This window comes from Neorhizobium sp. SHOUNA12A, from assembly GCF_023006505.1.
GTDB lineage: Bacteria > Pseudomonadota > Alphaproteobacteria > Rhizobiales > Rhizobiaceae > Neorhizobium.
In genome coordinates, this window is sequence record NZ_JALBGV010000002.1 from 1 (window position 1) to 193293 (window position 193293).

Here is a 193293-nt window from a genome sequence, read left to right on the forward strand (position 1 = left end):
CTCACCGAACTCTCTTGCGCCTGGAAGGCGGGCGCCCAGGCAGCCGCGGCGGAAGGCGGCTTCGGGCTGAGTGGCCACTGGGACTTCATCTCGGTCGGCGCCGATCTTTCGGACATGGCGGCGGTGGTGACGCCGGGCGCGCTGATCAAGGCCGATGTCGGGACGCTGGTCGACGGCTATTCCTCGGACGGCGCACGCACCTTCACCCATGGCCTTGCATCGCCACTGTCGCGCGAAATCTTCAAAGCGCTGGAAAATGCTTTCGCAGCCGGGCTCGATGAACTTCGTCCCGGCAATACGTTCGGCGCGGTGCATGCGGCCATGCTCGCCTCGATGCGCAAGGACGGCTTCGCAGACTATGATCGTGGCCATTTCGGCCATTCGGTCGGCGGCAGTGTCGGCATCGAGGAATGGCCGTTCTTCTCCGCCGGCAATCCGGAAGTCATCCAGCCGGACATGGTGGTGGCGCTGGAGACGCCGTTCTACGGGCAGGGCATCGGCGCGCTGATGATCGAGGATCAGTTCCTGATCACCGAAACGGGAGCCGAATGCATGAACACGCTGCCGCGGACATTGCGCGATCTTTCGGCAGAATAGAGCAGACGAGTAAACCGACGTTGAACCTTTGGCACTGGTCCTGTATCGGTGTCACACCTTCGGCGATCTCGCCGGGAAGGGCACCAGACAGGCGGAATTTTGATCTTCGATGCTGACGAAAAAGGGAAAATACGGACTGAAGGCGCTTGTCCACCTTGCGCAGCTTGAACCCGGCAAGACCGCCTTCGTCAGCGACATCGCCCAACAGAACAATATTTCCAAGAAATTCCTCGATGCGATCCTGCTCGAACTGCGCAAGGGCGGCATGCTGCGTTCGAAAAAAGGGCCTGGCGGCGGTTATGCGCTGTCCAAGCCCGCTTCGCAGATCTATGTCGGCCAGGCGGTCCGCATCCTGGACGGTCCGCTGGCGCCGATCCGCTGCGCCAGCAAGACGGCGTTCGAGCCCTGCGACGATTGCGACCACCCGGAAGACTGTCAGATCCGCCATTCGATGACGGAAGTGCGCGACGCGATCGCTGCGGTCCTCGACAACATGACGCTGGAACAGATGGTCGCCAAACGCTCGAGCGGCGTTCTCGACGACGCGCAGGCCGGCAGCAAATAGAATTCAACCGGTTCGCGTGACGCCGCCGCAAACTGCTGCGCCTTTTTGCGCAGCAGTCCTTCAGAACTGTCCGTTCGGCCGCGGGACGTTGCCGTTCAGGTGAAAATCGCCGATCGCGTGATGTTTCCAGCGTACCGGATCGTGCACCGTATGGGTGCGGGCATTGCGCCAGTGGCGGTCGAGGTTCAGGTCCTCCTTGGTCGCAGAAGTTCCGGCAAGTTCGAACAGACCGTTGGTCGCGTCGAGTGCTGCCTCCGTCGTCAGGATCTTTGCGGCAGCGACGGAAAGCGAGGCCTCGATCGCGGTCTCCGAGGACGGGTTAATCTGGGCGACGTCGACCTTGCGGCCGGCTCGTTCCAGAACCGCGCTCGCGGCTTCCAGTTTGACGGCGATCGAGCCGGTCCGCGCAATGGTCAGTGGATCGGCACTTGCCGTCTCGATGCCGACGTTGCGGATGCCTCGGGATTTGCTGCGCACGAAGCCGACCATGTCGGCAAAGGCGGCGCGTGCAATCCCCAGGTCGACGGCGGCATGCAGCAGCTGGCCAAGCGAGCCGAGTGGCGCGTGCCGTTCGAAACTCCGATAGTAGCTGATGACTGAATCCGGAGAAACGTAGACGTTGTCGATCAGCACGGTGCCGCTGGCCGTGGTGCGCTGGCCGAACCCGTCCCAATCGTCGACGATCGTCAGCCCTTCCGCATCGCGCGGCACGATCGCCATGACCGCTTTGCTTTCGGGATCGAGACCGAAGATGGCCACCCAGTCGGCAAACAGCGCGCCCGTCGAATAATATTTGCGGCCGGTAATACGATAGCCGACGCCTTCCGGCACAAGCCGGGTTTCGATATCGCCCGCAGCCTTCGTTCCGGACTCGGCAAGGGCATTGCCGAAATGCTCGCCGGCGAGCGCCCGCCCGAAGAAGTATTTCTTCTGCTCCTCGCTGCCGGAAAGTCGCAGGGCTTCGAGAATCGAGAAGTGGTTCTGCGGGATCTGCCCGACCGATGCGTCGGCCTCCGACAGAATGGCGATCACCTCCGCCAGGAAGGCATTGGAAATGTCGGCGCCGCCGTATTCGGCGGGCACGGTTATCCCCAGCAGGCCTGACTGGGCGACCAGTTCCATCTCGTCATGCGGAAGCAGTCGCTGCCGGTCGCGGTGGCTCGATCCTTCGGCAATCCGCGCCGAAAGCCCGTTGGCTACGTCGATCGCCTGGTCCTCTGTCGCGAGGTACGGAGCCACTGCTCTGATCTTTCCTGCCAAATGGAAAACCCTGCTCATGCGCGCCTCCCGGATCAAGTCTGTCATTGAGCCACGCCACGGAGGCGGGGAGAAGGAATAAAGCTTTAATTGCACGCGTCGAACGAAGCGAATTTTCTCTTTTGGTGGCCGGATAGAGAGATTTGCGGATTGTCACGCCAAGTTGAGCGGAAGGAGAGAGAATTTCTCCGGGACGATGCAATCGGCGCAACAACGTTGCTTAGCATGTGAAACGGGAATGCCTACTTTAAGCCGATCAGCCGTTTCTCACCCCACAAGAGCGTCGTCCCATGGCAAGATCACTCCACCTTACCGCCTTCATGCGTCCCGTCAGCCTGCATACCGGCGCGTGGCGATATCCCGGCGCCTATCCGGATGCCAATTTCAATTTCGGGCATATCAAGTCCTTCATCCAGAAACTGGAGGCTGCCAAGTTCGACGCCTTCTTCATGGCCGATCATCTGGCGGTGCTGAACATGCCGGTCGAAGCGCTGAAGCGCAGCCATACGGTGACGTCGTTCGAGCCGTTCACGCTGCTCTCGGCGCTGGCGGCCGTCACCGAGAAGATCGGCCTTGCGGCGACCGCCTCGACCACGTTCGACGAGCCCTATCACGTCGCCCGCCGGTTCGCCTCGCTCGACCATATCAGCAACGGCCGCGCCGCCTGGAATATCGTCACCACGTCCAACCCGGATTCCGCCCGTAATTTCGGTCTCGACGAACATGTGGAGCACGGCGAGCGCTACAAGCGGGCGCGCGAGTTCTACGACGTCGTCACCGGACTTTGGGACAGTTTTGCGGACGACGCCTTCATCCGCGATCAGCAAAGCGGTATCTTCTTCGATCCGGAGAAGATGCATGTGCTGGACCACAAGGGTGAGGAACTCAGCGTGCGCGGGCCGCTCAATATCGCCCGGCCGGTGCAAGGCTGGCCGGTGATCGTGCAGGCCGGGCAATCGGAACCGGGACGCCAGCTCGCGGCCGAGACTGCCGAACTGGTCTTCTGTTCGCCACGCGATCTCTCCGCTGCCAAGGCGCTTTATGGGGATATCAAGGGCCGCATGGTCGCTGCCTCGCGCAACCCTGACCACCTGAAGATCCTGCCGGCCGCCTTCATCGTCGTCGGCGATACGATCGAGGAAGCGAAGGCGAAGCGGGCGAAACTCGACGGCCTGGTGCATTACGATAGCGCCATCGCCTCGCTGTCGATCGCGCTTGGCCACGACGCCTCCGGTTTCGATCCGGACGGTCCACTGCCGGAAATTCCGGAGACCAACGCCAGCAAGTCCGGCCGCGCCCAGGTCCTCAAACTCGCCGAACAGGAAAAGCTGACGGTGCGCCAGCTCGCCCAGCGTTACGGCGGTTATTCAGGCCTCGCTTTTGTCGGCACGCCTCAAACCATTGCCGACGAGATGCAGACCTGGCTTTCGGAAGAGGCAAGCGACGGCTTTACGGTCGTTTTCCCCTACCTGCCGCAGGGCCTGGACGACGTGACGCAGCGGCTTATTCCGGAACTTCAGCGCCGCGGCATCTTCCGCACCGACTACGAGGGATCGACGCTTCGCGACCATCTCGGCCTGCCGCGGCCGGCCAACCGTTTCTTCGCCTGAAGGGGACGCAAGGGCTCTTGCAAAGATCGGCATTTCGCCAACTGCCACATTTCGGACATAATAGTTTCCATCCCGTTGACGAATTAGTATAGGGTTTTGATAGACTACATTGACCCGAGCAGGGTTTGGCCCGAAAGTGAGTGGGCATGATGTTCAACCGACCGGAGGCTGACGATGATCGCTGGTGGCTTATCCCTGTTTGGGTTTGATCTGTTCGGACTGAGCCGGCGGGCGCCGGGTAGGGCAGACACAGAAAGCACCGAGCGCACGCCGCTTGAAAAGGTGCGCGAGGATGGTGACAAAAACCGCGATCCCGATCGCGAACATTCGGAAAGCTTTTTCTGGGGCATGTATCCCGTCTATTGAGACGGCTCGTCCCGCACCGGGTGTTTTACCTGGAACACATCGAAAGGCCGGCGAAGCGATCCGCTCCGCCGGCCTTTTTGTCTGGATGAAACGATATCAGGCCGTGGGCTGCTTGGTCTTGCGCAGATAGGGCAGGACCGTATCGAACGAACCGAAGCGAGTGATCGCATCCTCGTTGGAAACGGCGGCGGTGATGATCACGTCCTCACCCTGCTGCCAATTGGCCGGCGTCGCCACCTGGTGTTTGGCGGTGAGCTGGATCGAGTCGATCGCCCGCAGGATTTCGTTGAAGTTACGGCCTGTGGTCATCGGATAGGTGAGGATCAGCTTGATCTTCTTGTCCGGGCCGATGACGTAAACCGAGCGCACCGTCGCATTGTCGGCGGGCGTGCGGCCTTCCGAGCTTTCGCCCGCACCGGCCGGCAGCATGTCATAGAGCTTGGCGATCTTGAGATCGCGGTCGCCGATCAGCGGATATTCAACGTCGAAACCGGTAGCAGTCTTGATGTCGTTCTTCCACTTGCCGTGGCTTTCGACCGGATCGACGGAGATGCCGATGATCTTGACGCCGCGCTTTTTAAATTCTCCCTCAAGGCCGGCCATGGCGCCGAGTTCGGTTGTGCAGACCGGCGTAAAGTTCTTCGGATGGGAAAACAGCACGGCCCAGCCGCTGCCGATCCAGTCATGGAAATGGATCGTGCCCTGGGTGGTTTCGGCGGTGAAATCCGGTGCGATGTCGTTGATACGAAGGCTCATGTCTTGGCTCCCTTGAATTGTTTCTATCGATTGCGCATTTTTGGATGGCCGGGACTCTAGCAGCCGGCCGACTAATCGGCGACCGGTATTGCCCGTTGATTATAGAGGATCTTGCGGATTCGCTCCTGCTCCTCCGGCGGCAGTTTAGTATTGTCGACGGCGAGGTCCGCGCCGACAGCAAGCCCCCGCTGGACGCCGGGCCGTGCGCTCAGGTCGTCGAACCAGCGCTTGAAATGCTTGAACTCGTTGATGTCCTGGCCCTGCGCCTGCCAGCCGACCGTCCACGGATAGCTGATGATGTCGGCGATCGTAAACTGGTCGCCGGCGAGATAGGGACGGTCGCGCAGCCGCATATTCAGCACGCCATAGAGACGGTTGGCCTCGTCGGTGAAGCGGCGCACCGCGTAGGACTGGTCGCCCTCGCGATCACCCAAACGGCGGAAATGCCCGGCTTCGCCGAGCTTCGGTCCCTGGTTGGCCATCTGCCAGATGACCCATTGGGCCACTTCGTATTTAGCACGCAAATCCTGCGGCCAGAGCTTGCCGGTCTTTTCGGCGAGGTAGAACAGGATCGCACCGGATTCGAACACGCTGATCGGCGCTCCGCCGTCGGCCGGCTGGTGATCGACGATTGCTGGCATGCGATGATTGGGATTGATCTTCAGGAACTCCGGCTTGAACTGGTCGCCGCGAGAAATCTGCACCGGGATCAGCTTATAGGGCGTGCCGGTTTCCTCCAGGAAAATCGAGACCTTCTTGCCGTTGGGCGTCGGCCAATAATAAAGATCGATCATTCGAGCTCCCCAGCATTTCCAATCGCGATGACAGGATACTATCCGCTTCCAAAGCCGAGGCCGACCCCGTTTGTTCCAAAATGCCGGTGCGAGAGAGTGTAGCTTTCCAAAGCAGGTGGAATTTTTGGCGAGTTCCATCATCCGCGAGATCGAAGGCGTCGACAACGGTCGCCGGGGCGAAAACATTCCCTCGGCGTTAACCCGCAGTCATCAGCGCCGGCATCAGCTCGTCTCCGGCGATCCGCCAGGTGTTGCGCCCGCTCGACTTTGCCCGATAAAGTGCACGGTCCGCGGTCTGAACAAGCGTTTCACGATCGCCGCCGGCGACACTTGCGGCGGCGATGCCGATGCTGACGCCGATACCGATCGAAAAACCCTTGATCTGGAAAGGTGCGCTGAAGGCCGATATGCACCGTTCCGCAAGGTCGGTATCTGCCTGGCCCGTGGTCTTCACGAGGATGGCAAATTCGTCGCCACCAAGGCGGGCCACCAGATGTCCGGCTGCGGCCGAAAGCAGCCGCTCACCGGCCATCTTTAAAACCTCGTCGCCGGCGGCATGGCCGAACGTGTCGTTGACCGGCTTGAATCCGTCGAGATCGAGGCAGTAGACGACGACAACGCCCTCGTCCGCCTCGGGTTTGAGTGCCTCGTCGAGAGCCTTGTAGAATTGCATCCGGTTCGGAAGGCCGGTCAGAACATCATGATGCGCCAACCGGTTAGCCTCGGCCTCCGCCAGCACCCGGTCGCTGACGTCGGCGATCGTCAGCAGCAGCCGCCGGTCGCCACCCTCGTGGAGCAGCCTGACATAGATGAGGACATGGTGTTCCCGGCCCTTCGCCGTTCGCTGGCGCCAGACGGTGCGGGCTTCGCAGTCCCCGTCGAGATTACGAAGCCTGGCGGCGAACTCCTCACCCTGGCCTTCGGCATGCATGTCGCAAACGGCTTTGGCCAGAAGGACCGATCTCTCGTAGCCGTAGAATTGAAGCGCCGCGTGATTGGCTTCAAGGATCGCAAGGCTGTCGCCGTCGCAGAGCAGCATCGGCATCGGGTTTGCCTCGAACAATTGCCGAAGCCATTCCTCGCGCTGCTTGAGACTGGTGATGTCTATGCGCATTCCAATGGCACCGCCATCCGGCGTGCGGCGATCGTCGTAGCGCAACCATCGGCCATCCTTCATTTGCCGCTCTTCCTGGGATGCGACCTGACGAAACTTGGCCATGCGTTCGCTAAGCCAGGCGTTCTGGTCCAGCACGACTTCCTGGATGCTGCCGCCTGCAAGGCTGATCTTCAAAATCTCCTCGAACGGAATCCCCGGCGTCAGGTATTCGGCGATATCCGCATAGAGTTCGGCGTATTTCTGATTCCAAAGAACGTATCGGTCCTTGGCGTCGAAGACGCAGACGGCCTGCGGCAACATCTCGATGACATATCGCAGACGAAGATTGGCTTCCCGAACGGCAAACCCGGCGGATTTTTCCGACCCGCCGACTTCTATCCAGACCACGGTGATCGGTTCACTCGAACCGGAACATGACGAAACCCTGATGTTGCAGCTTCGTGTTTCTCCCGTCCTGCTGCGCAAGAGAACCGGTGAACCATCGGGCTTGTCGAGTGGCCATCCGGCCAAAAGGTCGGCAACGTTCGCGCCATTCAGCGTGTCTGCACCGTCAAAGAGTGCGCAGGCCTCGGCATTCGCAAACATGACAAAACCCGCTGCGTTCACGACGAGCGCGGCGAGTGGACAGGATTCCAGCAAGACCATTACTTCCGCACCAAGCATAGCTTCCTCAAGCACTGCCTTTTCGACCGGAACAATTTCAGATGGGAGGTTAGCGGGAAGGATAAAATAAATCGCTAAAGTTCAATTGCTGCATATAGGCGCCTATAAATAACAGGCACCCCGCTCGGAGGACCTGTTGCGGGGTCGTGAAAGCGATCTTCTACGTCAAGATATCCAGACCGTACGTATTTTAGTTAATATTAAATTATCAATCTAGTGCGACATTTTGTTCTGACCGCAATCAGGTCACCACCCCCCAAGAGCCTCTGATCGGAGAGCCGCAGCATGAAACGCCCAAGCATTAAGCAAGCCCTCGTCCTAAAGCTTTCGATCATCAGTATCTTCATGGTAGGTTTATCCTACGTCTCGCTCAGCACGATCTCGACACTCAGCGCCAACGCTGAACAGATCGGGACATTCTGGATGCAGCGGTTGATGACGGCTCGTGAGATCAAAGGCAGTTTTCTCGATCTCAAACTCGTTTATAGCCAGTATATTCTCGACGATACGGCAGAGGAACTGGGCGTCGGGAAGCGAAAAATCGATGCTGCTGCTGCCGCGGTCGAAAAGGTGGTTGCCGAATATGAAAACGGCGTTCGCACGGAACGCGGGCGGGAACTGATCAATCAGATCAAGCCGGAGCTCAGCAAATATCGCCGCTTGGCGGAGCAGATGATCGCGCTTGATGACGCCGGAAAAACACCTGAGGCGGTCAGGTTATTCAAGACGGATATGGAATCGCAGGCCGAGCTGGTGAACAAGGGAATAACAAACCTGGTCACCTTCATTCTCAGCCAGGCTGAAGGTTTCGTGGCGGCCAGCGATGCCTCCGCGAAGTCCGCTTTCACATTGACCGCGGCAATCGCCGTGCTCGCGGTGCTGATCGTTCTGGCCGGCATCGTATTTGCAATCTCCGGCGTAGCCAATCCGATCCGGAGGATCACATCTGCCATGAAACAACTGTCGGATGGAGACCTCGAAAACGATATTCCCTATGCCGGTCGCGCCGACGAAGTTGGTGAGATGGCTGGTGCCGTTGAAATCTTCCGGCAGAATGCCCTCAATGTCGTGAGGCTCGAGAACGAAGCGGCAGCATCGCGCAGCGAGATGGAAGCATCACGCGCTGCAGCCCAGCAGCGCGCCGAACGGGAGGCTGAACAGTTACGCTTCGCGACCACGACATTGGGTGGAGGTCTCCAGCGCCTCGCAGCGGGAGACATCTCATTCCAGCTTTCGGAGCAATTTGCGGCCGAATACGAGACATTGCGCGAAGACTTCAACGCTTCCCTTCGGCAATTGGGGACGACGATAGGCGCGGTGCTGCAGACGGTACACAGCATAGACAATGGCACCGGCGAGATTGCATCCGGCGCCCACGACCTTTCCAAACGCACGGAACAACAGGCAGCCTCGCTCGAGGAGACGGCCGCCGCATTGGACGAGATCACATCCAATGTCGCAATGTCGACGAAACGGACGGACGAGGCACGCAACGTGGCTCTGGAAGCCAATGTCAGTGCCCAGCGGTCAGCAGCGGTCGTATCGGAAGCCGAAAAAGCCATGCGACGCATCGAAGACAGTTCGCAGCAGATCTCGAACATCATCGGTGTAATCGACGAGATTGCCTTCCAGACGAACCTTTTGGCACTCAACGCCGGCGTTGAAGCCGCCCGTGCGGGTGAAGCGGGCAAAGGTTTCGCGGTGGTCGCACAGGAAGTCCGCGAGCTTGCCCAGCGCGCCGCTCAAGCGGCCAAGGAAATCAAAGGGCTTATCCAGAAGTCCTCGACCGAGGTGGAGAACGGCGTGAAACTGGTTCTCGAAACCGGGATTTCGCTGAAGTCGATCGGCGAATACGTGGTCCAGATTAATCAGGTCATGGACGCGATTGCCACGTCGGCGCGCGAGCAGTCGACCGGGCTTGCTGAGATCAATACCGCGGTTAATCACATGGACCAGGCGACGCAACAGAACGCGGCAATGGTCGAACAGTCGACAGCGGCCGTCGCTTCCTTGTCGTCCGAGGCGAGCCGTCTGCGAAACCTGGTCAATCAGTTTCAGCTGGACAGCAACAAGGGTACAGACACCCAATCGCGCGCTCGTTCCTTGCAGAACAACTGGGCAGTCGAGGTCATCGCTCCGCGCCGTGTCGCGCAAAGATGACACGGGCCGCGTCAGATCGATCGCGCGCGAATGCGCAGTCGGCCGGCTAACGATTTCCTGCATGGATTTACCGGTCATTGCCCGCTCATCCTTAACCCGCGTGAGCGGTTTTGGCTCAATATCTCAGTGTAACCGCACATGATGTCGGCCAAAAGTTGCGACGAGTTTGGAGGACGTCGTGTTCCCAGATGCCGGTATGACCTCATCCAGCCAGCCGCCCACCGGAGACGCCCGCGCGTGCAAGCGCCATCAGCATTGGACCAACCGCAAACTCGCCTCTTTCGGTTCGTCGGGTCAGATCGCGCAGATAGCCACCTGCCGAATTGATCTGCTCTCCCCTCTCGAGAATGCAGGCAAGGACAGTCGCTGCATTTTCCCGTCCCATCGCCGTGCACGCCTCTTCGTAGGCCGAAGACGTGATCCCCAGCATCGTTCGAACAACGACAGCGGCAGCCATCAGGTCGCGCCAGTTGTCGATCCTGCCGCCTGGTCCATAGTCGGCGATCTGCGGGCAGGACTGCAGCACGAGCCCAAGCGGGAAGGATTGCAGGGATTTGGCTGCTGCGACCTCCGTATGGGTCGACGTTTGCCTGTTTTGCTTGCCCCCGGCTAGTTCACTCAGCGGTTCGGGATCATCCGACGACGGCACGGCACGTTTCGTCTCGAAGCGAGGTTCAGATTCATAATTGTATTTAAGATTGGAATTCTGTTTGTGGCGCTCAATTTGAGACTCACTGGCGTCGATTTTTTCCGTTTTTAACCGCATTTCCAGAAGGTTGACGATCTTCGAGCGCAGGGTCGCCATGTCATCCAGAATGGGGGAAAGGTTTTTGACTGTGGCGACACGTGGAATCCGCGCGACCAGCGTTCGGAAGATATCCAGGATCGCCCCCCAGTCACCCGGGACGCCGTCTTGGGTGGCCGCTGTGATCAGCTTTGCGACATCGCGACGGCAGACAGTCAACCGGTCCCGGGTAATCCGCAACAGCTCCCGTTCGGCAATCACCTGGGCGGCAAGGCTCTCGATCTCGACAGCACGCGCCAGAAGCGGAGCGAGGCTGAAGCCGAACGCCTCATTGATCTCTCCGGCCCTGCTGCGACGCGCATAACGTTTCCCGTTGGGGCTATCCTTTCGCAGGATCAGGCCGGCCTCGATGAGAACGGCAAGGTGTCGCCTGAGGGTCGCAGCGGTCATGCCGCGGGCTCGGAGGGAAAGCTGCGCGTTTGAGGGAAAGACCACCAGGCCTCTCGCCTCGCAGAGCTCGTCGTCCGGGTAAAAGGTCAAGAGCGCGTCGAGCACCGTCAACGCGCGATCGGTCACGCCCAGTGATGGTCTCGCTTCGCAGACCGCCCTGAACAGTTTCCATTTGTTACGGCTAATTCCGGGTTCAATCCTCTCAGCGAGCTGCTGACTTGCCAGCATGCCAAGCGACATCGCCCGCCGCCCAAAGGGCGTCGTTACATACCTGTTCTCCATCTGCCTTCACTTTCGCTAAGGCAAAAGAAATCCACTCGCCCAAACGGCGCCTAAACTCTTGACAGTGATTCGAGGAAATGCGATTCTTGATTTGCTAAGATCTGAGAAGGGCTTCCACGACTTTGTCGCTTGGGGGCCTTTTTCTTTTGCGGTTTACGCTCCTTTGTTTTGTTGGAATTCTGCAAAGAGGGTTACGAGCCTCTCCTGCACGAATTGGTCGAACCCAGGCGCCGCCTTGTTATCGAAGACAAAGGTCGCGCTCGATGCGGTCTTCTTGAACTGGACCGGTACTCCGGAAATTTGCGCCTTGGCAGCAAGGGCTGTTGTCAGTGCCGGCCTTTTCGAGGCAAGGGCTAGAGCCCGATGGAAACGCTCGTCGCTTGACAGCTGTCCAGAGTTGTCCGCGGACAACTGCGCCAGAACGACATCAGGCTCCACAGTCTCAAGCCGCTCGCCCAACTCCAGCCAGCGCCTGCGGCCGATTTCCGGCGCAGCTCCGATGGCTGTAATCAGGGCGATCGGCACCTGCCGCGTCACGATCAACATCTTGGAGAGTGCCGCCTTATCCACTCCGAGCGCCGCCATGATAATATCGCGGGTAAAACCTCGTTGTTCGAGCCGCAAGGCAAAAAGAGCCCGCTCGATATAGGATAAATTCGTCCGGGCGCTGTTTTCCTGCCCCTGGCTGACCACCAGCTGGTCATCCGTGAGATCGCGGACCACCGCCCGCACACTGAGGCCGAGTTTCTTCGCCGCCGCCAGCCTGCGATGGCCGTAGGCGACCTGATAACGGCCTTTTGCCTGCGGATGCGGCCGCACAAGGATGGGTACCTGCTGACCATGCTCGCGGATCTGCTCCACCAGCTCATTCAGCTGAACGGGGTCTATCTCCAGTCGATCCTCGACGAAGGAAGCGTCAATCAGGACGGGATCGATCTCGACGACGATCTGGCCTTTGGCCAGCTGCCGCTCAAGATCGTTCGCCCGTTCGACCTTTTCGGTGATATTGCCAAGCGTCCTGGTAATCCCGCCTACAGGCGCGGAATTGCGGGCTTGTGGCACAAAACCGGCAATAGGTCGGTTGTCCCTCGGAGCGACCGGTTCGGGGCGCGCCGCGCTGGAAGAGGAAATCTCGATGAGGTTCTTTCTGGCCATCTAGCTACTTCCTTCCCCATGTGGCTCGGATATGGGCCTCGATCTCTGAATTGACGAGATTGAGCGACTCCCAGGCCCGGTCGTAGGTGCCGCGCACGAATAGCGACCGTTCCACTTCGTAAAGCGTTTGCTTCGTCACTCCGGCATCGGCGATGGCGGTCGATTTCAGCATCGCGTTTTGAAGCATGCGGTTTCCGAAAATAGCACGCATGAAGCCGGTCATCTGGCTTTGCGGGCCGTCATTGGGTTCGAATCTCGTGACGAGATAGCGCATCCAGTCATAACTCGTCCTGCCTCCGGCCCTTTCGACCACGGACATGAGCTCGCTCGTCATGGTCAGGAACTGGGACATCGACATGACGTCGAGCATTTGCGGGTGCACGGTGATCAACACGGATGTCGCCGCGCAGAGCGCCGACATCGTCAGAAACCCGAGCTGCGGCGGGCAATCGACGACCACGACATCGTAGAGGCTTTCGATCTCGGTCAGGGCCTCGCCTATCCGCGCGAAAAACATCGTCTCCGCCGTGCCGGATGCCATTGCCTTGGGCGTCTCATGTTCGAACTCCATGAGTTCGAGATTTCCAGGGATCAGATGCAGATTGGGCGTATAAGTGGCGCGCACGATATCGGCGATCGGCCGCGGATCTTCATAACGGATCGCGCCGTAGAGCGTTTCAGCTTCTCCGACATCCAATTCCGGCTGATGGCCGAACAAGGCGGAAAGAGAAGCCTGCGGATCGAGATCGACGGCCAGCACCCGGTAGCCTCTCAGGGCCAGATATTGCGCCAGATGCGCAGCCGTGGTCGTTTTCCCCGAACCGCCCTTGAAGTTCATGACCGATACGATTTGAAGCTTGTCGGCGCCCTTCCGGGCCGGGACATATTTCGGAGTCCCGTTTCTCTCATCAAGAACCCGGCGGATCCGGTCCATATCATCCGCGCCATAGAGACGGCGCCCGTTGGCGAGAGGACTTGGGCCATGGCCTTCGGCAGCGACCTGCCGGAGATAACCTTCGCCGATGCCTATGAAGCCCGCGGCTTCGGCAGGAGAGAAGAACCGCATCGTCTTTTGGGAAAGAGGCGGAAAGATCTTCGCTTGATGCTGTTGGAGCTGATAGGACAGCTCCTGCGCATCTGTTGCCAGAAGTGAAGGAAGATGCTCTTGATCGTCCTGGATAACAAGACTCGGTTGCATGTGGTTTTCCCAAATAACTGCGCAATTTTTACCGAAAGCGCTCTAACTGCGCAGTTATATTATGCGCCGATTCGTTACCGATTTACAAACGCTTAACCAAGCTGTCATTTTCCGCTGTTTTGCTGGCCAAATTGGCATTCGTGGGCACTTGAGGCCGGTCGGATTTCGGGCGAGGTGGCATCGCGCCTCGGCTCTTTGAAACGAGTTGTCCGCGGACTACTACTCTTGGAGGTTTGTTTGCGATGGTATGCCGAGCAGAGGAATTCCGCCCCTGGAGGACGTTTCCGTGGTGAAGTAGTCCGCGGACAACTGCGACGCCTCCGGCAAATCGAACCGTGCGACCCCCGGAAGAAGACGTCTTTTCACCGAACGACACTCTCCCGCGTTTGGCTGCTTGTATGCCACGAGAGTGAGTGCTGCGACTGGAGCAACGTATTAGCTCACGGTCGGTAAGGCTGGCGCGGGTTGGATCCAGTCATCCGCTGTTCTCCGCCTTTGCGAGAATATCCTCGACGGCTGTTTTATCCTGTGGTCGATCTTCTTCGTATCCGGCTTGGATTTCTTGTCCGGCGGTCTTCGGATTGGTGGGGCCGGCCAACATGGCGCGCCGACGGAGGCCGCGAAGCAGCAGATCTTTCGACGAGACACACGAACCGAGGTCATGGCCGGTATGGCCATTGCTGTCGACGACCGCATGCGTGGCTTCAACTGTTGCGCATGACGGCGAGTTGATGAGCGGCAACATCACTGCTCTCGTGGATAGGTCGCCCCAATTGGAGATCTATCGGAAGACATTCCCGGTCATCGCGCGCATAAAGTACTCCCGCGATCACTCTGTCCGGCTCGGCTGCATACTGTCCTGGTCCAGCCCATAAAAACGCACTCAGCTTCCCCTGCTGCTGCCGCGGAGGGACTTTGCTCGGCAACAACAGAAAACCTCGGCGGACGCTCGATCGATGCCGCACGATTCCTCGCTTGCTTTGCCGCGTGATTTCCTTTCGTCGAAGACGCGAACGGGCGATCCGCTGCCTGTTCTGCTCTCAGGGCAGTCATGAGCTTCAAGAAGAGACTGATCTGGCAAGCCGCTTGGCTCCAAATCACTGAGGCAGGTATTCGCTCCATGATCGCCGGATGTGCTTTGCGGCATGTTTCCGGGCTCGCTTTCAATTCTATTCCTGCGGCGGAAGGCAGGCGAGGGAGCTCGCTGGATATTGGTCAGAATGACAAAATATCGGCGCTCTCGCGGCTTTTGACTTTACCTCTCGTGCCATCTGAAGGTAACAAAACGTCGGATGGATAGGTCGACGAATCCGCATCTCTCGGGTAGAGTGGTACAAATGCCGAGGGTTCTCTTCATGCGACGAGTTTCCCTTGGAAACAGATGAAATTGCTCGCCGACGGGCCGTGCGGTTTTAATCGGAATCTGGCCACAAACCGCACTCATGATCTGAGCTTGGGCGAAATTATCTCCTGAACAGAAGTTCAAGGAGCTTCTCCGATGCTGCGCCCGCGCGAACGTTCGCCCTGGAACAGAGCGCTTAGATATGCGCTGTCTGCGCCGCGTTGATCGATGAGATGAAGCTCTTGGTGCGTTCCTGCCTCGGATTACCGAAGATAGCTTCCGCCCTGCCGGACTCGACCACTTTCCCGCTCTCTAGGAAAACCACGTGATTAGCGATCCGCGAGGCAAGGCGCAGGTCGTGCGTCGCCATCACCATCGTCGTTCCTTCGGCAGCAAGCCGGCCGAGCACGTCGATGACCTCGGCGGAAAGTTCAGGATCGAGGGCCGAGGTCGGTTCGTCACAAAGAAGAACCCGCGGCGAAGGCGCAAGCGCCCGGGCGATCGCCACCCTTTGTTGTTGCCCACCGGAAAGCTCTGACGGCCACGCATCGGTCTTATGCGCCATTCCCACCTTGGTGAGCAGTTCGCTGGCGCGGTCATGGGCCTTTTGGCGCGGCCATTTCAGAACCGTCGTCAGTCCCTCCATGACGTTCTCGATCGCCGTTCGATGCGGAAAGAGCTGGAAGTTCTGGAAGACCATGCCGGTCTGGCGGCGGATCTTCTGGATCGACTTCCAGCCGATCTTCAGGCCGGGCTCGAAGTCGAGCTTTTCCTCGCCGATGCGGACGGAGCCGGCGGTCGGAATTTCCAGCAGGTTGATGCAGCGGAGCAGCGTGCTCTTGCCACCGCCCGAAGGGCCGATGAGCGCAGTCACGCTTCCCTCGGGAATGCCGAGGCTGATGTCCTTCAGGATGACCGCGTCGCCGAACCGCTTTTCGATGTTGGAAAGCTCGATCATCGGTTTGACTCCATCATGCCGCCATAACGGGCGAAACGCTTTTCAAGCCTGTTCTGCAGGGATGACAGCACCGAGCTCAAGACCAGGTAGATCAAGGCCGCCTCGATATAGAGGATCAGTGGCTCATAGGTCGTCGCGACGATTCGCTGGGCGGCCTGAAAGAGTTCCGGCACCGTGATCGCCGCGGCAAGCGAGGTATCCTTGACCAGCGAGATGAAGGTATTGGAAAGCGGTGGCACGGCGACGCGCGCCGCCTGCGGCAGGATGGTGCGGCTCATCGCCTGGCGCCATGACATGCCGATCGAATAGGCCGCTTCCCACTGCCCCTTCGGCACCGAGGAAATGACCGCGCGGATAATTTCGGAACTGTAGGCACCGATATTCAGGGTAAAGCCGATCAGTGCCGCGGGAAAGGCGTCGAGCAGGATGCCGACGCTCGGCAGGCCGTAGAAGATGACGAAGAGCTGCACGAGAAGCGGGGTACCGCGGATCACCCAGACGTAAAACCGTGCGATCAGCGCAAGCGACGCCGGGCCGAACAGCCGCGTCACCGCCGTGATCAGGCCGAGGATGAGCCCGAGCAGGAAGGACAGCAATGTCAGCGGAACCGTAAAACGGACGCCCGCCCATAGGAGGGTCGGAAGTGAATCCGACATCAATTGAAGCCAGTGCGGCACGACGTGATCCTCAAAAAATGACGTCCGGCGCGGGCGCCGGACGCTCTAACTATGTAGGTCAGGAATGGGAACTCGGCAGCCTATTTGGAGACGTCCTGCCCGAAATACTTGTCGGAGATCTTCTGATAGGTGCCGTCAGCCTTGATGTCCGCCAATGCCTTGTTGATGGCACCGAGCAATTCCGGCTCGCCCTTGCGGATGATGATGCCGGAATAATCGGCATTGTCCTGCTGCGCGGCGATCTTTACCGGCGCGTCAGGTTTCTGCTTCTTGAAATCGAGGAACGAGAGGCTGTCATTGATGGTCGCGTCGGCGCGGCGTGTCAGCACGAGCTGGATCGACTGGTCGAAGCCATCCGTGCCCACGAGTTCGGCGCCTGCTTGTTCGGCGATCTTGCCGAAATTGCTGGTCAGAGACTGAGCGGATTTCTTACCCTTGAGGTCTGCGAAACCCTTGATGTCGCTGTTGTCCTGGCGGACGATCAGCACCGCCTTGGACGCGATGTAGGGATCGGAGAAATCATATTTCTGCTTGCGGGCTTCGGTTATGCCCACCTGGTTGATGACGGTATCGTAACGCTTGGCATCGAGCCCTGCGATGAGGCCGTCCCACTTGCCTTCGACGAACTCAGCCTTGACGCCAAGTTTTGCGGCAACGGCTTGGCCGATCTCCACGTCGAAACCGACCAGTTTGCCGCTTGCGTCATGGAAGGTGAACGGCGCGTAGGTCCCCTCGGTGCCGATCTTGAAGACGCCCGCAGACTTGACGGCGGCGAGATTTTCGCCGGCGAGGGAAGGCGTAAGGGCTGCCGCATGAATAAGGGCCGCCGCGACAATGGTTTTCAACCGAAACATTTAGGTCATCCTTTCAGCAGTGCTTGCTGGCGACTAGATGACAGAAAATAGGACGTCGGGATTGAAAGAAAACCGCAAAAAAAGCCGGCAAATGCGAATATTTTACTCAGCCGCAGTCATGCCCCAATTCGCGGACGGCTTGTAGCCAAACAAGCCTGGGTCTCACGTGCCGTGGCCCGCATCGATGCAAGGTAAGGCTGTAGATTGAAAGTTTTCGCTCGCAGGTCCGACGGTGACGCAGCGAAATCCAGCGTAAAAAAATTCTGAACGCCTTGAGCGCCTTAGCCAGGTGAGGGCCAAATTTGCGCGCAAGCACGCTCCCGCGCGGTTGACATAAATCAATGACGGCGACATCATATTCAACATGGATACGACATATTCAAATAGAATACAAGAGGAAAGCGGTGGCGTCCGCCCGCTCTCGACGGTCCTGAAGACCATGGCGGTGCTCGACGTGCTGGCCTCCAGCGCTCGCGGCATGAAACTGCCGGAGATCGCGTCGGCGATGGAGCTCTCTCGCCCCACCGCTTATCAGCGGCTGTTGACGTTGATCGAAGCTGGCTGGGTCGAGCAGGATCACGAGATGCGCTATCGGCTCACGATGCACGCCTGTCGGCTTGCCGCGGCGGCCATGGAGCAGGCCAATCTTGGAGCGCGGGTTCAGCCGATCATCGAAATGCTGGTCCACCGGGTGAAGGAGACGGCTTCGCTGGCGGTGCTCGATCGCGGACTACCGTGCATCGTCTCGCGTGTCGAGTCCCAGAGCGTGCTGCGTGCGGAACAGAAGATCGGCACGACCATGTCGCTCGAGGGTTCCGCATCCGGCCGCATCCTGACCGCTTTCGCAGACGAAGTGACGCTCGCCCGCCTGGAGGAAAGCGGCGAGCAACTGGCCTCGGAAGAGCTCCTGGGCGAGGCGCGCGCCAACGGCTACGCGCTGTCGAGCGGCTATACCCATAGCGGCGTCGTCGCCATCGCCGCGCCGATCTTCGATCTCCACGGCAAATGCACGTCGACGATCTCGCTGGTCATGCCGGAGATGCGCTTCGACCTCGAAAGCTTCCGCGAGCCGCTTCTCGAAACCGCCCGTACCATCACAAAAATGCAGCAGGGAGAACGTTGACGGTCATGACCGCGACTTCCGAACAGGTGGCAACGCCCCGACCGCGCCCAAGCCAAGAGGTGATGAAGACCTCACGGCTGGCGGCAATCCAGCCAAGCCGGCTCAGCGGCACCCGCGCCTTCATGAACAAAATGATCCGCGAGCGCTGGGACATCTCCAATGTCCTTTTCGACGTGGATGAAAACGCGGAAGGAACCGTCGTTTATTCCATCAAGGCGCCTGACCAGGAGTTCTCGTTCATCGGCTTTTCCCGTCCGCCGAGCCGGACGGCTCGTACCGGCCGTATCATCGGCCAGGCCTGGGACATGATGGGCGCGCTGATCGAAGGGCCGGCGACCGAAATCGAGATCGAAACGGCGCGGCGGGAAATCCCCAAGCTCTATACGGGCCGGGCGACCGCCGGCACGCTGATCTGGTGCCGGTCGAACCGCTCGATGCGGGTTTTCGATCAGACGCTCGAAGCGCTTGCCGAAGGTCGCCAGCCGTCCGTCGCCGATCTTTCGAAGGTCTGCTACCTGATGCGCAATACCGGCCTTGACGGCAACGGCACGTTCGGGACGCGTTCCTTCCCGTCGCTCGGCGCCCGCCATGCACTCGGCGGTGTCCTGCAGGCGCAGTTGCTGACCGCCTACCTGATGCGGGAATTTTCCTGCGACCTCGTCGAGCATCTGGCGGCCAAGAAATCGGCAACCGCCGTGCGCCTCGACCCCCAGCTTCGCCGCTATATCGGCGTCGGCAATGGTTCGGCGCTTGGCCTTATCTTCTTCGTCCACAAACATCCGCGCCTGATCGATGGACTTCTGTCCGCCCGCGAAGGCGCGATTGCGATGGCCCGCGCGCTGAAGCTCGACGCGTCGGATCCCCGCATCGCCAGATTGCTCGAACTTCTCCGCCAGGCAATCGTGTTCCGCAAACAGGACCAGATGGTCTACGAGACATTTGCCTCCAGCGCCGACGTGGCAGCCGATATCGACAAGGTGGTGGCGGCGCTCGAAGAATTCCGGCGAAGCGGCACGGTGTTTGGTCGTACGACCGATTTGCCGTTTGATGTGCTTACTGCCGAGTTCGAGCCCGACCTCCTGCCGGAAGCTTTCGAGACGTTCCTTTCGTTGCTGATCGAATTGGTGCCGGAAGAAGCCGACAGGCTGTTGGCGGCCATTGATGCTCCCGACGAATTCAGCGTCGCGCCAGCCGAGACGGTCGAACAGCTGATGGCGCTCGTCCATGACGAATATCGGTGGGCGCTCGATACCGACATGGCCGGCCCCGAGGCCTATAAATATGTCTGGTACAAGTCGGAGACGGCGGAGGAGCCGCGCCGCGGCGCCCGCGAGGAAGTCCCCGACGCACTTGACCTCGGCCTCGATGTCTGCGGCGGCATCCAATCCCTTTTTGCCGATCTCGGCAGGGCCGAAGGTTCGCTCAGCATCGCCCGCTTCCTGATGAAACATCCTGAACACCGCTACATGGTGGCGCGCATTCAGAGCCTGCGCGGGCGGGACTATCACACGCCTCGCGCCAACATCAACGCCGAGGCTTTTGTGCCGATCGATCTCGTGCGGCTGATGAACGTAGGGGTCCACGGCATCGACAAGACCCGTGACTTCCTGAACCGCAACCTGCGCGGCGTGCTCTATCACGGTGCACCGACCGCCGACGATCTGCGCGCCGGCTACACCGGCACCTGGTATTACCCGGCGGAGCCTGTTCTATGACATCCTTGCATTCATCTCCCTCCATGCGCGTCATGCCCCGCGAAATGCGGCTGATGTCCGAGCGGATCTTCTCGCTGAGCAGCCTGCCCAAGGGCTTTTTCCTGACGGTCGGCGACGTCCCGATGTATTCGCAAAAGCTCGGACTTGGCGGTTTCAAGCTGTTCGAGCAACGGTTCGAGAGCTTTAAGTCGGCGGCTCCCGCCCGTATCGCGATTGCCTCCGAAGCCGACAACCGCATGACGCTCGATGCTTGCGGCGAACACGCGTGGTTCGTGCTGCCGACGGCGATCGATCTTCTCGGTGAGTTGACGGCCCGGTTCGGGTCGGCGGAACTGACCGTCACAGGGGCCACGGATGCCGAGGAACTTGCGCTTGCCACGCGTTTCGGTGGTCGGTCGGGGCTTTCGATCTCCGTGACCGGCAGTGTGCTGAAGGCTGTTCCGGCAGCGGTCGCCGGCGACGTTCAAAAAGACGATCCTCTTCTCTGGTCGCTTCTGGAAAACGGCGCCGAGATCGAGAGCGATCTATGGTGGCGCATCTATCACCTGGCAAAGCAGGCACTTGCGACCGACAGCATCGTCTCGCGCCGCCATGCCGGCCCGATGATCGTCAACGAGGACGGCACGGTCATCGGCCGCAAGGACAATGACGACGAGACGGACGTCTCCTTCCTGTCGTCCAGCATCTCCGAACGTATGAAAGAGGGCGCGAGATCATGATCATCGACGGTTTGCAATGCGGGCATTTCGATCGCGCCGCCTTTCAATCCTTGAGGGCAGGGAATGTCGGCGGGGTCGTCAACACCTGCGGATTCTGGGAGGGCACCGTCGAGTCGATGGATTCCATCGGCCGCTGGCGCGATCTGGTGCGCGAAAACTCCGATCTCGCCGAGATCGCCCTTACCGCAGACGACATCAGCCGCATTTCAGACGCAGGCAAGCTCGCTGTCATCATGGGTTTCCAGAACGCCAATCTCTTCGAAGGACGGATCCGTTTCGTGGAGATGTTTGCCGAACTCGGCGTGCGCGTCGTGCAACTCACCTACAACAACCAGAACGAACTCGGTGGCTCCTGCTACGAGGCCGAGGATTCGGGCCTTGCCCGCTTCGGCAAGGAAGTGGTGCGCGAGATGAATGCCGCCGGCATTCTGGTCGATTGCAGCCATGTCGGCGACCGCACGACGCTCGATGCGATCAAGGTTTCCGAAAAGCCGATCGCCGTCACTCACGCCAACGCCCAGTCGCTTTTCATGCACAAGCGCAACAAGTCGGACGACGTCATTCGGGCGCTGAAGGAGACCGGCGGCGTGATCGGCTGCGCCGCCTATCGCAACATCACCGGCGACGAGTTCTGCGCCTCGATCAAAGCCTGGTGCACGATGGTTGCCCGCACGGTGGATATTGCCGGCATCGACTCCGTCGCGATCGGCACCGACAAGAGCCACAATTTCACCGCTCCCGATTACGCCTGGATGCGCAAGGGCCGTTGGACCCGTGGCGAGGACTATGGCGCCAGCGCCGCCGGCAAGCCGCTCAAGGCCGCGCCGCCGGAATGGTTCCAGAAGGTCGAGGACATCAGGGTGATCCCGGACGGTCTCAGCGCCGTGGGCTTCTCGGAAGAGGAAGTCGCGAAGATCACCCACAAGAACTGGCTGCGGCTCTACGAAGCCACCTTCAGAAAATCATAAAAGAGGAGAACTGCAATGACTGGAATGAAGACATTTCTCATGCCTGACCGCCGCCGTTTCCTGAAGACGGCCGGCGCTGCGGTGACCGCTTCGCTCGCCGCTCCCTATCTCGTTCGCGCGCAGGAGAAGGTCCTCTACGTGAACACTTGGGGCGGTCCCTGGGAGGCTGCCGCAAAGACGCATCTCATCGATCCGTTCACCGCCGAAACGGGCATCCAGGTGAAGACGGTTTCCCCCGTTTCCTTCGCCAAGCTCGCCCAGCAGGTGAAGACCGGCACCTACGAATTCGACGTCACCACCCTCGGCGGCGGCGAACTGGTTCGTGCGAACCAGGCCGGCATCATCGAAAAGCTCACCGAGCCCTACAAAGGCGGCCTCTTCGAAAACGGCGTCGCTTCACATGCGTTCGCCACCGTGATGGCCTGGCGCAAGGATAAATATAAGGACACTCCGAAGACCTGGGCCGATTTCTGGAACGTCGAGAAATTCCCCGGCGGGCGGTCGCTGCAGCGTTATGCGTCGCGCGTCATCCCGATCGCGCTTCTCGCCGATGGCGTCGCGGTCAAGGATCTCTATCCTCTCGATGTGGACCGGGCCTTCAAGTCGCTCGACAAGATCAAGCCGCATATCCGCGTCTGGTGGACTGCCGGCGCCCAGTCGACGCAGATCCTGCGTGACGGGGAGATTGACATGATCGGCATCTGGCACGGCCGTTATTTCGAGGCCGAGAAGGCCGGCGCTCCGGTTGCCATGACCTGGAACCAGGGCGAGATCGAACGCGCCTACTGGGTTGTCGCCAAAAAGAGCCCGAACCTTGAGAACGCCAAGAAATTCGTCGAATTCGCGACCAGTGCAAAGCCGCTTGCCGGCTTTTCCAAGGCTGCGGACTACGGTGCGCTGAACCCGGCCTCCAACCAGTTCGTCGACGCGGCGGATGCCAAACGCATGCCGACCTCGCCAGACAACTACAAGCTAACCTTCGAGCAGGACATGTCGAATTTCGGCATCGACCCGGCGGAACTCGCCGAACGTTTCGAGGAGTGGGTCGCGAGCTGATCCGCTCTCCTGGATCAACCCGACCCGCTGGCCGGCATCGCGCGGAACGACCGCGCGATGCCGCAGCGACCCTGCCTGCCATAAAAAGGGAACGGCAATGGGCATCAGCCTTTCAAAACTGACGGAAAAGACGAATATATGGCCCTGGCTGCTGCTGGCGCCGCTCGGCATCTACATGCTCATCTTTTTCGTCGTGCCGCTCGCCGAAGTGGCGATCATGAGCTTTACGGAACCGAAGGTCTCGCTGGCGAACTACCAGAAGGTCCTGACCGGAGCGCTTTACCAGCGCGTCTTTCTGAACACGTTTGTGACGGCCGCTTTCGTGACGCTCTGCTGCCTTCTGGTCGGTTATCCGCTGGCCTATCTGATGGCGCATTCCAAGCCACGCACGGCAATGCTGATCCTGCTGCTCGTCACCATGAGCTTCTGGACGAGCTTCCTCGTCCGCACCTATTCCTGGATGGTTCTGCTCGGCAATAATGGCCCGCTGATTGCTTTGCTGCAGATGATCGGCGTCGACAAGCCGCCGCAGCTTCTCTTCACCCGTTTTTCCTCGACGCTCGCCATGGTGCACATCCTGGCACCCTACATGATCATGAACATCTATTCGGTGATGAAGAAGATCGACCCGGCGCTGATCCGCTCGGCGGAAAGCCTCGGCGCCAAAGGCTGGTCGCTGTTTAGGCATGTCTACCTGCCGCTGACGGCACCGGGCATCGCCAACGGTTCCGTCCTGGTCTTCGTCATCTGCCTCGGTTTCTACGTGACGCCGGTTCTGCTCGGCAGTCCGCGCGAGCAGATGGTTGCCGGCCTGATCGGTCACCAGATCGAGGAGTTCCTCGCCTTCGGACTGGGCTCCGCCATGGCGATGATATTGCTCGTGGTGACACTCATCATCCTCACCATCTATCATCGCCGCTTTGGCCTCGACAAACTCTGGGGGTGACCGAACATGAACACGTTCATGCGCTGGGCCGGTTTTATCGTCGTGCTCTTCATTGCGGCACCGCTCGTCATCGTCGTGCCGATGTCGTTTTCGAATGCGAACTCCCTGCAATTCCCGCCGCCGGGTTACTGGCTCGGGTATTATCGCGCTTATTTTACCAGCATGGATTGGCTGATACCGACCTGGAACAGCATCCTGATCGCGACCGCAACGACCATCCTCACCATGGCCCTGGTGGTGCCCGCGACTTTCGCCCTGGTGCGCCACAAGTTTCGCGGCAAGGGTTTTGCCGACCTGATGATGCTGATGCCGATGGCTGTGCCGCATATCGTCATGGCGGTCGGCTATTATTCCTATTTCGGCGATCTCGGGCTGGTGCACAGCCATCTCGGCGTCATCCTGGCACATACCTGCCTGTCGGTTCCGATCGCCTTCCTTGTCCTTTCGGCCAACCTCAAGGGTTTCGACCGGAACCTTGAACGGGCCGCGCAGAGCCTCGGCGCCAGTCCGGCAAAGACCTTCCTGCACGTCACGCTGCCGATCCTGCGACCGGGGCTTGTCATCAGCTCGCTCTTCGCCTTCATCCAGTCCTTCGATGAGACCGTCGTGGCGATCTTCATTTCGGGTCGCGATGCCGAGACCCTGCCGCGCAAGATGTTCGACAGCATCCGCCAGGAGGCCGATCCGGTGATTGCCGTCATCTCGACGCTGCTCTTCGTCGTCGTGCTGGTCGGCATCGCGGCTCCTTATTTCGCCAGCGCGCTGCGCAGCCGCGCTCCCAAGCCGAGCCGGCCGGCCGGCGCACACTGATCCTCCCAAGGACTCCCTCCAAGGATTTCCAATGACGAACTACCTGCAACTCTCCAACATCACCAAGACCTACGGACATTTCACGGCGCTCGACGACGTGAGCCTGTCGGTCGAAAAAGGGGAGTTCGTGACCTTCCTGGGGCCGAGCGGCTCGGGCAAGACGACGACCCTGATGATCATTGCCGGTTTCGAAAAGGCGAGTGGCGGCAAGGTGGAAGTCGGCGGCCAGTCGATTTCCGAGCTTGCGCCGCATGAGCGCAATATCGGCATCGTGTTCCAGAACTATGCCTTGTTTCCGCACAAGACAGCGGTCGAAAATGTCTATTTTCCATTGCAGATGCGTGGGGTCAGCCGCTCGCAGGGCTTGAGACAGGCAGAGGACATGCTGTCGCTCGTCGGCCTCAAGGGTTTTGGCCATCGCCATCCGAAGGAATTGTCCGGCGGGCAGCAGCAGCGGGTTGCACTTGCCCGCGCGCTGGTTTTCGAGCCTTCGCTGCTTCTGCTCGACGAGCCGCTCGGCGCGCTCGACAAGAACCTGCGTGAGCAGATGCAGATCGAGATCAAGCGTATCCAGCGCAGCCTTGGCGTGACGACCATCTTCGTGACCCACGACCAGTCGGAAGCCATGTCGATGTCCGATCGCATCGTGGTGTTCGAGAAGGGACGTATCGAGCAGGTCGCAGCACCCCTGGATATCTACCATCGCCCGCAGACCTCCTTCGTCGCCGCCTTCATCGGCGAAAGCAACCTGATCCCGGCAATCATTACCAGCGGGGCCGTCAGAACGGCCGAGAACCCGACGCTTGGAGCCTTCCAATACGCTGGCGAAGATGCTCTTGCGGACGGCCAGAAGGTGACGCTTCTGATCCGCCCGGAGCACATCAAGCTGTCGCGCAACCCGATCGAGGGCCGCAAGAACGCCCGCATGATCGTCGAGACGATCGTCAACTACGGCGACAACGCCCTCGTGATTGGACGGGCAGGGGATATTCCCATGCGCGTCAGGGTGCTCGGCGCCGATGTGGTGATCATCAGGGAAGGCGAGGAATGCTGCATCAGCTGGGCGCCGGACGCGGTCTTCGTGATCACCAAATAGATTGCACTCGAACCGTCTCGTAAACCTTAGATCAGCGAACCCTACAGCAGCTCGTATTTTTTCAGGATTTCTCTTATTTCCTCGTCCTGAGCCTCGTCTGGAAGCAGGGCAGGCTGCCTGCTCGCGCCGACTGATTTGTCCTGGAGGTAAAGCGAGCGCTTAACCATGGCGGGCGCAAACCCCAGCGCATAAAGGTCGGTGCGGAAGGCGGTATAGATCGCCTGCTGACGCTCCGCTTCCGCAATGTCGCCTGAGTTGAAGGCCGTAACGATGCCGGCGAGCACGTGCGGCAGGGCGTTTCCGAGCCCTGATATGCAGCCGGCCGCACCGTTCTGCAGCGACCACAGGACAAGATGGTCGGGGCCGGAATAGACCTCGAAGCCGGGGTTGTCTTTCGAGACCTGGAGGTAGGCCGCCAGGGTTTCCTGGGCGCCGCCGGAATCCTTGATGCCGGCGATATTGCCGTGCCCGGCAAGCTTTGCAGCCGTTGCCGGCTCGATATGGTTCTGGGTCCGGGCCGGTATGTCATAGAGATAGACCGGCGTCTTGACCGCATCCGCGACCGTCGAGAAGTGGCGGACCAGCCCGTCCTGAGTGCAGGCGATGAAGAAGGGAGTGATGACGGCGATGCCGTCGACGCCGATCCGGTCAAACTCTTTGGCCAGTTGCACCGTCTCGAATGTGGCTGGCATCCCGGCATTGACGATGACTTTCGCGCGCCCCGCCACCTCGTCGACCACGTGTTCTGTCAGCTGGATCTTCTCTTCGTGGGTGAGAGCAGTGAAATCACCATTGGTGCCGGCGCACATGATGTTGTTGCCCGCTGCCACCTGCCGGCGCACCTGGGCGCGGGTCGCCTCGAAATTGATCGTCTCGTCCTCGTTGAAGCAGGTCACGAGTGCGACAAAGGCATTTCTGGTCATTCAATCAACTCCGCTTATCCGCCGCTCGGCGGTTTGTCATGCACGTTTGAGACGGGCTGCCCGGTGTTCGGCCTGAACCATCCGGGTCCGGATCGAGGCTCGCCGCCAGGAGCGCTCTTGTATAGGCTTCACGGGGCGTCTCGAAGATCTCCCGGACTGTTCCCATTTCCACCACCTCGCCCTTCTGCATGACCATGACGTAGTCCGCGAAGTCGCGAACGACGGGCAGGTCGTGGGCGATGAAGATGAAGGAGATGCCCATGTCCCGTCGCAGCTTGTCGAGAAGCGCGATGACCTGGGCCTGCACCGATACGTCGAGCGCCGACACCGCCTCGTCGCAGACGATCAGCTGTGGTTCGAGCGCAAGTGCGCGGGCAATTGCGATCCTCTGCCGCTGGCCGCCCGAGAACTGGTGCGGATAACGGCTCATGTGTTCGGCCGAGAGGCCCACCTGCACCAGCAGTTCCGCGACCCGTTCCCGCCATTGGCGTTTCGGCAGGATATCGGGATGGATGGCCCAGGCTTCGGATACGAGCTGGAACACCGTCATGCGGGGATTGAGCGACTGGGTGGGGTCCTGAAACACCATCTGAAGGTCGCGCCGGAGCTTGTAGAGTTCCGATGGCGAAAGCTGAAAAAGATCACGCCCCTTCCACTGCGCCGTGCCGGCGTCCGGCTCGTCCAGTCTCAAAAGAACGCGGGCGAGCGTCGATTTGCCCGAGCCGCTTTCGCCGACGATCGCCATGGTCTCGCCCGCCCTGAGGTCGAACGAGACACCCTTCAACGCATCGAAGGAGCCGTAGCGTTTGCGCACGTCCCGGACGCTGAGCAGCGGCTGGCCCGAAAGCTGTGCGACGTGCATCTCGCCCTTCCCGGGGGCGGCGCCGATCAGTTTTTTGGTATAGGGATGCGTCGGGTTCTTGTAGACGTCGCGGACGGTGCCGGTCTCGACCAGCTCGCCCTTTTCCATGACGACCACCCGATCGGCGATTTCGGCCACAACACCGAGGTCATGGGTGATGATCAGCACGCCCATGCCGGTTTCCCGCTGCAACTCCTTCAACAGCGCCAGCACCTCGGCCTGGACCGTTACGTCGAGTGCGGTGGTCGGCTCATCGGCGATCAGCAGATCGGGACGCAGCGCAAGCGCCATCGCAATCATCACGCGCTGGCGCTGGCCGCCAGAAAATTCGTGCGGATATTTGCCCATGGCGCCTTCCGGGTCCGGAATTCCAACGCGCGTCAACAGGCGCAGGGCTTCGCTTTTGGCCTGTCCGGTCGGCATGCCGTGGGTCGTCATCGCTTCGCGAATCTGCCATCCGACGGTATAGACCGGGTTCAGATGGCTGAGCGGGTCCTGAAAGATCATCGCGATCCGCCGTCCGTTTGCCTCGCGGCGCGCCTGGGGCGGCATGGTCAGCAGGTCTTTGCCGTCGAGCAGGATCTGCCCGGCACTGATCCGCCCGGGCGGCATGTCGATGAGGTTCATGATCGCCGCCGACGAAACCGACTTGCCCGATCCGCTTTCGCCGAGGATCGCCAGCGTCTCGCCGCGGTCGAGATGGTAGGAGATGTTGCGCACGGCATGCACGACGCCGGCGGCCGTGTGGAACTCGACCGAGAGGTTGCGGACTTCCAGCAGGTGCTCAGCCATTCTTTCGGCCTTTCATTTCCAGGCGCCAACGCTGGACGGGATCGAGCGCGATGCGCAGCCAGTTCGACAAAAGGTTGAGCGACAAGGTGGTCATGATGATGGCCAACCCGGGCCAGAACGAGAGCCACCAGGCGTTGGTTAGATACTGGCGCCCTTGCGAAATCATCAGCCCCCAGGTGATCGCGGGCGGCTGGATGCCGATGCCGAGAAAGGACAGCGCGCTTTCGGCAAGCATGACATAGGCGAAGTCCAGCGTCGCCAGCGTGGTGAGCGTCGGGAAAACGACCGGCAGGATGTGACGGAACAGGATGCGGTTCTGCGAAGCGCCCATCACCCGCGCCGCCTGCACGAACATCCGCTCGCGGATCTCCAGCACCTCGGCGCGGGTGGTGCGCAGATAAACTGGGATGCGGGTGATCGACAGGACGGCGACCAGGTTCAGGATCGAGGAGCCCAGGAGATAAAGGACGATCACCGCGATCAGCAGCGAGGGAAAGGACATGATCACGTCTGCCAGGCGCATGATCACCTGTCCGACGCGGGGCGAGGAAAAGCCGGCGACGAGGCCGAGCAGTGTGCCGATGACCGATGACAGGATCACTGCGCCGGCGGCGACCATGAGGGTGTTTTGCGTCGCGACGATGATGCGGGCGAGCAATGGCCGGCCGAGAGCATCGGCCCCCATCCACCACACCCACTCACGGCTCCAGTCGAAGGGCGCGAGGTTGCGGCCGCGGAGATTCTGCTTGGTGGCAAGTTCGCCGAGCCAGGACGGCCCGATCAGAGCAAGCACGATGACGACGAGCAGGAAGATCACCGCGCAAAGCGCGAATTTGTCGGCCCAGAGCATTCGTGCCATGCGGATCGGGAAGGAGGGCTCGTGCGCGATCGTCGTATCGGAGGTGGAAACACTCATCGTTGCGCTCCTCAATGACGGATGCGCGGATCGAGAAGCGCATAGGCGAGATCGATCAGCAGGTTCATGAGGAAGATCGCCAGCGCGGTCACCAGGATCGCGGCCAGGACGACGTTGAAATCCCGCTGCAGGATCGAGTCGATCATCAGCTTACCGACACCGGGGAAACCAAAGATCGTCTCGACCACGACGGCGCCGTTCAGGAGGCTCGCTGCCTGGTCGCCGATGACGGTGATGACCGGCAGCATGGCGTTGCGCAGGGCATGGATGAAGATGATCGGACCGGCCTTGACGCCTTTTGCGCGGGCCGTCTTCACATAGGCGGACGATAAGGCGCCGATCATCGAGCCGCGCACGACCTGGACGATGATGCCGAAGGGACGGACGAACAGGACGCCGATCGGCAGGATCCAGTGCAGGATCGACCCAGTGCCGGATGTCGGCAGCCATGCGAGGTTTACCGAGAACACGACGATCGCGACGATGGCTAGCCAGAAGTCCGGCACAGATGCGCCCACCAGCGAAATCATCGAGGAGAGCCGGTCGAAGAAGCCGCCAGAGCGAAAAGCGGCGAGCGAGCCGACGACGATGGCGGCGGCCGTCACGAGCGACATGGTGATCACCGCAAGCCAGAGCGTCCACACGAACGCTTCCGTGACCACGTCCAGCGCCGGCCGCGCCTTGCGCAGCGATTCACCGAGATTTCCGGTCAGCACGTCGCCGACATAACGTCCGAACTGCACCATCAGCGGGTCGTTCAGTCCGTGGAGTTCGCGGAACTGCTGCTTCATTTCGGCCGAAGCTTCGACGGGCAGGAAAAGAGCGGCCGGATCGCCCGTCAGGCGGGACAGGAAGAACACCAGCACAAGCAGCCCGACCAGTGAAATCAAGCTCGCCACGGAGCGCTTACGAATGAAACTGAGCATGTCGCCCTCGACTATTATGGCGGCGGATGGGTACCCGCCGCCTTTGGGTCGTGATTGGAAATCCGGGAGCCGGTTTCCGCTGACTATTTGATGCCGATTTCCGACAATTGCAGCATCGAATTTGTGGCGATGGTCGGTTTGAAGTCGATACGCGGCGAAACGCGCGAGAAGCCCACCATGTGGAAGAGAAGAGCGTCGGCAACCACGTCGTCATGCAGGTAGGCGATCAGCTGTGACCAGAGCTTTACACGTTCGTCACCGACTGCCGCCGAAGCGCGCTTGATCAGGTCGTCGACCTTCGGATCGGAGAAGCCCGACTGCGTGCCCTGCGAGGCATATTTGAAGAACATGGTGAAGGACGGGTCGCCCTTGGAGTTGTCGTGCATGGCGGCGACGATGATCGGGCCACGACCTTCCTTGAAGGGCTTGGAATAGTAGCTCTCGTGCTCGGCCACTTCGACGAACTTCAGATCCACCTTGAAGCCGACTTCCTGGAGCTGCGACTGAACCGCTTCCATGATTTCGGTGACGTTCGGGAAGTTCGCCGTGCGGGCGATCAGCGTGATCGGCGTATCGACCTTTACGCCGGCGGCCTTTGCCTCGGCGAGAAGCTTCTTGGCGCCTTCGGGATCATAGGGGAACACCTTGACGTCCGGGTTCCAGCCTTGCGTGGTCGGCGGCACCAGCGCCGTCGCAAGCACGGCTCCTTGGGGCACCAGCGTGCCGATGAACGCCTGGCGATCGATGGCCAGATTGAGCGCCTTGCGAACCCGCACGTCGTTCAGCGGCTGAATGTTGTGGTCGAGGCGCAGATAGACCGTCTCGCTGTCGAGATAGGAGAAGTCAGTCTTGGGGTCGGTCGCATCGAGCTGCGAGATCGACGGAGAAAGGTCCGCCTCACCAGCCTTCACCATCGCCGCACGTACGGACGGATCGGCGCGAAACAGGTAGGTGGCCTCGGTCACCTGGGGTTTGGCACCCCAGTAATCGCTGCGGGCGGCAAGCACGATCTGCTGGCCCGGCGTCCAGTTCTTCAGCGCATAGGGACCGGTGCCGATCGGCTCGCGAATGAATGCGAGCGGGGTTTCTTCCGGGACGATCGTGACCAGCGACATCAGCAGCGGCAGGATCGGCTGGGCGGGGTCGGCCTTGAAGTCGATCGTGTAGGGGTCGACGACATTGGCGCTGATTTTCATTCCACCGAAATAGCGGCGGGATTCGCAGGCGTTCTTGTCGCTCATCACGCGGTCGAAGCTGTGCTTCACATCCTTGGCGTCGAACGTCGTCCCGTTGGAGAACTTTACGCCTTGGCGGAGATGGAACCGCCAGCTGCCGTCCTGGGTCTGCTCCCATTTTTCGGCCAGGCGCGGCATGACGCCCTTCTTGCCGCGAACATCGAGCTCGGTCAGCGTTTCGCTGACGTTCTCCATGATGATACGGCCGATATTGGAACGGGTCGCCATGCACGGCTCCAGCAGATCGGCTTCTTCAGGCAGCACGATCTTGATAGGGCCGGACCCTGCGTAAGCCGGGGCAAGCGCAGATCCGAGGATCAGCGCGGTCATCAGCATCTTCTTCATGTGGTTCACCTCCCAAGTGAATATAAATTGATCAGACACCGTTCCGATCGACCTGCCGTGGCCCGGTGGATGAACGGCTGATTTGGTGATTGGCGAGCCGACCCGTGAAGGAAGACCGATGGCGATTTAGAGGCTCTATCGTGGAGCATTCGGACCTTGGACCGAAAATTTCTCCCGACGGCAGGGCCACATATTTCGCTGCACCGCGATCGCCTACTCCTCCTGTGCTATTCTCCTCCAAACCATGTTCTGTCCCGCACACTTTGTCAAATTGTTTTGCGATGTAATTTTTCGAGAAAAATTCATTCGTAAAAATACCGTTATTTTCCAGATTGTTATGTTGAGTCCGATGCTAGAAACCTGCGGCTGATGCATATTATAAAACTTGACAACTTTGTGTTTCTGGCAATTCTCAGTGCCGAGAGGAGAGCTTTATGAGCCCTGATGAAATAGCGGCAGCAATGACCGGCACGGTACGGATGGTGACTGCCGGAAGGCATGAAGCCTTCCTGCCTTCCCCCATGGTTCAGAACCATGCAAGCTTCCTGCATCTCCTGACCGACGGCGCGTTGATCTGCGCCTGGTTCGGTGGCTCGCTGGAAGGAAAGTCCGACATATCCATTTTCGCGTCCGGCCTCGTGCCGGGCTCGGACGTCTGGGGTCCGCCGCAGAGGCTGAGCTTCGATGACGCACATTCCGAGCAGAACCCGGTTCTGTTTACCGCGCCCGATGGCCGGCTCTGGCTTTTCCACACGTCGCAGCCTTCCGGCAACCAGGACGAATGCCGTATCCGCATGGCGGAAATCCGGCGAGATCAAAGCGATACGACAAGACTGACGGCGGAAGCCGGCGGTTATCTCGATCTGCCGAAAGGATGTTTCATCCGGGCCCCGCTGACGGTGCGCGATGACGGCGCATGGCTTCTGCCGATCTTCCGTTGCGTTCAGCGACCGGGCCAGAAGTGGAACGGAAGCCATGATACGGCGGCGGTCGGGATATCGACAGATGCCGGGAAAACCTGGCGCCTCGAAGAATTGCCGCAATCGACCGGCTGCGTCCACATGAGTCCCGTCGCCTTGCCGGCAGGCGGCCATGCGGCGTTTTTCCGCCGGAGGCAGGCGGATTTCGTCTACCGGAGCGAAAGCGCCGATGGCGGCCGATCCTGGTCGGCGCCGGAGGCAACGGATGTGCCGAACAACAATTCCTCGATCGCAGTTATTCGCCTGACCGATGGCCGGCTGGCGATGATCTGCAATCCGGCAAGCGCGGCTCAGTCCGGCGATCGCCGTGCTTCGCTTTACGATGAACTCGGCGAGAGTGACGAAAGGCCGGATGCGGATCCCACAGGTGGTTGCGTGCCCGTCTGGGGCGTGCCGCGCGCGCCGGTCTGTGTCTGTATTTCGAATGATGGTGGGCTTAGTTTTCCAGTCCGTATCCTGATCGAAGACGGGCCGGGTACCTGCTTGTCCAACGATTCCACCGATGGCCGCAATAAGGAAATGTCCTATCCATGGCTGCTGGAAGCGCCGGACGGGACATTGCATATCGCCTATACCTATCACAGGCGGGCAATCAAATACGTGAGCCTGGCTTCGGGCTGGGCAGACGCGACTGACGGGAGAGTTTGATGAGCAATATCATTGGTATCACCATGGGAGACCCCTGTGGCGTCGGTCCGGAAGTAACAGTCAAGGCGCTGGCCGAGATGTCCGACGCCGATCGCTCCGCAACGCGGGTCTACGGCAATCTTGCGACGCTGGAGGCGGCGCGCGATGCGGTCGGGGTCACGATCGATCTCACCCCTTATGTAGTCGACCTTCCGGTGGAGGGAGCGCCTCTGCCGTGGGGGCAGTTGTCGGCGGTCGCCGGCGATGCGGCGTTCCGCTTCATCGAGCGCGCCGTGCGCGATGCCGAGGCCGGTTCGATCGGCTGCATCGTCACCGCGCCGATCAACAAGGAAGCGCTCAACCTTGCAGGTCATCATTACGATGGCCACACTGGCATGTTGCGCAGCCTCACCGGTTCGGCAGCGGCATACATGCTGCTGGCGTCCGATCGTCTGAAGGTGATCCATGTCTCCACGCATGTTTCTCTGCAGGAGGCCATCCGGCGCGCCACGACGGAACGGGTTCTGGCGACGATCCGCGCCGGTGACGCGCATCTGAAGCGCATCGGTTATGAGCGTCCGCGCATTGCGGTTGCCGGCATCAATCCCCATTGCGGCGAAAACGGTCTCTTCGGCACGGAAGATGACGATCAGATCGCGCCGGCCGTTGCAACCGCCCGCGCCGAAGGCATCGAGGTTCATGGTCCGATCTCCGCCGATACGGTTTTCCACCGCGCCTATTCCGGCGCCTTCGATCTGGTCGTCGCGCAGTATCACGATCAGGGCCATATCCCGATCAAGCTCGTGGCCTTCGATACGGCCGTCAACGTCTCCGTCGATCTGCCGATCGATCGCACCTCCGTCGATCACGGCACCGCGTTCGATATCGCCGGCAAGGGGATCGCCAATCACGGCAACATGAATTCTGCCATCGCCTACGCGCGCAAGCTCGTGGCGGGGGTCCGGTAAGGAACGCGTCATGGCCATTGCACCCATCACACTCCACCAGCCGCTGCGCCTCGCCGTCGGTGCCGGCACGATCAGCCAGGTTGGCGTCTGGGCTGGCGACGTCGTCTCGACCCTGGTCATTGCCACGCCGATTACGGCTGGTTTTGCCGACCGTCTGCAGTTGCCCGGCCGATTTTCGGTATTCGACGCCATTCCAGGCGAGCCGGATACCGCAACGCTGAATGCTGCGCTGGAGGCCGCCCGAAAGGCCCGCCCGCAAATGATCGTCGGACTTGGTGGTGGATCGGTATTGGATGTCGCCAAGCTGGTTGCGGCGCTGTGGGATTCCGAGCAGACGCTTGAGGACGTTGCCGGTCCCAATCGCGTCGCCGGTCGCCGCACACGGCTTGTCCAGGTCGCGACCACCGCGGGCACTGGCTCGGAGGCGGGTATCCGCTCGCTCATCACCGATCCGGTCAAGCGGACCAAGATCGCGGTGGAAAGCCCGCACATGATCGCGGATTTCGCGGTGCTCGATCCTGAATTGACCTATTCGGTGCCTCCGGCTGTGACGGCTGCTACGGGTGTCGATGCCATGGCGCATTGCGTCGAGGCCTTCACCAACCGCCGTGCCCATCCGATGATAGACGGCTTTGCCCGCATGGGGTTCGGGCTGGTCGGCCGGTATCTAGCGCGGGCGGTGAAGGACGGGCACGATACGGAGGCCCGCGAAGGGCTGATGCTTGCTTCCTATTACGGCGGCATTTGCCTCGGTCCGGTCAATACGGCGGCCGGCCACGCGATCGCCTATCCGCTGGGCACGCGTCTCAACCTGCCGCACGGCCTGGCCAATGCCATCGTTTTCCCGCATGTCCTGGCTTTCAATCAGCCCGTCGTTGCCGCGAAGACTGCGGAAGTGGCTGCAGCATTGGGCCTTGGTGATCACCTTTCCTCGGATGAATTGCGCTCTTCAGCCTACGACTTCTGCGGAGGGCTTGGCATTGAGATGTCGCTGGCGGCTCACGGCGCCAGGCAGGAGGAGCTTTACCTCTACGCTTCGGAGGCGCATGCCATCCGCCGGCTGATGGATAACAACCCGGCCGAAATGAGTGTCCGCGATGTGCTGGGTATCTACGAGGCGGCATTTTGAAGCGACGATCATCCGGCTATGGGTTGCCGGATGACATCTACAGGTTTCACCGGTGCGAGGACTGAAACAGTCGTTCGCGTGAACCTTTCAAGTGGTCCAGCATCAGTTGCCGCGACGCTTCTTGGTCACCGCGAGTGATCGCATCGGCGATTGCCTCGTGCTCGCCGAACACTTTCGCAAGTCCGGTGGCTTCTCTTTTCACGGAGGCGCCGTGGAATTTCATCCCCACGGCAATGTGATCCTTCAGAGCCTCCATCGCCGTCGAGAAGTAGCTGTTCTGAGCCGCCCGCGCGATAGCCAGATGGAACTGGTAGTCGGCGTCTTCACGATGGGCCTGGCGGTTCGTGGCGTCGCGCAGCAATTCCAGGGCCCGCTTTATGGCCGCCAGGCTCTCCTTATCGTGACGCACCGCCGCCGCTGCGGCCGCCGCAGGTTCAAGCGTCATGCGAAACTCATAACAGTTGAGGAGATCGGCGACGTTTTCCAGCTGGCCGAACCCGAGCGGCTCGCGTAGGCCGAGCGCACGCACGAAGCTGCCGGCGCCGCGTCTCGAATAGATCAGTCCCTGCTCGCGCAACCGTCTCAGCGCTTCCCGGATGATCGGCCGCGACACCTCGAATTCGTTGGCTAGCTCATGTTCGGTCGGCAACCGTTCGTCCGGCCGGTATGCCCCCGACTTGATCGCGCGCAACATCCGCTCAAAGACGATATCAGGAAGGCCCTTGCGGGCAGTGCCGCTCTCAAGCCCCATCGTTCAACCCTTCTCGCCCATGGCCATTCTTGCTATCTCGCACAATGTGCCCGGCGTGCCGAATCCGCCGGATTTGGCGATGATGCATTGGCCATCGATATAAGCCAAGCCAAGGCCTGGCAGACATTCGCCGAGAAGCTGGAATCTCGAGACATTCATTGCCTTCAAGACGGCTTCGGCAGTCGCGCCGCCCGACAGAAGCAGAGTGGCGGCCGGCGCCGTCATGTCCGGGACTATGCCCGCCGCCATCCTGTCCGATACCAGAAGCGGCGGATCGTCCCTTCCATCCGGCGTGGCCTGAACCAGCGTCACGCAATGCTGGGGCGGCGCGATCTTCTCCGGGCGTCCGTTCGGCGCGGCAATATAGTCAAGCACGACCGCCCGCCGCAGTTCCTCGACTTGCGCAAGCGTGATTGGATCTCTCGAGCCGATGACAAAAAGGGCAGGGCCCGGTTTGGGGAGGGCCGGTTCGGCGGTCTGACGGCCGGTCATATGACATGCCAGCGCCTCGGCGAGACCCCTGGCGCCGACAAAAAGATCGGTCCCGGCCTCGCGGCCAATTGCCAGAGCCGCGGACATGTCTTCCTGCGAAAGGGTATCGGGAATGATGGCCCGTTCGGCATGAACGCCAAGCGCATCGGCGACATTCAGCGGCTTGTCCAGGCCGAAACCTTCGACATGTCCGGTTCGGACATTCCGCCCGAAATCGGGTATCGCCGGAGCGACCAGCGCCAGGTGAAAAGGCGTGACGTCAAGCTCGGCGGCGATATTGCCCTTGAGGCGGGAATCGGTCTTCTTGAACAGAACGATGTCCGATGGCAGGACCGACAGGGCCGCCGCAGTCGCCTGCCGCGCAGCCTCCGCCCCGACTTCACGAGATCCCAGGTTGATTGAAAGAACCGCGGGCTTCATTTGCAAGGCCCACTCGATAGCCTCGGCGCTCAGCGCGATTTCAGTATGCAAACCCCTGCCGGCAAACGGCGCTGCGCAATCAAGCGCGCCAGTCAGGTCGTCGGCGAGAATAACCAGCATATTAGACCACATGATCTGTTGTTATCTTTTTTGAGCGAAATATGCTCGTATTGTCAATCGTATAACTGCAGTATTTGACAAATTCAGCCGCGGCTCGTGTGCCGGATCGACCGGCCGGGCCGTATTTTTCCGGGCCTTCACTTGCCGCAATTAGCGTCCCTAAGCCGAGCGGAATTTGCTTGTCTGACGCGGGAGGTGGAGTGCGCCCGGCCAGTAGTCTTTTTGAAATCCTGCGCTAGATTAAAATGGCACTCTAAGGCAGGGGGCTTCGGTGGCTAGACAGGGCAATGACGTTCAGCGCAGTGGCGTGGATTCGAGCGACCTTTCAGACGTGAATGTCGCGGTGATGGCGGACGAAGATGCCCGCGCCCTGCTTGAAGCTCTCCTGGCGATGAGACGAGGAGACTTTTCGGTCCGGATGCGGTCCGATATGACCGGTGTCACCGGAAAAATCGCAGATACATTAAACGATATCATCGCCGCCAACCAGAAAATGGCGGCCCAGCTCGAGAATGTCGGCCAGGTGGTCGGGCGGGACGGGCGCACCAGCACGCGGGTCAGATTTGGGCTTTCCGACGGAGCCTGGGCAGACATGGAAGGGTCGATCAATACCCTGATCGACGATCTGCTGTGGCCGACGACGGCGGTTACTCGGACGATCACGGCGGTCGCCAAAGGCGACCTGCTGCAGACGGTTCCGCTTGACGTCGATGGGCGACCGCTGAAAGGGGAATTCCTGCGTTCAGCCGAGATCGTCAACACGATGATCAAGCAGCTGAGCGTCTTCACATCCGAAGTGACGCGTGTCGCCCGCGAGGTCGGCACGGACGGCAAATTGGGTGGACAGGCTCAGGTTCCGGAAGTCACCGGCGTGTGGAAGGACCTCACCGAGAGCGTCAACTCGATGGCTTCGAACCTGACCGCTCAGGTCCGCAATATCGCAGACGTCACGATTGCGGTCGCCAACGGCGATCTTTCCAAAAAGATCACCGTCGATGTTCGCGGCGAAATCCTGCAGCTGAAGGAAGCCATCAACACGATGGTGGACCAGCTCCGTTCCTTCGCGTCGGAAGTGACGCGCGTTGCCCGAGAGGTCGGCACGGAAGGAAAGCTGGGTGGCCAGGCTCTTGTGCCGGGCGTTGCGGGCACGTGGAAGGATTTGACCGACTCGGTCAACGCAATGTGCGGTAACCTGACGGCGCAGGTGCGAAACATCGCCCAGGTGACGACCGCCGTCGCCCGCGGCGACCTCTCCCGAAAGATCACCGTCGATGTGTCCGGCGAAATCCTTGAACTGAAGGAAACCATCAATACGATGGTTGACCAGCTCAATGGCTTTGCCGGCGAGGTGACGCGTGTCGCCCGCGAAGTCGGCACCGAAGGCCGGCTGGGCGGCCAGGCCCAGGTGCCCGGCGTCGCCGGAACCTGGAAAGACTTGACCGACAACGTCAATTCCATGGCCTCCAATCTGACGGCCCAGGTGCGAAACATCGCCGAAGTGTCGACGGCGATCGCCAATGGCGACTTGTCAAAAAAGATCACGGTCACGGTTTCGGGTGAAATCCTGGAACTCAAGGAAACCATCAACACGATGGTGGATCAGCTCAACGCGTTTGCCTCGGAAGTAACGCGTGTCGCCCGCGAAGTGGGAACGGAAGGGCGGCTCGGCGGCCAGGCCAACGTCCGCGGCGTCGCCGGCACCTGGAAGGACCTGACGGAGAACGTCAACTCCATGGCCGGGAACCTGACGGCACAGGTCCGCAACATTGCCGAGGTCTCGACGGCAATCGCCAATGGTGACTTGTCGAAGAAGATCACCGTCGATGTGAAGGGTGAAATCCTGGAGCTGAAGGAGACCATCAACACGATGGTCGACCAGCTCAACGCGTTTGCCTCGGAAGTCACGCGTGTCGCGCGCGAAGTGGGAACCGAAGGCCGGCTTGGCGGCCAGGCCAACGTGCGCGGCGTCGCGGGAACGTGGAAGGACCTGACAGACTCGGTCAATTCCATGGCCTCCAACCTGACCGGCCAGGTGCGCAACATCGCCGAAGTTGCGACCGCCGTCGCCCAGGGTGACCTGTCGAAGAAGATCACCGTGACAGTGTCGGGTGAAATTCTGGAGCTCAAGGAGACCATCAACACGATGGTGGACCAGCTCAACGGCTTTGCCGGAGAGGTGACGCGTGTCGCCCGAGAGGTCGGGACTGAAGGGCGGCTCGGGGGCCAGGCGAACGTTCTGGGTGTTGCCGGCACGTGGAAGGATCTGACCGATTCGGTGAACTCGATGGCCGGCAACCTGACGGCTCAGGTCCGCAACATCGCCGAGGTCTCGACCGCGATCGCCAACGGCGACCTTTCGCGCAAGATCACCGTCGACGTGAAGGGGGAAATCCTTCAGCTGAAGGAAACCCTCAATACGATGGTGGACCAACTCAACCGGTTCGCCTCGGAAGTGACGCGTGTGGCGCGCGAAGTGGGTACCGAAGGCAAGCTCGGCGGCCAAGCCCAGGTACCGGGCGTTGCCGGCACCTGGAAGGATCTGACCGAGAACGTCAACTCGATGGCCTCCAACCTCACCGGTCAGGTGCGAAACATCGCGGAAGTGACGACTGCGGTCGCAAGAGGAGATCTGTCGCGCAAGATCACGGTCGACGTGAAAGGCGAAATCCTGGAACTGAAAAACACCATCAACACGATGGTGGACCAGCTCAACGCCTTCGCCGGGGAAGTGACGCGCGTCGCACGCGAGGTGGGCACCGAAGGCAAGCTCGGCGGCCAGGCGCAGGTGTCGGGCGTCGCGGGTACCTGGAAGGACCTGACGGATTCGGTGAACTCGATGGCTGGCAACCTGACGGCCCAGGTGCGCAATATCGCGGAGGTCGCCACCGCGATCGCCAATGGCGACTTGTCGCGCAAGATCACCGTCGACGTTCGTGGTGAAATCCTGCTGTTGAAGGACACGCTCAACACCATGGTCGACCAGCTTCGGTCGTTCGCGGGCGAAGTGACGCGCGTGGCGCGCGAGGTCGGCACTGACGGCCGTCTTGGCGGTCAGGCGGTGGTGCCGGGCGTCGCCGGCACCTGGAAAGACCTGACCGACAACGTCAACCTGCTTGCCGCCAATCTCACCACGCAGGTCCGCAACATCGCCGAAGTAACGACCGCTGTCGCGCGAGGCGATCTGTCGCGAAAGATCACCGTCGACGTGAAGGGCGAAATTCTGGAACTGAAGAATACCATCAACACGATGGTCGATCAGCTGAACGCCTTTGCGGGCGAAGTCACGCGTGTGGCGCGCGAAGTCGGCACCGAGGGCAAGCTCGGCGGCCAGGCGCAGGTGCCGGGCGTCGCCGGTACGTGGAAAGATTTGACCGATACCGTCAACGTCATGGCCGCCAACCTGACGGAACAGGTGCGCGGCATCGTCAAGGTGGTGACGGCCGTCGCCAACGGCGACCTCAAGCAGAACCTCACCGTCGCATCCAAGGGCGAGGTCGCCGCACTTGCGGAAACCATCAACAACATGACCAATACGCTGGCGACCTTTGCCGACCAGGTCACCACGGTGGCTCGCGAAGTGGGCGTCGAAGGCCGCCTCGGCGGTCAGGCGAACGTGCCGGGCACCGCCGGTACATGGAAAGACCTGACCGGTAACGTCAATCTGCTGGCGGCCAACCTGACCACTCAGGTCCGGGCTATCGCGGAAGTCGCGACGGCCGTCACCAAGGGAGACCTGACGCGGTCGATCCAGGTGGAAGCGCGCGGTGAAGTCGCCGAGCTCAAAGACAACATCAATACGATGATCGGCAACCTGCGCCTGACGACGGAGCAGAATACCGAACAGGACTGGCTGAAGACGAACCTCGCGAGGTTCACGAACATGCTCCAGGGGCAGCGCGACCTGACGCTGGTCGGGAAAATGCTGCTTTCGGAACTCGCGCCTCTCGTCGGGGCACATCAAGGCGTTATCTATCAGGTGGACGCTGAGGATCACCAGCCAACCCTGTCCCTGCTGTCAAGTTACGCGGACGGGGTCGGTGCGGCACATCCGCGGCGTCTGGCGTTCGGCCAGGGGCTTGTGGGGCAGTGCGCCATCGATGCCCGGCGCATTCTGGTTACCAATCTTCCCGACAATGTCGTTCCCATCAGCTCTGGCGTTTTCTCGACCCTTCCCAAGAGCGCCATCGTTCTGCCGGTTCACTTTGAAGGGCAGGTCAAGGCGGTGATCGAGCTTGCGTCGGCCGGCGAATTTACCGAGTTGCAGCTTTCCTTCCTGGACCAGCTGACGACCTCGATCGGCATCGTACTCAACTCGATCGAGGCGACGATGCAGACGGAAGGCCTGCTCAAGCAATCCCAGCAGCTTGCGACAGAACTTCAGACGCAGCAGAGGGAGTTGCAGCAGACCAACGAGCAGCTTGAGCAAAAGGCGCAGCAGCTCGAAGAACGAAATGTCGAGGTCGAGGCGAAGAACCAGGAAATCGAGCAGGCCCGCCGCGCGCTGGAAGAAAAGGCAACCGAGCTGGCGCTGACGTCGAAATACAAGTCCGAGTTCCTCGCCAACATGTCGCACGAGCTGCGCACGCCGCTGAACTCGATCCTGATCCTCGGCCAGCAGCTCGGAGAAAACCCCGACGGCAACCTCTCCGGCAAGCAGGTGGAGTTCGCAAAGACGATCCACGGGGCTGGCACCGATCTCCTCAACCTGATCAGCGATATTCTCGACCTCTCCAAAATCGAGTCGGGGACCGTATCGGTTGATGCCGAAGAGATATTCATCACCAACCTGCTGGAGATGATGTCGCGGCCGTTCAGGCATGAGGCGGAAAATCGCGATCTCAGCTACATGGTCGAGATTGGCGAAGACGTGCCGAGAAGCATCATTACCGACTCCAAGCGGTTGCAGCAGATCCTCAAGAACCTGTTGTCGAACGCCTTCAAGTTCACCGCGCAAGGCGGTGTCACGCTGAAAGTCGCGCCGGTGACCGAAGGCTGGTCGCTGGATCATTCGTCTCTCAAACATGCGCCATCGGTGATCGCCTTCGAGGTCACCGATACCGGGATCGGCATACCGCCCGAAAAGCAGCGCATCATATTCGAGGCTTTCCAGCAGGCTGACGCTTCGACCAGCCGGAAATACGGCGGCACCGGGCTGGGCCTTGCGATCAGCCGTGAACTCGCGAACCTTCTTGGCGGCGAAATCCAGCTGCGCAGCACGCCCGGCGTCGGCAGCACGTTCGTGCTCTATTTGCCGCTGACTTATGTGGGCGCCTCCCCCGCTTCTAAGGCCCTGCCGGCCCACAGCAATGTCGTGCAGCTCGCAGAGGCTGCCGCCGCACGTCGCGCCGACAAGCCCGCGGAACAGGTCGAAGACGATCGTGGCGAAATACAGCCCGGGGATGCGGTTCTGCTGATCGTCGAGGACGATCCGCATTATGCCCGCGTCCTTGTCGATCTGGCCCATGACAGCGGGTTCAAGGTGCTGGTGGCGACGCGCGGTGGCGAAGCGCTGAATTTGGCGCAGGAATACAAACCTGCCGCGATATCCCTCGACATTTTCCTGCCGGACATGCTCGGCTGGACGGTGCTGAGCCAACTCAAGCAGAGCGCGGCGACGCGGCATATTCCCGTTCAGATCATCAGCCTTGACGAGGACCGTCAACATGGCCTCACACGCGGCGCCTTCGCATTCATGAGCAAGCCGACCACGACCGACAGTCTCGGTAAAGCATTCCTGCGGCTGAAGAATTATGCGGAGCCGCGCCGCAAACGGCTTCTCCTTGTTGAAGACAGCGAGGCTGAGCGGCTGAGCGTGACCGCTCTGCTCAGCCATGACGATATCGACATCGAAAGTGTAGGCTCGGGTGCCGAGGCGCTCGCCGCACTTAAAGAGGATCCGGCCGACTGCGTCGTTCTCGATCTCACCCTGCCTGACATGTCCGGCTTCGAAGTTCTGGAAAAGATCCGTGATGACGATGACATTGCCGAGGTTCCGGTCGTGGTCTTCACGGGGCGTGAGCTCTCACCCGAAGAGGACGCCCAGCTACACACCATGGCGCGCAGCGTCGTCGTGAAAGGCGTCGAGTCGCCTGAACGTCTCCTGGACGAGACTGCCCTGTTCCTCCACCGGGTGGTGGCCGATATGCCGGCCGCCAAGCAAGCGATGCTCGAGGAACTTCACAGCTCGGACGAGGATCTGATCGGAGAGACCGTTTTGTTGGTGGACGACGACGCCCGCAATATTTTCGCACTCAGCAGTGTTCTCGAACGTCGCGGAATGAGAGTTCTGACTGCGACCACAGGCAGCGAAGCCATCGACGTCATTCAGAAGGATCGGGCCATCGCCATCGTTCTGATGGATATCATGATGCCTGGAATGGACGGCTACGAAACGACGCAGGTGATCCGCTCGGACCCCAGATTCCGACGCCTGCCGATCCTTGCGCTGACCGCGAAAGCAATGAAAGGCGATCGCGAGAAGTGCCTGGAAGCGGGTGCGTCTGATTATCTGGCAAAGCCGGTCAATACCGAACAACTGCTATCCGCGCTCCGCATGTGGTTGCACCGCTAGGGGATATGGCCATGGACCCTGTCAACATCCTTCTCGTGGACGATCAGCCGGCAAAACTTCTAAGTTATGAGGTCGTGCTCCAGGAGCTTGGTGAAAATCTGATCAAGGCCCAGTCCGGTCGAGAGGCTTTGGAGCACCTCCTGCGCAACGATATTGCCGTCATTCTGGTGGATGTCTGCATGCCGGAGCAGGATGGTTTCGAGCTCGTCAGCATGATCCGGGAGCATCCCCGCTACCAGCATACGGCAATCATATTTGTATCGGCCGTCATGATGGCCGAACCGGACCGGCTGCGCGGTTATGCGGCGGGAGCCGTCGATTACGTCTCGGTACCCATCGTTCCCGAAGTTCTGCGGGCCAAGGTGCGAGTGTTCGCTGACTTGTACCGAAAGACGAGGGAACTTGAGCGGTTGAACGCTGACCTCGAGGATAGGGTTCGCGAACGTACCGCCGAGCTGGAAGCTTCCTCCAATCAATTGCGCCAGCTTAACGAAGAACTCGAGGAACGGATTGACCAGAGGACGCGCGAGCGGGAAGAGGCGATTGCTCAACTGTTCGAGGCGCAGAAGCTGGACACGATCGGCCAACTGACCGGCGGCGTCGCCCATGATTTCAACAATCTGCTGATGGCGGTGCTGGGAAGCCTGAACCTCCTGAAGAAGCGACTTCCCACCGATGAGAAGAGCGAGCGGCTGGTCGCCAATGCGATACAGGCGGCCGAGCGTGGCGCGGCTTTAACCCAAAGGTTGCTGGCATTCGCGCGCCGCCAGGAATTGAAGCCGCACGCGGTCGATTTCGCCGAGCTCTTCGAAAACATTCAGGACCTCCTGAGCAAGGCGCTCGGACCTGGGGTGGATATCAGGAAAGATATTCCGCCACGGCTGCCGCAGTTGCTGGTCGACAGCAATCAGCTCGAACTTGCCCTCCTCAACCTGTTCGTCAACGCCCGGGATGCGATGACCGGGGGCGGCACGATCATGGTGTCCGCAGAGGAAAAAGATGTCACGCGGGCCAGCAGCCTGACCGCCGGCCGTTACGTGCGGATTTCGGTTTCCGACACCGGAGAGGGCATGGACGAAGCTACGGTGACGCGTGCGGCCGAGCCCTTTTTCACGACGAAAGGACCTGGAAAGGGAACCGGTCTGGGTCTTTCGATGGTGCACGGTCTGGCGGCCCAATCGGGCGGTATTCTGGACCTGTCGAGCGTCAAGGGAGAGGGGACGACCGTGTCCCTGTGGTTGCCGATCGCCGAAGATATTGGTGGGACGGCTCCATCGCCGGAGGCCGCACCCCAGGATGCTGCTCCCAATATGCCGAACGCGCTGACGGTACTTGTGGTCGATGACGACGCGCTCGTCAGCATGGGAACCTCGGCCATGCTGGAAGATCTTGGCCATGTCACCACGGAGGCGCCTTCAGCCGCTGCCGCACTGGAAATCCTCAACTCCGGCCGGAGGTTCGACCTCGTCATCACGGACCATGCCATGCCCGGGATGACCGGGGCGGAGCTCGCGCGCCTGATCATCGGGTCCTATCCGGGTTTGCCGGTGATCCTGGCCTCCGGATATGTCGAACTACACGAAGATCACGGGCTTTCAGATCTCTTGCGCATGACCAAACCGTTCACTCAAGAGCAACTTCAGACGGCAGTCCATCGCGCGGTGGCCGAGCGGGCGTCGGCCGCCTGAGCGCCCCTTCCGGCTCTGTGATTTTTCGCAACCCGGATATCTGCCTTGTTCAGACCGGCAGCCAACCCGCGGCGAGGGGGTGATCTGTAGCAAGCGGCAGGCGTACGATCAGGCCTTCCCTTGCCGATGCGTAGATTGCCGTAACAAGCTCGATCGAGTGATAGCTTTCCTGAAGCGATGGCAGATAGAGGTCCGGCTTCCCGGTGAGACGCGCATGGACATCCACGAATAGTCCCGGAAACCGTGGAAGGACGTCGGGTATTTCTCGGGTTGCCGCATCGATCTCGGGCTGCCGCGACGGGTCGGTGGCTTCGAATTTCCACGGTCCCGCCCCTATCTGATAGGCCTCTGCGCCTGACGTGACCGTGACGTGCTCGAAACACATCCTTAACCGCGAACTGTTTCCGGCCGCACCCAAGGTGACCGACGACGTGATCAGCGCGCCCTGCGCGGTGCGCATGGAAAGCACCGCGCAATCCTCGGTCTCGATCGGATTGACGCGGGTATCGAGGAAGGCGGCGACCTCCACGACATCTCCGACGAGATGAGTCATGAGATTGTGGATATGGCATGCATGGCTGACAAGTACGCCGCCGAGTTCGCCTTTCCATGTGCCCCGCCAGCGCTCTGCGTAATAATCGGGTCCCCGCTGCCAATGTGTCTCCAAGGCCACCACGTAAGGCCGACCCAAAAGTCCCCGGTGCTTCAATTCGTGTGCCGCCCGGTAGCCGGCGCCATAACGATACTGAAATACGGGAAAGACCTGCCGCCCCGTTCGTTCGGAAAGCTCGGCAATCCGGCGCACTTCGGTTATCGAACCGGCAAGCGGTTTCTCGCAGACGACGTGCTTTCCTGCTTCCAGGGCTGCAAGCGTCATCGGCGCGTGCAGTTGTGGCGGCAGGCAGATGTCGACCAGATCCACGAGAGGATCGGCGAAGACCTGGTTGATGTCGGGGACAGCCTGGCTGCCCGGCGCCTGTCGCGCCGCGTCCTCGGCGCGAGACAGGTTGAGATCGCAGACGTAACGGACGTCGAACAGATCAGCCAATTCGGCATAAGCGGCGATGTGCGCCTTGCCTATACCCGCGCCGATGACGGCGACCCGGACACGCTCCGTCATCGGTCTGTTTTCTCTTCTGCGACAAGTTGCGCCTGCAGTCCCAACCGCGTCGCGAGGAACGCATGAGACTGGCGCATTGCCGTCTCGGTTCGCCTTTCCACGTCGGCGGCCAGGCGGGCGAAAAACGGCTTTCCGGCGCAGCTCGCCTCGAACCGCTGTACACCCGACTTGTCGACCAGGAAGACGTGGTCCTGGCCGTCCCGGCCGGCGATGTCGATATATTTGCGCAGCTCGATATAACCTTCCGTCCCCAGAATGGTCATCCTGCCGTCGCCCCAGACGGGAAGACCGTCGGGCGTCAGCCAATCGACACGGGCATAACCCCGGCCGCCGTTACCCTCTAGCAGCACCTCGCCGAAATCCTGGAATGCAGGCCGATCCGGATTTGCGACATTGGTCACATGGGCGGAAACAACCCGTGCTTCGGTCGACCCGGTATAATGGAGGAACTGATCGAACTGATGGGCGCAGATATCGGCGAGAATTCCGCCGCAGCGAGCTCTGTCCCAGAACCAATCCGGCCTCAGATGTGCATTCAAGCGATGCGGTCCGAGACCGACCGTCTGAACCACCTTGCCGATCCGACCTTGGCCAATCAGCTGGTCCGCCAGGGTGGCGCTCTCGACGGAGACACGTTCGGAAAAGGACACGGTCCAGCGTCGCCCGGTCTCCGCGACGGTGCGTTGGATGTCTGCCAGCTGTTCCAGGCTGGTGCAGCCGGGCTTGTCGACCAGAACGTCCTTGCCGTGCACCATTGCCGCCACCGCGATATCGGCGCGCTCGCTGTTGATCCCGGACGACAGGACAAGGACAATGCTTTCATCGTCGAGGATGGCCTGCATCGACCGGGCCGGCAGATCCGGATAGGTTTCCTGGAATGTCTTGCGGGCCGCCTCTGGGGTCTCCTCGCCCGTTGTCCACGCTACGAGCGTGGCGCCGGCATCCAACATGCCGTTGATCATGCCGTAGATATGTCCATGGTCTATGCCGATGACGCCGATACGAAGGTTAAAAGCCATGGGAACTACCTGTTCAGGTGGATGCCGCGAGCGCGGAGCATGGATTGTATGTTGACCAACGAGCCCGTTTCTATGGAAGCGTTGGCAGCGATGCCGGTGAGGATGGACCAGGCGCCGGCAACATGATCGGAGGCACGGCCATAAGGATCGGGCTGCATGCTTTCCGGATCAAAGATATAACCCAGCATGACCGGATCCGCGCCGCCGTGATCCCCCGTCGCCTTCGGAACGGTGAGCTGGCGCGGAGGCTCGCCGGCCAGGTGGAGTTCGGTGGTGATCGCATCTTCGTCCGCATGGGCGCGTTTGCCGCCGAAAACCCCATGAACCTCGACATGGCGATGGGTAATGTCGCCTTTGGTACCCCGGAACTTGATCTCCAGCCCTTCCCAGGGCGAATAGGCAGTCAGGGTGTAATTGGCGGTGACGCCCGAGGCGTAGCGGATATGCGCCTGCATCGTATCTTCGATGCCGATCTCTTCGTCGAATACGCAGAGATCGCGGAAATAACCGTCTTCCTGCTCAGCTTCCACATAGAGCTTGCGCAGGTTTTCGTCGGCTGCAAGGTCGAGGCGGAAATCGCACTTATAGGCGACGGGACAGTCGCTGCAGCGTGTCCCGCGGCCCGCGAGGCCAAGCTCCACCGCCATTTCCGGGCGATAAAAGACGCGCCGGCCGGAGGCGAGGACCTCCGTCGGCGCGGTCCCCAGCCACCAGTTGAGAAGATCGAAATGGTGGGTCGATTTGTGGACCAGGAGCCCGCCGGAATTCTCCTTCTGGCGGTGCCAGCGGCGAAAATAATCGGCGCCATGAACCCGATCGAGGTGCCAGCGGAAATCGACCGCAGTCACGGTGCCGATCGCGCCCGAGGAAATCAGCTCCTTGATCTGGGTGCGTGCCGGTGAATAGCGGTAGTTGAAGGTGACTGTGACCTTTCGGCCCGTGCGCGCCTGGGCATCGACGATCTGCTTGAGACGGCTGAGATCGATCGTCAGCGGCTTTTCGCAAATGACGTCGCAGCCGGCCTCGAAGGCACGAACGATGTAATCGGCATGCAGGAAATCCGGCGTTGCGACAACGACCGTATCCGGCCTCTGTTCGGCGATCAGGCGGTCGAAATCGGCGGCAAGATAAGTCGCGACGCCGTTCGTCCCGGGTTTTGAGGCCGCTTGCGCCGCTTCGCCGAGGCGATGGGCGTTGCTGTCGCAAAGGGCAACGATCTCATGTTTATCGGCATAATCTTCAACGACGGAATTGCGGAACATCTGATGGCGTGAACCGCATCCAACAATGGCGATCTTCACTGTACCTGGCTTTCTTTCTGGGTGGGTTCGATGCGTTTTCCTGCGCTATCGAAATAGTGGAGTTCGGAGAGGTCGAATCCGACGGTGACCGGATCGCCCATCCGGTAGGGCGTCCGTCCGTTGTCGCTGGCCAGCAGCACCTGGCCTGAAGACAGCGCGATATGCAGCAAGGTCTCGCTGCCGAGATATTCCACCAGCCGGATCGTGCCTTCGCCCGTGACATCGCCATTGCCGACACGCAGAGACGAAGGCCGCACGCATAACGTCAGCGCCGGATCCTCGGTCGGAAGCTCGGCAATCGAAAAGTCGGGCATGCCGGCCACCGACACAGTGGTCTTTCCTGACCCGCGGGTTGCTCTGGCCTGCAGCATGTTGATCTTCGGAGAGCCGATGAAGCCCGCCACAAAGAGGTTCTGCGGCCGGGTATAGAGTTCCTGGGGCGTGCCGAGCTGCTCGATCTTGCCACCGCGCAGGACCACGATCCGGCTTGCCATGGTCATCGCTTCGACCTGGTCATGGGTCACGTAGATCATGGTGGTGCCGAGGCGGGCGTAGAGCGAGGCCAGTTCCGCGCGCATCTGCACGCGCAGTTCCGCGTCCAGATTGGAAAGCGGCTCGTCGAACAGGAAAAGCTGCGGCTCGCGCACGATCGACCTGCCGATGGCGACACGTTGCTTCTGGCCGCCCGAAAGCTGGCGCGGCTTGCGGTCCATAAGCTGCTCGATCTGCAGGATGCGCGCGGCGTCCGCCACCCGCCGCTCCACCTCGGCGCGAGACACCTTGAAGTTCTGAAGGCCAAAAGCCAGGTTCTTTCGCACGCTCATATGCGGATAGAGAGCGTAGCTTTGAAAGACCATGGAAAGTTCGCGCTTGGAGGCGGGCAAGTCGTTGACGACCTTTCCGCCGATCGAGATCGTTCCTTCGCTAATGTCTTCGAGGCCTGCGATCATGCGCAGGAGCGTCGACTTTCCGCAGCCCGATGGACCGACGAGAACAAGAAACTCGCCGTCGTGGATGTCCAGATTCAGCCCCTGGATGATGGACAGCGCCCCATAGCGCTTGCCGACGTTTCGAAGCGTCAATCCTGCCATGCGTCTTGTTCCCTATTTCATTCCGGAGGTGGCGATGCCGCGCACGATGAGTCTCTGGAACAGGACGAAGAAGATGACGACCGGGACCAGCGAAAGGACCGACATCGCAAACATCTGGCCATAGGCGGACTGCCCTTCCTGATCGAGGAAGAGGCGAAGCGCCAGCGGCACGGTGTAGCTCTTGATGTCGTTGAGGTAGATGAGCGGGGCAAGGAAATCCTCCCAGACCCAGATCAGTGAAAAGATCGCCGCCGTGCCCATGGCCGGCAGCGAAAGCGGCAATATGATTGCCCAATAGATCTTGAAGGGCGAACAGCCGTCGATCATCGCAGCTTCGTCCAGCTCGCGGGGCAGTTGCCGAAAGAACTGCACCATCAGAAAGATGAAAAAGGCATCGGAGGCGAGGAAGCGCGGCACCACAAGGGGCAGATAGGTGTCGACCCAGCCGAGGTTCAGGAACTGAACATATTGGGGGATGAGAACCACGTGATAGGGGATCATCAGTGTCATCATCATCAGCGCGAAGAAGAAGCTGCGCCCGGTGAAACTCAGCCGTGCAAAGGCATAGGCCGCGAACGAGCAGGAGACCAGATTGCCGATCACCGACAGGCTCGTGACGATCGCCGAGTTCACGTAGAAGACCGTGAAGGATATCGGCAGCGCGTACCAGCCCTTCGTGTAGTTCTCGAACCGAAATTCGGAAGGCCAAAGCGTCAGGCTGCCGAAGATCTCGTTTTCCGGCTTCAACGAGGAAGCGAGCAGCCAGAACAGCGGATAGAGCATCACGCATGACACGGTGATCAGAAAGATGTGCTTGAGGATCCGGCCGTTGCGATCGCGTTTGTCCCGCTTCAGCCGAAGCTCGTGAGCGACACGCGCGGCCTCATCCACCTGGATGGCGATTTCCAGATCAGTCGCGCTCGTTTTCATAGTGCACCCAATATTTGGAAGTGAAGAAAGCGATCGCGGTGAAGGTCGCTATGATGACCAGCAGGAACCAGGCAAGCGCCGATGCATAACCCATGCGGAAGAACTTGAAGGCCTCGTTGAACAGGTAGACCGTATAAAACAGGAGGCTGTCCGCCGGCGCGCCGGTGCCGTTGGAGATGATGAAGGCGCTGGAAAAGGTCTTGAAGGAATCGATGGTCTGCAGCACCAGATTGAAGAAGATCACCGGAGCAAGGAGCGGCAAAGTGATGCGGGTGAATTGCCGCCAGCGCGGCGTGCCGTCGATTTCCGCCGCCTCGTACAGATCCCGCGGAATGCCGCGAAGGCCAGCCAGAAAGATCAGCATCGGCGAGCCGAACTGCCACATGGCGAGCACGACAATCGTGAAGAGCGAAGTGTCGGGATCGGTGATCCAGGAGGCTCCCTGGATTCCGACCATCGCCAGAACCTGATTGACGACACCGTCGGCCGCGAAAAGTTGACGCCACAATATCGCGATTGCAATCGAAGAGCCGAGCAGGGACGGCAGGTAGAAGATGGCTCGATACAGGCCGATCGTCCGCAAGCCCTTGTCGAGCAACATGGCGACACCGAGGGCCATGATCAGGCGGGCGGGCACAGCCAGCGCAACATAGGTAAAAGTGACCTGCAGCGCTTTCCAGAAGCGCCGATCCCGTGTGAACATGTATTCGTAATTGCCCCAACCGATCCATCGGGGCGCGCTCACCATGTCATAGCGGGTGAAGGATAGATAAAGCGACGCAAGAATCGGCCCCAGGGCGAGCAGAAAAAATCCGATCAGCCATGGAAGAAGAAACACATAGGCCGGTGCATTGCGGGCAAAAAAACGTCTCATCGAAACGACCTTGTTGTCGGAAGAGAGGCCCCGGCGGCAGGAATTGCCGGGGCCCTGATATTCCCGCACCGATTACTGGGCGCGCTCAACGATCGACTGGGCGTCTTCGATGAAGGTGCCAGCGGCTTTCGCAATTTCCACCTTGCCAAGCACGACGTCGGTGCCGGCACGCATGAAGGCGTCTCGCACCTCTCCAGCTCCCTTGGGGGCAGGCAGCGGCAGCGGGCCGACCTTGCTCTGAATCGCTGCGAAGTAGTCGACCGAGAGTTTTTCGACCTCGGTGAGCTTCGGGGTCAGCGCTGCACGGATTTTTGGCGAACAGGGAATACCGCGTTCGAGACCGAGAATGCCGGTGATCTCGGGATCGTTGACCCAGGCATTCATATAGGCAATTGCGGCCTCCGTGTCCTTGGCGTCCCGGCTGAGGGACAGGAACATCGAGGGCTTGATGAACTGGCCGGGCTTGCCGCCCGCCTTGTGGGGCACCATGGCCGCGCCGATCTTGTCTTTTGCCACGGACTGGATGCCGACCAGCTGGTTGGACCAGTAGTGGGACATGGCGGTGTCGCCGACGGCGACGCCCGATTCGGCAATCGGCGGATCGAGAATAACGGTCTTGTTCTTGTCGCGAACGACCCCTGCCTTGCGCAGGTCGGCCCACATCTGCCACCAGCTTGCAACATCCCCGGCTGTCGCCGTGACCTTGCCGTCGGGGCTGTAGAATTCGCGACCGTTCTGGCGAACCCAGGATTCGAAGGTTTCGATCATCAGGGACAGGTCGTCCGAGCCCTTCATCTTGCCCCCGGACTTGGCGGTAATCTTTTCGCATGCCTTGGCGAAATCGTCCCAGGTCCAGTTGATCAGGTCTGCGTCGATGCCCGCTTCCTGGAAGGCGCGCGTATTGTAGACCATGACCTGGCTGTTCGAGCCGATGTTGAGGGCATAAAGCTTTCCGTCGACCCTGCCGCCATCGAGGGGGCCCTTGTCGAAGTCGGCGATCATCAGGCTCTTGCCGGCGAATTCATCGAGAGGCTTCAGCGCCCCGCGATTGACATATTCAAACAGGAACCGGTAATCCATCTGCACTAGGTCGGCCATGTTCCGGCCTGCGGTCTGGGTCGCCATCTTGGTCCAGTAGTCACCCCAGCCGATCGTTTCGCCGGAGACGGAGATGCCGGCGTTTTTCTTCTGGAATGCGTCGATAACGGCAAAGGTGCGCTTGTCGCGCTCCGGATTGCCCCACCAATAGTGGCGGATGGTGCGTGTGGCAGCAAGCGCCGGCATAGCCGGAAGCGCAGAAGCGGCTGCCGCCGCTCCTATCGTGCCCAATAAAGTTCGCCTTGTCAGTTTGGTCATTTTGTCCTCCTCCTTCTAACTCCGGAGCGTCTCGTCGGCGCCGGATGCGTTGCGGTCGTTCCATGGTTTGCCGCGCGCCGGCTCCTCCTGCCGGATACGCAGCATTCTTCTCGGCGCAGTTCGCTACACGAAGCTGCGCAAAAGTTCAGTCAGGCAGAGCATCGCCATCGCCTGCCCGTAAGGCATGGATGTCAGCTTGATCTGCCGATAGAAATCGAGATCGCCACCCATCGCCGTGCCGAAAGAAACCTGCCGGAGTTCTCCCTCAGGGCTGATGTTGTCGATCACGCCTTTCATGGCTTTCTCGGCGGTCTCCAGATACTCGATGCCCAGATACCGCTTGCGCACACCCTTCATTAGGCCGTAGGCAAAGCCGGCGGTCGCCGAGGCTTCCAGATAGCTCGACGTATCGTCGATCAGCGTGTGCCACAGGCCCGATGGATGTTGGTGGAGTTTCAGCGCTGCCGCCTGCCGGCCGAGCAGGGACACGAGATGGCGGCGGACGGGATCGTTCTCAGCCAGGTCCAGGAGCTCGATGAATTCCGGAATGGCGATGGTGATCCAGCTATTGCCGCGTGCCCAGCGAGCGCGGGCAAAATTGTGATTGCCGTCGAACGTCCAGCCGTGGAACCAGAGGCCGGTTTGCGTATCGCAAAGATATTGGGCGTGCACCAGGAATTGGTATTTTGCCTCCTCCACGAATTCCGGGCGCTTGAGCACGAGGCCGATCTTGGCAAGCGGCAGCACGCTCATCATCAGCGTGTCGTCCCACATCTGCTGATCATTGACGCTGTTATAGACGATATGCTGCAGCCCACCTTCGCGGGTGCGCGGCATTTCATGCATCACCCATTCGGCCCACGTTTCCAGGTAGGGCCGCCAACGGGGATCTCCCGTCAGTTCGTAGAGATGGGCAAGCGTCAGGAACGGTGCGACGGTGTTGATGTTCTTTGTGGGGGTCCCTTCAGCAAGCCGGGCTTCAAACCAATCGACGATGATATCCATCACCTTCTGGTTGCCGGTCAGCTGCCAATATTTGAGAAGGCCAAAGAGTGCGACGCCATGGGTCCATTCCCAGCCCGCCCAGCCCTTGGTGTCGATAACCCGGCCGTCGTCGAGGCGCAGGAGGAATTCGCCGGTGCGATCCTCGATATGGACAAGGTTGTCGATCAGCCGATCGATGAGGCCGCACACATCGTGGCGCTCGATAAGATGTTGCTTTTGCCGCAGCAGCGGATGCATGCCGGACGTCCTCCACAAATATTCGGAACGATATTCCGGATTTTAAGAAATCATACTCTCCATGGCTTTTCAACCGTGTTTTTCTGTTGCACTCTGCGCCTGTTCCGCATGCTCACCTGTATCTTGACACAGGTTTTTTCAAATTCCAGAATAAGATTTCGAAAAAAATAGAACGCGCTATGTCAGAGTTGAACCCAAAAACCGAAAATGTCGCCGCCGTCCTCAAGGTTTTCGCCGTGATGGAGGCCTTGGTCGAGGGAAAGAAGGTGAGCCTTGCCGATCTCGCTCAACGAGCCATGACGTCGAAGACCACAGCGCATCGCCTGCTGCAGACCATGGTGGAACTCGGTTATGTAGAGCAGGATGCTGAGACGGAAAAATACGGCCTGACGCTGAAACTCTTCAGCCTGGGCGCTCGCTCGCTGACCGAGCAGACGGATCTGCTGCGTGTTGCGGACCAGGCGATGGGAAAGCTCTCTCGGGTAACCGGCGAGTCCGTCAATCTCGGTATTCTCGATGACCGCGACCAGAAGGTCGTCTACATCCACAAATACGATTCCGCCTACAGTCTCTCGATGAAATCGACGCTCGGGCTCCGCAACCCGCTGCACAGCACCTCGCTTGGCAAGGCTCTTCTTGCGTGGCGCGACGACGACGAGATCCGGGAGCGGATCAACAAGATGGAATTGACGAAGCTCGCGCCGCGCACCATCACCGATCCGCAGGAATTGTTTGCCCAATTGCAGGCGGCCCGCAGCCGCGGCTTTGCCGAGGAGGTGGAGGAGAGCGAAGCGGGTGTGCGATGCATGGCGGCACCGATCTTCAACTATCTCGGAAAACCGATCGCCGCGGTCTCGATTTCCTTTCCGATGTTCCGCTTCGACGAAAGCCGGAAATCCGAATATGCCGACCTTTTGCGCACGGCGGGGCTCACCGCCTCCGCAGGGCTCGGTTACCAGGCGGCAAAGAACTAACGTCTGGCGCTTTCAACGCCGATAGGACATTGCGGAAGCGAAGCGGCTCAAAGAGCCGCCAGAATGCCGCCATCGACATAGAGCACCTGGCCGTTGACGAAATCCGATGCCGGAGAGGCCAGAAAGATCGCTGCACCGGAAAGTTCCTCCGGCTGACCCCAGCGGGCGGCGGGCGTGCGGTTCGTCACGAAGGCGTCGAATACCGGATCGTCCATCAGTGCGCGGTTCATCTCGGTCGCGAAATAGCCCGGACCGATGCCGTTGACCTGAATGTTGTGATGGGCCAGTTCCGTCGCCATGCCGCGGGTCAGCATTTTCAGCGCGCCTTTCATCGTCGTGTAAGGCACGACGGTTTTGCGGCCGACCTCGCTCATCAGCGAGCAGATGTTGATGATCTTGCCGCCACCGCGTTCGATCATCCCAGGCAGCACGGCTTGCGAGGGAAGTACCGCGCCCATCACGTGGGTGTCGAACATCCGCCGCCAAGTTTCGGCGCTGTGCTCAAGGAATGGCGCACGGATCTGAATGCCGGCATTGTTGACGAGGATATCGACCGCGCCGATGCCGGCGAACGCGGCCTCCGTTTCGTCGGCCTTGGTGATGTCGCAGACCATCCCCGAGGCCTCGTAGCCCTCCGTCTTCAATTGGTTCACTGCTGCCGAAAGCGTCGCCTCATCGCGCCCGTTCAGCGTGACCCGCGCTCCGGCGGAGGCGAGTCCGCGTGCCATGGCAAGGCCGAGGCCGCGGCTCGAACCGGTGAGGACGGCATGGCGTCCCCGCAGATCGAAAAGTGGATGTTGGACGTTCATCGAAATTTCTCCTGCATGGCCTGAATACCGAGAAAGGCATCCATAAGATAATCGTGACGAGGTCAAGGTGCTGGATCAGACCGCGGCAATATCCTTTGTCAAGAAGCAAGGTGTCGCCGGGGCGGGTCGGGTAGGCATCGAAGATGCGGACCTTTACTATCCGCCCGGAGGTTTTATATAGATGACTAGAATTATCATGTTATGAGGCGAAGGATCCCGGTGTTGAGTTATTGGCATTCCATGGCTTGGCATACGGAGGGGATAAGGGTTGTCGCTCCGGTCAAGTGGCGTCGTTTCGACGGATTGGTGAGTGTCTTCTGGGAAGCCGAAAGCCAGTCGGGTGCCACAGGCTACTATTTGGCGGATGACCCGCGCATCATGATTTTCTTCAACGACGTGTCGTCTCGAATTCGCGTGTCGAACCGAGACGGCTCGCAGGGCTACCGCCCGATGACCCGCGCCGTTTATGTCCCGGCCGGCGTTCCCATGTGGACCAGCAGCGAAACCAAGCACCGATTTTCCCACCTTAACCTGCACATGCACCGGGATCGGTTGCTGCGGTTCCTGTCGCCCTCGGTTGGGGCCTCCGCCGCCTTGGCCGCGGTGCGCCGGCCGGTGGAGCTTCAGGACGTCGGCGCCATAGAGACGCTGGCGGGCCTGCTCGTCGACGAGATATCGAGCCCGGCAAAACACGCCGTCTATGCCGAAAGCCTGGTGGGCAGCATCGTCGCCGGCCTTCTCGACATACCCGACCGTGAAGCCGAAAAGGCCAATGGCAGGCTTACTCAAGCGCAGATGAACAAGCTGGTGTCGCGCTTTGACCGCTCCAGCGACTGCCGCTTGACCGTTGCCGAGATGGCCGCGACCGTCGGTCTGTCCGAAAGCTGGTTCTCCAACGTCTTCAAGCAGACGACAGGCAAGACGCCACTGCAGTGGCAGCTCGCCAGGCGCATCGATCTGGCCAAAAAACTGCTGGTCGATAGCGATCTGGCCGTCGCGGAGGTCGCGGCCCACCTGGGTTTCACCGACCAGGCACATCTGACCAAGGCGTTCAGGCAGATTGCCGGCGATACGCCGGCTGCCTGGCGCCGGATGCGACAGATCTGCTGATCTTCAGGCAAAGACCCATCAGACCTGCCAACCTCTTCGGTTACGCGACTATCGCCGACGCGTCGAAAGACCGGTGCTCGACATGGCGGGAATTGACCATAGCCCCTGCCAGCTGCCGGAAGCTCACGGTTCCGACCGGTTTGCCTGATGGATCGACAACGGTCACGTCGCCGTCAGGGGCAGAGACGAGCGCGCGTATCGCTTCCTCGATCGTGACATTTGCCGGAATGGTGGGCTGCTCACCCCCGGTCCGGGAACGTAAGGGAGCCATCACCGCTTCGACCTGCACGACCCGTCCGCGGTTCACTTCTTTGACGAAATTGGCCACATATTGATCCGCCGGCCTCAGGACGATGTCCTGGCTTGTACCTTGCTGTATGACCTCGCCGTCGCGCAGGATGGCGATCTGGTCTCCCAGCCGGAGAGCCTCATCGAGATCATGTGTGATGAACACGATCGTTTTCTTGATCTCGTTCTGAATATCGAGAAGAACGGACTGCATGTCCATGCGGATCAGCGGGTCGAGTGCGGAATAGGCTTCGTCCATCAGGAGGACAGGCGCATCGTTCGACAAGGCGCGGGCAAGTCCGACGCGCTGCTGCATTCCTCCAGACAGCTGGTTGGGGTACTTGTGCTCGAACCCCTTCAGGCCAACGCGCTCTAGCCATCTCATGGCGACGTCGGTCGCTTTGGAACGGCCGATGCCCTGAACCTCAAGGCCGAAGACGGTGTTGTCGACCACGCTCCGGTGCGGCAGCAAGGCGAATTTCTGAAAGACCATTGCCGTCTGATGACGGCGAAAGTTTCGCAGTTCGTCCTTGTTCATCTTTACGACATCCACCCCGTCGACCAGCACCTCACCCGCGGTCGGATCGATCAAGCGGTTGATATGGCGGATGAGCGTGGACTTGCCGGAACCCGACAGGCCCATAATGACCTGAATACAGCCCGACTTGATGTCCAAATTGATATCGCACAGCCCCAGCACATGGCCATGTGCATCGTTAAGCTCTGTCTTCGTTAGACCGTTGCGGACGGCATCGACATAGGCGGCGGGGTTGGCGCCGAAGATTTTGTAGAGATTGCGGATTGCGATGCCGCCCAAACCTTGCTCAGCCATGAACGATCTCCCGATGCTTCTGGAGCCGCTTGCCATAGGCCTGGCTGACCCGATCGAAGATTATGGCGATTCCAACGATTGCGAGGCCGTTGAACACGCCGAGGGTGAAATACTGGTTGGCGATTGCCTTCAGCACCGGTTGGCCAAGCCCCTGAACGCCGATCATCGAGGCGACCACCACCATCGCCAGCGCCATCATGATTGTCTGGTTGATCCCCGCCATGATGGTTGGCAGAGCAAGCGGTAGTTGCACCTTGAAAAGCTTCTGGGTCTCCGAGGTGCCGAAGGCGTCGGCGGCCTCCAGAACATCCTTGTCGACGAGGCGGATACCGAGATCGGTCAGCCGGATCATTGGCGGTATGGCGTAGATCACCACGGCGATGAGCCCCGGGACGCGGCCGATGCCCAGCAGCATGACGACCGGAATGAGATAAACGAAACTCGGCATGGTCTGCATCACGTCGAGGATCGGGTTGACGACCCGTTTGACGCCATTCGAACGCGCCATGAGTATGCCTATCGGCAGGCCGACGGCAATCGACAGGACGGTGCAGACAAAGATCATTGCGACCGTACGCATCGTATCGGTCCACATGTCGAAATAGCCGATCAGCAGGAGCGTGATCAGACAGCTCAGCACGATTTTGACACTTCGGCTCGCAAACCATGCAATAGTGAGGATGATCGCCGTGATGATCGGCCACGGCGTCTGCGTCATGAAGTGATCGGCCGCCAGCAGAAAGCTCTGCAGAGGCGAAAACATGCTTTCGATCATATCGCCATAGGCGCGGGTGAAAGCGCGAAATCCCTCGTCGATCGCTTTCTTCAAGTTGCGAAGCGCGTCGTCATCCATATGTGGAAATTTATAAAACCATTCCATTCGGTTCCCTTTCTCTGGAAAGAGCCGTGTGAGGTCTTTTTCTTCTTTTGACGGCAAGCGGAAGGGGCGATGTGTTCGGCACATCGCCCCAAGGGCTTATTACAGCGCTGCCTCGATCTTCTTGGCGGCGTCCGTTGAAACCCACTTGGTCCAGATGTCCTTATTTTCCTTCAGAAAATGCTTGGCGCCATCCGCACCGCTGGCCTGATTGTCCGTCATCCATGCCATGAGCTTGCCGATGGTCTGGTTGCTCCAGGACCGCTTTTCGAGATAGGTCATCACCTCGGGTCCTGCTTTCTCCGAAAAGGGCTTGGCGACCAGGGTGACGATCGTGTCGATCGGCCAAGAATTCGGCTTCGGATCCGGGCAATCGGCAACCGTGTTGCAACGCTTCCATTCAGCCGGGTCGTTTTTCACGCCGGCCTCAAGTTTCACCATCGGGTATTTGCCGAGCAGCGCCGTCGGCGCCCAGTAGTAAGTGGCAAAACTCTTCTTCCGCTCATATGCCTTTGCGATAGCCCCGTCCAAACCGGCTGCCGATCCCGTGTCGATTAGTGTGAACTTGGCCTTTTCCCCGCCGAACGCCTTGAACAGCTGGGTTGTCACGACGGTGCCACCCCACCCCTGAGGACCGTTGAGGATTGCGCCCTTGCTTGGGTCTTCCTCACCCGGGAAGAGTTCGGGATGCTTCAGCAAATCCGGAATGGTCTTGATGTCCGGATGTGCGTCCGAGACATATTTCGGGATCCACCAGCCTTGATTGCCGCCGTCCGGCAATGGAGATCCAACCTTCACGATCCGGCCCTCCTGCGTGCCTTTCGCGACCACGTCGGGAAGCAGGTCGATCCAGGCCTCGGGAGCGATATCAGGCTGGCCTTTTTCCGCCATGGAGGTGATGGTCGGCACGGTGTCTCCAACCGTGATCTCCGCCTGGCAGCCGTAACCTTCGTTTAAAATGAACTTGTCCAGATTGGAGATGACCTCCGCGCTTTGCCAGTTCATGCTCGCGATCGTGACGCGGCCGCACCCGGCGGCATTTGCCGCCGATGCGCCGGCGAACACTCCGACTAGCACGCAACCCGAAGCCAAAAGCTTATTCATAGCACTGTTCCCTTTTTTTAGCGGCTTGACGTAGAATGCGGGACGCCGCGGATACCCGATTCACAAGTGCTTGGGAGCGTCTCCCAAACTCATCGATTTCTCGAACGCTGCCGTCAGTCCGCAAGCAATCGCTCTCTCGAAACCCGCAGCGCGCATTGTCTCGATTGCGACGGCCGTGGTACCGCGGTAATCGAGGAAGGTCTGCACGATTTCAGTAGGACAGATCTCACGCATTTCCATGAGACGCCCTGCGCCAATGATAAGCGTGTTAACGGCACGCCTGGCCATCGCGACGGGGATGCCCCGGGAGATGGCATCTCGCATCATTGCGTCGGCAAGAAGCGCCGGAAAAGCGGGGCCGGATCCGGACAGGCCGGTGAAATAGTCCATATCGGTCTCGCTGTGCACCTCATCCTGAACACCGCAGGTTTCGAACAGGGCTCGGACAAATGTGCGTTCTTCTTCACTGACCTCCGGGGTTGCGATCCATGGCGTGTAGGACCGGCGGATCTCGACCGCTGCATTCGGCAACGAACGAACGACACAGGCGGTCTGATGATGGTCGCTCAGCGAGTCCAACGAAACGCCTGCCATGGCGGAAATTAGCAGCTTGCCTTTCGCATCGACGTTAAGGTCACGCCAGTCAGCGGGGCGGACGCAGAGAATGATGACATCCGAGCGGTCGGCGAGGGCCTGATTGTCCAATGTCCAGAAAGCCTCTTCGAAACGATCCGGCCGCTTGTTGTGATAAGAGAGCGACAGGTCCCGAGGCTTGACGAAGCCGGCGTCCTGCACCGCGCCGGCAAGGGCGCTGCCCAGCCAGCCGTTGCCGCCGATCACGCCAATTTTCCAGCCCCTGCCAGCGTCCACCTTGCTCTCACCCTTGTTTATAGCCGTGCCGCGCGTAGAAGCGATCGAGTTCCCGCTGTTGCGGGACCTGACCGGTGTAGATTGCGATGTATTCGGGAATGCGCTTCATACGCAGTCCGATGTCCTCGGTGGACTGCATGGAGATGTAGCCGATCTGGACCAAATAAGTTGTTCTCGCGCGAACGTCCGCAGGCTCTTCGTCAAAGCCGAACCGCACGAACATACGGCTCAAAGCGTCTATTCGGGCCAGATCAGCCTGCTGCACTTCAACCTGAATTTCCGGAGATTGCAGCGCCCAACTGCGAATTGCAAACTCGAACTGGGAGTCGAAGAGATCTTTGTTGAGCCAGCAATCGAAGACATTCAGCATCGCTTCCGCAAGAGATTCCGCGTATGCCTCGGACTGCTTCACTAGGTTGCCTGTGTTCTTGTCCCTCCAGCGCAGTATCAGCGCGCTCAGCAGTTCCTCCCGATCCTTGAAGAACCAATAGAAGCTTGTCCGCGATAGACCCAGCTTCTTGGCAAGCGGCAGGATCTTCACCGAATCTACGCCGGATTCGAGCAGCGCTTCGTAGGCGGCTTCAAGCCAACCCTCCTGAGAACCACGCCAGCCGCTGTCATTTACCGCCTGTTCCATAGGCACTTCCTAACAAATTCATAACCGCACTTCAAGTGGAATGTACATGAATGTCAACTGTAGGTACGGCGATGTTTTCAATATTGACATAACTGTACATTCCTGTTTAGCCTTATGCGCAAAGGCCAAAACCGGAGCCCGTCGCATGTCGAACGATCCCCTCCTTCAGCCCTACACACTGAAGCATCTGACTCTACGCAACCGTATCATCGTTACATCGCATGAGCCCGCCTACCCTGAGGATGGCATGCCGAAGGAGCGTTACCGAGCCTATACCCTCGAGCGGGCGAGGGGCGGCGTGGCCCTGACAATGACGGCGGGGTCGGCAGCGGTGTCGAAAGACAGTCCACCGGTCTTCAATAACCTGCTCGCTTACAAGGACGAGATCGTTCCGTGGATCCGGGAAATGACCGATGCCGTGCACGAAGAGGGCGCGGCTATCATGATCCAGCTGACCCATCTCGGCCGGCGCACCCGTTGGGACAAGGGCGATTGGCTGCCGGTGGTCGCGCCGTCCCATCATCGTGAAGCGTCGCACCGCTCCTTCCCGAAGAAGATGGAGGATTGGGACATCGAGCGCATCATTAGAGACTTCGCAGACGCAGCCGAGCGCATGAAGGCGGGCGGCATGGACGGTGTCGAGCTTGAAGCCTACGGTCACCTGATCGATCAGTTCAATTCGCCGCTCACCAATGAACTGGACGGGCCATATGGGGGCTCGCTCGAAAATCGCATGCGGTTCTGTTTCGACGTCTTCAAGGCGATGCGCGAGCGCGTCGGAGACGACTTCATCCTCGGCGTTCGCTATACGGCCGACGAATGTCTCCCCGGAGGCACTGGAAAAGCTGACGGTATCGAGATTTCGCGACGGCTGCGCGACAGCGGTCTGATCGACTATCTGAACGTGATCCGAGGTCACATCGATACGGATGCCGGCCTGACGGACGTCATTCCGATCCAGGGCATGGCGAACTCGCCACATCTCGATTTTGCCGGTGAAATCCGCGCCGCAACCCAATTTCCGACCTTTCATGCGGCAAAAATCCCGGATGTGGCGACGGCACGGCACGCCATTGCCGCGGGCAAAGTGGACATGGTCGGAATGACGCGCGCCCACATGACGGATCCGCACATCGTTCGCAAGATTATCGAAAAGCGCGAGGAGGACATACGCCCTTGCGTCGGCGCGAATTACTGTCTCGACCGCATCTACCAGGGCGGGATGGCTTTTTGCATCCACAATGCCGCAACCGGTCGCGAACAGACCATGCCGCATACCATTGCAAAAGCCGACACCCGCAAGAAGGTGGTCATTGTCGGAGCCGGGCCGGCTGGCCTCGAAGCGGCGCGCGTGGCCGCCGAGCGGGGTCATGCGGTCGTGGTCTTCGAGGCGGCCAACAATCCCGGCGGGCAGATCCGCCTCACCGCGCAGAACGAACGCCGCCGTGAGATGATCAGCATCATCGACTGGCGGATGAGCCAATGCGAGAAGCTTGGTGTCACGTTCCATTTCAACAACTGGGCGGATGCTGACATGATCGCAGCGGAAGAGCCCGACGTGGTCATCATCGCAACAGGTGGACTACCGCATACCGAGGTTCTGTCGAAGGGAAATGAGCTTGTCGTCTCCTCCTGGGATATCATTTCGGGCGACGTCAAGCCGGGCACCAATGTGCTGATCTTCGACGATGCCGGCGACCATGCCGGCTTGCAAGCCGCGGAATTCATCGCCAAGACAGGGGCCAAGGTCGAGATCATGACGCCCGACCGCTCCTTCGCGCCGGAGGTCATGGCGATGAACCTTGTTCCCTACATGCGCTCGCTGCAGAAACTCGACGTCACCTTCACCGTCACCTACCGGCTGCAATCGGCCGAAAAGAGCGGCAACCAGATCATTGCCCATGTCGGCAGCGACTATGGCGGCGTTGAAAAGCAACGGACCATCGACCAGATCGTCATCAATCACGGTACGATCCCATTGGACGATCTTTATTTCGAGATGAAGCCCGGCTCGAAGAATCTCGGTGAAATTTCCTACGACCAGCTGATTTCCGGCGCACCGCAAACGGCCGAGCGCAATCCCGCTGGCACCTATCAGCTCTTTCGGATTGGCGACGCGGTCGCTGCTCGCAACACGCATGCAGCGATCTATGACGCATTGCGGCTTGCCAAGGATATTTGAACATGGCCCGCAGCCAGGCCTTGCAGGATTTTCTGAATACCGCGATCGTCGCATTCGACCGGTTTGTCGAGGATTCACGGGCCCGGCAGTCACAGACGCAGATATTTGCGCACCTGCAAACATCGCTGCCGGAGCGGGTGAATATCGCAAAGCGGCTTCCGATTTGCGGCCTGTATTTGCAGAGTGTCTTGGCGGCAAAGGCGGAGCAACCCTCGTTGAACATCTTGCTCCGGCGCTTTGCAGCGTTGGAGGCGCAGCTCGAATGGAACTGTCGCTCGACCTATGACAATTCAGCCAGCGCAAATTTTCCGATGGGCCACGCCAATACCATGATTGTCGGGCCGGGCGGTCTCGAGGACCGTCCGGACGTGTGGCTTGGCGCGACCTTGATGGCGCCGAACGTGCGGTATCCGGATCACGATCATGCACCGGAGGAAATCTATCTCGTCCTGTCGGATGGCGAATTCATGCAGGGCGATTCCGGTTGGTTCACGCCGGGCATGGGTGGCTCTTTCTACAATCCACCTGGAATCCGGCATGCGATGCGCTCGGGCGAGAAGCCTCTCTTCGCATTCTGGGCACTTTTGCCCGACCAGCGGAAACATTGAAGCAAGGTGATCGATAGTTTCTTCGGTCATCCCTGCTAGTGTTTAAGGCCTTACCGATCGACCACGAGGTCACTGAGTGGCTTCGAACAGCACGGCAGGAATAACCCGGCGTCGATCTCTCGCTGGCGGATCCCGCCATTGTGGTTCATGTCGACGGATCCGGACACCAGTTTTGATTTGCAGGTGCCACACACTCCGTTTGAACATGAAGAGGGGAGTTTCACGCCAGCTTTTTTCGCGCAGGACAGGATGGTCTGCTCGCCTGAAACATCGATTTTACGGACCTGCTTGGCAAACTCCACCGTGAACGTTCGCGTGGCTGTTTCCAGGACAACCGGAAGGTCGATGTCGTCGATGACGGCAGCGTCGAAGCTCTCCTCGATATAATAGGACGACGGAACGCCGAGCCCTGCGGCAATCACGCGGGCAGCAGCCATGAATGGCGCCGGGCCGCAGCACATGACGACACGCTCTGCGATGTCAGGTACGGCCAGCTTCATGTAGTCTGCCGAGATGCGCCCGGTAAGGCCAGGCCAATGGGCTTCGCCGGCGGTGATCTCAGGTAGGAAATGCAGGCGGAGCTGCTTTCCTTTACTCGCCAGGCAGGCGAGTTCCTCCCGAAAGATCAAGTCCTTAGGGCTTCGAGCAGCATGCATGAATACGACGTCGATGGGTTCAAAGGTATCCGCCAGTTCGCGGACGATCGACATGACTGGCGTAATCCCCGACCCACCAGACAGAAGCAGCAGTTTCTTGGCATTGGGCCGGATGAAATGTCCGAGCGGTCCATTGCCCTTCATCGTTGAGCCAACTGTGACGTTGTCATGAAACCAGTTGGAAATCTTACCGTCAGGCACGCGTTTCACGGTGACTGAAAACGCGTTGGTGCGCTGCGGCGAGGAGGATATGCTGTAGCAGCGGCTTTCGGGCTCGGCGTCAATTTCGAGATCGAACAGGAAATACTGGCCGGCCTTGAAGGCGAACCTCTTTCCAAGCGAAGAAGCGAATGTGAATGTTTTTACATCATGCGTTTCCTGGTGGACGTCGATGCAAACCAGATCCTCGTCCAAATCCCGGTTCCAGAATTCAGTTTTCTCTATCCGATCGACAGATGCGAATGCGCTCTTAATATCCATGCGCACGCATCCGATCGATGTACCAGGTGGCGAATTTGTCGAGGTTCGTCTCCGAGAATGGCGAATAGGGGCCGGGCACATAGGCAGGGTCTTCGACGCCGGCATGTGAGCGCGCGACGAGTTCCGCGTCCTGATCCGTGGTCGCCACCCAGACGTTCGTCAACTTCTCAAGGTCGTAATGCACGCCCTCGACGGCGTCCTTGTGAACGAGCCACTTCGTGCGCACCAGCGTCTTGTCGGGCGAAATTGGAATGACTATCGCCACGATGGCATGGTCACCCATGAAGTGGTTCCAGCTGTTATGGCCCCAGAGATGCATATCGCCGAGGTCCTTGCGGGTCATCGTTCCTAAAAGTTTGGATGATGCCGCCGTAGCGTCCGGGGTCTGGGATTCGCCCGCACCGGAAATGATAAGGCGCTGCGTCCTGAAATTGGTCTCACAATCGACGAGTTGTTCGATGGCGGCGGATGGGTAGCCGTCTGCTGTCCATTGAAGGATGCGCTCTTCATAGAGAGCAAGATGCTCTTCGGCCTGCGCCCTGTCTTCTGGACTGAGTGTCTCGGGATCGAAACCGAAATCCAGATCGACGAAAGAGACGCAAAGCTCCGGGTGGTTCGCCGAGCAATGGTAACACTCACGATTGTTCTCCATCGTCAGCTTCCAGTTGCCGTGCTCGATCACATCGGTTTCGAATGCGACTTTGGAATTGCCAATATCGTAGGGCGCCAAGCGCTCCGTCATAGCCAGCTCGAGCCGAGCAATGTCCTTTGGCGGATTGTCGGCAAGGCAAACATAGATGAGGCCGCTGATCGACTTGAAGGTCACAGGCTTCAGGCTATGACACTCTTTGTTGAAGTCCTTGCCCATATGGGGTGCATAATTCAGTTCCCCGCTGAGTTCGTATGTCCAGGTGTGATAGGGACAGACCAGCTTCGAGACGATCGTCTTGCCGGGATTGAGGAGGCGCGAACCCCTGTGGCGACAGACGTTGTGCACGACGCGGATTTCGCCGTCATCGTCGCGCAGCAGGATCAGGCTGGTTTTGCCGATGTCGATAACCGCAGCGTCGCCGGGCTCGGGCACGTCGCATTCAAGTCCGACGCAGATCCAGTGCCGACAAAAGAAGACGTCGATATCCGCTTCGAACACGTCTGACCGGGTATACAGGCCCGCTGGCAGAGCATGGCCGTCAGCACGCGCGTCCAAAAGTGACGAGATCGAAGACGCAAGTTTGTTCAGCATGAAGACCTCTTTGCCAGCTTTCGGGCAAGAGTGACCTTGCCATGCAATTCGTTCAACGGCATAAATTGTTACGTTGGCATAATGAAAAGTAATGGATTGAGGGCGGGAGCATGCAGTTTCGTAAACGACTCCCATCCTTGACCGCGCTGCTGATGCTTGAAGCAGTTTTGCGCAGAAAGAGCTTTACCGTGGCCGCGACCGAACTTGGCGTCACTCAGGCGGCCGTAAGCCGGCAGATTGCTTTGCTTGAGGAAGAACTGGGGCAGCCAATGTTCGTGCGTAAACACCGCGCAATCGAACCTACGCCTGCGTGCCGCATTCTGGGGGCTTCGCTGGCGCAGAGCCTTTCCAATATTGCGGAGACGGTCGATGCGATCAAAACATCCGACCAGGATGTCGTCACAATCGGCGCGACGATCGCGTTTTCGTCCTTCTGGCTGCTTCCGCGTCTGGCCGACTTCCGTTCCCAAAACCCCGGTATCCAGGTGCGTGTCGTATCCCAGGATGAAAAAATCGATCTCGATAGTGGTGAGATAAACATTGCCATTCGTTATGGAATACCGCCGTTTAACGATGGGATGGTCATTGCTTCGAAAGACGATTTCATAACGCCTGTGTGTTCGCCCGATTATCTCAAACGCAGACAACCAGGCCCTTTATCATCGACAGACGAGTATATCGAAACTCACAGTTCCGACCCGTTGTGGTTCTCGTGGGCTCAATGGCTTGACCAGATCGGAGCGTCCTTCGATTTCAAGCCGTCCCTGAGATTCAGTCATTATACCGAAACGATATTCGCTGCGTGTAATGGCCAGGGGGTAGCACTCGGCTGGGGCGCGCTCGTTCAGGCTTTTCTTGATGCCGGAACGTTGGTCGCGCTGCATGATCTGACTTACAAGGCTGACGGGCGATATAATATCCTGCTGCCACTCAGGGCGCGACGAACGGTTGCCAGTGACAGAGCCGTTGCCTGGCTCACGGCAGCATTGCACGCATAACCAGAAGTATTGGCACCCGGACCAGTTCTCCATGTCGTCTGAGACCCGCCAAGGGTGATTTTTACCATCAACGGCATCCTGCTCTACGAGTTCTGCGCGAATGGTCGCCGCAGCGGCGGTACTTCGGCCGGCCTGGTATTGATGAAGCTCTCCTAAGAGGCGGAAAGCCGGGCCGAGGGTTACCGTCGCAATATGGTGTCAGCGCCCCTGCCGACGCTCGCATACATGCCGGTCGTGCGGAATTCGGTGGGGTTGGTGCCGTAGGCACGGCGAAAGACCTTGGAGAAGTAGTTGGCGTCCCGGAAGCCTGAGCGGATTGCCACCTCCTTCACCGGCATGCTGTCGGTCTTGGTCAAAAGCTTGATGGCGCGCTCCAGGCGTTTTTGCAGAACGAACTCGGCCGGCGGAACGCCTTCGCTGGCGGCGAAGATGCGCGAGAAATGCGCTCGGCTGAGACCCGCGACCTTGGCTAGCTCCTCGACCGGCAGCGGATGCTCGAGATTGCTCACGATGTGGCCGATGACATGCTGCATCGTCCGGTATTCCTCGCTGAAGATGGGATGTGAACCGAAGACGTCGTCATAGAGCGCCATGGCCGCTTCGTAGGCGATGGCCGATGCGCGGCCCGGGGTCTCCGCGCCATTGATGAGACGCAGGCTGCAATCGGCCAGATGCTCGATGGTGCGCGGCTGCAGCTTGAGGATCGGGCCGGTCACCGCAAGGACGGAGCGGTGAATGCGAAGCGCTTCGTCGCCATTCATCGAGATCCAGAAGAACTCCCATCGGCCGCCGTCCTCCAGCCAATAGCGATGGTTATGCGGGACGAGAACCAACAGGGTTTCACCTTCCTTCACCCGCAGCTCACGGTTGTCGTATCTGAGGTTGCCAGCGCCGCCGATCGTATGCTGGAGCACAGTGAAGGGGGTCTGGCCGCGCTTGCGTCCGTCCCAATCATAGGCGGCATCCGTGCGGATCTCGTAGCCGGTGCTGGTCGGCATCGTGTGCAAAGTCTGCCGGCCCCGCGGCAACGAGACGGTCCGCATGACCGGCCCCCGCTCGATCAGTTCCTGCAGCATAGAATTACCCATGAAAGCATAATCCTTCTCTGGCGGCCCCGCCGAATTTGCGCATAATCCGCTCCCGAGAGAGAGAACACCGCCAGCATCGAGGAACGGCGGGGAGGGGAATAAGCCGGATTTCTGGCCTCTTTTGGCGCAGTGCGCAAGCCCGGCGGCTATTCTTCTTCTCTTCCCCAGCGCCGGCATTTTCATCGCATCGAGGTCAGGATCATGAGCTTCAAAATCGCTATCATTGGCGCAGGCAGCGTCGGCTTCACGAAAAAGCTGTTCACCGACATCCTGTGCGTTCCCGAATTCAGGGATATCGAATTCGCGCTCACGGACATGAACGAGCATAACCTCCAGATGATCAAGGCGATCCTCGACAAGATCGTCGAATCAAACCGGCTGCCGACCAGGGTGACGGCAACCACCAACCGTCGCGAGGCGCTGACGGGTGCCCGCTACATCATCAGCTGCGTTCGCGTCGGCGGCCTGGAAGCTTATGCCGACGATATCCGCATCCCGCTCAAATACGGTATCGACCAGTGCGTCGGGGATACGATCTGCGCCGGCGGCATTCTGTACGGCCAGCGCAACATCCCGGTGATCCTCGATTTCTGCAAGGACATCCGCGAAGTCGCCGAACCGGGCGCGAAATTCCTGAACTACGCGAACCCGATGGCGATGAACACCTGGGCTGCGATCGAATACGGGAAGGTCGATACCGTCGGCCTCTGCCATGGCGTCCAGCACGGCGCGGAACAGATCGCCGAGGTTCTCGGCGCCAAGTCGCGCTCCGAACTCGACTATATCTGCTCGGGCATCAATCATCAGACATGGTTCATCGATCTGCGCCTCAACGGCCGAAAGATCGGCAATGACGAACTCGTCGCCGCCTTCGAGGCGCACCCGGTTTTCTCGCAGCAGGAAAAGCTGCGCATCGACGTCCTGAAGCGCTTCGGCGTGTATTCGACGGAGAGCAACGGCCACCTGTCCGAATACCTGCCCTGGTATCGCAAGCGGCCGGAAGAGATCACCAAATGGATCGACATGTCCGACTGGATCCATGGCGAGACCGGCGGGTACCTCAGGCACTCGACGGAAACGCGCAACTGGTTTGAAACGGAATTCCCGCAGTTCCTCGCCTCGGCCGAAAAACCGATCGATCCGTCCAAGCGCTCGAACGAGCATGCGAGCCATATTCTCGAAGCGCTTGAAACCAACCGCGTCTATCGCGGCCACTTCAACGTCAAGAACAACGGCATCATCACCAACCTGCCGGCCGATGCGATTGTCGAGTCGCCCGGTTTTGTCGACCGCTTCGGTATCAATATGGTCTCCGGCATCACGATCCCGGAAGCCTGCGCAGCGACCTGCATCGCCTCGATCAACGTGCAGCGCATGTCGGTGCATGCAGCCATCGGTGGCGATATCGACCTCCTGAAGCTGGCCGTCCTGCACGATCCCTTGGTTGGCGCCATCTCAACTCCGGAAGAAGTCTGGCAGATGGTCGATGAGATGGTCGTCGCCCAGGCCGGTTGGTTGCCGCAATATGCCGATGCCATTCCTGCGGCCAAAGAGCGGCTGGCGAAATCGACCGTGAAGACCCGCGATTGGGCCGGGGCGGCACGCCGCAACGTCCGCTCGATCGACGAGTTGCGCGCGGAAAAGGCGGCGCTCAAGCAGGCTGTCTGAAATTTCGGAGGATGGGCGGCGATGGGGCTCCGGGAGGGAGCTTATTGCCGCAAGCCCGCATCCGGATCGTTTGAGGAGAACCGGGGTATTGCAAAGTGCTCCGCAACAAGAGGGAGAAACGATGACAAATTTCCGCAACCTTGGCAGTCTTGCCGGACTGGCGCTGAGCGTCTCGGTCTCGGCTTTGAGCGCCTATGCCTCCGAGCCCACGGCTCCGCCCGTTCCGGCGCAGTTCCCGGCGGAAGGCAAGATCAAATACGTGTCCAGGGATTCCATTGAGGAGTTCAAGGCGCTGCCCACCTATCATGAGCCCGACTGGGTAACGAAGAACTTCGTCGACAGCGGCAAGCTGCCGCCCGTTAAGGACCGCCTGCCCAAGGTGCCGCTCGTCTTCAAGACGGAGAACATGGTGGATGGCCCCGGCGTCTATGGCGATACCCTGCGGCATGTCATCGGCGGCCGGCCAGAAGGGTGGAACTATGGCGCCGGCCAGACCCAGGGCTGGGGCGGCATCGATATCGGCCTGTCCGAGTGCCTGACGCGCACCGCGCCGCTCTTCCAAGTGGAAGCCAAGGATACCGAGCCGCTGCCGAACCTTGCCAGGAGCTGGGACTGGTCCAAGGACGGTCATAAACTCACCATGCATCTGGTCGAAGGCGCGAAATGGTCCGACGGCGCTCCCTTCAATGCCGACGACATCATGTTTTACTGGGAAGACGAGGTCATCGACCCGAATGTCTCCCCGCTCGGCGGCGGCGCATCGCCGGAAGCGTTCGGCCAGGGGACAACACTTCAGAAGATCGATGACTATACCGTCGAGTGGACCTTCAAGGAGGCTTTCCCCAAACAATATCTCTATACGATGGCCTATCCGGGCTTCTGCCCGGGCCCGTCGCATATCCTGAAGCCGCAGCATCCGAAATATTCGAAAAACACCTACGATCAGTTCAAGAATGCGTTCCCGCCGGAATTTTTGAACATGCCGGTAATGGGCGGCTGGGTGCCGGTCGAATACCGTCCTGACGACATCATCGTGATGCGCCGCAATCCATACTACTGGAAGGTCGACGAGAAGGGCAATCAACTCCCTTATCTGAACGAACTGCATTACAAGCTATCGACCTGGGCCGACCGCGACGTGCAGGCCGTTGCCGGATCCGGCGACATTTCTAACCTCGAGCAGCCGGAAAATTTCGTGGCGTCGCTGAAGCGCGCCGCCGAGAAGACCGCCCCGGCACGTCTTGCCTTCGGCCCGCGCCTGATTGGCTACAACATGCGCATGAACCTGTCCGGCAACGGCTGGGGCGAGCCAGACGCGCGCGGCCAGGCCGTTCGCGAGCTGAACCGCAACGAGGATTTCCGCAAGGCGATCACCATGGGCCTCGACCGCAAGGCGATCGGCGATTCGCTGGTCAAGGGTCCGTTCACCGCGATCTATCCGGGTGGCCTGTCCTCGGGCACCAGCTTCTACGACCGCAACTCGGTGGTCTATTACCCCTTCGATCTGAATGGTGCCAAGGCGCTGCTGGCGAAGGCGGGCCTCAAGGATACCGACGGCGACGGTTTCGTGAACTTCCCCACCGGAACCGTCGGCGGCAAGGACGTCGAGATCGTCCTTCTGGTCAACAACGGCTACGCGACCGACAAGAGCCTCGCGGAAGGCGTCATCGGCCAGATGGAAAAGCTCGGGATCAAGGTCATCCTCAATGCGCTCGATGGTCCGAAGCGCGACGACGCTCACTATAGCGGCCGTTTCGACTGGCTGATCCAGCGCAACATGCCGGAACTTGCCTCCGTGGTTCAAAACACCGAGCAGCTTGCACCTGTCGGTCCGCGCACGAGCTGGCACCACCGCGCCGGAAAAGACGGCAAACTCGACCTGATGCCCTACGAAGAAAAGCTGGTGGCTATCGTCGCCAAGTTCCAGACCAGTCAGGACAACAACCAGCGCGTCGACCTGATGAAGCAGTACCAGAAGATCGCAACCGAGAATGTCGATACGATCGGACTGACGGAATATCCCGGTGCGCTGATCATCAACAAGCGCTTCTCGAATGTGCCGGAAGGAACACCGATCTTCATGTTCAACTGGGCCGAGGACTCCGTCATCCGTGAGCGCCTGTGGGTCGCTGCCGACAAGCAGGGCAAATATGAGCTGTTCCCCGAGAGGCTGCCCGGCAAGCCGGGCGAAAAGGGCCCGATCAACTAAGAGCTCCCCTCCCAACCGAGGACTCCGGCCGCGCGTGAAGCGCGGCCGGGCAAGATCAACAAGCCGGCCGCACCGACAGGCGCGACTGGCGGCAAGGAGAAGCGAACCGTCCGATGTTACGATTCCTGCTCGTGCGCATAGCGACCGCAATCCCCGTCCTGATCATTCTGAGCATCGTGACCTTCGCGATCATCCAGGCGCCACCCGGTGACTATGCCGATTACATCCGCTCGCAGCTGATCAACCAGAGCGGCGCGTCCTTCGCACAGGCCGACGAACAGGCTCGGGCCTACCGCATCGCCCACGGCCTCGATCAACCGATGGCCATCCAGTACTTCAACTGGATCAAGGGCATCGTTACACAGGGCGATTTCGGCTACAGCATGTTCTACAACAAGCCGGTGGCCGACGTCGTCGGCGAACGCCTGCCGCGCACGCTGCTCCTGGCGCTGGTCTGCCACATCCTTGCGTCGGTGCTCGGCATCGGCTTCGGCATATGGGCGGCAACCCGGCAATATTCCTGGATCGACAGCCTGCTCTCCGGCATCTCATTTCTCGGCATGACGGTGCCGCGCTTCCTGATGGCGCTGATCATCGTCTACCTGCTCGTCTTCCAACTCAACGTTTCTGAAATCGGCAGCTTCTTCTCGCCGCAATATGGCGGCGCGCCGTGGTCCTGGGCGAAATTCGCCGACCTCGTCAAACACGTCTGGCCGGTCGTCGCCATCGCCACCTTCGGGGGGCTCGCCTACAACATGCGCGTCATGCGCGGCAATCTGCTCGATACGCTGAACGCCCAGTATGTCGAGACGGCAAGGGCCAAGGGGCTTTCGGGCGGCGCGGTCGTCATGCGCCATGCCGTGCCCAATGCCCTGCACCCGCTCGTCATGTATCAGGGCGTCGTGCTTCCCTACATGCTGACCGGCGAGATCGAGACGGCGATCATCTTTTCGCTGCCGACCGTCGGGCCGGCGATCGTCGGCTCGATGGCCGTCGGCGACGTCTATGTGACGGCGACCTTCATGATGGTGCTTTCGGCCACGCTCATTGTCGGCAACATCATCGCCGACATGCTGCTGGCCATGCTGGACCCCCGCGTCCGTGCCTATGGAGGAGCCTGATATGCTTGCCTTCGACTCCTCGCCGCCACTGCCCCACGGGCAGATGTCCCTCGAACAGACGGCCAAGAACGCGCCGCACGGCAATGAGAGCTACACGGCGCTCGTCTGGCGCCGGCTGCGGCGCTCCTGGACCGGAATGATCGGCCTCATCCTCGTGGGATTGCTGCTGATCATGGCGATCTTCGCTGAGTTCTTCGCGCCGATGGATCCGAAGGCAACGGATGTCGGCTTTGCCCCGCCGCAGATAATGAGCTTTCACGACAAGGACGGCAACATCGTCTTCCAGCCGCGCGTCTATGGACAGACCGAGTCCGCAGAGCTCGACCCCGTGACCTTTCAGCCGGTCGTCGGTCCCGACTACGACAACCCTAACCGTCTCGGCTTCTTCGTGGCGGGCGCCGAGTACCGGCTGTTCGGACTGATCCCGACGAACCGCCATTTCTTCGGTTCCACCACCGGCCAGCCGGTGCATTTCCTCGGCACCGACAAGTTCGGCCGCGATGTGCTGTCGCGCGCCATCGTCGGCTCGCGGATTTCGCTGACGATCGCGCTCACCGTCGTTTTCATCGTCACGGTGATCGGCACCACGGTCGGCATGGTATCCGGCTATTTCGGCGGTTCGTTTGATACCTGGGTGCAGCGCTTCGTCGAAATCGTCCTCGCCTTTCCGCAGCTGCCGCTCTATCTGGCGCTGACCTCGCTCATCCCGGTGACGGCGCCGACCAACGTTTTCCTCGGCTTCGTCATCGTCGTGATGTCGGCGCTCGGCTGGGCGCAGATGTCGCGCGAGGTGCGCGGCAAGACACTGGCGCTCGCCCGCATCGACTATGTCCGGGCGGCCATGGCCGTTGGCGCGACCGACCGGCGGATCATCTTCCAGCACATCTTTCCGAACGTCATGAGCCACGTCATCGTCGCCGTCACGCTGCATATCCCGAGCGTCGTGCTGCTCGAGTCCTTCCTCGGCTTCCTCGGTTTCGCCGTGAAGCCGCCGCTGATCTCCTGGGGACTGATGCTGCAGGATACGGCAAACTATTCCGTGATCGGCACCTATCCCTGGATCCTGGCGCCGGTCGGTTTCGTGCTCATCACGGTTTTTGCGTTCAATGCGCTCGGCGACGGGCTGCGCGACGCAGTCGATCCTTATTGAGGTGGTCCAGATGGCTCTCGCACTCGTCAACAGCTTCGCCCCGCCCATCCGCCTCGACCATGCCGGCCGCACGGACGAGCCGATCATCGATGCCCGCAACGTCGCGGTGAACTTCAAGGTCGAGCACGGCATGGTGGAGGCCGTGAAGGATATCTCCTTCCAGCTCTACCGCGGCGAGACGATCGCCATCGTCGGCGAATCCGGATCGGGCAAATCGGTAACCGCACGCACCGTCATGGGGCTGCTGTCGAAGCGCGCCGTGGTGTCGCCGCAATCGACGGTCGCCTATGACGGCGCCAACATCCTGAAATTCTCCGAACGCGAACGCCGCAAGCTGCGCGGCGATCGTATCTCGATGATCTTCCAGGAGCCGATGAGCTCGCTGAACCCGATCTACACGATCGGCAGCCAGATCATTGAAGCCATTCGCGTGCATCGCCGGATGAGCCGGAAACAGGCCGAGGCCCGGGCGCTTGAACTGCTGAGGCATGTGCAGATTCCCGACCCTGAAGCGCGCCTGCGGCAATATCCGCATCAGCTCTCCGGCGGCCAGCGCCAGCGCGTGATGATCGCCATGGCGCTGTCGAACAATCCGGACGTGCTGATCGCCGACGAGCCGACGACGGCACTCGACGTCACCGTGCAGGCGCAAATCCTCAACCTCATCCGCAATCTCCAGAAGGAATTGCGGATGGCGGTGATCCTGATCACCCACGACCTGACCGTCGTGCGGCAGTTCTCCGATTATGTCTATGTCATGCAGCATGGCGAGATGTGCGAGCACAACACGACCGAAAAGCTCTTCGCCAGTCCGCAGCATGCCTACACCAAGCACCTGCTCGCCTCCGAGCCCCGCGGCCAGGCCAATCCGCTGCCGGAGGGCTGCGACGTCATTCTCGACGCCAAGGGCGTGCGCGTCTCCTTCATGCTGCGCCACGGCACCTTCTTCAAGCCGGAGCTGAGGGAGCTTGTCGCGGTCGACAGCCTCGATCTGACGCTTCGCCGCCATGAAACGCTGGGGCTCGTCGGTGAGTCCGGTTCGGGCAAGACGACGTTCGGACAGGCGCTTCTGCGGCTGAATGACACCGACAGCGGCGAGATCTACTTCGACCGGCAGCCGATCCACGGCCGTTCGCGCGTCGAAATGCGGCCGTTGCGCTCGCGCATGCAGGTGGTCTTCCAGGATCCGTTCTCGTCGCTCAATCCGCGCATGACGATCGGCCAAATCATCGAGGAAGGGCTCGTCGTCAACAAGCTCGGCGCGACAAAGGCCGAACGGCTCGACCGCGTGCGCGAGGCGCTCATCGCAGCTGGCATGCCGGGCAACATCCTGTCGCGCTTCCCGCACGAGTTTTCGGGCGGCCAGCGTCAGCGTATCGCCATTGCCCGCGCCATCGCGCTCGAGCCTGAATTCATCCTGCTCGACGAACCGACTTCGGCTCTCGATCTTTCGGTTCAGGCGCAGATCATCGAACTCTTGCGCAAGCTGCAGGACGAGCGGGGCCTCAGCTACCTTTTCATCTCGCACGATCTGAAGGTCGTGCGTGCCCTCTGCCACCGGGTCATTGTCATGCAGCACGGCAAGATCATGGAAGAGGGTCCCGTCGACGAAGTTCTATCCCACCCCAAGACCGCCTACACCGAACGGCTCGTCAAGGCCGCTTTCGAGGTAGCATAATGATTGCCGAATGCCGGAGGTTATAATGGCACGAAATCCCAGGATCGCATTTATCGGAGCAGGCTCGACCGTTTTCATGAAGAATATCATCGGCGACGTCCTGCAGCGCCCGGCGCTGTCGGGCGCTACCTTCGCCTTGATGGATATCAATCCGCAGCGTCTCGAAGAAAGCGCGATCGTCGTCAACAAGCTGATTTCAACACTCGGCGCCAAGGCGAAAGCCGAGACCTATTCCGACCAGCGCAAGGCGTTGGCGGGCGCGGACTTCGTCGTTGTGGCCTTCCAGATCGGCGGTTACGAACCCTGCACGGTGACCGACTTCGAGGTCCCCAAGAAGTTCGGCCTGCGCCAGACGATCGCCGACACGCTCGGCATCGGCGGCATCATGCGTGGCCTGCGCACCGTGCCGCATCTGTGGAAGATCTGCGAGGACATGCTCGCCGTTTGCCCCGAGGCGATCATGCTGCAATACGTCAACCCGATGGCGATCAACATCTGGGCGATTTCGGAGAAATATCCCGCGATCAAGCAGGTCGGCCTCTGCCACTCGGTGCAGGGCACGGCAATGGAATTGGCGCATGACCTCGACATTCCCTACGAGGAAATCCGCTACCGCTCGGCCGGCATCAACCACATGGCTTTCTATCTGAAGTTCGAGCATCGCCAGGCGGATGGCTCCTACAAGAATCTCTATCCGGATCTGGTCCGTGCCTATCGCGAAGGCCGCGCGCCCAAGCCCGGCTGGAACCCGCGCTGCCCGAACAAGGTGCGCTACGAGATGCTGACCCGCCTTGGCTATTTCGTCACCGAGAGCTCGGAGCATTTCGCCGAGTATACGCCTTACTTCATCAAGGAAGGCCGCGAGGACCTGATCGAGAAATTCGGCATCCCTCTGGACGAATATCCGAAGCGCTGCATCGAGCAGATCGCCCGCTGGAAGGGGCAGGCGGAGGCCTATCGTTCAGCCGACAAGATCGAGGTCGCGCAGTCGAAGGAATATGCCTCGTCGATCATCAATTCGGTCTGGACCGGCGAACCCTCCGTCATTTACGGCAACGTGCGCAACAATGGCTGCATCACTTCGCTGCCCGACAATTGCGCAGCCGAGGTTCCCTGCCTGGTCGACGCGTCGGGTATTCAGCCGACCTTCATCGGCGACCTGCCGCCGCAGCTCACGGCACTGATCCGCACCAACATCAACGTCCAGGAGTTGACGGTTCAGGCACTGATGACCGAGAATCGCGAGCACATCTATCACGCTGCAATGATGGACCCGCATACAGCGGCGGAACTCGATCTCGACCAGATCTGGGCGATGACAGACGAGCTGCTTGCCGCTCACGGCGACTGGCTGCCGGCTTGGGCCCGCACCGGCCGCAAGGTTCAGGCTGCCTGACCAACTCCCTCCCGGTCCGGCGCCTCAAGAAGTCTCGCAGCCTTGCCGCGGGACTTTTTGTCCTAGGACCGGAGGATCACCACGTCTGGCGCAGCGTCGCGTAGATTGCGCGACCGGGATTATAATAATAGGCGCCGCCGTCATCGTTGGCGATATGCTTCTCGTCAAACAGATTGCTGGCATTCATCTGGAGCGTCGTGTTCTCCTGGATCTTATAGGTAAAGGCGGCATCGAAGACGATGGCACCGTCCGATTTTCGGCTATTTGCGTTGTCGAAGTAATACGAACCCGTATAACGAGCCCCGAGCCCGAACGTCATATCGCCGCGGCTTCCGTTGCCTTCTACCGTATAAGTGCCCCAGATCGAGGCCAAGTGCTCCGGAACCTGGGCGAAGCGCTTGCCACCGTAGGAGCCGCCATTCTCGACGATCTTTGAGTCGATATAGGAATAGGATGCGATGAGGTTGATATTGTTCGTCACCTCCGCCTTGGCCTCGAGATCGATACCACGATGCCGGATCTTGTCGACCGCCGCCGGCAGGTACGTCGGAGCTTCATAGGTCGTGATGTTCTCCATCGTCAGGTCGTAGACGGAAGCGGTGAACAGGGCGGGGAAGGCATCCGGGCGATATTTGATGCCGGCTTCATACTGCGTGCCGAGCGTAGGCTCGGTACCCGCGCTCGGCGGCGCGACGGATTCGGCATAGCTGACATAGGCCGCAAGTTCCTCGGTGAGCTTATAGCTCAGGCCGAAGCGCTTGGTGAATTCGCTAAAGTCGCCAGACGCCGAGGTGCCTGTAAGCCGGTCTGTTTCCTGGAGGTCAAGCCAATCGTTGCGCAGGCCGATGCTCGCCGTCAGCTTGTCGAAAAAGGTCAGATCCTGCTGCAGATAGATCGCCTTGGTCTTTTGGTCACTGGCCACGCTGGCGTACGGCGACAGCGATCCGGGTCCGCCCGAATAGACCGGATTTTGCCAGTTTATGACCGGAGCAGCGGTGTAGAAGCTGTCATTCTTCGACTCGAACTTGTTATACTCGACGCCGAGCAGCGTACGGCTTTCCACATCGTTAAAATTCGTCTCGTAGAGCAGATGCGCATCGACGATGAATTGTTCGGATGACTTGTCGCTGCCGAAGTAATTTCGGTCAACCATGCCCGTGGGATCGTTAGCACCCAGCGCATCGTAGATATAGGCATAACCGAATCCGGTATCCGACTTGCTGTAGCGCGCGTTGGCGTTGAAGGTCAGGCCATTCCCGAAATCGTGGTCGAGCGTGACACCGTAGGTGTTCCTGTTCGTCGTATCGTAGTTGTAGTCCGGCTCGCCGAAGAAGCGATCCCTGTCGAGATTCGTCCCCCTCGGATGGCCGCCGCTGCTGGGTGTGCCGTCCTTGTCGAGATGATCGAAGACGAATGAGAGGCTCGTCGCAGCCGTGGGGCGCCAGGTCAGGCCACCCATGATGAAGTTTTCGTCATCCTGCGAGTAGTCGTACTCGGCGTCCGACCGCTGCAACTTGCCGGTCAGGCGGTATGAGAGGGTGTCATCCTCGGTGATATTGTCGCCGAAGTCGAAACCGGTCTCCTTGTGGCCGAAGGAACCGCCGGTGCCGTAAATCTCGCCGAAACGTTCGCTCTTCGGCCGCTTGGTGACATAGTTCACCGAGCCACCGGGATCGGAAACCCCGAAGCCCGTGGAGTTGGCGCCCTTCAGTACCTCGATGCGCTCGAAGGCAAAGGGTTCTTCCCGGATCCCGCTCCAGGTTCTGCCGATGACTAGCCCGTCGCGATATGTAAAGGGCGTGAAACCGCGGATCTTGAAATAGTCGTAACGGTCGTCCGAACCGTAATAGTCCGTGACCACGCCGGCGGTATATTGCACGACCTGCTCGATGCTGTCCGCACCGCGCTCCCGGACTTCCTTGGACGTGATGACGGAGACGGACGCGGGCGTTTCCAGAATATCCGCCGGCATCTTGCCGACGCCGGTCGTCTTCGTCGCGACGATCGACTTCGAATCGTTGTCGGTATCGAGGCTGGCGCCGCTGCCCTGGATGACGATCGGTGCGAGTGTCGTATCGGCGTTCGAGCTTTCCTGGCCAAGCGCTAAGGTCGGCGTGAAGGCGACAAGCGCCGTGCAACCCAGAAGGACCGCATTCCGGTAGCGGATAAGGGCCGGTCTCGAGCGAGCGCTTGTTCTTTCGTTGTCCATATTCACGTTCCAGAAGTTGATTAGGCGAGAGATCGCCGAGACTGATGCCAGATCTGGGGGAATCATCCCGAACGACATCCTGGTCTGGTACGCCCCCGGACCGCTATTAACTTGAGCATGATTGTCCAGTATTGTAAATTCTTCAGGCTTTGTAGGATCCCACGGGAATCTCAGTGCTCTTGTCGGTGCAGGCCTGGAGGGCGGTTGACGTGGCTCTCTTAACCTGAAAGTGAAAGTCCACTTAAGGTCTGCGGAGTTTGACGATGCTGCGGTTACTGCTTTCGGCCGTGAAAATGGCGGCGATAGCCATCTGGATTGTTGCGTTCGGCAGCGCCGGGGCAGGCGCCCGGGCTGCCGAAGGAACGACCTATCCCGTCACCATCAAGCACGCGTTTGGCACGACGATCGTCGCCAAGAAGCCTGAAAGAATTGCGACCGTCGCCTGGGCAAACCATGAAGTGCCGCTGGCGCTGGGTGTCGTGCCTGTCGGCTTCGCCAGGGCCAATTTCGGCGACGACGACGGCGATGGGATATTGCCCTGGGTAGCCGAAAGGCTCGCAGCGCTCCATGCCGCCAAGCCGGTGCTTTTCGATGAAGGGGACGGCATCGATTTCGAGGCGGTCGCCGCCACCAAGCCCGATGTGATCCTGGCGTCCTATTCCGGCTTGAGCCAATCGGATTATGATACTTTGAGCCAGATCGCTCCGGTCGTCGCCTATCCCGAAGCGCCCTGGTCGACCGACTGGCGTGACATGATCCGCCTGAACAGCGCTGGCATGGGCATGGCCTCCGAAGGCGAGGCGTTGATCGCAAGGATCGAAGCCGACATCGCCAAAGTGGTTGGCGGGCATCCTGAGCTCCGGGGTAAATCCGCGATGTTCATTACCCATCTCGATGCGACTGACCTGAGCACCGTCAACTTCTATACGACGAACGATACCCGGGTGAGGTTCTTCGCGGATCTTGGTCTGAAGTCCCCCGGAAGCGTCGTCGAGGCTTCGAAGTCGGGGAAATTCGCAGGCTCTGTCAGCGCCGAGCGCATCGACGTCTTCGACGACGTCGATATCGTCGTCACCTATGGAAACCGGAAACTGCTCGATGCGCTGGCGGCGAACCCCTTGATGTCCAGAATGCCGGCTGTGGACAAGGGCGCTCTCGTCATGCTCGGCCGCAACCCGATCGGCACGGCGGCAAATCCGACACCGCTTTCGATCTCATGGGTCTTGAAGGACTATGTGGATCTGCTTGCGGACGCGGCCAGAAAATCCAAATGACGGCCGGCAGCATACGATCGTTCTCTCGGTCGCTCGTCTCTCGACGTTCGAACCGGATCCGCGGTCTCTGGCTAGCCGGATTGGTCCTCACCCTTTCCGCTCTCTGTGCGCTCTCCGTCACGGTCGGCACCCGTGAGGTGGCCTGGAGCGATATCGTGGCGGCGCTCGCGGGGCGGATCGACAGCATCGGCCAGGCAGCAGTGAGCGTGCGTATCCCGAGGACCGTGCTTGCCGTACTTGCTGGAGCCGCGCTCGGGCTTGCCGGGGCAATCATGCAGAGCGTCACCCGCAATCCTCTCGCCGATCCGGGCATTCTCGGCGTCAATATGGGGGCATCGCTGGCCGTCGTGACCGGCGTGGTCTTGTTCGATATGTCCTCCGCGCAGGGTTATATCTGGGCTGCGATCCTCGGAGCCGGGTGTTCGGCGGTTTTCGTCTACACGATAGGATCGCTCGGGCGCGGCGGGGCGACGCCGTTGAAGCTGGCGCTGGCCGGAGCCGCAACGTCGGTTGCCTTCTCCTCCATGGTGATTGCCGTGGTGTTGCCGCGCGCCGATATCGCGGGCGGCATCCGCTCCTGGCAGATCGGCGGCGTGGGCGGCGCGACCTTCGAGCGCATTGTTCCGGTCCTGCCGTTTCTTGCCGCCGGTTTCGTGGTTAGCCTTCTGTCGGCGCGAAAGCTGAATTCACTGGCTTTGGGCGATGATGTCGCGGCAGGGCTCGGGGAACACGTCGCCGTGGCCCGCGCTGTCGCCTCGCTTGGTGCCATTCTCCTGTGTGGGGCAACAACGGCAGTCTGCGGGCCAATCGGCTTTCTGGGACTGGTCGTACCGCATGCCTGCCGTCTGCTGGTCGGGATCGATCATCGGTGGTTGCTGCCGTTTTCCGCGCTTGGCGGCGCTTGCCTGCTGCTGGCGGCGGATGTCGTCGGGCGTATCGCCACCAGACCTGCCGAAATCGACGTTGGAATTATCACGGCCCTCGTCGGGGCTCCGTTCTTCATCTGGATCGTCAGGCGGCAGCGGGTTCGAGAACTGTGACAGTGCTTTCCCCAACTATTGGTCTCATCGTTGAAAATCGCCGCCGGCGCACGCGCCGGCATGTTCTCGTGACAACCATTTTATTGGCTGTCCTCGTCATTCTTTTTGCGGTGACCCTGTCGCTCGGCCAGTCCTTCACGCCGCCCGGTGACGTCATGCGCGTCCTGCTCGGGGAGGATGTCGCAGGTGCTGCCTTTACGGTCGGCAAGCTGCGGCTGCCGCGCTCGGTCCTTTCCGTTCTCGCCGGACTGGCCTTTGGGCTCGGCGGCGTCACGTTCCAGCTCATGCTGCGCAATCCGCTGGCCAGCCCGGACATCATTGGCATCACTTCGGGCGCAAGTGCTGCGGCCGTGTTTGCCATCGTTGTCCTGTCATTGAGCGGGCCGATCGTTTCGGTCCTGGCGGTTGGCGCCGGCCTTGCCGTGGCGCTGCTGATCTACGCATTGTCATTCCGCAACGGGGTTGCGGGGACCCGGCTCATTCTCGTCGGGATCGGCGTCTCGGCCATGCTGGAAAGCGTCGTCGCCTATATCCTCTCCAGCGCTCCGGCCTGGAACCTGCAGGAGGCCATGCGCTGGCTGACCGGCAGCGTCAACGGCGCGCAGCTCGGCCAGGCGCTTCCGCTTCTCCTAGTGCTGGTCACATTTGGCGGACTTCTGCTCAGCCGGGGGCGCGACCTGGAGGCACTTCGCCTGGGCGACGACATGGCTGCGGCCTTGGGGGTCAAGGTGGCAAGGACCCGAATGCTGGTCATGGTTGCGGCGGTCGGGATGATCGCATCCGCGACGGCGGTGGCGGGGCCGATCGCCTTTGTCGCCTTCCTGTCCGGACCGATCGCCGCCCGGGTCATCGGACGTAACGGATCGTTGCTGATACCGGCGGCATTGATCGGGGCGATACTCGTCCTGGGCGGGGACTATGTCGGTCAATTCCTTCTGCCAAGCCGTTATCCGGTGGGTGTGGTGACCGGAGCACTCGGCGCGCCCTATCTGATCTATCAGATCGTGCGCGCCAACCGGATGGGAGGTTCGCTATGACTGTTCATTCTCTGACCGCGAGCCGGCTTTCGGCCGGTTATAACGATGCCGAAATTTTGCACGCGCTGGATCTTACGGTGCCGCCCGGCAAGATTACCGCTGTCGTCGGCGCCAATGCCTGCGGCAAGTCCACGCTCTTGCGCACCATGTCCCGGCTCATCTCGCCCAGCCAGGGGCATGTGTTGCTGGACGGCAAATCGATCCATCGTATCCCATCCCGGGAGCTGGCCCGGACACTGGGGCTACTTCCCCAGTCGCCGATCGCGCCGGAGGGCATTACCGTCGCCGATCTCGTCAGCCGCGGGCGGCATCCGCATCAAGGCCTGTTTTCACGCTGGACGCGCAAGGACGACGAAGCCGTCGAGAGCGCGCTGACGGTGACCAGAACCGTCGAGCTTGCCGAGCGGCCGGTGGACGAGCTTTCAGGTGGGCAGCGCCAGCGCGTCTGGATCGCCATGGCGCTGGCACAGCAGACGGATGTTCTGCTGCTCGACGAACCGACGACCTTTCTCGACATCAATCACCAGGTCGAAGTTCTCGATCTGCTGACCGATCTCAACCACGCGCGGGGAACCACCGTCGTCATGGTCCTGCACGATCTCAATCTCGCGGCGCGTTATGCGGATTACCTCGTCGCGATAGCCGAGGGGCGGGTGCATGTTGCCGGCAGGCCCGAGGACGTATTGACGGAAAAGAACGTGCGGCAGGTCTTCGGGCTCGAGAGCCGCGTCATTACCGACCCCACATCGGGCCGGCCGATCATGCTGCCGATCGGCCGCCATCGGATGGCGGAGGGGCAGGATCTAAAGGAGAATCGGTCATGAATGCAGTTCAGTCGCTCAAATTGTCCGGCGTCGCACTGCCAAAGGATGCCGAACGCATGCTCGACGAAATCTGCGAGCACTTCATCGAGCATGCCGACGTGCAGCGAAGCGAGAACCACGCACTGCTGAAGAGCAAGCACAGCACGACGAGCATTCGACTGGCAGACAGCAAGCTCCTGATCGAACTGGCCTGCGAGTCGGAAGCGGCCTTGCAGCTGAATCAGACGATGATTGCAGAGCACCTGTTCTATTTTGCAGGAGAGGATTCTCTTGAATTGACGTGGTCCGAGCATTCGTCCCTCGCGGTGCTGCCGAATATCCACGAGGTGACGGTCGTCTCGGCGGAGGATGTCACCCCTCACATGCGGCGGGTGAAGTTTGCTTGCGCCGATATAGCGCCGTTCGTCGGTGGCGACATGCACGTCCGTCTTCTGGTTCCCCCGAAGGGCAGGCCGCCGGTCTGGCCGGGAATCCGCCAAGACGGGCGCGTCTCCTGGCCCGAGGGCGAAGACGAGATTCTGGTTCGCATATATACGATCCGCGCCGTCGATATCGAACGCCGGGAATTGTGGATCGACTTCCTGCAGCATCCGTCCTCCCCCGTGGCGACACCTGGAGCCGATTTCGCCCGCGACGTGCAGCCCGGAGAAAAAGTAGCGCTGCTCGGGCCCGGAGGGGGAAGCCTTCCGGCGGCACAGTCCATTCTTCTGGTCGGCGACGAAAGTGCTCTTCCCGCCATCGCCCGGATCGCGGCCGAAGTGATGCCGGGCACCCGGATGCAGGTTATCATCGAAGTGCTGGATGAAGCGGAGGAGCAGCCGCTTCCGTCGGCGGGGTCGTTGGATATCCGCTGGCTGCATCGGCGGAGCTATCCGGCCGGAGCGAAAGGCATTCTTGCCGAGGAAGCCAAGAAAGCGGTCGCCTCCATCAAGGACGGTACCTTCGTCTGGGTCGCCTGCGAAAAAGAGGACGTCCGTTCCATCCGCGCCTTCCTGAAAAGCCGCAGGCACGACAAAAAGATGATGTATGTGGCCTGGTACTGGGAACAACATTCCGCCTGATGCTTTGTGGGGCGGGCGAGCCTTTCGAAAGCCGTCCGGCATACCTCGGCGGCCCCTCTTGAGGCTTGTCCGCCGCAATCTATATGATCTTGTTCAAGGGTTTCCACTGCAAAGGTTGAACATGACAGAACGGTTCGAAGAGGCGGAGTTTGTCGACCCTCCGCGTATCTCGAGCGGCGTGCCCGGTCTCGATACCATCCTCGACGGGGGCCTCGATGAAAACCGGCTTTATCTCTACGAGGGCCGGCCTGGCACGGGCAAGACCACGATCGCCCTGCAATTTCTGCTCGAAGGTGTCCGCCAGGGAGAGCAGGTGCTTTACATCACCCTTTCCGAGACGGAACGCGAGCTGCAGCTTGTCGCCTCCCGTCACGGCTGGTCGCTCAAGGGTATCGAGGTCTTCGAACTCGTCCCTCCGGAGACCACGCTCGACCCCGACCGCGAGCTGACGGTCTTCCATCCGGCGGAAATGGAGCTCAACGAGACGACGAAGCTCATTCTCGATCGCGTCTCCGAACTCAACCCGAGGCGCGTGGTCATCGACAGCCTTTCCGAATTGCGCCTCCTCGCTCACAGTCCGCTGCGTTATCGGCGCCAGGTCCTGGCGCTGAAGCACTTCTTCGCCAGCCGGCAGTGCACCGTCATCCTTCTTGACGATCTGTCGTCTCAACAGAACGACCTGCAACTCCATTCGATTTCCCACGGGGTCGTGCTGCTGGAGCAGTTGGCGATCGACTTCGGCGCAGAACGGCGCCGCATGCGGGTCGTCAAGATGCGTGGCATCAAGTTTCGCGGCGGCTACCATGATTTCACGATCGAGAAGGGTGGTCTCCACATTTTTCCGCGCCTCATCGCTGCGGAGCATCATCAGGCTTTCGACGACGAGTTCACCTCCAGCGGGAACAAGGAAATCGACGACATGCTGGGCGGCGGGCTCGAGCGAGGTACCAACGTCCTGTTCCTGGGGGCCGCCGGGGTAGGAAAGTCGTCACTTGCCCTGACCTATGCCTTGGCGGCGGCAAACCGCGGCGAACATGCCGTCATTTATGCCTTCGATGAGGGGCGTGGAACGCTGCAGGCGCGGGCCAGGAACTTGGGTTTCGATCTTCAAACCCATCTGGACAGCGGGTTGATCCGGTTGCAGCAGATCGATCCTGCGGAACTATCTCCAGGGGAGTTTACCGCCAACGTCCAGAAAAGCGTGGAGGTCGACGGCGCGCGCGTCGTCGTCATCGACAGTTTGAATGGCTACATGAATGCGATGCCGGACGAGCGTTTTCTGGTCCTGCAGATGCACGAACTGCTGACCTACCTTGGCCAGCGTGGCGTACTGACCATCCTTGTCCTCGCACAGCATGGGCTCGTGGGCCCGCTCGAGGCTCCGCTCGACCTGAGCTATCTCAGCGATTCCGTCATCATGCTGCGGTATTTCGAAGTGCAGGGCACCGTGCGCCGAGCGATATCCGTCGTGAAAAAGCGAAGCGGCAGGCACGAGCACAGCGTGCGCGAGTTCAGGCTGTCCGACAATGGCATCAAACTCGGGCCGCCGACGCTCGAGTTCACCGGCGTGCTAGCCGGCTCGCCGTATTTTTCAGCCGCTCCTGTAACGAGTTCAGCAGACGGAAATGATGGCGCCAGGTGAAGACCAACCAGAACCCGTTATTGTCTTTGCTCCGGTCGGCAGAGATGCGGCCGCCTCAGTCGGCTTGCTCAATCGAAGCGGCATCGCGGCAAAGGCCTGTAACGATCTTCAAAACCTCACGGGAGCACTGCAGACCGGCGCTGCAGCCGCATTTATTGCCGAAGAGGCCCTGTTCGGAAAAGATGCGAGTTTGCTTTTCAAATGGGTTGCCGACCAGCCGCCATGGTCGGATCTTCCTTTTATCCTGCTGACCAGCCGCCAGGAGCAGACCGGCATCGAGGCATGGCGGCAGAAACTGATCGATTCCTTGCGCAACGTGTCCCTTCTGGAGCGCCCGATCCAGGCTCTGACCCTTGTCAGCACGATCCAATCGGCGCTTCGCGCGCGAGCCCGACAGTTGGAACTGCGTACGCTGCTGGAAGAGCGCGAGCAGGCCGCCCAGGAACTGGAGAAGCAGGTCATCGTGCGCACCCAGGAACTCAAAGCAGCAAACGAGGCCCTGCGCGACCAGATGACGGTGCGGGCGCATGTGGAGGAGAAGCTTCGGCAAGCCCAGAAGATCGAAGCGATCGGCCAATTGACTGGGGGCGTCGCTCACGATTTCAACAATCTGCTGATGGTGATTTCCGGAGGACTGGAAATGCTCGACCGCCAGACGGACCCGGCCAGGCGAAAACGCTTGATGGACGGCATGCGCCAAGCCGCCGAACGCGGATCGGGCCTGACACGGCAGCTTCTGGCTTTTTCCCGCCGGCAGGAACTCCGGCCGCAGACAGTCGATCTCGCCCGCCAGATCGGGGGGATGCGCGAACTGCTCGACCGCAGTCTGAGGGGCGATGTCCATGTCACCCTCGAGTTCTCACCTGATCTGTGGCCCGTCGAGGTTGACGCAAGCGAGCTGGAACTTGTTGTTCTCAATCTTGCAGTCAACGCCCGCGACGCGATGCCCAAAGGGGGCACGATAGAAATCCGCGCGGAAAACGTTCCTGTCTCGGATCAAGCCGGCCCCGCCAAGGACTTCGTCTGCCTTTCCGTCAGCGACAACGGCTCCGGAATGACCCGAGAGGTGCAGGCGCGCGTGTTCGAGCCGTTCTTTACCACCAAGGACATTGGCAAGGGATCCGGCCTTGGCCTTGCGCAGGTGCACGGTTTCGTCCAGCAGTCGGGCGGGAAGATAAAGATCGAAAGCGAAATCGGCCGGGGAACGAAAATAATCCTCTTGTTGCCGCGTTCTTCGAACCAGCCTGGACCGGATCAGCACAATCTGGTCGATCTGCACGTCGCGCGGCGACGCCCGGCTTCGGCGGGCAGCATCCTGCTGGTTGAAGACGACGACGAAGTCGCGGCTCTTGTCAGTGAAATGCTGGATGATCTTGGATTTCAGGTCGTCCGTGCCGCGACGGCTGCCGCTGCTCTCGGCGCGCTTGCGAACGGGCGGCGGGTGGACCTGGTATTTTCCGATATCATGATGCCTGGAGGAATGAACGGCGTGGAGTTGGCAAAGGAAATTCGCGCCCGCCGCACGGACCTGCCGATCCTGTTGACGAGTGGATATTCCGAGGTCGCCAAACAGGCGGCAGACGCGCAAGGCATCAAGATCCTGCGAAAACCTTACCAGCTTGCCGAACTGTCAGAGGCTCTTAAAGGAGCAATATTCAAGAACGACATCAACTGATGCCGCCAGACCGTGGATTGACAAACAATGCGAGGGGAGTTTTTCGTTCGGCCGAGCGAGGTGCGTCCGGCGACATACTTTTGCCGGCGCCGAATCTATCATTCTTCTGGCTAAACTAGAAGGAAGCACAACCGGGAATAACAAATCCTTTAATTATTTCTCCTAGGATCACGGAGTTGGAGGGGTAGATGAAGGATTTTCTGGAAAGCAAAGCCGGCAGGCAGCTGGCGCAAGTGACGGCAGTCGCGATGGTTTTGCTCATCGGCTGTATAGCTTATGACGACCTGCTGCTGGAGCTGGTTCAGTCGATCAGTGCGGGAAAAGCCCATCTCATCATTATCGTACTCATCGTTGCAGGGCTTGCGAGCTTCGCCTATTCGGTGCTGCGCATTCTCGATATGCGCAGTGAAATGATGAATCGCCGGAAGGCCTTCAATGAGGCTGACCATATCGCCACGCACGATCATCTGACGAAACTTCCCAACCGCTATGCCTTCGACAGGTTCGTCCTTTCGCACCCCGATGAAAGGCAGCAGGAAACGGACGAGGATAACGGGCGGCAGACCGCAACGGTGTTTTCGATCGATCTCGACGGCTTCAAGAAGGTCAATGACCTTCTCGGCCATCAGGGCGGCGACGTCCTGCTGAAGGAAGTGTCACGGCGCATCTGCGCATTGGCTGAATACGAATGCGTCTTCCGCTTCGGCGGCGACGAGTTCGTCGCCGTGGCTCGTAATCTCTTGCCGGAAAAGGAGGAGCTCTTCGCGCAGCTGCTCATCCACTCGGTTTCCCGACCGGTCCGCATCGGCACTCTGTTGACGCAAGTCGGTGCCAGCGTCGGTTATGCGCGCCTGCCGGACCACGGTAGCTCGCTCGAGGAAGTCTGCCATCGGTCGGACGTCGCGCTATACGAGGCGAAGAGCCGAGGTCACAATCAATATTCCCTGTTCCAGCCTGAAATGCAGGAAAAGGTCTCTGAGCGCGCCAAACTCGAAGGCGACCTTCGCCGGGCCATCGACGAGGGCAAGATCGAACCCTTCTACCAGCCGCTGATCAATCTCAGGACAGGTGAACTCTGCGGTTTCGAAGCGCTTGCCCGGTGGAACAAGGACGGCGTATTCGTCTCACCGCAACACTTCATTGCCGTGGCCGAAGAGACCGGCCTCATTACCACGCTCTTCGAGCAGCTTCTGTCGAAAGCCTGCCGCGATGCGCAGCTTTGGCCGGGAACATTGTCGCTCTCCTTCAACGTGTCGCCGGTCCAGATGGAAGACAGGCTGCTCGCAAGCCGTGTTCTCCACATCCTGCAGCAGACCGGCCTACAGGCGTCCAGGCTGGAAATCGAGATTACCGAAAATGCTCTGATCGACGACCCGGACCTTGCCGCCGCGACGATCGAGCAATTCCATGCCGCCGGCATCCAGGTGGCGCTGGATGATTTCGGAACCGGATATTCAAGCCTGGCGCAGTTGGCGCGCTTCAAGTTCGACAAGATCAAGATCGACAAGAGCTTTGTCTCAAGTTTTACCCACAACGACAAGAACGCCAAAATCATCGACGCCGTGCTTGGCTTAAGCCGCAGTCTCAACCTCAAGACCACGGTCGAAGGGATCGAGGAGAACGCCCAGCTCGCCTACTTCCTTGGCCAGGGCTGCGATATAGGGCAGGGCTATATCTTCGGCAAGGCAATGCCTCAATCGGAAGTAGCCGGCTTCGTCAACAACCGTAGGCAGGCATTGAGCGCCTGAGCGAAGCCTGTCCGAGAAGAGGCGAGCGGAAGGTCCTGGCCGAGAAGTATCGGCGGTGTCGCCATCTTCAGGGCCAGGGGATTTAATGTGGCGCGGGAGCTATACGGCTGCCCGTGCCTCCGGCTCAAGCTGTGAGCGAAGCACGAAGCCGTTCTGCGGGCGCTTGAGGCCGAGGTTCTCCCGCAGGGTCGTTCCTTCATATTCATGTCGGAAAAGGCCGCGCTTGCGCAGGATCGGCACGACCTGGTCGACGAAATCCGTCAATCCGGCGGGCAGGATCGGTGGCATGATATTGAAAGCGTCGGCAGCGCCATTCTCGAACCATTCCTGCATCGCGTCGGCAATCTGTTCCGGCGTGCCGATCACCGTTCGATGGCCGCGAGCGGTCGCAACTGCCAGATAGAACTGGCGCAGCGTCAGATTGTTGCGCGATACCAGATCGGTGACCAGCTTGAGGCGGCTTTTGTTGAGTTCCGTATCCTGCGGCAGGGGCGGAGCGGGATCGTCCAGCGAATAACCGGAGAGGTCGACGCCCTTGTAGTGGCGGGCAAGGATGTTCCAGGCGATCGAGGGGTGAACGAGCGACTGGATATAGTCGTAGTTCTCCTGTGCTTGCCTTTCGGTGCCGCCGAGAACTGGGAATATGCCGGGGCTGATCAACAGGTCGTCCTGGCTGCGTCCATAACGGGCAAGCCGTCCTTTGACGTCGGAATAAAATTCCTGCGCGTCCTCGATCGTCTGGTTGGCAGTGAAGATCATCTCGGCGGTTCTGGCGGCCAGCTCGCGGCCGGGTTCCGATGCGCCGGCCTGGACGATGACGGGATAACCCTGCACGGGTCGGCCGACATTGAGGGGACCGGTGACCGAGAAGAACTCGCCCTTGTGGTCGACGAGATGCACCTTGTCCGGGTCGAGATAGACGCCGCTTTCCTTGTCGCGGATGAAGGCGTCGTCCTCGTAGCTGTCCCACAGCCCTTTCACCAGATCGACGAATTCCTCGGCGCGCGCGTAGCGGTCGGCATGGGCGGGATGACCGGGGATGGAGAAGTTCTTGGAAACATCCGCGCCTGTCGTCACCACATTCCAGGCCGCCCGGCCCTTGGAGATATAGTCGAGCGAGGCGAATTTGCGCGCCAGAAGGTAGGGGTCCTCATAGGTGGTGGATGCCGTGGCGACGAAGCCGATATGGCTCGTGGTCTGCGACAGCGCGGCCCACAGGGTCACCGGCTCGAAATGGGCACCCTGCGAGGAACGCCGAAGCGCCTCCGGGTCTTTGGCGCGCTCCCAGCCGGCCGGGCTGTCGGCCACGAAGACCAGATCGAACTTGCCCCGTTCCGCCGTCTGCGCCAGCTCGCGGTAGTGATCGATATTCAGGCCAGCGTCGGCCTGCGAAGCCGGATGGCGCCAGGCTGCCACATGATGGCCCGTCGCCATGATGAAGGCCCCAAGCCGCATTTGTCTCTTCTGTTTACTCATTGACGTGTCCCCCGTTCGAGGCGTTGAGATTGAGCTGACCCTTGCTGGTCATGATGACGAGTTCCGTTGGATTTCAGGCGGCTCGCCGTCCGGGAGTTTCCACCCCGAGGCGGCTCAAAAGCTGGGTGCGGATCTTTGCAAAGCGCGGATCACCGTGATCGCGCGGCGTCGGCAGATCGATCCGCAGGTCCTCGATCAGATGACCTTCGTCGAGAACCAGTATCCGGTCGGCGAGCGAGATTGCCTCGTCGACGTCGTGGGTAACAAGCAACACGGCAGGCCGATGCCTTGCGCACAATTCCCGCAGCAGGTAGTGCATCTTCAGCCGGGTCAGCGCGTCGAGGGCGCCGAAAGGCTCGTCGGCCAGAAGCAGGGACGGCTGGCGGACCAGCGAGCGAGCAAGAGCGACCCTCTGCTGTTCGCCGCCCGAAAGCTGGTTTGGCCAGGCTGCCTCGCGCCCCTCGAGCCCCACCTCGGCCAATGCTTTCCTGCCTGCTTCCTGCCCGGCAGCCCCCGGCAGACCGAGAGTGACGTTCTGGATCACGGTGCGCCAGGGCAGAAGACGTGCATCCTGGAAAACCACGGAAAGGTTTTCCGGAGTTTCAAGCGTGCCGGTTCCCTGGACGTCGTGATCGAGGCCGGCGAGCGCCTTGAGGAAGGTGCTTTTGCCGGAGCCGCTCCTGCCGAGCAGGGCAACGAACTCCCCTTCGGCGATATCGAGATCCACGCGATCCAGGATCGTCTTGGTGGCGAACCGGCGCACGAGGTTGCGGACATGCACGGCTCTGGATGCGGACTTCAGTTGGCTAGAGTGCGGCGCCATGAGAGGACCCTCCGTTCGAGCAGGCGGACAAGACCGTCCGAGACAAGGCCGAGCAGTACATAGACGACTAGGCCGACGAGGATGACATCGGTTTGCCCATAGTTGCGGGCGAGGTCGATCATGTAACCGAGCCCGCTGGTGGCGTTGATCTGCTCGACCACGACAAGCGAAACCCAGCAGAGAGTGACGGCAAACCGCAGGCCCAGAAGAAAGCCGGGCAATGCGCCGGGCAGCACCACCTGAAAGATGAAATCCTTCTGGCTCATGCGCAGGGTCTCGGCCAGTTCGACGTAGCGGCTGTCGATGCCGCGCAGCGCATTATGGGTGTGGATGTAGATGGGTATGATGACCGCAAGGGCGATCGTGGTGACCTTCATGCCTTCGCCGATGCCGAACCACAGGATCAACAGGGGGATCAGAGCCAATGTGGGGATGGCGCGCTTGATCTGAACAGGGCCGTCGATCAGTGCTTCGCCGATCCGGGAAAGACCGGCGGTGACGGCCAGGATCGTGCCGATGACCAGACCGATGCTGAGCCCAAGCAAGGCACGCGTCGCCGATGTCACGAAGTTGTCCTGCAGCCGGCCTTGCTCGATGAGCCTTCCAAAAGCCTCGACGACCGTCCAGGGCGCAGAGAGGATGCGCGGATCGATCCACCCGAGAGCCGAGCCGCCTACCCATAGCAGCACCAGCAATGCCGGCCCGATTTGAAGCCCGAATGGTATCGCCGGTCCCGGCCCCAGTCTCCGGCGGCTCCGGGACGTGACGGGCCTCGCCACGGCTGGAACGATATATGCACTTTCACGGCTGGAAGACCGGGATGATTTCGCCTCATCCGCATCCCAAATGGTTGCCATGCTTCGGATCTCCTCTTGGATGATGCAGGGGGATTACTGGCTCTTCGCCAAGGCGGCGGAGGCGGTCTTTTCGAACCGGTTGTCGAAGATCTTTTCCACGTCGAAGGGCTTGTAGCCGAGCTCCGCCGCCAGCAGGTTGATCGTCTCCTGGTGCCGCTTTTTCACCTCGTTCCAATCTCCCGAAACAACCTGCTCCCCGGTCAGCTTGACCAGATATTCGCCGTCATCCTGGCTCAGACCCTGCTGGCCGACATAATATTCCTTGATCCAGATCTCCGGATTCTTGTTCACCCACTCGGTGGCGCGTGCCCAAAGCCCGACATATTCGGCGAGAGCCGCGGCCTTCGCCGGATCGTCGAGCACCCATTGCGGTGCATAGAGATGGCCCGGATCATCACGCAGTCCGTGTTCGACGAGCGTCGCGCCATCGCCGCCGTACTGGGCGATATAACGCCTTATATAGACGCCCCCGAGCGGCGCGACATCGACCTGCTTGCTGGCCAGCGCCTTCGGATAGACATCGCCGGTGCTCGGCAGTTCGACCAGGGTGACGTCGCTTTTCTTGAGGCCTGCGGCATGGAGGGCGCGCAGAACGAGTGCTCCCTGGGCCTGGCCGGGGCTGAAGGCGATGCGCTTGCCGCGGAAATCGGCCAGCGTCTTGATGCCAGCGCCGGGCGCCACTCCGAAGCGGTAGATGGGATTGGCAATCGGGTCGCGGCGTTCGCGATAGGCGATGTTGCGAACCGGCAGGTTGTTCCAGTTGGCGAAGATCGAAGGGATTTCGGCCACCGACCCGACGTCGAGCGCCTTGGCACGGAATGCTTCCGAGGTCTGCGGGCCGCCACTGATATTGGCCCATTTGACTTCAAACGACAGTTCCTTGATCAATCCGGAGACCTCCAGCGCCTTCTGCGTCACCGGATCGCCGACCGTCAGGACCGTTCCGGGCGGCACCTTCGGAAGAAGGGGCGCGTTCGTCTGGGCCGCGACCACCCCGCTCATGGTGCCGAAGGCAAGCAGGCCGAGCAGGACCGTTCTCACAGTTTTTACCAATGTCATCGTTGATCTTCCCCTCATCGGTTGCAGGACACGAAAGTCGATGCACGGAAGGGTGGGATATTTTCTATAAAAGAAATAGACTATTTAATTTAAGAATGCGCCGGATAGTGAAATATCATCCCAACATGTCGACCGAGGACACGAGAACCGGCGACCCGGTGCGGCATTTCGTTTTCTTGCTTGGACGCTACAGGGCCTGCCCATGATACGCCGAAAGCGCCGGCACATCATCTATAAGCCTCTGCGCCAGCGTCTGCTGGGTGGCGACGTCGCCGCGATAACGTGCCTCAAGAAATTCGCGATGGACCTTCCGTGCCGCCTCGGAAGTTTCACGAAGCACGGTGCAGACGGGAACCTCTTCCGTCTTGCCTTTAACCGTGATGTGGTCGAGTTCGAAGACTGCGAAAATATCGTCCACTGCCTGTGCGGTCCTCTCACCCAGCAGCAGTGGCACGCCATAAGCCTTTGATGCGGATTCAAGTCGAGCTGCCAGATTGACGGCGTCTCCAAGCGCGGAATAGTCGAAACGGCTCGTCGAGCCCATGTTACCGACCACGCATTCGCCAGTATTGATGCCGATTCCGATCGCCAGCGGATAATAAGTCCGTCCTGCCGCCTCCGCTTCGGCCTCCAGATCGTCATTCAGCGCCTGCATCGAGTCGAGCATATCAAGCGCGGCGGCTACCGCGTGGGCCGCATGCGCTGGATCGTGGAGCGGCGCATTCCAGAAGGCCATCAGGCAGTCGCCGATATATTTGTCGATCGTGCCGCCATGGGAAAGCACGATGTCGGACAGCGGCGTCAGCAACCGATTGATCAGCCTCGTCAATTGTTGGGGATCGTCCTTGAGCTGTTCGGCGATGGTGGTAAAGCCCCGCACATCACAGAACAGGATCGAAAGCTCGCGCGTCTCGCCGCCGAGCTTCAGCTTGGATGGGTCGCGAGCGAGTTGATCGACCAGGGCAGGCGCCAGATATTGCGAGAAAGCTCGGATGATCTGCCGGCGGCTCTTCCGCTCCTGGGCGTAGTCGAGCGCTGCCTGTGCTGCGGTCGTGCCAGCAAACGCGAGCGACGCCGCTATGGGTGACAGGAAGACGCGGCCGAAACGCAGGGTGACGTAGCTGCCGATGAACAGCACGACGATCACCACCGCGCCGCCCGCCACCGTGTGCCAGCCCGTACCCTTCCAGATGAGCACCGCCGCCGCCACGACCGCGACCAGAAGCAGCAATTGTCTCATCGGGCGACTGGCTTCGGTGATTGATTTCTTGAGCCGCAGGTTGTCGAAAATGGTCGCCTGAACTTCGGCGCCGGCCAACAGCTTGCCGTCGTGAATCGTATGGGAGGTCGGGAAGGCGTCGGCTCCGCCATTGTCGATCGACGGTGCATTCTGCAGGCTCAGCCCGACGATGGCGATCCGGTCCTTGAACAGCCCCGGCGGCAGGAAATTTTCAGGATCCAGAGCCTGATAATAGGACACCGTCGGATAGGCGCGGGGACCGCCGAACACCTGAATAAGGCTTCCAGGCTCCGGCTGATCCACCTCGATGCCCGCGGCCGTCGCGACCACGGCGGCAAAGCCGTCGACAAAGTCCGGCATGTCCCGCAGCACGCCGTCTCGATGCAGGCCGACCGAGGCGATGCCTGTTGGCGCTTGCCTGTCGGAGAACATCTGCAGCGGCATGACCCGGATGAACTGGTCGGCCTGGTTAGAGGTTACGAGCGTCTCGTCGCCCGCCAGCACGACATCCGGCCCGAGCGTGGCGGCAAGCGCCTCGTCCTCGGCCGGCGCAGACGGTTCGGAAAAAATGATGTCGAGGCCGATCACTTTGGCGCCGGCGGCGCGCAGCCGGGAGACCAGCTTTGCATGCAGGCCGCGTGGCCACGGCCACTGCACGTTGACCTCCGCGAGCGACGGCTCGTCGATCGCCACGACGATCGGCCCTCCCTGCGCAATCGGCTCAGCCGGGACGGTCGAAAGATAGTCGAATGCCCGATAGTCGATCAGCGGCCATCCCGGCAGGCGCGTGAGGAGCGCTGCCGCAGCGAAGAAGAATGCCGCCAGAATGGCAACCTGCACGCTGCGCGACGAGAAGAAGCGCAGCGTTGAAAAGGAGAAACCGCGCCGGCCGGCCATTAGAACCGAACTTTGAGCGTGCCCCGGAAGGACCGGCCCCAACCGGGTGTGTTGCCGTTGAGCTGAATGTTCTCATCCAGAAGGTTATAGGCGGCGAGTTCTAGTTCAAACAGCTTGTCAAACGGCTCCCAGGTAAGGCTTGCATCGAGCGTCCAGAAATCATCAAGATTGAGGCCGGCCTCGTTGACGCGTTCCCCCACATAGTTTGCCGCGATTGTCGCCTTGACGTTCGCTTCGTTCACCCAGGTGAGCGCAACCTGACCAGCCCATTCGGGAATATAAGGTATTTGCCCGCCGGCAAGGGGCACGCTGCTTCGGTCGTCGGTCTCAGAATAGGCGATGGTTGAAGACAATCCAAAACCATGACCAAGCAGAAAGTTGGCGCTCAAGCTGGTGCGATTGATTGTCCCTCTATCTATATCCGCTGTGGTAGCCAGCAGAGGTATGGAAATGCTCGCATCACGAACCTCTTGATGCTGGAATTCTGCTGCAGTGAAAACATTTGGCGTCCATTCTGCATCCCAACGGACCGCGTAGACATCGGAATACCCCGTCGGATTGATGCTGGCCTGGTTCTGTTGCAACCCCACAACTCCGATCGGCGACAGCGTCGGAGTTGTCGTATCCAAACTGTTGCGCATGAAGCCCCCGCGGAGCCATTGGCCTTCGCTGGGCGACCAAGCGGCACCTATACGTGGCCCCAACCGGACTTCGCTCGTCGCGTCGTTATCGAGATATGTTCCAAATAGAGCATACTCCAACTTCAGGTCGGGACCAACCTCATGAAGAAGATCAACATAGACGCGGCCGATAGTACTGCGGTTCGACGCTTCACCCTCCGCAAATCCTCCGAACAAAAGATCTTCATCTCGTTGGAACTGGCGCGCGTCCACCCATCCCCCCTCGATCCCATATCGCCAAGTGAAATCGCCAACCGCAACATTGTGGTTTGCTGCCGCAATGTAGCTGTTTTGCTCCAGTTCGCCTGTCGAACGTCGAATAGGCAGAGGGAAGCCGAAGACATCGGCCTCCTGATAGAATTCCGAATCCCGGCGGAAACCGCTGTACATGATCGCCAAATTCACCACATCCCGGTAGCCAAGCGTATGGCTCCAACCAATTCCGGCGTTCGTCCCCCTTGCGTTAAAATCCTGCCTGTCGATGGCCGGGAGACCGAAAAAGGGATCGATATCCGGGAACTCGATATTCAAGTCGGCTTTTGAGTGGTTGAAATAAGCCACTATCCGATCGTATGGGGTCGGGCTGGCGGTGAGATAGCCGTTGCCGCCGATGACCTTATTCTCGGTGTCGAGGTCCGATGGGCCTAAGAAATCCCGGCTGTCCGGCACCCTCTGCCATTGCAAATTCCCATAGAAGCTGATCGGGAACGGCAGATTGCTGTACCCCTGGACCTCACCCTCGCCAATATAATCAAGCTCTCCGCCCGCCATATTGATCCCCCCGCCGATCGAACCTTCGAAGAACGGTCGTCTCATGATGTTGGCGGAGCGCGAGCGGCCGGAAATGATATGCGGCTCGAGCATCAGGCCCTGCAGGAAGGACGAGAACGCCTGCCCGTTCGGTGTATTGTTGATGACGTTGTCGCCGTAGAAGTAGTTGTTGACGAAGGGATTGGCGCTGCCGTGGATGCTCTGGTCGATATAGGCGGTGCCGGCGAACGGATCGAAGGCGGCGTCGCTGTAATATTCGCCCCAGGCATTCATGCCCTGCAGCCGGAATGCATCGTTCAGCGTCGACCCGGCCTGCTGGTTGGCGCCGAGCGAGGTGAAATCGCCGCCGCGGGCTTTGGAGCGCTTGAGATATTCCTGCGCGTTGCGGATGGCGCCTTCCGAATCGTAATTGTCGATCGCGATTGCCGTGCGCAGGGCGGATATTATCGGATCGTTATCGTCGAGCCTTTCGGCATTTTCCGTCGCCTGCTCGGCCGGCACCCGGTCGCCCTTTTCGTAATTCGCGGCCGCAAGCAGCAATTGCGCTTGCGAATAGGCCGGATTGGCCACGCTTGCCGCGAGCAGGTCGTCGACGGCCTTGTCCAGCTCTCCGGTCTGCAGATAGTAGCGACCGCGCGCCACGAGCGTGATGTCGAAGGCCGGATCGATGGCGAGCGCTGTGTCGATCTCGCGCTTGGCATCCTCGATCCGGCCGATATCCAGATAGAAGATCGCCAGGTTGGAATGGGCGAGCGGATCCTGCGGATCGAGTTCGATCGCCTTCTTGAAGGCTGCTTCGGCCTCGCGGTTGGCGTTTCGTGCGGCCTGGATGTTGCCGATCGCGTTCCAGGTCGTCGAGCCCCCGGGTGCGACCTTGATGGCCGCTTCGAGGTCGGCGAGCGCGCCCTGATAATCGCCCTTGAAACCCGCGCGGAAGTGCGAGCGGGCCTCGAGCGCCGTCGGCTCGGCGGGATCGATCGCAAGCGACCGGTTGAGCGCCTCTTCCGCCTGGGCGCGATCGTTCAGCAAAACCGCGAGCCAGCCGCGATAGGCAGGCAGTTCCGGATCCTCTGGATACTGGCGCTCAGCCTCCTTGAGGACCTTGATCGCCGCCCCCAGGTCCTGCAGGAAGCCGAGCGCGTAGGCGCGCAGAAATGCGCCGTCCGGTCCCCCCACCTGCGGCGGTAGTGCTTCGACCCGGTTGGGATCGGCAAGCGCCCGCGCATAATAGCCGCCGTAAAGTGCGATGCCCCGTCGTCTGGAATCCAGGCCGCGCTGCGCCTTCTCGAACAGCTTCGCGGCTTCCGCATAGCGGGTTTCGCTTGCGGCGAGGACCGCCTCGATCAATGTCACTCGGGCCTTCTGCGAGGCGGAAAGCCGCTGGCCCTTGGCCTTGGCAAGCGTCTGCCGCGCCCGCTGGCGACCCTCGAGCGAAAGCTGGGCCTCGGCAAGCGAGACCCAATCCTCCGCGCTGCGCCGTTCGGCGGGGATCGCCGTGATGCGGTCGGCATTGCGGCGCATCTCGGCAACCGGCTGGGCTGACGGCGGCATCCGCTCGAATGCCTGGCGCGGCGGCAGGAAGAACAGCATCTGCTCGCGGTCGTCGGAATCGACGATGACGACCTTGTGCGGCGCCTGGCCGATCGAGGCGACGGCTCCTTCGCCCTGGCGCACTTCGACGCTGCCCTGCGGATTGCTGAGCTGCACGATGCCCTCGAGGACGTTGAGCGAGGTTTGGTCGCCCTTGACCGTCATCGTCCAGTCGGTGCCACGGATCGCCGCGGCCGCCGCCGGCGTCTCGACCCGGACACCAGGCCCACCGCGTTCCGCGCGTGCCCAGATGGTACCGGACTGAAGCTCCAATATGGTGTCGGCGCTGGTGCTGGCGGTGATCTGCTTGACAACAAGCGAGGAATTGCGGCCGAGCCGGACCTGCGTCCGATCGGAAAACAGGATCGCCAGCTGGCCGGTCGCATTGGTACGCAGCACGTCGCCGGTGACGAGGTCTTGCTTCAGGTCGACGAACTGCCAGCTGGACACGTCAATAAAGCGGACTTCCTCGCCTGCTTTCCGCGCAATGACTGCCCCGGCAGGCTGCCCCGATCGTTGCACAGGCTCTGCCGCTGCCGGCGACGCTAGTCCGCCAGCAAGTATAGGCAGCGCGACCGCTGCAAGATAAAAACGATTGATCGCCCCCGACATGCTTCACCACTGCTTTTAAACCTGGCAAGTGTCAAGATAGCCTTTAGAAACGGCATTGCTTTTCGGCCAGAGTGTATTAACAGGGAAACAGTTCGGAACTGAGGAAAAGCAAGTTGAGCGACTTCGACAGCGCGCCGATCGAGATGCTCGAAATGCCGATGGCGTCCGGTGAGATCACTGAAGAGTATTTCAATCACGTCCGTAAGATAAACGACGTGTTTTATGACCAGATCAAAATATCCGATCAGAAGGCTGCCTATATTTTTACCTTCATGCTGGCATTTTTGATCTCTTCGAGCGAGGGGCGCGGCGTCTTCACCTTGGCGCGGTATACCGGGGGCACGTGGCTTGCGGTGGTTGTTTCCGCATTGCTCGCCATCGCGTCAGTTTCCTCAATTCTTTCAGCCATCCTCGTTGTGTTGCCTCGGCGGGTGGCGAAATCCACCTCGCTTTTTTGGGGGACATGGCCGCAGCACCGAGCAATATTCGAGCACGCGGCGCAGCGCAGCGACGTCGGTTATCTTTTCAAGGAATACCTGGACAATGCCGACGTGTTGTCCCTCATCGCCCGGCAGAAGTACCGATGTGTCTCCTATGCATTCCGCGGGATGCTCTTCACGGTAGTTTCATACGTCCTGCTTCTTCTGATCACCTGAAGGACGATGTCCAAGCCTGCCCCGAGCGCAAGCCCGATGGTTCCGGCCCCCGATTGCGGCCGCCACGATGAGGCCAGGCTTTGTGCCGCGCGGCAGCTCGCGCTCTTCAGGAAGAAGTCCGGTGTAGCGACTGGATTTCTCGCAGGCGCCAGGCGCGCGGCGTCTCTCCGGTCTGCTTTAGGAAAAACCGCGAGAAATAGGCGGGATCGGCAAAGCCGAGGCGATGACCGACTTCCTGTACGGATGCGAGCGAGAAGACGAGCTCGCGCTTCGACTCTTCGATCAGCTTGGCGGCGATCAGATCGCGCGCCGTACAGCCCGCCACCGACCGGACGATGCGGTTGAGATGGGTCAGCGAGATGCCGAGTTCGCCCGCGTAAAAGGATATCGGTTTATGCGAGCGGAAGTGCTGCCGGATCAGGCCGCCCAGCATCTCCATCCGCCGTTCGCCTTCGTTCGCCGGGAGCTGGTTGATGTCGTCGGCGTGAGAGATGCGCGCCGTCAGCCTCAGCGCGAGCTTTACGTAGGAAGCCAGAAGCTCATTGCGCCCGCTGTTGCGGTGGTCGAATTCCTCGCCAATTCGTTTCACTGTTTGCATCACGTAGGCAGCATCGGCGTTCGACGGGTCGAGCGGGGTGAGGTGCGGTGTGGCGAGCCATTCGCCGAAGCGGCTGCGCTCCCCCGGCGGATGGCCCAGATGAGAACTCAGGATCGTGACGACCAACCCCTCGATATCGCGGGAGAACCGGAAGCCATGATTGAGGGCAGGGGGAACAGTGACGATCGACGGCGGGCGGATGGCATGCGTCTCGGTGTCGAAGGTCGCGTCGCCCGATCCCGCCTCGACGTACAGTATCTGAAAGAATGACTCATGCCGATGCAGGCGGATTTCCCATTGGTGGCGGCTGCTTCTCGCCTTGATGGTTTCGCAATGCAGCCAGAAATCATGCCGCTTGCCTGGATCCTCTCCGTATAGCTGGTAGGTCGGTATGTGCCTGTTCATCGGATGCCTCCGGCCGCAATGTTCGTTTTGTCCAATTTTTTGGCTTGAATGTCCATTGCTGCCAACACGGAAGCCGAGCACAATTTACCAAAACAAAAACATTCGAGAGGAGACGCATGAGAACGCAGGTCGCCATTATCGGCTCCGGACCGTCGGGTCTCCTGCTCGGCCAGCTTCTGACGGAAGCGGGCGTCGACAACATCATCCTCGATCGTGTCGGCAAGGAGTACATCCTCGGCCGCGTCCGCGCCGGCGTGTTGGAGGAAGGCACGGTCGGATTGATCGACCAGGCCGGGGCCGGCGCCCGGCTGCATTCCGAAGGCTTGCCGCATGAAGGTTTTTCGCTCGCCTTCGACGGGCGCGACCACCGGATCGATCTCTACGGGCTGACCGGCGGCAAGCGCGTCATGGTCTATGGCCAGACCGAAGTGACCCGCGACCTGATGGAACGTCGCGAGGCAGGCGGAGCCCAGACGATCTATGAAGCCGGCAATGTCACGCCCCATGATTTTGACACCCGCTTACCCTTCGTCACCTACGAAAAAGACGGCAGCACGCATCGCATCGACTGCGATTTCATCGCCGGCTGCGATGGTTCTCACGGCCCCAGCCGCAACGCCGTGCCGAAAAGCGCAATCCGCGTTTTCGAGAAGATCTATCCGTTCGGCTGGCTCGGCATCCTGGCAGAGGTCGCGCCGGTCAACCATGAACTGATCTATGCCAACCACCCACGCGGTTTCGCGCTCTGTTCGATGCGCTCGGCGACCCGCAGCCGTTATTATCTCCAGTGCGCGCTCGACGAGAAGATCGTGGACTGGAGCGACGACCGGTTCTGGGACGAGCTTCGCCGCCGCTTGCCGGTGCATCACGCGGAAGCGCTGATCACCGCGCCGTCCTTCGAGAAGTCGATCGCACCGCTGCGGTCGTTCGTTGCCGAGCCGATGCGGTTCGGCAACCTGTTCCTCGTCGGCGACGCAGCCCATATCGTGCCGCCGACCGGAGCCAAGGGGCTGAACCTTGCCGCAAGCGACGTGCATTACCTCTTCGACGGGCTGCGGGAACACTATTTGGACCATTCCGATGCCGGCATCGACGCCTATTCCGAAAGAGCTTTGGCCCGCGTCTGGAAGGCGGTGCGCTTCTCCTGGTGGATGACGACGATGATGCATCGTTTTCCCGATACGGGCGAATTCGATCAGAGGATCCAGGAAGCCGAGCTGGACTATCTGACCCATTCGCGGGCGGCCTCGACGGCGCTTGCGGAGAACTATGTGGGCCTGCCTTTTTAAGGACGCGCGCCCCACGAAATCGGCAATCATGAGGCTTTAGTTTTTCGTGGCGGGCCTGCTTAAATTTTTTTCGGATTCCCTCTTGAATCGAAAATCGCTCAAAACCAGATCATTTTCGTCGGCAGCCTAAAAGGGGCCGATCGAACCGGAGGCGCAGGTTTCCGACGCGTCTCCATTCCATGTTGCTTTACGGAGGATATGGCTATGAGAAACGAACTTGATTTCGCACCACTCTACCGGTCCAGCATCGGCTTCGACCGCATCTTCAATCTCCTGAACAATGCGCAGCGCCTGCAGGCTATCGATACTTGGCCGCCCTACGACATCGTCAAAACCGGAGAAGACGACTATCGCATCCAGATGGCCGTCGCGGGTTTTGCCGAGGGCGACCTCGACATCACCCAGGAGCGCAACGTTCTCGTGGTAAAGGGGCAGAAAGCCGAGGAGAAGGACGGTGAATACTTGCACCGCGGCATTGCCGGACGGACATTCGAACGCCGCTTCGAGCTTGCCGACCATGTCAGGGTCGAGAACGCCTCGTTGACGAATGGCCTTCTCTCGATCGCGCTGAAGCGCGAAGTGCCCGAGGCCATGAAACCGCGCAGGATTGCGATAGGAGACAGTTCTTTTCAGCAGGCGCCTCTTCAGATCGAGGCCGAGCGTCAGGTGGCTTAGGGAGAACGTCTCGATGAAGTTCCCGACAAAGCCGTTCACGGTCCAGATCAAAAAACGTCGAGGCATCAAGACAAAGGACGCTCGAAAGGGCATGTTCTCGAAGCTGCTGGACAAGGTCCGTTCCGAAACGGCGGCTCCGGCAGCACGATCCTGAAGCGACTTTTTCGACGCAAAAAGGGGCCGGCATCTCAGGCCGGCCCTGCATCCGGATTCGACCATTCTCGAACCCATCATGGATCAAGGATCATTCCGGCTCAGATGCTCAGGCGCTTACCGCTTCCAGCGTCGAAAAGATGCAGCGCAGACGTGTTGCCTCGGACATGCATGACATCGCCCACACTCATTTCCTGGTCGCGAGGAAACTCCACGGCCAGCATCCTCGTGTGCCCGACTTCAATATAACCATAGGTCTGGCTGCCGAGCTTCTCGGCCACCATCAATTCGCCGCTGAACCAGGCCTGCTCGGCCGGACATTGCGTCAGGTCTTCCGGCCTTATCCCGAGGACGATGTCCTCGGCGCCATGACCTGACAATTCAAGCCCGTCCAGCTTCACGGTTCTTCCAAGCACTTGAGCCTCGCCTCCCGATCTGGAGAGCTTGGCCGGGATGGTGTTCATGGTCGGACTGCCGATGAAGCGGGCAACGAACAGGCTCGAAGGCTTGTGATAGAGGTCGAGCGGCTTGCCGACCTGCTCGACCACGCCTCCGTTCATCACCACGATGCGGTCCGCAAGCGTCATGGCCTCCACCTGGTCATGGGTCACGTAAACGGTGGTCGCCTTCATGCGGCGATGGAGTTTTGCAATTTCGAGGCGCATCTCCACGCGCAGGGCCGCGTCGAGGTTGGAGAGAGGCTCGTCGAAGAGAAACGCCGCAGGCTCGCGAACGATCGCGCGTCCCATCGCGACGCGCTGGCGTTGTCCGCCAGACAGTTGCGCAGGGCGCCGGTCGAGGTAGTCTTGGATCTTCAGGATGTCCGCCGCCTGGTTGACGCGGTTGTCGATATCAGGCTGATCGCCGCCGCGCATCTTCAGGCCGAAAGACATGTTTTCCCGCACGCTCATATGGGGATAGAGCGCGTAGTCCTGAAACACCATGGCGATGTTACGCTCGGCCGGTGGTAGCAGGTTCACAGTCCGGCCTCCGATATCGAGTTCACCGCCGGAGATTTCCTCCAGTCCGGCAATCATGCGCAGCAGGGTCGATTTTCCGCAGCCGGAAGGGCCGACGAGGACCAGGAATTCGCCGCTTTCTATCTCGATATCGATGTCGTGGATGACCCGCAGAGCACCATAGGATTTCTGGATTTTCTTCAATGCAATGCCGGCCACGTTTTTCCTCCTCCACACGACTTTGGCGCTTGACGCCAATTATCGATATCAATATCAATAATGATAAGTTTAGAAATGCGCAACCGGCTGGATCGACTACATGGCGTATTTTTCGTCTCGACCGACATCGACCAAACCCCCCAAGGCAGGTGCTGCCTTCAACGCCTTGAAACGCGACATCATGCTTGGAACGCTGGCGCCCGGAACCGGGCTGACCGAGCTGGAGCTGGCGGCGCATTTCCAGTGCAGCCAGGGAACGGTGCGTGAAGCGCTGCTTCAGCTCCAGGAGGAGGGGCTTGTTCGTCGCCAGGGGCATCGAGGCACGCAGGTTTCGGAATGTACCGAGGACGAGGCGATCGAAATGTTCAGGCTGCGCCAGCAGATCGAAGGCAGCGGCATGGCGCGTGTGATGCGTGCGCCGAGCCGGACGCTGGTCAAGGAGCTCAATGGCCTTCTTGAGAAGATGCTTGTCGCTGCCGGAGCGGGAGATGAACTGGAACTCGCTTCGTTCGACCGCGACTTCCATCGCCGAATTTTCGAGGATGCCAATCTGCCGGCACTCGACCCGATCCTGCATCGCTGCCTCGTTCACAATCACCGCTTCAAGATTTCCCGCAGCCCGATGGCGCGGGATCTCGAGGCGACGGCGCTACGCCATCGCAGCATCATTGACGCGATCGAGGGCGGCGACGCAAGGCGCGCCACCGCCGCCATGCATCATCATATCGCGACCATCGTCGACTTTGGGCCGGAAGTCTTCCCGGAGGTGATCCAGTGAGCAACGATATCGAATTGTCGGGTGTCTTGTCGGACGAGATGGCGGCGCTCATCGAGCGGGTCCTTGCCGAACTGGGACCGTTACCGGATCCGACAATGCTGCCGCCTGCGCAAGGTCGGGCGCAATCGCTTGCCGCCAATGTTCGCTGCAACGTTAACCTGCCGGCGATGGAAAGTGTGACCGAGGTCATGGTGGCGGAAGACCCAAGCCTTGGTTCGGCACGTTGTCGCCTCAAGGTGCTCGTCCCTCCCGGCGGCGGGGCAGGCGCCATCCTTTTCGTACACGGCGGCGGTTTTGCCTTCTGCTCGCCGGAAACCCACGAGCGCTGCGCCCGGGTTCTGGCACTTGAAAGCGGCCTGCCGGTCGTCATGCCTGATTATCGGCTGGCGCCGGAAAATCCCTATCCGGCGGGCCTCAAGGATGTCGTTGCCAGCCTGCGCAACTTCTTCGAAGTGACGGCCGATGCCGGTATTCGCCGCGGCCCGTTGCTGATTTCGGGCGACTCCGCGGGCGCGAACCTTGCTCTTGCGGCAATGCTGCATGAGCAAGCGGAAGGCCGCGCATTGCCGGATGCAGCGCTGCTCTTCTACGGCTGTTACGCGCGGAGCTTCGCGTCGCCGTCCTATGTTCGCTTCTCCGAAGGCCCTGGGCTGACGCGTGGCAAGATGCAGCGCTACTGGTCGTTCTATTCCGGCGAGTGCGCGATCGAGGAGGATCCGCTCGCCTGTCCCCTCGTGGCTTCCGATGCGGCCCTGGCCGCGCTGCCGCCGCTTTATCTGATGGCGGCCGCCGTGGATCCGCTGCTTTCCGACACATTGGGCCTGAGCCAGCGCCTCAAGGCTCTTGGCCGTGATGACGAGTTGCACATCGTGCCGGGCGTCATCCACGGTTTCCTGCAGAACACCAACGAACTTTCGGCCGCAAGGGAGGCTCTGGCGGCCGCGGGCAATGCAGCAAGGCGACTAACAAGACGTCCATGACGTAAACAATCAGGAGGAGGAGACTATGAAATTTCTGAAGACACTCGCGCTCGGGGCCGCTCTCGCGGCTTCGGCCGCTTTCAGCCAGGCCAAGGCGGAAACCGTCCGCTTCTGGTACCATTTCGACAATCCGGCGAACCCGATGTCGGATCTGGTCAAGAAATTCGAGACAGCCAATCCCGGCATCAAGATCGAAGCCGAGAACGTGCCGTGGAACAGCTACTACGACAACCTCTACACCGCGCTGGTCGGCGGCAACGCGCCTGACGCGGCCATGGTGAAGCTCTTCGCCCAGCCGCGGCTCGCCGAAATGGGCGCGCTGGAACCGATCGGCAAGCAGATCGACAGCTGGAAAGGCAAAGCAGACCTTCTGGATAACCTGCTCGAGCTGAACAAGGGGCCTGACGGCAAGCAATATTATCTGCCGATCCAATATGTCGTCCTCTATCTATACTATCGAACCGACCTCTTCCAGGCAGCCGGCTTGCAGCCGCCGAAGACCTGTGAAGAATTCCGCAACGCGGCCATCAAGCTCACCAATGCGCCGCAGACCTATGGTTTCGGCTTGCGCGGCGGCAAGGGCGGCTGGGACCAGTGGGGTGCATTCGTGCTCTCCCAGGGCGCCGAGCTGAAGCCGGGCGGCTTGACCAAGCCGGAGGCGATCGCCGCAAACCAGTGGCTGGTGGATCTCTTCCAGAAGGACAAGGTCATTCCGCCGTCCGCACCGAATGACGGTTTCCAGGAAATCGTCGCTGCCTTCAAATCAGGCAAGACGGCGATGACCATCCACCATATCGGTTCGTCCAAGGATCTCGTGGCCGCGCTCGGCGACAAGGTCTCCGCCGTGCCGGTTCCGAAATGCGGCAATGGCCAATGGACTTCCTACGGTGACGAGTCGCTCGCGATCTTCTCTTCGTCCTCGGTGAAGGATGCCGCCTGGAAGTGGATTTCGTTTCTCGCAGAAGGCCAGAACAACGTTGCCTTCAACAGCGCGACGGGTCAGCTGACGGTTACGAAGAGCGGCTCCGCCGACTGGAAACTCCATGAGCGCCGTTTCGTCGAAGCGACGGTCCAGTCCTTGCCATTCGCAAAGGTGCTGCCGCAGACCTCGGCGGTCTCGGAATTCGTCAACACGGCCTGGCAGACGAACATGCAGCAGGCGCTGACCGGCCAGATCACGGCGAAGAAAATGATGGAACAGCTGCAGACGCTGTTTGCTCAGTAAAATCTCCCGGTCCCGGCAGTGATGTGCCGGGACCTCCTTCTCCGCCGTGATCCACAGGCAGGATAAGCATGTCCCTATCGATCTCTTCCCCCACGCAGCGCCGCACAACGTCGATATGGCGTTCCGAGCGGCTGCTTCCCTACCTGCTGCTTGCCCCCGCCGTCGTGGTCACCGTCGTCATCGTCTTCATGCCGATGGTGCAGGCGGTGTTCACCAGCTTCTACGATCTCATCCTGTTTCGGCCGAACGCCAGCAAGTTCGTCGGTTTCGGGAACTACGTGAAGCTGTTCAACGATCCGGTCTTCTGGACGGCGCTCTGGAACACGATCATCTGGATCGGGCTGACCGTGCCGCTGCAGATGGGGTTGGGGCTTGTCGCAGCGCTGCTTCTCAACCGGGAATTTCCCTGGCGCGGTCTTGCGCGCGCCCTCATCATCATTCCCTGGGCACTGCCGAGCGTCGTGATCGCGCTGATGTGGCGCTGGATCTATGACCCGAATACCGGCGTGCTCAACGACATCCTCATCTATCTTTCGATCGTTCGCTCGGCCGTGCCGTGGCTGGCCGATCCGAGTGTCGCGCTCTACGCGATCATCGCGACGCTGACCTGGCAGGGTTTTCCTTTCTTCGCGGTGATGATCCTTGCCGGCCTGCAGGGCATTCCACGCAGCCAGTATGAGGCGGCCTCGATCGACGGCGCTTCTACGTGGCGGCAATTCCTGCATATCACCTTGCCGGGGATCGCGCCGGTGCTGGCAACGGCCGGGCTGCTCCGGGTGATCTGGGTCGCCAATTCCATGGATGTCATCTTCGTCATGACCGGCGGCGGTCCGGGTTATGCGACGCACACGCTGCCGCTCTACGCCTTCGTCAAGGCGCGCCAGAATCTCGATTTCGGATACGGCACGTCGATCGCCGTCACCTTCACCATTCTTCTGGGTGCGTTCGTGGCACTCTATCTCGCCCGCACCATGCGCGAGGTGGAACGATGAGACAGCAGAGCACCCTTCGCCGGATCCTCACCACGGACCTGCCCGTCCTGGTGATCGTCCTCTTCGCCATGGCGCCGTTCGCCTGGATGATCCTGACGTCGCTGACGCCGACCGCCGTGCTTTCTGCCACCGGTGTATCGCTCTCGCCGCGTGGCTGGAGCCTCGACAACTATGTGCGGCTGGTCGAGCAGACGTCCTTCCTCAAGAACATGCTCGACAGCCTGATCATCGCCGGCGGCACGGTCGTCGTCGGACTGATCGTCTCGGTTACGGCCGCCTATGCCTTCTCGCGGTTCCGCTTCCCGGGCCGCAAGCTGTTGATGCTGCAGTTCCTGCTGATCAACATGTTCCCGATCGTGCTGCTCATCCTGCCGCTCTTCGTGCTGATGCGGCGCTTCAACATTCTCGACACCCATTTCGGCCTGATCCTTGCCAATGCGACGGTGGCGATCCCGTTCGCGGTGTGGATGCTGACGAGCTATATCGGCGCCATCCCGAAGAGCCTCGACGAAGCAGCCATGACGGATGGGTGCTCGCGGCTGACGGCGCTGCGCAAGATAGTCCTGCCGCTGACCATGCCGGGCATCATCTCCACCGGCATCTACATCTTCATCACCGCCTGGAACGAATATCTCTACGCCCTGACGCTCGGCGGGCGAAACGTACGGCCGGTCACGGTGGCGATCCAGACGCTGATCGGCGAGTACCAGATCGAATGGGGCCTGCTGGCGGCCGGCGCCGTCGTCGGCGCCATGCCTGCAACCATCCTGTTCCTTCTCGTTCAGCGCCGCCTCGTCGGCGGCCTGACCCAGGGTGCGGTGAAAGGGTGAGAAATGGCCGGCGCTGAAAGAGTTCTGCCCTCATTCCTGTGCTCGTCACAGAGATGAGGGAAGCAAACATTCGCCAGAAAGAACAACAGAACTATCGAGGAATTTGAAAAGGAATGACAATGAACCCCATCGGGTTGATTTCCATGCAATATGCGAGGCCTTTTACGGCCGAGCATTTCCCGCTGTTTGAGAAGATGCGTGAGCACGGTTTTGATTTTGTGGAGCTTCTGGTTCCGGAGATCGTCGAACTCGACATCGGGGAAACAAAAAGGGCGCTCGACGATGCCGGCCTCGGCGTGGTGCTCGCCGCCCGCGTCAATCTGCAGCGCAATCTCGCATCGGCGGATGCCGAGACCCATCGCGCCGGTATCGACTACCTGAAATACACGGTCGATTGCGCCGCCGGCCTGGGTGCGAAGATCGTCGGAGGCCCGCTGACCGGAAATCCGCTGGTTTTCGCCGGACGCCCCCCGCAGCCGGTCGACGAAACCGAAAGGCTGGCCCGGAAGGAACGCTGCGTCAGGGGTCTGAAGGAGACTGGCGATTATGCGGGCAAGGCCGGCGTGCTATTGGCCGTCGAACCGCTGAACCGTTTCGAAAGCGATGTGCTCTGCACAACGCAGCAAGCGATGGAATTGCTGGACGCGGTCGATAACCCGGCCGTCAAACTGATGCTCGATACCTTCCACATGCACATGGAAGAAAGCTCGATCGCCGAGGCGATCCTCCTTGCCGGTGACCGTCTCGTGCATTTCCAGGCCAATGAGAACCACCGCGGCTTCCCGGGAACGGGAATGACCAACTGGGTCGAGGTCTGCCGCGCGCTTCACGAGGTCGGTTACAAGGGACCGGTATCGCTCGAGCCGTTCCGGCGCAGTGACGACCGTTTCGGCGTGCCGTTTGCCCAGTGGCGCCCGCCGCACGAGGACGAAAGCAATCGCCTCGCAGCCTCCAGCGCATTCATGAAATCCCATCTCCTGCTTACGGAATATCGTCGATGACTTTGAAAATCGGTTGGATCGGTTGTGGTATCCACGCAACCCAGATGCTGCTTCCCCAGCTCGTGCGCCATGATGTCGAGCTCGTGGCGATGTGCGATATCGACGGCAAGCGCCTGAAGGATGCCGGCCGGCAATTCGGCGTCACCAATCTGACGACGGATGCCCAGACGCTGCTTTCGACACCCGGGATCGATGCGGTCGGAATGGCCGTCGGGCCGGATCAGCACCTCGCCTTCGGCAAGGCGGCGCTCGAACGGGGCCTGTCGGTTTTCATGGAAAAACCGCCATCGGGTTCTGCCGCCGGTGCGCGGGAGCTTCTGGTCGCTTCCGAAAAGGCAAAGAAGCCGCTGCTCGTCGGGTTCATGAAGCGATATTCGATCGGCAACCGCATGGCGGCGAACATCGTGAAATCCGGACGCTTCGGGGACGTGCTGGGCCTGACCGGCTACTACATGACAGCCCCCGGCTATTTCGTCGGCAACGTCGATTACACCGGCTTCTTCCTGCACCACTGCGTCCACTACATGGACCTTGTGTCCTTCCTGGTTTCACCGGTTCGTTCGATCTCCACCCGCAAGGTCGAAAAGACCCCGGGACGCCTGCTTTTCCATGTGGCTTTCGAATTCGAATGCGGCGCGATCGGCAATATCGCCATGGGTACAGTCCAGTCGCGGGGCACTCCGGTCGAGCGGATCGAGCTGATGGGCGACCATCAGCGCATCGAGGTGGACGACGTGATCGAGATCCGCTGGCACCGCAACCCGCCCTTCAAGATCGACGACCTCGGCGCGACGCTGAAGGAGGATTGCGATACGCTGACCTGGAAGCCGAATTTTACGGCGGCCGCCAACGAGGACCCGAAAGGATATCACGCATTGCTGGCCGACGTCGTCCCGGCCCTGGGGGGAGCTTCGACGCCCGCCCCGACGATCGCCGAAGGCGTCATCGCCATGGAGCGGCTGGAAACGATGCGGCGCGAACTGGCACTTTGATCTGACGCGGCCGGCACGACGAGAATTTCCCCGCCCGACGGTTTGGGATCTGTGAAAGATTTCGGCGAAACCTCTACCGATGCCGCTTGTGCTGCCGGTGAAGGATAGCGTTGCCTGTCGTCTGCATGTGGTCGTCTCCTTAAATTGGACGCCCGGCTTTCAATCGAGGATCGCCGGGCGAAGCGTCGTTTCGCACCATTGGCGGAAGCTCGTGGGTGTGGTGTTGTCAGCACTTCGCGCGACGCCGAGGTCGAGGCCGCGGTTCTTCGCGTCTGCCATGTCTGTCATTCCCTGGGCCATTGCTTCGGAATACCCGAACTGCAAGAACCGGGCTTTATAGGCGTCGAGCGGAATCTGCTGGAACCGTATCGGCCTGCCGAGCACATCGGACATGATGTCCGCCATGTCATTGAAGGAGATGTTCTCTGGACCGAGGACCGCGACTTCTTCTTGACCTGTCCAGGTCTCGTCGAGTAGCAGTCGCGATGCGACGGCCGCGATGTCGCGGGTAGCGCAGCTCGGCAATTTCAGGTCGCCGTCGATCGGCGAAAAGAGCGCTCCTTGGGCCTTAATCACCGCCGCCTGCATGAGGGTGTTGTCCATGAACGACGGCATGGTCAGCGCCCTAAAATTCACGCCAGTGGCCGCGATCAGGTCGTCCATCGCAAGCGAGGCCGTGACATAACCGGCCTGGTTGGCGAGCGGGGTCGTTCGACCGAGCGCACTGACGCTGACGACGCGTTTGACGCCGCAGGCCTTCAACGCTTCGGCAGCCGGCTTACTAAAATCGACATAGGCAGCCGTGATGCTCTCCGCTTTCGAGTCGGCAGGCACCAGCCAAAAGACGGCGTCGGCGCCCTCGAATGCCTGGTTCACGACATTGGCATCGGCATGGGAACCCGAAACGATCTCAACCCGGTTGCGAATGGAATCGGATAGCCTGGATGGATCGCGGACGATGACGCGTACGGCGGCGCCGTTCTCAAGCAGATTCTCAACGAGCTGATGGCCGATATCGCCCGTAGGGGTCGTGACTACAATCATGGCAGGCTCCTTATGTCCTCGTGGGGTCGACATCGTTCCTGGTCCGGGACCAACGCCGTAGCTCGCCGACACAAATAAGGCGTTGCTCGCAGACGATCCATGCTCCATGGTCTTGATTATCGTCGCGATCGTCCGGAAAACGTATGGATCCCCTGTCCGAGCTTCTCACCCTGCTAAAACCCAGCAGCACCATTTCGTCCGGCTTCGATGCCGGCGGGGATTGGTCGGTCCGGTTCGGCGACCAGCAACGCCAGATCAAATGTTATGTGATCCAGTCGGGCGGGTGCTGGTTGGCCGTGGATGGCGTCCGCGATCCGGTACGCCTCGAGCAGGGTGACTGCTTTGTGCTTCCGCGCGGATTGCCGTTCCGGCTTGCAAGCGACCTCAATCTGCCCTCTATCGATGCCTCCACGATCTTTCCGCCAGCCCGTGCCGGCGGAATGGTGACCATCAACGGAGGGGGTGGTTTTTCCCTGACGGGATCCCGCTTTGCGGTCGGTGGTCATCATGCCGAACTGCTGCTGGAAATGTTGCCGCCCATCGTGCACCTCAGCCAGGAAGCGGAGCGGGACGCCTTGCGCTGGTCGATCGAACGCATGATGCAGGAAGTTCGTTTAAACCAGCCTGGCGGCTACCTCATGGCTCAACATCTTGCGCATATGATGCTGCTCCAGGCGCTTCGCATGCATCTCGCAAACGGTCATCAGGGCACGGGATGGTTCTTTGCCTTGTCGGACAAGCGTTTGAGCAGCGCAATTCGGGCCATTCACGCCGATCCTGCAAGACATTGGACGCTGACGGAGCTTGGCGAGACAGCTGGCATGTCACGCTCGGTATTTGCGGAACGCTTCAGGGCAACTGTTGGAGAGACACCGATCGACTATCTGTCGCGATGGCGCATGCTTCTTGCCTGCGACCGGCTCGAAAAGGGAAATGATCCCATCTCCGTTGTCGCGCCGGCGCTCGGCTACCAGTCCGAGAGCGCCTTCAGCAAGGCGTTCAAGCGAGTGGTCGGGTGCTCGCCGCGACAATATCGCGGACAGGTGGACACCTCTCCTGAAACACAGCTCGCACCCTGATCCGGATAGACAGCGTCTTTCGCTACGGCGGAGACGTCGTCGGCTCGGAGTGCACGGTGCTACAAAAAACTTGCGTCGAACAATTCGTGGGAATAGCTCGCGTGGGTCACGCCCGCCTGCAGATCCGCCTTGGTGAGTTCGTCGACGAACACGCCATTCTGCATGACGAGGACCCGATCGCACATATGGGAGATGACGGAGAGATCGTGACTGACGAGAATGAACGTCAGATTGCGCTCCTCCCGCTGGTCCGCCAGCAGATTGAGCACTTCCGCCTGGATCGAGACATCGAGCGCCGAAGTCGGTTCGTCGAGAAGCAGGATCGGCGGTGACAGGATCAGCGCCCGTGCAATCGCTACGCGCTGACGCTGGCCGCCGGAGAGTTCATGCGGGAAACGGCCGGCGAAATGCGCCGGCAGGCCGACCTGTTGCAGTGCCTCCGCGACCCTTGTCCAACCGTCGCCAGCGCCCATCGACCTGATGGGTTCGGCGAGTGCGGTGCCGATGCGGTGGCGTGGATGCAGCGAGCCGTAGGGGTCCTGAAACACCATCTGGGCAAGCTTCAGCTCGTCGCGTGTCCGCACCTTGCCGACCGGTTTGCCGTCAAACGATATCGATCCAGTCCATGCGCCCTCGAGGCCGGCAAGCGAGCGCAGCACCGTCGATTTGCCGCAACCGGATTCACCGACGATGCCGAGCGCTTCGCCGCGGCTCACGGCGAAACTGACACCGCGAACGACATGATTGCTTTTATCCTTGGAGCCATAGACGACATCGAGGTTTTCGACCTTGATCATGGATTGGTCTCCACTTCGATCGATTTGCGATCGAGGACTTTCAGGCGTCTGACGGGATGTTTGGGATCAGGCATCGCAGCGATCAGGCCCCGGGTGTAGGGATGCGCTGCATCTTCGAGCTTGCTCAGCGTTTCGACGACGCGGCCAGAATACATGACCAGAATGCGCTCGCAAAAAGCAGCGACCATACGGATGTCGTGGCTGATGAGGATCAGGCCGGAATTGTTCTCCCGCACCAGTTCATCGAGCAGCGTCAGAACGTCCTTGCGTACGCTGACGTCGAGCGCAGACGTCGGTTCATCGGCGATCACGAGCTTGGGGCGCGCCAGAAGCATCATCGCGATCATCACGCGCTGGCCCATGCCGCCGGATATCTGGTGCGGGTAAAGAGACAGGACACGATCGGGATCGTTGATGCGCACCCTCGCCAGCATGTCGCGGGCGTGCGCAACGGCAGCCTTGCCACCGACGCCAAGATGCAGCTTTGCAGCCTCGGCGACCTGTTTTCCGATGGTTAGGACAGGGTTCAACGAATAACGCGGATCCTGCATGATCAGGGCGATATCCTTGCCGCGAAGAGCGCCCATCTGCCGTTCGGTCTTTTCCAGCAACGGGCTGCCGAGGAAATCCATTCGCTCGGCGGTCACGCCGGCGCGCTGCGGCAAGAGCCGCATGATGGCGCGGCCGGTGGTCGATTTGCCCGAACCGGATTCACCAACGATGCCGATGCGCTCCCGCCCCACATCAAAGCTGACATTGGAGACCGCCGGAATGGAGTTTCGGCCGAAGCGGACGTTCAGGCCGCGAACGGACAGGACGGGCATTTCCTCAAGATCTGGCATGGCGCGGGTCCAATAGATCGCGAAGCGTGTCTCCGGCGATGTTGAAGGCAAGGCTGGTCAACAGAATGGCGACGCCGGGCATCACCGCGACCCACCAATAATCGAGCATGAATTTTCGCCCGCTGGAAATCATCGCACCCCATTCCGGCAGCGGCGGCTGCGCGCCGAGACCGAGGAAGCCAAGGGACGCGGCCGTCAGGATGATGCCTGCCATGTTGAGCGTCAGCCGCACGATCACCGAGGGGATACACATCGGGGCGATGTAGAGAAACAGGATGCGCAATGGCGAAGCGCCATAAAGCCTTGCGGCCGCCACGTAATCCGCATTGCGCACGACGAGTGCTTCCGCGCGTGCAAGTCGGGCGATCGGCGGCCAGGCCGTCAGCGAAATGGCAACGATCGCGGTTCCCAAGCCTGCCCCGAGAGCCGCGGCGAAGGCAAGCGCCAGGATCAGTGACGGAAACGACAGGACTATATCCGTGGCCCGCATCAGAATGGCATCGGTGCGTCCGCCGAAAAAGCCCGCGACGACGCCGATGACGAGGCCGATCGGGCCGACAATCACCGAGACGGACAAGACGGTCTGGATGGTGATGCGCGTGCCGTAGACGAGACGGCTGAAGATATCACGTCCGAATTCGTCCGTGCCGGCGAGATGCGCGAGGCTCGGAGGCTGAAGCGCGTCGCCCAATGTCTGGGCCGCGGGATCGTAAGGTGCGATCCACGGCGCAAAGATTGCGACCACGACCAGAATGGCGAGGATGATGAAGCCCACCATGCCAAGTGGTTCGTCGGCGAGTTTGCGCAGAATGCGGGAGGTCGAGTTCCATATCCGGGTGCTGATTGCCGGCGGCTGAATGATGGCGTCGTCCTGAACGATATTGCTCATCGTGCGGCCTCCCGGGTGCGCGGATCAAGAAGCGCGTAGGCGATGTCTGCAATGAAATTCAGGAGCATGAAGATGAAACCAACAATGATCGTCGCCGCGAGAATTGCGTTCATGTCGCCGATCATGAGCGCATTGGTCATGTACTGACCGATGCCGGGCCATGAAAACACGATCTCGGTGACCACGGCGCCTTCCAGCAGGTTGCCGTAAGAAATCGCGAGGACCGTGATCAATTGAACCGCGATATTGGGCAGGACGTGGCTGATGACGGTGCGGACCGGACCGACGCCCTTGGCGCGCGCGGCGATGACATAATCCTGATTGAGCTGCTCCAGCGTGAATGCCCGGGTCATGCGCGTGATATAAGCCATGGCCATATAGGCAAGGATGCAGGCCGGCAGGATGATATGCGACAGGGCGTTCCAGAATATGTCCGTCTCGCCTTCGAGCAGGCTATCGACGAGCATCAGTCCCGTGGTCGGTTCGATCAGGCCTTCATAGAAGACATCGACGCGACCGGGGCCGCCGACCAGGTTGAGGCCGGCATAGAAGATGACCAACCCCACGATACCGAACCAGAAGACCGGGATCGAATGCCCGACCAGCGCAAAGACACGGGCAAACTTGTCGATCGCGCTATCCCTGAAAAGACCGGCGGCCAGGCCGAGGGGAACGCCGATCAGAGTGGAAATCAACACCGCGAGCGTTGCAAGTTCCAGCGTTGCCGGGAATGCCTGGGACAGGTCCTTGGTGACCGCGTTACCGGTGAGGATGGCTGTGCCCATATCGCCGTGCAGCAGTCCCCAGACATAGACGAAGAATTGCTGGTAGAGCGGCAAATCGAGGCCAAGCCTGACGCGCATGGCCTCGTAGGCTTTCGGATCGGCGAGTTCGCCGACAATGGCCCCGACCGGATCGGTCGGCATGACGCGACCGATCACGAAGGTGACGCACAACAGGATGAACAGGCTGACGATCAGATGGATAAGTCGTCGTCCCAGCTCGGCTAACGAAAGTTCCTTCATGATCGGCTGCCTGATCTGACGCTAAGTTACTTATCGGTCTTCGTGACGCCTTCGAGACGTGTCGTCTGGCTCGGATGCCCGATATAACCCTGCACACGGCTCGTCAGAACGATCGGCTCATATCGTTCGAAGAGCGGCAGAACAGCAGGCTTCTGGGCAACGAACATTTCCTGCATCTGAACGTAAAGGGCGCCGCGCTTCTTCGCATCCGGTTCCAGCGCAGCCTTGGCGGTGATGGCCGTCAGTTCGGGAATGTCCCAGCCGGAGCGCCATACGAAGTTGCCGGCATTGTTGGCCTTCAGCGAATTATCCGGATTGCTGGAGAATTGCTCCATCGCGCCCAGGACGTTCGGCATATAGGCACCCGTCTGCGGGATCAGCAGATCGAAATCTCGCGCTCGGTGCGCGGCGATGATATCCGCACCATTACCCTGCATGATATTGACCTTGACGCCGATCTGGCCGAGCGACGCCTGGATCGCGGTCGCAAGATCGATGCGAGGCGTCTGGGCAATCGTCTTCAGGTTCACCGTGAAGCCGTCCTTGTATCCGGCTTCGGCCAACAGCGCCTTTGCCTTTGCCACGTCCAGCTTCCAATCCGGGCTCGGAATGGCAAATTCGAAGTTTTCCGGAACGGGAACCGTGCGTGCCCGGCCGTACGGCCCCATGATGGCCTTTTCCATGCCCTTGTAGTCGATGCCGTAGGCAATCGCTTCGCGGACCTTGGGGTTGGAAAGCGGCTCCTTGCTGGCGTTCATCGACAGGACGTAAAAGCCCCCGGTCGGGACGCGCTGGATTTCGTAACCCTGCTTGCCGGTGAAGGTTGCAAGGTCGGTCGCGGTCAGCGCACTTGCGATGTCGATATCGCCACGCTCGAGCATCAGCCGCTCGACCTGGCTCTCAGGCACATGGCGCACGATGACGCGGCGCATCTTGGGCTGTCCGGCGACGTAATTCTTGTTCGCGTCTAGGATGACGATCTCGTTCGGCGTCCACTTGTTCAGCGTGAAAGGGCCCGAGCCTGCCGAATTGGTGCGCAACCACGCATTGCCCCAGTCGTCGTTGACGACGTGGCTCTTCAGTTCCTTGCTGTCGACAACGCTCGCGATGACCATTGCCAGGCGATAGAGCAGGAGCTCGGAGGTGACCTCGCCGGAAAGGTCAATGCGCACGGTCTTCTCGTCCGGCGCAGTTACCAGCTTTTCGACATTGCCACCGTTGTAGCCGACGCGCTTGAGATTGGCGGCGGCGGCCTGGTCGAGTTTCAGGAGGCGGGTGATCGAGTAGACAACGTCCGCGGAGGTGACCGGGTTGCCCGAGGCGAATTCCGCCTTGCGCAGATGGAACGTGATGCCCTTGTCGTCGATCTCCCACTTTTCGGCAAGCTGCGGGGAAATCTTTCCAGAACCGTCGGTGGAAACCAGGCGATCGTAGAGGTTTGCCATGATCTCGTTGGCTTTGGCTTCCGTCGCCTGATGCGGATCCAGCGAGAGAACCTGGGCAAGCGAAGTCGCAATAACAAGCTGATTGGCCGGCGTCTCGGCAAAAGCTGCTGGCGTGCCGAACGACATGACAGCGAAAGCGGCGCCGACGAGCAATCGAGTGCAAAGATATTTCATTGTAACTCCTCCCAGAGCTGACCAAGGGCATCGCCGCTTGTTTTAAGCGTTGTATGATGACTTAGCGGACTTTATGGGGGATGGCAAGCATTGCCGAAATAGCCCATCAGGCTGACTTCCGGACCTTCGGCGAGCCTCCCCGAAGATCTTCAGGGCAAGCTATCCAAGGATAACCGTTTGATAATGCGCGTGATCACGCGATCTCTCGCGAAAAGCCTGAAAGACTATCTGCCGGTGGCGAGAAGTGGCCCCGTAATATGTCCGTCCGCCCGTCTGAACGCCGGACCGCACGAAGATGCTCGACAGTCGATAAAAATCATAATAGGTCGTATGATATGTGAGAGGCTCGGGAGGACGTTAAAATGTATGTTGGCACACAAGTTGGCGCGAGAGATGATGACGACTACCGTGTTTTCGCTCAATTGGGGTTGAAACACATCTGCGCAGACCCGCCCGGCGCGCCTTCGAGCTGGAAGCTGGAAGATCTCGAGCGTCATCGCGACAAGATCGAGAGCTTCGGGCTGATCCTCGACATGATCCAGCTTCCGCTTCCCTCGCAGCCCATCGAGAAGGCGTCCTATCCGGATATCCTCCTCAAAGGCCCCGATCGCGACCGGCAGATCGACGCCGTGTGCAGGTTGATCGAGGAAACGGCGAAGGCCGGAATCCCGTCTGTGAAATACAATCTCAACCTGATCGGCATCCCACGTACCCAGATGGAACCGGGGCGAGGCGGGTCACTCAACGAAGCATTTCGATGGGACAAAGCTGACCAGCAGGCCGAACCAGGCCTGGCGGGTGTGCTGTCCGAAGACGAAAACTGGGAGCGGATCGACTATTTCCTGGAACGGGTGGTGCCTGTCGCGGAGAGCAACAAGGTGCGGCTTGCCTGCCATCCGCATGATCCTTACACCCCGCCCGGTTACAAGGGCGTTACTCGCGTGCTCGGCACCGTCGAGGGTTTGAAAAAGTTCGTGCTGATGCGCGAGAGCCCCTATCACGGTCTCAATTTTTGCCAAGGCTCGATCGGCGAAATGCTGGACAATCCCGGGCAGGAAATCGACGATATTATTCGTTGGTTCGGGACACGCGGCAAGATCTTCAATGTCCACTTCCGTAACATCGCGGGCGGAAAACTTTCCTTCATGGAAACCTTCCCGGACGAGGGCGACATGGACATGGTGCGCTCCCTCAAGGTTTATAAAGAGGTCGGCTATCGCTACATGATCATGCCGGATCACGTTCCCACGATAAGCGGCCGCGATCCCACGGGCGTGGCCTTTGCTTTTTGCTACGGTTATATCGCTGCCCTGCTCGAAGCGATGAAATAGCGACTTCGATGGCCACCTATGCGCCACGAACGTTGATCGAAGCTGCCGAGCTCGGCGGCTCTTCGGGCTCAGCCCGTCTTGCAACAGAGCTTGGACTTCCATGCCGGCAATCTAACCGGCTCCGTATGGAGCCGGACGGGACTGAGACGAATGCCCACTTGGGCGGCAGACTTGAATAACTGGCAGCCATTGCCAGGTTTAAGTGTGCAAAAGATGCTGCCTGAGCAGACGTTCGCCGGCCAGGCTGCTATTTCCAGCTTGTATAATCACTTGCGACGCAGCCAAACGGCGCTCGATCATGGCCGAACCGTTTTTTCAGCTGGCCGCATCCCCATTCGTTCAACGGCGCCGGCATCAGGTTGTTGATGTCCATCCCCGGGCTTTGAAACTGCGTGCTCGAACTGGTCACATACCAAAGCCAGAAACCGAACACGCCGACCACGATCACCAGCAGGGTGCCGAAAAACATTTGCAGCCGCTTCCCGACAGAAATGGTGTTTTTTGCCTCGTCGAGCAACACCGGTCTGCTCTGGCCGTCGTTAAACTGCACGAATGGGGCAAGCGCAGCGTCACGCTCGTCTCCAGTCAGCCCGATACGCTGCAGACGATCATCCAGAAGTACCGGCAAGGCGGTATTACCGTGCCTGACGGCCAGCCCGACGGCCTTTCCATTCGCTTCGCCGACAATCAGCGGCTCTTCGCCGTCCCTCATCCGCGTGTAGACCGAGCGCCCCGTCTTATCGCCGGCGAGCTTGTCGTTGTAGGTGATATTGAGAAGGTTTCGCTTCCGGTCGAAAGCGGTGATTTCGACCGGCACAGGCTTTAGGAGCGCTGGCCGCCGCAGCTGACGTTTGACATGCCAGATCCGCAGAGCCAGAAACAGCATTCCCAGGCTCATGCCGCCGACCAGCGCGGTGAACAGGCCAAGGGTGATGATCCGATTCCAGAGCTTGTCCAGGCCAAGGCTCATGGTCGCCAGTTCCGGGTGATCGATGGAGATCACAAGATCCGTCTCGTAGTCTCCCGTATGAAAGTCTACGAACATGATCTCCACATCAGAGCTGTAGTTTCGTCCGTTGTAGCTGTAGACGAGCCGCGCCTCGCAATCGGTGAAGATGGCCCTGCGGGTCGTGCATCGCCCGTTTTGCACATCCCCATCGTCCATCACCAAGGGGTTCCGGCTGATCTGGAAATCGCGCAGGACCCCCGGCGCTTGCCAGAGGACCAGGAAAACAGCCAGTGCGAGAATGATGGGGGCCAACCAGAAGTAAGCTCCAGGTGTCGAGATAACGTCGCGGGCGATTGAGAGCGGGCGGTTCGGCAAAATGAGAGCGGGCATAATGGCGGCTTTCAACTATGTCGTTCGACGGTTGATCGGACTGATCTCTAGTGTCGCATCGGTGAAGCAATCTGCTTGTTATAGTACCTCTTCAAAAAGCCCGCCTTGGTTAGGACAATTCGTCGATTCGCGGAATAGATGTTTTCCCGCTTATTCGCCTATAGGTAGCCGCCGCCCGTCGGCACCACGAAGACCGACAACACGATTGTGGATGAAGGGATGCCGATCTTGCAAAACTGGTGGTCATTGGAACGCCGGCTTGCCGTTGCTTTCGCACCGACCGGCCGGGCGGCCGAAGGCACTCGAATCGGAATTTGGTTCGACGACCTCGTTATCGGCGTCAGTCATGAATGTGCGGCTACGCGGCGGCAATGTCTCGCGCGCCGATGCCGGCGATCCGTTGCAGGTCTTCGATTGCGCCGGGACCGGCTGCAAGAACCGGAGCGCCCTTGGTCAGCCGTTCGCCTTCGGCCGGAAACGGCAGGTACCAGCCGCCCGCTTCCTTGACGATGCAGTAGCCGCCGAGGCAGTCCCAGGCGTGCATGTACGGTTCGTAATAACCGACGAGACGACCGGCGGCGACATAGGCGAGCATCAGCGCGCCGGAGCCGAGCCGCACAAAGTTGCCGCCGGCTCCAAGCAGATCGGAGACGATCTTGGCAACCGAAGCGGGGGTGACGTGATGGTTGGCGCCGATCCCTGTCAGCGCGTTGCGGATGGTCTTTTTCGGATCGAGCGACAGCGGCTTGCCATTGAGCGTGGCGCCCTGTCCGGTAGAGGCAGAATAGAGTTCGTTGTGACAGGGTACGTAGATCACGCCCACCACCGGCACCTTGTCGTGCACCACGGCGATCGAGACGCACCAGTTCGGCATGCCGCTGACGAAGGGGCTTGTGCCGTCGATCGGATCGACCACCCAGGTATAACCGGAGCTTCCCCCGACCAGACCATATTCCTCCCCCAGAAATCCGTCTTCGGCGAAGCCTTGGGAAACGCGATCGCGAATGAGGTTTTCGACTTCCCGGTCGGCGATCGAGACGACATCCTGGGGGTCGCCCTTGGTTTCGATGACCAGGGTCTCGCGCTTGCTGAAATAGTCGAAGGCGACCTTGCCGGCCGCCAATGCGATCTCTTCGGCCAACGCATGTCGGTCCCTGATTTCCCGTTCATGTATATTCATGACAATATCCCTGTCGTCATTCCGCGATGATGGCGATCCCCCGGCTCTTCAAGCCGATGGCGACCTGAGTGCCGGGGGCAAGAGGACGGTCGACCGACGGGTCGACGATGAACAACGTCCCGCCGCTCGTTTCCGCCTCGTATTCGATATGATCACCGAGATAGGCCGCATGGCTGATCCGCCCGGAAAAGGCAGCGCTCTCGGCCGGCTCCACGGTGATCGCGCTCGGTCGCACGGCGAGCTTGCCGCGACCTGTCTTTGCGCCGCGCGCCGGCACGACATGCCGCAAGCCCTCGATGCTGACCGTCGCGTGCGCGCCCGAAATGTCTATGATCTCGCAGGGCACGACATTCGCCTCGCCAATGAAGTCGGCGATGAAGGTTGAAGCCGGCGCTTCGTAAAGTTCGCGCGGGCTGCCGGCCTGGGCAATTTCTCCGTCTTTCATGACGATGATCTTGTCGGAGACGGCCAGCGCCTCGTCCTGATCGTGGGTCACGTAAACGGCGGTGAACTGCAGCCGCTGCTGCAGCTCGCGGATTTCCGTGCGGACGCGCCGGCGAAGGCGAGCGTCGAGATTGGACAGCGGCTCGTCGAGCAATAACACCTGCGGTTCGAGCACCAGCGCGCGGGCAACGGCGACGCGCTGTTGCTGGCCTCCGGAGAGCTCGGCCGGGAGGCGGCGACCCATGCCGGCAAGGCCGACGAGCTCGAGCCCGTGCTCGGCCTTCTGGCGTGCTTCCTTCTTGTTCAACCCGGAGGATTCCAGCCCGTAGGCGACGTTGTCGAGCGAGGTCATATGCGGAAAGAGGGCATAGGACTGGAAGACCATGGAGACGTCGCGCTCGTTGGCCGGCAACATGGTCACGTCCTTGCCGCCGATCAGGATGCGGCCGGAGGTCGGATGTTCGAGGCCCGCCAGCATGCGAAGCGTCGTCGTCTTGCCGCAACCGGAAGGTCCGAGCAGCGTCACCAGCGTGCCGGGCTCGACGGTCAGCGACAGGTCGTGGATGGCGGTAAAAGCGCCGAAGGTCTTGCGGACATTCTGAAAGACGACCGAACCAGGGCTGGGCATCATGCGGCTTTCTCCTCGGAAAAGGCGGGGATTGTTTGGCTGGCAATGCCGGCGACGCGGTTTTCGCGCCTCAGCCGCCGTTCGCCGACGACCAGCTGGAAGCCGGTAATGACGCCGATCATCACCACGATCAGCATTGAGGAATAGGCGATCGCCACGCCATATTCGCCGTTCTCGACCAGGCCGACGATATAGGACGTCGCCATGTTGTATTGGGCGCTGACGAGGAAGACGACGGCGCTGATCGAGGTGATGGCGCGCACGAAAGAATAAACCAGTGCCGCGGTGATCGCCGGCCGCAAGAGCGGCAGGATGACCTTGCGAATGGTACGAAAGCTGTTGGCGCCCAACGTCATCGAGGCCTCGTCCAGGCTCTTGTCCAACTGGCTCATGGCAGCGATGCCGCCGCGCACGCCGACCGGCATGTTGCGGAACACGAAGCAGGCCACGAGAACCAGCGCCGTGCCGGTCATTTCGAGCGGCGGCAGGTTGAACGCCATGATGTAGCTGATGCCGATAACCGTGCCGGGAATGGCAAAACTCATCATCAGCGCGAATTCGAACAATTCACGGCCGGCGAATTTCTGCCGGACGATGACGTAGGCAGTCGCAAGTCCGACGGCGGCGGTGAGCGGAGCCGAGATGAGAGCGATTTCCATCGTCGTCCAGAACGAATTCCAGGCCACGCCCGTCCAGGCGATCGATCCGTCGCGCATGGTGACGGAGAAGGCCTTGGTGTAGTGGGCGAGCGTCAGCGTGTTGTCTAAGCCCCAGGTCTTCACGAAGCCGCCGAAGATGATCATGCCGTAGACGACCAGCGTGAAGATCATCCACGGAATGACGACCGCATGGACGCCGATGGAAAGGCCGCGGGGTAGCGCAATGTGCGAGCCGCTATCGCCCTTGCCGGTGACGGTCGCGAAATTCTTGCCGGAAAGCCAGACACGTTGGGCAAGGAAAGCCGACAGCGTGAAGCAAAGCAGGATCATGGCAAGCACGGCGGCGCGGGACGGATCGTTCTGCGAGCCGACGACAGCGAAAAAGATTTCGGTCGAAAGCACGCCGTGGCTGCCGCCGAGCACCAGCGGGTTGCCGAAATCGGCCATGCTTTCGATGAAGCCGATCAAGAATGCATTGGCAAGGCCCGGCTTCATCAGCGGCAGAGAGACCCGCCAGAAGGTGCGCCAGCGGTTGGCACGCAGGGTCTGCGAGGCTTCCTCCATCGACGGGCTGACACCCTCGACGACGCCGATCAGCACCAGGAAGGAGATCGGCGTGAAGGAGAGGACCTGGGCGATCCAGATGCCGGTAAGCCCATAGAGCCAGCGGCTCGGTTCGACGCCGAGGAGCGACGAAAGCTCCTGGGTGACCACGCCGGCGCGCCCGAAGAGCAGAGTGAGTGCGAGGCCGATCACGAAGGGCGGCGTGATGATCGGCAATACGGTCAGGAGCCGCAAGCCCTTCTTGAACGGAAAGCGGGTGCGCGTCGCGACCAGCGCAAAAGCGAGCCCGAGGGTGGTCGAGCCGGCTGCGGTCAGGATCGCCAGAAACAGCGTGCGCCAGGCAATCCCGCAGCGTGCCCCGCCGATCAGGCAATCGAGACTCCAGATCGACGAGTCCGCGATATTGCGGCTGAAGCCGTCGAAGTTCGCCGAACCGTCGAAATCCTGGAAGGCGCCGATGAACATGCTGCCGATCGGGTAGAAGACGAAGACGGCGACGAGGAAGACAAGCATCGAAATGGTCGAAACGACGAATGCATCGCCACGCATGGCGCCGCGTTCCGCAAGGCCGAAGGAGAATATCAGCACGAAGGAAATCGAAGCAAGAACCGCACCGGCGCCCATTGAGGACTGGCCACCCACAATCTGGCCGAACAACGTCTCGCTGATGGTCCAGGTCCATCCGGTGGCGCCGATCGCAAGCCCCTGCAAGGCAAGGAACAGCACGCCGAATCCGCCGGCCCAGGCGAGAATTGCGCCGCGCCTCATGGGATCGGCAACGAAACGCGCGACGAGCGCCACGGCGAGGGCGAAAAGCACGGCCAGCAGCCACCAGCGGCCGTACATGGTCATCTGCAGAATGCCCGGCGCGACCGCATCCGTGCGGGGAAAGTCAGGCAGCCACGAGAAGGAAAAGAACCCCTTCTCGATCCGGTACCACGGCAGGACAATCGTGGCCGCAATGCCGAGGGCCAGCACGATGTCCAGTCTGCGGTTGCGATTGTCCATGGCCGGCCGTGACCTTGCTTAACAGGAGAACAGGTCCGCCGCACCGGGGCGAGCCCCGGTGCAGCGGAACGATTGACGTCAGTTGGCGTTCGCGCCGATTTCCTTGTCCCAGCGCTCCAGGAGCTTCTTGCGGGTGTTCGGATCGCCGTATTTGGTGAAGTCATAGTCGATCAGCTTGATGTCGGAGAACTTCGGCGATTCCTTCGGGACTTCTGCCTTGGAATTCGACGGCAGCTGGAACGACTTGGCTTCCTTCATATGCGACTGCACATCGGCCTTCAGTGCCCAGTCGTACCATTTCTTGGCGTTTTCCATGTTGCGGGCGCCCTTGACGATCGACATGGAGCCGATTTCGTAGCCGGTGCCTTCGCATGGCGCGACCGACTTTACGGGGAAGCCTTCCACGGCCACAGCCACGGCATCGTGCATGAAAACGATACCGATCGCGGTTTCGCCGCGGCCCGCGGCCTTGACCGGAGCCGAGCCGGACTTGGTGTATTGCGAGATGTTGGCGTTAAGCTTCTTCAGGTAGTCATAGGCCTTGTCCTCGCCCATGATCTGTACGAGCGTCGCCAGCGCGGTATAGGCGGTGCCGGACGAATTCGGATTTGCCATCTGGATCTCACCCTTGAAGGAAGGATCCAGCAGGTCGGCCCAGCACTTCGGCTCTTTGTAGTTCTTCTGCTTGAAGCGGTCGGTATTGTAGCCCCAGCCGAGCGCGCCGGCGTAAACGCCGACCGTGCGGAAGCCCGAGGCCTCCGCCTGCTTTTTCGCCCAGTCGTTGAGCTCTCCGAGCAGCGGCGATTTGTACTCCTGGGTCAGTCCCTCGGCGGCGGCCTGCAGATGCGGGTCGCCGGTGCCGGCCCACCAAATATCGGTTTTCGGGTTGCGCGCTTCGGCGCGTATCTTGGCATAGGTTTCGCCGGACGACAGGCGGACCATGTTCACCTGGATGCCGGTTTCCTTCTGGAACATCTGCTGCATCATTTCGCAGATGACCACATCTGCGGAGCAGATGAGATTGAGTTCTTCGGCCGCACGGGATGCCGTGGCATTCGTCATAAGACCAGCCGCGAGCGCAGTCGCAGCCATAAGAGCAAGGCGCATGATTAATCCTCCCAGATTTGGTGACGCCTCCACATCACCCGCTTTGCAAGCGTGTGCAATGGTTCCACGTACTTGCATCGCTTGTCAATAACCTATCGCTGAAGAATTCCAACGGCATTGGCTGGGCCCATCATATATCTGTTGCACTCGTTTGCAAAAATAGGCATGAGATGGGCAAGGGAGGAGTGGCGATGAGCCGCAAGATTTTCGTCAGCGCCAAGGAGGTCGCCGATCGGGCAGGGGTGTCCCGGTCCGCTGTGTCGCGCACCTTTACGCCCGGCGCCAGCGTGTCGGAAGAGACGCGCCGCCGCGTTACGGAGGCCGCCGAAGAACTTGGTTATCACGTCAACCACCTCGCACGCGGGCTGATGCGCAATGAAAGCGGTATCGTCTGCCTGATCGTGTCGGAAATGGACACGCCCTATCGCGCCAGGCTCGTCCGCGCGCTGACCCAGCAGCTTCAGGTCACGTCGAAGATCGCCATGCTGATCAATACCGACCGTTCGGACGAAAGCGTCGATCAGGCATTGCGGCAGGCGATCAGTTATCGCGCCGATGCCTCAATCATTCTTTCCGGGATGCCCGACAAATCGATCACCGACCTCTGCCTGAAGAGCGGCCAGCGCCTCGTGCTCATCAACCGTGACGAGGATCGCGAGGGCGCGCTGATGATCAACCTCAATGACCGGCAGGCGGCGCGACGCGCCTTCATCGCGCTGTTGCGGGCTGGTTGTCGCAGTTTCGCCTTTGCCAATTCAGAGGCGATGACGCCAAGCCTGATGGCGCGCGAGGAGGGGTTCTGCGCCGCCGGCCGCGAACATGGGTTCGAGGTTACGGTGGAGCGTTTCGGCCCGACGACCTACCAGAGCGGCGCGGTGCTGGCGCAGCGGCTTCTCACCCGCGAAAAGCGGCCGGATGCGATCTTCTGCGTCAACGATCTGCTTGCCTGCGGGCTGATGGATGCGGCCCGCCACCAGTTCAACCTCGTCATCCCCTCGGATGTCTGCGTCATCGGCTTCGACGACATCGAGCAGTCGTCCTGGTCTTCCTACAATCTCACCACGTTCGCCCAGCCGATCGATCGAATAGCGACCGAAGCCGTAGCCTGGCTTGACCGCCTGCCCGCGGAGCTTGGCAACTCTCAGAAGATGCACGCCGAACTGGTTTGGCGCGGATCGGTTCGGGGCGGCTGATCGCGATGCTGCGTGCAAGAGCGGGGCGAAAGATCGAAGCAATCAGACTGCAAGTTGGTTCGAGAGGCGATCGAGGTCCTCCGAGATTGCTTTTGCCGCGGATTTCAGGATGGGGGCATACCGCTCGCAAGCTTCCTGCTCCGACCTGAATGCCGATTTGAAGTAGGTCAAACCGATGCTCGCCAGCACCCGATCGCCTTGACCGATGATGGGTACGGCAATCGTGTTGGAGTTTTTCGGCTCCACCAGCGATGACCTGACGGCATATCCATTTTCGTGCACCCTTCCCACGAGCCTCTTCAGCTCGTCGGGATGATGGCTAAGGGCGTTCTCCGGATCGTCCGAGCGCTTCAGGACACCGATGATCAGTTCGAATTCTTCCTTGTCCAGAAAAGCCAGATAGGCAAGGCCGAGGCCGCGGGTGAGAAGGTTCAACCGCTTGTTGACCGTGCTGTGGAACGGCGAAATGAAACTGTCCGGCACGGTGCTGAAACGTACCACCATCCTGTCATAGTCCGGCAACGCAATCGCCACCGGCCACTTGTGCTGCCGGGTCATTGCGATCGCCCATGCGCGCCCGGCTTCCACGACCAGAGGATCCTTGTGAAAACCGGAACTTAAGGAGGTTACCAGCGCGCTGACATGGTAGCCGCCCTGCCGGGGATCGTTCTCGACATATCCCGCATCTTCGAGAGTGCGCAGGATACGCACGAGAGTGGGCTTGGGGAGTTTCGTCCGGGCGTGCAGTTGCGCGATCGTGTTGATGGGCTGCAGGTTGAGTTCCTGCAGAACGGTCATCGCGCGTTCGACAGCTCGAATGCCCATGGATCCTCCTCCCGTAGCATCTTGGCGACCGTTTCGTAACGCGGAACGACAGCCAAGACAAGTTGTCGTTTCCCGGGGTCACGCTTTACCAGAGCCTAGTTGATTACAGGGGAAGATCATGGCTTCGGCAGACGATGCAAACCGCAATAGGGAACAAGTCCGGCAGCTTATCGCGGGCATAGACGACGGCGTGGCCAATGGTCTGTTGAAGGGTGCAATCGACCTTCACGTCCATTCCGGCCCGTCGACCATGCCGCGGAAGCTCGACCACATGGAGGCAGCCGACGAGGCGGCGGCGGCCGGGATGCGCGCTTTGTTGTTCAAGGATCACCACTATTCGGTGGCGCCCGTCATTCCGATGATGGAGCGTTTGTTCGGAGACCGCGGGCTGTCGATGTTCAGTGGCCTGGTTCTCAACAATTCGACGGGAGGACTGAACCCGTTCGTCGTCGACGCCCAGTTGAAGATGGGTGCCAAGCTGATCTGGATGCCGACGGCGCAGGCGGGCAACCATATCCGCAGCGCGCATCGCAAGACGCGGTTGGCAACCAATGTCGAGCTCCGGCCCTCTCCGGCGCTTACGGTTGTCGACCCCTATGGAAAAATCCTCGACGAGGTGAAGCAGATTCTCGACCTCATCGCCGAGTTCGATGTGATCCTCTCGTCGGGCCACCTGCATGTATGGGAAATCTGGAAGCTCTTCGACGAGGCGCGGTCACGCGGCGTCAAGCGGTTGCTCGTCAACCATCCCATGTACGGCCTGCATTTTACGTATGAAGACGTCCGCGACCTGGCCAAGCTCGGCGCATTGATCGAGCAGTCCGCCGGGCTTTATGTGGATTCCCGTTTCAACACCTACACGCCCGAGGAGTTCAGGGAGCATATTCTTGCGGCCGGCGTCGAACACTCCTCGATCGGGTCCGACCTCGGGCAGGTGGACAATCCGACGCCGGTGGAAGGCATGCGTCAGGCCATCAAGCTTTGCCTGGCGCTCGGTTTCAGCGAGGCGGAGGTGCGGACCATGGTCGCAGACAATCCCGCCCGCCTGCTTGGATTGACCGGCTGAACGTGGGTGCCGCGGTCGAAACCATGCAGGCTGTCCTGATCGAGAAGACCGGCGGGCCGGAAGTTCTTCAGATCGCTGAACAGCCGCGTCCGCGGCCAAAGCCGGGGGAGGTTCTGATACGGGTCTTCGCCGCCGGGGTTAATCGGCCCGACGTGCAGCAGCGGCGAGGGCTTTATCCAGCCCCGCCGGAAGCCTCCCCGATCATCGGCCTTGACGTCGCCGGCATGGTCGAAGACGTGGGCGACGGCGTTGATGCGCTCCAGATTGGAGACGCGGTCTGCGCACTGGTCAACGGCGGAGGCTATGCGCAATACTGCGTCGCTCCGGCGGTCCAGTGCATGCCGATTCCGCGTGGTTTCAGCTTTGTCGATGCGGCATCGCTGCCGGAGGCCTTTTTTACCGCCTGGAACAACTTGATATGGCTTGCCCGGCTCGGGAACGGGGAGACGCTGCTGGTCCACGGCGGGACGAGCGGAGTGGGAATGGCTGGCATCCAGATTGCTCGACACCTGCGCAATGCCACGCTTTTCGCCACGGCCGGCAGCGACGAGAAACGAGCCGTCTGCAGCGCTCTCGGTGCGCGGGCGGCATTGGATTACCGCGGCCGGTGGGACGAGGAAATCCGTGCGTTGACAGGAGGCGAGGGGGTCGATGTGATCCTCGATGGTCAGGCCGGACCTGACACGCAACGCCAGCTGAACCTGCTGAAAAACGACGGCCGCCTGGTTTTCATCGCAAGCCATCAGGGGCCGACCGCGGAGGTGGACATTCGTGCGCTTGTGCGTCGAAGGCTGACGATCACCGGTTCGACGCTGCGGCCAAGGCCCGCTTCCTACAAGGGGAAAATCGCCAGGGAATTGGTCGATCAGGTCTGGCCGTTGCTCGAGAGCGGGCTTATCGTGACCCGTATCCACGAGATCGTCCCGTTCTCGCAGGTTCAGGCCGCCCATACCATCCTCGACGAAAACCGGCAGATCGGCAAGGTTGTGCTGGTGGTCGATCCGGCGCTTGCCGAGACCATTCCTGTGCCCCGCGCAGGATCATGATGCTCCAGAGATTGGTCGGGCGGCAGTGGATGCCGCCGCCCGACCAATCTTCAGCTTTCGGGCAGCGGATAATCGTCTTCGTTCAGAACCCAGCCCGGCTTTGCCGAGAAATCCGCGCGCGGCGGTGCAAAGATATCCACCAGCTGATTGACGCCGGCAGATTCCGCCGTCGTCGTGTGGATGGCGGGTGGCGGGATGACGCAGATCGAAGGCGACTCGCAGTAGAGATGTTCGTCTTCGCGCCAGATATTCATGTTGGTCGCCCACGGCCAACGTAGATGATGGGTAAAGCTGCCGCTGAGCGCCAGAGAGCATTGTTCGAAATCATCGTGATGATGGGGCGAGACCTTGTCGCGCTCGCGGGGACCGATCCGCGGGGTAAGATAGTTGATCATGAAGGTCGTGCAGCGATAGATCCGCCCGAACCGCGACGGATCTTCGGGCACGTCCAGGGTATACCACTTCAACTTGAGTCCGCCGGGCGGTTCGGGCCAGGCTTCGAACGGCGGCACGTTGGGGTGCGGCCCGTTAAAGGCATCGGCGTTGGATGCCGCCTTTGCCAGGTCCTCCGACTTCGGAGTGAATAACCGGACGATCGTGCCGGAGGTCAGCAGTCGGATCGAGCTTGCCCCAGGCGGCACAAAGGCCACGGAATAACCCGGAACGATCGTGCTTCCTTCTGCCGTCGTAATCTCGACCGAGGTCTCCCTGTCCGGGATGATCAACGCATATTCGTCAGGCTGGGTTTCTCTTGAAAAGGTGCCGCCTTCCTTGCCGTTGCTATAGACGACGACGAAGTTCTGCCCGCGACTGATCCAGGTGTCGCCGTTGGCATCGCTGACCTGTGGGTCTTCCCGATAGAAAAGGCCGGTCTGAGAGCCGAAGTAGCTGGTATGCGCCACGGCATCCTTCTGCGCGGCACTGCCCTGCAGGCTCGACCGCGGGTCGCTTTGGACGTACATCTTTATCTCCCTTGCTTTGGATGTGTTTCAGATCGCCATTGGAAGCTGTTTTTTCAGCTTCAGGATCTCGCGCGTCTCACCGACCGTGGCGATCGTGCCTCCGAGTTCCTTCACGATTCGCACGGCCTTTTGGACAAGGACCGTGTTGCTCTCGGCCAGCACGCCTTTTTCGAGATAGATGTTGTCCTCCAGGCCGACGCGGACATGCCCACCCGCCAGCCACGCCTGCGCCAGCATCGGGAACTCGAAGCGCCCCACGCCGAAAGCGGCCCAATGCGATCCCGTCGGGAGAAGCGATTTCATATAAAGAAGGGTTTCCGGTGTGGCGATGGCGCCGTAACGAACGCCGAGCACGATCTGGAAAAGCGCCGGGCCATCGAGCCGCCCCTCCTGCAGGAAATGATTGGCAAGCTGTATGTCCCCTGTATCGAACACTTCGAGTTCGGGGAGGACGCCGGCATTTTGAATGATATCGGCCATGATCGCCAGATTGCGCGGCGTGTTGATGACCACCGATGTCCCGGAATACATCGTGTTGAAGTCGAGGCTGCAGATCTCCGGTCGCAATGCGGCGATATGTTCGACGCGAAGTTCCGGCCGCAGCAGGGTCGTCCCCGGCGCGGCAGTCTTCGGGTCGTCTTCGCTCGGGATGAAGCGACCGCCAGGACCCGTGGTGAGGTTGATGATGACGTCATCGTCGGCCGCCCGAAGGCGCTCGACGACCTCCCGGTAGTGGGAAAGCTCCATGCTCGGTCGGCCGTCGGGATGCCTGACATGGATATGGACGATGGCCGCGCCGGCGCGGGTCGCCTCCAGGCAGGCATTGGCGATTTGTTCCGGCGTGATCGGCAGGTAGGGCGTCTGCGAAGGGCTCGTTATATTGCCGGTAACGGCACAGGTGATGATTGTGGGATCGGCCAAGCGTCGCCTTCCTTGCTGATGCGGTCGTCTATCGACCATGAGGGTTCGCGTATTCGCTCGCACCGGAAGCCGCCGATCACAATTCTTATCGCCGGCCGTTTCGCGCCTAGAAACGTACAGGCGGCCGCAGCCGGCGTTCCGCAGCGAGAAACGGTACGGCTATTGGCTTCGTAGTTGCGTCCGCAGCGTATAGGCAGCAGCTATCGAAAGGCAGGCTCAATGACCAACCAACGTCCTCACTTCAGTTCCTTCCGCGATCGTTTGCTGGCGCGAGATCGGATGATCGGCACGTTCCTCAAGCTTCCGACCACCCAGGTGGTCGAGATCCTGGGGGCGGTTGGCTACGACTTCGTGGTCATCGATCAGGAGCATGCGCCGCTTGATCGCACCATTACGGATATGATGATCTTTGCGGCGAGGGCATCGAATATCGCGCCGATCGTGCGCGTCGGCGACTTCAGCGACGCGAATATCCTCTCCGCACTGGATTGCGGTGCCTCCGGCATCATGGTCCCGCATGTGACGACGGTCGAGAAGGCTCAGGCGATTGCCAGAGCCTGCCGGTATAGAGGCGGCAGCCGCGGGTTTGCGGGGCTCACGCGCGCCAGCGGTTGGGGCGTGGTTGGCGGTGTGCAGCATATGGCGATGCAGGATCGACGGGTGACATGCATTGCGATGATCGAGGATGCCGAAGCAGTCGAACATGCAGGCGATATTGCCAGGGTCGACGGCATTGACGCATTGTTCGTGGGACGAGGCGATCTTACCGCATCATTCGGCGACGATCCTGATGCCGGCGCCAAGGTGGCCGAAATCGCCACCACGGTGGCCGCGGCCGCTCGGGAGGCCGGCGTTCCCCTGATGCTGTTGCCGAATGGTAAGGCAGATCTGACCTTTGCCAAGGAGCTCGGCGCCAGCGCCATGTTGGTGTCGAGCGACCATGGCTTTATCCGATCGGCGGCCACCGCGGCGCTGAAGGACTATTGCGACTAATTGGCTGCCGCCGGCGAAACCCCGGCGAAACCGTTGTGGATCGCGATCCCGACACCGGCCGCTTTGGGGCGAGGGGCTTTTCGTGGGGGCGTCGACCGGGCAGATTAGCGACGTCCCTGCTTGATCGGGTTCGACCAGCGGGGGATGGCTGGATGGATACGCATTTTCATCAAGCTTTCGATAATGGGCAGGAACCGCAGAGGTCTTGCCGGGAGGGGAAATGACTGCCATCGAAATCCCGGAACTGAAAATTCCGAAAGTCGCGCTCGTCACCGGTGGAAACAGCGGGATCGGTCGGGCGACAGCGGCACGTCTCGCCAGCATGGGCAGCACCGTCATCGTCGGCTACAACAGCCGACGCGAGATGGCGGAGGAGGTCGTGAACGGCCTCCAGGGCAGCGGTCATGCTGCAATTCGCATCGCGATCGACGATCCGGCCTCGGTCACCGAGGCCGCCGCCGCCGTCGGCGAGAAATTCGGTAGCCTCGATGCCCTGGTGAATTGCGGAGGCGCCACCACACCCGTTGCGGCAAACGATTTCGACGCGTTGACGGATGATATCTTCGATCGAGCGTTGACGGTAAATCTGAGAGGCCCATTTGCCATGATCCGCGCATTTCGACCCTTGTTGGAACAGGCCGACAGCGCGACGATCGTCAACATCTCTTCCATTGCGGCGCGGACGGGGGTGGGAAGCAGTCTCGCATACCTGGCCGCCAAGGGCGGCCTGGATGCGCTCACCATTGCGCTTGCCAAGGTTCTGGCGCCCAAGATTCGCGTCTTTTCCGTTTCACCTGCCGGCGTGGACACGGATTTCGTTCCCAATCGGTCCCGAGACCAGCTGCAGAAGGTTGCGGAAAGGCTGCCTCTTGCGAGGATCACTGCCCCGGATGATGTTGCGCGAGCAGTTATCGCCTGTATCGTTCATCTCACCAGTTCGACCGGCATCGTCGTTCCTGTCGACGAGGGGCGCCATCTATAACGCAAGCATGCAAATTGCCCGAAACGTCGCGCGCTATTCTGCGACACGCCGCTTCGGCCGTCTTCGTCTGGTGAAACATCGTCATTGCCGCGTTGCCAGCCTTCACCAGCTTTGTATTGATCAACCATGTGAGCACGTTTCGTGGTGCGTTGATGATCATGGTCCATTCTCAAGAGATGGACCATGCATCGGGTATCTTACGATAGCGTGCCACTTCTTCTGAGGTGAGGAGCTCGGATGAAGCTTAGCCAGGACGTTTTACTGGGACTGTTTTTTACCACCATCGGTGTCGGGTCGGCAGTGATGGCGGCAAGCTATCCGTTCGGGACATCCAGTCGGATGGGGCCGGGTTATTTTCCTGTCATCGTATCGAGCCTGCTCGTTCTCACGGGCATTCTGGTTCTGTTCCGATCGCGGCTGACCCTTGGAGCGATACCGGAAATCGGCTGGAAGCCGATCGTCGTGGTTTCCCTCGCGATCCTGATTTTTGGCCTGGTCGTCGAACCGCTCGGTCTGCCGATCGCCGTCTTCTTGCTGACGGTCGTCAGCGCCACGACGAGCGAAAAATTCCGGCTCGACTGGAGAGCCTTCGCAGGGGCGGCTGCTTTTGCCGCGTTCTGTTCGGTCCTTTTCGTGGAACTGCTCGGCCTGCCTGTTCCGATTGTCGGAAACTGGCTGCAGGGCCTTGGCCTATAGACATCGCAGGAGTTTGACATGGATATATTCAACGGACTTCTGCTTGGATTTTCGACGGCGACCACGCCGGAGAACTTCCTCTACTGTTTTTTCGGCGTGTTTCTCGGCACGGCCGTCGGTGTGCTGCCTGGCCTTGGCCCCATCGCCACCATTTCGATGCTGCTGCCTTTCACGTTCGGACTGCCGATCGACACGGCGCTGATCATGCTGGCGGGCATCTTCTACGGTTCCCAGTATGGCGGCTCGACCACGGCCATCCTGATGAACATTCCCGGCGAGGCTTCGTCCGTCGTCACGACGCTGGACGGCCATGAAATGGCCAAGCAGGGAAAGGCTGGACGGGCATTGGCGGCGGCAGCGATCGGTAGCTTCTTCGCCGGTACGGTCGGCACGCTTTTCATCGCGATATCGGCGCCGCTTCTTGCAAGTTTCGCCCTGACGTTCGGACCTGCGGAATACTTCTCGCTGATCGTGCTCGGCCTGATCACGTCGATGGTGCTGACAAGTGGTTCCCTGCTCACGGCTTTTGGCATGGCGCTGTTCGGCGTTCTTCTCGGCATGATCGGAACCGACGTCAATTCCGGGGCCGCGCGCTACACATTCGATTCCGCCAACCTCCTGGACGGGCTGGATTTCGTGGTCGTCGCGACCGGCATATTCGGTCTGGGCGATGTTCTTGCAAATCTGGAGAATGAGCGGAACCGGGTCGCCAGCGTGGCGACGGTCAGCAGCCTGTTCCCGACTGCTGACGATTGGCGCCGAATGTCCGCGCCGATCCTGCGCGGCACCGGCATCGGCGTATTGCTCGGCGTGCTGCCGGGCGCTGGGGTCTTGCTCGCCTCCTTTTCAGCCTATGCGCTGGAGAAGAAGATTTCCCGGCATCCCGAGCAATTCGGCAAGGGAGCGATCGAAGGCGTTGCGGCACCCGAGGCTGCCAACAATGCCGCGGCGCAAACCTGTTTCATCCCGATGCTGACGCTCGGCCTTCCCGGAACCGCGACCATGGCGCTGATGATCGGTGCGCTGGTGGTTCAGGGCGTCCAGCCAGGGCCTGAAATCCTGACGCAACAGCCAGCCCTGTTCTGGGGCCTTGTCGTTTCCATGTGGCTCGGCAACCTCATGCTGCTGTTTCTCAACCTTCCGCTTGTCGGCATGTGGGCAAGGCTGATCTCGGTGCCTTACCATTTCCTGTTCCCGGTGATCTGCGTCTTCATCGCGATCGGCGTCTACAGCATCAACAACAGCGTCTTCGATGTCTACATGATGGCCCTGTTCGGCGTGCTCGGATACTTCTTCAAGAAAATTGGGGCAGAACCTGCGCCTCTCATTCTCGCGATGATCCTCGGCCCGATGGCGGAAGAGTATCTGCGACGGGCGCTTCTGATCTCCCATGGCGACGCGACGGTCTTTTTCACGAGCCCGCTCAGTCTCGGCACGCTGATCGTTGCCTTCCTGCTCCTCCTGTCGATTGTATCGCCGCGCTTCCGCAAGGTGCGTGAGGAGGGGCTGCAGGAGGCCGACTGATGGCAACAAATGAAGCGTCCGGCGCCTTCTGCCGGAAGCGCCTGACTCTGACCGAACCAATCGATCAACCTTCAGGGGGTTATGATGCAGCTGGACGATGACAAACGCCTTCGAGCTCTTCTCGATCGTGAAGAATTATTCGATCTCGTGCGCCGCGAGCGATTTGCCCGTGACCAACGTCGTTTCGACACCATGAGCGCATGTTTCCACAAGGACGCTTACATTCGTACAAGCTGGTATGACGCCCGCGGCGGAGAGGCCTATGTGGAGGCGACCCGCAAATGGATGGGCGCGACCGGCAACAGCAAGCACTGGGTGTTTCCGGCTTTCGCGCAGGTCAACGGTGATCGAGCAACCGTTGAAAGTCCGGCGATGATTTTCAACCGCGCACGCCCGGACGATATCGAAGTCGACGTTCACGTCTTCTGCCGCTTCTTTTCTCGGGCGGTCCGGGAAACGGGGACGTGGAAGCTGATGAGTTTCGAGGTGCTTTTCGAGAGGGACATCATGAAACCGGTCAATCCGTCGGATTTGCTGCCTGTCGATTGGTCGCTTCTGGCGACGATGCGGCCGTCCTACAAGTTCCTCACCTATATCCAGCACAAGCGGGGTGTGACGGTCAGTCCTGACCTTTTGGGGGACGATCGGCCCGACGAGCTCAGCGCTTTCCACGCCGGCGAAGAAAGCTGGCTTGCCGGCCATGAATGACGGCCGGCGCAGGAAGGCCATGCCGGCCGTTCCAAAGGGCGGAACGGCGATAGTCAGCAGTTCGCCCTGAAGAGCAGACAGGGTAGGGCTTTAGCCAAGGAACTCGATTTAACGAGTGGGAGGAGGAACAGAATGAACAGACGAGAATTCATCGTGCTGGGAGGCTCAGCTGTCGCGCTGGCTTCAGGCAGAATAGCAATTGCTGCCAATTGGCCAAGCAAGTCGGTGGTGGTGATCTCGGCTTACCCTCCGGGCGGCACGAGCGACATTATCGCCCGTCTCGTGGCAGACCTGCTGACGGCGAAATTCGGCCAGCAGTTCGTGATCGAAAACCTGGCCGGCGCGGCCGGTGCACTCGCAGGCGGAAAGCTCGCCCGCTCGGCGCCGGATGGCTACACGATCCTCATCAGCGGCAGCGCACCGATCGCCGCCAACAAGGTGGTGCAGACCAATCTCGCCTATGATCCTCAGGTCGACTTCACGCCCATCACGGTGGTTGCGGAAAGCCCGGCACTGCTGACCGCAAGCGCCAAGGCGCCGGCGAAATCGCTTCAGGAACTGATTGCCTACGCGAAAGCCAATCCCGGAAAGATAAATATCGGAAACCCGGGCGCCGGAACGAAAGGTCATATCTGTGCTGCCATCATCAGCCTGCAGACCGGCATTGAGATAAACCACATCCCTTACAAGGGCTCGCCACCTCTGCTCGCCGATTTGCTCGGCGGGCATATCGATTTCGCTCTCGACGCGCCGTCCAATTACCTGCCGCATATCAAGGATGGGAAAATCCACGGCGTTGCCGTGACGTCAGCACAGCGCATCGGCGAATTGCCGGATGTAAAGACGGTCGCCGAACAGGGGCTCAAGGACTATAATCAGACCCTTTGGTTTGGCGCGGTAGGCCCGAAGGGAATGTCTCCCGAGATCGTCAGTGCCATCCATAAGGCCATCAAGGAGTGGAGCGACACGCCCGCCGCCAAAGCCAAGCTGGCATCGCTCGGTCTAACGGCCGTGGTCAATACGCCGGACGAAATGCGCGGTTCGATCGAGCGCGAGATTGAATCACTCAAACCCTTGGTCAAGGCGGGCCTCGTGCAGCCGAGCTGATTTCGATTTGAAGGAGGGCGGCAAAGAGATTGCCGGGTGCTGAAGTTCAACGCCCGGCATTTTTCAGAGCAGGCTGGGCGGACTCGCCAGCTGCGGTCCTCAGCGACCGGATATCTCGTTAGGCAGGCAAAGAAGAGACTACATTGCATGAGCAAGCCCTTTACTCTGACCGTCAATGGTCGGGATCACGATCTGGATGTTCCTCCCACTATGCCTCTGCTGGACGTGCTGCGTAATCATCTGGGGCTGAAGGGCAGCCGATATGGCTGCGGGCTTGAACAATGCGGCGCGTGCATGGTGCTGATCGATGGTTCTGCAGAATATTCCTGCAGTCGTGAGGTCGGTACGCTTTCGGATCGCAGCATCACCACCGTGGAAGGTTTGGGCTCGGCCGAAGCGCTGCATCCGCTTCAGCAAGCTTTTCTCGATGAGCAGGCAGGACAGTGCGGATATTGCCTCTCGGGTATTCTCATGTCGGCCAAGGCTTTCCTAGATCGTAATCCGGACCCCACGCGCGCCGAAGTCGCTGCAGCGCTCGATGCAAACCTCTGTCGCTGTGGATCGCATCCCCGCATCCTGCGCGCTGTGCTCAAGGCAGCAGCCGTGTTGCGCCATGAGGCTGCTTGATGACCGGGCTTGTCCACAGTCTGAAGGACAACCCGCGTCTGGACCGCTGGCTTCGCTTCCTCAGCGACCGCACGGTACGGATCGGCACTGGCAAGGTCGAGCTTGGCCAGGGGGTTCTGACGGCGCTCGCCCAAATCGCTGCGGAAGAGCTGGATCTGGGCATCGGCCAGATCAGCATGATGTCCGGCAACAGCGTGGAGGGGCCGGGGGAAGGCTATACCGCCTCCAGCTGGTCGATCGAGCATTCAGGCGCTGCAATTCGCCTCGTCGCAGCGGAAGTCCGTGCGCTTGCCCTGAAGCATGCTGCCCTGCGCCTGAACGCCTCGCCGGATGAACTCACCGTCATCGAAGGCGCCTTTTTCAGAAACGGCCTGCCGAGCGGGATCGACTATTGGACGATCGCAGGCGAGCTCGATCTTTCTGCCGAGGCGACAGGCATGATCGCACCGAAGCCTGCGGATGCCTATCGTCTCGTCGGCACTTCCGTTGCGCGGCTCGATCTTCCTGTAAAGCTGACCGGATCAGGCTTCATCCACGACATGACGCTGCCCGGCATGCTGCATGCCCGCACCCTGCGCCAGCCTGGCCGCGGTGCTACGCTTACCCTGCTCGACGAGGCGGCCGTGCGGCGCAAGGCCGTCGCCGATATCAACGTCATCCGCATCGACAACTTCCTGGCGTTCGTGGGGAGCGACGAGACCGCCGTTCGCGCGGCGGCCGTCGCTGCGGCGGAATATTCCGTCTGGACCAACGCTCGGACGCTGCATCCCGAACAGGCCACGGCTGAATGGGTGGCCGCACGGCCTTCTATTGACCGAGTGATCGGCGATCCTCCTGCTGACCCCTTATCCGATTGTATATCGGCAACCTTTTCCCGCCCATTTCTGTCTCATGGCTCGCTAGCCCCGTCCTGCGCCGTCGCAGTTTACCGCGATGGCATGCTGACCGTCTGGTCCCACGGCCAGGGCATGCATCCGTTGCGGGAAAACATTGCAAAAACGGTCGGCCTGCCCCTCGAAAAGGTCGCATGCCACCACGTGCAAGGCGCCGGTTGTTATGGCCATAACGGCGCCGATGATGCCGCGTTGGATGCCGCTCTTGTGGCATTGGCACTACCGGGTAAACCCATCCGGCTGATGTGGCGGCGGGAAGAGGAGTTCGGCTACGAACCGCTCTCCTCAGCAATGACCGTCACCGTCCACGCGGCAGTCGACGCCGCCGGGCGACCTGCCGATTGGACGACCGAGATATGGAGCGCCACGCATGGCCAGCGTCCCGGAGTTGGGGGCGCCTATCTTCTGGCCGCCGAGGCGATGAAGGAGCCACCGCCCGAACGCAAGCCCTTCGACATTCCGCTCGAGCGGGGAGGAGGTGCGGTGCGTAACGGAATTCCGCTCTACGACATGGCCGCCAAGCGGATCAGCTACCACCTGATACACGACGTGCCGGTGCGCACCTCGTCGTTGCGCGGGCTCGGGGCGACTTTGAATGTCTTTGCCATCGAAGCCCTGATCGACGAACTTGCCGCCCGGGCCGGCGAGGATCCGGTGAGATACCGCCTGTCCAGCCTTTCCGACCCGCGGGCCCGCAGAACCCTTGAAAAGGCCGCGGCGATGGCCGGCTGGTCGTCACGTGACGCTGGCGGCGCCGGGAAGGGCTTGGGTATCGGCATCGCCCGCTATAAAAACGCGTCGGCCTATGCCGCGGTCGTTGCAGCCGTCGAGGTCGAGGAGGCGGTGCGCGTCACCGATATCTGGTGCGCCGTGGATGCGGGGCTCGTCATCAATCCCGATGGCGTCGTCAACCAGATCGAAGGCAATATCGTTCAGGCCATCAGCTGGGCCCTGATCGAAGAAGTTGGCTTCGGCCCGCAAGGGATCTCGACCGTTGATTGGCATAGCTATCCCGTCATTCGGTTTTCGGACATACCGGAAATTCGTGTCGAACTTATCGAAGCGGACCAGCATGAGGCGCTTGGAGTGGGAGAATGCGCCGGTGGGCCGACCGCTGCAGCCATTGGCAATGCCGTCGCCCATGCGTTGGGCATGCGCATCCACGACATGCCGATGACGCGGGAACGGATCATGACCGCCGCTTTGAGAGCTTAGGCATCCGGCAGACGGCTTGGAGAACAATAGGGAGGAGCGGGATATGGAGAATATTGAGCTGCTATCGGGCGGGCTCTCGGCTCCGAAGGGTGAAACGATCCTCTTCTATAGTCCGGGAGCCTGTTCGCTTGCTCCCCATATCGCTCTCGAGGAGACCGGCCGGCCGTTTCGACCGATCGAGACATTGCTGGGGAAGCAACAGCACCTCACTCCCGATTATCTGGCGATCAATCCCCGGGGGAAAGTCCCATCCCTTGTGACGCCGGATGGCCAGGTGATCACGGAAAACACCGCGATACTGGCCTATATCGGCCTCATCAATCCCGAACTCCGCATGTTTCCGACAGATGTTGTCGAGCAGATGCAATGTATTGCCCAGATGGCGTGGTTTTCGAACACGCCGCATATATTTCAGAAAGCCAAATTCCGGCCCTATCATTTCGCCGATGAGGAAGAGGTTCACGACGCTATCCGGACGAAGGCAGCGGCAAGATATTGGGAGAGCATGGTAGAAATCGACAGGTTGATTGCCGATCACCATTGGATCATGGGCGAACAATATACGGTCGTGGACCCCTATGCGCTCGTCTTTTACGGCTGGGGCACGAGCAACGGCTTGCCGATGGAGACGCTTGGGCATTTCACCCGGCACAAAAACCAGATGCTCGAAAGAACAGCCGTGCGAACCGTGCTGGAGCGCGAGATGAATCCTCATTTTAGAACCGCTATCTCGACCAATGCCTAACCAAAGGCGGGCGACAGGCGGTTCAGCACATTATAGGGAAGCTCAGCGCAGCCGTGAAATGGCGGCGCTTCTGCCGATGTCCGCGTCTGCTTGGGGAAAGGGCAGTCCGTACCGCTCGCGGACAGTTTTTTCCTCGTACCGGGTACGGTAGACGCCGCGCTCCTGCAGGATCGGTACCACCTTATCGACAAATTCCTCGATATCGTCCGGCGCGCGGGGTGGCTGCAGCGTATAGCCGTCGACGGTTCCATCCGCCCAAAGATCGATGATCCCGTCGGCCACCTCCTCGGGCGTGCCGAGCAGGAGGCGGTGATGCCCTTCCGAACGCCGCACGACCTCTCTGGCGGTCAGCTTCTCGTGGGTGAGCAGATCGACAAGCCCAAGTCCCATGCCTACCGCCTGCAGGCGATTTGGATCGGGAATGAAACGCTCCGCATCCAGAACCGCGTCCGGATCGAAACCGTCAGGATCAATGCCGTTCTCCTTGACGAAGCGGGCGATCAGGCCGTCTTCCGAGCCGGCGCCGCTGAAGAGTTCGTGTTTGCGCAGTGCTTCCTCGCGGGTCCCGCCGAGAATGACGACGAGGCCGGGCACGATGCGAATGCCCAAGGGGTCGCGGCCGAACGCAATTGCCCGGTCCCTGACTTTTTTGCCGAAGGCCCGGCCGGCAGGACGAGAAAGGATGTTGCAATAGATGATCTCGCCGTGACGGGCGGCGAGGTCGATGCCGCCTTCAGACGCGCCTGCCTGTGCGATGACCGGGTGGTCTTGCGGCCCGCGCGGAACATTGAGCGGGCCCTTGACGGTAAAATAGGTGCCCTGGTGATCGATCGCATGGGCGCTGGTCGCATCCCAGAAACGGTCTTCCGGCACGTCGCCTTCGCGAGAGGGGTCCCAGCTCGCCCAGAGCTTTTTGGCGACGTCGAGGAATTCCGATGCCTTCGCGTAACGTTGGTTGCGCGGCGGTAGCGGCTCCGAACCAAAATTGGCGGCGACGTTCGGATTGAAGGAAGAGACGATATTGATGATCAGTCTGCCGCCCGAGATGATGTCCGTCGACTGGGTGCGGCGTGCGAGGTTATAGGGCGAATTGTAGGTCGAGGACATGGTCGCCACGAAACCGATATCCGGTACTTGGGCGGCAAGCGCGGTACAGAGAATAAGCGGATCGATCGTGTGGAAGGGGCGGCCATTCGGATCGGTCATCAGCGCCGGATGGTCGGAGAAGAACACCGCGTCGAACAGGCCCTTGTGGGCAAGCTCGGTCAGGCGCCGGTAATAGTCGGGATCGGTGATCTCGTGCCGGTTGCCCGTCCGGTATTTCCAGGCATTGCCGAGATAACCGGTCGTGTTAATGCCGACATTGAGGTTGAGCTTGCGCTGTGTGCTTGTCATCTGTGTGGAATCCTAAATACGTGAGCCGTCAGTAGGCGGCAGTGAAGCGCCGGCGGACGAACTGGCCCCTGTCGAGTTCGTCGAGGATGGCGATGGCGAAGTCGGCCTCCGAGATGCGGCTTTCGCCGGCTTCATCGCGCAGCAGACGGTCTTCGCCGAGCCGGAACTTGCCGGTGCGCTCGCCAACCTTGATCGAAAGCGGCGGCGAGACATAGGTCCAGTCGAGATCGCGGTCACCGCGCTTGAGGCTCCTCAGGATCTCGCGGTTGCGCAGCGTATGGGCCTTGTGTTCGGCCGGGTAGAAATCGCTGTCGACCACATCGACACCCGGACTCGCCTCAAGGCTGCCAACGCCGCCGACGATAATAAGGCGGCGGACGCCTGCTTGTTTGATCCCCGCAAACAGCGCGTCATGCGCCTTGCGGATGAGTTCGGCGGCGTCATCGGCGCAGTGGCGGCGCAGGCCGGGACTGTAGGCACTGATCACCGCATCATGGCCGGCGGCAATCTTTGCGACGTCGTCGGCATTGGCGATATCCGCCTTGAGGACAGTCAAGCGCTCAGCGGGTTCGAGATCTGTCGAGCGGGTGACGGCGGTGACGCGGTGGCCGCGGGATAGTGCTTCCTTTCGAATATTGCTGCCGATGTTTCCTGAAGCGCCGAAAACGACGATGGACATGAGATTATTTCCTTGAAGCTATTGGGGAGCGGCCACGGCCGAAATCGGCCGGCCGGCACCGACATTGCGTAACATTGCCGAAAGAGAGGAGCGCACGGCCTCGTAGCCGTGCTCGCGCATGGCATTTTCATAATCGTTGACGGCAGCCGCCTGGGGTTTGCCGTGGCGGCGGGCGGCGGCGATCTGCGGCACGAGAAGGCCGGTATCGTAGAGCGCGGTATTGCCGCCCAGGGCGCGAAAATAGGTCATGGCGTGGATGGCGTCGCCAAGCAGGGTGACCGGTCCCGTCTGCCAAATGGCGCCGGGCGTCGAACTCTTCACCTTGAGGAAGGCGACGGTAGAGGGATCGGTATGCCGGATAAGCTTCAGGATGCGTTCGTCCCAATGTGGGATACGGGCGAGAAGCACCTCGAGCAATGCAGCGCCGTCCAGCTTTTCCAAGGCTTCGTCCGGTCCGAGCTCGCCGGTGTCGTAGGCCGTGTTCCACCAGGCATAGCTGGCGGTGTTGTTGAAGTGGAACCCGGGGATACCCCGATGGCTTGGGTCCTCGGTGCCAATCAGGCCATGGCGCGCGTAAGCAGCCGGATTGACCCGGTGGCTGGTGATCATCAGCGTGCGGCCGTCGCGCGGGCGGATATGGGTGTTGAAGTCGGTGAGCAACGGAGAGATGCCATGGCGTTCGGCATCCCTGAGCGTGATCTTTCCTGCGAGACGACGTACGCCGGTATCGATGCTGGTGAGATCAGGCAGGAGCTGGCGTCGCACCGCCGATCCCGCCCCGTCGGCACCGACCAGCAGATTGGCGCGCACTGCCGAGCCGTCGGCAAAATGAGCGATCACCGTGCCATCCGGCTGAAGAGCGTATCGTTCAAAACGTTTGCCGGTTTGAACGATATCGTCGAGGCCGGAAAGCAGGATCTGTCGCAGCGTGATGCGGCTTACGGATTTTTCGATATGCGTATCTTCCGGCTCCCCGCTGCCACGCCCCGTGTCGTCCAGCCGATTAAACTGCTCGTCGAGTACAAGATTTTCCGTTGGCGCAAGGCCGAGCGTATCGAGAAAGGCGTCGTACAGATGCGGCGGCAGGTTGGCCTGAAGCGCGTCGATGCCGCGTTGGCGGATACGCATGCGAAAGCCCTGCACATAGTCGGCGCGGACCGGATCGCGCTCGAAGACGGCGGTATCGATGCCGTTTTTCTTGAGGCCCTGAGCCAGGGCGAGGCCTCCAGGGCCGCCGCCGATGATGGCGATGTCGACGAAGGGAATACTCATGGGTTCTATCCAACCAGGGCCGCTTCGGCGGCGAGATAATCTGACACGAAGGCCTCGACGCTTCGCGGTGGTCGCCCCAGGATCGAGGCGACGAGATCCGTCGTAACGGCCGCGCGGCCGGCGGCGATGAGGGTGGCGAATTGTGCAACGGCCCGATGTTCAAAATCAGTATCGGAAGGGCCGATGCCGGGCCGCTTCTCGATCGCCGTGACCCGTCGCCCAAGCGCTGTCGCGATGAGGCCGGCGATCTGCCGCGGCGTCTTCACATCAGGGCCGCTCAGGTTGAGCGCGCCGACGTCGGCGATCCTGTCGGCGAGAAGAAGATGGACGGCGACATCGGCTATGTCGCGGGCATCGATATATCCGACGCCGGCATCAAGGTTCGCGGCGGTGAGGGGATTGCCGGCCAGGACGTGTTTGATGGTGTTGGCAAGCGACACCTGCATCCAGGCGTTCGGACGAACGGATATCGAGTCGATCGGCAGGCGGCGGAGGTGTTGTTCGACGGCCGCGTGGGCGTCACCGGAAATCGAGACGCCGGGCGGATCGATTGTCCAATCCGAACCGGAAATCTTGACGATGCGCTGCACGCCCGCCGCCTCAGCGGCGTTGGCGACGGCGATCTGGTCCGCCGCCAGCCGCTCACTGATCGGTGACAGGAGGAGAAGCCGCCCGACGCCCCGGAGGGCGGCATCGAGCGAGTAGCGGTCGGCAAATTCGCCGGCGGCGATCTGGACGATGGCGCCGAACAGATTGCGTGCCGTTTCCGGTCGGCGGGTGAGGATCCTGACTGGCCGGTTCTGCGCGACGAGCCGTTCGACGATAAGCCGGCCCAGCCTGCCGGTCGCGCCTGTGACGAGGACCCGGCTCATGCGGCGGCCCGCCGGTTTGCAGCTTCCAATGGCCTGCTGTCGATCCAGGTCGAAACATTGAAGTCGGCGGGAATGAAGCCCCATTCGAGCAGGAAATTCTTGAAGTGGTCGAAAGCGGTGATCTGGTCTGCATCCAGCGAGAGCGTCAAGTGCTTGTGCACGTTGGGGCCATTTGCCGCCCAGACCGCATCTTCGCCAACGCCGATCTCATTGGCGATCAAGCGTACCGCATCTCCCGGATTGGCCTCAGCCCACGCCGCCACGCCGCGGATGGTTTCGACAAGCTCGGTAACGAGGTCGAAATGCTCGTCGAGGAAGCGCGCATCGACCGTCAGGGGCCGCGGCGTGCCATTGTTAATGCGAATCTTCGCGTCGGGATGGAAGCCGAATTCCGAGACGACGACGGCGCCGATCTGGTTGGCAAGCACGATGCCTTCCGCACCCTTGACGAAAAAGGCGTCGATGTCGCCGCGGGCAAGGGCCAGAAGTTCGTCGCCATAAGGGTAACGGCGCTTCAGGCCGAGAAAGGCGGTGTTGCCCCGCTCGATCAGGTTGGCCTCGGTGCTGTCGAGATAGACGAGTTTGACGTCATCGTGCGTCAGGCCATCGAGCGAAAGCGCCGAAACAATCCCTTTCAGAGCCGTGGCTCGCTGGAAATCGACGATTTTCTCGTCCGGATTACGCGGCACGCCGAGGCGACGGCCCTTCAAGTCGGCGCCGGTCTTTATGCCGGAGGAGGGGAGCGCGATGATCGCCTGGAATTCGTCGGTGCTGGTGATGCCGATGACGCGGGTCTCGCGTCCGCCGGAACGCGCCCAGATCGGCGGAATGTTGCCTCCCTGCCGGAAAGAGTAGTCGAGCGCATGTGTGAAATGGCTCTGACGAGCGACGGGATACTTGCTGTCGCGGATCGAGCGGACAACGACCCCGGAGGATTCGAACTGCCGGTCGATCCAGCCGAGCTGGTGGGCGATGGAGAGGGGCGTCGGCGCCGGGCAGCGCGTGTACCAGACGGAGGAGAGAAAAGACATGATGGCTCCTAACCGCGGCCGACGACGGCGAGGCGGGGTTGTGGGTGAGGGCGCACCGGCACCGGTTCGAGCACGACCGCGGGTGCAGCGGCGTGCCGGCCGAGCGCGGCCTTGGCGAGCATGGTGCGGATAAGGTTGTTCTGGGGCGCATGTGCCTTGCCGGACAACGCATCCCGGTGATGCCGCTCCAGTGGGTTGTCGCGGCTGATGCCGGGATTGCCGCCGAGTTCCAGTGCCAGCGTGGTGACGGCGATGGCGTTTTCCATGACGGTATGTTTGACCGCCGCCGCATCCGCACCGAACGGCCGTCCTGCATCGAAATCCTCGGCGATCGAGCGGAGCAGGCGGCGGTTCACCGTCAGCCAGACCTCGATCTGGCCGAGGCCGTCCTGAATTCGGGGTACTGTCGAGAGGGGAGCGCCAAGGCTTGCCGGCGCCCTTGATGTGGTGAATTCGATCAGCCAGTCGCGGGCGCCTCGGGCGGCCCCGTCATAGATCGCCGGGACGAGGCTGAAATACCAGGCGCCCAGGCGTTCGTCACGTTTGATGCCCTCACTGGCCGGCGCGATGTCGAGCACGTCCTCCAGCGGGATCGCCACATCGTCGAGGATCAGGTCGTCGCTGTTGGTGGCGCGCATGCCGGTGGCGTTCCAGGTCTTTTCCACCCGGATGCCATCGGCGCTGGTAGGCACCAGGAATGAGCCGAGGCGCGGCTCCGGCTCGTCGGTAATGGCGAGCACGGAGACCCAGCGCAGAAGCGGAATCCCGGTCGCATAGGTCTTGTGGCCGGTGATCCGCCATTCGTTGCCGACCTTGCGGGCCACGGTTTCCGGCGGCGTGCCGTGCGAAGGCGAACCGACACGGGGCTCCACCTGCGCGGCATTGATCAATGCGACGCCTTCACGATTGGCTTTGGTTACCCGCTCGACCAGATGTTTCGGCCATTTGCCCGACGCGCGGATCGAATAGTGCTGGTTGTAGTGCATGGAGAGCACCAGCGCGGTGGAAGGCTCGCCGTGGGCGATGGCGGAAACGACCGCAAGCGCTTCGGTCAGGCCGCCGCCGCGGCCGCCATGTTCGACCGCCGTCACGAGGCCAAGAAGGCCGGTTTCGTAGAGAGCATCGAAATTGGCGAAAGGAAATTCGCCTGTCTCGTCATAATGACGGGCAGTCAACGCGAAGCGTTTTCCCAGTTCCTCAGCTTTGGCAATCAGCGACGCGAAATCGATCGAAGCGGTCATCATGTTCTCCGATCAGGCGACGGCACGGGTTTCGAGCAGTGCCCAGGGACGATGATCGACCCAGGCGTCGATATCGAAATTGGAGGCGAGGAAGCCCCATTCGTGCAGAAAATCCTTGTAGTGGCCGATCGCTTCGACCAGCTCAGGCTCGAGCCCGATACCCAGATGCTTGTGGAGGTCCGGTCCGTTGGCGGAGGCGACGACCTCTTCCGACGCGCCCACCTCGCGGGCAACGAAGCGGCGCACGTCGTCCGGATGGCTCTCCGCCCAGGCGCTGGCGCGCTTTAAGGTTTCGATGAGCTTCGCCACGAGATCCGGCCGGTCTTCGGCAAACCGTTCATCGACGGTGAGGATGCGCGGCGAGCCGGAATTGATGCGGATCTTCGGGTCGGGGTGGAAGCCGAATTCGCTGACCGTGTGGGTCGCAAAGAGGTTGGCGACACTGATGCCGGGCGTGCCTTTCACGTAAATCGCGTCGACCTCGCCGCGCAGCAGGGCAGCGATTTCCGGCCCGTATGCCTGCCGATTGCGCAGGCCGTAAAGCTGCGGCCCGTCGCGATTGTCGAGTACCGAGTCGGGAAGCGCAATATCGACGATCTCCACGTCGTGGTGGGCGAGGCCTTCCAGCGAAAGGGCGGAGACCAGGCCTTTCAGCGCGGTGGCGGCCATGAAATCGACGATGCCGGGCGGACGGCGGGCGATGCCGAAACGGCGACCGACGAGATCCCTCGTCGTTCTGATACCGGTGCCGGGCAAGGTAATGATCGCCTGGAACTCGTCTGTCCAGGTAATGCCGACGAGGCGCGTCGGATTGCCCTCCGAACGGGCTCGGATCGGCGGGACATTGCCGCCGTGGCGGAAGGAATAGTCGAGGTGATGATCGAAATGGCTGGATCGGATGTTCCGGTCCTTGCTGTCGATGATCGAGTTGAGGGTGGTTCCCTCCCTGGCGAAGGTTTCGTCCAGCAGACCGAGCTGAGTCGCGAGACCCACCGGAGTGGGCACCGGGCAGCGCGTGTACCAGATTTGAGAAATGGCGTTGCGAATGGTCATCGTATCCTCCTATGCCTCGTCCGCGTCTTCAGGCCTGCGGAAGCCTTTTTTCTCCCAATCGCAGCAAACGAGTGCGTTCTTGCCTCTCGCTCGCGAAACGTGGGAGATAATTGCGATTATCGACCAATATAGAGCATTAACGAAAACTTGATTTCGAAAAATGATCGTTATCTGGTTTTATTTTGCGCAAACAGATTTGACAAAGCCTATAGAATTAGTCAACTATCAAAATTACCGGATACGAAAATCGATGTTTCCGGAAGCTTTGAGCTGCTCCGTGCAGCTATCTTGAACCTGAGAGGCGGAGCACGATGCCGGCGCTGCTGAGAATTGCACGAACACTGCGACGCACGCTGTTGCAGGCGATCCCGACCGTGCTTGGGATCGTCATCCTGAATTTCTTTCTGCTGCAGCTGGCACCCGGTGACGCGGCCGACGTGATGGCCGGTGAGGCGGGATCGGCGACGGCGGAAAGCATGGCGGCACTGCGCTCGCGCTTCGGTCTCGACAATCCCGTGCTCGTGCAGCTCGGGCACTATCTCAACAATCTCGCGCATTTCAGCCTTGGATTTTCGCCGCGCTACGGCATGCCGGTCGCCGACCTGATCGCCCAGCGCCTGCCGGGCACGCTGACCTTGATGGCGCTCGCGCTGACCATCGCCATCCTGCTCGGCGTCGTCCTCGGTTCGCTGATGGCAAGCTTCGCCGGCCGTATTCCGGATCGCTTGCTGTCGATCTTTTCGCTGCTTTTCTATTCGATCCCGAGCTTCTGGATCGGCCTGATGCTGATCGTCTTCTTCTCGGTGAAGCTCGGCTGGTTGCCGAGCGGCGGCGCCGGGACGATCGGTTCGCGGCTGACCGGTGTGCCGGCAATCCTCGACAAGGCGCGCTACATGGTGCTGCCGGCGACGTCGCTCGCGCTGTTCTACGTGGCGATCTATGCCCGGCTGACGCGCGCCTCGATGCTGGAGGTCAAGAACCAGGATTTCGTGCGCACCGCCTATGCCAAGGGGCTGACGCCTTTCGGCGTCACCGCACGGCATATCCTGCGCAATGCGCTGATCCCGATCACCACCATGGCCGGCATGCATATCGGCGGCATGCTGGGTGGCGCGGTAGTGGTCGAAACCGTTTATAGCTGGCCGGGTCTCGGACGGCTCGCTTTCGAAGCGGTCATGGGCCGCGACTTCACAGTGTTGCTCGGCATCCTGCTTTTGTCTTCGCTTCTCGTCATCATCGCCAATGCCGCCGTGGATATCATCCACGCCTGGCTCGACCCCCGTATTGGAGCCCGCTGATGTCCACGACCGATGTCGGAAACTTTCGCAGCCTTGTGGCCGAACGCGAGGCGACTGCCGAGCCAGAAGCGGCTGCCGCGACTGCTGCGGCGAACGGGCCGGCTTGGTCCAACATGAAGGCACCCGATGCCCGCTCGCAGCAGAGCGCGGCGGTTGCGGTGACCAACGGGCGGCGGGCGCTGAAGGTCTTTCTGTCGAACCCGAACGCCTTGTTCGGCACGGGTTTCCTTGTCTTCGTCATCCTCGTCGCTCTTACCGCCCCGATCCTTTATCCGGACGATCCCCTGTCCATGGTGGGCCGCCCGTTCCTGTGGCCGGGGCAGAACTCCGCCTATCCGCTCGGCACGGATTCGCTCGGTCGCGACGTGCTTGCCGGTATCCTGCATGGTTCCCGTATCTCGCTGTTCGTCGGGCTCATGGCAACCGCACTGGGGCTGACGTTCGGCGTCCTGGTTGGCTCGACGGCGGGTTATTTCGGCGGCTGGATTGACGATCTCCTGGTTCGGCTTATCGAAATCTTCCAGACGCTGCCAAGCTTCGTGCTGCTGGTCGTGCTGGTGGCAATCGCGCAGCCCTCGGCGACGACGGTGACACTTGCGATTGCCGTCATCTCGTGGCCGACGGTCGCACGGTTGACCCGCGCCGAGTTCCGCGCCATCCGCGAGAAGGATTTCGTCATGGCGGCCCGCAGTCTCGGCTACGGCCATGCCCGCATCATCTTCCGGGAGATCCTGCCAAACGCGCTGCCGCCGATCATCGTCACCTCGTCGGTCATGGTGGCGACGGCAATTCTCATGGAATCAGCGCTTTCCTTCATGGGGCTCGGCGATCCGAACGTGGTGAGCTGGGGTTCCATGATCGGTACCGGTCGCGAGCTTGTCCGCACCGCATGGTATCTGACCGCGCTGCCGGGACTGGCAATCGTGTTCACCGTCCTCGCCCTCAATCTTATCGGCGACGGCTTGAACGACGCACTCAATCCCCGTTTCTCGCAGGATCGGTGAGACCATGGCCCCGCTGCTTCAAGTCGATAATCTGACCATCCGCTTTCCCCGTGCAGAACCGGTCGGCAATCTTTCATTCGAAATCGAGCAAGGGGAGACGCTGGCGATCGTCGGCGAATCCGGCTCTGGCAAATCGCTGACGGCGCTGGCGCTGATGCAGCTTCTTCCACGCGCCGCAAAGATCGCCAATGGCCACATTACGTTCGGCGGGCGCGACCTCACCAAGCTCGATGCACGCGAGATGCGGCATCTGCGTGGCCGTGAGATCGCCATGATCTTCCAGGAGCCTATGACCAGCCTCAATCCGGTCATGACCATCGGCCGGCAGATCGGCGAGGTGCTGAAGGTGCACGAAAAACTGTCTGGCAAGGCGGCGCGCGAACGGGCGATCGAGCTTTTGAGGCTGGTGCGCATTCCAGCGCCCGAAAAGCGGGTCGACGATTATCCGCATCAGCTCTCCGGCGGCATGCGCCAGCGTGTGATGATCGCGATCGCGGTTGCCTGCAAACCGAAGCTGCTGATCGCCGACGAACCGACCACGGCGCTCGACGTGACCATCCAAGCCCAGGTTCTCGACCTGCTCGACACGCTGCGGCGAGAGCTGCAGATGGCTGTCGTGCTGATCACCCATGACCTCGGCGTGGTAGCGCAATGGGCCGACAAGGTGGTCGTCATGTATGCCGGCCGCAAGGTGGAGCAGGCGCTGCCGGGCGATCTTTTTAACGATCCGCTGCATCCTTATACGCGCGGCCTGCTCGCCGCCTCACCGCGACTGAAGCACGATTTTCATTATCGTGACGGTGCGCTCACCGAAATTCCCGGCTCGATCGTCTCGGCGGTCGGTGAAGCGGGCTGTCCGTTCCGGCCACGATGCAATCAGGCGCGCGCCAGCTGCAGCCATCACGTGCCTCAGCTCATCGTTCCGGCCGCAGACCGGCTGGTTGCCTGTCCTTTCACGACATCCCTCAAGGCCGTGCCCCATGCCGCTGCTCTCAGTCTCTGACCTCAAGACCCACTACAAGAGCCGGGACGGCCTGTTGCGGGCCGTCGACGGGATCGATCTCGTCGTCGAACGTGGCGAAACGGTCGGACTCGTCGGCGAGAGCGGCTGCGGCAAGTCCACGCTCGGCAAAACGGTGCTCAGACTGGTCGACCCGACGGCAGGCCACATCGAGTTCAAGGGCGAGGATATCACCGTGCTCGACCAGCGAAACCTGCAGCGGGTTCGCAGATCGATCCAGATGATTTTCCAGGATCCGTATGCCTCTCTCAATCCGCGCCAGACCATCGGTGAAATCCTCGAAGCGCCGCTTGTCGTCCACAAGGTCGGCGATCGCACCGAACGGCGGCAGATCATCGCCAATATCGTTGCCAAGGTCGGGTTGCCTGCGGAATCCATCAATCGTTATCCTCACGAGTTTTCCGGCGGTCAACGTCAGCGCATCGGCATCGCACGGGCGCTGTTGCTCAATCCCGAACTGATCGTCTGCGACGAGCCCGTCTCGGCGCTCGATCTCTCCATCCAGGCGCAGATCCTCAACCTGCTCCTCGAGATGAAGAAAGAATTCGGCCTTTCCTACCTCTTCATCAGCCATGACCTTTCGGTGGTGCGCTATTTCGCGGACCGGGTTATGGTCATGTATCTCGGGCGGATCGTGGAGAGCGCCGATAACGCGACACTCTGGTCCGATCCGCGGCATCCCTATACGCGGGCGCTGATGGAGGCAGTGCCGGATCCGTCGCGGCCACGCCAGGCAGCCCCTCTCGGCGGTGACCTGCCAAGCCCCAGCGACATTCCTTCGGGCTGTCGGTTCCACACCCGTTGCCCGCTCGCGACAGATCTTTGTCGCGCCGACGAACCCGAATTCCGCGCCATCGCACCCGGCCATCAGGTCGCGTGTCATTTCGCGGACCGCATCAACTGAAAACAAGGGAGTTTTTGAATGGTTGACTATCGCTATCTGGGGCGCAGTGCCCTGAAGGTATCGCCGCTGACGCTGGGAGCCATGATGTTCGGCAACCAGACGCCGGACGACGTCGCCTTCCGCATCATCGACAAGGCGCATGAACAGGGTATCAACTTCATCGATACCGCCGACGTCTATCATGACGGCAAATCGGAGCAGGTGGTTGGACGCGGCATCAAGAAGAACCGCGACAGCTGGGTGGTGGCGACCAAGTTCGTCAATTCCCACAACAAGGGTCCGAACCTCGGCGGTTATTCCCGCAAGTGGGTCTACCAGACGGTCGAGAATTCGCTGCGCAATCTCGATACCGACTATATCGACATCCTCTACTTTCACCGTGCCGTCTTCGACGCACCCCTGGACGAGCCGGTTCGGGCGATCGCCGATCTGATCAAAGCCGGCAAGCTGCGCTATTTCGGCGTGTCGAACTTCCGTGGCTGGCGTATCGCGGAGGTCGCGCATCTTGCTGACCAGCTCGGCATCGACCGGCCGATCGCCAGCCAGCCGCTCTACAACATCGTCAACCGGACGGCTGAAGCCGAGCAATTGCCGGCCGCTGCCGCATATGGTCTTGGGGTCGTTTCCTACAGCCCGCTGGCGCGCGGTGTTCTCACCGGCAAATATAATGTCGGAGAAGCCCCGGCCGCCGATACCCGTGCAGGTCGCGGCGACAAACGCATGCATGACGTCGAGTTCCGAGAGGAATCGATCGGCATCGCCAAGCAGATCGCGGCGCATGCGCAGGCCAAGGGCATTTCGCCTGCCGATTTCGCGTTGGCTTGGGTGCTCAACAACAAGCTGATCACCTCGGCGATCGCCGGCCCACGCACCGAGGAGCAGTGGGACGCCTATATCCGCGCGCTCGACGTGAAGCTCGATGCGGAGGATGAAGCGCTCGTCGACCGGCTGGTCGCGACCGGCCATCCGTCCACGCCGGGCTTCACGGATCCGGGTCATCCGGTCGAAGGTCGCGTACCCCGCTCGGTCGCCGCATCCGGCGAAGTCGTTCCGCTCGCCCGTCCCCAGCGCGTTGCCTGATCGGGGACTGAGCCCAACTGACTGACAGAGTTCTTTAAAAGAAGCCCCGGATTTCGGTCCGGGGCTTTGTCGTCGGCCAAGGTCTATTCGGCCGCTTGGGCTTGCGCTTCTCGAAACCCGAGCAGGCGCCTGGCGTTACCGCCGGCCACAAGGCGTGCTTCCGCCTCGCTCAGACCTGCCTCGGTGAGGCTGGCGGTCAGGCGCTTTCTATCGAGTGCCGCCAGGATCGGCCAGTCCGTGCCCGCCAGCACTCTTTCTGCGCCAAAGAAACCGGTCAGCGTGCGGATGATGGCCGGGTCGTGCCCCATCGTGTCGAAATAGATGTTCGGGCGCTTGCCTGCCGCTCTTTCCGCACGACCATAAATGCCGCCGCGCGCCGCCTGAACGATCGCGCCAAGGCCGAGGGTCGCAAAGATGAGGTGAAGGTCCGGCAGGTCGTCGAGCAGCGACGATTGAATGACCGACAGGAAGGCGACGCCATTCATCAGGCCGCGGCCAAGGGAATTGCCGAGCGTACCGGCGCCTGCGATCAGCACCTGCGAATTCGGATGGGCGACCGGGTGTACGAAGACGGGCACCTTGTAGCGTGCGGCAACTTCGAGGGTGGGCCTGACAGACGGATCGCTCAGGAATTTGCCGTCGCGCGAGGAATCGATCACCAGGCCCGACAGTCCGAGTTCGCCGATTGCGCGTTCGGCTTCGCGCGCACCCTCTTCGCCGCTGAACGCGTCGGTGACGGCAAAGCCGACCAGCGACTGATCGTAATGGGAGACGGTGGCAAGCCAGTTATTTGCCTCGCGAACCGCGGCAAGATCGACGGCCCCCTCGGCACCGAACAGACTTTCGATCGTGGAAGTGACAATCGCGAGCGATATTCCGGCCGCCTGGAGCTCATCCACCAGTGCCTGCGGCCTGGTGATCTTGCGATAAAGATCGGGAGTAAAGCCGCTGGCGGGTTTGGCATATTGGCCGCCAGGTCCCCAGGCCGGCGGCCAGAGATGCGTATGAATATCGACGATATCGAGCAGCGTGGTCATTCTGCAGCTATCTTTCTGGCTTCGCGTTCGGCAATCGCGGCTTTCACGAGCGGCACCACATCGCGCCCGTAAGTGACGGTGTCTTCTGTCGGATAGAAGCCGCGCACGAGAAAGTTCGAGACGCCGGCGTCGTAATAATCGAGGATCGCATCGGCCACCTGTTCGGGCGTCCCGACCAGCGCGGTGGAATTGCCGCCGGCGCCGCTTGCTTCTGCAACCTCGGTCCAAAGCCGCTTGTCGAGCACCTTGCCGCGTTTGGCTGCTTCGCGCAGACGCACCGAGCCGACATTCGAGGGCAGCTTTTCGCCATTGCCGCCGGCCACGCGGGCGACTTGCGATTTCACCTTTTGCAGGATGTCGGCGGCTTTTTCCCAGGCCGCATCCTCCGTCTCGGCAACGACGGTCCGGAAGGCGAGCGTGAAGCGGATGTCGCTCGCCGTGCGGCCGTTGGCAACGGCTGCGGCACGCACCTTGGCGATCGTCTCGCGCGCGCCGTCCAGCGGTTCGCCCCAGAGAGCGTAGATATCGGCATGCTTGCCGGCGACCGCGATCGCGGCATCGGAGGAACCGCCGAAGGAGATCGGGATGCGCGGCTTCTGGTATGGCTTCACCTGGCTGAAGGCGCCCTTGAACTTATAGAAGCGGCCTTCGTGGTCGAAGGGCTGGTCGCTTTCCCAGACCTTCTTCAGCACCGTCAGATATTCGTCGGTGCGGGCGTAACGGGTATCGTGGTCCTCGAAATCGCCGTCGCGAGCCTGGTCGGCCTCCGAGCCGCCGGTGATGATATGGACCCAGACACGCCCTTCGGAAAACTGGTCGAGAGTGGCGAGCTGGCGGGCGCCGAGCGTCGGCGCCATCAGGCCGGGTCGATGGGCAAGGAGCGCGCCGATGCGTTCCGTCTGGCTGAAGACGTAAGACGCGATCTGGTTGTTGTCCGGCCATTGCGCGAATTGGCCAATCAGCAGCCGATCGATGCCGGCGGCTTCCGCAGCCTGAACGTGGTTGCGGATATAGGCCTTGTCGATGACCGGGCCGGAGGCGGGGACGATGTCGGACCCTTCCCGGTTGGACGTGTGGCCGATGAATTCGGGTTGCATCAATAAGCTCCTGAACGCGATCCAGTTTGGTGACCAAGCCGCGCCCGAAACGGGTTCGAGCGGCTTGGTCGGTTCGCTTTAGTCTATTTCGTTGATAGACTTTGTCGATTGCGTTTTGCGAAGCTATCTTGGGAAGGATTTCCAATCGACGGGCGTTCCGTGGGATTTCCTTCGTGTGTCGGGCGGCAGGCTCGTTCAAGCCGGAACATCCGTCCTGTTTGGAGGACGGCATTCGTGCTGAGGTTAAATTTGCGGCGAGGGACGGCGTTTTGTCGGGCTCGCGCGAAAAATTCTCCAAAAGGCGGGAAAAACCTCCGCCTTTTTCCATTTCTCCATATCGCTTTAGAAATCCAGTATCTCGATAAAGTTAGTAGATTTTATATTCTCAAAGTAACCACGCTCGATCGGGTGTTGGACGAAATCCAGGTCGTTCCTGCTTGATGAATGGCTGCTTTGGGGGATATTTCATGACGATCAAAACCGCTCGTGTGCTGACGCCGACACGCCGCGCCTTCCTGCTTTCCACTGTGGCGCTTGCGGCTGCGGCCGCCGTTCCGCATATGTCCCAGGCACAGGACGAGACACCGCGCGGCGGCAGCGTTTCGATCAATATCGGCACCGAGCCTCCGGTTCTGGTGCTCATCGCCCATAGCGCGGGTGCCGCCTATTACATCAGCGGCAAGGCGACCGAGAGCCTCTTGACCTATGACCGCAGTTTCAACCCGCAGCCGCTTCTGGCGACCGAATGGAAAGTCAGCGAGGATGGCCTGCGCTACTGGTTCAAGCTCAGGCAGGGCGTGCGGTGGCACGACGGCAAGGATTTCACCGCCGAGGACGTGGCCTTTTCCATTCTCGCACTGAAGGAAAACCATCCACGCGGTCGGGCGACTTTCGCCTCTGTCCAGAAAGCCAACGTGCTCAACTCCCATGAGGTCGAGCTCCTTCTGTCCAAGCCGGCGCCCTATCTCCTCAGCGCCTTCGCCAGCTTCGAGGCGCCGATCGTGCCGAAGCATCTCTACGAAGGCACGAAGGTTGCCGAAAACCCGCACAACGTTGCGCCGGTCGGCACGGGACCCTACAAATTCGTCGAGTGGGTGCGCGGCAGCCATGCGCTCTTCGTTCGCAACGAAGATTACTGGGGCTCGCCGAAGCCTTATCTCGACCAGATCATCTTCCGCTTCATCATCGATCCGGCCGCTGCTGTGGCGGCGATCGAAACCGGTGAAGTGCAAGTCTCGACCGCCAATCTGCCGCTGACGGATATCGACCGCCTGAAGGCCAATCCGAACCTGGTCGTCGACACCACGCCGGCCGCCTATTCGCCGAGCATTGCCCGCGCCGAGTTCAACCTGGAAAACAAATATCTCGCCGACATCAAAGTGCGTCACGCGATCGCCCATGCGGTGGACAAGGATTTCATCGTCAACACGGTCTATCTCGGTTACGCGACGCGGCTCGACGGGCCGGTGAGCCCGGACCTCGCGAAATTCTACAATCCCGATCTGCCGAAATACGAGTTCAATCCGGCAAAGGCGAACCAACTCCTGGATGAAGCCGGTTATAAGCGCGGCGCCGACGGGTTCCGCTTCAAGCTCTTCATCGATCCGACCCAGCCGTCTGGTCCTCCCAAGCAGACGGCTGAATATTTCGCCCAGGCGCTCGGTAAGGTCGGCATCAAGGTTGAGCTTCGCAGCCAGGACTTCGCGTCCTTCGTGAAGCGGATCTTCACCGATCGCGATTTCGACATCGCCATCGAAGGTATGAGCAACCTTTACGATCCGACGGTCGGTGTCCAGCGGCTCTACTGGTCGAAGAATTTCAAGCCCGGCGTGCCCTTCACCAACGGCTCGAAATATTTCAACCCCGAGGTCGACCGCCTGCTTGAGACTGCCGCCGTCGAGGTCGATCCGAAGAAGCGGCAGCAACTGTTCAACGATTTCCAGAAGCTCGTCGTGCAGGATCTGCCGACGCTCGACATCGTCACGCCTTCGGTGATCACCGTCTACGACAAGCGGGTGAAGAACCTCAAGATCGGTGTCGAGGACCTCTGGAGCAACGGGGCCGACATCTATCTCGAGGGATGATCGATCATCGAGGCGGCCGGGTTTTCTCCCGGCCCCTGCCTTTTTCTGCGTTTTCGGAGACAATCGCTTGAGCATCGCCAAATTGCAGAGCACCAGAAGCCTGACGCGCGAGGAGCTTGTCGCGCGCGTCCCCGCTTTCGCCGCCGAAATCGCCAGGGGCGCCGCGCAGCGTGATCTCGACCGCGACTTGCCTTTCGAAGCCTTCGGGCTGTTTCGCGAACTGGGTCTCGGCACCTTGCGCATTCCGGTAGCACTTGGCGGACCGGGCGGCTCGGTGACCGACTATATCGAAATGATCGCGACAATCGGTGCAGCCGATTCCAACGTGGCGCATGCTCTGCGCTCGCATTTCAACTATGTCGAGAACGTTATCCTCAGCGAACCACGGGAGCGGGATGCCAGTGCGGTCAAGCTGATCCTCGCCGGCAAACTGTTCGGCGGCGCCCATACGGAGCAGGGAACCGCACGGCCGGGGCAGGTGACGACGACGATCGTGCGCCAAGGCGACACTTATCGCCTCAACGGCCGCAAATGGTATGCCACCGGCACAGCCTTTGCAGATTTTGCGTCTTTCAGCGCTCTGGATGAAGAGGGGCAAACGGTCGGTATTCTCCTGCCGGTCGATCGCGAGGGTATCAAGATCCTCGACGACTGGGATGGCATGGGCCAGCGCTTGACGGCGAGCGGCGGCGTTCTTCTGGAAAATGTCGAGGTATTCCCGCACGAGTTCGCGACGCGGGGTCTCGACAATCTTGTCGGCCGGCATTGTTCGACGCTGCGTCAATTGCATCTGGCAGCAAGTGCGGCTGGAGCGGTTCGCAACGTGCTGACGGACGGGCTTGCCTATGTGCGCCGGCAGGCGCGTTCGGCGGCACACAGCGCGGCGGAAACAGCAAACCAGGATCCGTTCGTACAGCAGGTGATCGGCGAGATAGCCGCCAACTCCTTTGCGATCGATACGGCCATCGCGGCCGCTGCCGTGGCTCTCGATCGGACCGTGGCTGCCTTCGGCAAAGGCGACGAAGCAGAGATCGAGGAGGCCCTGGTCGCAAGCGCGCTGGCGACGGCACGTACGCAGCTCGTGCTCGGCCAGCTCGGCCCCCGCAGCGCCGAGCGCATGTTCGAACTCGGTGGCGGCTCGGCGACCTCCCGCAACAACAATTTCGACCGTCACTGGCGCAATATCCGCACTGTCCTCAACCACAATCCGCTGCTGCATAAGTCGAGGGTGGTCGGCGATTATCTGCTCAACGGTACGACCACGCATCTCAAGGAAGGAAGGGTGTTCTGAAATTGGCTTCAGTGCGGTTGCAATAAGTCCTGGAGGTTTACATGTTCCCGACCCTGATCCTGCCCGGTCTCAACGGCTCGCCCGAAGGACACTGGCAGCGCCATTGGGCAACGAAGCACTCCAGCGCCTCGATCGTCGAGCAGCAGGATTGGAACTGTCCCGTCATCGAGGATTGGCAGGCGGAGCTGGACAGGGCGCTTTCGGTGGTGGAAGGCGCCTTCCTCGTTGCGCATAGCCTCGGATGCCTGCTGGCGGCGAGCTATGCCGGACGCGGCAATGCGGAGAAGATACGCGGTGCCTTACTTGTCGCACCGTGCTCCCTGGAAGTGACTTTGCGGCGTCATCCCTGCATGATCGAGTTCGGGCATGAACCGCTTGCCCGGCTTCCCTTTCCAAGCCTCGTCATAGGCAGTCTGAACGATCCCTATATGAGCATGCCGGATCTCGAACGCCATGTCCGTGGCTGGGGCAGCGATCTGACAACGATCGGGTTTGCGGGACACATCAACATCGCAAGCGGTTTCGGGCGCTGGCCCGAGGCGTATTCCTTTTTCAACAGATTGAAAGGAGGAAGATCGGATGCCCACTCAAAGGGAACCAGCGCGGCGCATACCGATCGGGCCACGGTCAACGCCGTCGATGGCGGCCGCCTGCCGGTGACTTAGGTTATCAAACTCCAGAAGCCGTGCTTTTTACCGTGCCGGTCCTTCAGTCCCGCGACATACGCGTGATGAGATTCGACGCTGCCGAAATCGTCGACATGCGGGGCAAGCGATGCGCATGCCATAAGATGCTGCGCTGCATAGCGGTTGCGGCTCGACCGTGCTCTATCGAGCGTGAAGTCGATCATCGAACGCAGGACGATCGTTGCAGCAAGTGGGTGTTTCTGCGCCAGAGCGTCCGCTGCCGCCGTCATCAGCTCATAGAGATCGCCATCGAGTTCCGCCTTGCGCTTCAACACGAGCCTGGCCGCCTCGCCAACCGCTGGCCAGCGCAGGAAAAAAGTAAGGGCTCGATGGACCTCCGGAAAAGCCTGGGCATAGGCGAACGCCTTTTCTTCGGCCTCCATGTCGTCGAAGTCCGGCAGCCGGCGGATAAACGCGCGCAAGTGTACGTCGTTCAGCGAGTGCTCAAACCACTTCCATCGATCCGCCTGGGCTTCGTCCGCGCGTCCCAGGGCTTCGAGCACCTCGCTGCGGGCAAGCTGCCATTCGATCGGAGTGTCGGCATGGCCTCGTTCATCGATGGCGTCCAGCGTTTCGAGCGCTTCGGCGGCTCGTCCCGCGGAAAGCAGCCGGCGGGCGATGTCCGTTGCCACCAAGGGCGACCTGCGGGTCTTTTCCGGCTGCTGGGCGATATATGCATCCACGTCGCCCTGGGCATCGGCGATTTCCTGCAAGGCGATCCGTACCAGCAGTTCCTGGTGATTGCCGTAGACCTGGTCTTCGTAGATCGGCCCATTGCTGCTCCAGCCGATGACGCGGCGATCGCTCTCGGCGATCTTGTCCTCAGGCTCCTTTGACCACTGCCCCAACAGAACCTTGAGTCGTTCAAGACCGTCTCCGCCAAGCGCAGGCGCCATAGCCGCAATCAGCGGATCATACTGGCCATAGCCGTTGTTCAGCACCGCTGCGAAGATCTTGTCGGCAAGGGCGTCCTTCTCGACGCCTGAAGACTTCGCGATCGCGCCGGCATCTGCGCACGCGTCGTGGAAGCACTCGATGATCGAGCCGCTGCCGTCGTCGGATCTCTCGAACACAGGATCGGCAAGCGCCAGGAATTGCCAGATAAGCTCCAAGGCCTCCTTCGGATCGTCGCGGGCAACGACATCGACGATCGTCTTGCGCTGCGTTTCCAGGTCCGTCTTGAGCCCCTTCACCTTGCGCCAGTTTATGAAGGTTCGGGAACGGCCGATGCTTGCGAGCCGCTTGCGCACTTCGCGCGCGACCTCGGCGCTGCTGTGATTGCCGGCAAGCTCCATGCGAAGCCGTCGCTTGTTTGCCGCGCTGCCGGTGCTGATTTCGATCAGCAATTCGGCCAGGCGCGGCGCGCCGAGTGCTTCCAGGTTCTTCGCGTTGAGTGTGGTCTTGGCTGCCATCGATTTCCGCTGTCGTTTGTACCCAACACTAGCCTCGCGGTCGATTGGTGCAAGACGGCTTGGCGTGGCCGGCAGATTTTTAGACACCTGAGAAAAAGCATGCGGCTGTTTAGCTCAGATGCAGGGATCACAGCACCGTGGCTTACCCGGTTACTTGCCGCCGGCGAGGTCGAAGGCGGGGACCACGTCTCCTTTCGCACGGAACAGCCGCTCCAGTTCCGCCACATCCGGGCAGGCCGGGACGGACTGCAGAAAGGCCGGGTCCATCTCGGCATTGGGGAGCGCGATGACCGCTGCGGCAAGCAGCGTCGTCCCCGCCTCGATCTGGCCACGGAGCTGGGGAAGAAGCGTCTTTGCGTGAATGAGATTGGTATTGGCGATCGGGCTCATGGCATGGCCGTCCCGCCTGAAGGCAGGTGAGAGGTCGATGATTGCACTTGTGTCGGTCTGACCATACCACGCCGCCAGGCCTTCGCCTCGGCTGGCGATATCGGCCTGGAAATCCGCCTGTTCAATGGCAAAGCCGCCCTCCGTCGTTTGCAGGGCACGGGGCGTGACAATGCGGTGGATGCGGAGATGCCAGGGATTGGCCGGCGCCAGCCAGGTCTCCACTGTGACGTCGCTCCAGGGCTTCCAGCGGGAGTAGAGCCTGTCGCCGGCGATCAGCGCCTGCTCGAGCGTCTCGCGCATGCGGAAATGCGTGCCGTCGTCGGAGAGGCCCAGCATGCCGTCAAGACTTGCCGCCGCGAAATGCCGGTCGTTGGCCTCGATGTTGAAGGCGTAGCGGGTGGAATAGACGAACTTCGAATATTTCTCGTGGGCGCCGCGCATCTTGTCGTGCTGCTGACCGGAGGCGAGGACGACGACGTTGCCGGGCGTATGCATGGCGACCATGCCGGGTTCCTTGAGCGGAACCGGGTCCGCAAAGGAGGGTGCTGGCGCTTCTTGCGCCACCCAGAACGGATGGTCGGCGGGGAGAGCCAGCGGCAGGAAGAATTTCAGGGCCCAGTAGGGCGAGCCGGCAGAATTGTAGCTCTCGCTCATCAGGAGATTGGGATAACCGTAGCCGATCGACAGCACCCCGTCCCGGTCGGCGATCGGAAGTTTCGACCACCAGCGGATATGGCGCATGTAGTAGCCCTTGATCTCAGCCCAGGGCAGGGCCTCGACGCCGGCAAATGCCAATGCGCCCCAGAAGCCGCCGGCGGCAAACCGGTATGTCTGGCTGCGCCCGAAGGCGAGCGCGGCGCCGTCGGGGCCGAACCAGTGGCGGATATCCTGTGCAAATAGGCGGGCACGTTCGCGATAGGCATCACCCCGCGCAGTATCGGCCTTCGCGAGCACCGAATAGATCAGCGCATAAAAATGCAGGGCGAAGGGGATATAGTGATCGACGCGCTTGACCGGCCCGTCGCGATACCAGCCTTCGCCCAACCGGAAGGCCTCGGTCTCGTCGAGATATTTCTCCGTCATGGATCGGTCGAAGCTTATGCCGACGCGTGTCAGGCCGAGATCGATAAGAACCCGGAAGAATTTCCAATTGTTGTCGATGAATTCCTTGTCGCGGGCCGACAGGAGATAGGCTGCGACGGTTTTCTTCTCTGCTTCGCCAAGCGGATCCCAGATGTGTTCGGGAACCATGGCAAGCGCAAAACCCACTGCCGCCAGTTCCACCTGACGCTGGTCGCGATCGGAAATGTCGCCCCAATATTCCGGATGAGAGGGATCGGTGCCGTTTGCGAGGCCGCGGCGGTAGAGGTCCCAATGCGGGAAATCATGGCCTCCGGCTGCGAGCGGTACGATTCCCCAGAGCGGTCGGGCAAAACCTTCAAGGTCGGCCGCGGCACGGTCGAAATGCGCCCCGGTCGCGCTCAGGCGGACCCGCGCGCCGCCTTCGGAAAAATAGGGGAGAAGCGGTCTGAACAGATCAAGCACCGCTCTGCCGAGATCGTCTCGGGAAAGAAGAGGGTTTCCCCAAAGGGGATTGGCTCGGACTGGGTCGTAGATCACGGGCAAACCATTTTTTATCGAAAGAGAGACCCGCGGAGGACTGGCCTCCGCGGGTCGGGCTGTTACTTGATCGCCTTCACGCCGTCGGTCATTTCCTTCAGGCCGTCGTCGATGGAGATGTTGTCGGTCATGATCGAGTCATGCGCGCGGTTGAGAACAACCTCGATCTTCGCGGCATTCGGATTGACGGCCATCTCCAGGAAGGACTTGCCGGACTGCAGTGCGTCCTTGCTCGCCTGATCCTGGGGGAAGCCGGGCAGGGATGCGATCTTGGCGGTGACTTCCGGCGTACGGACGGTCGGGATCGTGCCGGTGCCGGCGATGATGGCCGCACCTTCCGGGCCAGTGACGAACTTGATGAAGTCGAGCACCTCGGCCTTGTGAGCGGAGTTGGTGTTGACCGCAAGACCGGAAATCTGCGCTGCGGTTGTGCCTGCTGCAACGCCATCCGGATGCGGGAACTTCACGATCCCCCAGTTCTTGCTCTTGGATTCGCCGGAAGCGACCTTGGCGATCTGGGTGCCGACGAACCAGGTACCCATCGGCAGCATGCCGATCGTGCCGTTGAAGAACAGCGCCGAATAGTGGGTATTGGAGGTCTTCAGCGACGCATAGGACGGAACGACGCCGGCCTTCTGCAGAGCAAGCGCGCGCTCATACCACGGCTTCAGGAAGGCGTAATCCGGCCCCGCCAGCGTCTTTTTGCCGTCGAGGATGCCCGGAAGCTGGACCGTGGAGCGCCATGTATGGAAGAGTGCCCCGTAGGTCTTGTTCGCGCCCATGCCGCCGGCGAGTTTTGTGGCGATCTGGTCGAACTGCGCCCAGGTCATGTCGTTGGTCGGGTAGGTAACCCCGGCCTTGTCGAAAATGTCCTTGTTGTAATAGACGACCCAGAAATCCGAGCGGAACGGCAGGGCATAGATCTTGCCGTCGATCTTGAGTTCGTCGACAAGGCCGCCGAACGACGCGGGGTCGATCTTCTGTTCCGTCATGAAGCCCGAGAGGTCCGAGATCGAGCCGGCGCGAACGAGGTTCGTGTAGTTCGGAACGTCCTTGACGGTGACGATGTCGATATCCTTGGAGCCGCCCGCGAGCTGCGTGGCGATCATCTGCTGGTAGTCCTGCGAACCGAGGTCCACGGACTCGAACTTGACGTTCGGATTCTTGGCCTGGTATGCGGCGATCAGCGGCTTGTAATAAGCCACCTTGTCCCAATCCCACAGCGCCCATTTGAGCGTCACGGCATTGGCCGACTGTGCGTATGCCGATCCTGCGATCGACGTCGCCATGGCGAGACCCGCCATCGCGAACCTCACCGATCTCCCGAATTTCCCCAAATACATTTCCGTTCTCCTTCCCTGAAGTGTCTCTGGATTAGATATGTTTAGCGTCACCAGCATGCGGTTCGCGATGCGCCTGTATTGCCATTGGCAGGGCTAGAACCATGACCGCTGCCCGATGGACGCCGAATGTGACGGCGAACATTCCGAGTGAAAAGTTGAGGGTGGCCGGCATGAACACGGACACCGGATAAAAGACGATATGCGCGAGCCAGAGCGCGGCCACGAATGCGAGCGCGCCGAGCGCCGGCAGCGGACGGACGACCGATGCGATGGCTGCCAACCGCAGCAGCACTGGCGCCGAAAGATCGCGCATCACCATCAGCACGACGAGGTGGCAGGCCACCACGACGATGAAAACCGTTGCGATCAGCGCGATCGTCAGCGGCAGGGCCAGGACGAGATTGTCTTTGGCGGCCGCCGCATAGGTGATTAGCGAATAGACGCCGAGTCCGATGGCAAGGGTGAAGGCCAGCCCCCAGGCAGTCGCGCGCCAGAAATATCGGAAAAACGCTTCGACGAAATCCCGCAGGAGATAGGCGTTGCGGTCTTCGACGAAGGCGACCGAAACGCGGGCGGTCGCAGCGATTGCAGCGGGAATGGTGACGACGAAGAGTGCGGCCAGAATGAACAGGATGTTCAATTTGACCATCTCCCACCATTCGCGCGCGACCGTATCGGCGAAAAGGGCAAGACCGGTCTTCTTCGGCGCATTCTTCGGAATGCCCGGTCCTTCCTTCGTCCACATGTCGCGCAGCCATTGCATGGCCGTTTCCTCCCGCTCGTCTAATAAAGGATCGAGCGCTCCGTTTCCTTGTCGAACAACTGCATATTGGTCGTGTCGACGACCAGCTTGACCTCGTCGCCGATCGCGCCCTTGAACCGTGGCGACACGCGCGCGATCAAGCTGCGCCCGCCGGCGACGATATTGAGATGGATTTCCGAACCCATCGGTTCGGCGAGTTCCATGACGGCGCTGAAGGGCGCCAGGTTTTCCGGCGCGATATCGGCCGGCGGCAATTCGTGAAAATTCTCGGGCCGGATGCCGACGATCAGCTCGCGGCCTTCGTAGGGTGCGATACGGTTTTTGTCGAAATGGGCCGGCAATGGCAGTTCCCGCCCGTCGAACGCGGCGAAATATCTGTCGCCGCGCCGCTCGATCACGGATGGCATCATGTTCATCTGCGGTGCCCCGATGAAGCCGGCGACGAACATGTTGACCGGACGATCATAGAGGTTCTGCGGCGTGTCGACCTGCTGGATATGCCCGTCCTTCATCACTACGATGCGATCCGCCATGGTCATCGCCTCGATCTGGTCGTGGGTGACGTAGATGAAGGTGGCATGCAGACGCTTGTGCAGCTTGGTGATCTCGGCGCGCATGGTGCCGCGAAGCTTGGCGTCGAGATTGGAGAGCGGTTCGTCCAGAAGGAAGACTGCCGGATTGCGCACCATGGCACGGCCGAGCGCGACGCGCTGGCGCTGGCCGCCGGACAGAGCCTTCGGCTTGCGGTTGAGAAGGTGCGTGATGTCGAGGATTTTTGCGGCGTCCTGAACCTGGCTGTCGATGAAATCCCGGGACACTTTCCGAAGCTGCAGGCCGAAAGCCATGTTCTTGTAGACGGTCATATGCGGATAAAGCGCATAGTTCTGGAAGACCATGGCGATGTCGCGGTCCTTCGACGGCACATCGTTCATCAGGTCGCCGCCGATCTGGAGCTCGCCGCTGGAGATTTCCTCCAGCCCGGCGATCATCCGCAGCGTCGTCGATTTGCCGCAACCCGAAGGGCCGACGAGAATGATGAATTCCTTGTCGGCGATCTCCAGATCGATGTCATGGACGACAGTGAGGGCGCCGTAGGACTTGTTCAGTTTTTTCAGTGAAATGCTGGCCATCGGATTCTCTCACCAATAGGAAGACCAGGCGCGCGACAGGCGCGTCAGGGCTTCCATGTAATAATAGTCGCCCCAGGAGACGCACTCGTCGACGCCTTCGCCGCGGCAGGTGTTGTAGGGCGATTTTTTCGAATAGGTTCCGTTGAGGACAAGGCCGTTGGACATGGCCGGATCCTTGACCGCGTAGTGCTCGGAAAGACTTTTCATCATGCGCCGGGCAAGCTCGCGGTAATGCGCGGCGACATCGGCCTCGACAAGGTCGGCCATTTCGAGCAGTCCGCAGGCGACGATCGAGGCCGACGAACTATCGCGCGGCTCGCCATCTCCGTCGGAGAACACCAGGTCCCAGTAAGGCACCAAGTCGGCCGGCAGCTTTTTCAGATAGAAATCGAGAAGCCGGTCGAACGTGTCACGATACTCGTCGATCGGTTCGTAGCGATAGGAAAGCGCCATTCCGGCAATGCCCCAGGCCTGCCCGCGCGCCCAGAAGCTGTCGTCCTTGTAGCCCTGTTTCGTCGCGCCACGCACGGGCGCACCGGTAACCGGATCCATGTAGAACGTATGATAGGTGGAATTGTCCGGCCTGACCGAATTTGCCAGCGTCGTGCGGGCATGGATGAGCGCGATGTCGCGGTATTTCGCATCACCCGTCTCGCGGCTTGCCCAATAGAGCAACGGCAGGTTCAGCAGGCAGTCGATGATATATCTGTATTCGTCCGCGACACCCTTGCGGCCCCAGGCCTGGATGAACTGGCCGATCGGCTGGAAGCGCTCGATAAGCTGGTCCGCGGCCAGGATGGCGGCCTTGCGCCCGTCCTCATCGCCCACCAGCTTCCACGCCGCGATGCAGGAGGGCGAATAGAGAAAGCCCATGTCGTGGTGGTCGGTCTCGATGCGGTTCTCGATCCGGCGCAGGAAGCTCTGCACCTGGATCTGCGCCGCATGCTGAAAAACCTTGTCGCCGGTGTGCTCGAACGCCAGCCAGATTTCTCCCGGCCAGAAACCTGCGGTCCATTGGGTGTTCTCGACGGCGGGATAGAAATTGCCGACGCTGGAATGGTTCTGGCACGCGTAGGTGAAGGCCGGCAGATTGCGCCGGATCTGGGCGACGGCAAGATCGAGCGCCGCCTTGACCTCGGCATCGGTGATCGGTTGGGGAGCGGTCGGCGTTACGGCATTCATGGCATTAACCCTTGAGGCCCGACGAAGCGACGCCTTCGACGAAGAAGCGCTGCAGCGACAGGAAGACGATCAAAACGGGAATGAGGGCGACGACCGATGCCGCCATGATCAGCCCGTATTCGGCGGAATATTGCGAGATGAACATACGCAGGCCGATCTGGATCGTCTTCAGCTCCGTCTTGGTCAGGTAGATCATCGGACCGAGGAAGTCGTTCCAGGTGGTGACGAAGGTGAAGATGGTCAGCGTCGAAAGTGCAGGCTTCGACAGCGGCAGCATGATGCGCGCCCAGATCTGATATTCGTTCATGCCGTCGATGCGCGCGGCTTCGCAAAGCTCCGTCGGGATCGACATGTAGAACTGCCGCATGAGGAATACACCGAAGGCGGTGAAGGCCTGCAGGCAGATCAGCGCCAGATGGGTGTTGTTCAAGCCGAATTCGCGCATCAGCAGGAACTGCGGCACCATGTAGACCTGCCAGGGCATGGCAATGGTCGCGATATAGCCAAGGAAAAGCGTGTTCTTGTAGGGGAAATCGAGCTTGGCAAAGGCATAGGCCGCAAAACTCGACGTCAGCAGCTGAAGCAGGGTGACGATGATCGTCAGCTTCGATGTGTTGTAGATGAACAGCCCGAGCGGGATCTTCGTCCAGATGTCCACGTAGTTCTGCCACTGCGGTTGCGACGGAATCCACTCGATCGGGAATACGAAGACGTCGCGGCTGAGCTTCAGCGAAGCTGACAGCATCCAGGCGAAAGGCATCAGCATCACGGCGGTGATGACGATGACCGTCGCATAGACTGCAATGCTCTTGGCGGTGACCTTGCGACCGGCAATCTTCACGGATCAATCCTCCCTCTGTCGGCGGAACTGGACGACCGTGACCGCCAGTACGAGAAAGAAAAGAACGAGCGCAATCATGCTGGAGTAACCGAGGTCCCAGGAAATGAAGGCTTCGTTGTAGATGTGATAAACGAGGACCAGCGTCGAGGTGCCGGGCCCGCCCTGGGTGATCATGTAGATCTGATCGAAGACCTTGAACGACTGGATGGTCAGCATGACCGTGACGAAGAAAGTCGTCGGCCCGAGCTGCGGCACGGTGACATAGAGAAATTTCTGCCACGAACTGGCGCCATCGAGATCGGCCGCCTCGTAGAGTTCAGAATTGATGCCCTGCAGCCCGGCGAGATAGATGACCATGTAATAACCCATGCTCTTCCAGACGCCGAATAGGATGACCGTCACCATCGCCCAATGCCGGTCGGCTGCCCAGCCCGGCATGTCCTTGGGGTCCAGGCCGAGCGTGTAGAGGATCATGTTCACCGGCCCCATTTCGGGGTTGAAGATCATGTTCCAGACCACGGCGACAGCCACCAGCGAAGCGACGTACGGAAAGAACATCGCCGTGCGGAAAAAGTCGCGCCCGAAGATCTTCTGGTTCAGCAGGATTGCCAGGCCAAGCGCACAGGCGAGCGTCGCGGGGACCGACACGACCGTGTAGATAATCGTGTTCCAGAATGCGGCAATGAAGACCTTGTCCTCGAACAGCCGCCAGAAGTTGTCGAGGCCGGCGAAGGTGATCGCATTGGAGCCGTCCCAATGCATGAACGCCAGCACGAAGGCGAACAGGATCGGCCCGAGCGTGAAGACGGCAAAGCCGAGGAAATTCGGGGCGATGAAGGAGTAGGCGACCAACGCGCTCTGTATCTTGCGCCGGCGGCGCGACAACACCTTGGTCGACGGCCGGGACGCGGCCGGCGCATCACCTGCGGCGATGGTCGAATTCGATATGGACACTTTATCCCTCCTCGAACCAGGATGCTCCGATCGATGCCCAAGGGCCATCCACGACCGCCCATTGTCTTACGAGCGTGCCGCCTCCCTACCGAGGGGATAGCACATCTCTCACATTGGTCAAACAAATTTATGGATAAATCATATGAATTCTGTAGTCATCTTAAAATACGTATGATAGGTGGCGAATGAGGTCGTTTATCGGTCGCATGGAGGAAGGTTGATGTTCAGCGAGATCGCCGGGTCGTTGCCGCCGGTTTTGGCGGACTTCATGCCCGGCGCGCCGATCGGCGACCGGGCCGCTTGGGATGCCGTTTCGGATGATATGCGTTCCGCAGTCATCCGGGATGCAGAGGCGGCGCTTGGCCGGCCGTGGTCGGTCATCAAAGCTTCTGACTATCGCGAATATTCGCTGAACGGCAACCGCTCGCGCTTTGAAGCGCTGTATTTTTCGCGGCGACGGATGTTGAACGACCTGGTTCTCGCCGAGCTGCTCGAGGGCACGGGGCGTTTCATCGATGCGATCATCGACGGTGTCTTTTTGATCTGTGAGGAAAGCGGCTGGCAGCTACCGGCTCACAACGCGTACGAACGAGGCGGGCAGCGGTTTGCATTGCCGGATGCGGAGCAGCCGGTCATCGATCTGTTTGCGGCGGAGACGGGTGCCCTGCTGGCGACCGTGGCAGCTCTGATGAAAGATCGGCTCGACGAGGTCAGCCCGCAGATCGTCGCCCGGATCGAGCGGGAAATCCGGGTGCGCATATTGTCGCCCTATCTCGATCGGCATCTCTGGTGGATGGGCAACGGCACTGAACGAATGAACAACTGGACGGCGTGGATAACGCAGAACGTCCTGCTTTCGACCTTTGCCCTGAAGACGGAACAGGACCTGCGGCGGCAGATCGTCGGAAAGGCGCTTTCCAGCCTGGACGCCTTCATCAAGGATTACGCGGAGGACGGGGCCTGCGAGGAGGGAGTGGTCTATTATCGGCATGCGGCGCTCTGCATGGCCGGGGCGATGGCCATTCTCGACACGGTGGCGCCGGCTTCGATGACGCCGCTCTGGAAGGCTCCAAAAATCCGCAATATGGCGGAATATATCGTCAACATGCATGTGGCCGGCCGCCGGTATTTCAATTTCGCCGATTCCGCCGCCATCATAGAACCCTGCACGGCGCGAGAATATCTCTTCGGCAGGGCCGTTGGGTCTGATGTCTTGGCGGCATTTGCCGCGCGCGACCGGCTGTCATCGGAGCATAAACATCTGCCGGAGGAGTGGAACCTCTGGTACCGGGTGCAGGAACTGCTGACAGCACCGGCAGTCGGCGGAAAACCGAAGCCGGCAGGCGATGTGTTCTATCCGGGAATTGGCCTGTTCGTTGCCCGCGACGACCACTTTGCGCTCGCCGTCAAAGGCGGCAACAACGGCGAAAGCCATAACCACAACGATGTCGGCAGCCTGACGGTCTATAAGGACGGCAAGCCGTTCCTGATCGACGTTGGCGTCGAAACCTACACGGCAAAAACGTTCTCTTCCGAGCGGTATGACATCTGGACCATGCAGTCCGGCTTCCACAACCTGCCGACCTTCGGTGGTGTGGGCCAGGCCGCCGGCGCGGATTTTTCGGCGCGGAATGTCCAGGCCGAGTTCGCCGAAAAAGAGGCGCGGATATCGCTGGACATAACGTCCGCCTATCCGGTCGAGGCCCGCGTACAATCCTACCGGCGAACCGTCACGCTTCGGCGCGGGCAGGAGATCGAGGTCGTGGATATCCACGAGGGCGGCCTGCCGGCGGTGCTTTCTCTGATGACCTGCGTCGAGCCGTTCATCGGCCGCGCCGTTCATTTCGACGGTCTCGGCCGCATTGACCTTGAAGGAGCCGGCGAGATCGAGGTCGATGCAATCGATATCGACGATGCCCGCCTGCGTCTCTCCTGGCCCCCAAGAATTTATCGACTGCGCATCCCCTTTTCCGGGACCTGCCTGAAACTGCGGATCGTCTGAGGAGGACGAGCATGGAACTGACACTGAAAGTCGTGGATGTGGCGGGCGAGGTTCGCGCCAGGGCAACGGGCACGGACGAGGCGTATCTCGTTTATCGCGATAGCTACAATGAAGGCGATCAGGTTGTCGTCGAAGCGTCCGCGCCGGGGTATCTCGTGCTCGCCCTCGACGACGCGATGACGCCCGCGATCGTCTATATGAAGGGGCCGACCTATGCGCTCGCGGTCCCCTTCGGTTCCAAGCGCGTTCCCTATCCTCCGCGGGCCTTCGACGGCAAGATTCATAGATTATGCGTGCGCAAGGCGCGGCCGGACGAAATCGGGGCACGTCGGAACCTGGCGTTCAATCCATGGGATGATCACGCCAACGCCTCTATCTTTCCGCACGCCAAGGCGAATGTGGAGACGCGCGGGGAGGCGGTCTTTGCCGCGCGCAACGCCATAGACGGCGAAAAGGCGAACGACGATCATGGCTTCTGGCCCTACACGAGCTGGGGGATCAATCGCGATCCCGAGGCGACGCTGACGCTCGATTTCGGCCGGCCGGTGAAAATCGACGAAATCGTCCTCTACCTGCGAGCGGACTTTCCGCACGACGCCTGGTGGGAAAAAGTAAGCGTCACCTTTTCCAACGCCGAGACCGCATGTTTCTCGCTGGTCAAGACGGGGGCGGCTCAGTGTTTCCCGGTAAGGGAGCAGACCGTGGAATGGATCAGACTGCACAGCCTGATCAAGGCCGACGACCCGTCGCCCTTTCCGGCGCTGACCCAGATCGAAGTCTGGGGACGCGAGGCGGATTATGTGAATTAGCGGCGAAGGTTGCTCCCTATGATCGGTCGCGTAAAGCCTTGATCTACGGAGATGAAATGCAGATCAGGTGGCTGACGATCGGTGCCGATGATGGCCCCGCCCTGGTTGCGAGTAAAGTCAGGCGCAGGCGAGCATCGGATCGATGCACATGAGAGAAAGTGCGCTCCCCTCCCCTGGACGTCCATCGGCGTTGCAGCGTGAGGAGGCCGGCGTGCAAGTGAGAAGGCCGCGTTGGATGCCGGAGCATCCGCCCCACTCGGTCCACGATAATTTCGGGAGGCAGGCGGAATGGCCTCTGCTTCTTTGCCAAACGGTCTCGCCACAGCCCTCATCTAGCCGGAACCAATATCCCGACTGGAGCTGGTGTCCTCTTTGAGACGGTGATGCCCGCTTATTTCTCTGTTCCCGCTGGCTTTGAAAATCGTACGCCAGCACCTCCACCGTTTTCGGCGATGAACTCGAGGCCCGCATCCTGGAAGACAGATCGAAGCGCGTCAATTGTCGATTGTTTGAGTTCCGCGCCGGTTTCGAAGCGAACGACGGTGTTAGTGGAGACACCGGCTAATTTTGCTAGGTCAGCAATAGCTAATCCAAGGGCTGCACGAGCCATCCTGCATTGAACCGGCAGCATTAAAATCGCCTATTTTAGGCGAATATTGTTGATCCGCCACGATTACACGATATAGTTGGGGCCTGCATTGATGCAGTCGGCCAAAGGAAATGCGGTAACATCCCCTCTGGCCTGACCACAATCTAGCTGTTTGGAGCTTGGATCATGGCTGATTCTGAGAATAGCAGAACTTTGTCTGCAATCACCCGCCGAAAATCACCTGCGCCGTACCCGGGGGCGATGCTCACGGACGTCGTTTTGATCGGAGGCGGTTCCAATGGCCTCCTCCGGGAATAAGGATGTCTCCCCCGAGACCATGCGCAGAAACTTTCTGTCCCGTGCTGCGGCTTCGATCGCAGCCGCGCCCGCCCCGGCAGGTGCGGTGGTGGGGACGGAGAGATCGGAGCAAGGCGATCCGGTGGTATCACTTTGGAGAGATTGGATGGTTGCCCATAGGCTCTGCGGAGAAGCCTGCCGCCGGCAGCAAAAGCTTGAAACGGAGTTAATTCGAGAATTCGGTAGTTTCCCCCGCGCCAAAGTCCCACTCTCCGAAGACTGTGGTTTCATATGGGCCTATTCCGGTCGGGAGATCGACCGTCTTTTGCCGAACACTGATCAGGATGAAATGCGGCGGCAAGCAAGGGCCGCGTTGGCGGCAAGCCGGAGCGAATGGAAGAAGGCGGACAGGCGGGTCGGATATACCCGGGCGAAAAAAGCAGAGGAGGAAATCGCAGATGTCGAGGAGGCTTTGGCAAAGGAATTGTGGAGTGCGGTGCCTCAATCTGTCGCCGGCGTCGCGGTGAGGCTGCATTCACTCCTGGAAACGGAGGATCCACGCTCTGCCCTAGAGGAAGCGCCGTGGCCGGAACTGCGGATGATCCTTGCCGATCTTGTGCGGGTTTGTGCAGGTCCGCCTGCGATGCAAGTAAAAGAATAAATAAGAGGGGGAAGATGACCCGGACCGGTTTCAGGCCTTAGAGGCGAGCCGCTCGTCGTCTGGTCGGGCCTCTGGCGCGTCAGTGATGAGCGAGGCACCAACACATCCCTGAGGGGCGGACGAAAGCCGACTGGCGCAGGGCGATCTCAGATGCTCGGCGCTCCTTCGATTCCAGACGCCTTCGAGCTTGAGCTTGGCGAAGGCGGATGATTTGCGGGAGCCGTTCGGCCCACCGAGGATAATGCACGACAGTTCCGGCATGAAGCGATTACTGCCTCATGGAAGCATGCGCCGGTTCTTCGTATTTCTGTTCCGCCCGATCCTTGGCCTCGGTTTCGAGATCCTTGGCAGAGATCGGCAGACCGAGGAGACGGCTCTCGGCAAGAGCTTCCCGACCGATCTGCATCAGGACTTCGTAGCGTCACCAGCATCCCTTGTCGAGGATGTTGATCCAGCCACGGCCGTCTTCGGTTAGGTCGCGGCCGCAGTCGAGCTCGACGATCTCCGAACGGCGTAGGCCGCCGGCAAAGCCGATCAGCAGCATGGCCCGGTCACGTAAGCCGCCCCATCACGTGCACCAAAGCTCATCGATCCACCGAAAGCCATCGCTATCGTCAGCATGGTCGGCGCCATTCCGGACCTGTTGTCATAGGCCACCGCATCGATGACCGCGAAGACCGATCTTTTCCAGCAATTGGTTCAAAGCCGGCTTATTGGATGGAAATGGATGGATTAATGGATGCCGTTGTGCCATACCCTTTGTGGATGGAAATGGATGGACTAATGGATGCCGGCGCTCGATCTATTCAAACTGCGCATCACGCCCGAAATCCTGTCGCTGATCGCCGAGATTGACGAGTTCAAAGGCGCCTGGCGAGCGTTGGGACGGATCGCGCCCGACCGACTGTCCAGCCTGCGCCGGGTTGCAACGATCGAGAGCATCGGATCGTCAACCCGTATCGAGGGAGCAAAACTGAACGACCGCGAGGTCGAGAGGCTACTCTCGAATCTGCGCATCGGCTTTTTCACCAGCCGTGACGAACAGGAAGTCGCAGGCTATGCCGAGGTGACGGAAACTATCTTTTCCGCTTTCGAAGAGATCTCCCTGAACGAAAACCATATCCGCCAACTCCATCGGGACCTGCTCATTCACTCGACCAAGGATGAGCGGCATCGGGGAAGTTGGAAGACGCTCTCCAACAATGTCGAAGCGTTCGACGAAGACGGCCATAGCCTTGGCATCGTCTTTACGACGGCATCGCCTTTCGATACGCCGGGCCGGATGGCCGACCTGATGGCCTGGCAACAGGCTCAGGAGAAGGATGGTACGTTTCATCCGTTGCTCATCGTGGCGGTTTTTGTCGTCGTTTTTCTGGAGATCCATCCATTTCAGGACGGCAATGGCCGGCTCTCGCGCGCCTTGACCACCTTGCTCCTGCTTCGGGCCGGTTATTCCTATGTGCCCTATAGCTCCCTCGAAAGCGTCATCGAGCAAAACAAGGAAGCGTATTATCTTGCTCTGCGACGGACACAGGGCACGATCCAAACCGATGAGCAGGATTGGAATCCGTGGGTCGAGTTCTTCCTGCGAAGCCTGCAGCGGCAGAAACAGCAGCTGGAGCGCAAGATCGAACGCGAGCGCATCCTTCTTGGTGATCTGCCGGAGCTGTCCATCGCAATTCTCGAATTGGCCCGCGAGCGTGGAAGAGTGACCGTGATGGACGCGGCCAAGGCCACAGGTGCAAGCAGAAATACCGTCAAGGATCATCTGCGCGCATTAAACGAGCAGGGACATCTAACCCTTCATGGAGCGGGCCGCGGTACCTGGTACGGCCTGAGCTGACCAAGAAAATGAATGGCGGACCGCCAGTGAGCTGAAATTGGCGTTAACGGGACCCCGGGGTGCGGTCCGATCGTCCCCCGGCCTTCGCTACTGCCATCGAGGCTGTGAATCAGCGTCGATGGTTGACCCCTATGATCGGTCCCGTAGAGCCTTGATCTACTGAGATGAAATGCAGATCGGGTGTGGTCACGATCGTCGCCGATGATGTCTCCGCCCTCGTTGCGAGTTTGCAAGTGAAGTCAGGCGCTTGCCGCATTTTCAAACGGTCAACCTTCGGTGCTGTTCACAGCGGATTGGGCCCCGAAAGCCGGGTCGGCCATGCGGCTGGCCTACTGGAGCATCAGCTTGAAAACGCTTTGAAATCCCTCAGTACATCCCGATAGCGGATCTGGCTTCCTCTCAGGTGGTCTCGCATGGCATTGCGCGCCGCCTCCTCGTTGCGATCCGAGATCGCCACGACGATCGCTTCATGTTCCGTATGGATCATGCGGCGGTAGGCGGTCTGTTCACCGGACCGTTCGCCGGGCGTCGCCCGCGATTGCGGAATGGCCGCAGTGCCGTGAAATTCCAGATGTTGCCGGAATAGCGGGTTGTTCGTGGCGTCGGCGATGGCAAAATGCAGCGCAAAATCCGCCTCACGGATCGATTCGTTCTGCTCGATGCATTGCAGAATATGCCGATGACAATCGAAAATTGCTTCTTCCTGCGCCGGAGACCGGCGCATCGCCGCCAGCCCGGCAGCTTCGATCTCCAGCGGAGCCCGCACCTCGAGCACCTCCAGGTCGGACGATACGCGCGCCCGGTCGATTTTTCGGCCGGAAGGGGCGGGGGCCTCCTGGCTGAGCACGTAAATTCCGGCGCCCTGCCTCACTTCGACAAGCCCGTCCGATCTGAGAGCCGCGACCGCTTCCCGGACCACCGTACGGCTTACGCCGTGGGTTTCCGTCAGTTCGACTTCGCTTGGGAGTTTGTCGCCGGGCGAATATTGACCGCTGGCAATTGCGGTCCGAAGACTTTCCCCGACCCGTGACACCAGCGACCCCGGTCCCTTGTTCCGATCCTTGATCTGGGTTGTCACGCTCAATCCCCGCTGCAACGACGCGACGCGTCTGCGCCGTATTCATCACACGTGTATGACAAATTCAGGCTCATATCAATGCGGGAGTGAATTCCATTTGTCTTTAGAGACATCGATCAGCGCCGAGGGAGGTCGAAAACAAAAGCTGGACGCTTAAATTCGTCTGCTATATTTCGTCAATATGGCGAATGTCAAAAATTGGTATGATGACATCGATCCACCGAATTCCGACCTGTCGGCATTTTTTCGAGCATGGAAACCGGCGTGCAAACGAGTGACGAGATGCGGACACATCAAGACGTTTCCGAATCCGAGATGGATCGGGAAGCCAGGCTGCAATTCCTCCCCTGGGAGCGCAGGCCTGCGGATATCCAAGGCGATCCTCAAAAGAGGCTGAAGGAAAAACTGGCGCGGTCCGCCGGGGCGCAGATCGCAGACAGCGCTTACATCGCAAGCGACGCCCGCATTTTCACATCATCGCTGATCCTCGGCGATCGTTCCTGGATTGCGGGGCACGCGCTCGTGCGTGGAGACGTGGAAATCGGCTCCAATTGTTCGGTCAACCCATACGCATGCATCTCCGGAAAGGTCCGGTGCGGAAACGGCGTGCGTATTGCGTCGCTGGTGTCGATCGTCGGCTTCAATCACGGCTTCGACAATCCGAACGTACCGATCAACGATCAGCCTCACGAGACACTCGGGATTACGATCGGCGATGATGTGTGGATCGGTGCCAATGCGGTCATCCTTGACGGCGTGACGATCGGGAGGGGTGCCGTTATCGCCGCCGGGGCCGTTGTAACCAAGGACATTCCAGATCTGGCGATCGCGGCGGGGGTGCCGGCCAAAGTCGTGCGCCGTCGTGGGGAAACGACAGCCGCTGGAAAATCGCGTCGTGCGGAGGTGAAGCAGGCGCTGCTGCGGATCAGCAAGGTGGCGGAAGCTGAGTGGCGGGATGTGCGGGAACAGCATCTGACACCGGACGGCTATCTGTCGATGGACGCCGACGGCATCGCGCGCATGAGCGTCAGGCATGAATGCGATGCGATCGAGATCGCCGCCGCTTTTGGAGAACAGCCTTCGGGGAATGAGGCGAAGGCGATCATCGCTCGTCTGCAGGCGTTACAGGACCCAGCGACCGGCTTTTTCCCCGATCCGTTTCGGTCCCCTGGTCCTGCGAAGAACATCCGCGATGATTCTCCTTCTCTCTATAACGTGCTGGCGGTCGGTTATGCGCTGGAGATACTCGGCGCCCATCCGTCTCACCCGATCTCCGGCGTCGAAATGGATGCCGTTGCGCTATGCGACTGGCTGGAAGCCTTGCCCTGGAGCACCCGCGCATGGTGGTGCGGCGACCGGGTGGACGCTATCGCCACTGCGCTCTATTTCAACGCGCGGTATTTCAGGAGCGGCAGGGGTAAGGAAATCCTCTTTGGCTGGCTGACGACCCGTGCGGATCGTTCGACCGGGTTATGGGGAAAACCGACCGCGGAACAAGGGCTGCTGCAACCGGTCAACGGCTTTTATCGCCTCACCCGTGGAGCCCATGCCCAGTTCGGCATTCCTGTTCCTTTTCCCGAAGCCGCGATCAACTCCGTTATTTTGCATTACCGAAACAATGGTGGTTTTTCCGGCCCAACCTATACGGCCTGCAATCTGCTCGACACGGTCCATCCGCTTTGGCTGTGCCTCAAACAAACGGATTTCATGCGCAGCCACGCGGAAACCGTGGCCGAGGACATTATCCTGCATTCGCCGGACCGGTGGCAGCCGAAACGAGGTTTTGCCTTCGCCGACGGTCAGGCAGGAAGCTTGCAGGGTACCGAGATGTGGCTTTCGGCGCTGCACCTTGCTGCGGACCTGTTGGGCATTGCCGAGCAATTCGCTTTCGTTCCAAAGGGGGTGCATCGGACGCGGCCGGCGGGAATGGGGCTGTAGCCATCTGAAGCGCCATTGCCGCTCGTTAACGGAACCGCGGTGGTCGCGGCGGAGAGTTCGAGTGGATCTCATGGGCAGGGGCGTGCTTTCCCAGCAGCCTCAGCATCTTCCTCTCGTCTTCCGGCCTCATCCCATTCTTGCGGCAGTGTTCTGCGACGTCGTGATCGCGCGGCCCAGGGATCCTGACCTGTCGATTGCTGTCCTTTTTCATGGCCGTTTCCTCCTGGCTACCCAACATTCCGAACCCGAAAATGTTCGTTAGGAATGGCTAAAATTCAATCCAATGAAAGCAGCCAACTCGACTTGTCGCGGGGGAGGAGGAACGTTGCGCGCGCCCTACGGTCTCGGAGACGTAATACCGGTCATCGCAGCCGGCGTGACCAAGAAAAAAGCCCCTCTGCAGAACAGAAGGGCCTTTTTCATTTCAACGCCAGTCCCGGCGATCGCGCCAGTAACCTCGGCCTTCCCAGCGCGGCGGTCCCCGGTCGTCCCATCGATCACGACGGTCCCACCGATGGCCATAATAGCGCGGTGGCGGTGGCGGGCGCCAGTGGTTGGGGCGGCAATCGCCCCACGGGTTCATGTGGTAACCACGGCCGCAAGCCCAATCGACTTTTTCGGCGATTGGCTTCGCGGGGACGACAATGTCGCCAATCGGCATGGCGTTTGCCGCGCCGCCGAACAGACAAGCTGCGGCCAGACTGGCCGCCAAGATAATCCTGCGCATCGGTTTCCTCCAGAGTGCACACGGTGACAGATTGCGGCAGGGTCGTTGAACCGTTGCTGAAGTCCGTATTCATCTGTGCTTCAGCTTCTCTGTGGTCGCTTCCGCGCCGCCTTAAGCTCAAACGCCTTGGAGAAGATCCGCTATCTTAGCCCGCTTCAGCGATCACGTGAGCGGTCCCGGCCGTAGTCGCGAGAGTCGGAATCGTATGAGGAGTTTCCTCGTTGCAGCCGGTCCAGCACCTGCAGGAGAAGATCCGCGCAATCCTTCGTCGGTTCGCCGTCGGCACAACGCAGGTCGATCGTGGTCCGGCCGTTCTCGATGCGGAACCGCGCTCCCCGCTCCCGCGGCGGCGAACGGTCTGCCATGGGTGCCATCCGCCATTCGTTTCCGTCCCTGTCTGCGTCAAGTTCTCGAGTGACAGGCGACGGCGCCTTCGGGGAGCGATCCGCCTCGGCCGGCGGTGGTGTGCCCGGAGACGCGTTGGGCGTCTCCTGCGCTGACGTGAGGTTAGCCGACAGCGAAAGAACGGCTGCGGCCGTGATGACCAGAAGTTTCATGTCGTGACCTCCGATTGCGGATGGCCAACAACAATCACCGGCTTGGTTTGTTCCAGACGCCCTTGGAACAGAGAAGCTGCAAAGCTTCGAACATCATCAGATGTCGGCATAGCTGTCTTGGGGCCCCGGTTCCAATGCCTTCACACGATCAGACCCTTTGCCGCCTGAACGCTTTCCGAGCCGGGGAAAACCACGTCGCGGAGATGGTTGGCGTTCGCGCCGAGGAGATCGCTTGCGACACCCTTGATGATCGCCCGGATGTCGGTGGTTGGCGCAAGGTCGCGGCCGTCGCGCAACTGCGCTTCCTTCAATCCGGGCCAGTCGGTGATGACCCGGCCGCCGCGGATCGCGCCGCCGGCCAGAAAGGCCGTCGTGCCCGTGCCGTGGTCGGTGCCCTCGGTTCCGTTGATGCGGGCCGTGCGGCCGAACTCCGTCGCGACCAGGATCGCGGTATCCTTCCAGACCGGGCCGAGTTCCTGCTCGAACGCGGCAAGCGAGTTGTCGAGGCCGGTCAGCAATTTTGCCAGCCGATCGGTTTCCTGAGCGTGGGTATCCCATCCTTCGAAAGCCAGAGCCGCGACGCGGGGGCCTTCAGGATGAGCAATCAGCCGGGCAGCGCCTCTTGCCATCTGTTCCATGCCGTTCGGGTCTCCCGGACCTCCGCGCGCCTTGATGTCGATGCCGGAAGCGATTTTCCCGGTGTCGATCCCTTCCTGGAGAAGGCGGGCGAGAACCGGATCCTTCTGTCCGTAGAGATCGGCCAGACGGGGAGCGAGATCGCCGTCGGCCGGTTTCAGGATGGAAGGCGCCCAACCGAGCACCGGCGCCTTGCCGCGGATGAGAAGTGCCGCAGTCGTTCCGACCGATAGCCCCCGCACGCGTTCGGTGGCGCCTGGCGCCACCCTTTCACCCGCCGGCAATCCTTCGAGCAATCTATTGAGCCAGCCGGTTTCAACATGGCCCGGCGACGGAAAGCCGGACTCGAGGACGTCCTGCCCGTCGAAATGCGAGCGGTCCCTGTAGGCGGTTGCACTGGCATGCACGACGGCCGCCTGCCCCGCACGGAAAAGACGCTGAAAATTGCGCATTGAGGGATGCAGGGCGAAGAAGCCGTCAAGCGGCAGTGCCGGATTGGCGCCATCAATCCGCATGGCGCTCTGTTGCCTCAACGCTTCATAGTCGGGATCGCCGATCGGCGGGACCGCCGTCAGGCCATCCAGCGCACCACGCAGGATGATCGTCACGAAACGCGGGTCTCGCCCTCCGGCGGCATGTGCGAAGCGGGGCATGAAGGCCCAGGCGAAGAGCGCGCCGGAAGCGCCCAGAACGGCACGACGGGTCGGGGAAATATGTTCGCACAACATGATCAACGCCTCTGAAATTCGGGGGAAAGGAATGCGATCGACAGGCCCTGCGCCTTGGTTTCGGCCCGGGCCACCGCCTGCAGCGTTTCGGCAGAAAGAAGCGGTCCCAACCGGTCCTTGACGAACTCTCTGGGATCCGTTGTCCCGCTCGCCTGATGGGCGAAAATGCTGGCGGCGTCGATCCGGGTGGCAAGACCTTCAGACGAAGCCCAGCCATCCGTGACATCCGAGAAACCGTTCGGGCCGGAAGGGTTCCAGAAGGGCTGGCCGAGTGCGTTGAGGGTGGACATGATCTGCTCTGGTTTTGGCCTGAGACCTGTTGCCCGGATCATCGCCACCACGTAGTCGAGCGGCGGTCGCATCTTGGACAATTCAGGGTTCCAGGCTTCCTCGCTGTCGATCAGCGCCTTGTAGACGGCAGAAAGGTCGCCGTGTGTCTTCGTGTAAGCCGCAGCGACTTTGCGGACGATACCGGCCGGTGGCTCGTCCGCGACGAAATGCCGAACGAGCTTGAAGGCGATGTGTTTGGCCGTGGCTGGGTGGCGGGCCAGGTCGCGAAGTGCGGAACGCCCCTGTTCCACGCCGTCCTCGGCATAGGTCATCCCCATCACCGGATGGTCGCCGGGCTCGTGCGCAGAGCTATTGAAGACGAAACTGCCCATCGGGCCGGGACGTTTTTCATCGCGGTAGATCGTCCAGCCGGTGATGATACGCGCAAGCGATGTCACGTCCGCCTGATCGTAACCGCCATTTACCCCCAGCGTGTGCAACTCCATGATCTCGCGGGCGAGGTTTTCGTTGAGCCCACGTTTTCCGTTCTTGTTGGCCTGCGAATTCGGGCCGATCGATTGATGGTTATCGAGGAAATACAGCATGGCCGGATGGCTCTCGACCGCAAGCAGCATGTCTTCGAAGCGGCCGAAGACATGCGGGCGTATCGCTTCGCGTTCGAAGGCTCCGGCCATGATATGCACGTCGCCGCCCTTGCCGGTGGCAATTGCGAAATGGTTTGCCCAAAACATCGCGAGCCGTTCGCCGAAACCGATCAACGGCTGGTGTATCGTGCCGTTGAACCGGGCATCAGCCTCGGCAATGAGGATCTGCTGGGGAAGATACGGGCGTTTCGAAGCCGGTGTTGCTTTCTTATCCGGTTGCGAGGATGGAGCTGCCATCGCCCCCGGATCCATCATGCCGCCGGTGGGGCGGGTTGCCTCCATGGCGTTGCCGGCGGCTGTTGCGACCGGCTGCGGACCGGGCATTGGCGCCGCGGCAGGACGGTCGCGCTCGGCCTGAATTTCCTTGTTGTACTCGATCAGGGACATCAGCAGATCGGCGCTGGAACGCAGTGCCGGCCCGACGGGCGTCGGCGTATAACATTCAACCACCTCCTGCCGCAGAAGATCGCGGGGGTCGTCCTTGATCGCCTGCAGATCGCCTTCGCGCGCGCCGAGGCCAAAGCGCCAAAGTGTCAGGGCGGCGTCAATGTCTTTGGAATTGGCCATAACCGATACGAACTCCGTTTCGTCATAGGCTCTTTAACGGCGGCAGGCGGCAAATCCGTCGCTTTCCAAATGCGGTCATTTCGTGGCTGGACGGGGAGCCTCGCGGGCCAGCAGCCCCTCGGCCAGCCGCCGGCGGGCTTCGAGAGGCAGTCCCTGCGCAAATTCCACGGCCCGGTCTTCGGTGGCGGCGCGCACGGCAATCTCCGCCCGGCGCGCGCGGTCCAGCGCACTTGCCAGAGCCTTTGCGTCGAGTTCCGGTTCGCCCATCAGCGCGGCAGCCTCTATACGGGCCTGGCGCGCTTCCAGTGAAGTCTGGCGTACCGTGCGGCGAGCATCGTTCATGGCGCGTTGAAAGGCCTCCCGATCATCCTTGGAGAGTTGCTCGCCAGCGAGCGGCATTCGGGTAACGGCGGGCGGCGGGTCTGTCCTCAGATAGACCAGCCCGGCACCTGCAAGCGCACAGATGAGGAACGTGTTGAGCGCAAGCAGTGAAATCACCAGCCTTCTGAATTGGATGTCGGTCATGGTGCCTCCTGCGTCCACTCACTGTCGGACTGCAATTCGCCGAACGCGGTCATGGTGCCGTTCAGGGAAAGAGCAGGCGGGGGCGTGACGACGACGACCGCGACGGCGCCCGTCAGGCCGCCGGCAAGCCCGACCCCGATCAATCCGGCGCTGATCGCCCAGCGACGCAATCTCGTCCTTCTGGCGAGCCATGTTTCGCCATCGGCGAGAATGCTGGCCGTCAGGCGGGTTGAAGGCGAGGGCGACTGCAGACGGGATAAGACCGCGTCGAGCTGATCGGCATCCGTCATCAGCACGCGGCCTTCCTCGGTTTCCATGAAAGAGACCGCGCCATCCCTGACAGTGTCGGGCCAACGATGGGGGCTCGATCCATAGGCATCGATCAGGGCCCGAAAGGCCTCGCGATCGATCGAAGGTGCTTTTTTCTCGGTCATGTCATTTCTCCGTTCAAGATCACCCGTAACGTTCGGCGTCCCCTTGCCAGCAAGCTCTCGAGCGCATCGACCTTGATTTGCATCACGTCCGCCGCATCGCGATTGGACATGTCCTGATAATACACCAGAATGATCGCTTCCCGCTGGCGTGGCGCCAGGCTTTGCAGTGCGCGCTGCACCGTTTCGCCATCCCGGTCGTCGGACAACAATCCGGCGTCGGGCAACGGGCCATGGTCAACCATCTCCGGAGCCTCCGCGACGAGGATATCCCTTCGGCGGCGAAGTCGGTCGTAGCATAAGTTGAGCACGACCCGATGAGCCCAGGTGTCAAACTTCGCTCTTCCCTGTCGCCAGCCACCTGCATGTTTCCATATGCGTAGAAAAGTTTCCTGAGCGACATCTTCCGCCTCGCCCTTGTCGCCCAGCATGCGCGTCGCGACCAGCAATATTCTTGGCAGTTTTGCCGCCACCATCTTGCGCATCGCCTGGGGGTCGCCCGAAGCTATACCTTCGACCAGGTCTGCATCAGGGTCGTCCATCATCAGTCCGATTCTTTACGGTCGATCAGCACGCGAGAATCTATCCCACTATCCGATCGAAGGATGAACAACGTTCATGACAACCCTGTCGAGGCAATCCTTGGCTTCCATACCGCTTAAACGCACCGACCTGGCAAATCCGTCTCTGGAATTCTTGAAAATCTGCCAAGCATCCGGAGCGTGACAGAGGGGGCGGCGCATGCGCCTTCGCGATCGTTACGCTTTCGTCGCAAGGGAAATGATCAGACGAGGTAATGAATATGCGGCCGCGAATGATGCGGTGACGCCTCGACCCGCGCCTCGACGGAAAATACGTCCCTGAGCAGAGCTTCGGTCATCACCTCTTCCGGCGCCCCGCACGCGACGATCCTGCCATTTTGCATGATGATCAGTTGGTCGCAGAACATCGCTGCATGATTGAGGTCGTGAAGCGCGATGATGCTCGTCATCGGCAGGCCGGAAACCAGCCGCATCAGGCCGATCTGATGCTGGATATCCAAATGGTTGGTCGGCTCGTCGAGGATGAGTTCCTTCGGCGATTGCGCCAGCGCCCTGGCAATATGGGTCCGCTGCTTCTCGCCGCCCGAAAGCGATTGCCAGCGATCGTTGCGCTTGTGCGCCATCCCGGCACGCGCAAGCGCGGTCTCAACCGCTTCGTCATCGGTGAGCGTCCAGCCCGAAAATATCGACCGGTGCGGAAACCGCCCGAGCTTGACCACGTCGACGACCTTCAGATTGGCATTGGTGGTGGCATGCTGTTCGACGAAGGCGACCCGCTTTGCGATCGAACGCCGCCCGATCGTCTTGAGATCCTTGCCTTCGAGCAGGATTGAGCCTGAATGCGGCGGTTTCAACCCGGCGAGCAGACGCAGGAGCGAGGTCTTTCCCGAGCCGTTGGGTCCGAGCAAGCCGAGCGTCTTACCCGGCTGTGCCTCGAAGGAAACGCCGTCGAGGATGGTCTTCCTGCCAATTTTCCAGGTGAGGTTCTCGGTCTTGATGCTCATGACGCGCGTTGAAACCGGTAGAGGATGATCGAGAAGAAGGGCACGCCGACCAGCGCGGTGACGACGCCGATCGGCAGGACCTGCTGCGGGATGAGAGTGCGTGACGCAATGTCCGCCACCACCATGAAAACGGCACCGACAACCGCGCAGGCCGGCAGCAATCGGACATGCAGCGGCCCGACTAGGAAGCGCGCCACATGCGGTACGACAAGGCCGACGAAGCCGATCGAGCCGACCATGCTGACGATCGTCGCGGTCATCACCGCCGTCAGCGCGAAAAGAACGATGCGTGCCCGCCCGACATTGACGCCGAGCGACGCCGCCGCCTCGTCGCCGAAGGCGAACGCATCCAGCACCCGGGCATAGAGCAGGCAGGCCACAAGCGCGATGCCGACGACGATCGAGACCAGCGTCAATTCCGGCCAGCGTACACCGCCGAAACTGCCGAGCAACCAGAACATCACGTCGCGCGCCTGCTGGGCGTTACCCGATGTCGTGACGATGTAGGAGGTCGAGGCATTGAAGAGCTGCGACGCGGCCACGCCGGCAAGAATGGTGCGGTCCGCGCCGCCGCGGGTTCCATTCGAAAGCAGTGCGACGAAGAAGAAGGCGGCGAAGGCACCCGCAAAGGCCCCGGCCGAGAGTGAAACCGTGCCTGCGCCGACACCGAGGATGATGACCGCGACCGCGCCGGTGGACGAGCCGGCGGAGATACCGAGCACATAGGGTTCGGCCAGCGGGTTGCGCAGCAGCGATTGCATGATCGCTCCCGACAGCGCAAGGCCCGCGCCGCAGAACGCCGCGACCAATGCCCGGCTGAGGCGGTAATCCCAGATGACGGTTTCGTGGATACGGTTGAGCCCCACCGCGGTCCATCCCAGCCGATTGGTGACGGCTGAAAAGGTCGTTGCGAGCGGGATCGGCAGATCGCCGATCCCGACGCTTATGCCGACGGCAAGCCCGATAGCTGCAAGCGACGCCACCAGCACAGCCGCGAAGGCGGAAAACTGTCGAACTGGGTTGCGCCTCACGATCACTTCAGACGACCGAGGGCCTTCAGCTGTTCGGCCACCTGTTCGGCGCCATAGATCGTCCGCACGGTCGGGTTCATGGCCTGGCCGTCCATCACCACCATTGCCTTGTTCTTCACGGCGGTGATCTGGCTGACGGCCGGGTCGGTGGTCAGGAACTTGATCTTGGCTTCCGGCTTGTCGAGTTCCCAGCGGTTGCGGTCCAGGTTGGCGACGACGATCACGTCCGGATTGGCGGCGATGATGCTTTCCCAGCCGAGTGTCGGCCATTCGGCTTCGGCGGTGACGGCGTTCTTGCCCCCGAGAAGGTCGGCGATGAAGCCCGATGCGCCGTTCTTGCCTCCCAGATAGGCGTCGGATGAGGGCGACTGGCTTGAGAACCAGAAGACATAGGAAAGCTGCTTGCCATCCTTTGCCACGCTCGCACGCAATGCCGCTTCACGCTTCTTGAAGTCGGCGATCAGCGCTTGGCCGCGATCGGAGACATCGAAAATCTGCGAAAGCTCGTCGATCTCCTTGTAGAGCAGATCCATGTTCCAGAGTTGCGCGCGGCTGCCGTACTGGTCCTTGACCTCCTTGGTGCTGAGGCAGGTGCTGGGCGAGAGATAGGTCGGGACGCCGACCTTGTCGAAGTCCTCACGTTTGGCGACCTTGCTGCTTGGGCCGAGCAGGCTTGGCAAAGCGGCCGCTACGAAATCCGGGTTCTCCGCCAGGATCGATTCGAAGGTCGGGAATTCGACGCTCAGAAGCTTGACCTTCGTATTGGCCTCGGCAAGCTGCGGCAGCACCTTGCTCGGCCAGAAGGCAGTACCGGCCATCTTGTCCTGAAGGCCGAGCAGCAGCAGGATCTCCGCGCTGTTCTGACCAAGCCCGATCGCCCGCTCGGGAGCCTTCGGGAAACTGACCTGCGCCCCACAATTTTCGAGGGTCAGGGGGTATTTCGTCGACGCGAACGCCGGGGAAACGGTCAAGCTGGATGCTGCAGCGATCAGCAGCGCGGTCAAGGTGGATTTTAGCATGAGCATGGCAGGTCCTGGTTCAAGTCTGCCACGGCGAATAGCCGTTCTTGCTCGCTATAACAAGATAAACGCAGTCACCTTTAATGTCGCAAGCTCATATGCGGCCAAGGCGCGTCCTCGCCTGCGTTGCAGATATTGGCCGCAGCTGAACAGGCTTCGTCAGATCAGGTTGCGCCGTTTTGCCTTTATCAGTGCCGCCAGTTCGTCACCGCTGATGATCGGCTCGGGGACCTGTCCGCAATGCACGAAGACCTCGATGGCCGGGAGCTCGCCGATATTCTTTTTGCAGTAGGCCAGGGCCTTTTCCAACGAGACGAAGGTCTGGCTTGGGACATCTTCTGACCAGCAATGGACCGTGGCTGGCACACGCGCATTTCCCGGAATTCGGTCGGGCATTTTTGGGGTTTCCTCGGCGTCTCGTTCTGATGCGAATTTTGATCACAATTATCATATGACAAGAATATGCGATGGCTTAGCTGGTTGGGTGGTTACCGATCTCAAAGCCGGAACGGAGCAATTTGAACGGTCGGCTCCTGATGAACGATCAGGCGCAAACCCCAATCTGGCGGTGCTTAGGTGCTGGCATAGATCCCGTAGAGCGCGATGAGGACGTAAAGGCAGAAGGCTGCGACAGCCACGCCGGCGACGAAAATGGCCAAGCCGCGACCGACAACGACCTTGCGCTTCTTTTGAGGCTCGGGATCTGCCGAGGGCGACAAACCCGTCGGGGTTTCGCGTTGCTTCATGGTTCGTTAGTTCGTCTGATCAATGGCGTGGGGAGAGGGCTGTGTTTGCGGACCTGTCGGCTGTCCGGGTGTCAGCAAGAAGAAATAGATAGCACCTATGACAAGCGCCGCTGTCAGGATCGTGGCGACGAACTTCATCATGTTGTTGCCGGCTTTTCTGGACGTGTCGTTCATGAAGGCTCCAACAGGGGGATCGGCAAATAGTTCCTTCGCCAGCTGCCGTAAAACGAAGAGGACAATGCTCCTACAGCGCCGTCCGGCTCGACATCGATCGACGGCTTCTTGGAGCAAACCGAAGCTCAGATCGTTGCCGCGAGCAAGATGCTGGCTGCGATCAAACAGGCGAGGGCCGCGTTGAGCCCAATGTAGAACACCAGTTCGTGTTGATGGGCGGGTTTGCGGTGCATCTCGTTCTCCTCCTGCGTGCCCGAACCGGCCGCTGGGCTGAAAGTTCCGTTCCGGATTGGCGACGCGGTTGAAAAAGGCGGCGCGCACGAACGAGAGAAAGCGCGAAGCTAGTCTCCCGCTGCGCCAAGCCCCAGCGGGCCATTGATCCTGTTCAAGGCTTCCCCCAGGGATTTGACCGCTTCCATTGTCACGGCCTGCGCCGACATCAGCATCGCAAGATCGGCATCCTTTCCCTGGTGGGACAGCGCGAGGGCGCGTTTCTGCAGGTTCTGGCTCATCGAGCTGAGCTGCGCAAAAGTATCTTCGTCCATCTTCATCCTCCGAAGTCTGCGCGGTTCAAAGCTTCAAGCCGCCGTTCGGTTCCAATCAGCGAGCAGCGGACTGAACACGCGGGGATCATCCGCTTGCGCCGCCGGCGCCGGCTCCCGCTCTTTCGCGGGAGCCGATCCATCGATGACCAAATCACTGCTGCGGCAAAACGACATTGCTCTCGGTGTTGCTTTTGACCGGCTTCTGCCCCGGTACGTGGGACATGCTGCGCGTCTTGCTTTGCAGCTCGTCACCCTTAACCCGAGTCTTCGTCTGTGATTTGCTGAAGGTGCCTTGGTCCATGGCCTGCGCCCGCGACTGCGCCTTCAGCTGGTTCGGGTTCTCGTTGATCTTGGTCTGGCTTCGGGCTTTGCCATCGGCCGTCGCCGCACTGCCTCCGGAGCCGATCGAGGATGTCGTGCCGCTGTCGGTCCGACAGGCTCCGGCAGTGCCGAGGGTACTTGCCGATGTGCCGCCTGCGGCGGCGCTGCCGCCGGAGCCGACCGTGCCGGCAGCGTTGCAGTCCTGTGCAAGCACCGGTGTGGTAGCAACCGAGACGATCAGCGCCAGGCACGCCAGTGATAGTTTCTTCGACATGTCCATCTCCTTCATTTCTGCGGTTTGGTGACGTCACAGGTGCCGTCTGACCGACGGGTGATAACGGTTCCATCGGGGCGGGTGACGCTTGCCGTCGAGAAAGCCTGATTGCCGGCCGTTCCGGTTGTGACGGACGAACCGGCGCTGGACGAAGCCGAGCCGCCGCCCGAGTTCATCGTTGTTGTCTTGCCGTCGATTGTCGTCGAGGACGAAACGCTGCCGCCGCCTGCGGTGACCGATGTGGATGTCCCATTGCCGGTCGAGCCCGTGCTTTCGATGACGGTGCAGGTGGTGCCGTCGTCAAGCTTGATGGTTTCGGTGGCAAAGGCCGAGATCGCGATAAAGGTCGTCAGGATCAGCGGCAGCGCGAAGGTTCCCTTATATACGATTGATGCCGAGGTCATTTCGGCTCTCCTATTGATAGGGCGAAGGCGGAACGATCCGCCCTCGTCCGATGGATGGAACTAGCAGGAAGCGCCGTCTTTTTTGGCTTGGCCCGGAGGACATGCCTTCTTGCCCTGTCCGTGTTCCGAGCCGGCCGCGCCCGCCGAACTGCCGCCAGTTCCGACGGAGCTGGTCGACATGCCGTCCTTGGCCGACGTACCGCCGGTGCCGAGCGTCGAAGCGGAACCCGAGCCGCTACCCGAGCCTGCCGCAGATCCACCGGTGCCGAC

At 60.6% G+C, this 193293-nt stretch carries 170 protein-coding genes and 3 pseudogenes; 76 read left to right on the plus strand and 97 right to left on the minus strand.

What is annotated here, in order from left to right; translation table 11 throughout:
• Positions 1 to 597: Xaa-Pro peptidase family protein (locus tag MOV63_RS00990; RefSeq protein WP_247031136.1), on the plus strand; the 597-nt coding region annotated here is incomplete at its 5' end.
• 109 nt (positions 598 to 706) lie between these two features.
• Positions 707 to 1162 (plus strand): Rrf2 family transcriptional regulator, encoded by a 456-nt coding sequence (locus MOV63_RS00995; RefSeq protein WP_041363741.1) that lies wholly within the window; start codon positions 707 to 709, stop codon positions 1160 to 1162.
• Between the two features lie 60 nt (positions 1163 to 1222).
• On the opposite strand, the gene MOV63_RS01000 is transcribed toward MOV63_RS00995, so the two are convergent.
• Positions 1223 to 2440 (minus strand): SfnB family sulfur acquisition oxidoreductase, encoded by a 1218-nt coding sequence (locus MOV63_RS01000; RefSeq protein WP_247031137.1) that lies wholly within the window; start codon positions 2438 to 2440, stop codon positions 1223 to 1225.
• A 269-nt stretch (positions 2441 to 2709) separates the two neighbouring features.
• On the opposite strand from MOV63_RS01000, the gene MOV63_RS01005 reads away from it, so the two are divergent.
• Together MOV63_RS01005 and MOV63_RS01010 are read left to right on the plus strand one after the other, a co-directional pair.
• Positions 2710 to 4029 (plus strand): LLM class flavin-dependent oxidoreductase, encoded by a 1320-nt coding sequence (locus tag MOV63_RS01005; RefSeq protein ID WP_247031138.1) that lies wholly within the window; start codon positions 2710 to 2712, stop codon positions 4027 to 4029.
• 174 nt (positions 4030 to 4203) lie between these two features.
• On the plus strand, positions 4204 to 4395 hold the full coding sequence (locus tag MOV63_RS01010; protein ID WP_247031139.1) for a hypothetical protein: 192 nt from the start codon (positions 4204 to 4206) through the stop codon (positions 4393 to 4395).
• Between the two features lie 96 nt (positions 4396 to 4491).
• On the opposite strand, the gene MOV63_RS01015 is transcribed toward MOV63_RS01010, so the two are convergent.
• The 3 genes from MOV63_RS01015 to MOV63_RS01025 all read right to left on the minus strand — a co-directional run bounded on the left by MOV63_RS01015 (position 4492) and on the right by MOV63_RS01025 (position 7707).
• Positions 4492 to 5151 (minus strand): peroxiredoxin, encoded by a 660-nt coding sequence (locus MOV63_RS01015; RefSeq protein WP_247031140.1) that lies wholly within the window; start codon positions 5149 to 5151, stop codon positions 4492 to 4494.
• Positions 5152 to 5222: 71 nt separating this feature from the next.
• Entirely contained in the window at positions 5223 to 5945 is a 723-nt protein-coding gene (locus MOV63_RS01020; RefSeq protein ID WP_247031141.1) for a glutathione binding-like protein, read from the minus strand.
• Between the two features lie 196 nt (positions 5946 to 6141).
• Positions 6142 to 7707 (minus strand): diguanylate cyclase domain-containing protein, encoded by a 1566-nt coding sequence (locus tag MOV63_RS01025; RefSeq protein ID WP_247031247.1) that lies wholly within the window; start codon positions 7705 to 7707, stop codon positions 6142 to 6144.
• Between the two features lie 303 nt (positions 7708 to 8010).
• Here MOV63_RS01025 and MOV63_RS01030 point away from each other — a divergent pair, with 303 nt between their 5' ends.
• Complete coding sequence (locus MOV63_RS01030) at positions 8011 to 9885, plus strand: methyl-accepting chemotaxis protein (RefSeq protein ID WP_247031142.1); 1875 nt, start codon at positions 8011 to 8013, stop codon at positions 9883 to 9885.
• Between the two features lie 202 nt (positions 9886 to 10087).
• On the opposite strand, the gene repC is transcribed toward MOV63_RS01030, so the two are convergent.
• From repC to MOV63_RS01065, 7 genes are all read right to left on the minus strand, one after another.
• A complete protein-coding gene (repC, locus tag MOV63_RS01035) occupies positions 10088 to 11362 on the minus strand; it encodes a plasmid replication protein RepC (RefSeq protein ID WP_247031143.1) in 1275 nt (424 codons plus the stop codon).
• A gap of 153 nt (positions 11363 to 11515) precedes the next feature.
• Entirely contained in the window at positions 11516 to 12517 is a 1002-nt protein-coding gene (gene repB, locus MOV63_RS01040; RefSeq protein ID WP_247031144.1) for a plasmid partitioning protein RepB, read from the minus strand.
• Positions 12518 to 12521: 4 nt separating this feature from the next.
• A complete protein-coding gene (gene repA, locus MOV63_RS01045; protein ID WP_151046603.1) occupies positions 12522 to 13715 on the minus strand; it encodes a plasmid partitioning protein RepA in 1194 nt (397 codons plus the stop codon).
• 475 nt (positions 13716 to 14190) lie between these two features.
• A complete protein-coding gene (locus MOV63_RS01050) occupies positions 14191 to 14460 on the minus strand; it encodes a hypothetical protein (RefSeq protein ID WP_247031145.1) in 270 nt (89 codons plus the stop codon).
• Positions 14461 to 15253: 793 nt separating this feature from the next.
• Positions 15254 to 16015 carry an amino acid ABC transporter ATP-binding protein gene (locus MOV63_RS01055; RefSeq protein ID WP_247031146.1) on the minus strand — a complete coding sequence of 254 codons (762 nt, stop codon included), beginning with the start codon at positions 16013 to 16015 and terminating at the stop codon, positions 15254 to 15256.
• Complete coding sequence (locus MOV63_RS01060) at positions 16012 to 16692, minus strand: ABC transporter permease subunit (protein WP_040125639.1); 681 nt, start codon at positions 16690 to 16692, stop codon at positions 16012 to 16014. Before MOV63_RS01060 ends, MOV63_RS01055 begins: the two co-directional genes overlap by 4 nt.
• 80 nt (positions 16693 to 16772) lie before the next feature.
• Positions 16773 to 17546: an amino acid ABC transporter substrate-binding protein gene (locus MOV63_RS01065; protein ID WP_247031147.1), complete on the minus strand. Its 774-nt coding sequence runs from the start codon at positions 17544 to 17546 to the stop codon at positions 16773 to 16775.
• 364 nt (positions 17547 to 17910) lie between these two features.
• Between MOV63_RS01065 and MOV63_RS01070 the strand changes: the two genes are divergently transcribed.
• From MOV63_RS01070 to MOV63_RS01105, 8 genes are all read left to right on the plus strand, one after another.
• Positions 17911 to 18669 (plus strand): IclR family transcriptional regulator, encoded by a 759-nt coding sequence (locus MOV63_RS01070; RefSeq protein ID WP_051900672.1) that lies wholly within the window; start codon positions 17911 to 17913, stop codon positions 18667 to 18669.
• Between the two features lie 5 nt (positions 18670 to 18674).
• Entirely contained in the window at positions 18675 to 20384 is a 1710-nt protein-coding gene (locus MOV63_RS01075) for a hypothetical protein (protein WP_247031148.1), read from the plus strand.
• Positions 20381 to 21103, plus strand: a complete 723-nt coding sequence (locus MOV63_RS01080) for a hypothetical protein (protein WP_247031149.1) — start codon at positions 20381 to 20383, stop codon at positions 21101 to 21103. Before MOV63_RS01075 ends, MOV63_RS01080 begins: the two co-directional genes overlap by 4 nt.
• A complete protein-coding gene (locus MOV63_RS01085; RefSeq protein ID WP_247031150.1) occupies positions 21100 to 22071 on the plus strand; it encodes a dipeptidase in 972 nt (323 codons plus the stop codon). Before MOV63_RS01080 ends, MOV63_RS01085 begins: the two co-directional genes overlap by 4 nt.
• Positions 22072 to 22086: 15 nt before the next feature.
• On the plus strand, positions 22087 to 23127 hold the full coding sequence (locus MOV63_RS01090; protein ID WP_051900670.1) for an ABC transporter substrate-binding protein: 1041 nt from the start codon (positions 22087 to 22089) through the stop codon (positions 23125 to 23127).
• A 97-nt stretch (positions 23128 to 23224) separates the two neighbouring features.
• Positions 23225 to 24073: an ABC transporter permease gene (locus MOV63_RS01095; RefSeq protein ID WP_247031151.1), complete on the plus strand. Its 849-nt coding sequence runs from the start codon at positions 23225 to 23227 to the stop codon at positions 24071 to 24073.
• 6 nt (positions 24074 to 24079) lie between these two features.
• Positions 24080 to 24883 carry an ABC transporter permease gene (locus MOV63_RS01100; protein WP_247031152.1) on the plus strand — a complete coding sequence of 268 codons (804 nt, stop codon included), beginning with the start codon at positions 24080 to 24082 and terminating at the stop codon, positions 24881 to 24883.
• A 31-nt stretch (positions 24884 to 24914) separates the two neighbouring features.
• Positions 24915 to 25979 carry an ABC transporter ATP-binding protein gene (locus MOV63_RS01105; protein ID WP_247031153.1) on the plus strand — a complete coding sequence of 355 codons (1065 nt, stop codon included), beginning with the start codon at positions 24915 to 24917 and terminating at the stop codon, positions 25977 to 25979.
• Positions 25980 to 26020: 41 nt separating this feature from the next.
• On the opposite strand, the gene MOV63_RS01110 is transcribed toward MOV63_RS01105, so the two are convergent.
• From MOV63_RS01110 to MOV63_RS01130, 5 genes are all read right to left on the minus strand, one after another.
• Positions 26021 to 26902, minus strand: coding sequence for a dihydrodipicolinate synthase family protein (locus MOV63_RS01110; RefSeq protein WP_247031154.1), 882 nt, complete (start codon positions 26900 to 26902; stop codon positions 26021 to 26023).
• A 4-nt stretch (positions 26903 to 26906) separates the two neighbouring features.
• Positions 26907 to 28556 carry an ABC transporter ATP-binding protein gene (locus MOV63_RS01115; RefSeq protein WP_247031155.1) on the minus strand — a complete coding sequence of 550 codons (1650 nt, stop codon included), beginning with the start codon at positions 28554 to 28556 and terminating at the stop codon, positions 26907 to 26909.
• Positions 28549 to 29472 (minus strand): ABC transporter permease, encoded by a 924-nt coding sequence (locus MOV63_RS01120; protein WP_247031156.1) that lies wholly within the window; start codon positions 29470 to 29472, stop codon positions 28549 to 28551. The genes MOV63_RS01115 and MOV63_RS01120 overlap by 8 nt, the downstream gene beginning before the upstream one ends.
• A gap of 11 nt (positions 29473 to 29483) precedes the next feature.
• A complete protein-coding gene (locus MOV63_RS01125) occupies positions 29484 to 30398 on the minus strand; it encodes an ABC transporter permease (protein WP_040125628.1) in 915 nt (304 codons plus the stop codon).
• Positions 30399 to 30481: 83 nt separating this feature from the next.
• On the minus strand, positions 30482 to 31978 hold the full coding sequence (locus tag MOV63_RS01130) for an ABC transporter substrate-binding protein (RefSeq protein ID WP_040125627.1): 1497 nt from the start codon (positions 31976 to 31978) through the stop codon (positions 30482 to 30484).
• 434 nt (positions 31979 to 32412) lie between these two features.
• On the opposite strand from MOV63_RS01130, the gene MOV63_RS01135 reads away from it, so the two are divergent.
• The 3 genes from MOV63_RS01135 to MOV63_RS01145 are packed head-to-tail and all read left to right on the plus strand — an operon-like array spanning position 32413 to position 35682.
• Positions 32413 to 33606, plus strand: coding sequence for an exo-alpha-sialidase (locus tag MOV63_RS01135; protein ID WP_247031157.1), 1194 nt, complete (start codon positions 32413 to 32415; stop codon positions 33604 to 33606).
• On the plus strand, positions 33606 to 34553 hold the full coding sequence (gene pdxA, locus MOV63_RS01140) for a 4-hydroxythreonine-4-phosphate dehydrogenase PdxA (RefSeq protein WP_247031158.1): 948 nt from the start codon (positions 33606 to 33608) through the stop codon (positions 34551 to 34553). Before MOV63_RS01135 ends, pdxA begins: the two co-directional genes overlap by 1 nt.
• A gap of 10 nt (positions 34554 to 34563) precedes the next feature.
• Positions 34564 to 35682 (plus strand): iron-containing alcohol dehydrogenase, encoded by a 1119-nt coding sequence (locus MOV63_RS01145; protein WP_247031159.1) that lies wholly within the window; start codon positions 34564 to 34566, stop codon positions 35680 to 35682.
• A gap of 46 nt (positions 35683 to 35728) precedes the next feature.
• Here the strand turns inward: MOV63_RS01145 and MOV63_RS01150 are convergent, their stop codons facing one another.
• Complete coding sequence (locus tag MOV63_RS01150; RefSeq protein WP_247031160.1) at positions 35729 to 36433, minus strand: FadR/GntR family transcriptional regulator; 705 nt, start codon at positions 36431 to 36433, stop codon at positions 35729 to 35731.
• Positions 36434 to 36436: 3 nt separating this feature from the next.
• Entirely contained in the window at positions 36437 to 37465 is a 1029-nt protein-coding gene (locus MOV63_RS01155; protein ID WP_247031161.1) for a four-carbon acid sugar kinase family protein, read from the minus strand.
• A gap of 346 nt (positions 37466 to 37811) precedes the next feature.
• Here MOV63_RS01155 and MOV63_RS01160 point away from each other — a divergent pair, with 346 nt between their 5' ends.
• Positions 37812 to 44036, plus strand: coding sequence for a HAMP domain-containing protein (locus tag MOV63_RS01160; protein ID WP_157885366.1), 6225 nt, complete (start codon positions 37812 to 37814; stop codon positions 44034 to 44036).
• Positions 44037 to 44047: 11 nt separating this feature from the next.
• Positions 44048 to 45724, plus strand: coding sequence for a response regulator (locus MOV63_RS01165; RefSeq protein ID WP_247031162.1), 1677 nt, complete (start codon positions 44048 to 44050; stop codon positions 45722 to 45724).
• Positions 45725 to 45773: 49 nt separating this feature from the next.
• Here MOV63_RS01165 and MOV63_RS01170 read toward each other — a convergent pair whose 3' ends face one another.
• The 8 genes from MOV63_RS01170 to MOV63_RS01205 all read right to left on the minus strand — a co-directional run bounded on the left by MOV63_RS01170 (position 45774) and on the right by MOV63_RS01205 (position 54657).
• Positions 45774 to 46844 (minus strand): Gfo/Idh/MocA family protein, encoded by a 1071-nt coding sequence (locus MOV63_RS01170; protein ID WP_040125619.1) that lies wholly within the window; start codon positions 46842 to 46844, stop codon positions 45774 to 45776.
• Positions 46841 to 47863: a Gfo/Idh/MocA family protein gene (locus MOV63_RS01175; protein ID WP_247031163.1), complete on the minus strand. Its 1023-nt coding sequence runs from the start codon at positions 47861 to 47863 to the stop codon at positions 46841 to 46843. Before MOV63_RS01175 ends, MOV63_RS01170 begins: the two co-directional genes overlap by 4 nt.
• 5 nt (positions 47864 to 47868) lie before the next feature.
• A complete protein-coding gene (locus MOV63_RS01180; RefSeq protein WP_247031164.1) occupies positions 47869 to 49164 on the minus strand; it encodes a Gfo/Idh/MocA family protein in 1296 nt (431 codons plus the stop codon).
• The gene (locus MOV63_RS01185; RefSeq protein WP_247031165.1) at positions 49161 to 50255 is read right to left on the minus strand and encodes an ABC transporter ATP-binding protein; all 1095 of its coding nucleotides are present in this window, start codon (positions 50253 to 50255) and stop codon (positions 49161 to 49163) included. The genes MOV63_RS01180 and MOV63_RS01185 overlap by 4 nt, the downstream gene beginning before the upstream one ends.
• Positions 50256 to 50267: 12 nt before the next feature.
• Positions 50268 to 51185, minus strand: coding sequence for a carbohydrate ABC transporter permease (locus tag MOV63_RS01190; protein WP_040125615.1), 918 nt, complete (start codon positions 51183 to 51185; stop codon positions 50268 to 50270).
• The gene (locus MOV63_RS01195) at positions 51166 to 52059 is read right to left on the minus strand and encodes a carbohydrate ABC transporter permease (RefSeq protein WP_041366645.1); all 894 of its coding nucleotides are present in this window, start codon (positions 52057 to 52059) and stop codon (positions 51166 to 51168) included. The genes MOV63_RS01190 and MOV63_RS01195 overlap by 20 nt, the downstream gene beginning before the upstream one ends.
• Positions 52060 to 52131: 72 nt before the next feature.
• Entirely contained in the window at positions 52132 to 53415 is a 1284-nt protein-coding gene (locus tag MOV63_RS01200; RefSeq protein ID WP_247031166.1) for an ABC transporter substrate-binding protein, read from the minus strand.
• 123 nt (positions 53416 to 53538) lie between these two features.
• On the minus strand, positions 53539 to 54657 hold the full coding sequence (locus MOV63_RS01205; RefSeq protein ID WP_247031167.1) for a glycoside hydrolase family 105 protein: 1119 nt from the start codon (positions 54655 to 54657) through the stop codon (positions 53539 to 53541).
• A 179-nt stretch (positions 54658 to 54836) separates the two neighbouring features.
• Between MOV63_RS01205 and kdgR the strand changes: the two genes are divergently transcribed.
• The gene (gene kdgR / locus MOV63_RS01210) at positions 54837 to 55631 is read left to right on the plus strand and encodes a DNA-binding transcriptional regulator KdgR (RefSeq protein WP_247031168.1); all 795 of its coding nucleotides are present in this window, start codon (positions 54837 to 54839) and stop codon (positions 55629 to 55631) included.
• Positions 55632 to 55678: 47 nt separating this feature from the next.
• On the opposite strand, the gene MOV63_RS01215 is transcribed toward kdgR, so the two are convergent.
• The gene (locus tag MOV63_RS01215) at positions 55679 to 56440 is read right to left on the minus strand and encodes an SDR family NAD(P)-dependent oxidoreductase (protein ID WP_247031169.1); all 762 of its coding nucleotides are present in this window, start codon (positions 56438 to 56440) and stop codon (positions 55679 to 55681) included.
• Positions 56441 to 56662: 222 nt separating this feature from the next.
• On the opposite strand from MOV63_RS01215, the gene MOV63_RS01220 reads away from it, so the two are divergent.
• Positions 56663 to 57550, plus strand: coding sequence for an AraC family transcriptional regulator (locus MOV63_RS01220; RefSeq protein ID WP_247031170.1), 888 nt, complete (start codon positions 56663 to 56665; stop codon positions 57548 to 57550).
• A 40-nt stretch (positions 57551 to 57590) separates the two neighbouring features.
• Here MOV63_RS01220 and MOV63_RS01225 read toward each other — a convergent pair whose 3' ends face one another.
• The 5 genes from MOV63_RS01225 to MOV63_RS01245 form a co-directional block, all read right to left on the minus strand.
• Positions 57591 to 58670, minus strand: coding sequence for a glycine betaine/L-proline ABC transporter ATP-binding protein (locus MOV63_RS01225; RefSeq protein WP_247031248.1), 1080 nt, complete (start codon positions 58668 to 58670; stop codon positions 57591 to 57593).
• Entirely contained in the window at positions 58663 to 59550 is an 888-nt protein-coding gene (locus MOV63_RS01230) for a proline/glycine betaine ABC transporter permease (RefSeq protein ID WP_247031171.1), read from the minus strand. Before MOV63_RS01230 ends, MOV63_RS01225 begins: the two co-directional genes overlap by 8 nt.
• A gap of 99 nt (positions 59551 to 59649) precedes the next feature.
• Positions 59650 to 60651 (minus strand): ABC transporter substrate-binding protein, encoded by a 1002-nt coding sequence (locus MOV63_RS01235; protein ID WP_247031172.1) that lies wholly within the window; start codon positions 60649 to 60651, stop codon positions 59650 to 59652.
• 60 nt (positions 60652 to 60711) lie between these two features.
• A complete protein-coding gene (locus tag MOV63_RS01240) occupies positions 60712 to 61491 on the minus strand; it encodes a pyrroline-5-carboxylate reductase (protein ID WP_247031173.1) in 780 nt (259 codons plus the stop codon).
• Between the two features lie 37 nt (positions 61492 to 61528).
• A complete protein-coding gene (locus tag MOV63_RS01245; RefSeq protein WP_247031174.1) occupies positions 61529 to 62158 on the minus strand; it encodes a TetR/AcrR family transcriptional regulator in 630 nt (209 codons plus the stop codon).
• 145 nt (positions 62159 to 62303) lie between these two features.
• Here MOV63_RS01245 and MOV63_RS01250 point away from each other — a divergent pair, with 145 nt between their 5' ends.
• Both MOV63_RS01250 and MOV63_RS01255 read left to right on the plus strand, forming a co-directional pair.
• Positions 62304 to 64340 carry an NADH:flavin oxidoreductase gene (locus MOV63_RS01250; protein WP_247031175.1) on the plus strand — a complete coding sequence of 679 codons (2037 nt, stop codon included), beginning with the start codon at positions 62304 to 62306 and terminating at the stop codon, positions 64338 to 64340.
• A 2-nt stretch (positions 64341 to 64342) separates the two neighbouring features.
• Positions 64343 to 64948 (plus strand): dimethylsulfonioproprionate lyase family protein, encoded by a 606-nt coding sequence (locus tag MOV63_RS01255; RefSeq protein ID WP_247031176.1) that lies wholly within the window; start codon positions 64343 to 64345, stop codon positions 64946 to 64948.
• Positions 64949 to 64998: 50 nt separating this feature from the next.
• Here the strand turns inward: MOV63_RS01255 and MOV63_RS01260 are convergent, their stop codons facing one another.
• Complete coding sequence (locus MOV63_RS01260; RefSeq protein WP_247031177.1) at positions 64999 to 66084, minus strand: hybrid-cluster NAD(P)-dependent oxidoreductase; 1086 nt, start codon at positions 66082 to 66084, stop codon at positions 64999 to 65001.
• Complete coding sequence (locus MOV63_RS01265) at positions 66074 to 67327, minus strand: SRPBCC family protein (protein WP_247031249.1); 1254 nt, start codon at positions 67325 to 67327, stop codon at positions 66074 to 66076. Before MOV63_RS01265 ends, MOV63_RS01260 begins: the two co-directional genes overlap by 11 nt.
• Before the next feature lie 110 nt (positions 67328 to 67437).
• On the opposite strand from MOV63_RS01265, the gene MOV63_RS01270 reads away from it, so the two are divergent.
• Positions 67438 to 68325: a LysR substrate-binding domain-containing protein gene (locus MOV63_RS01270; protein WP_247031178.1), complete on the plus strand. Its 888-nt coding sequence runs from the start codon at positions 67438 to 67440 to the stop codon at positions 68323 to 68325.
• A gap of 179 nt (positions 68326 to 68504) precedes the next feature.
• On the opposite strand, the gene MOV63_RS01275 is transcribed toward MOV63_RS01270, so the two are convergent.
• Positions 68505 to 69413 carry an AraC family transcriptional regulator gene (locus tag MOV63_RS01275; protein ID WP_247031179.1) on the minus strand — a complete coding sequence of 303 codons (909 nt, stop codon included), beginning with the start codon at positions 69411 to 69413 and terminating at the stop codon, positions 68505 to 68507.
• A gap of 201 nt (positions 69414 to 69614) precedes the next feature.
• On the opposite strand from MOV63_RS01275, the gene MOV63_RS01280 reads away from it, so the two are divergent.
• The 6 genes from MOV63_RS01280 to MOV63_RS01305 all read left to right on the plus strand — a co-directional run bounded on the left by MOV63_RS01280 (position 69615) and on the right by MOV63_RS01305 (position 78635).
• Positions 69615 to 71081 (plus strand): alpha-glucosidase/alpha-galactosidase, encoded by a 1467-nt coding sequence (locus tag MOV63_RS01280; RefSeq protein ID WP_247031180.1) that lies wholly within the window; start codon positions 69615 to 69617, stop codon positions 71079 to 71081.
• Positions 71082 to 71202: 121 nt separating this feature from the next.
• Positions 71203 to 73290, plus strand: a complete 2088-nt coding sequence (locus MOV63_RS01285) for an ABC transporter substrate-binding protein (RefSeq protein WP_247031181.1) — start codon at positions 71203 to 71205, stop codon at positions 73288 to 73290.
• A 113-nt stretch (positions 73291 to 73403) separates the two neighbouring features.
• A complete protein-coding gene (locus MOV63_RS01290; protein WP_040125596.1) occupies positions 73404 to 74411 on the plus strand; it encodes an ABC transporter permease in 1008 nt (335 codons plus the stop codon).
• 1 nt (position 74412) lies between these two features.
• The gene (locus tag MOV63_RS01295; RefSeq protein WP_247031182.1) at positions 74413 to 75561 is read left to right on the plus strand and encodes an ABC transporter permease; all 1149 of its coding nucleotides are present in this window, start codon (positions 74413 to 74415) and stop codon (positions 75559 to 75561) included.
• A 10-nt stretch (positions 75562 to 75571) separates the two neighbouring features.
• Entirely contained in the window at positions 75572 to 77239 is a 1668-nt protein-coding gene (locus tag MOV63_RS01300) for an ABC transporter ATP-binding protein (RefSeq protein WP_247031183.1), read from the plus strand.
• 25 nt (positions 77240 to 77264) lie between these two features.
• The gene (locus MOV63_RS01305) at positions 77265 to 78635 is read left to right on the plus strand and encodes an alpha-glucosidase/alpha-galactosidase (protein ID WP_247031184.1); all 1371 of its coding nucleotides are present in this window, start codon (positions 77265 to 77267) and stop codon (positions 78633 to 78635) included.
• Between the two features lie 76 nt (positions 78636 to 78711).
• Here the strand turns inward: MOV63_RS01305 and MOV63_RS01310 are convergent, their stop codons facing one another.
• Positions 78712 to 80844, minus strand: a complete 2133-nt coding sequence (locus tag MOV63_RS01310; RefSeq protein WP_247031185.1) for a TonB-dependent siderophore receptor — start codon at positions 80842 to 80844, stop codon at positions 78712 to 78714.
• Between the two features lie 293 nt (positions 80845 to 81137).
• On the opposite strand from MOV63_RS01310, the gene MOV63_RS01315 reads away from it, so the two are divergent.
• The 9 genes and pseudogenes from MOV63_RS01315 to MOV63_RS01350 all read left to right on the plus strand — a co-directional run bounded on the left by MOV63_RS01315 (position 81138) and on the right by MOV63_RS01350 (position 91145).
• Positions 81138 to 82118 carry an iron-siderophore ABC transporter substrate-binding protein gene (locus MOV63_RS01315; protein WP_405029290.1) on the plus strand — a complete coding sequence of 327 codons (981 nt, stop codon included), beginning with the start codon at positions 81138 to 81140 and terminating at the stop codon, positions 82116 to 82118.
• Positions 82115 to 83158, plus strand: a complete 1044-nt coding sequence (locus MOV63_RS01320; protein WP_247031187.1) for an iron ABC transporter permease — start codon at positions 82115 to 82117, stop codon at positions 83156 to 83158. The genes MOV63_RS01315 and MOV63_RS01320 overlap by 4 nt, the downstream gene beginning before the upstream one ends.
• Positions 83159 to 83160: 2 nt before the next feature.
• Positions 83161 to 84195 carry a FecCD family ABC transporter permease gene (locus MOV63_RS01325; protein WP_405029288.1) on the plus strand — a complete coding sequence of 345 codons (1035 nt, stop codon included), beginning with the start codon at positions 83161 to 83163 and terminating at the stop codon, positions 84193 to 84195.
• On the plus strand, positions 84192 to 85019 hold the full coding sequence (locus MOV63_RS01330) for an ABC transporter ATP-binding protein (protein ID WP_247031189.1): 828 nt from the start codon (positions 84192 to 84194) through the stop codon (positions 85017 to 85019). Before MOV63_RS01325 ends, MOV63_RS01330 begins: the two co-directional genes overlap by 4 nt.
• Positions 85016 to 86080 carry a DUF2218 domain-containing protein gene (locus MOV63_RS01335; protein WP_247031190.1) on the plus strand — a complete coding sequence of 355 codons (1065 nt, stop codon included), beginning with the start codon at positions 85016 to 85018 and terminating at the stop codon, positions 86078 to 86080. Before MOV63_RS01330 ends, MOV63_RS01335 begins: the two co-directional genes overlap by 4 nt.
• A 121-nt stretch (positions 86081 to 86201) precedes the next feature.
• Entirely contained in the window at positions 86202 to 87722 is a 1521-nt protein-coding gene (locus tag MOV63_RS01340; protein WP_051900666.1) for an ATPase domain-containing protein, read from the plus strand.
• Positions 87723 to 88338: 616 nt separating this feature from the next.
• Positions 88339 to 88422 (plus strand): annotated as a pseudogene (locus MOV63_RS32725) (hypothetical protein); the annotation flags it as partial.
• A 102-nt stretch (positions 88423 to 88524) separates the two neighbouring features.
• The gene (locus tag MOV63_RS32730) at positions 88525 to 89397 is read left to right on the plus strand and encodes an ATP-binding protein (protein ID WP_309500811.1); all 873 of its coding nucleotides are present in this window, start codon (positions 88525 to 88527) and stop codon (positions 89395 to 89397) included.
• Between the two features lie 188 nt (positions 89398 to 89585).
• Complete coding sequence (locus tag MOV63_RS01350) at positions 89586 to 91145, plus strand: bifunctional diguanylate cyclase/phosphodiesterase (RefSeq protein WP_040125586.1); 1560 nt, start codon at positions 89586 to 89588, stop codon at positions 91143 to 91145.
• A gap of 99 nt (positions 91146 to 91244) precedes the next feature.
• Here MOV63_RS01350 and MOV63_RS01355 read toward each other — a convergent pair whose 3' ends face one another.
• From MOV63_RS01355 to MOV63_RS01380, 6 genes are all read right to left on the minus strand, one after another.
• Positions 91245 to 92621 (minus strand): LLM class flavin-dependent oxidoreductase, encoded by a 1377-nt coding sequence (locus MOV63_RS01355; RefSeq protein WP_247031191.1) that lies wholly within the window; start codon positions 92619 to 92621, stop codon positions 91245 to 91247.
• 73 nt (positions 92622 to 92694) lie between these two features.
• The gene (locus MOV63_RS01360) at positions 92695 to 93444 is read right to left on the minus strand and encodes an ABC transporter ATP-binding protein (RefSeq protein ID WP_247031192.1); all 750 of its coding nucleotides are present in this window, start codon (positions 93442 to 93444) and stop codon (positions 92695 to 92697) included.
• Positions 93420 to 94301, minus strand: coding sequence for an ABC transporter permease (locus MOV63_RS01365; RefSeq protein ID WP_040125928.1), 882 nt, complete (start codon positions 94299 to 94301; stop codon positions 93420 to 93422). The genes MOV63_RS01360 and MOV63_RS01365 overlap by 25 nt, the downstream gene beginning before the upstream one ends.
• 33 nt (positions 94302 to 94334) lie before the next feature.
• Positions 94335 to 95360 (minus strand): ABC transporter substrate-binding protein, encoded by a 1026-nt coding sequence (locus MOV63_RS01370; RefSeq protein WP_040125583.1) that lies wholly within the window; start codon positions 95358 to 95360, stop codon positions 94335 to 94337.
• A 187-nt stretch (positions 95361 to 95547) separates the two neighbouring features.
• Positions 95548 to 97497: an adenylate/guanylate cyclase domain-containing protein gene (locus tag MOV63_RS01375; RefSeq protein WP_247031193.1), complete on the minus strand. Its 1950-nt coding sequence runs from the start codon at positions 97495 to 97497 to the stop codon at positions 95548 to 95550.
• Positions 97497 to 101150: a FecR domain-containing protein gene (locus MOV63_RS01380; protein ID WP_247031194.1), complete on the minus strand. Its 3654-nt coding sequence runs from the start codon at positions 101148 to 101150 to the stop codon at positions 97497 to 97499. The genes MOV63_RS01375 and MOV63_RS01380 overlap by 1 nt, the downstream gene beginning before the upstream one ends.
• A gap of 113 nt (positions 101151 to 101263) precedes the next feature.
• Here MOV63_RS01380 and MOV63_RS01385 point away from each other — a divergent pair, with 113 nt between their 5' ends.
• Entirely contained in the window at positions 101264 to 101806 is a 543-nt protein-coding gene (locus tag MOV63_RS01385; RefSeq protein ID WP_040125582.1) for a Pycsar system effector family protein, read from the plus strand.
• 106 nt (positions 101807 to 101912) lie between these two features.
• On the opposite strand, the gene MOV63_RS01390 is transcribed toward MOV63_RS01385, so the two are convergent.
• Positions 101913 to 102809, minus strand: a complete 897-nt coding sequence (locus MOV63_RS01390; protein WP_247031195.1) for a helix-turn-helix domain-containing protein — start codon at positions 102807 to 102809, stop codon at positions 101913 to 101915.
• A 116-nt stretch (positions 102810 to 102925) separates the two neighbouring features.
• Here MOV63_RS01390 and pobA point away from each other — a divergent pair, with 116 nt between their 5' ends.
• From pobA to MOV63_RS01405, 3 genes are all read left to right on the plus strand, one after another.
• Positions 102926 to 104098, plus strand: coding sequence for a 4-hydroxybenzoate 3-monooxygenase (gene pobA / locus MOV63_RS01395; RefSeq protein ID WP_247031196.1), 1173 nt, complete (start codon positions 102926 to 102928; stop codon positions 104096 to 104098).
• A gap of 204 nt (positions 104099 to 104302) precedes the next feature.
• Positions 104303 to 104773, plus strand: a complete 471-nt coding sequence (locus tag MOV63_RS01400; RefSeq protein ID WP_040125579.1) for an Hsp20 family protein — start codon at positions 104303 to 104305, stop codon at positions 104771 to 104773.
• A gap of 13 nt (positions 104774 to 104786) precedes the next feature.
• Complete coding sequence (locus tag MOV63_RS01405; protein WP_247031197.1) at positions 104787 to 104927, plus strand: hypothetical protein; 141 nt, start codon at positions 104787 to 104789, stop codon at positions 104925 to 104927.
• 100 nt (positions 104928 to 105027) lie between these two features.
• On the opposite strand, the gene MOV63_RS01410 is transcribed toward MOV63_RS01405, so the two are convergent.
• Positions 105028 to 106104, minus strand: coding sequence for an ABC transporter ATP-binding protein (locus MOV63_RS01410; protein ID WP_247031198.1), 1077 nt, complete (start codon positions 106102 to 106104; stop codon positions 105028 to 105030).
• Positions 106105 to 106204: 100 nt separating this feature from the next.
• On the opposite strand from MOV63_RS01410, the gene MOV63_RS01415 reads away from it, so the two are divergent.
• From MOV63_RS01415 to MOV63_RS01445, 7 genes are all read left to right on the plus strand, one after another.
• The gene (locus MOV63_RS01415) at positions 106205 to 106882 is read left to right on the plus strand and encodes a GntR family transcriptional regulator (protein ID WP_247031199.1); all 678 of its coding nucleotides are present in this window, start codon (positions 106205 to 106207) and stop codon (positions 106880 to 106882) included.
• On the plus strand, positions 106879 to 107862 hold the full coding sequence (locus tag MOV63_RS01420) for an alpha/beta hydrolase (protein ID WP_247031200.1): 984 nt from the start codon (positions 106879 to 106881) through the stop codon (positions 107860 to 107862). The genes MOV63_RS01415 and MOV63_RS01420 overlap by 4 nt, the downstream gene beginning before the upstream one ends.
• 25 nt (positions 107863 to 107887) lie before the next feature.
• Complete coding sequence (locus tag MOV63_RS01425; protein ID WP_247031201.1) at positions 107888 to 109087, plus strand: sugar ABC transporter substrate-binding protein; 1200 nt, start codon at positions 107888 to 107890, stop codon at positions 109085 to 109087.
• Positions 109088 to 109155: 68 nt separating this feature from the next.
• Positions 109156 to 110079: a carbohydrate ABC transporter permease gene (locus tag MOV63_RS01430; protein ID WP_247031202.1), complete on the plus strand. Its 924-nt coding sequence runs from the start codon at positions 109156 to 109158 to the stop codon at positions 110077 to 110079.
• The gene (locus MOV63_RS01435) at positions 110076 to 110909 is read left to right on the plus strand and encodes a carbohydrate ABC transporter permease (protein ID WP_247031203.1); all 834 of its coding nucleotides are present in this window, start codon (positions 110076 to 110078) and stop codon (positions 110907 to 110909) included. The genes MOV63_RS01430 and MOV63_RS01435 overlap by 4 nt, the downstream gene beginning before the upstream one ends.
• A 119-nt stretch (positions 110910 to 111028) precedes the next feature.
• Complete coding sequence (locus MOV63_RS01440) at positions 111029 to 111910, plus strand: sugar phosphate isomerase/epimerase family protein (protein ID WP_309500812.1); 882 nt, start codon at positions 111029 to 111031, stop codon at positions 111908 to 111910.
• Entirely contained in the window at positions 111907 to 112902 is a 996-nt protein-coding gene (locus MOV63_RS01445) for a Gfo/Idh/MocA family protein (RefSeq protein ID WP_247031205.1), read from the plus strand. The genes MOV63_RS01440 and MOV63_RS01445 overlap by 4 nt, the downstream gene beginning before the upstream one ends.
• Positions 112903 to 113061: 159 nt before the next feature.
• Here MOV63_RS01445 and MOV63_RS01450 read toward each other — a convergent pair whose 3' ends face one another.
• Complete coding sequence (locus tag MOV63_RS01450; protein ID WP_247031206.1) at positions 113062 to 113946, minus strand: NAD(P)H-binding protein; 885 nt, start codon at positions 113944 to 113946, stop codon at positions 113062 to 113064.
• Between the two features lie 143 nt (positions 113947 to 114089).
• Here MOV63_RS01450 and MOV63_RS01455 point away from each other — a divergent pair, with 143 nt between their 5' ends.
• Entirely contained in the window at positions 114090 to 115025 is a 936-nt protein-coding gene (locus MOV63_RS01455; protein ID WP_247031207.1) for an AraC family transcriptional regulator, read from the plus strand.
• 59 nt (positions 115026 to 115084) lie between these two features.
• Here MOV63_RS01455 and MOV63_RS01460 read toward each other — a convergent pair whose 3' ends face one another.
• From MOV63_RS01460 to MOV63_RS01480, 5 genes are read right to left on the minus strand one after another with little or no spacing between them, the layout of a single operon-like run.
• Complete coding sequence (locus MOV63_RS01460) at positions 115085 to 115822, minus strand: ABC transporter ATP-binding protein (protein WP_247031208.1); 738 nt, start codon at positions 115820 to 115822, stop codon at positions 115085 to 115087.
• Complete coding sequence (locus tag MOV63_RS01465; RefSeq protein ID WP_040125569.1) at positions 115819 to 116664, minus strand: ABC transporter ATP-binding protein; 846 nt, start codon at positions 116662 to 116664, stop codon at positions 115819 to 115821. Before MOV63_RS01465 ends, MOV63_RS01460 begins: the two co-directional genes overlap by 4 nt.
• Complete coding sequence (locus MOV63_RS01470) at positions 116651 to 117553, minus strand: ABC transporter permease (RefSeq protein ID WP_247031209.1); 903 nt, start codon at positions 117551 to 117553, stop codon at positions 116651 to 116653. Before MOV63_RS01470 ends, MOV63_RS01465 begins: the two co-directional genes overlap by 14 nt.
• Positions 117550 to 118578, minus strand: coding sequence for an ABC transporter permease (locus MOV63_RS01475; RefSeq protein ID WP_040125567.1), 1029 nt, complete (start codon positions 118576 to 118578; stop codon positions 117550 to 117552). The genes MOV63_RS01470 and MOV63_RS01475 overlap by 4 nt, the downstream gene beginning before the upstream one ends.
• Positions 118579 to 118604: 26 nt before the next feature.
• Positions 118605 to 120149, minus strand: coding sequence for an ABC transporter substrate-binding protein (locus tag MOV63_RS01480; protein WP_405029291.1), 1545 nt, complete (start codon positions 120147 to 120149; stop codon positions 118605 to 118607).
• A 410-nt stretch (positions 120150 to 120559) separates the two neighbouring features.
• Between MOV63_RS01480 and MOV63_RS01485 the strand changes: the two genes are divergently transcribed.
• Positions 120560 to 121528 carry a mannonate dehydratase gene (locus MOV63_RS01485; RefSeq protein ID WP_041366123.1) on the plus strand — a complete coding sequence of 323 codons (969 nt, stop codon included), beginning with the start codon at positions 120560 to 120562 and terminating at the stop codon, positions 121526 to 121528.
• Positions 121529 to 121775: 247 nt separating this feature from the next.
• On the opposite strand, the gene MOV63_RS01490 is transcribed toward MOV63_RS01485, so the two are convergent.
• The 5 genes from MOV63_RS01490 to MOV63_RS01510 form a co-directional block, all read right to left on the minus strand.
• Positions 121776 to 122867 (minus strand): hypothetical protein, encoded by a 1092-nt coding sequence (locus tag MOV63_RS01490; RefSeq protein ID WP_247031250.1) that lies wholly within the window; start codon positions 122865 to 122867, stop codon positions 121776 to 121778.
• A 358-nt stretch (positions 122868 to 123225) separates the two neighbouring features.
• Positions 123226 to 124047 carry an inositol monophosphatase family protein gene (locus MOV63_RS01495; protein WP_247031211.1) on the minus strand — a complete coding sequence of 274 codons (822 nt, stop codon included), beginning with the start codon at positions 124045 to 124047 and terminating at the stop codon, positions 123226 to 123228.
• Between the two features lie 16 nt (positions 124048 to 124063).
• Positions 124064 to 125122, minus strand: a complete 1059-nt coding sequence (locus MOV63_RS01500) for an ABC transporter ATP-binding protein (protein WP_247031212.1) — start codon at positions 125120 to 125122, stop codon at positions 124064 to 124066.
• Complete coding sequence (locus tag MOV63_RS01505; RefSeq protein WP_247031213.1) at positions 125119 to 127350, minus strand: iron ABC transporter permease; 2232 nt, start codon at positions 127348 to 127350, stop codon at positions 125119 to 125121. Before MOV63_RS01505 ends, MOV63_RS01500 begins: the two co-directional genes overlap by 4 nt.
• A gap of 78 nt (positions 127351 to 127428) precedes the next feature.
• Positions 127429 to 128457: an ABC transporter substrate-binding protein gene (locus tag MOV63_RS01510; protein ID WP_040125560.1), complete on the minus strand. Its 1029-nt coding sequence runs from the start codon at positions 128455 to 128457 to the stop codon at positions 127429 to 127431.
• A 191-nt stretch (positions 128458 to 128648) separates the two neighbouring features.
• Between MOV63_RS01510 and MOV63_RS01515 the strand changes: the two genes are divergently transcribed.
• Positions 128649 to 129650, plus strand: a complete 1002-nt coding sequence (locus MOV63_RS01515) for a substrate-binding domain-containing protein (RefSeq protein WP_247031214.1) — start codon at positions 128649 to 128651, stop codon at positions 129648 to 129650.
• 42 nt (positions 129651 to 129692) lie between these two features.
• Here the strand turns inward: MOV63_RS01515 and MOV63_RS01520 are convergent, their stop codons facing one another.
• Positions 129693 to 130475 (minus strand): helix-turn-helix domain-containing protein, encoded by a 783-nt coding sequence (locus tag MOV63_RS01520; RefSeq protein WP_247031215.1) that lies wholly within the window; start codon positions 130473 to 130475, stop codon positions 129693 to 129695.
• Between the two features lie 118 nt (positions 130476 to 130593).
• On the opposite strand from MOV63_RS01520, the gene MOV63_RS01525 reads away from it, so the two are divergent.
• Both MOV63_RS01525 and MOV63_RS01530 read left to right on the plus strand, forming a co-directional pair.
• Entirely contained in the window at positions 130594 to 131541 is a 948-nt protein-coding gene (locus tag MOV63_RS01525) for a DUF6282 family protein (protein ID WP_051900656.1), read from the plus strand.
• A gap of 23 nt (positions 131542 to 131564) precedes the next feature.
• The gene (locus MOV63_RS01530) at positions 131565 to 132587 is read left to right on the plus strand and encodes an NAD(P)H-quinone oxidoreductase (RefSeq protein WP_040125921.1); all 1023 of its coding nucleotides are present in this window, start codon (positions 131565 to 131567) and stop codon (positions 132585 to 132587) included.
• Positions 132588 to 132637: 50 nt separating this feature from the next.
• On the opposite strand, the gene MOV63_RS01535 is transcribed toward MOV63_RS01530, so the two are convergent.
• Positions 132638 to 133549 carry a hypothetical protein gene (locus MOV63_RS01535; protein WP_247031216.1) on the minus strand — a complete coding sequence of 304 codons (912 nt, stop codon included), beginning with the start codon at positions 133547 to 133549 and terminating at the stop codon, positions 132638 to 132640.
• 27 nt (positions 133550 to 133576) lie between these two features.
• A complete protein-coding gene (locus MOV63_RS01540; protein ID WP_040125557.1) occupies positions 133577 to 134470 on the minus strand; it encodes a 3-keto-5-aminohexanoate cleavage protein in 894 nt (297 codons plus the stop codon).
• 219 nt (positions 134471 to 134689) lie between these two features.
• On the opposite strand from MOV63_RS01540, the gene MOV63_RS01545 reads away from it, so the two are divergent.
• The 9 genes from MOV63_RS01545 to MOV63_RS01585 all read left to right on the plus strand — a co-directional run bounded on the left by MOV63_RS01545 (position 134690) and on the right by MOV63_RS01585 (position 143960).
• On the plus strand, positions 134690 to 135463 hold the full coding sequence (locus tag MOV63_RS01545) for an HpcH/HpaI aldolase/citrate lyase family protein (protein ID WP_040125556.1): 774 nt from the start codon (positions 134690 to 134692) through the stop codon (positions 135461 to 135463).
• Positions 135464 to 135683: 220 nt separating this feature from the next.
• A complete protein-coding gene (locus MOV63_RS01550) occupies positions 135684 to 136445 on the plus strand; it encodes an SDR family NAD(P)-dependent oxidoreductase (RefSeq protein WP_051900655.1) in 762 nt (253 codons plus the stop codon).
• A 237-nt stretch (positions 136446 to 136682) separates the two neighbouring features.
• On the plus strand, positions 136683 to 137141 hold the full coding sequence (locus tag MOV63_RS01555; RefSeq protein WP_040125555.1) for a tripartite tricarboxylate transporter TctB family protein: 459 nt from the start codon (positions 136683 to 136685) through the stop codon (positions 137139 to 137141).
• A gap of 18 nt (positions 137142 to 137159) precedes the next feature.
• Complete coding sequence (locus MOV63_RS01560; RefSeq protein ID WP_040125554.1) at positions 137160 to 138665, plus strand: tripartite tricarboxylate transporter permease; 1506 nt, start codon at positions 137160 to 137162, stop codon at positions 138663 to 138665.
• Positions 138666 to 138749: 84 nt separating this feature from the next.
• Entirely contained in the window at positions 138750 to 139373 is a 624-nt protein-coding gene (locus MOV63_RS01565) for a nuclear transport factor 2 family protein (protein ID WP_040125919.1), read from the plus strand.
• 132 nt (positions 139374 to 139505) lie between these two features.
• The gene (locus tag MOV63_RS01570) at positions 139506 to 140480 is read left to right on the plus strand and encodes a tripartite tricarboxylate transporter substrate binding protein (RefSeq protein WP_051900653.1); all 975 of its coding nucleotides are present in this window, start codon (positions 139506 to 139508) and stop codon (positions 140478 to 140480) included.
• A 147-nt stretch (positions 140481 to 140627) separates the two neighbouring features.
• On the plus strand, positions 140628 to 141107 hold the full coding sequence (locus MOV63_RS01575; protein WP_247031217.1) for a (2Fe-2S)-binding protein: 480 nt from the start codon (positions 140628 to 140630) through the stop codon (positions 141105 to 141107).
• Complete coding sequence (locus tag MOV63_RS01580; RefSeq protein WP_247031218.1) at positions 141107 to 143215, plus strand: molybdopterin cofactor-binding domain-containing protein; 2109 nt, start codon at positions 141107 to 141109, stop codon at positions 143213 to 143215. Before MOV63_RS01575 ends, MOV63_RS01580 begins: the two co-directional genes overlap by 1 nt.
• 43 nt (positions 143216 to 143258) lie before the next feature.
• Positions 143259 to 143960, plus strand: coding sequence for a glutathione S-transferase family protein (locus MOV63_RS01585; RefSeq protein ID WP_247031219.1), 702 nt, complete (start codon positions 143259 to 143261; stop codon positions 143958 to 143960).
• A gap of 42 nt (positions 143961 to 144002) precedes the next feature.
• On the opposite strand, the gene MOV63_RS01590 is transcribed toward MOV63_RS01585, so the two are convergent.
• Genes MOV63_RS01590 through MOV63_RS01620 form a run of 7 tightly spaced genes read right to left on the minus strand, consistent with a single transcriptional unit; the run spans position 144003 to position 151503 of the window.
• Complete coding sequence (locus tag MOV63_RS01590) at positions 144003 to 145355, minus strand: NtaA/DmoA family FMN-dependent monooxygenase (RefSeq protein ID WP_247031220.1); 1353 nt, start codon at positions 145353 to 145355, stop codon at positions 144003 to 144005.
• A gap of 28 nt (positions 145356 to 145383) precedes the next feature.
• Positions 145384 to 146034, minus strand: a complete 651-nt coding sequence (locus MOV63_RS01595; protein WP_247031221.1) for an NAD(P)-dependent oxidoreductase — start codon at positions 146032 to 146034, stop codon at positions 145384 to 145386.
• An 18-nt stretch (positions 146035 to 146052) separates the two neighbouring features.
• Complete coding sequence (locus tag MOV63_RS01600; protein WP_247031222.1) at positions 146053 to 147306, minus strand: NAD(P)/FAD-dependent oxidoreductase; 1254 nt, start codon at positions 147304 to 147306, stop codon at positions 146053 to 146055.
• Between the two features lie 5 nt (positions 147307 to 147311).
• Entirely contained in the window at positions 147312 to 148178 is an 867-nt protein-coding gene (locus tag MOV63_RS01605; RefSeq protein ID WP_247031223.1) for an NmrA family NAD(P)-binding protein, read from the minus strand.
• Positions 148175 to 149209, minus strand: a complete 1035-nt coding sequence (locus MOV63_RS01610; protein ID WP_247031224.1) for an ABC transporter substrate-binding protein — start codon at positions 149207 to 149209, stop codon at positions 148175 to 148177. The genes MOV63_RS01605 and MOV63_RS01610 overlap by 4 nt, the downstream gene beginning before the upstream one ends.
• Positions 149210 to 149217: 8 nt before the next feature.
• Positions 149218 to 150450: an acyl-CoA dehydrogenase family protein gene (locus tag MOV63_RS01615; RefSeq protein WP_247031225.1), complete on the minus strand. Its 1233-nt coding sequence runs from the start codon at positions 150448 to 150450 to the stop codon at positions 149218 to 149220.
• A 12-nt stretch (positions 150451 to 150462) separates the two neighbouring features.
• A complete protein-coding gene (locus MOV63_RS01620) occupies positions 150463 to 151503 on the minus strand; it encodes an ABC transporter substrate-binding protein (protein ID WP_247031226.1) in 1041 nt (346 codons plus the stop codon).
• A 311-nt stretch (positions 151504 to 151814) separates the two neighbouring features.
• Here MOV63_RS01620 and MOV63_RS01625 point away from each other — a divergent pair, with 311 nt between their 5' ends.
• From MOV63_RS01625 to MOV63_RS01645, 5 genes are read left to right on the plus strand one after another with little or no spacing between them, the layout of a single operon-like run.
• On the plus strand, positions 151815 to 152801 hold the full coding sequence (locus MOV63_RS01625; RefSeq protein ID WP_247031227.1) for an ABC transporter permease: 987 nt from the start codon (positions 151815 to 151817) through the stop codon (positions 152799 to 152801).
• A complete protein-coding gene (locus tag MOV63_RS01630) occupies positions 152801 to 153805 on the plus strand; it encodes an ABC transporter permease (protein ID WP_247031228.1) in 1005 nt (334 codons plus the stop codon). Before MOV63_RS01625 ends, MOV63_RS01630 begins: the two co-directional genes overlap by 1 nt.
• 4 nt (positions 153806 to 153809) lie before the next feature.
• The gene (locus MOV63_RS01635; protein WP_247031229.1) at positions 153810 to 154808 is read left to right on the plus strand and encodes an ABC transporter ATP-binding protein; all 999 of its coding nucleotides are present in this window, start codon (positions 153810 to 153812) and stop codon (positions 154806 to 154808) included.
• Entirely contained in the window at positions 154786 to 155730 is a 945-nt protein-coding gene (locus MOV63_RS01640; RefSeq protein WP_247031230.1) for an ABC transporter ATP-binding protein, read from the plus strand. Before MOV63_RS01635 ends, MOV63_RS01640 begins: the two co-directional genes overlap by 23 nt.
• Positions 155731 to 155748: 18 nt before the next feature.
• A complete protein-coding gene (locus MOV63_RS01645) occupies positions 155749 to 156810 on the plus strand; it encodes an aldo/keto reductase (RefSeq protein WP_247031231.1) in 1062 nt (353 codons plus the stop codon).
• An 83-nt stretch (positions 156811 to 156893) separates the two neighbouring features.
• Here MOV63_RS01645 and MOV63_RS01650 read toward each other — a convergent pair whose 3' ends face one another.
• Positions 156894 to 157847, minus strand: coding sequence for an amidohydrolase family protein (locus tag MOV63_RS01650; protein ID WP_247031232.1), 954 nt, complete (start codon positions 157845 to 157847; stop codon positions 156894 to 156896).
• Complete coding sequence (locus tag MOV63_RS01655) at positions 157844 to 158944, minus strand: LLM class flavin-dependent oxidoreductase (RefSeq protein ID WP_247031233.1); 1101 nt, start codon at positions 158942 to 158944, stop codon at positions 157844 to 157846. Before MOV63_RS01655 ends, MOV63_RS01650 begins: the two co-directional genes overlap by 4 nt.
• A 467-nt stretch (positions 158945 to 159411) precedes the next feature.
• Here MOV63_RS01655 and MOV63_RS01660 point away from each other — a divergent pair, with 467 nt between their 5' ends.
• The 3 genes from MOV63_RS01660 (at position 159412) to MOV63_RS01670 (ending at position 162984) form a co-directional block, all read left to right on the plus strand.
• A complete protein-coding gene (locus MOV63_RS01660) occupies positions 159412 to 161028 on the plus strand; it encodes an ABC transporter substrate-binding protein (RefSeq protein ID WP_247031234.1) in 1617 nt (538 codons plus the stop codon).
• A gap of 67 nt (positions 161029 to 161095) precedes the next feature.
• Positions 161096 to 162319 (plus strand): acyl-CoA dehydrogenase family protein, encoded by a 1224-nt coding sequence (locus MOV63_RS01665; protein ID WP_247031235.1) that lies wholly within the window; start codon positions 161096 to 161098, stop codon positions 162317 to 162319.
• A gap of 41 nt (positions 162320 to 162360) precedes the next feature.
• On the plus strand, positions 162361 to 162984 hold the full coding sequence (locus tag MOV63_RS01670; RefSeq protein WP_247031236.1) for an alpha/beta hydrolase: 624 nt from the start codon (positions 162361 to 162363) through the stop codon (positions 162982 to 162984).
• On the opposite strand, the gene MOV63_RS01675 is transcribed toward MOV63_RS01670, so the two are convergent.
• The 8 genes from MOV63_RS01675 to MOV63_RS01710 form a co-directional block, all read right to left on the minus strand.
• On the minus strand, positions 162981 to 164417 hold the full coding sequence (locus MOV63_RS01675; protein ID WP_247031237.1) for a DUF6880 family protein: 1437 nt from the start codon (positions 164415 to 164417) through the stop codon (positions 162981 to 162983). The genes MOV63_RS01670 and MOV63_RS01675 overlap by 4 nt on opposite strands.
• Positions 164418 to 164567: 150 nt before the next feature.
• Entirely contained in the window at positions 164568 to 166427 is a 1860-nt protein-coding gene (locus tag MOV63_RS01680) for a DUF2264 domain-containing protein (RefSeq protein ID WP_247031238.1), read from the minus strand.
• A 62-nt stretch (positions 166428 to 166489) separates the two neighbouring features.
• Positions 166490 to 167770 (minus strand): sugar ABC transporter substrate-binding protein, encoded by a 1281-nt coding sequence (locus MOV63_RS01685; protein ID WP_247031239.1) that lies wholly within the window; start codon positions 167768 to 167770, stop codon positions 166490 to 166492.
• 31 nt (positions 167771 to 167801) lie between these two features.
• A complete protein-coding gene (locus MOV63_RS01690) occupies positions 167802 to 168533 on the minus strand; it encodes a DUF624 domain-containing protein (RefSeq protein ID WP_247031240.1) in 732 nt (243 codons plus the stop codon).
• A 20-nt stretch (positions 168534 to 168553) separates the two neighbouring features.
• Positions 168554 to 169663, minus strand: a complete 1110-nt coding sequence (locus MOV63_RS01695; protein WP_247031241.1) for an ABC transporter ATP-binding protein — start codon at positions 169661 to 169663, stop codon at positions 168554 to 168556.
• A gap of 9 nt (positions 169664 to 169672) precedes the next feature.
• Positions 169673 to 170845: a glycoside hydrolase family 88 protein gene (locus MOV63_RS01700; RefSeq protein WP_247031242.1), complete on the minus strand. Its 1173-nt coding sequence runs from the start codon at positions 170843 to 170845 to the stop codon at positions 169673 to 169675.
• Positions 170846 to 170849: 4 nt separating this feature from the next.
• Positions 170850 to 171686: a carbohydrate ABC transporter permease gene (locus MOV63_RS01705; RefSeq protein ID WP_040125532.1), complete on the minus strand. Its 837-nt coding sequence runs from the start codon at positions 171684 to 171686 to the stop codon at positions 170850 to 170852.
• Positions 171687 to 171689: 3 nt separating this feature from the next.
• On the minus strand, positions 171690 to 172688 hold the full coding sequence (locus MOV63_RS01710; protein WP_247031243.1) for a carbohydrate ABC transporter permease: 999 nt from the start codon (positions 172686 to 172688) through the stop codon (positions 171690 to 171692).
• Positions 172689 to 172860: 172 nt separating this feature from the next.
• Here MOV63_RS01710 and MOV63_RS01715 point away from each other — a divergent pair, with 172 nt between their 5' ends.
• Positions 172861 to 174642 (plus strand): heparinase II/III family protein, encoded by a 1782-nt coding sequence (locus tag MOV63_RS01715; RefSeq protein ID WP_247031244.1) that lies wholly within the window; start codon positions 172861 to 172863, stop codon positions 174640 to 174642.
• Between the two features lie 11 nt (positions 174643 to 174653).
• Complete coding sequence (locus MOV63_RS01720; protein WP_247031245.1) at positions 174654 to 175451, plus strand: discoidin domain-containing protein; 798 nt, start codon at positions 174654 to 174656, stop codon at positions 175449 to 175451.
• A 391-nt stretch (positions 175452 to 175842) separates the two neighbouring features.
• Here MOV63_RS01720 and MOV63_RS01725 read toward each other — a convergent pair whose 3' ends face one another.
• Positions 175843 to 176082 carry a helix-turn-helix domain-containing protein gene (locus MOV63_RS01725; protein WP_080719386.1) on the minus strand — a complete coding sequence of 80 codons (240 nt, stop codon included), beginning with the start codon at positions 176080 to 176082 and terminating at the stop codon, positions 175843 to 175845.
• Positions 176083 to 176503: 421 nt separating this feature from the next.
• Here MOV63_RS01725 and MOV63_RS01730 point away from each other — a divergent pair, with 421 nt between their 5' ends.
• Positions 176504 to 176998 carry a hypothetical protein gene (locus MOV63_RS01730; protein WP_157885342.1) on the plus strand — a complete coding sequence of 165 codons (495 nt, stop codon included), beginning with the start codon at positions 176504 to 176506 and terminating at the stop codon, positions 176996 to 176998.
• Positions 176999 to 177266: 268 nt separating this feature from the next.
• Here the strand turns inward: MOV63_RS01730 and MOV63_RS01735 are convergent, their stop codons facing one another.
• The gene (locus MOV63_RS01735; protein WP_173426782.1) at positions 177267 to 177404 is read right to left on the minus strand and encodes a hypothetical protein; all 138 of its coding nucleotides are present in this window, start codon (positions 177402 to 177404) and stop codon (positions 177267 to 177269) included.
• A gap of 24 nt (positions 177405 to 177428) precedes the next feature.
• Positions 177429 to 177560 (minus strand): annotated as a pseudogene (locus MOV63_RS01740) (integrase); the annotation flags it as partial.
• Between the two features lie 225 nt (positions 177561 to 177785).
• On the opposite strand from MOV63_RS01740, the gene MOV63_RS01745 reads away from it, so the two are divergent.
• Positions 177786 to 178841, plus strand: a complete 1056-nt coding sequence (locus tag MOV63_RS01745; protein ID WP_040125528.1) for a Fic family protein — start codon at positions 177786 to 177788, stop codon at positions 178839 to 178841.
• 340 nt (positions 178842 to 179181) lie between these two features.
• Here the strand turns inward: MOV63_RS01745 and MOV63_RS01750 are convergent, their stop codons facing one another.
• The gene (locus MOV63_RS01750) at positions 179182 to 179919 is read right to left on the minus strand and encodes a FadR/GntR family transcriptional regulator (protein ID WP_080719407.1); all 738 of its coding nucleotides are present in this window, start codon (positions 179917 to 179919) and stop codon (positions 179182 to 179184) included.
• A 252-nt stretch (positions 179920 to 180171) separates the two neighbouring features.
• On the opposite strand from MOV63_RS01750, the gene MOV63_RS01755 reads away from it, so the two are divergent.
• The gene (locus MOV63_RS01755; RefSeq protein WP_405029289.1) at positions 180172 to 181857 is read left to right on the plus strand and encodes an acyltransferase; all 1686 of its coding nucleotides are present in this window, start codon (positions 180172 to 180174) and stop codon (positions 181855 to 181857) included.
• Between the two features lie 25 nt (positions 181858 to 181882).
• Here MOV63_RS01755 and MOV63_RS32735 read toward each other — a convergent pair whose 3' ends face one another.
• The 18 genes and pseudogenes from MOV63_RS32735 to MOV63_RS01840 all read right to left on the minus strand — a co-directional run.
• Positions 181883 to 182068: a hypothetical protein gene (locus tag MOV63_RS32735; RefSeq protein WP_040125526.1), complete on the minus strand. Its 186-nt coding sequence runs from the start codon at positions 182066 to 182068 to the stop codon at positions 181883 to 181885.
• Between the two features lie 213 nt (positions 182069 to 182281).
• Complete coding sequence (locus MOV63_RS01760) at positions 182282 to 182584, minus strand: GCG_CRPN prefix-to-repeats domain-containing protein (protein WP_080719385.1); 303 nt, start codon at positions 182582 to 182584, stop codon at positions 182282 to 182284.
• A 155-nt stretch (positions 182585 to 182739) separates the two neighbouring features.
• Complete coding sequence (locus MOV63_RS01765; protein ID WP_040125524.1) at positions 182740 to 183141, minus strand: hypothetical protein; 402 nt, start codon at positions 183139 to 183141, stop codon at positions 182740 to 182742.
• 140 nt (positions 183142 to 183281) lie between these two features.
• The gene (locus MOV63_RS01770; RefSeq protein ID WP_040125523.1) at positions 183282 to 184505 is read right to left on the minus strand and encodes a DUF1501 domain-containing protein; all 1224 of its coding nucleotides are present in this window, start codon (positions 184503 to 184505) and stop codon (positions 183282 to 183284) included.
• A gap of 2 nt (positions 184506 to 184507) precedes the next feature.
• Complete coding sequence (locus tag MOV63_RS01775; protein WP_040125522.1) at positions 184508 to 186007, minus strand: DUF1800 family protein; 1500 nt, start codon at positions 186005 to 186007, stop codon at positions 184508 to 184510.
• Between the two features lie 75 nt (positions 186008 to 186082).
• Positions 186083 to 186532 (minus strand): periplasmic heavy metal sensor, encoded by a 450-nt coding sequence (locus tag MOV63_RS01780; RefSeq protein WP_040125521.1) that lies wholly within the window; start codon positions 186530 to 186532, stop codon positions 186083 to 186085.
• The gene (locus tag MOV63_RS01785) at positions 186529 to 186966 is read right to left on the minus strand and encodes a hypothetical protein (RefSeq protein ID WP_247031246.1); all 438 of its coding nucleotides are present in this window, start codon (positions 186964 to 186966) and stop codon (positions 186529 to 186531) included. The genes MOV63_RS01780 and MOV63_RS01785 overlap by 4 nt, the downstream gene beginning before the upstream one ends.
• On the minus strand, positions 186963 to 187508 hold the full coding sequence (locus MOV63_RS01790; RefSeq protein ID WP_040125519.1) for an RNA polymerase sigma factor: 546 nt from the start codon (positions 187506 to 187508) through the stop codon (positions 186963 to 186965). Before MOV63_RS01790 ends, MOV63_RS01785 begins: the two co-directional genes overlap by 4 nt.
• A gap of 239 nt (positions 187509 to 187747) precedes the next feature.
• Complete coding sequence (locus MOV63_RS01795) at positions 187748 to 188509, minus strand: ABC transporter ATP-binding protein (RefSeq protein WP_040125518.1); 762 nt, start codon at positions 188507 to 188509, stop codon at positions 187748 to 187750.
• Positions 188506 to 189540, minus strand: coding sequence for an iron ABC transporter permease (locus MOV63_RS01800; protein ID WP_244447587.1), 1035 nt, complete (start codon positions 189538 to 189540; stop codon positions 188506 to 188508). Before MOV63_RS01800 ends, MOV63_RS01795 begins: the two co-directional genes overlap by 4 nt.
• 2 nt (positions 189541 to 189542) lie before the next feature.
• Positions 189543 to 190565 (minus strand): ABC transporter substrate-binding protein, encoded by a 1023-nt coding sequence (locus tag MOV63_RS01805; RefSeq protein WP_040125516.1) that lies wholly within the window; start codon positions 190563 to 190565, stop codon positions 189543 to 189545.
• A 153-nt stretch (positions 190566 to 190718) separates the two neighbouring features.
• Positions 190719 to 190955, minus strand: coding sequence for a hypothetical protein (locus tag MOV63_RS01810; RefSeq protein ID WP_157885341.1), 237 nt, complete (start codon positions 190953 to 190955; stop codon positions 190719 to 190721).
• Positions 190956 to 191131: 176 nt separating this feature from the next.
• Entirely contained in the window at positions 191132 to 191305 is a 174-nt protein-coding gene (locus MOV63_RS01815) for a hypothetical protein (protein ID WP_157885340.1), read from the minus strand.
• Positions 191306 to 191311: 6 nt separating this feature from the next.
• The gene (locus tag MOV63_RS01820; protein WP_157885339.1) at positions 191312 to 191479 is read right to left on the minus strand and encodes a hypothetical protein; all 168 of its coding nucleotides are present in this window, start codon (positions 191477 to 191479) and stop codon (positions 191312 to 191314) included.
• Positions 191480 to 191820: 341 nt separating this feature from the next.
• Complete coding sequence (locus tag MOV63_RS01825; protein ID WP_040125515.1) at positions 191821 to 192024, minus strand: hypothetical protein; 204 nt, start codon at positions 192022 to 192024, stop codon at positions 191821 to 191823.
• A gap of 151 nt (positions 192025 to 192175) precedes the next feature.
• Positions 192176 to 192619, minus strand: a complete 444-nt coding sequence (locus tag MOV63_RS01830; protein ID WP_157885338.1) for a hypothetical protein — start codon at positions 192617 to 192619, stop codon at positions 192176 to 192178.
• An 11-nt stretch (positions 192620 to 192630) separates the two neighbouring features.
• A complete protein-coding gene (locus tag MOV63_RS01835; RefSeq protein WP_051900641.1) occupies positions 192631 to 193023 on the minus strand; it encodes a hypothetical protein in 393 nt (130 codons plus the stop codon).
• A gap of 60 nt (positions 193024 to 193083) precedes the next feature.
• Positions 193084 to 193293 (minus strand): annotated as a pseudogene (locus tag MOV63_RS01840) (hypothetical protein); the annotation flags it as partial.

Bases quoted from the DNA above. Each gene is read 5' to 3' on its own strand.
- MOV63_RS01150 (WP_247031160.1), bottom strand. From the start codon at position 36,433: ATGGGGCTTGAGAGCGGCACTGCCCGCAAGGGCCTTCCTGATATCGTC.
- MOV63_RS01530 (WP_040125921.1), top strand. From the start codon at position 131,565: ATGCAGGCTGTCCTGATCGAGAAGACCGGCGGGCCGGAAGTTCTTCAG.
- MOV63_RS01600 (WP_247031222.1), bottom strand. From the start codon at position 147,306: ATGAGTATTCCCTTCGTCGACATCGCCATCATCGGCGGCGGCCCTGGA.
- MOV63_RS01535 (WP_247031216.1), bottom strand. From the start codon at position 133,549: ATGTACGTCCAAAGCGACCCGCGGTCGAGCCTGCAGGGCAGTGCCGCG.
- MOV63_RS01120 (WP_247031156.1), bottom strand. From the start codon at position 29,472: ATGAGTGTTTCCACCTCCGATACGACGATCGCGCACGAGCCCTCCTTC.
- MOV63_RS01495 (WP_247031211.1), bottom strand. From the start codon at position 124,047: ATGAATATACATGAACGGGAAATCAGGGACCGACATGCGTTGGCCGAA.
- MOV63_RS01415 (WP_247031199.1), top strand. From the start codon at position 106,205: ATGGCGTATTTTTCGTCTCGACCGACATCGACCAAACCCCCCAAGGCA.
- MOV63_RS01780 (WP_040125521.1), bottom strand. From the start codon at position 186,532: ATGACCGACATCCAATTCAGAAGGCTGGTGATTTCACTGCTTGCGCTC.
- MOV63_RS01755 (WP_405029289.1), top strand. From the start codon at position 180,172: ATGGAAACCGGCGTGCAAACGAGTGACGAGATGCGGACACATCAAGAC.
- MOV63_RS01435 (WP_247031203.1), top strand. From the start codon at position 110,076: ATGAGACAGCAGAGCACCCTTCGCCGGATCCTCACCACGGACCTGCCC.
- pobA (WP_247031196.1), top strand. From the start codon at position 102,926: ATGAGAACGCAGGTCGCCATTATCGGCTCCGGACCGTCGGGTCTCCTG.
- MOV63_RS01405 (WP_247031197.1), top strand. From the start codon at position 104,787: ATGAAGTTCCCGACAAAGCCGTTCACGGTCCAGATCAAAAAACGTCGA.
- MOV63_RS01205 (WP_247031167.1), bottom strand. From the start codon at position 54,657: ATGCATCCGCTGCTGCGGCAAAAGCAACATCTTATCGAGCGCCACGAT.
- MOV63_RS01505 (WP_247031213.1), bottom strand. From the start codon at position 127,350: ATGGACAATCGCAACCGCAGACTGGACATCGTGCTGGCCCTCGGCATT.
- MOV63_RS01130 (WP_040125627.1), bottom strand. From the start codon at position 31,978: ATGAAGAAGATGCTGATGACCGCGCTGATCCTCGGATCTGCGCTTGCC.
- MOV63_RS01590 (WP_247031220.1), bottom strand. From the start codon at position 145,355: ATGACAAGCACACAGCGCAAGCTCAACCTCAATGTCGGCATTAACACG.
- MOV63_RS01160 (WP_157885366.1), top strand. From the start codon at position 37,812: ATGGCGGACGAAGATGCCCGCGCCCTGCTTGAAGCTCTCCTGGCGATG.
- MOV63_RS01445 (WP_247031205.1), top strand. From the start codon at position 111,907: ATGACTTTGAAAATCGGTTGGATCGGTTGTGGTATCCACGCAACCCAG.
- MOV63_RS01605 (WP_247031223.1), bottom strand. From the start codon at position 148,178: ATGAGCCGGGTCCTCGTCACAGGCGCGACCGGCAGGCTGGGCCGGCTT.
- MOV63_RS01320 (WP_247031187.1), top strand. From the start codon at position 82,115: ATGACGGCCGGCAGCATACGATCGTTCTCTCGGTCGCTCGTCTCTCGA.
- MOV63_RS01545 (WP_040125556.1), top strand. From the start codon at position 134,690: ATGACCAACCAACGTCCTCACTTCAGTTCCTTCCGCGATCGTTTGCTG.
- MOV63_RS01520 (WP_247031215.1), bottom strand. From the start codon at position 130,475: ATGGGCATTCGAGCTGTCGAACGCGCGATGACCGTTCTGCAGGAACTC.
- MOV63_RS01185 (WP_247031165.1), bottom strand. From the start codon at position 50,255: ATGGCAGGATTGACGCTTCGAAACGTCGGCAAGCGCTATGGGGCGCTG.
- MOV63_RS01070 (WP_051900672.1), top strand. From the start codon at position 17,911: ATGGATACGACATATTCAAATAGAATACAAGAGGAAAGCGGTGGCGTC.
- MOV63_RS32735 (WP_040125526.1), bottom strand. From the start codon at position 182,068: ATGAAAAAGGACAGCAATCGACAGGTCAGGATCCCTGGGCCGCGCGAT.
- MOV63_RS01125 (WP_040125628.1), bottom strand. From the start codon at position 30,398: ATGCTCAGTTTCATTCGTAAGCGCTCCGTGGCGAGCTTGATTTCACTG.
- MOV63_RS01000 (WP_247031137.1), bottom strand. From the start codon at position 2,440: ATGAGCAGGGTTTTCCATTTGGCAGGAAAGATCAGAGCAGTGGCTCCG.
- MOV63_RS01165 (WP_247031162.1), top strand. From the start codon at position 44,048: ATGGACCCTGTCAACATCCTTCTCGTGGACGATCAGCCGGCAAAACTT.
- MOV63_RS01440 (WP_309500812.1), top strand. From the start codon at position 111,029: ATGAACCCCATCGGGTTGATTTCCATGCAATATGCGAGGCCTTTTACG.
- MOV63_RS01675 (WP_247031237.1), bottom strand. From the start codon at position 164,417: ATGGCAGCCAAGACCACACTCAACGCGAAGAACCTGGAAGCACTCGGC.
- MOV63_RS01255 (WP_247031176.1), top strand. From the start codon at position 64,343: ATGGCCCGCAGCCAGGCCTTGCAGGATTTTCTGAATACCGCGATCGTC.
- MOV63_RS01630 (WP_247031228.1), top strand. From the start codon at position 152,801: ATGTCCACGACCGATGTCGGAAACTTTCGCAGCCTTGTGGCCGAACGC.
- MOV63_RS01425 (WP_247031201.1), top strand. From the start codon at position 107,888: ATGAAATTTCTGAAGACACTCGCGCTCGGGGCCGCTCTCGCGGCTTCG.
- MOV63_RS01655 (WP_247031233.1), bottom strand. From the start codon at position 158,944: ATGCAACCCGAATTCATCGGCCACACGTCCAACCGGGAAGGGTCCGAC.
- MOV63_RS01155 (WP_247031161.1), bottom strand. From the start codon at position 37,465: ATGCTGGTTATTCTCGCCGACGACCTGACTGGCGCGCTTGATTGCGCA.
- MOV63_RS01370 (WP_040125583.1), bottom strand. From the start codon at position 95,360: ATGACATTGGTAAAAACTGTGAGAACGGTCCTGCTCGGCCTGCTTGCC.
- MOV63_RS01105 (WP_247031153.1), top strand. From the start codon at position 24,915: ATGACGAACTACCTGCAACTCTCCAACATCACCAAGACCTACGGACAT.
- MOV63_RS01090 (WP_051900670.1), top strand. From the start codon at position 22,087: ATGACTGGAATGAAGACATTTCTCATGCCTGACCGCCGCCGTTTCCTG.
- MOV63_RS01560 (WP_040125554.1), top strand. From the start codon at position 137,160: ATGGATATATTCAACGGACTTCTGCTTGGATTTTCGACGGCGACCACG.
- MOV63_RS01080 (WP_247031149.1), top strand. From the start codon at position 20,381: ATGACATCCTTGCATTCATCTCCCTCCATGCGCGTCATGCCCCGCGAA.
- MOV63_RS01315 (WP_405029290.1), top strand. From the start codon at position 81,138: ATGGCGGCGATAGCCATCTGGATTGTTGCGTTCGGCAGCGCCGGGGCA.
- MOV63_RS01645 (WP_247031231.1), top strand. From the start codon at position 155,749: ATGGTTGACTATCGCTATCTGGGGCGCAGTGCCCTGAAGGTATCGCCG.
- MOV63_RS01265 (WP_247031249.1), bottom strand. From the start codon at position 67,327: ATGCTGAACAAACTTGCGTCTTCGATCTCGTCACTTTTGGACGCGCGT.
- MOV63_RS01615 (WP_247031225.1), bottom strand. From the start codon at position 150,450: ATGACCGCTTCGATCGATTTCGCGTCGCTGATTGCCAAAGCTGAGGAA.
- MOV63_RS01580 (WP_247031218.1), top strand. From the start codon at position 141,107: ATGACCGGGCTTGTCCACAGTCTGAAGGACAACCCGCGTCTGGACCGC.
- MOV63_RS01075 (WP_247031148.1), top strand. From the start codon at position 18,675: ATGACCGCGACTTCCGAACAGGTGGCAACGCCCCGACCGCGCCCAAGC.
- MOV63_RS01305 (WP_247031184.1), top strand. From the start codon at position 77,265: ATGGCACGAAATCCCAGGATCGCATTTATCGGAGCAGGCTCGACCGTT.
- MOV63_RS01725 (WP_080719386.1), bottom strand. From the start codon at position 176,082: ATGCTGCCGGTTCAATGCAGGATGGCTCGTGCAGCCCTTGGATTAGCT.
- MOV63_RS01390 (WP_247031195.1), bottom strand. From the start codon at position 102,809: ATGAACAGGCACATACCGACCTACCAGCTATACGGAGAGGATCCAGGC.
- MOV63_RS01295 (WP_247031182.1), top strand. From the start codon at position 74,413: ATGCTTGCCTTCGACTCCTCGCCGCCACTGCCCCACGGGCAGATGTCC.
- MOV63_RS01525 (WP_051900656.1), top strand. From the start codon at position 130,594: ATGGCTTCGGCAGACGATGCAAACCGCAATAGGGAACAAGTCCGGCAG.
- MOV63_RS01830 (WP_157885338.1), bottom strand. From the start codon at position 192,619: ATGTCGAAGAAACTATCACTGGCGTGCCTGGCGCTGATCGTCTCGGTT.
- MOV63_RS01575 (WP_247031217.1), top strand. From the start codon at position 140,628: ATGAGCAAGCCCTTTACTCTGACCGTCAATGGTCGGGATCACGATCTG.
- repB (WP_247031144.1), bottom strand. From the start codon at position 12,517: ATGGCCAGAAAGAACCTCATCGAGATTTCCTCTTCCAGCGCGGCGCGC.
- MOV63_RS01010 (WP_247031139.1), top strand. From the start codon at position 4,204: ATGATCGCTGGTGGCTTATCCCTGTTTGGGTTTGATCTGTTCGGACTG.
- MOV63_RS01400 (WP_040125579.1), top strand. From the start codon at position 104,303: ATGAGAAACGAACTTGATTTCGCACCACTCTACCGGTCCAGCATCGGC.
- MOV63_RS01110 (WP_247031154.1), bottom strand. From the start codon at position 26,902: ATGACCAGAAATGCCTTTGTCGCACTCGTGACCTGCTTCAACGAGGAC.
- MOV63_RS01745 (WP_040125528.1), top strand. From the start codon at position 177,786: ATGCCGGCGCTCGATCTATTCAAACTGCGCATCACGCCCGAAATCCTG.
- MOV63_RS01635 (WP_247031229.1), top strand. From the start codon at position 153,810: ATGGCCCCGCTGCTTCAAGTCGATAATCTGACCATCCGCTTTCCCCGT.
- MOV63_RS01640 (WP_247031230.1), top strand. From the start codon at position 154,786: ATGCCGCTGCTCTCAGTCTCTGACCTCAAGACCCACTACAAGAGCCGG.
- MOV63_RS01485 (WP_041366123.1), top strand. From the start codon at position 120,560: ATGTATGTTGGCACACAAGTTGGCGCGAGAGATGATGACGACTACCGT.
- MOV63_RS01500 (WP_247031212.1), bottom strand. From the start codon at position 125,122: ATGATGCCCAGCCCTGGTTCGGTCGTCTTTCAGAATGTCCGCAAGACC.
- MOV63_RS00995 (WP_041363741.1), top strand. From the start codon at position 707: ATGCTGACGAAAAAGGGAAAATACGGACTGAAGGCGCTTGTCCACCTT.
- repA (WP_151046603.1), bottom strand. From the start codon at position 13,715: ATGCAACCGAGTCTTGTTATCCAGGACGATCAAGAGCATCTTCCTTCA.
- MOV63_RS01355 (WP_247031191.1), bottom strand. From the start codon at position 92,621: ATGAGTAAACAGAAGAGACAAATGCGGCTTGGGGCCTTCATCATGGCG.
- MOV63_RS01565 (WP_040125919.1), top strand. From the start codon at position 138,750: ATGCAGCTGGACGATGACAAACGCCTTCGAGCTCTTCTCGATCGTGAA.
- MOV63_RS01685 (WP_247031239.1), bottom strand. From the start codon at position 167,770: ATGTATTTGGGGAAATTCGGGAGATCGGTGAGGTTCGCGATGGCGGGT.
- MOV63_RS01020 (WP_247031141.1), bottom strand. From the start codon at position 5,945: ATGATCGATCTTTATTATTGGCCGACGCCCAACGGCAAGAAGGTCTCG.
- MOV63_RS01115 (WP_247031155.1), bottom strand. From the start codon at position 28,556: ATGGCTGAGCACCTGCTGGAAGTCCGCAACCTCTCGGTCGAGTTCCAC.
- MOV63_RS01145 (WP_247031159.1), top strand. From the start codon at position 34,564: ATGGCCATTGCACCCATCACACTCCACCAGCCGCTGCGCCTCGCCGTC.
- MOV63_RS01795 (WP_040125518.1), bottom strand. From the start codon at position 188,509: ATGAGCATCAAGACCGAGAACCTCACCTGGAAAATTGGCAGGAAGACC.
- MOV63_RS01835 (WP_051900641.1), bottom strand. From the start codon at position 193,023: ATGACCTCGGCATCAATCGTATATAAGGGAACCTTCGCGCTGCCGCTG.
- MOV63_RS01785 (WP_247031246.1), bottom strand. From the start codon at position 186,966: ATGACCGAGAAAAAAGCACCTTCGATCGATCGCGAGGCCTTTCGGGCC.
- MOV63_RS01340 (WP_051900666.1), top strand. From the start codon at position 86,202: ATGACAGAACGGTTCGAAGAGGCGGAGTTTGTCGACCCTCCGCGTATC.
- MOV63_RS01760 (WP_080719385.1), bottom strand. From the start codon at position 182,584: ATGCGCAGGATTATCTTGGCGGCCAGTCTGGCCGCAGCTTGTCTGTTC.
- MOV63_RS01770 (WP_040125523.1), bottom strand. From the start codon at position 184,505: ATGTTGTGCGAACATATTTCCCCGACCCGTCGTGCCGTTCTGGGCGCT.
- MOV63_RS01710 (WP_247031243.1), bottom strand. From the start codon at position 172,688: ATGGCCCTTGGGCATCGATCGGAGCATCCTGGTTCGAGGAGGGATAAA.
- MOV63_RS01550 (WP_051900655.1), top strand. From the start codon at position 135,684: ATGACTGCCATCGAAATCCCGGAACTGAAAATTCCGAAAGTCGCGCTC.
- MOV63_RS01510 (WP_040125560.1), bottom strand. From the start codon at position 128,457: ATGCGCCTTGCTCTTATGGCTGCGACTGCGCTCGCGGCTGGTCTTATG.
- MOV63_RS01360 (WP_247031192.1), bottom strand. From the start codon at position 93,444: ATGGCGCCGCACTCTAGCCAACTGAAGTCCGCATCCAGAGCCGTGCAT.
- MOV63_RS01250 (WP_247031175.1), top strand. From the start codon at position 62,304: ATGTCGAACGATCCCCTCCTTCAGCCCTACACACTGAAGCATCTGACT.
- MOV63_RS01625 (WP_247031227.1), top strand. From the start codon at position 151,815: ATGCCGGCGCTGCTGAGAATTGCACGAACACTGCGACGCACGCTGTTG.
- MOV63_RS01235 (WP_247031172.1), bottom strand. From the start codon at position 60,651: ATGAATAAGCTTTTGGCTTCGGGTTGCGTGCTAGTCGGAGTGTTCGCC.
- MOV63_RS01215 (WP_247031169.1), bottom strand. From the start codon at position 56,440: ATGAACGTCCAACATCCACTTTTCGATCTGCGGGGACGCCATGCCGTC.
- MOV63_RS01245 (WP_247031174.1), bottom strand. From the start codon at position 62,158: ATGGAACAGGCGGTAAATGACAGCGGCTGGCGTGGTTCTCAGGAGGGT.
- MOV63_RS01055 (WP_247031146.1), bottom strand. From the start codon at position 16,015: ATGATCGAGCTTTCCAACATCGAAAAGCGGTTCGGCGACGCGGTCATC.
- MOV63_RS01660 (WP_247031234.1), top strand. From the start codon at position 159,412: ATGACGATCAAAACCGCTCGTGTGCTGACGCCGACACGCCGCGCCTTC.
- MOV63_RS01330 (WP_247031189.1), top strand. From the start codon at position 84,192: ATGACTGTTCATTCTCTGACCGCGAGCCGGCTTTCGGCCGGTTATAAC.
- MOV63_RS01765 (WP_040125524.1), bottom strand. From the start codon at position 183,141: ATGAAACTTCTGGTCATCACGGCCGCAGCCGTTCTTTCGCTGTCGGCT.
- MOV63_RS01030 (WP_247031142.1), top strand. From the start codon at position 8,011: ATGAAACGCCCAAGCATTAAGCAAGCCCTCGTCCTAAAGCTTTCGATC.
- MOV63_RS01735 (WP_173426782.1), bottom strand. From the start codon at position 177,404: ATGCAGATCGGTCGGGAAGCTCTTGCCGAGAGCCGTCTCCTCGGTCTG.
- MOV63_RS01820 (WP_157885339.1), bottom strand. From the start codon at position 191,479: ATGAACGACACGTCCAGAAAAGCCGGCAACAACATGATGAAGTTCGTC.
- MOV63_RS01065 (WP_247031147.1), bottom strand. From the start codon at position 17,546: ATGTTTCGGTTGAAAACCATTGTCGCGGCGGCCCTTATTCATGCGGCA.
- MOV63_RS01280 (WP_247031180.1), top strand. From the start codon at position 69,615: ATGAGCTTCAAAATCGCTATCATTGGCGCAGGCAGCGTCGGCTTCACG.
- MOV63_RS01585 (WP_247031219.1), top strand. From the start codon at position 143,259: ATGGAGAATATTGAGCTGCTATCGGGCGGGCTCTCGGCTCCGAAGGGT.
- MOV63_RS01790 (WP_040125519.1), bottom strand. From the start codon at position 187,508: ATGATGGACGACCCTGATGCAGACCTGGTCGAAGGTATAGCTTCGGGC.
- MOV63_RS01515 (WP_247031214.1), top strand. From the start codon at position 128,649: ATGAGCCGCAAGATTTTCGTCAGCGCCAAGGAGGTCGCCGATCGGGCA.
- MOV63_RS01730 (WP_157885342.1), top strand. From the start codon at position 176,504: ATGGTTGCCCATAGGCTCTGCGGAGAAGCCTGCCGCCGGCAGCAAAAG.
- MOV63_RS01450 (WP_247031206.1), bottom strand. From the start codon at position 113,946: ATGATTGTAGTCACGACCCCTACGGGCGATATCGGCCATCAGCTCGTT.
- MOV63_RS01300 (WP_247031183.1), top strand. From the start codon at position 75,572: ATGGCTCTCGCACTCGTCAACAGCTTCGCCCCGCCCATCCGCCTCGAC.
- MOV63_RS01275 (WP_247031179.1), bottom strand. From the start codon at position 69,413: ATGGGTAATTCTATGCTGCAGGAACTGATCGAGCGGGGGCCGGTCATG.
- MOV63_RS01095 (WP_247031151.1), top strand. From the start codon at position 23,225: ATGGGCATCAGCCTTTCAAAACTGACGGAAAAGACGAATATATGGCCC.
- MOV63_RS01455 (WP_247031207.1), top strand. From the start codon at position 114,090: ATGGATCCCCTGTCCGAGCTTCTCACCCTGCTAAAACCCAGCAGCACC.
- MOV63_RS01175 (WP_247031163.1), bottom strand. From the start codon at position 47,863: ATGGCTTTTAACCTTCGTATCGGCGTCATCGGCATAGACCATGGACAT.
- MOV63_RS01715 (WP_247031244.1), top strand. From the start codon at position 172,861: ATGTTCAGCGAGATCGCCGGGTCGTTGCCGCCGGTTTTGGCGGACTTC.
- MOV63_RS01285 (WP_247031181.1), top strand. From the start codon at position 71,203: ATGACAAATTTCCGCAACCTTGGCAGTCTTGCCGGACTGGCGCTGAGC.
- MOV63_RS01610 (WP_247031224.1), bottom strand. From the start codon at position 149,209: ATGTCTTTTCTCTCCTCCGTCTGGTACACGCGCTGCCCGGCGCCGACG.
- MOV63_RS01005 (WP_247031138.1), top strand. From the start codon at position 2,710: ATGGCAAGATCACTCCACCTTACCGCCTTCATGCGTCCCGTCAGCCTG.
- MOV63_RS01260 (WP_247031177.1), bottom strand. From the start codon at position 66,084: ATGGATATTAAGAGCGCATTCGCATCTGTCGATCGGATAGAGAAAACT.
- MOV63_RS01365 (WP_040125928.1), bottom strand. From the start codon at position 94,301: ATGGCAACCATTTGGGATGCGGATGAGGCGAAATCATCCCGGTCTTCC.
- MOV63_RS01470 (WP_247031209.1), bottom strand. From the start codon at position 117,553: ATGAGCAATATCGTTCAGGACGACGCCATCATTCAGCCGCCGGCAATC.
- MOV63_RS01135 (WP_247031157.1), top strand. From the start codon at position 32,413: ATGAGCCCTGATGAAATAGCGGCAGCAATGACCGGCACGGTACGGATG.
- MOV63_RS01700 (WP_247031242.1), bottom strand. From the start codon at position 170,845: ATGAATGCCGTAACGCCGACCGCTCCCCAACCGATCACCGATGCCGAG.
- MOV63_RS01825 (WP_040125515.1), bottom strand. From the start codon at position 192,024: ATGGACGAAGATACTTTTGCGCAGCTCAGCTCGATGAGCCAGAACCTG.
- MOV63_RS01670 (WP_247031236.1), top strand. From the start codon at position 162,361: ATGTTCCCGACCCTGATCCTGCCCGGTCTCAACGGCTCGCCCGAAGGA.
- MOV63_RS01310 (WP_247031185.1), bottom strand. From the start codon at position 80,844: ATGGACAACGAAAGAACAAGCGCTCGCTCGAGACCGGCCCTTATCCGC.
- MOV63_RS01805 (WP_040125516.1), bottom strand. From the start codon at position 190,565: ATGCTCATGCTAAAATCCACCTTGACCGCGCTGCTGATCGCTGCAGCA.
- MOV63_RS01200 (WP_247031166.1), bottom strand. From the start codon at position 53,415: ATGACCAAACTGACAAGGCGAACTTTATTGGGCACGATAGGAGCGGCG.
- MOV63_RS01775 (WP_040125522.1), bottom strand. From the start codon at position 186,007: ATGGCCAATTCCAAAGACATTGACGCCGCCCTGACACTTTGGCGCTTT.
- pdxA (WP_247031158.1), top strand. From the start codon at position 33,606: ATGAGCAATATCATTGGTATCACCATGGGAGACCCCTGTGGCGTCGGT.
- kdgR (WP_247031168.1), top strand. From the start codon at position 54,837: ATGTCAGAGTTGAACCCAAAAACCGAAAATGTCGCCGCCGTCCTCAAG.
- MOV63_RS01620 (WP_247031226.1), bottom strand. From the start codon at position 151,503: ATGACCATTCGCAACGCCATTTCTCAAATCTGGTACACGCGCTGCCCG.
- MOV63_RS01555 (WP_040125555.1), top strand. From the start codon at position 136,683: ATGAAGCTTAGCCAGGACGTTTTACTGGGACTGTTTTTTACCACCATC.
- MOV63_RS32730 (WP_309500811.1), top strand. From the start codon at position 88,525: ATGCGCGAACTGCTCGACCGCAGTCTGAGGGGCGATGTCCATGTCACC.
- MOV63_RS01490 (WP_247031250.1), bottom strand. From the start codon at position 122,867: ATGCCCGCTCTCATTTTGCCGAACCGCCCGCTCTCAATCGCCCGCGAC.
- MOV63_RS01595 (WP_247031221.1), bottom strand. From the start codon at position 146,034: ATGTCCATCGTCGTTTTCGGCGCTTCAGGAAACATCGGCAGCAATATT.
- MOV63_RS01570 (WP_051900653.1), top strand. From the start codon at position 139,506: ATGAACAGACGAGAATTCATCGTGCTGGGAGGCTCAGCTGTCGCGCTG.
- MOV63_RS01650 (WP_247031232.1), bottom strand. From the start codon at position 157,847: ATGACCACGCTGCTCGATATCGTCGATATTCATACGCATCTCTGGCCG.
- MOV63_RS01815 (WP_157885340.1), bottom strand. From the start codon at position 191,305: ATGAAGCAACGCGAAACCCCGACGGGTTTGTCGCCCTCGGCAGATCCC.
- MOV63_RS01430 (WP_247031202.1), top strand. From the start codon at position 109,156: ATGTCCCTATCGATCTCTTCCCCCACGCAGCGCCGCACAACGTCGATA.
- MOV63_RS01190 (WP_040125615.1), bottom strand. From the start codon at position 51,185: ATGAAAACGAGCGCGACTGATCTGGAAATCGCCATCCAGGTGGATGAG.
- MOV63_RS01460 (WP_247031208.1), bottom strand. From the start codon at position 115,822: ATGATCAAGGTCGAAAACCTCGATGTCGTCTATGGCTCCAAGGATAAA.
- MOV63_RS01480 (WP_405029291.1), bottom strand. From the start codon at position 120,149: ATGTCGTTCGGCACGCCAGCAGCTTTTGCCGAGACGCCGGCCAATCAG.
- MOV63_RS01050 (WP_247031145.1), bottom strand. From the start codon at position 14,460: ATGTTGCCGCTCATCAACTCGCCGTCATGCGCAACAGTTGAAGCCACG.
- MOV63_RS01720 (WP_247031245.1), top strand. From the start codon at position 174,654: ATGGAACTGACACTGAAAGTCGTGGATGTGGCGGGCGAGGTTCGCGCC.
- repC (WP_247031143.1), bottom strand. From the start codon at position 11,362: ATGGAGAACAGGTATGTAACGACGCCCTTTGGGCGGCGGGCGATGTCG.
- MOV63_RS01350 (WP_040125586.1), top strand. From the start codon at position 89,586: ATGAAGGATTTTCTGGAAAGCAAAGCCGGCAGGCAGCTGGCGCAAGTG.
- MOV63_RS01690 (WP_247031240.1), bottom strand. From the start codon at position 168,533: ATGCAATGGCTGCGCGACATGTGGACGAAGGAAGGACCGGGCATTCCG.
- MOV63_RS01085 (WP_247031150.1), top strand. From the start codon at position 21,100: ATGATCATCGACGGTTTGCAATGCGGGCATTTCGATCGCGCCGCCTTT.
- MOV63_RS01225 (WP_247031248.1), bottom strand. From the start codon at position 58,670: ATGGCTGAGCAAGGTTTGGGCGGCATCGCAATCCGCAATCTCTACAAA.
- MOV63_RS01380 (WP_247031194.1), bottom strand. From the start codon at position 101,150: ATGTCGGGGGCGATCAATCGTTTTTATCTTGCAGCGGTCGCGCTGCCT.
- MOV63_RS01695 (WP_247031241.1), bottom strand. From the start codon at position 169,663: ATGGCCAGCATTTCACTGAAAAAACTGAACAAGTCCTACGGCGCCCTC.
- MOV63_RS01015 (WP_247031140.1), bottom strand. From the start codon at position 5,151: ATGAGCCTTCGTATCAACGACATCGCACCGGATTTCACCGCCGAAACC.
- MOV63_RS01195 (WP_041366645.1), bottom strand. From the start codon at position 52,059: ATGAGACGTTTTTTTGCCCGCAATGCACCGGCCTATGTGTTTCTTCTT.
- MOV63_RS01475 (WP_040125567.1), bottom strand. From the start codon at position 118,578: ATGAAGGAACTTTCGTTAGCCGAGCTGGGACGACGACTTATCCATCTG.
- MOV63_RS01335 (WP_247031190.1), top strand. From the start codon at position 85,016: ATGAATGCAGTTCAGTCGCTCAAATTGTCCGGCGTCGCACTGCCAAAG.
- MOV63_RS01290 (WP_040125596.1), top strand. From the start codon at position 73,404: ATGTTACGATTCCTGCTCGTGCGCATAGCGACCGCAATCCCCGTCCTG.
- MOV63_RS01270 (WP_247031178.1), top strand. From the start codon at position 67,438: ATGCAGTTTCGTAAACGACTCCCATCCTTGACCGCGCTGCTGATGCTT.
- MOV63_RS01170 (WP_040125619.1), bottom strand. From the start codon at position 46,844: ATGACGGAGCGTGTCCGGGTCGCCGTCATCGGCGCGGGTATAGGCAAG.
- MOV63_RS01465 (WP_040125569.1), bottom strand. From the start codon at position 116,664: ATGCCAGATCTTGAGGAAATGCCCGTCCTGTCCGTTCGCGGCCTGAAC.
- MOV63_RS01025 (WP_247031247.1), bottom strand. From the start codon at position 7,707: ATGGTCTTGCTGGAATCCTGTCCACTCGCCGCGCTCGTCGTGAACGCA.
- MOV63_RS01230 (WP_247031171.1), bottom strand. From the start codon at position 59,550: ATGGAATGGTTTTATAAATTTCCACATATGGATGACGACGCGCTTCGC.
- MOV63_RS01100 (WP_247031152.1), top strand. From the start codon at position 24,080: ATGAACACGTTCATGCGCTGGGCCGGTTTTATCGTCGTGCTCTTCATT.
- MOV63_RS01375 (WP_247031193.1), bottom strand. From the start codon at position 97,497: ATGGCCGGCCGGCGCGGTTTCTCCTTTTCAACGCTGCGCTTCTTCTCG.
- MOV63_RS01810 (WP_157885341.1), bottom strand. From the start codon at position 190,955: ATGCCCGACCGAATTCCGGGAAATGCGCGTGTGCCAGCCACGGTCCAT.